Genomic DNA, 225,924 nt, shown 5'->3' on the forward strand with positions numbered 1-225,924 from the left:
AGCATCCGCCAGTTCCTGCTGCGTAACCCGGTTCCGAACGGCATCTTCAAATCGGGCTTCGGCATGCGCCGCCATCCGATCCTCGGTTTTGCCCGCATGCACACCGGCGTCGATTGGGCTGCACCGCGCGGCACGGCGATCATCGCCGCCGGCAACGGCACGGTCGAAAAAGCCGGCTGGGATTCCGGCGGTTACGGCAACCAGACGATCGTGCGCCATGCCAACGGCTATGAATCCTCCTACAATCACCAGAGCGCCATCGCCAAGGGCGTCGTCCCCGGTGCCAAGATCCGCCAGGGCCAGGTGATCGGCTGGGTCGGCACGACGGGCGAATCCACCGGCCCTCACCTGCATTACGAGCTGATCGTCAACGGCACCAAGGTTGATCCGCTGCGCATCCGCCTGCCGGGCGGCAAATCGCTGCAGGGCGAGGCGCTGGCGAAATTCGAAGACGAGCGCAAACGCATCGATACGCTGCTCAACAACCAGACGCCGGACCAGGTGGCGAGCAAGTAGCGTCCATCTACGCTGCTTCCCCTCCAACAAACGGCCCCGACCATCCAACGAAAAATGGCGGCCGAAGCCGCCATTTCTCATTCATCCGGCAAACTGGATTTACGCTGCTTCGCTCACCGTCTGCCTCGTCCTGAACTGCAGCCGGTCCGAACCGCTCGTCACCGTCACCGTCGATCCATCCGGCACCTGGCCGGACAGGATCTGCTCGGCCAGCGGATCCTGCACGAACTTCTGGATCACCCGCTTCAGCGGCCTTGCGCCGTAGACCGGATCGTAACCCTTGTTCGCCAGCCAGTGCCGGGCTTCCTCGTCGAGATCGATGATGATCTTGCGCTCGGACAGCAAAGCCACCAGCCGCTTCAGCTGGATATCGACGATCGCGCCCATCTCCTCGCGCTTCAAGCGATGGAACAGAATGATCTCGTCGATGCGATTCAGGAATTCCGGCCGGAAATGCCCGCGCACGACCTCCATCACCTGCTCGCGAACCGTGTCGCTGTCGTCGCCATCCCTCAGTTGCGTCAGATATTCGGCGCCGAGGTTCGAGGTCATGATGATCATCGTGTTGCGGAAATCGACCGTCCGGCCCTGACCGTCGGTCAGGCGTCCATCGTCCAGCACCTGCAGCAGGATGTTGAAGACGTCGGGATGCGCCTTTTCGATCTCGTCGAACAGCACGACCTGATAGGGTCTGCGACGCACGGCTTCCGTCAGCGCTCCGCCTTCGTCATAACCGACATAGCCGGGAGGTGCACCGATCAGCCGGGCAACGGAGTGCTTCTCCATATATTCCGACATGTCCATGCGCACCATCGCCGTTTCGTCGTCGAAGAGGAAGCGGGCGAGCGCCTTGGTGAGCTCCGTCTTGCCGACGCCGGTCGGGCCGAGGAAGATGAACGAGCCGATCGGCCGGTTCGGATCCTGCAGGCCGGCGCGCGCGCGGCGGACGGCGCGCGACACGGCCTGAACCGCATCGCCTTGGCCGATCACCGATTTCGCCAGTTCGTCTTCCATCCGAAGCAGCTTGTCACGTTCGCCCTCCAGCATCCTGTCGACCGGAATGCCGGTCCAGCGGGAAACGATATGGGCGATATTGTCGGGGGTGACCACCTCCTGCACCATCGCGCCGCGGTCGCCATCCTGCTTCTCGGCATCGACGAGCTGCTTTTCAAGATCGGGAATGACGCCGTAGGTCAGCTCGCCGGCACGCTGGAATTCGCCTTTGCGCTGGGCGATCGCCAGTTCGTTGCGGGCATCATCGAGCTGCTTCTTGAGATCGGCGGCAAGGCCGAGTTTCTGCTTTTCCGCCTGCCAGCGGGCCGTCAGCGCATCGGCCTGTTCCTCGAGATCGGTCACTTCGGTTTCAAGCCGCTTCAGGCGGTCGGCAGACGCGACGTCCGTTTCCTTTTTCAGCGCTTCGCGCTCGATCTTCAGCTGCATGATACGGCGGTCGAGTTCGTCGAGCTCTTCCGGCTTGGAATCCACCTGCATGCGCAACCGCGCTGCCGCCTCGTCCATCAGGTCGATCGCCTTGTCCGGCAGGAAACGATCGGTGATATAGCGGTTGGAAAGCGTCGCCGCAGCCACCAGCGCCGCATCGGCGATGCGCACCTTGTGATGCTGCTCGTATTTTTCCTTCAAGCCGCGCAGGATCGAGATCGTGTCTTCGACCGTCGGTTCATCGACGACGACGGGCTGGAAGCGGCGGGCAAGGGCCGGATCCTTCTCGACATGTTTGCGGTATTCGTCGAGCGTGGTCGCGCCGACGCAATGCAGCTCACCGCGGGCAAGAGCCGGCTTCAGGAGGTTGGAGGCATCCATCGCCCCATCCGCCTTGCCGGCGCCGACCAGCGTGTGCATCTCGTCGATGAACAGGATGATCTCGCCGTTTTCCGCCTGGACTTCATTGAGCACGGCCTTCAGCCGCTCCTCGAATTCGCCGCGGTATTTCGCACCGGCAATCAGCGCGCCCATGTCGAGCGCCATCAGCTTCTTGTCCTTGAGCGATTCCGGCACATCACCGTTGACGATGCGCAGCGCCAGGCCCTCGACGATCGCCGTCTTGCCGACGCCGGGTTCGCCGATCAGCACTGGATTGTTCTTGGTACGGCGCGAAAGCACCTGGATGGTGCGGCGGATTTCGTCGTCGCGGCCGATCACCGGGTCGAGCTTGCCCTCGCGGGCTTCGGCGGTGAGATCGCGTGCGAACTTCTTCAGCGAGTCAAAACCCTGCTCGGCATTGGAGGAATCCGCCGTCCGGCCCTTGCGGATGTCGTTGATGACCTGGTTGAGGCCCTGGGCCGTCACGCCTGCGTTCTTCAGCGTCGAAAAGGTCGAGGCCGAGGATTCGATCGCCAGCGCCTGCAGCAGGCGCTCGACGGTTACGAAGCTGTCGCCGGCCTTCTTCGCCGCTTCTTCGGCGGTCGAAAGGACCTTAGCGAGCGGTTGTGCCAGATAGATGTTGCCGTTGCCGCCGGAGATCTTCGGCAACTTGGCGAGAGCCGCGTCATTGGCCAGGCGGGCGGCCTTGGCATCGCCGCCGGCGCGCTCGATCAGCGACGCCGCCATGCCCTGATCGTCGTCGAGCAGGACTTTCAGCACATGTTCGGGCGTGAATTGCTGGTGACCCTGCGCCAGCGCATAGGTCTGGGCGGACTGGATGAAACCGCGCACCCGCTCCGAATATTTCTCGATATTCATATTCTGCCTCCATGGATCGCCCTGCCCTGACGAGGCGCAGACCGATGATTGAGATCGACCCCCTGAAAAGGCAGGTCGCGCTTTGCCCGGCTGGGATTCGGGCGAAGCAGTTCGAAGAGAATATGGTAGCCTGTTCAGCGAGTTTAAAGAGCCCATAAAATGAAAATCCCCGGCACAAGGCCGGGGATTTTCAAGCTAATTCGAGTAGATGGCATGAACGTCACGCTCTCCCTGAAGGGGAAGCGAAATCCTCATTCCGATGTGACGTCAGCCAGCACTGGCGCCTCGGCAGAGGCACCTTCGCCTTCAGCGGCTGCTTCTTCGCCCTCGGCACCCCGACGCGGGCGACGGGGGCGGCTGCCGGTGCTGCGGCGGCGGGGCTGGCGTTCGCGCGGCTGGCCGCCGGCACCTTCCTCGTCCATGGCGACTTCGGCCGGAATGCCTTCGATCTCCGGCTGCGGGCCGGTTCCATCGATGACCTCGGACTGGGGTGCCGGCGCAGGCGCCTGAGCGGCTACCGGCTTCGGCTGTGCCTGCGGCTGGTGCTGTCTGCTCTGCTGCGGCTGGTGCGGCCTGCTCTGCGGCGGCTGGACGATAACGACATCGTCGCCGTCATTGTCATTCTCATTGTCATTGTTGTCCATGTCGTCGCCGTCGCGGTCCGCACCGTCGCGATCATTGTACTCGCCGCGATCGTCGCGCTGGAAGCGTTCCTGCATCTGCGCCTGGGCGCTGGCGATGATACGATTATAATGTTCGGCGTGCTGGAGATAATTCTCGGCAATCACGCGGTCGCCGGAGCTTTGGGCGTCGCGGGCGAGCTGTGCGTATTTTTCGGCGATATGCTGCGCAGTACCGCGAATCTTCACATCGGGGCCGGAGCTGTCATAGGTCCGGGTCAGCGGATTGCCGCCCTTGCGGTTGAAATTGTTGTTATTGTTATTTCCACCGCCGCCGCCACCGCCGCCGTTGTTATTGTTGCCACGCCCTCGACCGCGCTTGTTCTGCTGTCCTGGCCTCATAGATCGTTCACCTGAATTCTCTGTTTGTGATGGATACATGGCACCAACCGCCATGACCGGAAAACCGGGTCAGGACCTTTGTGCCGCGAGCATACTGCGCCTTTGCGCCGACCTGCCGCTTGGTTCTCAAGTCAGTTTGACTGATTCACGCATTGGGTCGTGTTCAACCGTTGAAACTCTCGTTTAAAAGAGCGGACCCCCGAGGCAAACCAAGTACCGAACGAATCTCGTTCATTCCTATCTGCCCAACACGTGACCGCAACCTATATTGCTTCACCGGGAAATCCAAGCCTTTTCTTCGCAATAACAATAATGTCCTGTTCAATGCCGCATTATCGTCTCTCACGCGAGCGCGAACACGAGCACCCTGTCGTTCTGACCATAATCTTTTACGGATTTGAGGCACCTGAAGCCCTTCGCTTCAAAGATCGCCGTCACGTCGTTTCGCTGATCGTAGCCGATCTCCAGTCCGACGACCCCATCGGGCCTGATGAACCTTGCCGCATCCTTGGCTATGGCTTTGTAAGCGTCAAGCCCATCCGGCCCGCCATCCAGAGCCGCAGCCGGATCAAATTTGGTCACTTCGGGAGCGAGATCGTGAATGACATTGGAAACAATATAGGGCGGATTTGAGACAATCGCGTGAAAGGATCCCTGGATGTTCTCGAACCAACTCGACTGTACGACCTGAAAACGATCCTGCAATCCGTTTCTTTCTGCATTCGATCTTGCCGTCAGAAGTGCATCCGCCGATATGTCGCTGCCGACACCTGACGCATCAGGACAGTCGCTCAAAAGCGCAAGGCATATCGCCCCCGTCCCGGTTCCCATGTCAAGGATATGGAGACGGCTTTGCACCTTTGCAAGGTCCTTGAGATAGACCAGAACCGTATCGACCAGGATTTCCGTATCCGGCCGCGGTTCCAGCGTTTCCGCCGAGAGCCGAAGTGGCAGGCCATAGAATTCCCGCTCGCCGAGAATGCGATGCACCGGCTCATGACCGAGGCGCCGCTCCAGCGCCCTGAAAATCGCTTCGGCTTGCTCAGCAGAAAGCCTCTCGGCCGATCGCGTCAACAGCTCGGTCGGCGACAGTTTCAGAAGGCCCGCGACCAGCAGCCGCGCATCGGTCGCCGGGTCGACGATACCTGCTTCGGTGAAGCGGCGGCGCGCATCGGCAAGCATATCGGCGACCGTCGAGCTCATTGTTGCTCGCCGAGCTGCGCCAGCTGGCTGGCCTGGTAATCGGCCATCAGCGCGTCGACGACCTCCTCGATCTCGCCTTCCATCATCCGGTCGAGCTTATAGAGCGTCAGATTGATGCGATGGTCCGTTACCCGCCCCTGCGGGAAATTATAGGTGCGGATACGTTCCGAGCGATCGCCGGAGCCGACCTGGCTCTTGCGATCGGCAGAGCGCTCGCTATCGGCCCTCTGCCGCTCGGCATCGTAAAGCCTGGAGCGCAGCACCTGCATCGCCTTGGCGCGATTTTGGTGTTGCGATTTTTCCGAACTGGTGACGACGATGCCGCTCGGAAGATGGGTGATGCGCACTGCCGAGTCCGTCGTATTGACGTGCTGGCCGCCAGCACCCGAAGAGCGCATCGTGTCGATGCGGATGTCTTCGGCTCGGATCTCGATGTCGATCTCCTCGGCCTCCGGCAGCACCGCAACCGTTGCGGCCGACGTATGGATACGCCCACCCGCCTCGGTTTCCGGCACGCGTTGCACACGATGCACGCCGGATTCGAATTTCAGCTTGGCAAAGACACCCCTGCCGGTGATCGTCGCGATGATTTCCTTGTAGCCGCCGGCTTCGCCCTCGCTCGCCGAGAGCACCTCCACCTTCCAGCCCTTTTCCGCTGCAAAACGCTCGTACATGCGAAAGAGATCGCCGGCGAAAAGGGCCGCTTCCGAGCCGCCCGTGCCGGCGCGGATTTCGAGGATCGCGCTCTTTTCGTCGGCTGCGTCCTTCGGCAGAAGCAGGATCTGCATCTCCTGCTCAAGCACCTCGATCTGCTCTTTCACCTCGGGCAGCTCCAGCTCGGCGAGTTCGCGCATCTCGCGGTCGACCGACCTGTCCTCGAGCAGCGTTTCGAGATCGGCAAGCTCGGCGACCGCCTTCTCATAGACGCGGATCTTCGTCACGACAGGCTGCAGCTCGGAATATTCGGATGCGAGCTTCACATAGACATCGGCAGCCGGGCCAGCCGACATGCGCGCCTCGATCTCGCCGAAACGACGTTCCAGCTCGCGCATCTTTTCAACGGGAAGCTTCGCCACCCTTCACTCCGATTCTTCTTAATCTCTGTCTAAAGGGGAATATTGTGGCTCTCGGCGAAGCGGGCAAGCACCTCGCGCATCGGCATCAAGGCGTGGTGATCGTCCAGCACCTCGTCCATCGCCTTCGTCAGTGCCCCGACATCCAGCCCGAGCAGCATCGCCTTCACCGGCCCGATCGAGGCCGGCGACATCGAAATCGAGCGGAAGCCGATGCCGAGCAGCGCCATCGCCGAGATCGGTTTGCTGGCGAGTTCGCCGCAGAGCGTCACCGGTGTCTTGTTCCGGTCCGCCCCGCGTACGATATCGCGCAGGATGCGTAAGAACGGCTTGCCGAGCGGATCGAAGCGGTCCGAAACCCGCGCATTGCCGCGATCGACCGCCATCGAGAACTGGAAGAGGTCGTTCGAACCTACCGAGACGAAATCGACCGCCTCCATCAGTTCATCGAGCTGCCAGAGCAATGCAGGCACCTCCAGCATCGCGCCGAATTGCAGCTTGCGCGGCAGCCCGTGGCCGAAGCGCGACAGATGCTGCACTTCCTTCTGCAAGAGCTCGCGCACCATCTTCAGCTCGGAAACCTCGGTCACCATCGGCACCATCAGCTTCAGCTCGGTGTCGGCCGATGCCTTCAGCAGAGCACGCAACTGGGTGCGCAACAGACCCGGCCGGTCGAGCGACAACCGGATGGCGCGCCAGCCGAGGGCGGGATTTTCTTCCTCATGGCCACGGAAATAGGGCACGACCTTGTCGCCGCCGATATCGAGCGTACGGAAGGTGACAGTGCGGCCCGCCGCCTGCTTTATCACATTGCGGTAGAACTGCTCCTGCTCCTCCGCCTTCGGCATGGTGGAGGCGATCATGAACTGCAGCTCGGTGCGGAAAAGGCCGATGCCCTCGGCGCCCGATTCCGAAAGCTGCGGCAGGTCGACCAGCAGGCCGGCATTCATCATCAGCGCGATCCGCTGCCCATCCTTGGTCACCGGCTCGACGGCGCGCAGCGCCCGGAACTGCTCCTGCCGTCTGGCGCGGAAGCGAACCTTTTCCTCGTAGGAGCGCCGGTGATCGGCCATCGGCCGCAGATGCACATGTCCCTCGTCGGCATCGATGATCACAGCATCGCCGTTCTCGGCGAGCGCCACCACGCCCGCCGCCTGACCGATGACCGGAATGCCCATGGCCCGCGCAACGATCACCACGTGGCTCGTTACCGCCCCTTCTTCCAGCACCAGCCCGCGCACATTGGCACGTGGATAATCGAGCAGTTCGGCTGCTCCCATGGCGCGCGCCAGGACGATCGCATCGCTGGGGAAACCTTCGCCGGTCGTCCGACCGGTATAACCGGTCAACTGTCTGAGCAAACGGTTCGCCAGATCCTCGAAATCATGCATGCGTTCGCGCAGATAAGGGTCGGTCAACCGCATCATCCGCGCCTTGGTGTCGCTCTGCACCTTCTCGACTGCTGCTTCCGCCGTCAGGCCGTTGCGGATCGCCTCCTCGAGCTTGCGCACCCAGCCCTGGTCATGCGCAAACATGCGATAGGTTTCGAGCACCTCGCGGTGTTCGCCCTCCATCGACACGTCGCGACGCGACAGCATGTCGTCGATCGAGATCCGCAGCGAGCCCATGGCTTCGGCCAGCCGCCGGATTTCCTTCTCGGCATCCTCGTTCAGCAGATTGGTGACGACGATGCGCGGCTCGTGCAGCACGACGTAACCGAGGCCGATACCGTCATTATAAGTGTCGCCGTCGACGGTGACCGAACGCGTCAGGTCGAGTTCGAGGCCGGGCTTGGTGATCTTCTTGAGCTCGCCGGTGGCGATCATCTCTGCAAGCACCATCGCCGTCGTCTCGAGCGCTTCCAGCTCTTCCTCGCGATAATTGCGGCTCGCCTTGTTCTGCACAACGAGAACACCGAGCGAGCGCCCGGTCCTGAGGATCGGCACGCCGAGGAAGGAATGGTAGATCTCTTCGCCCGTTTCCGGCAGGTAGCGGAAGGCAGGGTGCGACTGCGCGTCGGAAAGGTTGAGCGGCTGGGCCGAGGCCGCGATCGTGCCGACCAGGCCCTGCCCCATCTTCAGTTGCGCCAGATGCACGGCCTCGCGGTTGAGGCCTTCGGTTGCATAGAGTTCGAGGACACCGTCGGCGCGCAGCACATAGACGGAGCAAACCTCCGCCACCATGTTGCCGGCGATCTGGCGGACGATCCGGTCAAGACGATCCTGCGGCTCCAGCGGCTCCGCCATCAACTCGCGCAGCCGCCTGAGCAGCACGCGCGGACCGCCGGAAAGGTCTCTCATGGCGTCTCAAGCTCCCGAAACAACGCACTCAGTCCCGGCGGGCCGGCCCTCGTCTCCTCAACCTGAAGGGGCAGGCCGCCCACTGGGAATCAATTCTTATCCAGACCGTAGCAGGAATGCAAAGTCCTGACAGCGAGTTCTGCATAGGGACCGTCGATCAGGATGGAAATCTTGATCTCGGAGGTGGTGATCGCCTTGATGTTGATGCCTTTTTCGGCAAGTGCACGAAATGCGGTAGCGGCAACGCCCGCATGGCTGCGCATGCCGATGCCGATGACCGATACTTTCACCAGCCCCGATTCGTTCTGCACGACATCGTAGCCGATCTTCTCCTTATGGTCGCCGAGCACCTTGATCGCCTTCTCGACGTCGCCTGATGGCACGGTGAAGGTCATGTCGGTCTTCGACCCGTCCTCGGAAATATTCTGGACGATCATGTCGACATTGATATGGGATTCGGCGAGCGGCCCGAAGATCGCCGCGGAAACGCCCGGCCGGTCGGCAAGACGGCGAAGCGAGATCTGAGCCTCATCCTTGGCATAGGCGATGCCGGTGACTACTTCCTGTTCCACGATTTCTTCCTCGTCACAAATCAGCGTTCCGGGCGGGTTCAACAGATCGCCCATGCCCGGAGCATCGGGATCTTCGAATGATGAGCGCACGAAGGTGCGCACCTTGTGTACCATGGCAAGCTCGACCGAGCGCACCTGCAGTACCTTGGCGCCGAGCGAGGCCATTTCCAGCATTTCCTCGAAGGCGATCTTCTTCAGCCTGCGCGCCTTTGGCACGATGCGCGGGTCGGTCGTGTAGACGCCGTCGACATCGGTATAGATATCGCAGCGATCCGCCTTGACAGCTGCCGCGATTGCGACGGCCGAAGTGTCCGACCCGCCGCGCCCGAGCGTCGCGATACGGTTGTCGGGTCCCAGCCCCTGGAAGCCGGAGATCACGGCGACCTGCCCCTCGCCCATCCGTTTGACGATGTCAGAACCGTCGATCTCCATGATCCGTGCCGCGCCGTGCGCGTTGTCGGTGCGGATCGGGATCTGCCATCCCTGCCAGGAACGCGCATTGATATCCATCGCCTGCAATGCGATCGCCAGCAGACCGGAGGTCACCTGCTCACCCGATGCGACCACCGCATCATATTCCCGCGCATCGTAGAACGGAGAATTGGCGCCGATCACCTTCGGCGTGCCCTGGACCCAGCCGACCAGTTCATTGGTCTTGCCGGACATAGCCGACACCACCACCGCCACCTCGTGCCCGGCATCGACTTCGCGTTTTACATGGCGGGCAACGTTCTTGATGCGGTCCAGGTCAGCGACGGACGTGCCGCCGAATTTCATTACAATGCGTGCCATATGCCTCTACCACGACTGGCGCCGGGAAGCGGAAAACCGGACCCGGCATCACGAAAGCTCTGGGGCAGACCGTTTGGGCCAGAGAGCCGGATTCCCAACTTCTGGAACCGCTCTAAAAGCCCAGGCCCCAAAGGCCCCAAGTTGCGGCGTCTCTTAGCGAGTTTGGCGGGGGGAGGCAAGCGCGCGCGACAAAAGCTATTGGCGAGCGGCTCCGTGCTTGTCAGTCCCCTAATCCGCGCCCCTTGACTTATGCCCCCGATCATCCGACTTCACATGTCACGAATGAAGGAGTGGACGATGACGGAAACCGCCAAAAGCACGATCGACCAGGGCGAAGTGGACCGCTTCTCGGCGATGGCGGCGGAATGGTGGAGCCCGACCGGCAAGTTCAAGCCGCTGCACAAATTCAATCCCGTCCGGCTCGCCTATATCCGCGACAAAGCCTGCGAGAATTTTAGCCGTGATCCGAAAAGCGCGCGCCCGCTCGAAGGCCTGCGCGTGCTCGATATCGGCTGCGGCGGCGGCCTGTTGTCCGAACCTGTCGCCCGCATGGGCGCCTCCGTCGTCGGCGCCGATCCGTCCGAGAAGAATATCGGCATCGCCTCCACCCATGCGAAGGCCTCCGGCGTTTCGGTCGACTATCGCGCCGTCACCGCCGAGGAACTCACTGAGGCTGGCGAGACCTTCGATATCGTCTTGAACATGGAGGTTGTCGAGCACGTCGCCGATGTAGAATTCTTCATGACCACCTGCGCGAAAATGGTCCGCCCCGGCGGCCTGATCTTCGTTGCCACCATCAACCGCACGATGAAGGCGGCAGCGCTTGCCATCTTCGCCGCCGAGAACATTCTGCGCTGGCTGCCGCGCGGCACGCATCAGTACGAAAAACTGGTACGTCCGGAAGAACTGGAAAAGCCGCTGGTGGCAAGCGGCCTTGAGATCAGCGACCGCACCGGCGTCTTCTTCAATCCGCTGTCGAACCAATGGAACCTGTCCAAGGATATGGACGTGAATTATATGCTGCTGGCGAAGCGGTCGGCATAGTTCGCGCCGTCAATAAGCCGGCTACACTTTCAGCAGCGCGAGATGCAGATAGGCGGCCAGACGCGCCGACTGCATGTCAGTTCACGTCCTCCGGCAAAACGGGAATGGCCGCGATCTCGATGCCTTCTTCCAAGAGCGCCTGCGCCTCGTCGACCGTCGCGTGGCCGATGATACCGCGGGCATCCGCCTCGCCGTAATGGATCTTGCGGGCTTCCTCGGGAAACTGCGTGCCGACGTCCTCGGAATTCGCCTTGACCGCCGCAACGGCCTCCTTGAGTTTTTGCAGGGCCTCGCGGCGCATGGCATCCATCGCCAGCGTCTGCCTCTCGTCCTTCCCGCGCGCGGTCGACACCGAAGGCGCCATCAACAGCTTGGAAATGGCGGCGGAATGACAGACCGGGCAGGTCAGGAAACCGGTTTCGACCTGACGATCGAAATCGGCGCTTTCCGAAAACCAGCCTTCGAATTCATGGGCATTGTCACAGGTGAGGGAATAGCGGATCAAGCGGCGACGCCTCCGGCGATTGCCCCCGCAATCTTCTCGACCGAGAATTCCCGACCATTCCTCAGGTTCGGGATCTTGTCATGTGCGGCCTTGACCGCGGCGGGATCAATCTCGGCGACCATAACCGCCTCGCCGGTGGCGCCGGCCGACGCCAAAACCGTGCCCCAGGGATCGATGATCATCGAATGGCCGAAGGTCTCGCGCCCGTCCTCATGCCGGCCGGCCTGCGCGGCGGCGATGACGAAGACCCCGTTCTCGATCGCGCGTGCCCTGAGCAGGATCTCCCAATGCGCCTCGCCGGTCTGCTTGGTGAAGGCGGCAGGAACTGTCATCACCTCGGCGCCGGCCACCGCCTGGGCGCGGAAGAGCGCGGGAAACCGCACGTCGTAACAGATCGCAAAGCCCATTTCGGCAAAAGGCAGCGACAGGACGCGGGCCTCCGAGCCGGCCGTATAGGCCGCACTTTCACGCCAGCTCTCGCCATTGTCGAGGTCGACGTCGAACATGTGGATCTTGTCGTAGCGATTGAGAACCCTGCCGTCGGGACCGAACAGGAAACCGCGATTGGCGATCTTGCCATCGGCAAGGGCAATCGCCGTCGAACCGACATGCATGTAGATGCCGAGTTCTATGGCGAGCTCTGAGCCGGTCTTGACGATGATATCATGCGCTTCGTCGGCAAGCACGGCGCGTGCCGCTGTACGGTCGCGCTGCAGCATGCCGGTCATCTCGGGAGTCTGCACATAGGTCGCGCCCTGGCCAGCGGCCTCGCGCACCAGCCGCGCCATCGCGGCGGCGTTCTTCACCGGATCGACCCCGGAGCACATCTGGACAGCGGCGGCCTTGAAGCTCATCGGTTCTTCCTCAAGCCGCCAGCAACGGGTCGAGCTTGCCGGCCCGATCGAGCGCAAAGAGATCGTCGCAACCGCCGACATGATCGGCGCCGATGAAGATCTGCGGAAAAGTGGTACGCCCGTTCGACTTGCCGATCATCTCCCGGCGAAGATCCGGCGAAAAGGTCGCGTCGTGCTCGACATATTCGACACCCTTTTCTTCGAGAAGGGACTTGGCGCGGGTGCAATAGCCGCAGAACTGCCGTGTATAGATGGTGACGGGTACCATAATCTCTCCAGACCGATGCCGGGTATTTCTGTCATATAGGCTCGGAGAGAGCCCTTGCAAAGGTCAAAACCGTTATCTCGGCCGCACCCGCCTTGCGCAGTGTCCGGCTTGCCGCGGCGACCGTCGCCCCCGTTGTATAGACGTCGTCGATAAGGACGATGCGCTTGCCGAAAATGTCGTTTTCGCAACCCTTGGCGATCGCAAAAGCGCCCCTGACATTGTCTTCGCGCGCCTTGGCGCCAAGGCCGACCTGCTGGCTGGTGCGCTTGACGCGCATAAGCGTGGCGGCAAGCAGCGGCTTGCCCGAGAGCCTTGCCATATGGCGGGCAAGCTCTGCTGCCTGGTTGAACTTGCGCGTCAGCATACGGCTACGGTGCAGCGGCACCGGGATCAGCGCATCGCAGCTCTCGACCGTCCCGTCGGAAGCGCGCAGCATCCAGGCGGCCATCATCGGCGCCAGATCGGTGCGATCGCGATATTTGAGCCCATGAACGAGATCGCGGACGGCACGGTCGTGGGTCGCCGCCGACCGCAGCCGGTCGAAGGGCGGCGGGTTGGCGATCGCCTCAGCACTGAGGATGCCGGCGCCGAGATCATGCGAGAAGGGAATGCCGAGCACCTCGCAATAGGGCCGTTCGATGAAGCGGATACCGGACCAGCATTTCGCGCAGAGCCCGCGATGGCCGCCGGTGGAAATGCCGCAGACCGAGCAGGCGGGCGGATAAAAGAAATCAGCAAGCGCCGAAAACGGCCGCAAGAGATGCGTCCGCAGGAACTCTGACGGTTTTTCGATGTTGATCAGGCCCATGCCGCAGAGACTAGCGTGTTCTTCGCGAAAGGAAAATCGTCTTGCCGCACAGGCGGCACGAGACTAAGGACATCGCCATGGAAACGATCTTCGACAGAGCCCTGATCGCCGCACATCGCCGCCGCGCGCTTGTAAACAACGACCCGAAAGCCGCCTTCCTGCTCGACATCGCCGCTGAGGAAATGGCCGAGAGGCTTACGGTCGTCGAGCGGACTTTCGAGACCGCCGTCGAACTGCATGGCGCGACCGGTGCTGCCGCCCGGGCCGCACTGGCGACGGGCAAGATCGGCACGATGATCCGCGTCGAAAGCGACAAGGCCTATGCCGGGCCAGGCGAAAACTTGATCGAGGCGCCGCTCGAGGACGTGCCGCTCGAACCGCAATCGGTCAATCTCATCCTTGCGCCGCTCAGCCTGCATCTGACCAACGATACGCCGGGCGTCTTCATCCAGATCCGCCGCGCCCTGAAGCCGGATGGCCTGTTTCTGGCGGCGATCCCCGGCGCCGGCACGTTGCAGGAACTGCGCGAGGTGCTGCTGGCCGCCGAGGTCGAGATGACGGGTGGCGCAAGCCCGCGTGTCATTCCCTTCGCCGATGTGCGCGATGTCGGCAATCTCATGCAACGCGCCGGCTTCACGCTGCCGGTGATCGACGCGGAGAACTACACGGTACGTTATGATTCGCTCTTTCCGCTGATGCGGGATCTGAGAGCGATGGGCATGAGCAATCCGCTTGCAGCCCGCGGCCGCATGCCGCTGACGCGCGCTTTCTTCCTGCGCGCAGCGGAGATCTACGCCGAACGCTATGCCGATCCCGACGGACGCATCCGCGCCACCTTCTCGATCATCTATGTCTCGGGATGGGCTGCGCACGAGAGCCAGCAAAAGCCGCTGAAGCCCGGTTCAGCCAAGGCGCGCCTCGCCGATGCGCTGAAGGTGGACGAGCACAAGCTCAGGCAATAGAGCATGATGCCGAAAAGTGTGAGCGGTTTTCGGACAACATCATGCTCCAACTCTTTAATTTAGCCGGCTGCGTCTTCAATTCGCAGGCAGATTGTTGCCGATCACGTTGAAAATCCCCTGCAGGCTGCCGCTGAAGATTCCAAGAGCGGAGACGAGAGCGCCGCCAATGAGGGCGGCGACCAGACCATACTCGATCGCCGTCGCACCTCTGGTATCTGCAATAAATGCTTTCAAAAGACGCATGACCCCACCCGCTGCGCGAAACCGACAATAAACGACCAATTCCACGACCATCGGGACGATGGCCGGCATTTTTCAGCAACCGGCGCCGACGCCGTAGCCCTGGACGACGCAGACCGAGCCGGGCGTATCCTGGAGGACGCTGCGGCGGATCGTATAACGCTTGCCGCTTTCGCTCTTCGGGATCGATCCTGTCGTGATCGTATCGAAATCCGCCGGAGCACTGGCAAAGACGCTTTTCTTCGAGGAATCCGCAAGCATTGGCGTCAGGATGAGCGTCAACGCGACCACTGCCGTGCCGAACAGAAGGGCGATATTCAGCGCACCCGTCCTGCGCGAGGCAGACGAGGCCCGTTCCTTTTCCCGGACAGCTTTCCAGAAATCATCGTCCATGACGTCAAGCCTTTTAATACACGCACGCCAGATGCTTGATTGAGGCCGATCTTTGGCAGAAGGTGTTAAACGATCCATTAATATCCACAGCCGAAAATGGCGTGGCACAATAATAATCAGACAATGCTAAAGTAAATCCTGCAACATCGGGATGAGCGGCTCGTCGGCCGGCGGCATCGGATAATCGCGCAGCGCCTGCGGGCGCACCCATTTCAGCGCCTGACCCTCGCGGCCCTGGGGAATGCCCTCATAGCGCCGGCAGATATAAAGCGGCATCAAAAGGTGGAAGGTCTCGTAGGAGTGGCTGGCGAAGGTCAGCGGCGCAAGGCAGGCGATCTTGGTATTGATGCCGAGTTCTTCCTCGAGCTCGCGCACCAGCGTTTCCTCCGGCGTCTCACCCGGCTCGACCTTGCCGCCGGGAAACTCCCAGAGCCCGGCGAGCGACTTTCCCTCGGGGCGCTGTGCCAACAGGATACGTCCATCGGCATCGATCAGCGCACAGGCGGCGACCAGCAATATCTTCCGGCCCGCCTCGCTCATCGCGGCTCCTTTTGCCAATAGCAATAATGATAGGCGTCGCGAAAACCGAGGCGCTCGTAGAGTGCGATGGCCGGGCGATTGGACAGCTTCACCTGCAGCCAGGCCGAACGGGCGCTGCGCATGCGCGCCCAGCGTAGCGCCGAGGTCAGGATTTCGGTGCCGAGCCCTTCGCGCCGCCGCGCCTCGGAGACTGAAAGCGACATGATGCCGGCGAGGTCGTTGTCCTGGACGCAGAGCACGGTCGCAAGCGGGCCGTCCGCCGCGTTCTCGATCATGAACAGGCCGGATGGCGGCTTGATCGCCGAAATGATCTCGGCAAGCGCCGGCTTCAGCCTCGGTGGCGCCTGGTCGACGGCGAGGTTGGCGTCGACGAAACGGCCGACATCATGGGTCGGCAGGTGATCGAGCGTATCCGGCAGCTCTGCCTCGGCAAGGTCGCAGGTCATCACCACCGTATCGTCGAAGCGCGTCCAGTTCTGCGCGCGCAGAAGTTCGATTAGCACCGGCGAGGCAAGCGGCGTCTGGCGGACCACGGCGGCGCGGCCATAGGCTTCAAACTTCCGGCTCGCCTTTTCCAGGCGGATTTCGACGTCGCGATGATCCGAAGGATCGAGCGGCACGATCGAGTTCAGCCGGTTGGACGGGTGACCGGCCGTCAGCCGTACCTGCCAGCTGCCATCATATTGCACGGATGCCGCCGGCCAGGCGCGGAAGCCGACGGCCTCCAGCCTGCGCACCAGCGGCAGATTGTGTGAGGAAATGGATGCCTGCGCCAATGAACGATCAGCTCCGATAGTCGCCATTGATGGCAACATATTCCTTGGTGAGGTCGCAGGTCCAGACCGTTGCCGTGCCGGCGCCGAGCCCGATATCGACTTTGACGGGGATATCCTGCGCCTTCATGACGTCCGAGGCGGCCGCCTCGGAATAATCGGGATCACGCTCGCCGTTGACGGCGACCCGGATATCGCCGAACCAGATGGCGAGCCGGTCGCGATCGGCCATCTCGCCGGATTTACCGACGGCCATGACGATACGGCCCCAATTGGCGTCTTCGCCGGCGGCCGCGGTCTTGACCAGTGGCGAATTGGCAATCGACAGCGCGATGCGCTTGGCGGCGGCATCGCTCTCGGCACCCGTCACGGTGATTTCGAGCATCTTGGTGGCGCCCTCGCCATCGCGCACCACCTGTAGCGACAGATCCTTCAGCACTTCGTTGAGTGCGGCCCGGAAGGCGGCAAGGCGCGGGTCGTCGGCGCGTTCGATGCGGGCCTGACCGTCCTCGGCCGCAGCACCCGTCGCAAACAGCATCAGTGTGTCCGAGGTGGAGGTGTCGCTATCGACGGTCATGGAATTGAACGTCGGGCCGACGCCGTCAGACAGAAGCGCCTGCAACGCGGCAGGCGCGATGTCGGCATCGGTGACGACGAAGGAGAGCATCGTCGCCATATCGGGCGCGATCATGCCGGCGCCCTTGGCGATACCGTTGATCGTCACGGCCACGCCGCCGATCTCGGCGCTGCGGGTCGAAACCTTCGGATAGGTGTCGGTCGTCATGATCGCCTTGGCGGCCTCGAACCAGAAATCGCCGGTCGCTTCGCCCTGCATCCCATCCAGAACGCCTGCGAATTTGGTGGCATCGAGCGGCTCGCCGATGACCCCGGTCGAGGCCAGATAGACCTCGTTTTCGGCGCAGCCGACGGCACCGGCAGCCGACTTCGCCGTCAGCGCGGTCGCCTGGCGGCCCTTCAGGCCGGTGAAGGCATTGGCATTGCCTGAGTTGACGACGACGGCGCGGGCGCTGCCATGGGAGAGATTGGCCCGGCAGAAATCCACCGGCGCCGACGGGCACTTCGAGCGGGTAAAAACGCCCGCAACAGCCGCCGGCCTGTCGAAGACCATCAGCAGCACGTCGGTCCGGTTCTTGTACTTGATGCCTGCGGAAGCCGTCGCCATGCGCACACCGCGCAACGGTGGCATCGAGACGAAGGATTTCGGAGCGAGCGGAGAGACGGAACCGGACATGATGAGACCTGCCAATGAGCATTTCCAGGCGAAATGGAAACCGGTTCGCCGTCCGGAAATGCGACAACAAACGATGCCAGAGCATGATGCCGAAAAGTGTCAGCGGTTTTCGAACGACATCATGCTCAAATTCTTTGATTTAGATCTGGATGTCAGACTTTAGACCGATCAGGCCCCAAGATCATCCGGGATCTAATGAAGGGCCCGGAAGAACCGGGCCCTGATGCGAATTTTACTGCTTCGGCGCCGGGGCGACGGGCTCGCTGCCCGGCTCCGGCTGCTTGTTGGCCTGGTCGTAACCCTTGCGTAGCGTCTCGTCCGTGATCTCGATCTTGGCGGAGGCCTTTGCCTTGTTCAGAAGCTCAAGATACTTGTCGCGCATGACGAGCTGACGAACCTGATCCTGCACCTGCTCGAAAGGCGGCGGCGGAGCGTCGCGCTTATCCTCGACCTTGATGACGTGGAAGCCGAAATCGGTCTTAACCGGTGTCTTGGAATAGGTGCCCTTCTCAAGCGCGAAGGCTGCGTCTTCGAATTCCTTGACCATGCGGCCGCGCGAGAAATAGCCGAGATCGCCGCCTTCCGACTTGTTCGGATCGGTGGACTTTTCCTTGGCGAGTTCGGCAAAATCCTTGCCGGCGTCGAGCTGCTTGATGATGTCCTTGGCTTCGTCCTCGGTCTTGACGAGGATATGACGGGCGTGGACTTCTTCCTGCTTCGGCAGGGCGGCGACTTCCTTGTCGTAACGGGCCTTGACTTCGTCAGGCGTCACGATGTCGACGACATGCTTTTTGAAGTAGGCATTGTGCAACTCGCGGTCGGTGAGGTATTGCATGCGCTTCTTGAATTCGTCGGTTTGATCGAGCTTCTCGGCCGCAGCGTCGGCGGCGAGCAGTTTCACGTCGATGGCGGCGGAAAGGGCTGCGACCTTCTTCTGGTCATCGGGAAGCTGCGCCAGCTGGGGGTCGAGATTGGCGACGGCGAGGTCGAGTTCCGACTGGTGGATTTCCAGGGTGCCGACCTTGGCGATGACGGCGTCATCGGCATAGGCCGGGGCCTGGAGCGCAACAAAAGTTGCAAACGCCAGAACGGCAAGTTTGTTGGTGCTCAACATGAAATACCCTTCACAGTTACATTGCCGGTTTCAGCATCCCCTGAATCCAGCCCAAAATAGCCATCAACACCGGATTGTGGCCTTTCTGTATCCGCCAAATCCGTTGACATCATTCGACCCCCCTCTTATCTGTCACGCAACCTCGCGTCCAGAACAGTTTCCGGGCGTTTTAAGGCGCGCGCCTGATTTTCGGCTGGGCCGCGGACAAGAAACGCCGGGGATGAATATTGAGAAAGGGCCAGTCATATGGTCAGCTTTGGCGGTATAGCCCGCAAGTTATTTGGGTCTTCCAACGACCGCCGCGTGCGGTCCTACCAGCCGAACGTCACTGCCATCAACTCTATCGAAGAGAAGACGAAGGCCCTGACGGACGAGCAGCTCGCGGCAAAGACCGTGGAGTTTCGCGCCCTGCTCGCCGAGGGCAAGACGCTCGACGACATTCTGATCCCGGCCTTTGCCGTCGTGCGCGAAGCCTCGCGCCGCGTTCTCGGCCTGCGACCTTTTGACGTACAGCTGGTCGGCGGCATGATCCTGCATTCAAATGCGATCGCAGAGATGAAGACCGGCGAAGGCAAGACCCTCGTCGCCACCCTGCCGGTCTATCTGAACGCGCTTTCCGGCAAGGGCGTGCACGTCGTCACCGTCAACGATTACCTCGCCCAGCGCGATGCCGCGACCATGGGCCGTGTCTACGGCTTCCTCGGCATGACTACCGGCGTCATCGTCCACGGCCTTTCCGACGAGGAACGCCACGCGGCCTATGCCTGCGACATCACTTACGCCACCAACAACGAACTCGGCTTCGATTATCTGCGCGATAACATGAAGTACGAGAAGAACCAGATGGTCCAGCGCGGCCACAACTTCGCAATCGTCGACGAAGTGGACTCGATCCTCGTCGACGAGGCGCGCACGCCGCTGATCATCTCCGGTCCGCTCGACGACCGCTCCGAACTCTATAATACGATCGACGCCTACATTCCGCTGCTGGTGCCGAGCGATTACGAGATCGACGAGAAGCAGCGCTCGGCCAACTTCTCCGAAGAGGGCACCGAAAAGCTGGAAAACCTGCTCCGCCAGGCCGGCCTCTTGAAAGGCAACGCGCTCTACGACATCGAGAACGTTGCGATCGTCCACCACGTCAACAACGCGCTGAAGGCCCACAAGCTGTTCCAGCGCGACAAGGACTATATCGTCCGCAACGACGAAGTCGTCATCATCGACGAGTTCACCGGCCGCATGATGCCGGGCCGCCGCTATTCGGAAGGCCAGCACCAGGCGCTCGAAGCCAAGGAAAAGGTGCAGATCCAGCCGGAAAACCAGACGCTGGCCTCGATCACCTTCCAGAACTACTTCCGCATGTACGACAAGCTCGCCGGCATGACCGGCACGGCGCAGACGGAAGCGGAAGAATTCGCCAATATCTACAATCTCGATGTCATCGAGGTCCCGACCAACCTGCCGATCAAGCGCCTCGACGAGGACGACGAGGTCTACCGGACCTTCGACGAGAAGTTCAAGGCGATCATCGAGGAGATCCTCGACGCCCACAAGCGCGGCCAGCCGGTGCTGGTCGGCACCACCTCGATCGAGAAATCGGAACTGCTCGCCGAGCGCCTGCGCAAGCAGGGCTTCGACGACTTCAAGGTGCTGAACGCCCGCTACCACGAGCAGGAAGCCTATATCGTCGCTCAGGCCGGCGTGCCCGGTGCCATCACCATCGCCACCAACATGGCCGGCCGCGGCACCGACATCCAGCTCGGCGGCAACCTCGACATGCGCATCGAGCGCGAGCTCGGCGAAGTCGAAGCCGGTCCGGAGCGTGACGCCCGGATCCAGGCGATCATCGAGGAGATCAAGGAACTCAAGCAGAAGGCGCTCGAAGCCGGCGGCCTCTACGTCATCGCGACCGAACGCCATGAAAGCCGCCGCATCGACAACCAGCTGCGCGGCCGCTCCGGCCGTCAGGGCGACCCTGGCCGCTCGAAGTTCTACCTGTCGCTTCAGGACGACCTGATGCGCATCTTCGGCTCCGATCGCATGGACAGCATGCTGACCAAGCTCGGCCTCAAGGAGGGCGAGGCGATCGTCCATCCCTGGATCAACAAGGCCCTGGAGCGCGCCCAGAAGAAGGTCGAAGCCCGCAACTTCGACATCCGCAAGAACCTCCTGAAGTATGACGACGTTCTCAACGATCAGCGCAAAGTGATCTTCGAGCAGCGCCTCGAACTGATGGAATCGACCAATATTTCCGAGACCGTTTCCGATATGCGCCGTGAGGTGATCGAGGACATGGTCGAAAAGCATATCCCCGAACGTGCCTATGCCGAACAATGGGATGCCGCCGGCCTGAAGACCGGCGCGTTGAACATTCTCAATCTCGACCTGCCGATCGAGGACTGGGTGAAGGAAGAAGGTATCGGCGAAGACGATATCCGCGAGCGCCTGACGGAAGCCACCAATGCCGCCTTCACGGAAAAGGCCGAGCGCTTCGGTGACGACATCATGCATTATGTCGAACGCTCGATCGTCATGCAGACGCTCGATCATCTCTGGCGCGAGCACATCGTCAACCTCGACCATCTGCGCTCCGTCATCGGCTTCCGTGGCTATGCTCAGCGCGATCCGCTGCAGGAATACAAGTCGGAGGCCTTCGAGCTCTTCACCGCGCTGCTCAACAACCTGCGCGAGGCCGTTACTGCCCAGCTGATGCGCGTCGAACTGGTGCAGCAGGCCCCTGCCGAACCAGAACCACCGCTGATGCAGGCCCATCACCTGGATCCGACGACCGGCGAGGATGATTTCGCCCCGGCGATCTACCAGGCGTCGGAAGTCATCGTTTCTCCTGAAAACCGCAACCCGGATGACCCGGCCACATGGGGCAAGGTCGGCCGCAACGAGACCTGCCCCTGCGGCTCCGGCAAGAAATACAAGCACTGCCACGGCGCCTTCGAGCAGGTCTGAGGCAAGCCCGCAAAGATCCGCGAAAATGCCGCCTCCGGGCGGCATTTTCTTTTCTGCGGCAACGCCGGAAATTCGGAATTCTAGCATCGGACTCAAGCTTGATCCGGAACCGTTTCTTAACCCTGTTCTGGCAAGACTTCAGGGGCGATTTGCCTGACCTCAGAGTTTTGCGTGTTCATCATGGCGGTCATAGAAACAGCGGAGAAGATGCTGCCCGCCGGCCTGCGCCCGATCGGCGGCCGGACGCTGCGTTTGCTTGCGGCCGTGCTCACCGAACGCGGCGAGAGGGCGGCCGCCCAGCGCATGGCGCTGACGGCCTTTTCGATCCGCATCCTCAGCGCCGCACTCGCCTTCGTCTCGCAGATCGTGCTCGCCCGGCTGATGGGTGAATATGAATATGGCATCTTCGTTTTCGTCTGGGTGCTGGTCGTCGTCTTCGGCGATCTCTCATGCCTCGGTTTCCACACCGCAATCGTCCGCTTCCTGCCGCAATACAGGGCAGCGGGCGCTTTCGAAGAAATCCGCGGCCTGACCGGCACGGCGCGCATCTTTGCGCTGCTATCAGGTACGGCGGTGCTCGCTGCCGGCATGCTCGGGCTGCATTTCTTCGGCGATATGATCCAGGTCTATTATCTCGTCCCGATCTTCATCGGTCTGCTCGCCATGCCGATGATCGCGCTCGGCGACATTCTGGAAGGGACGTCGCGGGCAAACCATTGGCCGGTGATGGCACTGAGCCCCGTCTATATCGTCCGCCCGATCCTCATCATCCTCTTCATGCTAATTGCGATTGCCATCGGCGCCGATCACACTGCCGTCACCGCGATGCAGGCAGCGCTCGTTGCGACCTACGTCACCGCCCTCGGCCAATATGCCGCAACGCTCTACCGCCTTCGCCGGCATTATGACGACGGCCCGCGCAAGGTCGATTTCCTCGCCTGGTTCAGCGTCGCCTTTCCGATTTTCCTGATCGAGGGCGTGAGCTTCCTGCTCACCAATTCCGATGTCGTCGTCGTCGGCATCTTCCTCGAGCCGCACGATGTCGCCATCTACTTCGCCGCTGCCAAAACGATGGCGCTGGTGCATTTCATCAATTTCTCGGTCAAGGCGGCCTCCGGCCCGCGCTTTTCCTCGATCATCGCCGAAGGCAACCACGGAGAGCTGGTAGCCGCTGCCATCGACGCCGCGCGCTGGACCTTCTGGCCAGCGCTCGGGGTCGGCCTTGTCGTGCTTGCGGCCGGCCATCTGCTGCTGTCGCTCTTCGGCGGCGCTTTTACATCAGGCTATCTGGTCATGGCGATCCTGCTCGCCGGCATCCTCGCCAAATCGCTGGTCGGCCCGGCCGAAACGCTGCTGATGATGGCAGGCAAACAGAACCTCTGCGTCGCGCTCTATGCCGGCGCACTGACGGCCAATGTCGGCCTCAACCTCGCTTTGATCCCGCATTACGGCATCGAAGGCACGGCGATCGCCACGGCCTCCGCCATGGCAGTCGAGGCGATCCTGTTGCATCTCGCCGTGCGCCGCACGCTTGGCATCGTCCTTTTCGCTTTCGCCAGCCCCTCCGCCGCAACGCCAGAAATGAGAGTTCGATAGATGGTGCGTATCCCCCCCGTTACCGAAAGCACCGACAGCGCTGCGAACCGCATGGTGCATGATCTCGCAGCACTGCATTTCGAAGCGCCGCAAGCCGAGGCTCGCGCCGAGATCGGCCGGCCGGGGCGCGAGCTCTGCCTCTATCCGGGTAAGCTCGGCTATGAGCTTCAGGATGAGCTCGATTTCCTTTCCAACCGGGCGATGGAACCGAACGTCTTTTTCTCCGGCCGCTTCCTCGCCCCCGCCATGCCGCGGCTCGAAGACCGGCAGGTGAACTTCGCCCTGATCCGCGACCACAGTGCCGGCCGCAGCCGCATGCGCTTCCTTTTGCCGTTTTCGGTCGACAAGCCGGGTTTTGCCGTCGGCCCGTCGATCATCCGCGGCTGGTCGAACAGTTTCGGTCCGCTCGGCACGCCGCTCGTCGATGGCGAGGATGCCGCCGAGACCCTCGACAATCTCTTCGAGGGACTGACCGCCCGTGATCTCAATCTGCCCGGCATACTGGTTCTGCCGGATCTCAGGCTGAACGGTATCTTCGTGCGCATGGTCAAGGCCGTGGCGCTCAGCCGCAATCTTCCCGTCACCGTCACCAATCCCTACCTGCGCCCGATGCTGCAGAGCGAGGAAGAGGCGCCGGCCTATCTCAGCAAAACCATCGCCTCCTCGCATATGCGCGAGATGCGCCGCCAGTGGCGGCTGCTGGAGGAACAGGGAACGACGGTCTATACCGTCGCCCGCCAACCGCGCGAAATCCATATCCGCTTCGAGGAATTCCTGGCGATGGAAGCCGGTGGCTGGAAGGGCAAGCGGCGAAGCGCTCTCGTCACCGATCGTTATCACACGGCCTTCGCCCGCGAGGCGGTATCGAACCTTGCCGCCGTCGATGCCGTGCGTATTCACACGATCGATCTCAACGGCAAGGCGATTGCCGCCATCGTCGTGCTGATGATGGGCGGCGAGGCCTATACCTGGAAGACTGCCTACGACGAAAACTATGCCCGCTATTCGCCTGGCAAGCTGTTGATGAGCGAACTCACCGAATGGCATCTCGACGACGCCAATATCGTCCGCTCCGATTCCTGCGCGGTCTCGGATCATCCGATCATGAGCCGCTTCTGGCAGGAGCGCGAGGAGATGGGAACGCTGGTAATCGGCTTGACGCAGAACAGCGACCGCGACATGCGCCAGGTCACCGCCCAGCTGCACATGTACCGCAGTACCCGCAATATGGCGAAGATGCTGCGCGAAAAGATCATGTCGCTTGCCGGCCGGGGCTAAGCATTCCAGCAAAATGCGTAGCAGTTCTATCCCTCGCCAGCGGCCCTTTCGCGTAGCAGCCGTCGGATGACCTTCCCGGTGGTGGTCAGCGGCAATGCATCGATGAATTCCACTTCGCGCGGATATTCGTGCATCGAAAGCCGCGTCTTCACCCATTCCCTGATGTCGGTGGCCAGCGTCTCGCTTGGCCGATGGCCTGGTGAAAGCACGATATAGGCCTTGACGATCTCGGTGCGCACGGCATCGGGTTTGCCGACGGCGGCGGCAAGCTGCACGGCGGGATGACCGATCAGGCAGTCCTCGATCTCGGCCGGGCCGATGCGATATCCCGACGAGGTGATGACGTCGTCGTCGCGGCCTTCGAAGGTCACATATCCCTCGGCGTCCTGCCGGCCGATATCGCCGGTGAGCAGCCAGCCTTTGACGAATTTTCGTTCCGTCGCTGCCGTATCGTCCCAGTAGCCGAGGAACATGACAGGATCGGGACTGGCGATGGCAATCTGGCCCGGTTCGCCGACGGGCAACTCGTCGCCCGTCTCGCTGACGATCGCGACGCGGTGCCCGGGCACTGCCCGTCCGATGGCGCCCGCTTTGGTGACGCCATAGGCAGCGCTCGACGCAAGCACGAAATTGCACTCCGTCTGGCCGTAGAATTCGTTGACGGTGATGCCGAGCACATGCCGCGCCCATTCATAGGTCTCGCGGCCGAGCGCCTCCCCGGCCGAGCCGATGGTGCGCAGCGCCAGATCATATTTCGAGCGCGGATCGGCAACGGATCTCATCAGCCTTAGCGCCGTCGGCGGAATGAAGGCATTGCGCACCTTCATCTCGGCCATGATGCGATAGGCCATGTCGGCATCGAATTTCTGCGCCGGCGAAGAGACGACAGGAATCCCGAGCAGAAGGCTCGGCAGCAGCGCGTTGAGCAGCCCGCCGGCCCAGGCCCAGTCGGACGGCGTCCAGACCTTATCACCCGGCCGCGGAAACCCCTCATGGGCGAACTGCATGCCCGGAATATGGCCGGGCAGGACGCGGTGGCCGTGCAACGCGCCCTTGGGCGGCCCCGTCGTTCCCGAAGTGAAGATCATCAGCGCCGGATCGTCCGGACCGGTTTTGGCGATGTCGAAGACAGGGGGATAGCCATCCACCAGTTCGGCGAAAGCAGTCGCATCGCCACTCGCCCCGTCGATGCTGACGATATGCTTCAGCGCCGGCAGGCGTCCGCGGATCTGCCGGATGCGTTCGAGACCGAAACCATTGGTGACGACGGCCACAGCACCTGCCGCCTTCAGCCGGTATTCCAGCGCCTCGACGCCGAAAAGCAGCGCCAGTGGCAGCGCGATCGCGCCGGTCTTGTAGATCGCCACATGCGCGATCACCGTTTCGAAGGATTGCGGCAAGAGCAGCGCGACGCGATCGCCGCGTTTGATATCAAGTGAAACGAGCGCATTTGCAAAGGCCGAGGAACGGTCGGCGAGCGCGCGATAGGTCATCGCGCGATGATTGCCGTCGGGGCTGAAATGCTCGAGGCAGACGCGCTCGGGTTCTCTCGCGGCCCAGTCGTCGCTGACGGCGCGGCCGATATTGAAATCCTCCGTGATCTGCCAGGAGAAATTGCAATAGAGATCGTCATAGCGATCGTGGGACGGCAGCTGCATGGTCGGATTCCGGTAAAAATGCTGCATCAGCTAACATCTTGCGGCGGGAATGTGCAAGCTGCAGCCGGAATCGATAGCGAAGAGAGCGGCTTCAGAGGTCTCGATCACGGATCATTGTGCGCATGCAGCATAATTTTTCATGTGCCACCCTGCGACTTTGGCCATCTCGCGCTAAATCATGGAAGGCCGTCTGGGGTTATTAAATTCATCACGGAGTCGTTTCATGGAATACACAAAATTTGGGAAGACCGGCCTCGAAGTGTCGAAGATCTGCTTGGGCTGCATGACCTTCGGCGATCCCGGCCGCGGCAATCATGCCTGGAGCCTGCGGGAAGAAGAAAGCCGGACGATGATCAAGCAGGCGATCGACCTCGGCATCAATTTCCTCGACACCGCCAACACCTATTCCAATGGTTCCTCAGAGGAGATCGTCGGCCGTGCCATAAAAGACTTCGCCAAACGCGAAGACATCGTGCTGGCGACCAAGGTGTTCAACCGCATGCGGCCGGGCCCGAACGGCGCCGGCCTGTCGCGCAAGGCGATCTTCGACGAGATCGACAATAGTCTGCGTCGCCTCGGCACCGACTACGTGGATCTCTACCAGATCCATCGCTTCGACTACACGACGCCGATCGAGGAAACGCTGGAAGCGCTGCACGACGTCGTCAAATCGGGCAAGGCGCGTTATATCGGCGCCTCCTCCATGTATGCCTGGCAATTCGCCAAGGCGCTTTACGTCTCCAGGCTGAACGGCTGGACCGAATTCGTCAGCATGCAGGACCACCTGAACCTGCTCTACCGTGAGGAAGAGCGCGAAATGCTGCCGCTTTGCGAGGATCAGAAAATCGCCGTCATCCCCTGGAGCCCGCTTGCCCGCGGCCGCCTGACCCGCGACTGGGAGGAGACGACGGCACGTAGCGAAACCGACGAATTCGGCAAGACGCTTTACACCCAGTCCATCGATGCCGACCGCAAGATCGTCGGGGCCGTGGCCGAAATCGCCAAGGCCCGCAACGTCTCCCGCGCCCAGGTCGCAACCGCCTGGATCCTGCAGAAGAGTGCGGTGACCGCCCCGATTATCGGCGCGTCCAAACCGAACCACCTCAGAGACGCCGTTGCGTCGCTCTCGGTCAAGCTCACCGCCGAGGAGATCGCGGCGCTGGAAGCACCCTACATCCCGCACGCCATCGCCGGCTTCAAGTAGCCGCTGGCTTTTCGGTCCTCAGGCACCTGCAAGGCAGATCCCTCTCCACTTGGAGAGGGAGATCGAAACCATGGCCATTCGCGACTGAGATTATTTCGGGCTTTCAGGATCGAGCTGCCGGCGCATCGTCACCAGAAACTGCTCGGCAAGCGCTTTGTCCTCGACAGCACGAGCAAGAATGACGGCACCCATCATCGATGAGAGTGTCGTCGTCGCATTGGCGCGGCGCTCCTCTTCCGTTTCGCCGGGAACGATATCGGCAAGCGTGTCGACCAGCACGGACAGCCCATCGCTGAAGACCGCACGGACCGCGCCGCGGCTGCGGCTGACTTCCTGGATCAGCGTTGCGAAGACGCAGCTGCCGCCCGGATCGTCAACTGTGCGCCAGTGGATATAATGGTCGAGAAGGGCTGCCAGCGGCCGGTCCGGCGATTCGGCGATATGCTCCTTCCAGCGCTCTTCCACCCTGTCGATCAGCTTGCGGCTGACCTCAAGCGCCAGGTCGTCCTTCGAACCGAAATGACCGTAAAAGCCGCCATGCGTCAGCCCCGCCGCCTTCATGATGTCGGCGACGCCGACCCCGTCGAAGCCGTTTTCGCGGAAAAGCACGCCGGCAACGCTCAGGATCCTTTCGCGGTTTTCAGCAAATTTCTCGCGGCTGACCCGCATTTGTCATCTCCAGAAATAGTCGCTTGACAAAATATATGACGTCCATCATCAATACGCAAGAAATATGATGGCCATCATGTAAATCGATCCACTATCGTCTCGGACCTGAATTCAAACGGAATCTTGCCCATGGTTTCCACAGCTCTCGCCTCCACCCTTGCCCGGCGCAACATCCATTACGGCTGGGTCGTCGTCGCCGCGACCTTCCTCACCATGCTGGTCACCGCCGGCGCCATGGGCGCACCCGGCGTGCTCATCAAGCCGCTGCAGGATGAATTCGGCTGGGAGACCTCGCAGATTTCCTCGGCCCTTGCGATCCGGCTGATCCTTTTCGGCTTCATGGGTCCGTTCGCCGCCGCCTTCATGAATTATTTCGGCGTGCGCAAGGTCATCGTCTTCGCCTTAGCGCTGATTGGCGCAGGCTTCGTCGGTTCGCTGTTCATGACGACGCTGTGGCAGCTGCTGTTGCTTTGGGGCATCGTCGTCGGCTTCGGCACGGGCCTGACGGCCATGGTGCTCGCCGCGACCGTCTCTTCCCGCTGGTTTACCAAGCACCGCGGCCTCGTAGTCGGCATGCTCTCGGCAAGCTCGGCCACCGGCCAGCTCGTCTTCCTGCCGCTGATGGCGGAGCTGACGGAACGTTACGGCTGGCGCTCGACGGTGTTTTTCGTCTGCGCCATGATCATGGTCGCAGCCCTTGCCGTACTTGCCTTCATGCGCGACCGCCCCGCCGACCTCAACCTGCCCTCCTTCGGCGAAACGCAGGTAACGCCGCCGCCGGCAAGCACTTCGCTTGGCGTCGCGCTGATGACGCCGATCACCGTCCTCAGGGAAATTTCGAAGACCTCGACCTTCTGGATCCTCTTTGCCACCTTTTTCATCTGCGGCCTCAGCACCAACGGCCTGATCCAGACCCATTTCGTCACCCTTTGCGGCGATTTCGGCATCGTGCCGGTGGCCGCCGCCAGCGTGCTGGCTGTCATGGGCATCTTCGATTTCTTCGGCACTATCGGTTCCGGCTGGCTGTCCGACCGCTTCGACAATCGCTGGCTGCTGTTCTGGTATTACGGCCTGCGCGGCCTGTCGCTGCTCTATCTGCCGTTCAGCGATTTCAGCTTTTACGGCCTCTCCATCTTTGCCGTCTTCTACGGCCTCGACTGGATTGCCACCGTGCCGCCGACCGTCAAGATCGCCGCCGACCGCTTCGGCCCTGAAAAGGTCGGCCTCGTCTTCGGCTGGGTCTTTGCCGGACATCAGCTGGGAGCCGCCACCGCCGCCTATGGCGCCGGCCTCTCGCGCACGGAGCTCTCGAGCTACCTGCCCGCCTTCTTCGTCGCCGGCGCCTTCTGCCTGCTGGCCTCGATCCTGGCGATCACGCTGAAGAAGTCCGGCCTGAGCAACCCGGCATCGGCCGCCGCCCATTGATATCAGACAAGATCCGGCCTCGAAGCGAGGCCGGATCTCTCTACCGGATCAATCCGATAACTTCGCTTGCCCGTCTTGCGCGCGCGGGCGCTCGCATGTTAGACAGCCGCCCGTTCGTATCCGTTGCCCCATTGGCGGAATTGGTAGACGCGCTCGACTCAAAATCGAGTTTCGAAAGAAGTGCTGGTTCGACTCCGGCATGGGGCACCACCTTTCAAATCAGACATTGATTTTTAAGTAAGATTCCCCTCTTTTTGCCTCACAGCCGGCGCCGCGACCCTTGGTGCCGGAGGTCGGGCCGGTCCAGATCCAGCAGCCGGTCACCGCGTCGATGCGGACGCGGGCCATCGATCGAACGTCCGCTGTGGTATGAGGATTTCTGCGCCATTGCGACGCGCCGATCGGCTTCGACCGGCTGAAGTTGACAAGAATCGATCTACCGCCCGTAGTGCGGCGATGAAGCCACGCCACCACGTTCTGACAGCACATCCAGGCACATATTCGAATCCAAGGTGCTATCTTGGCTTTCTCGGGGGATGTGACCGCAAAATTTCGGGTGAGCACCTAATGTCACGCCACATGACCGGCCGCGGACCAAGTCAGCTATTCAACCGCTGGGATCGCGAGATACCAAATCCGCGCCCGCTCGCTAAGACAGCGAACGTTCTTTGCAAAAAACACAACTCGGAACTGCATCATTTCGATACCGCAGGAACAAAGCTACTGAATGGCGTAGTCGCTGCAAGAGCCCTTCAGTATGGATCGTTCGACCTGAATGGCAACGACATCGAACGCTTCCTGATGCAGCGGCTTTGTGCTCACACCTTTTCGAATATGGCAACGGTGGACGGGGCTCGGATTGGAAGCGTAGTCGATCAATCAATGATAGAGGCCTGCTTTACAAGGCCAGAGCTTCCCGCGCCTTTTGGGTTGTACACGACGTTCCCGCCGCCGCAGCAGTACGACAACTACCGACTGAGGGTCGAGTTCGCCCCTATATGCAATCTCAATCCCCTAAAGGTCGTCGGCTGCAGGATTTCGTTTGGACCTCTCAGCATCGCACTGCTGACTGAGCTGGGATTCCCGTCGACGATGCCCTTGCATAGGTACCGCCCCGCCGGCTTCCGTTTCTGGAAAAACAAAGAGATTGTCCAAGAAATCAGAATGCATTGGGAGAGCGGTCCCGCCTTCGACTTTCAAGACTTTGAACCAGATGATTGAAAGCTTAAAGCGTCTGGTTGATCTCGTAGAGCCGCCGAACGTTCCAAAAGAGAGTGGACAACTCCCTGTCAAGGCGCTCCTTCATCGGCGTAGTACCTTCGTGCGCTCAGGGGGGGTCGCGCGGATAGGCCCATTGCCAATATTCGCGCGGTGCGTCCTGCCGGATTGCCTTCACCTCCCTGCAGGCGTTGACGGCCTTGATGAATGAGATCGTGTATATCGGGTAGGTTGCCGCAACCGCCGCCCACCAAAATCTTCAAGCTCTTTGTCAGATGGTTCAAGCAACGCAAGCGGACTGCGTCGTCTCGCGTGGACGATCGGGGAAACCCCCGCCCGCAATGTGAGAGAGCGGCGAGGACAATATCGTGGTCACAGAACTTCAAAGACTTCGTATTCGACACCGCCGGGACACCTGCCGCCCTTTGCGACCGCGACAATGCTGTTGAGCCACACATGCGCAGGCGCGGCGGTCTCGAAATACGGAGTCGTGCGCAGATAATATTCCGAAGCGTCAACCGTTTCGCCGCGCGCCAAACGCCCGTCGACGGCCTGTGACGCACGCCTGATGCCGCGATAGGTCATGAGGATGAGCCCCCCGTCTTCGGCGACGAGGAGAAGCCTGACATCTTGCTGAAATGTGCCGTCGGCACGAGCGAGCAGGAGATCCGAGCCGATCAGTGGCGATACTTTTCCTTTCAGGCGCTCCCCTTGGAAATGTCCGCCCGAGACAGGAAAAATCCGCCGGCCGCCGGCTGGCGTCTGCCCAAGCTCCAGGGTCGGATGAAGCGCGATAAAGAGTGTAAACAGGTGCTGAGATTGCAGGGACACAGTAGATCTCCTATCCTTGGCTGTCCCCCAAAACTGCACCAAGGCGTTCCGCCTTCAAAACGCGCTTTGCTTGTCGTCACCGCAAGATAAATTGATCGTAAAGGGAAGCTGATCATGCGGCCGTCATTGGAGTCTCTGCGCGTATTGGAAGCCTGTGTCTCGGCCGGCAGCTTCGCGCGCGCAGCCGAACGCTTGTTTCTGACACCGGCGGCGGTCAGCCTTCGTATTCGCACTCTGGAGGCTGAACTCGGTCAGCCGCTATTTATCCGCGCCGGTCGGCGAGTGGTCCCGACGGCCGCCGCCTCCGTTCTGGCAAGTCGGGTCCGGGAGGCATTAACCGGGATCGGTGAGGCGCTTGCAGAATTTCAGGCGGCAACGCCGCCACTCAGGCTCACGGCGCCGCCGACCTTTGCGTCACGCTGGCTTGCACCGCGTCTGGCGCGCTATCCTACGGCTGGAGCTTCCGTCATCGAGGTCGACGTCTCGGCGGAAATACGTGATCCGGGCGCATTCGACGTCGCCATAAGGACGGGTCGCGGTGGATGGGCCGGGCTGGAAGAATATCGGCTCGCTCCCGTAGAAGTGACGCCGATGCTGTCGCCCTCCCAGCTTGGAACGCGGACGCTTCCCGCGCCGGAGGCGCTGGCTGACTTCGAGCTTTTGCCGCACCCTGATTGGGAGCAATGGTTTAAGGAGGCTCAATGCGCGACCCCTCAGGGTTTGCGCTTTTTGGCGGTCGATTACCCCACGCACGAGTTGGATGCCAATGCGGCGCTGGCAGGCGTGGGTGTGGCGCTGTTGTCGCCATCGCTGTTTCGGCCGCTTTTGACCGAGGGCCGGCTGATCGCGCCGTTCCCCCACGTGCTGAGCGGGCCAGCCTGGCATTTCGCGCTCATCCGCGCCAATGACGCGCGCCAAGCGCCGCGGCAGCTCTGCGCATGGCTTCGCGCGCAGGCAGGTGAGGCCGCATAATTCCGAACTAAAGGCACTGTGAAGGCTTGCGCGTGATGGGGCGCCGGCGCTGGCGGCTGTGCGCCAGCGAAAGACGACGCTGCATGACCGCCTCGACCGCCGCCCGTACCCGACAGAATTCTTATTGGCCAAGGTCGCTTTGGCGGCGATCTCAAGTCCCTCCCGAAAGTCGGATATGAGGCCGTCATATCCCGTTCGGCTGGGAGGCTTGTGAAAATACTCAGCGCCTAAGCGAAGCTTACTTATTCTTCAGCAGCCACATCTTGCCGGCCATCGTGATGCCGTAGACGTCTTTTGTTGCGTCGTCATCCAGGTGCCGCCTCTCCAGAAAACCCGGCTCCTTCAACTCGCCCAGCGTCTTGGCAGTGACCGACTTTATTTTCTGAGGCCGCTCTTTCCACCGGTCAGTTTTTGCATAAGTCACCGTCGCGTTCTCGTGCGTCCATTTATTGGCTGGCTGAGGATAAAGGTCTCCATCCCTGGCGAGTTTAAGTGCGGCGATCTGGGACGGCGTAAGCTCAATCATACTAAAAGATCCTGTGCGGGCGGTGCTTGCGCTGGGAACGCGCTGTTACCAAAGGCGTGCTCATAACACCGACAGACGACTTTCACCACTGCATTGAGATATTCTTGCCACAAAAGGCGAAAACCCGGCTCGTCGGAACCGGGCTTCGTCCTTATCGCATACTTTTTCGTTAATTGCAGCGCCGGACCGTCTTGGTGACCTCGCCTTCGTCGGTCTGTCGGGTGACGCTCCTGGTTTCGCAGCCATTATCGCGATAGCGGCGATGCTCACGTTCGCGCACGGCGCCGAAAGTGACGCCACGCTCGCTGATGGTGATGCCGGGTCGTACCCGCTCGTGGCGATAGCCGTCATCATAAGAACGCTCCCTGACATAAACGCTGTCGGCAAGAACAGGCGCTGCATACGAGCAGGCGGCAAGGGCCGCCACAGTACAGTTCAAGATCATCTTCCGCATGTCGTTTCTCCTTTCTTGATGAAAGAGCAACGAGGCACGACGCAAGTGGTTCCAACATCGGCGACGGCCCGACCGTACCGCGGACGACGTCTGCGCCACTCCAGCCAAGACTGAGAACGAAGGCCTGAACAGCAGCCCATCCCCAAATCAACTGTTTAATTTTGCTTGCGCTTCGTCCAAAGTGGCCGCCGCTATCACAAGAGAGGGCGGACGTGCATCAGGAAGTAGGACTTATCGCGACGGTCGCCGTCAGTTTCGTTTTCGCAGCGATCCTGGGCTATGGCGCCGACCGGCTTCGGCTGCCGCCACTCGTCGGTTATTTGATGGCGGGCATCCTGATGGGGCCGTTCACGCCGGGCTTCGTCGCCGATACCGCCCTTGCCGGCCAGCTCGCCGAGATGGGCGTGATCCTTTTGATGTTCGGCGTCGGCCTGCATTTTTCCGCCTCCGACCTGCTCGCCGTGCGCGGCATCGCCGTGCCTGGCGCAATCGGGCGTATTATCCTCGCCACCCTCTTGGGCATTGGCCTTTGCAAACTCTGGGGCTGGAGCCTCGGCGCCGGCATCGTCCTCGGCCTCAGCCTGTCGGTGGCGAGCACCGTCGTGCTCTTGAAGGCGCTGGAGGAGCGCAATCTCGTCAACGCGGCCAGCGGACGCGTCGCGGTCGGCTGGCTGATCGTTGAGGACCTAGTGATGGTGCTGGCACTGGTGCTGCTGCCGGCACTCGCAGAGCTTCTGGGTGGCAACGCCAGCACTACGACCAACCACGGCCTCGGCGATCTGCCGCTGGTGCTGACGATCGGCCTGACGCTGCTGAAGGTTGTGGCCTTCGCCGCCATGGCGATCTTCCTCGGCCCTCGCATCGTGCCCTGGCTGCTGACGATGATCGCCCGCACCGGCTCACGCGAACTCTTTACGCTGACGGTGCTGGCGATCGCACTCGGCATCGCCTTCGGCTCGGCGGCGATCTTCGGCGTCTCTTTTGCACTCGGCGCATTTTTCGCCGGCGTCGTCATGAGCGAATCCCAGCTCAGCCACAGGGCGGCCGCCGACTCGCTGCCGCTGCAGAACGCTTTCTCCGTGCTGTTCTTCGTCTCCGTCGGCATGCTCTTCGATCCCTCGATCCTGGTGCGCCAGCCGCTGGCCGTGATCGGCGCGCTGGCTCTCGTCATCCTCGGCAAGGGCATCATCACCTTCCTCATCGTCATCCTGCTCAGATATCCGATCAGCATGGGACTGACATTGGCCGGCGGCCTCGCCCAGATCGGCGAGTTTTCCTTCATCCTCGCCGGCCTCGGCGTCTCACTCGGGCTTTTGCCGCATGAGGGCCAGGATCTGATCCTGGCTGCCGCGATCCTGTCGATCACGCTCAACCCGATCGTGATCTTCGCAACCGACGGCCTGAAGAAATATATCCATTCGAAATGGCCCTCCCTCTGGGAAAGCTACGGCAGGAGCAGGCAGAAGGCGCTCGGCAAAGAACTGGAAAAGATCAGGGCGCTCGGCGAAGAGCGCGAGCGCCAGCATCAACTGAAGATGCAACAGCTGATCGAGACTTTCCCGCTGTTCTCCGAAGTCGACGAGGACGCCCAGGAGGAACTGCTACTGCTCTTCAAGGCAAAATCCGCGCCGCCCGGCGAACGCGTCATCCGCCGCGGCGACCGCGGCGACAGCATGTATTTCATCTCCTCGGGCGCGGTGGAAGTGCGGCTCGCCAGTGGCGCGATCCGCCTGGAGCCGGGCGCCTTTTTCGGCGAAATGGCGCTGCTGACTGGCGCACGGCGCACGGCCGACGTCATCGCCGTCGATTTCTGCCAGTTCGAGGTGCTCGAACGGCGCGACTTCAACATGTTCATGTCTCACCATCCGCATCTGCGCGCCGCCGTTAGCGAAATGGCCCAGAAGCGGACGGAAATGAATGTCCTGCGTCAGCAATGGGAAAAGTCGATGGACCTGTCCTGACGCAAATACCTCCGCATTTTAGCGGCAATCACGCTAGCGTGATGGCTTCAGCCCGCCGGCCAATAGCCATCTGAGCGGAAATCCTCCGGGATCGGGTCGAGCCGCGACAACGTCTCGGCTGCGAAATCGATCTGCAGCGACAAGTATTTAAGAGGCGCCAGCATTGGCACGCCGGTCGCGAATTCCCGGATGCGAGACAGATGATAACCGCTCTCGCTGATCCGCCGCGCAGCCTCCCGGCGCACGTCCTCTTTGCTTGGCCCGCGCCCCTCTTCGGACCAGTCATCCATTTGCACGGCCCGCCCACGGCCGCCTTCGATCACTTTGAACATTCTCATGCCACCTTGCCCGTCGACCCTAAATCAGCTTGCCGCAGAATGGCCGATTCGCAATCTCCCGAAATCTTGGGAGAGGCGCTGACACCCGTCATCACGAAAATTTTTTGACGGCGGTGGCAGGAAGGACACGGGCGAGCATTTACAGCGCCGCGCACGGCCCCTAAAGCTCTTTTGCACTGCAACAGGAAGGAAACGGAATGCTCCGCAGACTTTACGACTGGACCATGTCTCTGGCCGCGCGCAAATCGGCCGAAATCTGGCTCGCCGTCATCGCCTTCGTCGAAAGCTCCATCTTTCTCGTCCCCGCCGATGTGCTGTTCCTGCCGATGGCGCTTGCCAGGCCGGAACGCTCCTATCGCTACGCGCTGGTCGCGACCGTCGCTTCCGTACTCGGCGGCATCGCCGGCTGGGCGCTCGGCTTTTACGCCTATGAGACGGTGGCGCGGCCGGTTCTCGAATTCTATGGCAAGCTCGATGCCTTTGAGCAGATGAAGGCCTATGTCACCTACGAGTGGATCCTGCTGCTGCTTGTCACATCAGGTCTTGCGCATCTGCCGCCGATCAAGATCGTGACGATTCTGTCTGGCGTCATTCACGTCAATCTGGGTCTTTTCATTGTTTCCGCGATTATTGCACGCGGCGCGCGTTTCCTCTTCCTCGCTTGGCTGCTGCGCCGCTACGGCGAGCCGATCCGTGACTTCATCGAGAAGCGCCTCGGCCAAATCGTTGGCATCGGTGCCGCTACCGTGATCGTGCTATATGTCGGCTACCGCTCTTTCGCTCACTAGGCGAGGATGGTTTTCGGCCGAACAGGCCTAAAATCTCAATCTGCATCTCATGCTCTACTAAACTCGCGGAGCTCCGCCATGACTATTTCCTCGCCGCTCGCCCGCCCCGGCTTTGTCTATTCCATTTTGCTCGCCATCGGCATGGCGGCGGCGGTCGGCACCGCGCTCGGCTTCCAGTATATCGGCGGTTATATTCCCTGTGCGCTCTGCCTGTTGCAACGGCAGCCCTATTATTACGCCATCCCGATCGCGATCCTGGCCGCGATCTCCGAGCTCGTCGGACTGCCGAATTGGATCACCCGGGCGCTCATTCTCGCGGCCGGCATCCTGATGCTGGTGACGGCAGGCATGGGTGTTTATCACGCCGGTGTGGAATGGCACTTCTGGCCCGGCCCGGCCACCTGCTCGACGACGGCAAGCAGCATGACGACCAATGCCGGCGATCTGCTCGGCGAGCTCAACACCATCAAGGGCCCGTCCTGCACCGACGCGGCACTGCGCGTGCTCGGCCTGTCTTTTGCGGGCTGGAACGTGATTGCCGGAATCCTGCTCGCAGCCTTCGCCTTTGTCGGCGTTCGCAAGGCCGCCTGATAAAATTATGCAGCATTCGAAGTGCCGCAGCGTCCTTGCCGCCTCTGAAAAAGATGCGCGGCGCTGCGGGCCGTTCGATCAGGGTTGCAGTTCGGTATCCCAATAGAGATAGTCGAGCCAGCTTTCATGCAGGTAGTTCGGCGGGAACAGCCGGCCGTTATTGTGCAGATCCTGCACCGTCGGCTGATAGGGCTTCTGCGCCGGGAACATGCTTGCCTGCTTCGGAAGCTTGCTGCCCTTGCGCAGATTGCAAGGCGAGCAGGCTGCCACGACATTCTCCCAGGTGGTCTCGCCGCCATGGGCGCGCGGGATGACGTGGTCGAAGGTCAGGTCGTCATGGGCGCCGCAATACTGGCATTCGAACCGGTCGCGCAGGAAGACGTTGAACCGGGTGAAAGCGGGATTGCGGGACGGCTGAACGTAAGTCTTCAGGCACACGACACTCGGAAGGCGCATCGAAAAGCTCGGCGAAGAAACCGAATGTTCATATTCTGCAATGATGTTCACACGGTCGAGAAATACCGCCTTGATCGCGTCCTGCCAGGACCACAACGACAAGGGGTAATAACTCAGCGGCCGGTAGTCAGCGTTCAGAACGAGCGCCGGCAGGGCCTGTGGGGAGACTGCAATCGTCAAGGGACTCTCCTGATCGATTCGGCATCTGCACCTGTATATTAGGCCGGTTGTTACAGGATTGTGAAGTCCAATAAATTCAGAGGATAAAGGCAATTTGAAGAGTGTTGCCGATCAGCCGATCGGCACCATGTCACGGCGCATCCTCGTGGCATAGTAGGCCCAGAAAAGCCGTGCCGCCACCGAGCGCCACGGCGACCAGACTTCCGAAAGCTCAGCAAGCGCCTTCGCCTGCGGCCGTGCGGCAAGACCGAATGCCGCTCCGACGGCATTCTGCAGCGCGACATCGCCGGCCGGGAAAACATCGGCGTGGCCGCCGCAAAACATCAGATAGACCTCTGCCGTCCACGGCCCGACGCCCTTCAACGCGGTCAGTTCGCCAAGCGCCTCGCCCGGCGGCTTCAGGCAGAGCCCGGAGAGATCGAGACGGCCGGAGGCGACCGCTTCGGCAATCCGCGACAGCGTCTCGGCCTTGGCGCGCGACAGACCGAATTCGCGCCACGCCTCGGCGTGAAGCAGTGCGTAACCTTCCGCCGTCAGCGAACCGACCGCCGGCAGCATGCGCCGCCAGATCGCCTCGGCGCTGGCGCGCGACACCATCTGCGAGACGATGATATGGGCAAGACCGGCAAAGCCGGGCTCGCGCAACCGCAGCGGAATAGGCCCGGCCTCAGTGACTACAGGCGCAAGGCGCGGATCGAGGCGAAGCAGCGCTTCGAGCCCCTGCCTGACGTCATCTTCGTTGCGGATGATCTGCACTTTGCCTCGCTGTGGTTCAAAAACCGAATCCATGGCAGAAGAAAGCATGACCACGAGTGAGCGTCAAAAACCTGTCTTTCGTTTTGCGCCGAGCCCCAACGGACCGTTGCATCTCGGACATGCCCTCTCGGCCCTCATGAACCGCGACATGGCGGAGGCCGAACAAGCGCGCCTGCTGCTGCGCATCGAGGATATCGACCAGGCGCGCTGCACGCCCGAGTTCGAGGCCGGCATCCTCAGGGATCTCGAATGGCTTGATATCGGCTGGGCAAGCCCGGTGCGGCGCCAGTCGGAACATATTCCCGAATATCAGGCGGCGTTGCATGCGCTGATCGAGCGCGGACTGGTCTATCCGGCCTTTCTGACGCGGGGCGAGGTGAAGGCGCGCATCGCTGCCTACGAGGCGGCGGGTGAACCCTGGCCGCACGATCCCGACGGCACCCCGCATTATCCCGCAAGTGATCGCGAGCGTCCGGCAGACGAACGGCGGGACATGCTGACCTCGGGGAAGAAACATGCCTGGCGGCTCGATATGCGCAAAGCGCTCGACCTGATCGGCGAACTGCTGTTCTGGACGGAAACCGGCGACGGCAGGACAGGCGAGATCGCCGCCGAGCCCGACGTCTGGGGCGACGTCATCCTGTCGCGCTCGGATGCGCCGTCGAGCTATCATCTTTCCGTGGTCGTCGACGATGCGCTGCAGGGCGTCACCCATGTCGTGCGTGGGCTCGACCTCTTCCACGCGACATCGGTGCACCGGCTGTTGCAGGTGCTGCTCGGCCTACCGCAGCCGGTCTATCACCATCATCGTCTCATTCTTGGCGCCGATGGCCGCAAGCTTTCGAAAAGCCAAGGCGACAGCGGGCTTGGCGAATTGCGCGCCCAGGGCATGTCAGGGGCGGATATTCGCCGCCTTGTCGGGCTCTGATTGCCTTTCGACACGCTCTCTGCCGACGATCGAAAGTGTGCGGGAGAACATCCGGAAGACGCGGAATTTGATCAGCGCCGCATTGATCTCCGCGCCGATGATGAAGATGACGCCGACCATATAGAGGAAGATCAGCACGATCATGACGGAGGCGAGACCGGCATAGGTTGCCGTATAGTTGGCGAAGGTCGCCAGATAATAGGCAAAGATCAGCGCGCCGGCGAGCCAGAGAAGCAGTGTCAGCAGCACCCCGGGAATGACGTCGAAGACCCGCCGCTTGCCGGCCGGCAGCCAGAGATGCATCACCAGCAGTCCGACGGTCAGAACCACCAGCGTGCCGTAGATGCGCCAGCTGAAGACGATGTCGAGCGTATCGGCAAACAGCGGAAACCATTTCCTCGAATAATCGAGCGCCAGCGGCAGGGCGACCAGCAGAATGCTGATCGCCGTGAAGATGATGACCGCGATCAGCACGTAGCCCAGGCTGGCGAGACGGGTGAAATACCAGGCCCGCGTCTCCTGCACCCGATAGGCGCGATTGAGCGAAATGCGCAGCGCCTCGACACCGTTCGAGGCGAAATATGCGGCCGCCAGCACCGAGATCGTCAGCAGCCCGCCGCGCGGAATGGTCAGCACCTGCAGCACCTGGTCGGCGAGCGGTTTGGCGATCGCCTCGGGCCAGGTGTCGAAGATCAGGTGGATGGCGGTCGAGGAAAATTGATCGGCGCCGAGGAAGCTTGCAAGCGCCGTGCCGAAGATCAGGAAGGGGAAAACCGCAAGCAGGCTCGACAGCGCCACATGGCTTGCCATGGCGAAGCCGTCGTCCTCGACCATGTGACAGATCGCGTCATAGACCACGTCGTAGATCGTGCGTAGCACCTTCGGCATTCCGTCTCCGGCTTTCCAGATTGTATCCTCTGGCCGAATATGGGAAACGAGTCCCATTTTGTACAGGAATCATTCCATGGCGGGAGAGCGCACCATCGTCGTGACCGGATGTTCGTCCGGTATCGGCGCTCATTGCGCACGGGCGCTGAAAGCCGATGGCTGGCGTGTCTTCGCAACGGTGCGCAAGCCGGACGATCTCAAGGGGTTGGAAGCGGAAGGCATCGAAGCCTTCCTGATGGACTATGCCAGGACCGAGACGATTTCCGAGCTGGTCGGCACGGTTCTGGAACGCAGCGGCGGTCGCATCGACGCGCTCTTCAATAACGGCGCCTACGGCCAGCCGGGCGCTGTCGAGGATCTGTCGACGGCAATGCTGCGCGCGCAGTTCGAGGCGAATTTCTTCGGCTGGCATGAACTGACGCGGCAGGTCCTTCCGCCGATGCGCAAACGTGGCCAAGGGCGGATCGTGCAATGTTCGTCGATCCTCGGCGTCGTCCCCTATCGCTTTCGCGGCGCCTACACCGCGTCCAAATTTGCACTCGAAGGCCTCAGCATCACCCTGCGCATGGAGCTGCAGGGCAGCGGCATCCATGTGAGCCTGATCGAGCCGGGACCGATCGCCTCGCGGTTCACCGCCAATGCGCTCGCAAAGATCAAGGAACATATCGACCTCGAGAATTCGCCTCACGCGGTCGATTACATCAGCCAATTGGCGAGACTCGACGGATCGGGGCCGGTCAACCGCCATAAACTCGGCCCGGAAGCGGTCTATTCCGTGTTGAAACACGCATTGAACTCGAAAAATCCGAGGCCACATTATCCCGTAACGACTCCGGCTAAACAGGGCATGTTCCTGAAGCGGCTGCTTCCGGCAGACCTCTTCTACCGCCTGATGCGCTGGACAGACTGACTGAGAAAGCTGAACGCCATGTCCACGGTCACCTATATCCTCGCGATCATCGTCATGGGCGTCGTCGCCCTCGTCCTGATCCGCGGCCTCTTCAACATGATGAAGGGCGGCGATCCCAACCGTTCCAACAAGCTGATGCAGCTTCGTGTGCTGTTGCAGGCGATCGCCGTCATCCTGATCATGGTGACGCTGTGGCTGACCGGCGGCGGCCGCCCGACCTGACCGGGATTCAAGGGGGAAACCATGGTCAAGCTCAACAAGATCTACACGAAAACAGGCGATGACGGTACGACCGGGCTGGTATCCGGTCCGCGCCGGCTCAAAGACGATCTGCGCGTCGAGGCCTACGGCACCATCGATGAGGCCAATTCCGCGATCGGCCTGGCGCGGCTGCACACGGCCGACTTGCCTGAACTCGACGCCATGCTGATGTCGATCCAGAACGATCTCTTCGATCTCGGCGCCGATCTCGCCACCCCCGACACCGGTGAGCCACCGGCCTACGAGCCGCTGCGGATCGCCGAGACGCAGGTCGACCGCGTCGAGCATGATATCGACCAGCTGAACGCCGGTTTGGAGTCGCTGAAATCCTTCATCCTGCCAGGTGGCAGTCCGGCCGCGGCACATCTGCATCTTGCCCGCACGATTGCGCGGCGCGCCGAACGTTTGATGGTGGCGCTTGCTCGCACCGACGGCGAAATCGTCGGCGAGCCGGCGATGAAATACGTCAACCGACTCTCCGATTTCCTCTTCGTCGCCGCGCGTCATGCAAATGACCAGGGCCATGCGGATGTACTTTGGGTTCCGGGAAAAAACAGATAGGCTTGCCGCGTTCACGATCGCCGGGGGGCCTTTATGTTCATACCACTTCACGATGCCAATACGCTGAAACATATCAAGGTTCAGTGGGTGACGCTCGCACTGATCGCGCTGAACATCGCGGTCTGGCTTTTGACCAGCCTGGAGAGCGAACAGGCAGCCCAGGCGACGACCGTCGGTCTCGGCTATATCCCGGCGATTGCCTTCGGCCATGCGATGCTGGCGCAGGGGCTCGAAATCGTGCCGGAACCGCTGACCTACCTTACATACGCCTTCGTCCATACCGGCTTCTGGCATTTGGCTGGCAACATGATCTTCCTCTGGGTCTTTGGCGACAATGTCGAGGATGCGATGGGACATCTGCGCTTCCTGATCTTCTATTTCGTTTGCGCGGCCGCCGGCGCGCTCTGCCACGGCCTGCTGACCATGACCTCGGAAGCGCCGCTGGTCGGCGCATCGGGGGCGGTCTCCGGCGTCGTTGCCGCCTATGTCTTGCTGCATCCGCGAGTCAGGGTCTGGGTGCTGGTGTTTTTCCGTGTGCCGTTGCCCCTGCCGGCCTTCGTGCCGCTACTTTTGTGGATCGGGCAGCAGTTCTTCATGCTGGCGATTGCACCCGATGGCGACGTTTCCTGGGGCGCGCATGTCGGCGGCATCCTTGCCGGGGCTTTCCTAATCCTGGTGTTGCGCCGGCCTGGTGTGCCGCTCTTCGACCGGCAGATCGTCACGCCCCGCGCCGTCAGAAACGACCCGGGCGCCGGCCCGGCCATCGCAGCCGGCACGGACGGACGGACGGCGCAGCGATTTCCCTGGGGCCGCCGCTAAACAGCTATATTGACGTGAACGTAAACGTCCATATATTGCCGAAGCAAATTGCCTGCCGGCGTCATGCAAGCGTTGAATTTGGAGGAAAAACGCGTATCCATGTCGCCATTCGACAATCGGAGCGGCGCCCAAGCGCGCATTTTCTAAAAAAGTCTCTGAAGCCAGTTTCTCCTGAAGGAAGGACTCCATGAAGATACTCGTCCCAGTCAAACGGGTTGTCGACTACAACGTGAAGATCCGGGTGAAGCCGGATGGCACGGGTGTCGAGCTAACCAATGTGAAGATGTCGATGAACCCGTTCGACGAGATCTCGGTGGAAGAAGCGCTGCGGCTGAAGGAAGCCGGCAAGTGCAAGGAAGTGGTGGTGGTGTCGATCGGTCCTGCCAAGGCCGAAGAGACGCTGCGCACCGCACTTGCCATGGGCGCCGACCGGGCGATCCTGGTCGAGACCGACGATCAGATCGAGCCGCTCACTGTCGCCAAGATCTTGAAGGCTGTCGCCGATGCCGAACAGCCGGGGCTGATCATCGTTGGCAAGCAGGCGATCGACGACGACAGCAACCAGACCGGCCAGATGCTGGCGGCACTGATGGGCATGCCCCAAGCGACCTTTGCCTCGAAGATCGAGATCGGGGACGGCAAGGCTCAGGTGACCCGTGAAGTCGATGGCGGCCTGCAGACGATCGAGATCAAGCTGCCGGCGGTGATCACATCAGATCTGCGCTTGAACGAACCGCGTTATGCCTCGTTGCCTAATATCATGAAGGCGAAGAAGAAGCCGCTCGACAAGAAGAGCCCTGATGATTTCGGCGTCGACACCACGCCACGTCTCAAGGTGTTGAAGACCGAGGAGCCGTCGGGCCGCAAGGCCGGCGTCAAGGTCAAGTCGGTCGCCGAGCTGATCGACAAGCTCAAAAACGAAGCCGGCGTGCTTTAAGCCAGAACTAAGGAGCCATCATCATGACCATTCTTCTTCTGGCTGACCACGACAATGCAAGCCTGTCCGACCAGACCGCCAAGACGCTGACGGCAGCCGCAAAGATTGGCGGCGACATCCATGTGCTCGTTGCCGGCAAGGGCGCCAAGCCTGCTGCCGAACAAGCGGCCAAGCTTGCCGGCGTCTCCAAGGTGCTGCTGGCCGAAAGCGACGAGCTCGCCAACAATCTGGCCGAACCGCTGGCCGACCTGATCGTCTCGCTGGCTGGCAGCTACGACACGATCCTGTCTGCCGCCACCTCGGTCGGCAAGAACGTGCTGCCGCGGGTCGCCGCTCTTCTCGATGTCGCCCAGGTCTCCGAGATCATCGAGGTGATCTCGTCAGATACCTTCAAGCGGCCGATCTATGCCGGCAATGCCATCCAGACGGTGCAGGCGAGCGATGCCAAGAAGGTCATCACCGTGCGCACCGCATCCTTCGCCTCTGCACCGGAAGGCGGCTCGGCAACGATCGAGGCGATCCCGGCGGTTTCCGATCCGGGACTGTCGACCTTCGTCAGGGACGCGCTGTCGGCCTCCGACCGTCCGGAACTGACCTCGGCGAAGATCATCATTTCCGGCGGCCGGGCGCTCGGCTCGGCGGAAAAGTTCAGGGAGGTCATCCTGCCGCTTGCCGACAAGCTCGGTGCTGCCGTCGGTGCAAGCCGTGCGGCCGTCGATGCCGGTTATGCGCCGAACGACTGGCAGGTCGGTCAGACCGGCAAGGTGGTGGCGCCGCAGCTCTATATCGCCTGCGGCATTTCAGGCGCCATCCAGCATCTGGCCGGCATGAAGGATTCGAAGGTCATCGTCGCCATCAACAAGGACGAGGAGGCGCCGATCTTCCAGGTCGCCGACTACGGATTGGTCGCCGATCTCTTCGATGTCTTGCCGGAATTGCAAAAGGCGCTCTGACCGCGTCAAATGCTTTTCTTTCGCACTTGCGAATGACTGGAAAATTATCTTTTATCGGGCTACTACTGCTGCCGGGCGATCCTTCGTCCGGCAGTATTGCTAGAAAAATACGGCGGCGCGGGGGCGAATGCCGTGCGGGGGTTTGGAGATGAATGCGGTGTTGAAGAATATTGGTATTATCGGTGCCGGTCAGATGGGCTGCGGCATCGCGCATGTTTCGGCCGCCGCAGGTTATAGGGTTCACATCTACGATCTTTCGCAGGACCGCATCGAATCCGGCCTTGCCACCATTAACGGCAACCTGGCCCGCCTGGTGACGAACGGCAAGATGACCGAAGAGGAGCGCAAGTCGACCTTGTCGCTCATCACAGGCTCGTCGGATGTCAATGATCTCGCTCCCTCCGATCTGGTCATCGAGGCCGCCACCGAGGATGAAACGGTCAAGCGCAAGATCTATACCCAGGTCTGTCCGGTCCTGAAGCCGGAAGCGCTGCTTGCCACCAACACCTCTTCCCTTTCCATCACCCGGCTTGCTGCCGCCACCGACCGCCCCGAGCGCTTCATGGGCATACATTTCATGAACCCGGTGCCTGTCATGAAGCTGGTTGAACTGGTGCGCGGCATCGCCACCGACGAGAAGACCTTTTCCGCCGCCAAGCAATTCGTCGGCACGCTGGAAAAGACCATCACTGTCGCCGAGGATTTCCCGGCCTTCATCGTCAACCGCATCCTGCTGCCGATGATCAACGAAGCGATCTACACGCTCTATGAGGGCGTCGGCACGGTCGACGCCATCGATACGGCGATGAAGCTCGGCGCCAATCATCCGATGGGACCACTGCAGCTTGCCGATTTCATCGGCCTCGACACCTGCCTTTCGATCATGCAGGTGCTGCATGACGGCCTGGCGGACTCGAAATATCGTCCCTGCCCGCTGCTGGTGAAATATGTCGAAGCCGGCTGGCTCGGACGCAAGTCCGGCCGCGGCTTCTATGACTATCGCGGTGAAGTGCCGGTCCCGACGCGGTAAACTTCTGCTGCGCCCCCTCTTCAGCGAAGGAGGGTGGCCAATCGTGGCTTCAGGACCCGATCGCGCCCTTGATCAGCGCCTTGGCATCCTCGCTGTCCCAGGCGGCCGGCCCGTTCATCGCTGAAATCAGGCATCCCTTGTCATCGATCAGCAGCGTCACCGGCAGCCCCATGGCGAGGCCCTCTTTCTTCAGATTGTTGAACACCGAAATCGTATTGTCGCGATAGAGCTGCAGCGCATCGACGCCGATCTCGGCGAGGAAGGTCTTCGGCTTCTCGTCGTCGCCGCTATCGATATTGACCGGCACCACCTGGAACCTGTCGCTGCCCATCTCCTTCTCGAGCGCGTTCAGCGCCGGCATCTCCTCGCGGCAGGGAACGCACCATGTCGCCCAGAGATTGAGAAGCACGGTCTTGCCGGCGAAATGATCGAGCGTCAGCGGCTTGCCGTCCGGCCCGTTGAAGGAGACTGCAGTCAGCTTGCGCGGCTCGTAGGCGGCGACCATGGCGGCCACCTGCCCTTTCATCAACAGTGTGACGCTGGCGACGCGATCCCTGGCAAGCTTGCATTCGGCTGACGCCGTTTCGCCGCCGCCATTGCCAATCCCCGTCTCCTTCACGTATACCGCTGCCGCACCGGCAACGACACCCGCAACGGCGGCCAGCGCGATCCATTTCAGGGATGGCAGCCCGAGGGGTTTTCTTGTCGTCATTTCATTCTCCTGGACATGCATCCTCAAGGCGGACACCTTCATGGCCGACGACACCACGGACACCAAATCCTCCAACCAGATGTGGGGCGGTCGCTTCGCCTCCGGCCCGGACGCGATCATGGAGGAGATAAATGCCTCGATCGGTTTCGACAAGAAGCTATTCGCGCAGGACATCCGCGGTTCGATTGCCCATGCGACGATGCTCGCCCATCAGGGGATCATTTCCACTGACGATAAGGACAAGATCGTTCACGGGCTAAACACGATCCTGTCAGAAATCGAAAGCGGCAATTTCGAATTTTCGCGTCAACTCGAAGACATCCATATGAATGTCGAAGCACGCCTGGCGACGCTGATCGGACCGGCGGCCGGCCGGTTGCACACCGCTCGCTCGCGCAATGATCAGGTGGCGCTCGACTTCCGCCTCTGGGTGAAGGAAGAGCTGCAGAAGACCGAGCAGATGCTGACCGGCCTGATCGCGGCCTTCCTCGACCGCGCCGAAGAACATGCCGAAAGCGTCATGCCGGGCTTCACCCATCTGCAGGCAGCCCAGCCCGTTACCTTCGGCCATCACTGCATGGCCTATGTCGAAATGTTCGGCCGCGACCGCTCGCGTGTGCGCCACGCCATCGAGCATCTGGATGAAAGCCCGATCGGTGCCGCCGCACTTGCCGGCACCGGCTATCCGATCGACCGCCACATGACGGCCAAGGCGCTCGGTTTCCGCGAGCCGACCCGCAACTCCATCGATACGGTCTCCGACCGCGATTTCGCCATCGAATTCCTGTCGATCGCGGCGATTGCGGGCATGCACCTGTCGCGTCTGGCAGAAGAGATCGTCATCTGGTCGACCCCGCAATTCGGTTTCGTGCGCCTGTCCGACGCTTTCTCGACCGGCTCGTCGATCATGCCGCAGAAGAAGAACCCGGATGCGGCCGAACTGGTGCGCGCCAAGACCGGCCGCATCAACGGCTCGCTGGTGGCGCTGCTGACGATCATGAAGGGCCTGCCGCTCGCCTATTCCAAGGACATGCAGGAAGACAAGGAACAGGTCTTCGACGCCGCCGAGAGCCTGGAACTGGCAATTGCCGCCATGACCGGCATGGTGCGCGACATGACCGTCAACACCGCGCGCATGAAGGCGGCGGCCGGCTCCGGCTATTCGACGGCGACCGATCTTGCCGACTGGCTGGTACGTGAAGCGGGCCTTCCCTTCCGCGACGCCCATCACGTCACTGGCCGCGCCGTCGCACTCGCCGAAAGCAAGGGCTGCGACCTTGCCGAGCTGCCGCTCTCCGATCTGCAGGCGATCCATGCCGACATCACCGACAAGGTCTACGACGTGCTGACCGTCGAGGCCTCGGTCGCCAGCCGCAAGAGCTTCGGCGGCACCGCGCCGTCCGAAGTGCGCAGGCAGATCGCCTTCTGGCGCGCCCGCAACTAAGAGATACCAGGCGTGGTGAAAAGCCGCCGCGCCCTTCCTGCGGGGCGCGCAAAGACCGCCAACAATCAGGGTGCACAAGGTGAATAAACTTCGCTATGAAGATGTCCATCATCCGATATGAATGATGTCCATCGTTCGGTACGAATGATGCCCGTCACATGCCGCAGAAGAGGATATCCATGAAGAGCTTGCCGCACCTCGTCCGCCTGACGGCGGTTCTCGCCGTCATCGGCCTTGCCGTTGCCGGATGCGGGCGCAAGGGCGACCTCGATCCGCCGAGCGCTGCGGCAACCAAGGAAGGCGACGTTTCCAAGCCGACGAAACGGCCGGGAACCGTCGACAAGCCCTTCCTTCTCGATCCCCTTCTTTAAGGCATAAACCCGTGAACCATTTCGAGTACCGTGACGGCGTCCTTCATGCGGAGAACGTCCCCGTTCCCGAGATCGCCAAGGCGGTCGGCACCCCTTTCTACGTCTACTCCACCGCGACGCTGGAGCGCCATTACCGCGTCTTTTCGGAAGCCTTCGCCGACATGGACTCCATGGTCTGTTATGCGATGAAGGCGAATTCGAACCAAGCGGTGCTGAAGACGCTGGGCCGCCTCGGTGCCGGCATCGATGTCGTCTCGGAAGGCGAACTGCGCCGCGCGCTTGCCGCCGACATTCCGGCGAGCCGCATCATGTTCTCAGGTGTCGGCAAGACCCCATCCGAGATGGATTTCGCCCTCGAAGCCGGCATTTACTGTTTCAACGTCGAATCCGAGCCTGAGCTCGAGATCCTCAATCAGCGCGCCGTCAGCGCGGGCAAGAAAGCGCCGGTCTCCTTCCGCATCAACCCTGATGTCGATGCAAAGACGCATTCCAAGATCTCGACCGGCAGGAAGGAAAACAAGTTCGGCATCTCCTGGGAGCGCGCCCGCGCCATCTATGCCCATGCCGCCAGGCTGCCGGGCATCGAGGTCACCGGCATCGACATGCATATCGGCAGCCAGATCACCGAATTGCAGCCCTTCGACGACGCCTTCAAGCTGCTGCACGACCTTGTCGCGACGCTGCGCGCCGACGGCCACACCATCCATCACGTCGATATCGGCGGCGGCCTCGGCATCCCCTACAAGGACGACAACAATCCGCCGCCGCTGCCGGACGCCTATGCGGCAATCGTCAAGAACCAGCTACGCGGTCTAAACTGCAAGATCATCACCGAACCCGGACGCCTGATCGTCGGCAATGCCGGCATCCTCGTGACCGAGGTCCTCTATGTAAAGGATGGCGGCGAAAAGACCTTCGTCATCGTCGACGGCGCGATGAACGATCTCATCCGCCCGACGCTCTACGAGGCCTATCACGAGATTCGGCCGGTAACGATTTCGGCGGCCAACGCGCCGCGCATCCGCGCCGATGTCGTCGGCCCCGTCTGCGAGACCGGCGACTATCTGGCGCTCGACCGCGAGATGGCGATGCCGAAGCCCGGCGACCTGATGGCCGTCAGCACCGCCGGCGCCTACGGCGCAGTCCAGGCCGGCACCTATAACAGCCGCCTGCTGGTGCCCGAAGTTCTGGTCAGGGGCAGCGATTTCCACACGATTCGACCGCGTAGAACCTATGCCGAACTGATCAGCCTCGACTCCGTTCCGGCTTGGCTCGACTGAACAAGCCATCACTTTTTGGCGAATAAACGTGAAAAGCCGGTATTGCCGGCCGCTCGCCCTCGCCTTCGCCACAAAGAGTGTTATCCTTTCGTTCATGAGCGTATTGCCCTGCAATCGCCGGAAGCGCCCTCTGTTCCAGAACGCCAGATCGCGGAGACCGGACCGATGACAAGCCCATCGAGGCAGAAGAAAGGCGCATTTGCCTACCGTCCCTCGCTTGCCCGGCTAGTGACGACGAAACGACTGCTGGCGCGAATCGTGCTCTTTTTCGAGCAACTGCTGCCGCCTTTGATGCCGGTACTGTCCGTCATCGCCTTTTATCTCTCTGCCTCCTGGTTCGGCCTCTTCCGCAGCGTGCCGGACTGGCTGCGCATTCTGCTGCTCATCGCCTTTGCCGCCGCTTTTCTCATTTCGCTCCTCCCCTTCCGCACCCTGCGCTGGCCGAGGATCGCAGAAGCCGACCGCATGCTGGAGGAGCGCAACGGTCTGCCGCACCAGCCGGTCACCGTCCAGGAAGACGAGCCGGCCTTCGATACGCCCTTCGGCCGGGCGCTCTGGCGCGAGCACCAGGCGCGCATGGCCGAAAAGATCGCAGCGCTTGATACCGGACTGCCGCGGCCTGATATCGCCGCGCATGACCGTTTCGCGCTGCGCGCCGTCCCGGCGCTGCTGCTGGTCACGGCCTTCGGTTATTCGCTGTCGATCAACGGCGGCTCGATCCGCGACGCGTTGCAGGCAGCACCCGAGCAGGTGGTCAGCGATCCGGCGGTGCGCATCGACGCTTGGGTGACGCCGCCTTCCTATACCGGCCGCGCCCCGATCTATCTGACGGCTGACGGCAGCGAGCAGGCGCCGATCGGCATTCCGCAGTTTTCAGGCCTCACCGTCCGCGTCAGCGGCGGAAAGACCGCCGAGAAGGTCCTGTTCCGCAAGGCGAACGGCGAGGTCCAGGATATTGCCGTGCAGGCGGATACCAAGCCGCAGCAGACGGCGGGATCAGCCAGCGAGCAGCCGACGGCGGCACCTGCCAGCCAGGCTCTCGTCGCGCAGACGCATATGATGAAGCTCCAGGAGAACGGTGCACTCGAGGTCAATGGCCGCCGCTGGAGCTTCGACGTGCTTCCCGACAAGGCGCCCGAGATTGCCTTTGACGGTTTGCCGAAGCCCAGCGTCAACGGGGCGCTCGAAATCGGTTTCACCGTTAAGGACGATTACGGGGTCCAGGAGGCGCATGCAGAGATCGTTCCCGTCGAAACCGATCCGACGGCAACGCCGCTCTATCCGTTGCCGGAATACCGGCTGGATATTCCCCGCCGCAACGCCCGCGACGCCAAGGGCGTGACCAGCCGGAACTTGACCGAACATCCGCTTGCCGGCAAGCGCGTGCGCATCACCCTCGTCGCCAAGGATGCCGCCGGCCAGACCGGCCGCAGCCCGCCGTATGAGATGGTGCTGCCGTCGCGGCCCTTCAACGAGCCGCTTGCCGCGGCCGTAGCTGAGGAGCGGCAGGTTTTCGCGCTCGATACGCGCAAGATGCCGCAGGCAATCGCCCTGAACGAGGCGCTGACTATCCGCCCCGAGGAGACGATCCCCAAGCTTACCAACTACTTGCTGCTCGAATCCGCCCTGACGCGCATGAAGCTCGCCAGGGGCGAGGATGCGCTGAAGGATACGGCCCAATATCTCTGGGAAATCGCCCTCGGCATGGAGGACGGCGATCTATCGCTCGCCGAGCGCAAGCTGCGCGAAGCCCAGCAGAAGCTTGCCGACGCGTTGGACCGCAACGCTCCCGACGCGGAGATCAAGGAGCTGATGGACGAGCTGCGCAAAGCGATGCAGGACTATATGACCGAGCTCGCCCAACGCATGCAGAACGCGCCGATGCAGCCGAACCAGAACGCGCAGAATATCCTGCGTCAGCAGGATCTGGAACGGATGATGGACCAGATCGAAAATCTCGCCCGCTCCGGCAATCGTGACGCCGCCCAGCAGATGCTGTCGGAATTGCAGCGGATGATGAACAACCTGCAGGCGGGCCGCCCGCAGCGAGGTCAGCAGGGCCAGGAAAACAGCGAGGCCCGCAAGCAGATCGACAAGCTCGGTGAGATCCTGCGCGACCAGCAGAAGCTGATGGAACAGACCTTCCGGCTCGACCAGCAGCTCAGGGACCGCATGCAGCGCGGCGAGCCTGACATGGGCGAGAACGATCCGCTGCTCGACGAGATGAACCCCGGAGAGAACGGCGAGCCGCGGGATCAGCAGCAGGGCCAGCAAGGCAAAGAAGGCCAGCAGCCCTCCGACCAGATGACGGCCGAGCAGCTGCGCGAGGCGTTGAAACAGCTGCGCGCCCAGCAGGATGCGCTCGGCAAGCAGCTCGGCGAATTGCAGAAGAGCCTCGGCGAGATGGGCATGAAGCCCGGCCCCGGCTTTGGCCAGGCGCAGCGCGAAATGGAAGGCGCCGGCCGAGAACTCGGCCAGGGACGTGGCCAACCGGCCGTCGAGGGCCAGGGCCGCGCCCTGGAAGCGCTTCGCCAGGGCGCCCGCGACATGATGAACCAGATGATGCAGGCGCAGCAGGGCCAGCAGGGTCAAGGTCCGAACGGCCAGGTGGGCCAGGGCGACCAGAACGGCCGCGACCCGCTCGGCCGGCCGCGCCGCCCCCAGGGGCCGGAGTTCGGCGACAACAGCGTGAAGGTGCCTGACGAAATCGACGTTCAGCGGGCGCGAGAAATCCTTGACGCGATCCGCGAAAAGCTCGGCAACAATCCGCCGCAGGAAATGGAACGGCGCTATCTCGAACGACTGCTGGACATCCAGTAGGCCACTCACCGCAACGCGATCAACAGCAGGCGCGTTAGAACAAATTCACTCCAGGCCGAACCGGCCTGGAATCTGAATCGTGATCTCAATCAAAGAAATGGAGCATGATTTCGCTCCAAATCACGCCTTTTGGTATCCTGGCTCTAAGCGACAAGCGCTCGGGCGACAGCCTTGCGGATCTCGGGAAGCGCGAATGGCTTGGCGACGACATCGATGATCTTTTCGGCAAGATCGTCGGCCCGTTCGCGCTGTTCGGCATAGCCGGTCATCAGCAGGATTTTCAAACTGGGAAAAGCGTCTTTTGCCTGATGGGCGAGTTCAATGCCGTCCATCACCGGCATGCGGATATCTGAAAGCAGCAGATCGTAGACCCCGTCCTTGAGCTTCTCCAGCCCCTCGGCCCCATCGGCCGCCTCATCGGTTTCGTGGCCATCAAGCCGCAGGGCCCGGGCCACGAAGGACCGCAGGGAGTCCTCGTCTTCCGTAATCAGAATTCTTGCCATATGTGCATCGCTCCGTATCAGCCCCGCGACGGAAATCACCAGACTTTCCTTTTCGATCGGTAAAGATGAGGAAGCGATGGACGAGATGGTTAACAACCCGTCTCGAACGGCAAAGTAGCGCAACGGGTCTTTCAGACGCGCAAAAGCGCTGCAACACTTTGCAGTCGCTCAGGCGTCCCCGGTCACCACGCCGACGAAGGGCAGTTCGCGAAAGGCATAGGCGACATCCATGCCATAGCCGACGACAAAATAGTCAGGGCATTCGAAGCCGACATAGTCGGCCTCCAGCTTTTCCTTGCGCTTGACGCGCTTGTCGAGCAGCACGGCGATCGTGACGTTGCGCGCACCACGCTCGAAAAGCAGTTCCTTGGCAAAGAGCAGCGTCCGGCCGGATTCAAGGATATCGTCGATCAGCAGGACGTCGCGGCCATGCACGTCGCTGTCGATATCCTTGACGATGCGCACGCCCTGCGAAACTGTGCCGATGCCGTAACTCGACAGCGTGATGAACTCGACCTCCGGGGCAAGCCCGCTGTCATGCAGGGCCCGGATCAGATCGGCGGCGAAAATGAATGAGCCCTTGAGCACGGCGATGACGAGCAGGTCCTTGGTCGGGCCGCTGGCGATCTCCCGCGCCATCGAATGATTGCGTTCGGCAATCTGCTCGGCGGTGAAGAGCGGCTCGATGTTTTTTCCGCGCACGACAGGCATAAGGGCTTGCTCCATGAAAAAGAAGGTAAGCCGTTAGCACATATGCGAGCTTGAAACAGCCTCGCCGGCTATGAAATTAGCGCGATTGGCACGACCTGTGGCGCGAAAGTCGGCCCATCCCGTGTCCTGTTACGTCTGTGGCAGGAAGGAAAGCCGGACCTCCGGCATCTTTCCGCCGGCATGCTGCACGCGAGCCGAGAAGCCCCGGCTTTGGCCGCCATAGATCACATCGGCCGGCGGGTTGATGACGATGCTTGCGGTCAGCCGCTCGTCGGTCACGAGATCGGCACGGATCGGATGCACCGTCTGCGTCGTGCCGCTGTCGTTTTCGATGATGCCGTTGATGACCAGCACGCGCATGCCGTTCGCATCACGCGGCGTCACCGTGACATGGGTGAAATGCAGCGACGCTCCGGACGTGGCTCGCTCGCCGGAAACGCCGGAAAAGCCACCCGTTAGCCCGAAGACAAGCACGACGAGCGCCAGCACCAGCGCTGCGAAGCTCCGCATCGACGCGCGCTGCAGCCAGGATTCCGCGGTCTGCAGAACGGAATTCGCGATTGCCAGCATGAACGGCGGCGGTGCAGCGTTTGCGGCAGCCATACGCTTGCGGTTGTCGTTATAGGTCCTTGCATTGAATTCCCTGGGCCGAACTTTGCCGAGGGTGACGAATTCGGCGTCGGAGATATCGGCAGGACGCGCAGAGCGGTACTGACGGTTGGCAGGTTCCGGCGGCAGGAAATCATAGGCCTGGCCCGGCGTCCGGCGACTGAAGGAGGATGCTTCCATGGTGGCTGCCTCGCAGATGTCCACATGGTTTCGCTGCCAGGGGAAATCTTGGCATTGAAACGAATCCTGCTCAGTCGTAAATTTTAATGGTTAATGCTTCGCAAAGATCGCCATCAAACGGGCGTCTTTCCAGCAAAATTTACCGGCTGTTAACGGTGTTGGTTAACAAGTCGTGCGGTGAAACCCACAACAGACTGAGTTGCCCGTTGATCCACTTCGAGAATGTCGGTTTGCGCTATGGCATGGGCCCGGAAATCCTCCGGGACCTGACCTTCGACATTCCGAAGAAATCCTTTCAGTTCCTGACAGGCCCATCGGGCGCCGGCAAGACGTCGCTGCTGCGGATGCTTTTCATGTCGCTGCAGCCGACGCGCGGCCTGATCCGCATGTTCGGGCGCGACATTTCCGAAATCCCCCGCCCTGAACTGCCGCTTCTGCGCCGCCGCGTCGGCATCGTCTTCCAGGATTTCCGCCTCCTCGACCATCTCACCACCTATGAGAATGTCGCTTTGCCCTTACGGGTGCGTGGCAAGGATGAGAGCTCCTACAAGACCGATGTCCTCGAACTTTTGAAATGGGTCGGCCTCGGCGAACGCATCAACGTGCTGCCGCCCGTGCTCTCCGGCGGCGAGAAACAGCGCGCCGCAATCGCCCGGGCGCTGATGGACCGGCCGGAAGTGCTGCTGGCCGACGAGCCGACTGGCAATGTCGATCCGCCGATGGCCAAGCGCCTGCTCAATCTTTTCCTCGAGCTGAACCGACTCGGCACGGCGGTGGTGATCGCCACCCATGACCTGGCGCTGATGGAACAGGTGGAAGCCCGCCGCATGATCCTCTCAGAGGGGCATCTCGATATCTATGACTGAGCCCCCGTCCAGAAACCCCGAGAAGGCGTCTGCCAAGACCCAGCAGAAGCGGCCGGAATTGCGCGTGCGTCCGACTGCGCCGATCCTGCCGCCTTCGAACATCCAGGGCAGCGCGTTGATGGTGGTGATCTCAATCATGGCCTTTCTTGCCTGCCTGACGCTCGGCGGCGTCAGCATGGTGCGCTCGACGGCGGCCAGCTGGGAGAGCCAGATCTCCCGCGAGATCACCATTCAGATCAAGCCGGACGACAATCTCGACATGGAGAAGGCGCTCACCCAGGCGCGCGACCTGGCGCTGACCTTCGTCGGCACCAAAAGCGGCCAGATCGTCGACGAAGCGGCGACCGCCCGCCTGCTCGAACCGTGGCTCGGCCCCGGTCTCGATCTCAAGGATCTGCCCGTTCCCCGTCTCGTCATCATCACCATCGATGAGAGCAATCCACCGGATTTCGATTCGATGCGGGCGCTGCTCAAGGACAGTATCCCGCAGGCGAGCCTCGACGATCACCGCACCTGGGTCGACCGGCTGGTGTCCATGGCGCACACGACTGTCATGATCGGCACCGGCATCCTGCTGCTGGTTTTCACGGCGATGGTGCTCACGGTCGTCTTCGCCACGCGCGGCGCGCTGTCGGGCAATCGTCACGTCGTCGAAGTGCTGCATTTCGTCGGCGCCGAAAGCTCCTTCGTCGCCACCGAATTTCAGAAGCATTTCCTGAAGATCAGCCTCAAGGGCTCGGCGATCGGCAGCGCGCTTGCCGCTCTCTTCTTCGCTAGCGCCGGTTTCTGGCAGAGCCGCACCCTCGCCACCCCGGAAACGGACCAGGCGACCGCGCTCTTCGGCACCTTCTCCGTCGGCGTGCTCGGTTATGCCGGCATCTTCGCGACGATGATCGTCATCGCACTCCTGACCACCTTCACCGCGCGGCTGACCGTCATGCGGACGATCTACGAAATCGATACACTACGCTCAGACCCGACACGCACCGACGGCATCGGAAGTTGATCGTGACCGTGCCGTTTTGCCATGAAAGCGTCTGTTCCGCGCCGCAATCAGCGTATAATCACGATTCATGACGATGGGACACACGACACCCAACCCGATTCATCAGGACCCGGAGCTTGATCGCCCGGCGGGTCTGCCGCCGCGACGCGGGCCAATCCGCCGCCTGCTGCGCTGGGGCGGCTTTGCCTGCTTGCTGGCAATCGCCCTGGTATTCGGCGGTTTTCTGCGTTTCGCCGATTCCGTGACGACGCTGAAGCCCCCGGCCGAGCCGAAGGCGGATGCCATCGTGGTCCTGACGGGTGGTTACCAGCGCATCGACCAGGCCGTGGAGCTGCTGCAGAAGGGGGCAGGCAAGCGCTTGCTCATTTCCGGCGTCCACCCGACGACGACGCCGGCACAGATCCGCAAGATGACGCAGGGTTCGGCCGATCTCTTCTCCTGCTGTGTCGATATCGGCTACGATGCGATCGACACGATCGGCAATGCCGAGGAAGCTTCGAACTGGATCCACACCAAGGGATACCGCAGCGTTCTGATCGTCACCAACAACTATCACATGCCCCGAAGCCTCGCCGAACTCTCCTATGTCGATCCCGACATCGAATTCATCGCTTATCCCGTGGTCAATTCGGATTTGAAGAGCCGCAACTGGTTCACCGATCCGAATGCGATGCGCGTGATGCTGGCCGAATATGTGAAAGTGTTGCTGACCGGGGCCCGCAACATCACCGGCTTCGGCCGCCACACCGGCTTGCGCTCGGCAAATGCGTCCGGCCAACAATAGAGCACCGCGCGTCTGATAGAACGCGCTACGGACGCTCCGTCTTCTTGTTTTGCGCAATCCGGACGCAAAACCACTATGCACTTTTGCCGGAATTTCTTCAGAGCATGATGCCGAAAAGTGTGAGCGGTTTTCGGACGACATCATGCTCTAACTTTATAATGTAGAACAGGATTCAGATTTTAGGCCGAACAGGCCTAAATCATCCTGTTCTAGGCTTTTACATCAGGGCGTCATCAAACGCTTTTTATGGCGGGCAATATCGTGTAGGCCGGTCGCGTGAGCATGCCTCGGGAAAGTTTCATGATCGCCCTGCGTTCCGTTCTCTTCAACACGATCTTCTACGCCAACCTCATCATCCGGATGATCGTGCTCTCGCCCTACTATTTCGTCGTGCCGCGCAAGATCGCCTATGCGATCCCGAAGAACTGGGCGCGCTCCAACCACTGGCTGATGCGGGTGATCGTCGGCACCACCTTCGAGATCGAGGGACTGGAGAACCTGCCTGATGGCAGCTACATCCTGGCGCCGAAACATCAGTCCTTCTGGGATACCTACGCGCTGCTGCCCTGGCTGAAGGATCCGGTCTACATCCTGAAGCGCGAGCTTATGTGGATTCCGCTCTTCGGCTGGTATGCGAAGAAACAGCGTATGATCCCGGTCGATCGCGGCGCCCGCGGCAAGGTGATGGTGGAAGTGCTGAAACGCACGAAGGAGGAACTGTCGACCGGCCGCCAGCTCATCATCTATCCCGAGGGCACCCGCCGCCCGCCAGGCGCAGAGCCGCTCTATAAATACGGCATCGCCCGCATGTACCGCGATCTTAACCTCCCTGTCGTGCCGGTTGCCATGCATCCCGGTCTGTTCTGGCCGCGGCGGAGCATTCGACGTTATCCCGGCCATTTCAAGGTGAAGATTCTGCCGCCGATCATGCCGGGAATGGATCCGGACGCCTTTTTCGCCCATCTGATCGAGGTATCGGAGCGGGCAAGCGACGAGCTTCTGCTCGAAACCGTCGCGCGAAATCCGCATCTGCCGCTCCCGCCGACGGCGGTCGAAAGGCTGGTCGAGCTGCGCAAGCTGAACGCGGCAACTGGCTGAGATCAGGCGGCGCGCAGCCGCTCCACTTCGTTGACGACCTGCTCCAGCCAATGGTCGCGAATGCCCATCTGCTTCAGATGCGTCAGCGTGTTGAAGACATAGGCATCATTCGGACCTGACTGGCCGTTTGCTTCGTTCACCACCCGTGCCGCCGCAAGCGCATCGAGCGCGCCGGCATATTGTTCATGCTCGCGGTCGATGATGTAGGCGACCGCTTCGACCCGACGCCGGCCGGCAAGCTGCAGCCGCACCCGGCGCTCCAGGTAGACATTGGTGACCAACTCGCGGGCGCGGAGATAATCGATCACCTCATCCCATTTTTCCGGCGAAATGCGGAAAGCCATGCCGCGGCAGGCGCCACCCCTGTCGAGGCCGAGAACCAGGCCCGGATTGTCGCGGGTACCACGATGGACAAAGGAGCGGACGCAGAGCGAACGCCTGTAGCCGTAGACTAGGGCCTCTGCCCGCTCCATGAACTCGAAGCCCGGATTCCACATCAGCGAACCGTAGCCAAATACCCAAAATTCGTCCATATCGCACGCCAGACCGGGAATCACATTTGCGATTCACCATTGGAGAACATCATGGCAGCGTCAAGCCAATCCGGCAGCGGTAAGAAATTCTGGTTGCTGGGTGGAGGCGTCCTCCTGGTGATTGCGCTTTATACCGGCGGCTGGTTCTATGCGGCCTCGGCGCTGAAGAACACAGTGCTGAAAGCGATCGCGCCGCGCGACCAGGCAGGCGTCAGCGGCGAATGCTCCGATATCGAATTTCGCGGCTATCCCTTCCGTATCGGCCTGTTCTGCTCCAAGATCGACGTCGACGACAATGTCAACGGCGTCTCCGCCACCTTCGGCGCGCTGCGCTCGGCAGCACAGGTCTACGCGCCCGGCAATATCGTCTGGGAACTCGATTCTCCGGCAGAGATCCGCACCAGCAACGGCCTTTCGATCTCGGCCCAATGGACGAACCTGCAGGCGAGCCTTACGACGAGGCTGCAGGGCATCGACCACAGCTCGACCGTCATCGAGGGTCTGAAGGCGATGGCCTTCTCCTCCTACACCGGCCAGACCATGAGCTTCGATGCCGCTCGCACCGAAATCCACCTGCGCCAGAATGGTGCTGATCTCGACGGTGCGATTTCCGTGCAGGACGCCAACGCGGCGATCAAGGACTGGCCGCAGATCTTCCCGAAATTCTCGGCGAGCATCGATCTGACCGTCGCCGGCAAGGCCGGCCTGATCGACGGCAGTGACCGGAACGGCCTCAATGGCGCCACCGGCGACCTGCGCCGCATCGTCGCCGACATCGGTGACGGCAAGGTGATGACGCTCACCGGCCCCTTCTCCTTCGACGAGCAGGGCTTGCTTTCGGGAAAATTCAAACTGGAGATCGAACAACTCGGCCCTTGGGGGGACAGCCTGAAACAGGCCTTTCCGGATATCGCCTCGACCGTCAACACGGCGACGAAGCTGCTGAAATCGCTTGCCGGCGGCGGCGACAAGGTCTCCGTCGATCTCGTCGTCAATCGCGGCAATGCCACCGTCAGCGGTTTCATCCCGCTCGGCCGCATTCCACCGATCTGATGCATCCCCCCAAAGTGTCCAGCGGTTTTGGGATAACGGGATGCATAGGAAAGGCCTGAAGCGCGTCGAATGAGTCCGGCTCGACGCGAGGCGCTTCAGGCAATTCGCTTGATGAAGAAGACTTCCGGCACCGATTGCAGGCCGGGCAACTCGATCGCGCCAGTTTCGGAAAATCCGTTGCGGCGGTGCCAGTCCTGAGGCCGGCTTTCGTCGCATTCGCTCGACGTCATCAGCAGGCGGGCGCCATCGCCGCGCATGGCTTCTTCCCAGGCGAGAAACAGCGCCGTCCCAACGCCCGACCGGCGATGGCCGGGCAGGACGCGGATCATTTCCATATAGGGAACCCTGCCCCAGAAGCGGGAGAAACGCAGGAAGCCGACGATCTCGTCGTCTTCCCTGGCAACCAGATATTCGCCGAGCGCGACGCAACGCGATACCCATGCTTCACCGGCGCTGGCATCCTCGCGAGCCAACCAGTCGATATCCGCCCGGCCGGCACGTGCCACCTCCACCATCGCGGCGGCTACTTCTTGTCCAGCGCGTGGCGGCCGAAATCCGGCGCGTCGACATCCTGGCCGGCCTGGACGATCGAACGGCGGATGGCGCGCGTGCGGGTGAAGAGTTCGAAAATCTTGTCGCCCTCGCCCCAGCGGATGGCGCGCTGCAGATAGGCGAGATCCTCCGAGAAGCGCGCCAGCATTTCGAGGATCGCATCGCGGTTATGCAGGCAGACGTCGCGCCACATCGTCGGGTCGGAGGCGGCGAGGCGAGTGAAATCACGAAAGCCAGAGGCGGAATATTTGATGACTTCCGACTCCGTCACCGTCTCCAGATCGTCGGCGGTGCCGACGATATTGTAGGCGATGATATGCGGCAGGTGCGAGACGATGGCGAGCACCTTGTCGTGATGTTCGGCATCCATTTCGTCGACCTTCGAGCCCAACGCTTCCCAGAAGCTGCGCAGCCGCTTCAAAGCGGTCTCATCGGTATCCGCGACCGGCGTGAAGATGCACCAACGGCCTTCGAAGAGGCCGGGGAAGCCGGCATCCGGGCCGGATTTCTCCGTACCGGCCAGCGGGTGGCCGGGGATGAAATGCACATTATCAGGCATATGCGGCAGCATCTGCGCAATGACAGAAGCCTTGGTGGAGCCGACATCGGTGACGATCGCCCCGGGCTTCAGGCTTGCCGAAATCTCCTTCGCCACACTTTCCGAAGCGCCGACCGGCACCGAGACGATCACCAGATCGGCATCCTTGACGGCATCCTGTGAAGACGTCGTGTAGCGGTCGCCGAGGCCGAGTTCCTCCGCACGCTTCAGCGTATCGGGGCTGCGCGTGGCGACGACGATCTCCCTTGCAAGACCAAGCCGCCTGATGTCATAGGCGAGCGAAGAGCCGATCAGGCCGATGCCGATCAGCGCGATCCGATCGAACTGCACACTCATGCCTGATGACCCATGAATTCGGTGAGCGCGGCAATCACGCCGCGGTTGGCCTCTTCGGGGCCGATGCTCATGCGCAGCGCATTGGCGAAACCATAGCCGCGCACGGCGCGCAGGATGTAGCCGCGGCTCGTCAACAAATCATCGGCATCCGCGGCGCGCTTGCCGTCGATCTCGGGGAAATGAATGAGGACGAAATTGGCGACGGACGGCGTCACCTTCAACCCGATCGCTTCGAGTGCCTGGGTGAGCGTCTCGACCCACATCTGATTGAAGGAGACGGCCTGCTGGATGAAGGCCTGGTCGCGGATGGCAGCGGCAGCGGCGGCGATTGCCGGCGCGTTCAAGTTGAACGGCGCGCGCACGCGATTCAGCGCATCGACGATCTCGGCGGGCGCATACATCCAGCCGACGCGCAGCGCCGCAAGGCCATAAGCCTTCGAGAAGGTGCGGGTCATCACCACGTTGGCATTGGAGGAGACGACCTCGATGCCGGCTTCATAATCGTTGCGGCGCACATATTCGGCATAGGCGGCATCGAGCACGAGGACGACATGTTTCGGCAGTCCGGCCTGAAGGCGGCGGATCTCGCTGACGGAAACATAGGTGCCGGTTGGATTGCCGGGATTGGCGATGAAGACGATCTTCGTCTTCTCGGTCACCGCGGCAAGGATCGCATCGACATCGACGGTATAGTCTTTCTCCTTGACGACAACAGGCGTGGCGCCGGCGCCCAGGATCTGGATCTTGTAGACGAGGAAGCCGTGCTCGGTGATGATGCCCTCGTCGCCGGCACCGAGATAGACATGGCAGAGCAAGCCGAGCAGTTCGTCGGAACCGTTGCCGCAGAGAATGTTTGCCGGATTGAGGCCGTGCACGGCGGCAATCGCCTCACGCAGTTCGATCGCCTGCCCGTCAGGATAACGCCCCAGATTGTCGGCAACCGTCTTGAAGGCTTCGATTGCCTTCGGGCTGGCGCCGAGCGGCGTTTCGTTGGACGAAAGCTTGTAGACGCGGGCAACACCCGGCGCATGTTCCTTGCCCGGCACATAGGCTGCGATATCGAGAATACCGGGACGCGGAACGGGCTTGCTCATCTCAACGCTCATGGGTTCGACCTTGGAATTGCCGGAAATCCGGGCTGAAAAACACCAAGTGGCATTAAAGCGGAATGAGATTGTTGTCGAGACCTATGGGCGTGACACAAGCAGTTGGAGACCGCCGAGAGCTACCTGCTGCGTGTGGTCGGCACGCCATGCGGTGCGAGAACCGGCACGAAGACGCGGCGGGAGGCCCGCGCCGCCACCGGCAGCCCCTGATAGAGCCGCTTCTGCGCTTCGACGATGATGACGCCCGAGAAGGCCGGCCACAGCGTTCGACCGATCCGCTCGAAGGCGCGGCGAAGCCGCAGGATGGTCCTCAACTTCGAGGGCGGGAAGAACAGCGCTTCAGCCGTCGCGCCCGGGGTGAAATTCGTCTCGCGCAGCAGATTGGTCAACTGACCGCGGGAATAGGGCCGGCCCGAACCGAAGGGTGTATGCTCCATGCGTGCCCAGACGCCGCGCCGGTTCGGCACGACGATGACCAGCCGTCCACCCGGCGCCAGCACCCGCCAGAGCTCCTTCAGCGTCTCGCGCGGGCTTTCGGCGAATTCCAGCGAATGCACCATCAGCACCCGGTCGATCGACGAATCCGGCAGCGGCAGTTCCTCGTCGAAGACAAGCGCCGTCGTCGAGAGCGAGCCCATCGGCCAATTCACCGCGCCCTGCCCGGCCGGCATGAAAGCGAAGGTACGCTCGGTATCGGCCTGGAAGCGATCGAGGAAGGGCACGGCATAACCGAGACCGACCAGACGCTCCTGCGGCAGCCGCACCCAGAGCGAGGACAGCGCCATGGCGATCGACTGCTCGGCAAGACGTCCGAGCTCGGAATGATAGAACTGGCGTAAGTCGACGATATCGGCGTGCATTGCGACAAATGTTATCAGCGGGCGGTTGGACTTCAAGGCCGGAACCTCTACATTTCCGCGAGACTCCTGGGATAAGGGATTATTGAACGATGAAACCTTTGGAATTAGACGTTTTTCTCTGCCGCACCGACAATTTCGGCGTTCTCGTGCACGATCCGGAGACAGGCTTTACCGCGGCGATCGATGCGCCGGAGGAGGCGCCGATCCTGGAAGCGGCGACACGTCGCGGCTGGAAAATCACCCATATCTTCACCACTCATCATCACACCGACCATGTCACTGCCAACCTGGCGCTGAAGGAACAATTCGGCTGCGAGATCATCGGCCCGATCAACGAGGCCGTCGCCATTCCCGGCCTCGATCGGACGATGGCCGATGGCGACAGCTTCCTTTTCGGCGATCACACCGTCAACGTCATCGAGACACCCGGCCACACCGCCGGCCACATCTGCTATCACTTCGTCGATGACAAGCTGCTGTTTGCAGCCGACACGCTGTTTGCGCTCGGCTGCGGCCGGCTGTTCGAACGCCCGGCCGCCGATATGTGGCATTCCCTGCAGAAACTCGCCGTGTTGCCCGATGAGACCGCCATCTACTTCGGCCATGAATACACATTGTCCAATGCCCGCTTCGCGCTGACCGTCGATCCCGACAATGAGCGACTGAAGAGCCGCGCCGCCGAGATCGAGGCCTTGCGCGCCGATGGCAAATTCACCATCCCGACGACATTGGGGCTGGAAAAGGAAACCAACCCGTTCCTGCGCGCCGCCGATCCGGCGATCCGCCGCAATCTGCTGATGGAAGGCAAGACCAACGAGGAAGTCTTTGCAGAGATCCGCAAGCGCAAGGACCATTTCTGATGTCGCCTGAGGACATCATCCGCGAACTCGGCATGCAGCCGCATCCCGAAGGTGGCTGGTACGTGCAGACATTCCGCGATACGGCGGGCGGGGAACGCGGCCACTCGACAGCGATCTATTACCTGCTGACCAGGGGACAGCGTTCGCACTGGCATCGCGTCCATGACGCGGCGGAGGCCTGGCATTATTACGCCGGCGCGCCGCTCTCGCTGCACCGCTCGGAAGACGGAACGGCAAGCCAAACCCTGACGCTCGGAACCAACCTGTCCGCCGGCGAGCGGCCGCAGGCGATCATTCCCGCCAATTGGTGGCAATCGGCCGAAACCCTCGGCGATTTCACCCTGGTCGGCTGCACCGTCTCGCCCGGCTTCGAGTTTTCGAGCTTCGAGATGGCGCCGCCCGGTTGGAAGCCCGGCGGCTAGAGCATGATGCCGAAAAGTGTGAGCGGTTTTCGGGCGACACCATGCTCCAACTATCTAAGGCCTATTCTGCTGCTGCGGGCTGCGCCTGGCTCTTGCGGCGGAACATGTCCTGGGCGGCGAGCACCGCCCCGCCGGTGACGAGCACGCAGGCGAGAGCAATGCGCCAGCTCGGCTCGGCAAATCCAAACAGCAGCAGAATAAGCGTCGAAAGCAGAGGTGCGGCGTAACTTGCCGCGCCGAGAATCTGGATATCGCCGTTCTTGACGCCGTAATCCCACGCGTAGAAGGCAGCCCCGACCGGAAAGAGCCCAAGCCCGGCGACGGCGACCCACTCGAAACTCGTTGCCGACCAGACGGTCGTCTCCAGGCCGAGATGGCAGAGCAACGACAGCATGGATGTCGCAAGGCAGAAGCCGGTGACGACATCCGTGGAGACGGCGTCGAAACGCCGCGTCAGCAGCGAATAGCCGGACCATGTGAAGGCGCAGAGAAAGGCGGCACCGTAACCGACGGCATAGGCGCCGTCGAAATCGATGCCGTTGCGACCGACGATCAGGAAGGTACCGCAAAGTCCGGCAAGCGCACCCGCCGCATGATACCAGTGCAACCGTTCGCCCGGCAGCAGCGCCGAACCGACGACGATCAACAGCGGCCAGAGATAGGCGACCAGCCCCGCCTCCACCGCCGGCGCGTTCCGGAGCGCGGTAAAATAGAGGAAGTGATAACCGAACAGCCCCGCAATGCCGGTTATCCAGACCTTGGCCGGCTGCTTCAGCAGCGCCAGCCGCGCGGGATTGAGGATAAGCACGACGAGGCCGGGAATGCTGCCGATCGCAAAGCAGACGGCCGAAAGCTGGAACGGTGGCATCTTGCCGGAGGCGGCCGTGAACAACGCCAGGAACGACCACATCAGAATGGCCGTAAAGCCGATCAACGTCGCGCGAAGCTTCACCTGTCCCCCTTCACGGAGGCAGAAGCCCCGTCAGCTGTTGCTGCCGTATTTGACGGCAGTGATCGTCACCATTCCATATTCGGTTGGAATGCGCACATAAACAGGAGCGTATACATTTGCCGCGTCCGACTTGGCAAACCAGATTTCCATGCGATCGCTCTTGCTCAGATAGTCGATATCCTTGCGGCCCTTCTTGTAGCCCGAGCGCGGCACGAAGCGGACGCTGCAGACGGTCGCCTTGCCCTTGAACCCATTGGTGGAAAAATCCTCGTCGCCCTTCGGCGACAGCACCAGATCCATGCGCGTCTCGCCGTCGAAGATCGGCAGCGTCTGCGAGCAGACCTTGGTATCGCCGGTGAAGACCAGGCCGGAGATCGGATCGAGCACCGAGCGCATGTCGCGCGGCGTGACGTCGATCCAGTTCTTCGGGCGCTTCGGCATCGGTGTCGTCGTCGCCGAGATGATGTTGCCGTTGCGGTAGCTGACCTCGTAGACGCGGGCCTTCCTCTTGCCGCTCTTGTAGTAGAGCGAGTATTTCTGCGCCTGCAATCTGTCATTGCGCACGACGCCGCTCACGCTGGTCTTGGCCGAAATCGTCGTGATGAGATCGGCAAGACCGGCGGAATTGATGCTCCCGGCGATCTTGTAGCTGTGATCGTCCTCGATCTGCGTCAGGAACGCGGCGCGCGCGATCGGCAGCCCGGCGAGCGCCACCCGGTATTCCGTCCGATGCTGGATTTCGGCCGCCGATGCGGGTATGGCAAGAAGTGCGGCGATGGCCGAAATGAAAATCCGTCTGCCCGAATGAGCCATGGAAAAAAGCCTTGTCTTGCTGCGCGCTGGCAACCTTTGCTGAGCGGTCTATACTCCTGCCGCGAAGGGAAGAAAACAGCAGCTTTTTGACAGAATTGCGGGAAAGGCCAAGGTTTGGCTTGACGCGAGCAGCCTGTCTGACTATAGAACCGCAACTTTCCAATCATGCCCGTTGGATTGCGCGCCTGGTTTTGCCGGGAATGGCAATTCGATGGCCCGAGAAAAACAAGAATAGGTGTTCCATGTCCCGCGTGTGCGAATTGACCGGCAAGGCCGTCCTGACTGGTAACAATGTCAGCCATGCCAACAACAAGACCAAGCGCCGGTTCCTGCCGAACCTGTGCCAGGTCACGCTGATTTCCGACGCTCTCAACCAGCGTTATCGTCTTCGCGTTTCGGCTGCCGCTCTTCGCACCGTCGAGCATCGTGGCGGCCTCGATGCCTTCCTGCTGAAGGCCAGCGAAAACGAATTGTCGATGCGCGCGCGCCTGTTGCGCCGTCAGATCGCCAAGAAGACCGCCGAAGCCGCTGCTGCGTAAGCTTCCTTCTGCCCTTCTTTCATACGGCTTCAAAAGGCTTGAACGGATAATACCGGACAAGCCTTTTGCTTTGCCGGTTTGCTCCTCCAACTGGTGGCATCACCCAGGATAAAAAAATGCTGAAGACCCGCTATACCATCGCCTATGTCGCGCTGATGACGCTCGTCGTCGTCGCCTCCAACTTCCTCGTCCAGTTTCCGCTGAACGCCGAGGTCGCCGGCATCAACCTTGCCGACATCCTGACCTGGGGCGCCTTCTCCTATCCGATCGCTTTCCTGATCACCGACCTGACCAACCGTCAGTTCGGCCCGCAGGCAGCCCGCAAGGTCGTCTTTGCCGGCTTCGTCGTCGGTGTGACGCTCTCCTTCTTCACCTCGGTGCCACGCATCGCCATCGCCTCCGGCTCGGCCTATCTCGCCGGCCAGTTGCTCGATATCGCCGTCTTCAACCGCCTTCGCCGCCAGGCCTGGTGGCGCGCGCCGCTGGTCGGTTCGCTGATCGGCTCGGCGCTCGATACGGTGATGTTCTTCTCGCTTTCCTTCGCCGCGTTCTTCGTCTTCCTCGGCCCGAACGACCCCTTTGCGCTGGAAGCAGCCCCCGTCCTCGGCGTTTTCGCCACGGAGGCTCCGCGATGGATTTCCTGGGCGATCGGCGATTTCGTCGTGAAGATGATCGTCGGCCTCGTCATGCTGCTGCCTTATGGCGCGCTGATGAACGTGCTGCGGCCGATGCAGGCCGCTCGCGCCAGCTAATCACGGACGCCGCCGGACCGCACCGGCGGTGATCGCGGGATGCAGCAGAGCCTCGGCAACCAGATCGTCGATATCTCTTGACGAATCGAGCCGCAACACCGGCGCCGTCTGCGTATCCAGCCATTGTTCATGCGCCGCAAGGCTGCGACCCTCGGGGCCGGCCGTCTCATAGCTGGCCGCCCATTCCTGGAATTCCCCGCTTTTAACTTCCATGTCGCCACCAGGCCCGATCCTGTTTCCATATCGGGCAATCTCCCGCACGCGGATGCGCGCCATTCGAAGCCCCGGCTCGATCCTGAGGAATAGGATCAGATCGTAAAGCGGCTCCAATGGCCCACCCCATTTCAGCGCGGATCCGGAGAGGACCCAGCCGTCATGCCGTGCCGCTTCCTCGAGGAGCAGCCGGATGCGCTCGTCGGCATTCCTCGGCGTCGTGAACGGCGGATCGGTCGGCATCCAGAAGAAATCATCAGTGTCGAGATGGGCGATATCGAGCCTTTCGGCAAGCGCATGGCCGAGCGATGTCGTACCGGAACCGGACGCGCCCATGACATGAATATGCACCATGAATCTCCCTGCGAAGACTGCTTCCCGATGCCGCGGGGGATAGCCGAGGCATATGACATCGGTCTGACGTCTTGGATTAATTCCGCTTCTGGGAACTCGGCGCTGCCCACGCGGCCTCTTCCGAAAGCCGGAATTCCAGCATCAGATTGCGCTGCAGGATCGAATGATTGTCGTCCGACACCAGAATGATATGGGTCGTGCCGTCGGCGGCCTGAAAAGCATCGAGCCCTTCCATATTGTCGATCTGCGAGTTGAAATTACCTTCCAGCAGCAATTCGCCGTCAACGACGGCGCCGGGCCTGATGTCGGCGCCCTTGATGCGCCGAAGGCGCATGCCGATGCCTTCGGCCATGTTGAAGCGGCGCTCCAGCAGCAACAGGTCGCCGTTCGGCAGGAAGGCGCCGTCGGTGATGTCGAAGCTGCCATCCCGCTCGACCGAGAAACGTCCTTTCAGCGGCCCGCTGAGAATGGCCGCCATCCGGTTGCCATCGCTGTCGAGACCGCGCTCGGAGATGATGACCACCCCGCCCTTGAGTGGGCTCGATGCCGGCGCCACGGTGATGGTTTCGATACCTCGATTGTCGCTCAGCATCTTCCGCGGGATGAGGATCGGCAGGGTGGCGATCGCTCCCGAGCCGGCAAAGCCGGGATCGGGATAGACATCGACGCGATGAGCCTGCTCGAAGGAGACCAGGATCCGGTCGCCGTCGAGCGCCAGGCCTTCGGCATCCATATGTCCCTTGCCCTCGAAGCTGCGCCCGGCGCTGTTCTTCATCGGCGTGATCTCGACATCCGAAAGGCCGGAAAGCCTGCCCTTGACGTCGCGCTCGATGCTGCCGGTCAGCCACTGGCCGGTATCGAGCACGACGACGAAATGTTTTTGGTCCGGCCGGAAACGGATGGAGGAGAGCGAGCCGAACAGCGCTCGGCTGGACACCATTTCCAGCCCGCCCAGAAATTCCAGCGATCCGAATTGCATCTCCGAAGAGCCGATCCTGAAATCGGAGATTTGCCGGCTAATGACCGGCACGTCGTCGCCGGCCCATGACGAGGAAGCGCCGGCTGCGATACCGAGAGCGATCGACGCCGCACGGCAGAGGCGCTTGACCGTCATTCTTCCAGCGGCGTCAGCCGGCACGGCGTATCCGGCCGCCGCGCGGCTGCACGGATTGGTCTTCGAAAAGCGAGGCAAGCTGCTCGGTCATCGCACCGGCAAGCTCGTCCGCATCGACGATCGTCACGGCGCGGCGATAGTAGCGCGTCACGTCATGGCCGATGCCGATCGCCAGCAACTCGACAGGCGAGCGTGTCTCGATCTGCTCGATGACGGCACGCAGGTGCCGCTCCAGATAATTGCCCGGATTGACCGACAGCGTCGAATCGTCCACTGGCGCTCCGTCCGAGATCATCATCAGGATGCGGCGCTGCTCGCGGCGCGCGAGCAGGCGATTATGCGCCCAGATCAGCGCCTCGCCGTCGATATTTTCCTTGAGCAGGCCCTCGCGCATCATCAGCCCGAGATTGGCGCGCGCGCGCCGCCACGGCGCGTCGGCCGACTTGTAGATGATATGACGCAGGTCGTTGAGGCGGCCAGGCGTCTGCGGCTTGCCGCCGGCAAGCCAGCTTTCACGCGCCTGCCCGCCCTTCCAGGCCTTGGTCGTAAAGCCCAGGATCTCGACCTTGACGCCGCAGCGCTCCAGCGTGCGGGCGAGAATATCAGCGCAAGTGGCGGCAACCGTGATCGGCCGGCCGCGCATCGAGCCGGAATTGTCGATGAGCAGGGTAACGACAGTATCGCGGAACTGGGTGTCGCGCTCCATCTTGAAGGAGAGCGCCTGCATCGGATCGATGATGATGCGCTGCAGCCGGGCCGGATCGAGATAACCCTCTTCCAGGTCGAAATCCCAGGAGCGGTTCTGCTGCGCCATCAGGCGGCGCTGCAGCCGGTTGGCGAGACGGCCGACCGCGCCCTGGAGATGCGCCAGCTGCTTGTCGAGGAAGGCGCGCAGGCGCTCCAGCTCGGCGGCGTCGCAAAGTTCCTCGGCGGTGATGATCTCGTCGAACTCTTCGGTAAAGACGTGATAATCGACCTTCTCGTTGAAATCGGCAAAAGGCGTATTCGGCCGGCGGGTCTCGCCCGGCGTTTCCGAATCGTCCTCGCCCTCTTCCATCATGTCGTCGTCGGAGATTTCGGCGCCTTCGGTCTCGCCGTCCTCCATCTGCTCGTCGGCGACCTCACTGTCCTCGACGGGGGCGGCATCGGTACCGGCATCCTCGTCGACCTCGTCCTGGTCCTGTTCGTCGCCGCTCGGCTGGTCTTCCTGCTCCGACTGGTCGTCATTGTCGGCGTCGCTGTCATCGTCGCCGTATTCCTCGGCCATTTCCATCGCCGACAGCATGTTGCGGATGACCTTGGCGAAGGCCTGCTGGTCGTTGATCGCGCTCGACAGATTGTCGAGTTCGGACCCTGCCTTGTCCTCGATAAAGTCGCGCCAGAGGTCCAGCACCTTGCCGGCGGAGGCTGGCGGGCGCTGGCCAGTCAGCTTCTCGCGCACCATCATCGCAACCGCTTCGCCGACCGGTGCGTCTTCCTGGCGCTCGATGCCGGTCAAATTCGCCTTGGAATATTTCTCTTCCGTCATGGAGCGCAGGTTCGATGCCATGCCCTCCATGCGCAGCGCGCCGATCGATTCGACGCGCGCCTGTTCGACTACATCGAAGATCGCCCGGGCGTCCGAGCCTTGCGGCGCCATCGTCGCATGCATCTTCTCGTCATGGCAGGCGAGCCGCAGCGCCATCGAATCGCCGAGACCACGGGTGACCGCCAGCTCATGCGCCGTCGGCCGTTTGGAAAGTTCCGGCAGCCGAATGCGCTCGCCGGTCATCCCCGGCCGCTCATTGGCGAAGGTCACCTCGACGTCGCCGTCACCGGCGATCGAGCGCACGCAGCCGGTTATCGCCCGGCGCAATGGCTCGACGTCGACAGGCGCGCCGGGCTTTGCTTTCGAATTGTCACCGCGAGCTGCCATGATCGGTCGGTCTCAAGCCCCGAGAACGATGTTGGCGGCACTTTCCTTCAGCTCGACGCCGAAGGCGCGCTGATAATGCTCGGCGACCAACGGACGCTCCAGCTCGTCGCACTTGTTGAGGAAGGTGACGCGGAAGGCGAAGGCGAGATCGCCGAAGATTTCGGCGTTTTCGGCCCAGGTGATAACCGTACGCGGGCTCATGACGGTCGAGAGATCGCCGTTCATGAAGGCGGCACGCGTCAGGTCGGCGACGCGCACCATCTTCGAAACCGTCTCACGGCCGTTCTTGTCCTTGCCGAAGCTCTTCACCTTGGCGGCGACGATATTCACTTCGTGATCATGCGGCAGGTAGTTCAGCGTGGTGACGATCGACCAGCGGTCCATCTGCGCCTGGTTGATCTGCTGCGTGCCGTGATAGAGGCCGGTCGTGTCGCCGAGGCCGATCGTGTTCGCAGTCGCAAACAGACGGAAGGCCGGGTGCGGCCGAATGACGCGGCTCTGATCGAGCAGCGTCAGGCGCCCGGAGGATTCGAGTACGCGCTGAATCACGAACATCACATCGGGGCGGCCGGCATCATATTCGTCGAAGACCAGCGCGACATTGTGCTGATAGGCCCAGGGCAGGATGCCGTCTTTGAATTCGGTGACCTGCAGCCCGTCCTTGACGACGATCGCATCCTTGCCGACGAGATCGATACGGCTGACATGGCTATCGAGGTTGATGCGCACGCAAGGCCAGTTGAGCCGCGCCGCCACCTGCTCGATATGCGAGGACTTGCCCGTGCCGTGATAGCCGGAAATCATCACGCGGCGGTTATGGGCGAAGCCTGCGAGAATGGCGAGCGTCGTGTCGCGGTCGAACAGGTAGTCGGTGTCGAGGTCCGGAACATAGGCGTCGCCCTTGCTGTAGGCGGGAACGCGAATGTCGGAATCGATGCCGAAGGCCTCGCGGACCGAAACGGTGGTATCGGGCAGTTCTGATATATCCAGGTCGATCTTGCTCATCGTGTCTCCAAGGCGGGTGATGCCACCCGGCCATACTGTCTCAGGCCATGTCGCAACCCAGACGCCGCGTTTTTTTATTCCGCGCCCGTTCAGGTCGGAACGTCGGCGATGCTTCTCCGGGACTGAAACGAAACCTCGGCGGGATAATGACCGCGTGCGAGCATTCTTGAAAGAGTCCCGGACAAGAAACGCCGCGTCCGGAAGGTCGGCGGAGGCGATGTCGGGAAAACGCACAAATATGAGCCGCGTTTGCCTGCGGCCTCAGCCGATTTGGACCATACCCGATTGAAGCCTAAGAGCAAGGACGGGAATTAACAAAAACCGTTCTGCTTCAACAATTGATAGGCCTGGATGACGGCGCGGAAACGCTCCTCCGAGCCGCGGTCGCCGCCATTGGCATCCGGATGGTGTTTCTTCACCAGTTCCTTGTAGCGGCTCTTGATCTCCGCCGATGTCGCATTGGCGTCGAGGCTCATCGTTTCGAAGGCCTTGGTCTCAAGCGATTTCAGCTTGCGCGCCTGGGGAAAACGCGGTCCGCTGCCCTTGCCGCCTTCCTTGACGAAGCCGAAGGGATCGCGAACGCGGGTATAGGCGCCGGAGCGGATCTCCGAATGCAGCGGACTGTCCTTCGCCGCCTTGTTGACGCCGACCGTCCATGTCGGCCGATGGCCGGTGATCGCCTCTTTCTGGTAACGCGCGATCTCGCCGTCCGAAAGACCGGAGAAATAATTGTAGCCCTTGTTGTATTCCTTGACGTGCTCGAAGCAGAACAAGAAGAACTGGCCTTCCGCATTGCGGCCGACCGGAGCGCGATGCGCGCCCTTCTTGTCACACCCGTCCCATTGACAGGTAGGCGGCGCCTGCTCTGTCTCCGGCTCGCGTTTGCGGCGTGTTCGGATGCGATCGAAATATTTGGAATCAAGTCTCATGACGGCGCTAATTATGGGGCTGTCGCGAAGCGACAACAAGAATTGACAAACGGGAATGTTGCAGGCTTGGTAGGAACCCTTTTCGCGAACAGCAAGACCGGATGATGACCCTGCGAACCCGCATCGAAGAAAAACTTGTCGAAGCCTTCGCGCCCGAACGCCTGAGCGTCATCGACGAAAGCCATCTGCATGCCGGCCACCAACCCGATATCACGGGCACCGGCGAAACCCATATGCGGGTGAGGATCGTTTCCGGAAAATTCGCCGGCCTGTCGCGGCTGGCGCGCCACCGGGCAATCACCGACCTGCTGAAACCGGAGCTCGATGCCGGCCTGCATGCGCTGGCCGTCGAACCGGCTGCACCTGGTGAACCGACCCGCTGGTAGCGGCACGCAACCCATATAGGCACTAGCCGTCTACGATCCAAGCAGAATCAGGCTGGCTTTGCGCCGTCTTCTCCGGCCGGGCGGATGCGCAGCTTGGTGATGCGGTTCTTCTCCCGCTTCATGACGACGAAACGCTTGCCGTAGAAGGTGAAGGCTTGGCGCTCTTCCGGGATGGTCATCGATTCGTGGATAACGAGGCCGGCGATCGTCGTCGCCTCCTCATCGGGCAGGTTCCAGTCGAGCGCGCGGTTCAGGTCGCGGATCGGAACGCCGCCGTCGACGACGACGGAGCCGTCAGCCTCCTGACGCACGCCCTGTATTTCGATATCGTGTTCGTCGGAAATGTCGCCGACGATTTCCTCGAGAATATCTTCCAGCGTGACGATGCCCTGCACCTCGCCATATTCGTCGACGACGACGGCGAAATGCTGCTTGCGCCGCAGGAAGGCGTTGAGCTGGTCCTCGAGGTTGGTGCTGTCGGGCACGAACCACGGCTTCTGCGCGATCTTCACGATATCGAGGTTCTGCGGCTCCATGTTCGGCTCGGCAAGCGCCCGCAGCAGATCCTTGGCATGGACGACGCCGATGATGTTGTCGATCGTGCCACGCCACAGCGGCATGCGCGTATAGGGGCTTTCGAGGATAACCCGCACCACCGCTTCCGGCGCATCGTCGGCGTTGATCGCCCGCATCGCGGTGCGGTGGACCATGATGTCGGACAGTTCGAGCTCGCTAAGATCGAGCACGCCGCCGAGGCGGTCGCGGTCGGCCTTCACCACCGATCCCTCGCGGTGCAGCAGATCGACGGCACCGCGCAGTTCCTCATGCGCCGTCAGCATCGATGTCTCTCGTGAGAGATTGATGCCGAACAGCGAAAGAATCTGCCGCACGATCGCATTGACGAAGGAGGAAACCGGGCCGACGACGGCAACGAACAGCCTGGCCGGCAGCGCGATGGCGAGTGCGAAGCGCTCAGGCGCCGAAATCGCCCAGCTCTTCGGAAGCACTTCCGCGAAGATCACCAGGATGACGGTCATCGCGAGCGTCGCCAGCGCCACGCCGGAACTGCCGAACAGCCCGAGGAAGAGGCTGGTGGCGATCGAGGAGGACAGGATATTGGCGAGATTGTTGCCGATGAGCAGCGCACCGATCAGCCGGTCGCGCCGTTCGATCAACTGCCGGACGAGGCCGGCGCGTTCGTCGCCGTTGACCTCGAGCGTATGGATACGGCTGCGCGAAACGGCGGTCAGCGCGGTCTCGGAGCCGGAAAAGAAGGCGGACATGAGCACGAGCGCCGTGATCGAAAGGATCTCCGGCCAATATGTCGAAAGAAATGCCAGAGCGCCTTCGACCGACATCAGGCGTGTTTTTCCCGAAGAAAGCTGATCACTTCGGACGCCGGCACGTCGTCGGCGACGAAGGACTGGCCGATCCCGCGCGTCAGGATGAAGGTGAGCTTGCCGCTCTTGACCTTCTTGTCCTGGGCGATCGCGTCCATCAACGTTTCGGCCGGCGGCAGTTCGCCCGGAATGTCGGACATGCGGGTTGGCAGGCCGACCTCCTTCAGATGCCGCTCGACGCGGCGCGCATCGTCGGGGCTTGCAAGGTTCATCCGTGCGGAGAATTCATGCGCCAGCACCATGCCGATCGAAACGCCCTCGCCATGCACAAGGCGGGAACTGTCATAGGCAGTCGCCGCTTCCAGCGCATGACCGAAGGTATGGCCGAGATTGAGCAGCGCCCGCTGACCGTTCTCACGCTCGTCGGCAACGACGACATCGGCCTTCGCCTGGCAGCTGGCGGCAATCGCCTCGATGCGTGCGGAGCCGCCGGTAAAAACTGCCTTCCAGTTCGCTTCCAGCCAGGCAAAGAAATCCGGCTTGTCGATCAGCCCGTATTTTGCGACCTCGGCGTAACCTGCGCGGAATTCGCGCGCGCTCAGCGAATTCAGCACATCCGTATCGGCCAGAACCAGGTCCGGCTGGTGGAAGACGCCGATCAGATTCTTGCCGTGGCGGGAATTGATCCCGGTCTTGCCGCCGACGGAAGAATCGACCTGCGACAGCAGCGAGGTCGGTACCTGCACGAAGCGCACGCCGCGGCGGACGATGCCGGCCGCAAATCCCGAAAGATCGCCGATGACGCCGCCGCCGAGCGCGATGACGTAATCGTTACGCTCGACGCGCGCCTCAAGCACCTTGTCGCAGGCCGTGATCAGATGTTCGAAGCTCTTGGTCTTCTCGCCGGCCGGCAGGACGACCTCAGCCGAGGCGATACCCGCTTCATCCAGACTTGCGACGAGAGCTTTGAGATAGAGCGGCGCGACATTTTCGTCGGTGATAACGGCCGCCTTGCGGCCCTTGAGGCGAGAGGCGATCTCGGCGCCGGCCCGCGCAATCAGCCCCGGCCCGATCAGGATGTCGTAGGCGCGCTCGCCGAGCGGCACATGCACCGTTCGGATGGCGGAGGCGGAGGTTATCGCATTCATGACGCTGCACTTTCCTTCTGAGCTTCGATCAAGGCCTTTAAGACTTCGTCGGCCATGATTTCCTTGCGGACGTCGCGCGAAAGCACGGTCAGGTCGGCCTGCGCATAGATCGGATAACGCGCATTCATCAGGCCCTCGAGCGTCTGCTTCGGATTTTCGGTCTTGAGCAGCGGCCGCGTGTCGCGCTTGGCGACCCGGTCCCAGAGCACGTCGAGATCGGCCTTCAGCCAGACGGAGAGGCCGCCCTTCTTGATATGTTTGCGCGTCCGGTCGTTGATGAAGGCGCCGCCGCCGGTAGAGACGACACGCGGCCCGCTCTTTAGCAGCCGCTTGATCACCCGCGCTTCCAACGCCCGAAACTCTTGCTCGCCATAGGCGGCGAAAAGCTCGGCGATCGTCATGCGCGAAACCCGCTCGATCTCGAGATCGCTGTCGATGAAGGGAATGGAGAGCTGGCTGGCGACGATGCGCCCGACGGAGGATTTGCCGGCGCCCATCAGGCCGACAAGGATCAGATTGCGTGAACCGAGCGCGGCGCGAGCTCTGTCTTTCAAGCTGTCAGCAACGGTCAGCAGTTGTTCACTCATCGGTCCATTCACACTTTGTTTGCAAACGGTATCGACAAATGCAGATGGAGCGTCAAGTCGCGGACAAGGGAATCATGGCTTGAATACCGCTTCTTGCACTTGCAGATAGGCTTCTTATAACAGAAGCAGAGCATGAAGGAGTTGCTGGATGCCGACCCTGTTCCGTTTCCTGTTCGTCTGCGCGATCCTCGCCGGGACGGTCTACGGAGCGATGCTGGCGCTTGTGACCTTCGTGGAGCCGCAGCAGCGCGACGTGACGATCCGCATTCCGTCCGAGCGGGTCAATCCGCCCGCCACGGGCGCGATCGACACGACCAGGAAGTGACCGGCATGGTGGATCTCGGCCGCGTCCATGTGGAATCCTTCCTGGAGATGATGAGCGCCGAGCGCGGCGCTGCCGCCAACACGCTGCAATCCTATGAGCGCGATCTCGACGACGTCCGCTCCTTCCTGACCGAGCGCAGCATACGGCTCACAGAAGCCGCCTCCGCCGATCTCGCCGCCTATCTCTCCTCGCTCGCCCGAGAGGGCTTCAAACCCTCGTCCCAGGCGCGCCGGCTTGCCGCCATGCGGCAGTTCTACAAGTTCCTCTATGCCGAGGGCCTGAGGACCGACGACCCCACAGGCATTCTCGACGCGCCGAAGAAGGGCCGTCCGCTGCCGAAGACGATGGGCGTCGAAGAGGTCGGCAGGCTGCTTTCGCAGGCCGAGGCCGAGGCGGAGGATACGGCTCCGGGCCAGCTGCAGCGCCTGCGCATGCTGGCGCTGCTGGAGCTGCTCTATGCCACCGGAATGCGGGTCAGCGAACTCGTCTCGCTTCCCGCCCGCGTGCTCGATCAGGAAGGCCGTTTCCTGATGATCCGTGGCAAGGGCAACAAGGAGCGGCTGGTGCCGCTGTCGCATTCGGCAATATCAGCCCTGAAATCCTACGGGCGCCTGCTGGCGGCCGAAAATGCAGCCGTGAAGGAACGGCAGGAAAGCCCGTGGCTGTTTCCCTCCGCCTCGAAGGAGGGATACCTGCCGCGCCAGGTTTTTGCCCGCGACCTCAAGAACCTGGCGATCCGCGCCGGCCTGACGCCGTCGCTGATCTCGCCGCATGTCATGCGCCACGCCTTTGCCAGCCACCTGCTGGCGAACGGCGCCGATCTGCGCGTCGTACAGGAACTCCTCGGCCATTCGGACATTTCGACCACGCAGATCTACACACATGTCCTCGAAGAGAGGCTGCAGCAGCTTGTCCAGACGCATCACCCCCTTGCCAAACAGGCGAAAAAGCACGAATAGGACCGGCGACATGGGGCGGAGCCAGGAAAACGCCCCGGGCACAAGGAACGGAAACGCACCTCATGCACAATTATCTCGACTTCGAAAAGCCGATCTCCGACCTCGAAGGCAAGATCATCGAGCTGAAGAAGCTCGCAACGGAAGACGAGAGCATCGACACCACCGATGAGATCGGCCGGCTGGAGGTTCGCGTCCGCGAGGCGATCGTCGAAATCTATTCCAAGCTCAATCCCTGGCAGAAGACTCAGGTCGCCCGCCATCCACAGCGACCGCATTTCATCGATTACGCCAAGACCCTGTTCCAGGAATTCACACCGCTCGCCGGCGACCGCAAATTTTCCGAGGATGCCGCGATCCAGGCGGGCCTTGCCCGCTTCCGCGGCCAACCCGTCGCCGTCATCGGCCAGGAAAAGGGCAACGACACCAAGAGCCGCATCAAGCACAATTTCGGCAGCCCCCGCCCGGAAGGCTACCGAAAGGCGATCCGCATCCTTGAAATGGCCGATCGTTTCGGCCTGCCGGTGATTTCGCTGGTGGATACGGCAGGCGCCTATCCCGGCGTCGGCGCCGAAGAGCGCGGCCAGGCCGAGGCGATCGCCCGCTCGACGGAAATGTGTCTCGGCGTCAAGGTTCCCCTCGTTTCCGTCGTCATCGGCGAAGGCGGCTCGGGCGGCGCGATCGCCATCGCCACCGGCAACAAGGTCTATATGCTCGAGCATTCGATCTACAGTGTCATCTCGCCCGAAGGGGCAGCTTCCATCCTCTGGCGCGATTCCACCCGCGCCCGGGAAGCGGCGACCAACATGAAGATCACCGCCGAGGACCTGAAATCGCTCGGTGTTATCGACGGCATCATTTCCGAGCCGCTCGGCGGCGCGCATCGCGATCCCGACAGCGTGATAGCCGCAACCGGCGACGTAATCGCCAGCGCGCTGGCTGAGATGGCACCCCGCTCCGGCGAACAGCTGCGCAACGACCGCCGCCAGAAATTTCTCGCCATAGGCCGCAATCTCTAGCAGACATTCGGCTCTTCGCCGATTGGGGCCAAATCTTGGCCACATTGATGTTATCTGTAGCATTCGCGCTTGCGGGGATGTTCCAGGCACAGTCATAGGCTGGTAAGGATTTATAAAGTATAAGCCGCCTATGATTCCTTCTGATGCCCGGACTCCATAGGCGGACCGGGTCGCACTATCTTTATGGGCTAGTTTGGATGCGCATACGTCATTTTGCCTATATTTCCCTCATGGCGCTGGCTCTGTCCGGCTGCAATGACGCGTTGGAAACCGCGCAGGTCGATCTTTCCAAGGTCAAGAACAAGGTCGAGCAGCCGCTTCCCAGCCATATCCTCGCTCAGATGTCCGCCAAGGGCATGGACCGTAATTCGCCGATCATGATCCGCATCTTCAAGGAAGAAGGTGCCATGGAGATCTGGAAGGCGAAAACCGACAACCGTTTCGACAAGATCGCCGATTACAAGATCTGCGCCTGGTCCGGCCGTCTCGGCCCGAAGGTAAAGACCGGCGACCGGCAGGCCCCGGAAGGTTTCTACGACCTGACGCGCGCCAACCTGAATCCTAATTCCAAATATTATCTGGCGATCAATACCGGCTTCCCGAACCGCTACGACGCGGCGAACGGCCGCAGCGGTTCCGATCTGATGATCCACGGCGCCTGCTCCTCCTCCGGCTGCTATTCGATGACCGACCAGCAGGTGCTGGAGATCTACGCTTTTGCCCGCGACGCCTTCAAGGGCGGCCAGGCGACCGTGCAGCTGCAGGCCTTCCCCTTCCGCATGACGGCGGAAAACATGGTCAAGCATCGTCTCGACGGCAATTACGACTTCTGGAAGATGCTGAAGGTCGGTTACGACAATTTCGAAGTGACGAAGCGCCCGCCTGAGGTGAACGTCTGCGAGAAGAAGTACGTCTTCAACCAGCAGGCAACCGACGGCAGCGCCTTCAATGCCGCCGGCAAGTGCCCGGCTATGTCGACGCCGCCGGCGCTGACGGCCGCCCTTGCCTCCTACGGCAAGACCTACGATGCCGATTATGCCAAGGCGATGAGCAAATTTGACGGCATGGCCTGGTACGATCCCACGGAAGCCGAGCGCAAGGCCGTGGTCGCCAAGACGCGCAAGGGCCGCGAACTTGCTTACGCTCCGACCGGCACCTCGCTGGAAGCCGGCCGCATGGTCAAGGTCGCCGAACTCGAAGACATGATGGCCAAGCGCACCGCGCAGGGCCTCGCTGCCAAGAGCGCGCCGGGCGCGACACCTCTAGCACCTGCCCAGCCGCAGGCAGTGGCCGTCGCTGCCGCGACCCCTGCGGTCGTGCCGGTGCCGATGCAGAACCCACTGGCCTTTGCGGCGCCCGAACCGCAGGAAACGGCGGAAGCCACGGCAAAGAAGCCGTTCTGGAAATTCTGGGCGAGGAACTGAACGGCTTGAACCCCGTTCTCTACGATCTTCGCGGCCTGAAATGCCCATTTCCCGTGATCAAGACACGCAAGAAGCTCGCCGCGATGGCGAGCGGCACGCTCATTCGCGTCGACACCACCGATCCGCTGGCCGTGATCGATATGCCGCATTTCTGCAATGAGGACGGTCACGAGCTGATCGAGACGGAAAAGACCGAAAACGGCCACCGCTTCCTGATTCGCAAGCGCTAAATTCTAAGGCCGGGGATAGCGAGCGGATTGTCCGACAGCGCTACACGATCGGGCATATCGATGCGCGGCTTGCCGAGGAAGGCGTCGAAGAGATCCTTCACGAAGGCTTCCGGCAGATCCCGGGTGATCAGCACCATGCGCGTGCGCCGGTCTTCCCCCGGCCAGGCGGGGAGCCGCACCGGCGGATGGAAGATGCTCTGCACCCCATGCAGCACCAGCGGCCGATCCGGACGGTCGGAAACGGACACGATCGCCTTCATCCGCAGCAGCTTCTCGCCATGAGCCGAACGCAGAAGATCGATAAACATCTCGAGCGCCATCGGATCGATCGGCTTCTCCTCGATGATCGAGAAAGAGCGGATCGAGGCATCGTGACGATTGACGTCGTGCGGGTCCTGATCCGCAGCATGATCATGATGGTGGGGACCATGGTGATCGCCATCATGATGATGATCGTGATGTCCATCACGATCATGGTCGTGATTGTGATGCGCCTCGTGTGCATCCTCGTCCTGCAGCCAGCGGCCGACATCGGCAATCTTCGTCGCCGGATCGTAGAGCCCGTTGACCAGCACTGCGGCACTGCCGGCCTCGGCGCTGTCGGCATCCATCATCACGGCACGCGGATTGAGCGCCCGCAGGCGCTTTTCCAGCCCACCCGTCACCTCGGCCATCGATTTTTTCGAAACGATCAGCCGGTCGGCGACCGCCGCCTGCTTGCGCGCTTCCTCATGATTGTCGAGCGTCTGCAGCCCATTCACTGCGTCGACGACAGTGACGACGCCATCCAGCTCGAAATTCGTGGCGATGACGGGGTTGCCCATGATCGCCTGCATGACCGGCGAAGGATCGGCAAGGCCCGTCGTCTCGATGACGACGCGCTTGACCGGCTTGACGCGGCCCGTCTGCACCGCGTCCATCAGGTTGGCCAGCGTATCGACAAGCTCGCCGCGCACGGTGCAGCAGAGGCATCCATCGGACAGTTCGATGATCGAATCGCCGGAACTTTCGACCAGAAGATGATCGATGCCGACATCGCCGAATTCGTTGATGATGACGGCCGCATCCTTCATGACAGGATCTTTGAGGATGCGGTTGAGGAGCGTCGATTTGCCGGCGCCGAGAAAGCCGGTCAGGATGGTGACCGGAATCCTGTCGTTGAGCGCGCTCATATCATCTTACCTTAAAGCTTAGAAGGATGTCGGGCGCGGCATCGGCACCGGCACGTTGGCGATCGCTCCTGCCGTATCACCGCGCGCCATTTTTTCCGGCTGCGCGGCCGGCTGCGGATCCTGGCCCGGAATGAGCCCGGCAAAGACGAATTGCGGATCGTGGTCCATCGGCTGGATATAGGGTGACTGCACCTTCATGCGGCCGACCTCGTCGCGCGTTTCGCTGCGCACCTTGGCGCCCTTGGCGCTGCAGATATCGGCGCTGATGTCGGTTACCTGGTCCTGTCCCACCCCGTAAGGTCTCAGCGAACCCAGCGTGTCGTTGCTGGCAGGCTGGGTGGTGAAGCCCTTCTGCAAAAGATTCGCCGTCGCATCGGCACGCGCCGCAAGGCTGTCGGTGCCGAGCACAACGGAGACCAGCGTGCGGCCGTTGCGCGTCGCCGAGCCGATCTGGTTGAAGCCCGAGGCGCAGATGAAACCGGTCTTCATGCCGTCGGCGCCCGCGAAACGGCCGATCAGCATATTGAGGCTCGGCACGTTCTGCTGGCCGTTGGTGAAACCTTCCAGCGAAAAATAGCCGGCATATTGCGGAAAATCGCGGCGCAGCGCCACCGTCAGCACCGCAAGGTCGCGCGCCGTCGTATACTGGCCCTTGCCGGGCAGGCCGTTCGGATTGACGAAATGCGAATCCGTCATGCCGAGCTTCAGCGCCTCGCCGTTCATCCGCGTCACGAAGCCCTCCTGCGTGCCGCCGATGGCTTCGGCAACCGCGACCGCGATGTCGTTGGCCGATTTCACCATCAGGATCTTCAGCGCGCTATCGAGCGTCAGCTTCTGGCCCGGCTTGAAATACATCTTGGCGGCAGGCTGCGCGGCGGCGCGCTTGCTCATGACGATGGGTGTATCGAGGCTGATCTGCCCGGCGCGGATCGCATCGAACACGGTATAGACGGTCATCAGCTTGGTCAGCGAGGCCGGATACCATTTGCGGAAGGCTTCTTCATGCTCGAGCACGCGGCCGGTCTGCACATCGACCAGAATATGCGGATTGGCCTGGGCAAGCGAAAAAGAGCCCAGAAAAACGGCAGTCGCCGCTGATACGAAAGAAAGCGGCCGCAAGGCAGCAAACAAACGGAAGTGGCGCGTCGACACGGTTCGTCCTTCAGATATCAGGAAAATCTCGAAATCCTCCCCTATTTAGCCTATATGGCTATGACATGGCAAAGGTCATTGACTAAGTAATTTCCACAGCCTCACACCCTCGTGAAGCGATGAAAGATTGTCGAGACTTCATAACAGGAACGCCGATATGCCGATTTTGAACAGAGCCGCGGAGTTGCAGGACGAGGTCGCCGAATGGCGCCGCCACATCCACGCCCGGCCCGAACTCCTCTTCGCGGTGGAAAACACGGCCGCCTTCGTCGCCGAAAAACTCAAGGAATTCGGCGTCGACGAGATCGTCACCGGCATCGGCCGCACCGGTGTCGTCGGCCTGATCAAGGGCAAGGGCGAAGGCTCCCGCACGGTCGGCCTGCGCGCCGACATGGACGCCCTGCCGCTGACTGAGATCACCGGCAAGCCCTGGGCCTCGAAGACGCCGGGCAAGATGCATGCCTGCGGCCATGACGGCCACACCGCCATGCTGCTCGGCGCCGCGAAATACCTGGCCGAGACCCGCAACTTCAACGGCAATGTTGCCGTTATCTTCCAACCCGCCGAAGAAGGCGGCGGCGGCGGCAATCTGATGGTCAAGGACGGCATGATGGAGCGCTTCGCTATCGAAGAGGTCTACGGCATGCACAATCTGCCGGGCCTGCCTGTCGGCCAGTTCGCCACCCGCAAGGGCGCGATCATGGCGGCGACCGACGAATTCACCGTCACCGTCAAGGGCCGCGGTGGCCACGCCGCCCAGCCGCATAAGACGATCGACCCGATCGCCATCGGCGCCCAGATCATCGCCAATTTGCAGATGATCGCCTCGCGCACCGCCGATCCGCTGCGCTCGGTCGTCGTCTCGGTGACCAAGTTCAATGCCGGCTTCGCCCATAACGTCATTCCGAACGATGCGACCTTCGCCGGTACGGTCCGCACCCTCGACCCGGAGGTGCGCACACTTGCCGAGACGCGGTTCCGGCAGATCATCGAGGGACTGGTCGCGGCCCACGGCGCCGAGGCCGACATCAGCTTCCACCGCAACTATCCCGTCACCGTCAACCATCCCGATGAGACCGAGCATGCGGTCGCCACCGCCAGCGCCATCGCCGGCGAAGGCAACGTCAACGCCGAGATCGATCCGATGATGGGCGGCGAGGATTTCTCCTATATGCTGAACGCCCGTCCCGGCGCCTTCATCTTCATCGGCAACGGCGACAGCGCCGGCCTCCACAACCCGGCCTACGACTTCAACGACGAAGCCATCGCCCACGGCATCTCCTATTGGGTCCGCCTCGCCGAACAACGCCTTGGCCTTTAGCAACAATTAAGGCTTGGCTTCGCGCCAAGCCTTTTGTATGCATGGCACTCAAGTGGTCCCGTAGCTCAGCAGGATAGAGCACCAGATTCCTAATCTGGGGGTCGCGCGTTCGAATCGCGCCGGGATCACCATTAATTTCAATAACTTACGACTAGATAATCCATTTCGCTTGTTGCATTCGTGTTGCAAGCGCTTCCCCTGATTTCCAAGCATTTCAACGAGGTCGCGGCGAATCCGTGCAACATGAGATGCAACATGTTGCCAGTCATCAGGAGCTGTATAGGTTATGCACACGGTGCCCGTCTTTGGCAGAGCCGTCGGCCACGACGAACGAATAGATATTGCGATGATTGCTGCATCATCTGCGCATCGTTGACCGTCGTCGATGGCGACACGGCCAAATGTGACGGGCAGAACCTTCTGATCAAGCGCGCCAGACTGCACTCGCTCGGGTGTGTGGGTCGAAGTCAGCTTAACGGACTGAAAGGCTGCCGCTGGAAGGATGAAATTCGCTTCAATCGCAGCGCACGCTTTTCCAGCAGATGCCATGAAAGCCAGCCGAGCAACAAGCTTGTCGGCAAAGAAAGGGCGAAGACCATCCACCACGTGCTGTACTGGCCGAGGGCATGGTTCATCACCTGCTCCACTGGCCAGCCATAGAGATAGGTCCCGTAGGAGACGTCGCCCAACCGATCGAGGGTCGGCAGGCGTATGGTCGGTGAAGTCGCGATGTAGGCAAGCGGATAGGCAAACAACATAGGTCCGTGGAGATAGGCGGGCCAGAAGACGAGGCAGAGCACGCCGAGCGCCACGAAGATCAACGCCAGGACAATATTTGGCTGCCGCCTGTCCATCACGAACCAGAGAAACGAACCGCAGAAGAAGTAGGGAGCGATGAAAGTGAAATCAGTCAGGAGCCGTCTGTCTGGCCACGGATGATCGAAGAAGAGCTCCCAGGTCACGCCCACGGCGAGCGCAAGTGCCATGAACGGCGCTCGCAGACACGCGATTGCCATTAATCCCGCGACGATCAGGTAGCACAAGATTTCCTGCCCGATCGTCCAGAGAGAGCCGTTGATGGAGATGGCAAGCGACGAGATTGCTGGATCATAAAACTGCACATGCGGCAGGGTCATGCCAAAGCTCGGATCGAGCAACGAATGCACTGTCGTCTTCACATGAAGCGACTTGAGCAAGTAACCGCTGATTCCCAACGGGCTGAAGAAGGGGCCTAAGACATAGACGCTGAGCAGCGTGCAGACGACGAGCGCCGGATATATCCTCAGCGCCCGCCGCCAGAGAAAACCACCCACGCTGCCGAACTGCGCGCTCTGCGTGACGAGGAACCCGCTCGTGATGAAAAACACATAGACGCCGAATATGCCGAGAAGCTTGCCCTCGCCGAGCAAACGCACAAAGGGCTCGTTCGCCTCGGTCTTTTCCGAGATGAGGAACGCATGCGAGAAGATGACCATCGAGGCTGCGACGAGCCTGATCATGTTGAAGTTTGGGTAAAACGGCTTCTCGACTCCGCCCCCGTCCATGCGAGCCTCCCGCGCTTTTATAGTTTAACAAATCCTTAAGATGAGTTTTGAATGTTGTCACGAGCCGTTGTGAAAACCGGTTAAGCCGAAATAATCTCCGATCCGGCCAAAAGCGCTTCTGTCAAAGCCTTGCACGCAAAGCGCTGGCGATCAGTTGATTTTCAGCCAATGCCTAAGGGTCGCCACAGCACCATCGTTCGCATAGGCGACCATCCCGCCGACTGTGAGACCGGCTAGCGCAATTAGTCATGATATACCGACCCCGAGTGTCTTCAGCCGCTTCCATTCTTCCAAGGCCGGGGTGACGGCCGCGTGGTTCTTGTCCACCGCCGCGCCCCCAATCCCAGTAACGCCGCCACGACCCAACCTCCGACAAAGCCAATCGCGCCCCAGACAAGACCCGCAAAGCTGACGGGGACGCCGGGCACGAAGTCGCGCCAGGTATTGGCGAAAACGACGTCATCGGCATTCCCCAGCAGAACGAAAGGTTTGGCGACTGGGGCGGCGGTGCCGAGGTGGAGCTGCTGCGAGAGCAGCGTTTCATAGCGCGAGATCGTGCTCTGCATCGAGACGCCGCGGTCGCGCAGGAAATCGTCGGACGATAACGCATAGGCGTTCAGCGCCTGCTGGCGATCGAGATGGTGCGCGGCCGCCTGGGCATTGAAATCCTCGACGATGACCCGCAATTCGTCGATCGCCCCGCCGATCCGCTGGCGGTATTGCTGGGCAAATTCCGGCGCCTGCGAAAACACCGTGCCGCCGGCAAGCCCGGCGACGACGGTGATGATCCTTGCAATCGGTCCCATGATTGATGCCTCCGGCTATCCCCTGCGCTAACGATCCGGCGCGTCAAAGGTTTCTGCCTCCGTCACAATCGGTAACTCTATGTGATTGAACCGACGGCACTTCCGGCGAGTTGATGCCGTGACCAACTCAGAAAGAGAGGCTTGTCATGAAACAGATTATCCTTGCCTGCACGCTTGCTGCTGCGTCCATTTTTTCCGCAATGCCGTCCCAGGCGGCAAGTGTGACCATCACCACGGATGATGCGCGTCCCACTTACCGTCACGCGGAACGGCCCTATTACCGCCATCACATGCGGCCGCGCCACGTCTCCCAGGACTGCTTCACCAAGACGGAAAAAATCCGCCGTCACGGCCATACGGTCGTCAAGGAAACCCGAATCTGCCGATAAGGCAATCCATGCAGGGAAGCCCGGCTGAGCCTATCGGCCGGGCTTTTCCTATCTGACCCCGCCAATGAGGAACTTCGCAATATCAGCCGCGTTTATTGTGAAACAGGAGTATTCATCATGCGTATCAAGATGATTCTTTTGGCTATCGCCTATGTCGCCGTCAGCGCCGTGCTGCTTGCCATCGCCTATCAGCCGCAAGGGTCGGTCGCCGCGCAGAAGACAGATCGTCTGGCCGGCTCGTCCTTCCTCGTCGAACGCTTCGCCGGTTGATCAGCTGAGCGCCAGCTTATAGGCGACGACGTGGAACTATTCCTCGTCCCGCAGGTCTGGCCCGGGGGTAACCCGTCATCCGGCTAATGCGTGCCGTCGAGCGAGGCTCCGCCAAGCAGGATCCGGTTCTGCACCACATGCACGCCCTCGACGGCTTGGGCAACCGCGGTTGCCCGTTCGATTTCGCCCACCGTGCCCACGGTGCCGCTCAATACGATCTGGTCGTACTCCATCGTCACCTCGACATCCGACGCATCGATGCCGCCGGCAATCGCCAGCGCATTGGCGACGGCCGCTTCGACCGCTGCACGATTGGCGATCTCTATTTCCATCTCGGGCTCGAGCCCGTGAAATGTCTGCTCCTTGAAAACCATGATCCGTTCCTCCGTGAAACCTCGTAGGAAACGCTGTCGGCAGAGTTTGGTTCAGCACCGGCTACCAGTTGACGCGATAGCGGAGATTGACGCTGCCCGCCTCACCCCCTGAAAATGGATTGCTCACCGAGGCATCGAGATTGAGATTCGGCAGAATGGCCTGGCTGACCCCCACCGTGCTCGAGAAGTCACCGCTGGCATTGCTGATGCCCGTCCCTGCTGAAAGCGAGGTTCCCGTCCAGGGATGGATCAGCTTCAGCGCCTGCGATGCCGTCACCGAAGCCTGCCGGGCCTCGACCGCGTCATATTGCACGCTGATGGACCGGCTCGATTGCATGTCGAGCGAATCGGAGAGGATCCAGCTGCGCGAGCGGCTGAGGGTCAGCGCGCCGCTGCCGCGCAGCGTGTCGACGCTGACGCTGGCACCCTGCTGTGACCGGCTTGCCGGGGTGACGCTCGCCCTGATGATCCTGCCCCAAAGCATTGCCTGTTCGGAATCGGGCAGCAGCGCCCCGCCCTTGGTCGAGGCAAGCGCGATGTCGGCGCCAGCGCTCGTCTCCCATTCCGCCGGCAGGCGAAACCCGATCGTTGCCTTGTAGGACTGTTCCGAAAGCTTGGCCGGCGACCAGATCACCAGGTCGTCCGCCTTCGCTGCGGCTGTGAGCGAGGGCAAGATGGCGAAAAGAATGCATGCTAATTTGAATGTCGTCATGAAGGTAAAACGTTTTGACCTGCCACAGGGCTGCTGCGCGGAGTCGATGCAGCAGCGCACATGAAAGCGCTCGAAGCGAACGCGATGAGGGATTACGGCCAAGCCGTCCATCCCGGTTTTCATCCTCGACTTAATGTTTGGCCGAAAGGCCGGCGGCACCGAGTGCCTGTTCTTCGATGGACGCCGCGCAGCGCCCCAACTTGCCATGCGACCGAAACCGGCCGCAACGGAACCGCGATTCCTCAGGCAATGTTAGAAGGATCACATCCAACCGCCGTTCTGTAAACCCCTTAAGGGTTGAAATCTGCTGCACCGCACACTTGCCGCCCCCTCCAAAGCCTAGTAGAGCCTGAGCCTCGAGAGAAATTTTCGCGAAATTCCACATGATGACCGGCAAAAGCGCGCCGCGGCGCCTCAGCATCTTCGGTTCGACGGGTTCGATCGGCCAAAATACACTCAATGTCGTCGATCATCTGGGCGGACGGGAGAACTTCGAAATCTCCGTGCTGACAGGCAACGGCAATGTCGAATTGCTGGCCCGGCAGGCGAAATCATCCGGCGCGCGGCTGGCGGTGACGGCAAGCGACCGCCATTACGAATCACTGAAGAGCGCACTTTCCGGCACCGGCATCGCCGTCGCTTCGGGAAAGTCCGGCCTGATGGACGCCGCTGACCGCGAAGCCGACTGGGTGATGGCGGCAATCGTCGGCACTGCGGGCCTGGCCCCGACGCTTGCCGCCGCACGCCGCGGCGCCGATATCGCCCTTGCCAACAAGGAATGCCTGGTATCGGCCGGCGATCTGTTCATCGCAGCGATCCGCGCGGGCGGCGGCAAGCTGCTTCCGGTCGACAGCGAGCACAACGCCATCTTCCAGGTTCTGGAAGAGAACCAGCGCCACGCCGTCGAGCGTGTCATCCTGACGGCGTCGGGCGGCCCCTTCCGCGCCGCCTCGCTGCGTGACATGGCTAATGTGACGGTGGAAACCGCACGCGCCCACCCGAACTGGTCGATGGGCTTGAAGATCTCGATCGACAGCGCCTCGATGTTCAACAAGGCGCTGGAGATGATCGAAGCCCGGCACCTTTTCGGCCTCAGACCCGAACAGATCGAGGTCATCTTCCATCCGCAGTCGATCATCCATTCAATGGTCGGCTATACGGATGGGTCGGTGCTGGCGCAGCTCGGCGCGCCCGATATGCGCACCGCCATCGGTTATGCCCTGTCCTTTCCGCGCCGGCCGAACCTGCCGGTGGAGCGGCTGGATTTCGCCAAGCTCGCCAGGCTGGATTTCGAGGCCCCGGATGACGTGCGGTTTCCGGCGCTGCGGCTCGCGCGCCTGGCGATGACCCGCGGCGGCGTTCAGGGCGCAGTGCTGAACGGCGCCAAGGAAGTGGCGCTCGAAGCCTTCATAGAAGGGCGGTTGTCTTTCCTTGCCATGGCCGAGATCACCGAAAGGGTCATGGACGACCTCGCCGGCCTGCCGCCGGCTTCCGGCATGGACGATGTCTTCGCCGCCGACAGGCAGGCCCGGCAAAGGGCGGCAGAGCTCATGACACTAGCGATCGCCGAGTGAAGTTCAGACCGCCCGATCGCGGAGTGGTCGCCCGCCTGTGATCCTGACGACCGCTGTTGGCTAGCGCAATCGGTTGCCACCCTCGTCGAACAACCGGCAATCCGACGGTTCAAACAGCAGGCTCACCTGCTCGCCCGCCGCGATACTGATCGGTGACCGATGTTCGACGGTCAGCGACTGGCCATCGGCAAGCTGGCAATAGAGATATTGCGTTCCCCCGAGATATTCCGAAAAATCGACCCTGGCCGTCAGGCTGCCCGATGGGTCGGAGGCGACCTTCAGATGCTCCGGCCGCAGACCGAGCGTCACCGCGCCACCGACCGGTCTGTTCGCCGGCGGCAGGCCGCTTTCGATCTGCCGGCCGGCGACTTCGACCAGGCCTCCCTCACCCCAGCGGGCATTCAGCAGGTTCATCCTCGGCGAGCCTATGAAGCCCGCCACGAAGGTATTGGAGGGATTCTCGTAGATTTCCCGCGGCGTTCCCGCCTGTTCGACGCGGCCGTCGCGCAGCACGACGATCTTGTCGGCGAGCGTCATCGCCTCCGTCTGGTCGTGCGTGACATAGATCATCGTATTGCCGAGTTCGCGGTGGAGGCGGGCGATCTCGATGCGCATCGAAACGCGCAGTTCCGCATCGAGATTGGACAGCGGCTCGTCGAACAGGAAGACGTCCGGCTTGCGCACGATCGCCCGGCCAATCGCCACACGCTGCCGCTGGCCGCCGGAAAGCTGTCCCGGCCGCCGATCGAGAAGATGGTCGATCTTCAGAATTGCGGAAGCGGCCTTGACGCGCGTCTCAATCTCGGCGGCACTGGTGCGCGCCATCTTCAAGCCGAAGGCCAGGTTGTCGCGCACGCTCATATGCGGATAGAGCGCGTAGGACTGGAAGACCATGGCAATGCCGCGCTCGGATGGATCGAGATCGGTGACGATGCGTCCCTTGATCTCGACCTCCCCGTCGGTCACGTCTTCCAGGCCGGCGATCATGCGAAGAAGCGTCGATTTTCCGCAGCCGGAAGGGCCGACGAAGACGACGAATTCGCCCTCCGCGATCGTCAGGTCGATCCCGTGGACCACCTGCAGATTGCCATAGCTTTTTCGCACGTCCTGGAGCACGACGCTCTTGTTACCCATACCGTTCGTCATCCCCAAAAGACCTATCTGTCCGACTGGACCCAGACGAGCATCTCTCCGGGCGCGCGGTTGTCCCAGAGATGATAGGGCACGAAACGCGCGGTGGCGACCTGCCTTTCGGCCGGCGCCTTGCGGTAGAGCGCTGTTCCCCAGTTCGATGTTTCCTCGCGCTCGACCTTGAGATCGAGGGCGACGGCATCATTGAGATCCTTCAGCACGACGGTTTCGGCTGTGGAGAGCTCACGGGGCAGGACGATGGCGTTGAGGTCTTCGCCGTTGTCTGTGGTTTCGACGCAATAGACCAGCGGGCCGCGCATCAATGCGACGCGCCCGGCATCCTGGCGCACCTTCGGGTTGGCATATTGCGGCCGAAGCGCCAGCGGCAGGTAGAGGGCGACACGATCGCCCGCGGCCCACTCACGATCGATCCTGGCATATCCGTCCCGCATATTGGCATTGAGATCGAGCATCTCTCCGTTGACGCTGAGGGTTGCGCCATCCGCCCAGTCCGGAACGCGCAGCGACAGTGCAAACTTCGCCGGCTTCTCCAGCCTGGTGGTAAAGGCGACCGCACCTTCCCACGGATAATTGGTGGTCTGCTCGAGTTCGACCTCGGCGCCATTGGCAAGCTTCAGCCGCGCGGTGCTCTCACCATAGAGGTGCACGGCGATCTCATTATCCGAAACGGCGTACATGTAGGAGCCGATCGAGGTCACCAGCCGGGCGATGTTGGGCGGGCAGCAGGGGCAATGGTGCCATTTCCACCGGTGGTGCTTGCCGGCACTTTCAAGCGGATTGTCATAGAAGAATGTCTTGCCGTCGGTCGAAAGCCCCGGCAGCGCGCCGTTGTAAAGCGCCTGCTCCATGATATCGGCATAACGCCGATCCGGACCTCGCCCGAGCATGCGGCTCGCCCAGAACACCAGCCCGACCGAGGCGCAGGTCTCCGCATAAGCGGTATCGTTCGGCAGATCGAAGTAATCGGTAAAGCCCTCGTTGGAGGCCGCCGGCCCGATGCCGCCGGTGATGTACATCTGCTTGGTCGTCAGATCGTCCCAGAGCGTTTCCAGCGCTGCCGTCAGGCTGTCGTCCTTGTATTCGGTGGCGATGTCGGCCATGCCCGAATAGAGGTACATGGCGCGCACGGCGTGGCCGACGACCTTTGTCTGCGCGCGCACCGGCTGGTGCGCCTGCGCATATTCATAGGTCTTCTGGTGGTACTCGGAGACATCGCGCCCGTCGCGGCTTGCCTCGGCGGTGAAGAAATGCGGTTCGGTGCCGCGTTCGTCGATGAAGTATTTCGACAGGTCGAGATACTTCTTCTCGCCGGTCACGCGAGCGAGCTTGACCAGCGCCAGCTCGACTTCCTCGTGGCCGCAATAGCCTGATATCTGGCCTTCGCGATGGCCGAAAATCTTGATCATGTAATCGGCATAACGGCACATGATGTCGAGCAGCTTGCGTTTGCCGGTCGCCTGATAATAGGCGACCGCGGCTTCCATCAGGTGGCCGGCGCAATAGAGTTCGTGATGGTCGCGCAGATTGGTCCAGCGGCGGCTCGGCTCCACACGCTGGAACCAGGCGTTCAGATAGCCGTCCTCATCCTGCAGCTTCTCATACATGTCGATGATCTCGTCGGCACGCGCTTCGAGCTTCGGGTTCGGCCGGCGATAGAGCGAATAGGCGATCGTTTCGATCGACTTGCCGAGGTCGGAATCCCAGAACATCTGCGTCGTCCCGCCCCATGGCTGAATGGGAATGACGACCCCCGGGCTCGGCTGGCTGACATCGATCGCCTTGAGCATGCCGGCCTCGACGCAGCGGTCGAGCAGGGTCTCGGCAGTGGAATTGCAGACGGCGTCCTGCCATTTGCCCCAGAAGCCGCCAAGCTCCACATCGGGAACGGCGACGGGACGAAACTGGCGGTCATTGCTTGGTTTGGTCATAGGCTCCACTTTCTCTAAGATCATTTCACCGCGCCGGCCATCAGCCCGCGCATGTAGTAGCGTTGCAGGAGCAGGAAGACGATCAGGCAAGGGATCGTCATGACGACGACACCGGCCTGGACCGCTCCCCAGTTGATGGCGCCGAGCCGTCCGGCGCGAACCGCCGTCATCAGCACCGGCAGGGTGTATTTCTCATTGCTGGAAAGCAGCACCAGCGCGGCGAGAAACTCGTTCCAGGCATTGAGGAAGGCAAAGATCGCGACCGTCGCGACACCGGGAAGCACCAGCGGCAGAAGAACCCGGACCAGAAGCCGGAGGTCGCGCGCGCCGTCGATGCGCGCAGCCTCTTCGATCTCCTTCGGCACGGCGTCGAAGGCGTTGCGCATCATGAACACCGAGAAGGGCAGTTGCAGCGTCACATAGACGAGCGTCAGCCCAAGCAGCGAATTGTTGAGGCCGAGCTTTGCAAGGATGATGAAGAGCGGTGTCAGGATCGACTGGAACGGGATCATCAGCGTCGCGATAATCAGCACGAAGAGTGCATTCTTCAGCGGGAACCGATAGCGCGAGAAGCCATAACCGGCGAGCAGGCTGACAGCGACGGTGAGCACCACGGTGGCGACCGAAACGAACAGCGAATTGATCATGTGCCGCCAGATACCGGCGCCGAACGTGTCGAGCAGCGCGTAGGAATCGATGCTGACGCCTGAGGTCGGCCATGGCGGCAAGGGCGGCAGGCTGGCCTCCGTGCCATGCCGGAAGGACGACAACAGCGTGATCACGAAGGGGGCGAGAAAGAAGATCGAGATAGCGATGCCGGTCAGATGATAGGCCGACTTCGTCCGAATGGCCTTGCGCGCGCGGCGTTCCCTTGACGTGGTCATGGACGCTCCTCCCCGACGCGAAGCAGCCAGAGCTGCACGATGCTGATCGCCACCAGGATGGCGAGAAGCACGATCGACAGCGCTGCGCCATAACCGAGATTGAACGACACGAAGGACTGATTGAAAATGTAGTAGACCACCGAGATCATCTTGTTCTGCGGACCGCCTGACGTCATGATGTAGAACTGGTCGAAGGCGAGGATCGAACCGGTGACGGAGACGATCAGCGCCAACGCGATCGTCTTGCGCATCAGCGGCAGCGTCAGATGCCGGAAACGCTGCCAGCGGCCGGCGCCGTCGATGCGGGCGGCCTCCGTCAGCTCGGACGGAATGGCCTGAAGCCCGGTCAAAAGAATGATCATGGTGAAGCCGGCGATTTTCCAGACGACCATCACCACGACCGTGAGAAAGGCGGTGTCGAAGGTCGCAAGCAGATTGGGGCTCTTTTCGACGAGGCCGAGTGCCTTCAAGGCCGGGCCGATGAAGCCGCTATCGACATTGGCGAGCCAGACCCAGAGCAGGGAGGCGGTGGCAAGGCCGACCACGACGGGCAGGAAGATGATCGTCCGGTAGGCGCCGACGAACTGCCGTTGCTTTTCGACGAAGATTGCCAGCGGAAAGGCGATGGCAAAGATCGCGATGGTGACGATCACGGTATAATAGGCCGTGAAATTCAGCGCCGTCATGAAACGGGTGTCGTTGGCCATGCGGACATAATTGTTGAAACCGATCCAGCGGGACGCCCCCATCAGCGGCCAGTTATGCAGGCTCATCCATCCGGTGAAGAGAACCGGCATGATGAAGAAGACGATGACCAGCGCCATGGCCGGCGCAATGTAGACGAGGCCGCGCCAGTTCGATCGGCGCCGTCGCTTGCGCCGTGGCAATAGAATCTCTGAACCGGAACCGGTCATCAAAACGCTCCGCATCTGTCGAGTGAAATTGGCCGGGAAGCTGCCACCGCTCCCCGGCCGCGGCCGGGAGAGAGTTATTGGCCGCTATCGATGATCGATTGCATCTCCGACTGGGCGCTCGAAAACGCCCCGTCGACATCGTCGCCGAAGATCGAGGCGTTGGTGAAGCTGGCCCAAGGCCCGTTGGCGCTGTTGATCAGGTCGTTGAACTGCAGCGTATAGGGGGTCTTGGCGACGCCGATCGCCTTCAGGCCAACCTGCATGCGCGGGTCGAGGCCCTCAAGCACCTTGTCGGCGATATCGCCGCGCGTCGGCAGGCTGCCATACTTCGCCATGATCTTCTGGCCGTCCATCGAATAGATATATTCGAGGAACTCCTTCACCGCGTCGATCTTCTTCGTGCCTTTGGTGATGACGAAGTTGTCGCCGCCGGCAAAGGACGAAGGCTTCCCGTCGACGCCAGGAATGAGGGTCACGCCGAAGTTGATATCGGGATGCTCGGTCACCAGCGTGCCGATGGCAAAGGCGCCGAGGCTTTGCTGGCCGATCTTGCCGTTGGTGAAGGTCAGGAAGTTGGCGCCGTTGTCGCTGGCGGCACCCGCCGGTACGAGGTCCTTCTTGACCATGTTGCGGTAGATATCGACGGCCTTGCGCATCTGCGGCGTATCGAGCGTCGCCGTCTTGCTGTCGGCCGACAGAATATCAGCGCCGGCACCCCAGACAAGCGGCGTGAATGTGAAGATCATGCAGCCGCCGCAGCCGCCACCGGAGAAATAGAAACCGTAGGTATCGTCACCCAGCGCCCGGATCTTCTCGGCATTGGCGGTAATTTCGTCCCAATTCGCCGGCGCTTTTTCCGGGTCGAGACCGGCCTTCTTGTAGAGATCCTTGTTCCAGGCGAAGACGGAGGTTTCGACCGAAAGCGGCAGGCCGTAAATCCGGTCCTGATAGGTGCCGAGGCGAACATGCGATGGCGAAAGCGAATTGAAATAGGGCAGGGATTTTGCCCAGTCCGTCAGGTCTTCCAGCTGGCCGGCCGCGGCAAAGGCGGGATTATAAATGAGATCCATCGACAGGGCATCCGGCGCCTGTCCGCCGGCGATTGCCGTCGCATATTTCTGTACCAGCTCGGAGAACGGCACCTCGGTCATCACGACCTTGTTCTCGTGACCGGAATTATAGGCTTCGACGACCCTCTTGAAGGCGTCGCCGATCCCCGAGCGAACCCACATTTCGACATTTTCGGCAGCCGACGCGGCCGACACCAGACATAAGGTAGCGATGCTGGTCGCAGCCAATAGACGCTTGATCATGACACTCCTCCCGATATGGCGCATCTCCTCGCGCCTTTGCTCATTCTCTTGTTCTCATTCCCTTGGGGGCTTTCCCCCGCATGACTGCCGGACGATCAGCCGGCACGGCAATTTCCTCACTCCCGGCTCGACAGGCCGGCCTTCCGCAAGTGCAAGCACGGTCAATCCGGCTTGCCGCCCGAGCTCCTTCAGTTCCATGTCCACCGTTGTCAGCGGCGGCCGCGTCTGGGCCGCGACAATCTCCCAATTGTCGAAGCCGATGACCGAGACGTCCTGCGGCACCTTGACGCCGCGCTCGCGCAACGCATCCACAGCGCCGCGGGCGATCTGGTCATTGCCGCAGAAGAGCGCATCCGGTTTTTCTCCCGGTCTCTTCCAAAGCTGTTCGACCGCATCATGCCCCCAGCTTTCCGACCAGACGCCGTAGAGCACCGGCTCGCGGTGACCGGCCACCTCGTGATAGGCGCCGGCACGTTCCCGCACCGAGAAGAAATCCTGCGGCCCGGTGATATGCGCAATCCGCCGCCGTCCGATCTTCATCAGCCATTCGACGGCCAGCTTCGCACCCTGCTCGTCGTCCGACCGGAAGGTGACGCTGTTTTGCGCCCCCTCGGTGAACGCATAGACCACAGGCACATGCAAATTCGACAGATCGACAGGCAGGCGCCGGTCCAGGCGTTTTCCCGTCGCGATGATGCCGTCGACCTGCTTGTCCAGCATCGCATCGACATGGATCTGGGCGAGCGCCGGATCGTCTTCGATGGCGCACAGGAAGACCGAAACGCCGTGATCGACGAGTGCGTCCGAGATACCCGCCATGACAGGCAGCGTGAAACGGCCGTAAGTGTCGTTCGTCAGCAGCCCGATGGTGAAGCTGCGCTTGCTGAGAAGACCTCTCGCCAGCGCATTCGGCCGATATCCGATTTCGGCGGCGATCCGTTTCACCCGTTCGCGCGTTTCCGACCCCATCCGGCCGGTATCATTGAGAGCTTTCGACGCCGTCGAGATGCTCACCGCGGCAGCCGCCGCCACCTCGTGGATGGTGATCCTGCCTCTTTTTCCTCCCGATATGTTCAGAACATCCTCCTTCTGAAGTGACCTGAGAAAAGCTTTTACCAATCTCCATGTCAAGTGAGAAAAGGTTTTCTCATGCGACTCTAAAGCTGGGATCGGCAACGCAGCTTGCGGGAGGACGCAAGCATAGGAAAAGATCCACGCACATCGGTCGGGCCGATTGCGATGTGTCATCGGTTTAAGACCAAGCGCAGAGCGGATGACCTTAAACGGGCAAGGGAGGTTTGTTGCAGCGTCTTGCGGGAGCAAGACCGATCGCTGTCAGAACCTCCAGTGGAGGCCCTGAACTACGGTTCGAACCGAGCGATCATCGAAAAATCAGGCGACGTGCCTTGCGAGCGCGCACCGCGACCAGAGCGAATGCAGCGCCTCGACCAGATGGGCAATATCGGCGTCGGAATGCAGCGGCGTCGGCGTGATGCGCAGGCGCTCGGTCTTCTTCGGCACTGTCGGATAGTTGATCGGCTGGACGTAGACGCCACAATTGTCGAGCAGCAGATCGGAGATCCACTTGCACTTGGCCGCATCGCCGACCAGCACCGGCACGATATGGCTCGGATTGGGCATATGCGGAATGCCACGCTGGTCGAGCAGTGCTCTCAGCTTGCGGACACGATCCTGATGGCGGGCGCGCTCGAACTGGCTGACCTTCAGGTGCTGGATCGAGGCGGCGGCGGCGGCGGCAAGTGCCGGCGGCAGCGCCGTGGTGAAGATGAAGCCGGAGGCAAACGAGCGGATGAAGTCGCAAAGTGCCGTCGAAGCGGCGATATAGCCGCCCATCACCCCGAATGCCTTGCCGAGCGTGCCTTCGATCACGGTCAACCGGTCCATCAGCCCTTCGCGCTCGGCGATGCCGCCGCCGCGCGGGCCGTACATGCCGACGCCATGCACTTCGTCGAGATAGGTCATCGCCCCATATTTGTCGGCGAGGTCGCAGATCTCCTTGATCGGGGCGATATCGCCGTCCATCGAATAGACGCTCTCGAAGGCGATCAGCTTCGGCGCCTTCGGATCGGCGGCCTTGAGCTTGGCTTCGAGATCGGCCACGTCATTGTGCTTCCAGATCACCTTTTCGCACTTTGCATAGCGGATGCCCTCGATCATCGAGGCATGGTTCATCGCATCGGAGAAGATGATGAGGCCGGGGATCTTGGCGCCGAGCGTGCCAAGCGCTGCCCAGTTGGAAACATAGCCAGACGTAAAGATCAGCGCTGCTTCCTTGCCGTGCAGGTCGGCAAGCTCACGCTCGAGCATGACATGATGGTGGTTGGTGCCAGAAATATTCCGGGTGCCTCCCGCACCCGCGCCACAGTGGTCGATGGCGTTCTTCATCGCCTCGATCACCTTCGGATGCTGGCCCATGCCGAGATAGTCGTTGGAGCACCAGACCGTGACTTCCTTCTCGCCATCCGCGGTGTAACGCGTCGCGCGGGGAAAATTGCCGCGGTGACGTTCGAGATCGGCAAAAACGCGGTAACGGCCCTCGGTATGAAGCCCGTCCAGCTCGTTTTTGAAAAACGCTTCGAAATCCATCATATGCTCCAGTATCGCGCGGATGTTCTTGATGACTGGACGTCCGCGCGTCAATCCTTACCCTTTGCTTTAACATCAACTGCGGCAAAAGGCCCAGATTTTTGAATGATTCCAGATAAAAAATATGCAAGCCGCGATCAACGAAATTGATGCCGCAGAAGGCAGCCGAGTTTGCGGACCGAGCAAAAGGCGACCCAGCCCGATCGCAAAAAAATCAGCACACCGGATGGACAACCCTTTCTTCCGACATAGTTTTCGGTCTAGCCTGACAAAAAATAAAAGGGACGGCCTTTGCCCACTGGGCAACAACCTCGGAGAAAAAAGATGAAGAAAGTTGTCATACTCGCATTGATCGGCCTGTCGATCGCAAGCTGCACGCCGACGCAGCAGGGCGCCGGCATCGGCGCTGCATCAGGTGCCGTCATCGGCGGCGTAGTCACCGGCAACGTCCGTGGCGCGGCAGTCGGCGCCGCTATCGGCGGCGTGTCCGGCGCCCTCATCGGCAGCGTCGCCGAACAACCCGGCCAGTGCTACTATCGCGACCGCTACGGCCGCCGCTACATCGATAGTTGCCCGCGCTGAGAGCACTTGGAAATCGGTAAATTCAGGAAATCCCGGACACAGGTCCGGGATTTTTTGTGCTAAATTAGCGCGTTGGCAATTTAAAATGGTACACCCCGCGCGATTTTGTCGCTAAGCTGTTCACGGCTGGGCAACGAAGCTTCAATGTAGACATAACCAAAAGCGGCGGATGCGGATCAGAGGGACAGGCCCGAAAACAAGTACTGCGTATCGGCGAACAGGCACCATGATGGTGGTCGCAGCGGCAGCTGCGTTCTCACCGGTCCTGATCGGCGACGCTTACGCCTTCAAGCTTTTCGGCATCACCATTTTCGGTAAGGAAGAAGACGAAGGCGAACAGGTGCCCGATCCGGTGCGCTACCAGGTCGACCTCAAAGCCGATACCGCCGATCCCGACCTGAAGGAAGCACTGGAAAACAGTTCCCGTCTCGTCAGCGACCAGAAGCAGCCGGTGTCCGGCGATCTCGGCGTGGTCGTCAAGGCGCGCGACGACCGTGAGCGGCTGATCGCCACTCTGTATGAAAAGGCCCGTTATGGCGGCTTGGTGACGATCACCATCGACGGCAAGAATATCGACGACCTGCCGCCCAATCCGACATTCGACCTGTCCGGGCCGATCCCCGTTACCGTCGACATTGCTCCCGGCCCCGTTTTCAAGGTCAGGGAGGTCCAGTTCGGCGGCGATGCCGCAAACCATAATCCCGCCGATTACGATCTCGCCCCCGGTGCGCAGGCCGGCTCGCTCGCCATCATCAGGGCCGGTGACAAGATCGTCCAACAATTGAAGAGCGAAGGCCGGCCGTTTGCCAAGTTGACCGAACGCAAGGTCGTCGCCGATCACAACAGCGATACCGTCGATATCGTCCTTGCTGCCGAAGGCGGTCCCATCGCCCCGATCGGCGATGTCGGAGTCACCGGCGAGAAGACCGTCAGGCCAGCTTTCATCCAGCGTTATTCCCGGCTGAACAAGGGCGAAGCCTATTCCCCGGAAGCGCTGAAAAAGGCTGGCGAACGCCTTCGCGCCCTCGGCGTCTTTTCGAGCGTCACCATCCACCAAGGGGATGCGCTGGCACCGGATGGCACCTTGCCGATGACGATCGAGGTTTCGGAAGGCAAGAGACGCTACTTCGGCGTCGGCGCGCAATATTCCACCACCGACGGCTTCGGCGTTCAGGGCTATTGGGGCCACCGCAACCTGTTCGGCGAAGCCGAAACGCTGAGGATCGAGGGAGCGGTCTCGCGGCTTGGCGAAACGACGGATGTCGGCAGCCTCGACTATTCCGCCGGCATCCTCTTCACCAAGCCCGGCGCCTTCTTCCCCGCCGCCACGCTGAAGGCCGGCATCATCGCCAAGACCGAAAATCCGGATGCCTATAACGCCACGCTCGTCACCGCCTCGCTCGGCCTTTCCTACGAGCTGACTGACCAGGACACGATCTCCGCGAGCGGCGAGGTCAGCTGGGAGCGCGACGACGACGCCTTCGGCACGAACGACTATCTGACCTTCACCTTGCCGATCCAATATGATCGCGACGCACGCGACGACAAGTTCAACCCGACAGAGGGTTATCGCGCGACGCTCTCGGCAAAGCCCGGCTACGAGATCTTCAACGCCACGCCCTATGCGGCATTCGAGGGCTCGATCTCCGGCTACTTGCCGTTCGGCCAGGAAGACGGCGTGGTGCTTGCCGGCAAGGTCGCCGCCGGCGTCCTGATCGGCGGCGATAGCATTGGGGACATTCCCGCCACGCAGCGCTTCTTTGCCGGCGGCGGCGGCTCGGTGCGCGGATACAGCTATCAGGAAATCTCGCCCTACAACGACAATGGCGATCCCACCGGCGGCCGCTCCTATGTGACTGGTTCGCTGGAAGCCCGCATCAAGATCACCGATACGATCGGCATCGTGCCCTTCATCGATGTCGGCACCGTATCGGACAGCACCTTTCCAGGTTTTTCCGATATTCGCGCCGGCGCCGGCGCCGGAATACGATATGCAACGCCTTTCGGCCCGCTGCGGCTTGATTTTGCCATGCCGCTGAACAAGTACGAAGATGGCACAGATTACGGAATCTACGCCGGCATCGGCCAATCCTTCTAGGGTTGCCGATTCCGCTCGTGTTTTCCGATCTGTGAGCCGTCATGAAAACGGGGTAGTGTTCGCGCCGATGCAAACGCTGACAAAAATCGTCAACTGGATCGTACGGCTCACCGGCTATGCCGTCGGCGCCACGTTGATTCTTGCCGTCGTCGCACTGGCGATCTTCGGCTTCACCAGTTTTGGCGCTCGCATCGTTACCGAAAAGATAGCCTCCACGCTTTCCAACCGCGACATGACGATCGAGGTTCGCGAACCGCAAGGCCTTTTGACCGGCGGGCTTCGCGCCGCCGAGATCTCCATCTCCGACACCAGGGGCGTCTTTGCGGAAATTCATGGCGTCGCGATCGACTGGAATCCGTTTGCGCTACTGACCGGAACCTTCCATGCCAAACGCTTCGAGATCGAAGCGATCAACGTGCTGCGCAAGCCGGTACGCACCCTGCCCTCGCGGCCCCAAGCTGAAAATTCCGGCGGATTCAGCCTTCCGATCAAAGTCGATGTCGACCGCATCGCGCTGCCCGATATCAAACTTGCCGCACCCGTTGCCGGCCGCGCCTTTGCGCTCGCTGCCGAAGGCAGCCTTTCGGCGAACGGCGATGGCGGCGAGGCCGTCGTCAATGTCAGCCGTCACGCGGTTCCGGATGCGCGGCTTGCCGCCGACATCGCTTTTGCGCCAGCCGAAAACCGGCTGCGGCTGAAGGCGCAGCTGTCCGAGCCGAAGGGCGGACTGCTGGCGGGCTTTCTCGGCCTGCCGGACAGCCCGGCCGTTAACATCGATCTCGATGGCCAGGGGCCGATATCCGATTGGAAAGGCAAATTGCAGGCTGCCCTCGACGGGCAGCAACGTGCCGCAATCGAAGCCCGGCACCAGATTACGGAAGACGGGCTGCACCACCTCGACCTCAAGGGCGGCGGTGACCTGAGCTCGCTGCTTCCATCGGCATTCCGGCCGCTTTTTGCCGGCCAGACCAATATCGATCTTGCCACCACCTTCGACAATCACGGCAAGATCGATATCCAGACCGGCAATATCGCCACCGGCAGCGTTGTGATCGCCGCATCGGGTACCCTCGATCCTGCCGGCAACAACAGCCTGAACGCCAATCTGCTCGGCACGTCGGGGCCTGTCGATTTCCGCTGGCCGCTCGCCGAAGGCGAAGCCCGCTTCCTGATATCAGGCCTCAACCTGGCGCTGACAGGCGATGCGCAGACCGCCCGACTGAACGTCAGCGGCTCGCTCGACACCGCAACCCTGCCGCAGGCCACTATCGGCAACATCAAGCTGACCGCAAAGAGCGACGCCTTCAATCTCGCCGCCCGTTCCGGCAGCGTCCAGCTGCGCCTCGTTGCTGGCGATACGACCTTTACCGAGCCGAACCTCAATCGCGCCGTCCAAGGCCCGGTCACGATCGCCTCGCCGCTGCAGATCTCGCCCTCCGGCATCGGATTCAACGGCACCACCGTCGAAAGCGCCAATATCAACGGCGGCCTCAATGGCTCCTACCGGCTGGCGGACAAAGCGCTGACCGGCAACCTCAAGCTCACCATCAACCCGGCAGCCCTGCCGGCTGCGGTGACAAGCAGGTTCGACGGACCGATCTCGCTCGAAAGCCAGGTGGTCGGCACCATCCCGTCAAAATTCGCGCTGTCCAATCTCGTCCTGAAGTCCGGTACGCTCGAAGCCGCCGGCAACGTCGCACTCGATGGCGGGATGTTGAATGCCGATCTCTCGGGCCGGCTGCCTGACATCGGCAAGCTCATCCCCGGCGCCAGCGGTGGGGCGGGTTATGCGTTGAGAGTGGGAGGTGAGCTCCCGGCAATTTCCGTGGCGGCCAATCTCAAGGCCGCCAGCCTTGAAATGGCAGACCGCACGCTCGGCAACCTCAATATCGACTTGTCGGGTCTTGCTGCTCCCAAAGCGCCGCAGGGCAGGATCGCCGCCACCGGCACGATCGACGGCCAGCCGATCGGCATCAACGGTGATATAAGTTCGCAGGACGGCAAGACGAGCATCCCGGCGCTGACCGCCGATATCGGCGGCAACCGGCTGACCGGCAATGTGGAATTCTCGCCTACCCTGGAGCCAACAGCCGCACTGACCTTCGATTTCCCCAATGTCGGCCTGCTCGCCGCACTCGGCGGGCAGAAGGCCGACGGCGATCTCAAAGGGTCGCTCGGCGTCAGCAGCGATGGCGGCAGGATTGCGCTCAAGCTGCTTGCGACCGGCGGCTCGATCCGCCGTGATACGCTTGCGATCGTCAAACCGGGTATCGATGTCACGGTCAGCGATCTCAAAGCCCTTGCGGCAAACGGCACGGTCAAGGCCGAGGAGGTAAGTGCCGGAACGAACAGGCTCGCCGGCCTTTCGCTTAGGTTTACCAAGCAGCAAGACCATACCGATTTCGATCTCAATGCTGCCTATGACGGCAATCCCGTGCTGGCCGCCGGCAATATCGAGGCAGCGGACGGCACGATGCACCTGAACCTTGACCGGTTCTCGGCAAGCCCCCGCAATATCCCGATCGAGCTTGCCGCCCCGACGCAGGTCGCCGTCGGCGGCGGTGCCGCCAGCCTGAACGAACTGACGCTGAAGACCGGCACCGGTTCGGTGACCGTCACAGGTTCCGCCGGCGAAACGCTGAAGCTCGATGCAGACATCCGCGAGCTGCCGGCAGCCCTCGCCAACGGTTTCGTGCCTAACCTTTCAGCCGGCGGCACGATCTCCGGAACGATTGCCGTGACCGGAACACCGGCGGCACCGGTCGCCGATTTCAAGCTCGACTGGAAGGATGCGACGACGGGCCAGACCAAAGGCGCCGGCCTGGCACCGCTCGGCATCACCGCCGGCGGCAAATTCGCCGACAACAAGCTCGATTTCAACACGACGGTCGGTAGCAATGACGGCCTTTCGCTCAAGGCTGCCGGCAATGTCGCGCTCGCCGACCCGAAGGCACCGGTGCTTGATGTCAACGCCGATATCCTCAACCTGCCTGCGCGCATCGCCAATGGTTTCGTTCCCGATCTCGCCGCCGAAGGCACGATTACAGGAAAAGTGGCGGCCTCCGGTTCCCTCGCTGCCCCCACCGCCAATTTCGATCTCGATTGGAAAGGTGCTGCGACGAGCCAGACGAAGCGCGTCGGCCTTGCCGATCTTGGCCTCAAGGCATCCGGTAAATTTGCAAACAGCAAGCTCGATTTCGATACAGTGATCGGCGGCGCCAACCGCCTCTCGCTGAAGGCAAACGGCAATGTCGCCATCACAGGCACGACGATCGGCAACGTCAAAGTCGATGCCGTGCTGGCGAATGTCCCGGCGAATATCGCAAACAGCTTCGTCGCCGATCTCGCCGCCGAAGGCACGATCTCTGGAAAGATCTCGGCCACCGGGTCACTTTCCGCCCCGAGTGCCGATTTCGATTTCAATTGGAAAGACGCTGCGACGAGCCACACGAAACGTGCTGGCCTTGCAGCGCTCGGCTTGACCGCATCGGGAAAATTTGCCGAAAACAAGCTTGATTTCAATGCGGCGGTCAGCGGCGATAAAGACCTCTCCCTGAAGGCCATGGGCAATGTCGCATTGGCCGGTACGGCGATCGACAGCATCAAGGTCGATGCCGAGATCGCCAAGCTTCCGGCCAGCCTCGCAAACGCCTTCGTTCCCGATCTGGCGGCCGGCGGCACGATATCCGGCACTATGTCCGCCGCCGGGACACCTGCCGCACCGAAGGCCGACTTCAAGCTCGACTGGGCGGATGCTGCGACCAGCCAGACCAGAAGCGCTCATCTCTCGGGCCTCGCACTTGCCGCATCCGGACGCTTCGCCGACGACCGGCTCGATTTCGATGCCAATCTCGGCGGCCGGGACGGCCTCTCGCTGAGGGCCGCCGGCAACATCGCGATATCAGGTACGTCAGTCCGCAACCTCGACGTCAAGGCCGATCTCGCCAACCTTCCTGCAGGCCTCGCCAACGGCTTCGTCCCCGGTCTTGCCGCTGAAGGCACCGTGTCGGGCACGGCATCCGCCTCCGGCGCGCTGCCAAAGCCAGCGGTCGATTTCAAGCTCGACTGGAAGAACGCCGCGACCGCCCAGACCAAAAGCAGCGGCCTTTCGGGCCTGAGTGCCGCGGCATCCGGCAAGTTCGCCAACGATCGGGTCGACTTCGATGCCAACCTTACCGGCAAGGACGGCGTGTGGGCCAAGGCGACGGGCGGCGTCACGATCGCGGGAACGGCCATCCGGGACCTTTCGATCAATGCCGATATCCCGGCGCTGCCGGCAAATATCGCAAACGCCTTCGTTCCAGGACTCGGTGCCGAAGGCACGCTTTCGGCAAACGCCGTAACGTCGGGAACCCCGGCAAATCCGGTCGTCGATTTCAAGCTCGACTGGAAGGATGCCGCGACCAGCCATACCAAGGCTGCCGGCCTGTCCCGCCTTGCGTTGGCGGCGACCGGGAAATACGCCGGTGACAGGCTGGATTTCGATGCCGCCCTCAACGGCGGCGGCGGCATTGCGCTGAAAGCTGCCGGCAATCTTGCCATCGCAGGCACGTCGATCCGGTCGCTCGATGTCACGGCAAATACCACCAATCTTCCGGCCGGCATTGCCAACGGCTTCGTTCCCGGCCTTGCAGCCGAGGGCGCGGTCTCGGCGACCGTAAAGGCCACCGGCGCGCTGTCGGCGCCCTCCGTCGACTTCAAGGTTGATTGGAAGAACGCAGCGACGAGCCAGACAAAAGGTGCCGGCCTTTCGCCGTTCAGCATCGACGCATCAGGCAAACTTGCCGGAAACAGGCTGACGGTCGATACCAGTCTTGCCGGTGATGCCGGCATGTCGCTGAAGGGCGGCGGCAGCGTCGTCATCACAGGCAATCGCGCCATGGACATGCGCTTCACAGGCAATCTTCCTTTCGCCGTGCTCGGCGCCCCGCTTGCGCAACAGGGCCTCGTCGCCGACGGCGTCGCCACCGTCAATCTCCAGATCGGCGGAACGGCCGCAGCACCCGTCATCAACGGTACTGTTTCGACCAATGGCGCAAAGCTCGTCGACGTCCGGCGCAATATGGCCGTCAACAATCTGACGGCGACAGTGATCTTCAATGGCAGCCAGGCGGTGATATCCCGCCTCACCGGCAGCCTTGGCGGCGGCGGCACGATTTCGGCCAGCGGCACCATCGGCATCCAGCCGGCCGGAGGCTTTCCCGCCGACATTTCGATCAAGCTCGACAAGGCGGTCTATGTCGATGGAACCCTTGTCGTCTCGACAGTCAATGGCACGGTCGGCCTGCGCGGGCCGATCACCAATGCAACGCTGAGCGGCAAGCTTCGGCTGGACAAGACCTCGATCACGGTTCCGGAAAAATTGCCGACCTCGCTGAGAGAAATCGACATCCGCCACAAGAATGCACCGCGCGCGGTACTTGCGCAGCTGCGCGATGACGGCGAGCGCAAACCCGGCGAGAAATCCTCCGTGATCATCCTGGATCTCGAAATCGATGCGCCCTCGCATATCTTCGTGCGCGGCCGCGGCATCGACGCCGAGCTTGGCGGCCTGGTGACGATCCGCGGAACGGCGGCTGCACCCATCGTGACCGGCGGTTTCACCATGCGCCGCGGCCGCATGACCATTCTCAACCGCCGCCTGGATTTCTCCGACAAGAGCCGGATCACCTTTGCCGGCGACATGACGCCGGCGCTCGATATGGAAGCGACCTCGGCCTCCGGCACGACGACGCTGACCGTCGACGTCGCAGGTCTCGCCACCGACCCCGCCATCACCTTTTCCTCCTCGCCCCAGCTGCCGCAGGACGAAGTGCTGGCGCAGCTGATTTTCGGCCAGTCGATGTCGAAGCTCTCGCCGGTGCAGATCGCCCAGCTCGCCGACGCCGTCAGTCAGCTGGCCGGCAACCGCTCCACCTCGCTTTTCGAAGGTCTGCGCAACCAGCTCGGCGTCGACGATTTCGACGTCAGCACCGATTCCAAGGGCCAGACGAGCGTCAGCGTCGGCCGCTATCTCAACGACCGCACCTATTTCGAATTGCAGCAGGGCGGTTCGGCCGGCGCCAAGGCGGTGATCAACCTCGATGTCGGCCGCGGCGTCAAGCTGCGCGGAGGGGCCGGCGGCAATGGCGAGGGCGAAGCCGGGATTGTCTACGAACGGGAATACTGATCCATCCCGCCCGAAGCTGGGCAGCGGTTTTGGACCGACGGCATGCAAAAGCTCTAACCCGGCTTAGAAACCCGTTTTGCTGGTCTTGAGAAGGATATTGGTCTCGGTCGAATTGATGCCGTTGACCAGCCGGATGCGGCGCAGCGTCTCGTCGAAGGAGGCGAGGTCGCGATCCTCGAGTTCGGCGATGAAATCCCATTTGCCGTTGGTGCTGTGCAGCGCGCGCACCTGCGGCAGGCCCCGCAACTGATCGGCCACCCTGTCGGCGAGCTTGCCGAGCACCTCGATCATGACGATGGCGCGAACGCCGGCGGAGCGCGTCTCATGGCCGGTGCGGATGGTGAAGCCGACGATGATGCCGCCGGCCACCAGCCGGTCGATACGGGCGGCAACCGTTGCCCGCGATGCGCCGGTCATCGCCGCAAGCGAGGAGACGGAAATCCGGGCGTTATGGCGAAGTGCACTCAGAAGTTCGGTGTCGAGATCGTCCACGCTGATCACTTTGTCAAAAATGGTTTATCAATTTGCGCAATCATAGTCCATTTCTGACACTTTTCCATCTTTTTGCCGCCAGCCCTTTATCCCACTATCGGTCGAAACAGGCCTCAACACGGAGCCCTCCAAAATGAATGCCCAATCGCGATCTGTCACCCTCATCGGCGCGCCGCTGGAAGAAGGCTCCGGCCGCAGAGGTGCTGCCATGGGCCCTGCGGCCCTGCGCATTGCCGGCGTCGACCAGACGCTGATCGAGCTTGGCCATGACGTTGCCGATCTTGGCGATCTCAGGATCGTACCGGCGATGGACCTGCCGAACCACCCGAAGGCCCACAATCTGAGGATCGTCGGTGCCTTCACCCGCGCGCTCGAAAGCAGCGTCCACGACGTCGCGGCCTCCGGCCGTTTCCCGCTGATTCTCGGCGGCGACCACAGCCTTTCCATGGGCAGCGTCTCCGGCATGGCCCGTTATGCCGCCGGCAAAGATCGCCCGCTCTTCGTGCTCTGGCTCGATGCCCATGCCGATTTCAACTCTCCGGCCACATCGCCTTCCGGCAATATTCATGGCATGCCCGTCGCCTTCTTTTGTGGCCAAGCGGAGTTCGCCGAGATCCTGCCGAAGGGCCGTCCGCTCGTCGACCCGAAGAATGTCTTCCAGGTCGGCATCCGTTCGGTCGATGCGCGCGAGCGCGAGGAAATCCACGAACACGGCGTCAACGTCTTCGACATGCGCGCGATCGACGAGCAGGGTATCGGCGCCACCATGCGTGAGATCCTCGATGTCGTCACCAAAGCGAACGGCCTGCTGCATGTCAGCCTCGATCTCGATTTCCTCGATCCCGAGATTGCGCCGGGCGTCGGCACGACGGTTCCGGGCGGCGCGACTTTTCGCGAGGCGCATCTGGTGATGGAAATGCTTTCGGACAGCGGCCTCGTCTCGTCGCTCGATCTCGTCGAGCTCAATCCGTTTCTCGACGATCGCGGCAAGAGCGCCCGCATCCTGGTGGAACTGACGGCAAGCCTCTTCGGCCGCCGCATCTTCGATCGTCCGACACGCGCCGCGTAAGAGCATGTCGAGCAAAAGTGTGCAGCGGTTTTGCGATAACGACATGCGTTGAAATAAGATTAGAGGGAGAACGACCATGAACACTTCGGAAAAACTGATCGCCACTGAACAACGGCTCGGCGCCCATAACTACAAGCCGCTCGACGTGGTGCTGACGCGTGGCGAAGGTGTTTATGTCTGGGATACCGACGGCAACCGTTATCTCGATTGCCTCTCGGCCTATTCCGCCGTCAACCAGGGCCACTGCCATCCGAAAATCCTCGCCGCCATGGTCGAACAGGCAGGCAGGCTGACGCTCACCTCCCGCGCCTTCCGCAACGATCAGCTTGCCTATCTCTACGAAGAACTCGCGGCTCTCACCGGCTCGCATAAGATCCTGCCGATGAATTCCGGCGCCGAAGCGGTGGAGACCGCCATCAAGGCGGTGCGCAAATGGGGTTACGAGGTCAAGGGTGTGCCGGAGGGCAAGGCGGAGATCATCGTTTGCGCCGATAATTTTCATGGCCGGACGCTGAGCATCATCAGCTTCTCGACGGATCCCGAGGCCCGCAGCGGTTTCGGCCCCTACACGTCAGGTTTCCGCATCATTCCGTTCGGCGATGCCGAGGCTTTCGCCGCGGTAATCAACAGAAATACCGTGGCCGCCTTGATCGAACCGATCCAGGGGGAAGCCGGCGTCATCATTCCGCCGGCGGGTTATTTCACCCGCATCCGCGAGCTTTGCACGGCAAACAACGTCACTCTTATCCTCGATGAGATCCAGACCGGCCTCGGCCGCACCGGCAAGCTGCTGGCCGAGGAGCACGAAGGCATCGAGGCAGACGTGACGCTGATCGGCAAGGCGCTATCCGGCGGCTTCTATCCGGTGTCGGCCGTGCTTTCGAATTCCGAAGTTCTGGGCGTGCTGAAGCCCGGCCAGCACGGCTCGACCTTCGGCGGCAATCCGCTCGCCTGCGCGGTGGCCCGCGCAGCACTCAAGGTGCTGACGGAAGAGGGCATGATCGAGAACGCCGCCGTTATGGGCGACTATTTCCTCGAAGGCTTGAGGTCGATCCGCTCGAACATCGTCAGGGACGTCCGCGGCCGCGGCCTGATGATGGCCATCGAGCTGGAACCCGAAGCCGGCGGCGCGCGGCAATATTGCCATGCGCTGAAGGAGCGCGGCCTTCTCGCCAAGGACACCCACGACCACACGATTCGCCTCGCTCCGCCACTGGTCATATCTAGAGAGCAGGTCGATTGGGCGGTCTCGCAGATTGAAAAGACGATAAGCTGAGTAGATCGGCAGCAAAACTGCCTCGCCTTCACCCGAGCTTAAAAACCTTCTCAATCTCGTCTTTCAATTTAGATTTGGGCAACACTCTTTCGCTAAAGTCATCGATAACCGTAACGATGCTTCGCCGAGCGCAAAGCCATCGCGTGGTACGAAGGCAAAGCTTGTCCGCGCCAATGGTGGCGCATCCGCTTCTGCCCTGGCTTACGATAGTTGGGAAGAATTCTAATGGCCACGATCAATTCGACTAACTTCAGCGGCGATACGCTCGAAATTATTGCCTTCCGCCTGCATGACCAGGAATTCTGCGTCAAGACCACGACCATCCGCGAAATCCGCGGCTGGGCGCCGTCGACGCCGATCCCGCATGCACCGGCCGATGTCATCGGTGTCATGAATCTGCGCGGCTCGGTGATCCCGATTATCGATCTTGCTTTCAAGCTCGGCATGAAGAGCACGGTCGCCAACGAGCGCAGCGCCATCGTCGTCGCCGAAGTTCACAGCATGGTCATCGGCATGCTGGTCGACCGCGTCTCGGATATCCTCACCATCTCCTCCAGCCAGGTCCAGCCGGTGCCGGAAGTGACCGCCTCCTTCGACCGGGCCTATTGCGAAGGCATCATCGCCTCGGAAAATGGCATGATCTGCTTCCTGAACCTCGCCAAGATGTTCAAGGAAAACGAGACGGATGAACTGGCCGCCTGATTTTGAAGAATCACCGATTTATTGAAAAACCGCCCTCCGGGGCGGTTTTTTATTATGTGAGATACACGGCTAAGCTGCGACTTTCATCCTGGCACCACAAGATTAGCAACAGCTTTTATACGCAATATTAACCACGTCCCGTCAGCATGGTTGTGAAGCGTTCGGATGACACGTTTGCGGCACATTGGGATTGCGAACCGGTCAACGGTGCGTCCCGGAACCGGCACTCCTCGTCGACCCTTGCGTCTACCAGCCTAAGCAGCAAAAGCTGCGCATCTCAAAGGGACAGGAATGTTTGGTCTAAGCTCCGATTCGAAATACATTCTTGATGCCATCTCCAAATCGCAGGCGATCATAGAATTCGATCTCAAAGGAAATATCCTCAAGGCGAACGAAAATTTCTGCAACGCGCTTGGATACAGCCTGAGCGAGATCGTTGGTAAGCATCACGGCATGTTCTGCGAGCGGGCCTATACGGCAACCGCGGAGTATCGCGAATTCTGGGCGCGGCTCGGAGGCGGCGAATATGACGCCGGCGCCTACAAGCGCTTTGCCAAGGGCAATCGGGAAATATGGATCCAGGCGTCCTACAATCCGGTTTTCAAAGGGGGCAAACCATACAAGGTGGTGAAATTCGCGGCCGACATCACCGCAGCCAAAAAGAAGGCGGTGGAGGATTCCGGCAAGCTCGCGGCGATCTCGCGCTCGCAGGCGGTGATCGAATTTACCCCGGCGGGTGAAATCTTGACCGCCAACGAGAATTTCTGCAACGCCATGGGATATTCGCTCGCCGAGATCACCGGCAAGCACCACAGCATGTTCTGCGATCGTGCCTATACGGATACGGCCGACTATACCAATTTCTGGAAGCGGTTGGCGCAGGGCGAGTTCATCGCCAATGAATTTGTCAGGTTCGGCAAGGGTGGCCGGCAAATCTGGATACAGGCAGCCTACAACCCGATCCTCGATGCCGACGGCAAGGTCTACAAGGTGGTGAAGTTCGCGACCGACGTTACCCAGCGCATGAGCGCCATTTCCCTTCTCGGCACCGCGCTGCGCAATCTTTCCGAAGGCGATCTGACAAGAACGGTGGACGCGCCTTTCGTTCCATCGATGGAGCAGCTGCGGCACGATTTCAACACCGCTGTCAAAGGCCTTTCCGAGACCATGAAGACGATCGGTCAGAATGCCAGTGCGATCGCCGCAGGGTCGAGCGAGATCGGCGCATCGGCCGACTCCTTCTCCAAGCGGACGGAACAGCAGGCAGCATCGATCGAAGAGACGGCCGCCGCGCTGGAGGAGATCACCACGACCGTCAACGATTCCAGCCGTCGTGCCGATGAGGCGGGGCGTCTCGTCGCCGTGACCAAGCAGGGCGCCGAACATTCCGGCGTCGTGGTTCGCAATGCCGTCGCGGCCATGGGCCAGATCGAACAATCCTCGCGCGAGATCACCAACATCATCGGCGTGATCGACGACATCGCCTTCCAGACCAACTTGCTTGCGCTGAATGCCGGCGTCGAGGCGGCTCGCGCCGGTGAAGCCGGCAAGGGCTTTGCGGTCGTGGCTCAGGAGGTGCGGGAACTCGCCCAACGCTCCGCCAATGCTGCCAAGGAGATCAAGGCGCTGATCAACACGTCGGGCGAGCATGTCAAGAACGGCGTCGGGCTCGTCGGCGAGACCGGCAAGGCGCTCGAGGCGATCGTCGCACAGGTCGGCGATATCAATGGCAATGTCGCCGCCATCGTCGAAGCCTCCAGGGAACAGGCAACCGGCCTCAAGGAAATCAACCAGGCGGTCAATACGCTGGATCAGGCAACCCAGCAGAATGCCGCGATGGTCGAGGAAAGTACCGCCGCCAGCCTCAGCCTTGCGAGAGAAGCCGAAACGCTGCGTGTCCTGCTGGCTAGGTTCCGCCTACCCGGGCAGACGCAGTCGACCAGCGGAGCGGGGCCAAGACAAACGGGCTCGCCGGCGCTGCATCTCGTTTCACGTGTCGCAAAGGCGCACGGCGCTGCCGCGGCGACCGCCCAGAGCTGGGAAGAGTTCTGAACCATACCGGTGCAAGGCGGCACCTTGACCGGATTGCGCCGTATACGACGATAAAGCGCCGCCGCATGAAGCCCATGCGACGCGCTTTGATGGCTTAGCCGAACAGCGCGAAGGTTGCCCTCAGCGTCACCCAGACACCCCACAGCAGCGGAATGCCGACGACGGCCCAGGCAAGCATCGCCTTGGCGTCCAGCCCGCCTGTGCCGATGCCGAAGGAACCCGTCGGCCCGGCATTGACGGCGGCCGACTTCGCCTGCAACGCGGCGACCTCGTCATCGGACATGAACCATTTGTCCGAAAGCGGCCTGATCAGCGCATTGGCGATGAGCCCGAGCGCCAGCATGCCGGCGAGGATATACATGGTGCCGGTATAGAGGGTTGGCCCGGGCGCAACGCCGGCGGCGATCTGCGCTTCGCGGATATAGTTGACGACAACGGGCCCGACGATGCCGGCCGTTGCCCAGGCCGTCAGCAGCCGGCCGTGGATGGCGCCGACGAACTGCGTACCGAAAATATCGGCAAGATAGGCCGGGATCGTCGCAAAGCCGCCGCCGTACATCGACAGGATGATGCCGAAGGAGAGAACGAACAGCGCCTTGTTGCCCATGCCTGCGAAAGTGGGCGCCAGTGCATAGAGCACGATGCCGAGGACGAAGAAGCAATAATAGGTATTCTTGCGGCCGATCTTGTCGGACAGCGACGCCCAGAAGAACCGTCCGCCGATGTTGAAGAGCGACAGCAAGCCGGCGAAACCGGCGGCGATCGTGGCGATCGATGCCTTCTGCCCGGCGTCGAGCTGGGCGAAGCCGACATCCGGCAGGCCGATCAGCGAACCGGCGAAGATTTCCTGCAGCATCGGCGAGGCCATGCCGATAACGCCGATACCGGCCGAAACGTTGAGGCAAAGCACCGCCCAGATCAGCCAGAACTGTTTTGTCCTGTGGGCATTGCTGAGGTGCACATGTTTGGTGGTGATCATCGTGCTCTTGGCTGCAGGCGGCGTCCAACCCTCGGGACGCCAGCCGGCCGGCGGAATGCGATAGCCGAAGGCGCCGCCCATCATGAAGACGAAATAGATCACCGCCATGACGATGAAGGTCTGCCAGACGCCGACCGAACTGTCGGTCTTGAAGGCATTCATCAGCAGGTTGGCCAATGGGGCGCCGATCATCGCACCGCCGCCGAAGCCCATGATCGCCATACCGGTCGCCATGCCGCGCCGGTCGGGAAACCATTTGATCAGTGTCGAGACCGGTGAGATGTAACCGAGGCCGAGACCGATGCCGCCGATGACGCCGGCACCGAGCCACATCATCCAGAGCTGATGAGTAATGACGCCGATCGCCGCAAGAATGATGCCGCCGCACCAGCAGCAAGCGGAAACGACGCCCGCCTTGCGCGGACCGGCGCGCTCAAGCCAGCCGCCCCAGATGGCGGCCGATGAGCCAAGTAGAACGAAGAACAACGTATAGATCCAGCCGAGGTCGGCAACGCGCCAGTCGCAGGTCGTGGTGAACAGCGCCGAGGCGAGTGTCAGATCAGGGCAGGCCGTCGAGGCCGTGATCCCGAGCGACTTGGAAAGCGGCAGCCAGAACACGCTGAAACCATAGGCCATGCCGATGCAGAGATGGATGGCGAGCGCTGCCGGCGGCACCAGCCACCGATTGAACCCGGGCCTTGCGACGATCCTTTCACGATCGAGCAGGCCTACCCCCGCCAACGCCCCGTCTGTACGTGTTTCCGCTGCAGTCATGAACAACTCCTCCTGGCTCAGACTTGGTTTTTCTCAGATTTTACTGTCACCGACATATGCGCAGGCAGGTTGCTCCCGCCTCCCCTTCGCGTATGGGCCGATCCAGACTATGGGACCTGGTGTGTCACCGGCTCTGGCTTTCTAATCAGAGGAACGGCCTGAAGCACGAGCGCGTCCAGGCCGTTCTCCTCATTCTCCAGAATTTCGAACAATTGCCGCCGCATGCGCGGGTCCCAGAATTTATTGATATGGGTGGCGACCCCCTGCGCGGCCTCGCTTTGCGGCTGGCTCTTGAAGAAGGTGGCGATCTGGTTTGCCATATAGACGAGCTTGGTCTTGGTATCATGCGACATCGGCAATGCTTCCGGGCGAGATGCGGTGCGGGTGGGTGAAAATCTCGAAATCCTCGCCGCGCACCAGCGCGACGAGCGTCATGCCGGCTTCTTCGGCCGTGCGGATGGCGAGAGCCGTCGGCGCCGATATGGCGATGAGCACCGGGCTGCCGAGGATCGCCGCCTTCTGCACCATCTCGACGGAAAGCCTGCTGGTGACGACGACGGCGCCGTCCCCGCCTCTTTCACTGGCGCCGATGACGGCGCCGCAGAGCTTGTCCAGCGCATTGTGCCGACCGACATCTTCGCGCACGGCAATCAGCCCCCTGCCGGGAAGATAGAACCCGGCGCCATGCACCGCCCGCGTCTCACGATGCAGCGGCTGCGCCTCGTTCAGAAGCGAAACGGCGCGGACGATATCCGCATGCGACAGCGCCAGCGGCGATGTCGAAACGTCAGGCACCGGCCGTACCGCCTGTTCGATCGATTCGATGCCGCAGAGCCCGCAGCCGACCGGTCCCGCCATGCTGCGGCGTCGTGCCCGCAACCGATCGGCGACATCATCGACCAGGCTCACCTGCACATCGATCCCCTGCTCACCCTCGACGACCTCGATGCCCGATATCTCCGCCGGCCCGGCAATGATCCCTTCGGTCAGGCTGAAACCGACGGCAAAATCCTCGATATCCGCAGGTGTTGCCATCATCACCGCATGCGAACTGCCGCCGTAGGAAAAGGCGATCGGCACCTCTTCCGGCACGATGCGCGAACCGGTCTGGAGGATGCCGTTGCGGCGGGCGGTTTCGGGGGCATGGGCAGTGACGGTGAAGGTCATGATCCACGTTCCTGCTTACAGAGCCGCCCCCGCATCGTCACTCCGCTGCCTCGAGCTTGCCGGCGATGCGGCGCGATTGACGCGCCTGCTCGTCATATTCGAGTTGCCATTCGCTCGGCCCGTTGGAGGGCGAGACCTGCACCGCCGTCACCTTGTATTCCGGGCAGTTCGTCGCCCAGTCGGAGAAATCGGTGGTGATGACGTTCGCCTGCGTCGTGGGATGATGGAAGGTCGTGTAGACGACACCCGGCGCGACGCGATCGGTGATCAGCGCCCTGAGCGTCGTGTCGCCGGAGCGGCTGCCGAGCTTCACCCAGTCGCCGTCGCGAACGCCGCGCTGCTCGGCATCGTGCGAATGGATTTCCAGCCGGTCTTCCGCATGCCATACGACATTCTCGGTTCGCCGTGTCTGCGCCCCGACATTGTACTGGCTGAGGGTGCGGCCGGTTGTCAGCAGCAGCGGGAAGCGCGGACCGGTGCGCTCGTCGGTCGCCACATATTCGGTGCGGATGAACTTGCCCTTGCCGCGCACGAAGCCATTGACATGCATGATCGGCGAGCCGAGCGGGGTCTTCTCGTTGCAGGGCCACTGCACCGAGCCCATTTTGTCGAGATAGTCGTAGGAGACCATCGCGAAACTCGGCGTCGTCGCGGCGATCTCGTCCATGATCTCCGACGGATGGGTGTAATTCCAGTCGAGCCCCATCGCCTGGGCAAGCTTCTGCGTCACTTCCCAGTCGCCATAGCCGTTGCGCGGCGACATCACCTTGCGCACACGATTGATGCGGCGCTCGGCATTGGTGAAGGTGCCGTCCTTCTCGAGGAAGGTCGAGCCCGGTAGAAAGACATGGGCGTAATTGGCGGTCTCGTTGAGGAACAGATCCTGCACGACGACGCATTCCATCGCCGCAAGCCCGGCCGCGACATGTTTGGTATCGGGATCGGACTGGAGGATGTCTTCGCCCTGGATGTAGATGCCCTTGAACGAGCCGTCGACTGCTGCATCCAGCATGTTCGGAATACGCAGGCCCGGCTCGTTGTTGAGCTTCACGCCCCAGAGCTTTTCGAAGATATCGCGCGTCGCATCGTCGGAAATGTGCCGGTAGCCCGGCAATTCGTGCGGGAACGAGCCCATGTCGCAGGAGCCCTGCACATTGTTCTGGCCGCGCAGCGGGTTCACGCCGACGCCGGGACGGCCGATATTGCCGGTCGCCATCGCCAGGTTGGCGATCGCGATGACCGTGGTCGAGCCCTGGCTGTGTTCGGTGACGCCGAGGCCATAATAGATTGCGCCATTGCCGCCCTTGGCATAGAGCCTTGCCGCGCCGCGCAGATCCGCCGCCGTCACGCCGGTGAAGATCTCGGTCTCTTCGGGACTGTGCTGCGGTTCGGCGACGAAGGCGGCCCAGTCCTCGAACTCCGACCAGTCGCAGCGCTCGCGGATGAACGCCTCGTCAAAGAGCCCTTCGGTGACGATCACATGCGCCAGCGCCGTCATGACCGCGACATTGGTGCCGGGCTTCAGCGGCAGGTGATAGGAGGCCTCGATATGCGGCGAGCGGACGATATCGGTGCGGCGCGGATCGATGACGATGAGCTTGGCGCCCTGGCGCAGCCGCTTCTTCAGCCGCGAGCCGAACACCGGATGCCCATCGGTTGGATTGGCGCCGATGACGATGACGACGTCGGAATGCTCGACGCTGTCGAAATCCTGTGTGCCCGCCGACGTGCCGAAGGTCTGGCCGAGGCCGTAACCGGTCGGCGAATGGCAGACGCGGGCGCAGGTGTCGACATTGTTGTTGCCGAAGCCGGCGCGGATCAGCTTCTGCACCAGATACGTTTCCTCATTGGTGCAGCGCGACGAGGTGATGCCGCCAATTGCCTCGCGGCCGTATTGATACTGGATGCGGCGGAACTCCAGCGCCACATGCGCGAAGGCCTCGTCCCAGCTCACTTCCCGCCAGGGATCGCTGACCTTTTCGCGGATCATCGGATTGAGGATGCGGTCCTTGTGGGTGGAATAGCCGTAGGCGAAGCGTCCCTTGACGCAGGAATGGCCGCGATTGGCTTGGCCGTCCTTCCACGGCACCATGCGCACCAGTTCCTCGCCGCGCATCTCCGCCTTGAAGGAACAGCCGACGCCGCAGTAGGCGCAGGTCGTCACAGCCGAATGCTCCGGCTGGCCGATCTGGATCACCGATTTCTCCGTCAGCGTTGCCGTCGGGCAGGCCTGGACGCAGGCACCGCAGGAGACGCATTCGGAATCGATGAAATGCTCGTGCATGCCGGGCGAAACGCGCGAGCCGAAGCCGCGGCCCTCGATCGTCAGCGCGAAGGTGCCCTGCACTTCCTCGCAGGCGCGCACGCAGCGCGAACAGACGATGCATTTCGAGGGATCATAGGTGAAATAGGGATTGGACTCGTCCTTCGGCATCCATTTCAGATTGATGTCGCCATTGCTGCGCGCCTTGACGTGGTTGTCGCCCTCATAGCCGTAACGTACGTCGCGCAGGCCGACGGCGCCCGCCATGTCCTGCAATTCGCAATCGCCGTTAGCCGCGCAGGTGAGACAGTCGAGCGGATGGTCGGAAATATAGAGTTCCATCACGCCGCGGCGGATATCCTTCAACCGCCCCGTCTGCGTGTGCACCACCATGTTTGCCGCCACCGGCGTCGTGCAGGAGGAGGGTGTTCCGTTGCGGCCCTCGATCTCGACGAGGCAGAGCCGGCAGGAGCCGAAAGCGTCGACCATATCGGTGGCGCAGAGCTTCGGCACCTTGATGCCGGCCTCCATCGAGGCGCGCATGATCGAGGTGCCCTCCGGCACGCTGATCTGCTGTCCGTCGATGGTGAGCTTCACCATGACCTCGGATTTCGAAGCAGGAGTGCCGTAGTCGATTTCATGGATGAGAGACATGGTTTGCTCCTCCGATAGATTTCCTTGTCGGCCGCCTCGGGGCAAGCCCCTCATCCGCCTGCCGGCACCTTCTCCCCGCTCGCGGGGAGAAGGGGATACGCCGCGACCTCTCCGTTCCCCGCCACGTCTCGCATGGCACGTCCCCTCTCCCCGCAAGCGGGGAGAGGGTTAGGGTGAGGGGCAAAGTTGAAGAAAAACGCGTCATTCCGCCGCCTCCACCAGAGGTGCCGGCGAAAAATCCTCCGGGAAATGCGTCATGGCGCTCATCACAGGATAAGGCGTGAACCCACCCAGCGCACAGAGCGAGCCGAACTTCATTGTGTTGCAGAGATCGGCAAGCAGCGCCCGGTTCTTCTCCGGCTCGATACCGTGAGCGATCTTGTCGGCCGTCTCCACGCCGCGCGTCGAGCCGATGCGGCAGGGCGTGCACTTGCCGCAGCTTTCGACGGCGCAGAATTCCATCGCGAAACGCGCCTGCTTCAGCATATCGGCCGTGTCGTCGAAGACGACGATGCCGGCATGGCCGATCAGGCCGTCCTTGGCGGCGAAGGATTCGTAATCGAATGGCGTGTCGAACAGCGCCCGCGGGAAATAGGCGCCGAGCGGTCCGCCGACCTGCACGGCCTTGACCGGCCGTCCCGTCACTGTACCGCCACCAATCCTGTCGACGATATCTCCGAGCGAAAGACCGAAGGCCGTCTCAAAGAGGCCGCCATATCTGACATTGCCGGCAATCTGCAGTGGGATGGTGCCGCGTGAGCGGCCCATGCCGAAATCGCGATAAAAGGCCGCACCCTTTTCCATGATAATGGGCACCGAAGCCAGCGAGATCACATTGTTGATGACGGTCGGACAGTTAAACAACCCCTTATGTGCCGGCAGCGGCGGCTTGGCACGCACGACGCCGCGCTTGCCTTCGAGACTGTTGAGCAGCGCCGTCTCCTCGCCGCAGACATAGGCGCCGGCGCCGGTGCGCACCTCGATATCGAAGGCGCGGCCGGATCCGAGCACCGATGGTCCGAGAATGCCGGCCTCGCGCGCGATGCCGACGGCCTCGGTCATGACAGCGATCGCATGCGGATATTCTGAACGCGTATAGACGAAGCCTTTAGTCGCCCCGGTCGCCAGCCCTGATATCGCCATGCCCTCGATCAACACGAAGGGATCGCCCTCCATGATCATCCGGTCGGCAAAGGTGCCGCTGTCGCCCTCATCGGCATTGCAGACGATATATTTGCGTTCGCCGGCGGCATCGAGAACGGTCTTCCACTTGATGCCTGTGGGAAAGCCGGCGCCGCCGCGTCCGCGCAGGCCGGAATCGGTGACTTCCTTGACGACTTCAACGGGTGTCATCGAAACGGCGCGGCGAAGGCCGGCAAGACCGCCATGCGCCTCGTAATCGCCAAGCGAAAGCGGATCGGTGACGCCGCAGCGGGCGAAGGTCAGGCGGGTCTGTTCCTTGAGGAACGGGAGGTCTTCAACCTCCCCGAGACAGAGCCGATGCTCGCCTCCATCAATCATCCCGGCATCGAACAGATCAGGCACATCCTTCGCCTTCACCGACCCGTAGCCGATGCGCTTGCCGGCAACCTCGACCTCGACCAACGGCTCCAGCCAGAACATTCCGCGCGAGCCGTTGCGCACGATCTCGGCATCGAAGCCGCGGGCGGCGATCTCCTGGGCAATCGCCTTTGCCACCTTTTCGGCCCCGAGCGCCAGCGCTGCGGCATCGCGCGGAACATATATCCTGACCGTCATCGGCGTGCCTCCGCGACGAGTTCCGCCGCCGTCTGATCGTCGACCCGGCCATAAACCTCGCCGTCGAGCATCGCCGCCGGCGCACAGGCGCAGAGCCCGAGACAGTAGACCGGCTCCAGCGTCACGCCGCCATCGAGCGTCGTCTGATGAAAATCGATGCCGAGCAGCGCCTTGACACGTTCGGCCAGCGCATCGCCGCCCATCGACTGACAGGCTTCAGCGCGACAGAGCTTCAGCACATGCCGGCCGGCGGGATGGTCGCGATAATCGTGATAGAAGGTCACCACGCCATGCACCTCGGCGCGGGAGAGGTTCAATTCCTCCGCAATAACAGGCATGGCCTCCTGCGGCACATAGCCGAATTCTTGCTGAACCTCGTGCAGAATGGGAAGCAGCGGCCCTTCGAGAAAGCGAAGATCGGCGATGATGGCTCGGGTGCGTGCTGCAATATCGCCTTCGGCGATATGAATGGTCATAATGCAGCCCTCCCGGCGGCTTGCTCGTTGCGAAATAGCGGGCCTCCCCCAGCCGAGTGCTATTCCGTAACCACCATCTCAGGGAAGCAGCCGGCGATCAATAAAGCTATCTCGTTGCTTGATAGGTTTTTTCTATCAAAGTTCTTCATCTTGCACGAGCACTCTCGCTTCATGCAGCAAAGCCGAGACAAGCGGCGTGAAGGGCTCGCGATAAGGCGCAACAAGGCCGACCAGATGATGCGCCTCCGGCTCGACGATCGGGATCATGCGGATTTCCACTGGAAACCCGAAGGATTTGGCGACGTTGCGCGGCATGATGCTCGCCCAGCGTCCGGTCCTGACATGCGAGAACAGCACGATCATCGAGTTGGATTCGAGCGTCGGATGCGCTGTAGCACCTGCTTCCGTCAAGTGGCGGTTGATGATCCGGCGGTTCTGCATGTCGGCAGTCAATAGACAAAGCCGAAGATCGCCGATCTCCCGCCAGGTCACCTTGTCGCGATCAGATAGCGGGCTGCCGGCAGCCGTGATCAGATTATAGCGCTCGGCATAGAGGGGAACGGTCGTGACGCGGCCGAGCGGCTCGTTTTCGAGGTAGGTGATGCCGGCATCGATTTCGAGGTTTTCGAGCATGCTCAGCACCTGCAGCGAATTCCGCGAGACGATCGAGAAGGTCACGCCGGGATGCCGCTCCTGAAATGGCGTGGTGATGCGCGACAGCATGGCGAGCGCGGTCGGAATGGCGGCGAGGCGAATGTGGCCGGAAAGGCCGCGGCGCGCGGCGCGCATCTCCTCGCGCATGGTGCGGGCATCGCCGACGATGCGCCGGGCCCATTCGAGCACACGCTGCCCCTCCGGCGTCAGCCCCTGGAACCGCGAACCGCGCTGCACCAGCATGACGCCGAGCTGATCCTCGAGTTGCCGGATGGCGGCCGAAAGCGTCGGCTGCGAGATCCCGCACTCCTCCGCGGCGCGGCCAAAATGCTTTTCATTGGCAAGGGCGATGAAGAATTCCAGCTTGTCGATCATCCGGTCTCCCGATCCGGCATGACATTGTCCGGGTCAGTTCATCTTTGACGCAGCAGCCGTGCTCCGCAAGGGCGATCTCTAGATCAGGATGATTTTAGGCCCGATCGGCCTAAAATCTGAATCCTGATCTAAATCAAAGAAATAGAGCATGATGTCGTCCGAAAACCGCGCACACTTTTCGGCATCATGCTCTAACTGTTTTCTGCAGCCGGAAAAAGATCGAACAGCGATTCGAGGAAGGCAAGCACGCTGACATTGCCGATGCTGTAATAGACCAGCCTGCCCTGACGGCGCGTATGAACCAGGCCTTCGAGCCTTAACCGCGCCAGCTGCTGCGAGACCATTGCCTGCTGTATGCCGAGGATATTTTCGATTTCACCCACCGTCCGCTCCTCGTTCGCCAGTATGCAGAGGATCAGAAGTCGGGTCGGGTGCGCTAGCGCTTTCAGCATATCGCTCGCTTCATGGGCTTTTCCAGCGAGCTTGTGCAATTCCTGGCCGGACATCCCCGGCTCGGGTTTGGGCAACGGCATTCGATATCTCGGAAGGGAAGGCAATGTGCTAGATCAGCACAATAGCATATTCGCACAAGCGAATTGGTCAAAAGTGATAAAATGCCAAAAAAAGTCCAAACAAATCAGCAGATAAGCTGACCGCCATTGATCTCGATCACCTGTCCGGTGATGTAGCCCGAGAGGGCGGAAGCGGCCAGGAACAGGTAGGCGGGCGCACAATCCTCCGCCGTGCCGAGCCGCTGCAGGGGGATGGATTTTCTCGTCTGCTCCAGCTTTTCGCGGGAGGAATAGCGCTCATGGAAATCCGTCTCGATCGTTCCTGGCGACACACAATTGACGCGGATTCCGTCCGGTGCAAGCTCACGTGCAAGCGCCTTGGAATAGGTCGCAACGAAGGCTTTCGAGGCCGAATAGATCGAGGAGCCGGGGCTGCCGCCGGTCAGCGCCGAAATCGAAACCGTGTTGACGATGGCAGCGCCACCAGCCGCCTTCAATGCCGGCAGCAGCGCCCGCGTCAGCGCCACCACCGACGTCTGATTGAGCCGCACGACCGCCTCATATTCTGCGTCGGTGAGCGTGGCAGCGGGAAAACGGCCAAGCATGGTACCGGCATTGTTGACGAGCACGTCGACCTTGTCGAAGAAGGCGAGAGCATCTTCAGCAAATTGCGCTGCCCCACCGACTGCAGAGAAATCAGCATGCAGCAGCAGCGCCCGTCTTTCGGATTCGGCCGTCAGCAGGAAATCCGGCAGATCGCGTCCCGGCTTGCGCCCGGTATGGACGATCACTTTCGCGCCGCAGTCCAGGAACTGCCGGGCCACTTCGAGGCCGATGCCACGACCGGCGCCGGTTACGACGACATTGCGATTTTCGAACAGTCTGGGGTGGAACACGAAGCCGTCCTCCTCGCGGACAGTGCCGCCGGTTGCGTCACTCGCCCTTAACATATGAGCGCGCCGACCGAAAGAAAGGCAGGCGTCAATCTTTCCGGGAGAGACTTGGTCTCGCCCCGGAGAGACTGGTCTCCCCGAGAAGGTCCAGCCTTTTAGTTTTCGGTCTCCAGAAGCCGCGCGCCTGGCCCCTCCTTGCCGAGCCGGTCGCAGGGATTGCGCAACGGACAGCTTTCGATCGACAGGCAGCCGCAGCCGATGCATCCGGTCAGACGGTCGCGCAGCAGGCTAAGCCGCCTGATTCGCGCGTCGAGATCATCCTTCCAGCGCGCCGACAGCGTCTGCCAGTCGGCGACGGTCGGCGTGCGCCCCTGCGGCAGGGACTCGAACGCCGCCTGGATTTCCGAAAGCGGAATGCCGACACGCTGCGCCACCTTGATGATGCCGAGCCGGCGAAGCACATCGCGCCCATAGCGCCGCTGATTGCCGCGGGAGCGAATGCTCGAGATCAGCCCCTTGGTCTCGTAAAAATGCAGCGCCGAGACGGCCAGGCCGCTGCGCTCCGCCACTTCACCGACCGTCAGGAGCTTGCCGAGCGGCGCTGCAGGAATTGTATCCATCACCTCTTGACCTCAATATTAGTTGAGGTTTTATAACCTTGGCTCCTGCAATCGTAAAGTCCAATCGCAACAAGGAGCGACGCATGAAAACATCCACCAGGCTGGCTGTCATCTATGGGAGCACGAGAGAGGGCCGCATCTGCGACCGGGTGGTCAAATGGCTGACGCAGGAGCTCGTCCGCTTCCCGCAATTTGATATCGACATCATCGACCCGCTCGATTTCGCGCTGCCGGCCAACCGCGACATGACGCACCCCGAAATCGACAGGCTCGCCGGACGGCTTGGCATGGCCGACGCCTTCATCATCGTCACGCCGGAATACAATCACAGCTTCACCGCCCCGTTGAAGTCGATCATCGATCTCTTCTTCGAGCCCTGGCAGGGCAAGCCGGTCGCCTTCGTTTCCTATGGCGGCATCTCTGGCGGCCTGCGCGCCGTCGAACAGCTGCGGCTCGTCTTTGCCGAACTGCACGCCGTGACGATCCGCGATTCGGTGAGCTTTGCCGCACCTTGGAACCGCTTCGACACGGACGGGCGGCTCGACAATCCCGCCGACGCAATGCGTTCGCTGGATCGGATGATGACGAGGCTGGAATGGTGGACGCAGGCGCTCGTCGCTGCCCGCAGCGATCGTCCCTATACGGACATCGCCGCCTGAGGCAGCAAGCTGCGGTTCCATTCCCGGCAGGTACGGAACCATTGGGAACACCCGGACAGGACCTCCGTCCGGGTGTTTCCCGTCACATCAGGCTCATCCCGACCGCGCGGACGGGTTCGCAATTTTGCTGTTGCGGGGAGAAAACCCCGGTGATAGTTTCCGCGCAAATAACAGGGGAGCTCCGTATCGCCGGGGCTGAGATGTGAGGTGCAAGCCTCTGGACCCTTCAAAGCTGATCTGGGTAATGCCAGCGGAGCGAGGTTCAGATGTTCTCAGGCGCACAAGTGTCACTCTATCCGATGTCCGACAATTTCGTCGGCATCATTCTCGATGCCGTCACGGCGCTCGATCCCTATCGCGACCGGCTGCGCATCGAGACCGATGACATTTCCACACTGCTGGTCGGCCCGCCTGACATTCTCTTCGCCGCCATGCACGACCTTTTCGTCGCTGCCGCAAAGACCGGCGAGCATTGCGTGCTGTCCGCTGCGATTTCACGCGGCTGCCCCGGCGAGCCCGACGACGCCATCTGCGGCGTCAACCCCTCCCTCGGCCAGGCGGAGCCGCTTGCCGAGCGTATAACAGCCGCACTTGCCGCGGTTGAAACCACCGCCGAGACCGGACAGCCGACCGCTGCGCAATTCTCGCTCTACGTCATGGGAACCGGTACCCATATGGACGAGATCTACGGCTGCATCGACTTCCTGAAGCGCTCCGGCACCTTCGACCGTGCCAAGAATTTCTGCACCAGGCTCTCTGGCGACGCCGGCGCGGTCTTCTCCACCATTCGTGAGGCCTTCCTTCGCTTCGGCGACCCCGAGGGACATGTGACGCTCGACATCACAGTGTCCGCCAATACAGCGCCGCGCGTCTTTTCAGACGCGCCAAGGACGCTGTAACACTTTAAATTGCTGCATATTTTATCCTTAAATCGATTCCGAATTCAGGAATTATGCAGTGCCCGACGAAAGCCTGAAACGAACGCTGATGACACTGCCACAACCATCGGATTCGCGCCTTGCCGCGCTCCGCGCCGCTCTCTACCGGGGCATACCCGCCTTGCTCGCCGGCTGCGTTTTTTTGGCGGCATGGGAACTCTATGTCGATCTCTCCGGCATCAAACCGTCCATCCTGCCGGCGCCTTCGCGCATCGTCATGCAGGGCTGGCTGAACCGCGAGGGACTGATTGCCAATACCTGGCCGACGCTCGGCGCGACACTCGGTGGTTTCGCCCTGTCGCTGGCCTTCGCCTTCGCCGCCTCGATCCTCATGGATTTCGTGCCCTTCATGCGCCGGGCATTGCTGCCGGTCTTCATCGCCAGCCAGACCCTGCCGCTGGTGGCGATCGCCCCCCTCGTCGTCCTTTGGTTCGGCTTCGGCCTGTTGCCGAAGATCCTGCTGGTGGCGCTCGTCACCTTCTTCCCGCTGCTCGTCGCCTTGCTGCAGGGCTATGAATCGACTGACCGCGACATCGCCGAATTGCTGTATTCGATGAAGGCGAGCCGCTGGCGCATTTTCCGTCTGGCACGGCTTCCCTCCTCGCTGCCCTATTTCTTCGCCGGCCTGCGGATCTCGATCACCTATGCCGTCGTCGGCGCGATCTTTGCCGAATATGCCGGTGCCGCCCGCGGCCTCGGCATCTATATCCTCAACGCCAAGAACAACTTCCGTCCCGATCTCGTGCTCGCCGCCGTCATCGTCAGCGCCGTGCTGACACTCTGCCTCTTCGGGTTGACGCTGATGATCCAGCGCCTCGTTATGCCCTGGCAGCCATCCGGGGAGCAGCGCCGATGAGCGATGCAATGGTTGAACTCAGCAACATCTCGAAGTCCTTCGATGGCATGAAGGTGCTGGACGACATTTCACTCGCTGTCGCAAGCGGCGAGTTCGTTTCGATCGTTGGCCCATCCGGCTCCGGAAAATCGACGGTGCTGCGACTGCTGACCCAGGCGCTTCGGCCCGATTCCGGCACCATGCTTTTCAAAGGCGCGCCGCTGGAACAGGCGCCGCATTCCTTCGCCTTCATGCCGCAACGCGATGCGCTGATGCCCTGGCGCCGGATCATCGACAATGCAGCACTCGGTCTCGAAGTGAAAGGCATGAGCCGTCGCGCGGCCCGCGCCGCTGTCGCGCCGCTGTTCGAGCGCTTCGGCCTTGCAGGCTTCGAGCAACACTATCCCTCCGCGCTGTCAGGCGGCATGCGCCAGCGCGCCGCGCTGCTGCGCACCGTCGTCCAGACCCAGGACATGCTGCTGCTCGACGAGCCTTTCGGCGCCCTCGACGCGCTGACGCGTACGCAGATCCAGGAATGGCTGCAGGGCATGTGGACCGAGCACCGCTGGACGGCGCTGCTGATCACCCATGATGTTCGCGAGGCCGTGTTCCTCTCCGACCGGATCTACGTGCTTTCGGCCCGTCCAGCGCGTATCATCCGTGAATTCCGCGTTCCCCTGCCCCGTCCGAGAAGCATCGCCGATCTCGGCTCGCCGGCGGCCCAGGCGATCGAAACCGAAATCCTGCAAACCCTGCTTCATCCGCTAGAACAGGATGATTTTAGGTCGGTCGGCCTAAAATCTGAATCCTGTTCTAATTTAAAGAGTTAGAGCATGATGTCGTCCGAAAACGCTCACACTTTTCGGCATCATGCTCTAGAGACCTGAGGAGGTCACCATGCTGCTTCTCACCCGTCGCCAGACGATCTTCGCCGCCATCGCGGCAAGCGTCGCCGGCCGCACTGCCTTTGCCCAATCGGCGCCCGCAAAGGTTCGCATCGCGCTCGACTGGACGCCCAACACCAACCATATCGGCATCTATGTCGCCAAGGCGAAGGGCTTCTATGCCGATGCCGGGCTCGATGTCGAGATTCTTCCCTTCACCGATACCAGCGCCGGAACGCTGGTGTCGAACGGCGTTGCCGATTTCGGCATCAGCAGCGAGATCGAGACGCTGACGCAGCGCGCTGGCGGCGGTGACGTGAAGATGGTCTACGGCGTCGTCCAGACGGAAACCGCACGCCTGATCTTCAAGGGCGGACGCGACGACATCAAGAGCCCGAAAGACCTCGACGGCAAGACCTATGGCGGCTTTGGTGGCACCTGGGAGAGCGCGCTGATCTCCGCGATGATCCGCAATGACGGCGGCAAAGGCGACGTCAAGACCGTCACCCTCGGCACCTCCGCTTACGAGGCGCTGGACAATGGCTCGATCGATTTCACGCTGGAGATCTACACCTGGGAAGGCATCGCTGCCGAACTGGAAAACCGGAAGATCGGCCGCTTCCACTATTCCGATTATGGCATTCCCGACGAGCAGACGACGGTCATCGTCTCCAGCGACGCCTATCTCTCCGCAAGTCGGGACCACGCCCGCGCCTTCATCCAGGCGACACGAAAGGGTTATGCCTACTCCGTCGACCATCCCGACGAAGCCTGCGACCTGTTGATCTCTGGAAGCAACGGCGCACTGATGAATACGGAACTGGTAAAGGCTTCTCAGAAGGCATTGATCGAGGGCCACTTCCTGAAATCCGAGGCCGGTGTGATCGGTAAGCTCGACCCGGCAAAGGCCGAGGCCCTGGGTGGCTTCCTGATCGAGAATGATATTCTGGTCGATGCGAATGGCGCCGCACTCAAGGAGAAGCCGGACTTTTCCACCTATTATACCAACGAACTTCTCGACTGAGCCCAACGCCTGCCTTGCCCGTCGTGACTTTCCGCTGCAAAGTCCGAGACCCCGGAGCATGATGTCGTCCGAAAACCGCTCACACTTTTCGGCATCATGCTCTGGGCAGGGCGGGGGATAAGATGCGACAACAGGAGAGACTGGCCGGAGCGGACTTTCTGCGCGCGACGGCCTGTCTGCTGGTGCTCGCCCACCACTTCGCGCTGCGGCTGGATATGCGCAGAATCCCCGAGGAACTCGGACCGGCCGCAAATATCCTCCGCTTCGGCAATTTCGGCGTCGCCATCTTCTTCGTGCTCAGCGGCTTTCTTCTTGCCCATCCCTTCTGGCGCGCGCTCGACGCGGCCAGCGACATGCCGAGCCTGCGGCATTACACGATACGCAGGATGGCGCGCATCACTCCGGGCTTCTGGTTCGCCGCCACCGTCGGCTTCGCCCTCAGCCTGACGCTGCTGGCTCTGCCGCTGACGCCTGAGCTTGTGCTCCGCTACGTCTCCGGGCTGCTGTTCATGAGCCAATGGCATTGGCGCACCTTGTTTCCTGTCGAAGCCGACGGGCCGCTCTGGTCCATTCCCTTCGAGGTCACCAGCTATGTGCTCCTGCCGGTCTGCTTTCTCGTGCTGTTTCGTTTGCCTTTCCTGAGGCAGCGCCCGTTGCTTGCCCGCTTCGCCTGGCTTTGCGTCATCACCGGCGTACTCCTCGCCCATGTGCTGATCCTGACCTTCCTTCCGCTCGACGACATCGGACGCGGCTGGCAGTATGGCCTGCAGGGCGGGGCGAAGGAGTGGATGCCGAGATATAACCCGATCGGCTTCTTCGCCGTCTTCGCGCTCGGCGCGCTTGCCGCCGGCGTCGAGGTCATGCTGCCAAGAAGGCGCTCCTCCTGGTTCGATGCCGCAGCGCTCCTCGCCCTCGCCATTGCCGCCTACCGCCTCGTCATATCGCCCGGCGGCTCCGCCGAAGCCTACGGCTGGCTCGAAATCCCCTACGGTTTTCCGGTCTTTCCACTGGCAGTCGCAACGGCGCTCGTCTCGCTCAGCCATTCACAACGCCTAGGCGTGCTGCTTGACAACGCTCCTGTCCGCTACATCGCAAGGATCTCCTTCGGCATCTATATCTGGCAGGAGATCATCCTGATATTGATCCAGAGGCTCGACCCGGGTTCGTTCGGCGTTTCCTCGGAAAATGTCGTCACTGGCTGGCTGCAGTCTTGCGGATTGGCGGCAGGCGATCCATTTCGGAAGCCGGCTGACATCTCGTCAACCCAATCGGGCTACTCCTTTCAAAGTATAAATTTGCCGTAAACGCAACTACAGGCGTTAAGGTTAACGCGGAATACTCCCATTTTTGGCGTCTTTAGGGTTATCAAATTCTTATTTATCCCGATGACAAACGATACGTGACCATGTATTTGTCTCCCTGCTGTTCAGTATCGCATCTAAACTTGTGGACCTTGCGTAATGAATGCTTTTACTTCGAAGACGAATCCACGCTTCGATCCGTCTCAGCGTCAGGACAAAACCAAGACCCTGGTTATAGCGAACTCCAACATTCGCCAGCCGGATAGCTTTTCCCTTATCGAAAGAAAGATGGCTGTGCGGCTGGGCGTGAAGCGGTTGATCGACATCGTCGCCTCAGTCAGCGCCCTCATCGTGCTGGCGCCGCTTTTTCTGGTAATCGCTCTTTTCATCAAACTCGACGATGGCGGTCCGGTGTTTTTCCGCCAGATCCGCTGGGGGCTGAACGGCCGGAAGATCATGGTCTTCAAGTTCCGGTCGATGCGTGCGGAAGCTTGCGATCCGAGCGGCATTCAACAGACCGTCAAGGGCGACAGCCGGGTGACAGGCATCGGCTCGGTGCTCCGCAAGACCAATATCGACGAGCTGCCGCAGCTTTTCAACGTTCTCAGGGGTGAGATGTCGTTGGTCGGCCCGCGCTGCCACGCCATCAATATGCGGGCAGCCGGTCGGCTCTACGAGGAACTGGTGCCGGACTACCACCACCGCCACATCATGCGCCCCGGCATCACCGGCCTTGCGCAGACACGCGGCTGGCGCGGCCCGACGGCGCGGCCGCTGGCAGCCCGCGCTCGCATCGCCTGCGATATCTATTATGTCAGGAATTTCAGCCTGCTGCTCGACCTGAAGATCCTGTTCAAGACGGTCGTCATCGAGCTGCGCGGTGGAACCGGCTTCTGAGACGAAGCCGGCATCACTACCAGAGGTAGGCCGCCCTGCAGCGTCACGCGTCTTATCAGACGCGCAAAGGTCGCATTAGCCCTTTGAATTGTTGCGGCCGCCGCTTAATTTCAACTCGGCCGATAGTGCTGTTTTCCATACATCGACAGATAAAGGCAGAAACAAAAAAGCGGCCATCGCGGCCGCGTTTCATGGATCTTACCGATTGTAATCAATCCTGTTGAACGACGCCGCGCAGGTGCGTCAGTTCCATGATGAAGTGCTCGAGCTTCGACTTGTGCTCGTGCAACTCGGCATGTTCGAGTTCCTTGCGGGCGGCCTCGATGCGGCGCGTCAGTTCGTCCTTGTGGAGTTCCTCGACCGGAACCGCGGATTCGGCCAGCAATGTGCAGCCGGTCGGCAGGATATCGGCAAAACCGCCGAACACGACGTAGTCCTGCTTCTTGCCGGAGGCCGAACGCACGCTCACGACACCCGGTTTGATCGTCGTCATCGTCGGCGCATGGTTTGCCATGACCGTCATCTCGCCTTCAGTCGCGGGGATGACGACCTCGGTCACCATCTCCGACAGCAGCAGACGCTCCGGCGAAACGAGCTCAAAGTTGAAATTGTCAGCCATCAGTGACTTACCTTCTCGGCTATGGCGTTCGCATCTTGCAATTTAGTCCCGCAGAACGGGCAGTGCATTATCGCTTGGTCGAGATAACCGAGGCCTTCCTCGCTCTGGACCAGCCCCACCACCATCATCAGCACGCCATTATCGGCGCGATAGACGGTCGGCGCTGCCGGTTCCGGAAGATCCGCCACGACCCCTTTCAGGGAGTCGCAGCAGAATATCTCGTCTAGCGCATCGCTCATTAAGCAGCTGCGAGCTTCTTGGCCTTTTCGACCGCTTCTTCCATCGAGCCGACCATGTAGAAGGCAGCTTCCGGCAGGTGATCATATTCGCCGTTGACGAGGCCCTTGAAGCCCTTGATCGTGTCTTCGAGAGCAACCAGCTTGCCCGGCGAACCGGTGAAGACTTCGGCGACGAAGAACGGCTGCGACAGGAAACGCTCGATCTTGCGGGCGCGGGCGACAGCAATCTTGTCCTCTTCGGACAATTCGTCCATGCCAAGGATCGCGATGATGTCCTGCAGGGCCTTGTAACGCTGCAGCGTCGACTGGACCTTACGGGCGACGTCGTAATGTTCTTCGCCGACGACCAGCGGGTCGAGCATGCGCGACGTGGAGTCGAGCGGATCGACCGCCGGGTAGATGCCCTTTTCAGCGATCGAGCGCGACAGAACCGTCGTTGCGTCAAGGTGAGCAAACGAGGTTGCCGGCGCCGGGTCGGTCAAGTCGTCGGCCGGAACGTAAATGGCCTGAACCGAGGTGATCGAGCCGGTCGTCGTCGTGGTGATGCGCTCCTGCATCTGGCCCATGTCGGTTGCCAGCGTCGGCTGATAACCGACGGCCGACGGGATACGGCCGAGCAGAGCCGACACTTCGGAACCTGCCTGCGTGAAGCGGAAGATGTTGTCGACGAAGAACAGAACGTCCTGGCCCTGGTCGCGGAAGTGTTCGGCAACCGTCAGGCCGGTCAGGGCGACGCGGGCGCGGGCGCCTGGCGGCTCGTTCATCTGACCGTAAACCAGCGCGGCCTTCGAGCCTTCGCCGCCGCCATGCTTGTTGACGTTCGATTCGATCATTTCGTGGTAGAGGTCGTTGCCTTCGCGGGTGCGTTCACCGACGCCTGCGAAAACCGAATAACCACCATGCGCCTTGGCGACGTTGTTGATCAATTCCATGATCAGAACGGTCTTGCCGACGCCGGCGCCGCCGAAGAGGCCGATCTTGCCGCCGCGTGCATAGGGAGCCAGAAGATCGACGACCTTGATGCCGGTCACCAGAATCTGCGATTCCGTCGACTGTTCGACATAGGACGGCGCCTCCTGGTGGATGGAGCGCTTGTGAGCGGTAACCAGCGGACCGGCTTCGTCGACCGGCTCACCGATGACGTTCATGATGCGGCCGAGCGTCTCGTTGCCGACCGGGACCATGATCGGAGCGCCGGTATCGGCGACTTCCTGACCGCGGACGAGACCTTCGCTCGAGTCCATCGCGATGGTACGGACGACGTTTTCGCCAAGGTGCTGCGCAACTTCGAGAACCAGGCGGTTGCCGTTGTTGCTGGTTTCCAGCGCGTTCAGGATCTTCGGCAGTTCGCCTTCGAAAGCAACGTCGACGACGGCGCCGATAACCTGGGTGACTCTGCCGACAGAGCCGATCTTGGGGGTAGCTGCCTCAGCCATTTTCTGACCCTCTTTTCCTAGCCTCAGAGCGCTTCCGCGCCCGAAATGATTTCAATGAGTTCCTTGGTGATCTGCGCCTGACGCTGGCGGTTGTAGCTCAGCGTCAGCTTGTTGATCATCTCACCGGCATTACGCGTCGCATTGTCCATAGCGCTCATCTTGGCGCCCATCTCGCCTGCGACGTTCTCAAGGAGCGCGCGGAAGATCTGGACCGAGATGTTGCGCGGGATCAGATCTTCGAGGATCGATGCCGGATCCGGCTCGTATTCGTAGACGGCGCCTGCATGTGCGGCATCTTCGGCCTGCACAGCTCCCGTTGAAGCCGGGATGAGCTGCTGCGCCGTCGGAATCTGACTGATCACCGACTTGAATTCGGAATAGAACAGCGTGCAGACGTCGAACTCGCCGGCAGCATACATCTCGATGATACGCTTGCCGATCTGATCCGCATTCTCGAAGCCGACCCGCTTGACGTCGCGCAATTCCTTGCGCTCGATGATCAGAGAGGCGAATTCGCGGCGAAGGATATCGTGACCCTTCTTGCCGACGGTGAAGATCTTCACCGTCTTGCCTTCGGCAAGCAGCTTGCGGACCTGTTCGCGTGCAAAGCGTGCGATCTGCGAGTTGAAACCGCCGCAAAGACCGCGTTCGGCCGTGCAGACCACCAGCAGATGGACCTTGTCCTGGCCAGTGCCGGTCATCAGCGTCGGTGCGCCGTCGGCATCGGTGACGGCCTTGGCGATGTTCGCCAAAACCACACCCATGCGCTGCGAATAAGGCCGGGCGGCCTCGGCCGCCTCCTGCGCACGCCGAAGCTTCGCCGCGGCGACCATTTTCATCGCCTTGGTGATCTTCTGCGTCGCCTTGACGGAGGCGATCCGGTTTTTCAGATCCTTAAGTGAAGGCATCCGTGATCCGTCCTAACTTAGGGCCTGATTACGAGAAAGACTTTGCGAAGCTATCCAGAGCAGCATTGAGCTTGCCCTTGGTATCGTCGCTGATTGCCTTTTCCGTGCGGATCGCGTCGAGGATGGCGGAGCCTTCCGAACGCAGATATGAGAGGAAGCCCTGCTCGAACTTGCCGACCGAAGCGACCGGCAGCTTATCGAGATAGCCGTTGACGCCAGCAAAGATCACGGCGACCTGCTCTTCCGTCTTCAGCGGCGAGAACTGCGGCTGCTTCAGGAGTTCGGTCAGGCGTGCACCGCGGTTCAGCAGGCGCTGCGTCGCAGCGTCGAGGTCCGAACCGAACTGGGCGAAGGCGGCCATTTCGCGATACTGGGCGAGTTCGCCCTTGATCGAGCCGGCAACCTGCTTCATCGCCTTGATCTGCGCCGACGAACCGACGCGGGAAACCGACAGACCGACGTTCACAGCCGGGCGGATACCCTGGTAGAACAGGTCGGTTTCAAGGAAGATCTGGCCGTCGGTGATCGAGATCACGTTGGTCGGAATGAAGGCCGACACGTCGTTGCCCTGCGTTTCGATGACCGGCAGAGCGGTGAGCGAACCGGCGCCCTTGTCGTCGTTCATCTTCGCAGCGCGCTCGAGCAGGCGCGAGTGCAGATAGAAAACGTCGCCCGGATAGGCTTCGCGGCCCGGCGGGCGGCGCAGCAGCAGCGACATCTGGCGGTAGGACACGGCCTGCTTGGACAGGTCGTCGTAGCCGATCAGCGCATGCATGCCGTTGTCACGGAAATATTCGCCCATGGCGCAGCCGGCAAACGGCGCCAGAAACTGCATCGGCGCCGGATCGGAAGCGGTGGCGGCAACGATGATCGAATACTTCAGTGCGCCGCGCTCTTCGAGCACCTTGACGAACTGGGCGACGGTCGAACGCTTCTGGCCGACGGCGACGTAGACGCAGTAAAGCTTTTCGCCTTCCGGACCGTTGTCGTGAATGGCCTTCTGGTTGAGGAAGGCATCGAGAAGGATCGCAGTCTTGCCGGTCTGGCGGTCGCCGATGACCAGCTCGCGCTGGCCGCGGCCGACCGGGATCAGCGCGTCGATGGCCTTGAGGCCGGTCGACATCGGCTCATGAACCGACTTGCGCGGAATGATGCCGGGAGCCTTGACGTCGACGCGCGAACGGCGCGTCGCGTTGATCGGGCCCTTGCCGTCGATCGGATTGCCGAGCGCGTCGACGACGCGGCCGAGCAGTTCCGGACCAACTGGAACGTCAACGATGGCGCCGGTCCGCTTGACGGTGTCGCCTTCCTTGATGTCACGGTCGGAGCCGAAGATGACGACGCCGACATTGTCGGATTCGAGGTTCAGGGCCATGCCGCGGATGCCGCCCGGGAACTCGACCATTTCACCGGCCTGGACATTGTCCAGACCGTAGACACGAGCGATACCGTCACCGACGGAGAGAACCTGGCCGACTTCCGAGACTTCTGCCTCTTTGCCGAAATTTTTAATCTGGTCTTTGAGAATTGCGGAAATTTCCGCGGCGCGGATATCCATCAGCCAACCTCTTTCAATGCGAGCTTAAGGGTAGAGAGTTTGGTACGAAGAGACGTATCAATCTGACGGGACCCGACCTTCACGATCAGACCACCAAGAATTGACGGATCAACCGTGACGGCAATCGTCACGTCTTTGCCGGTAACGCTCTTGAGTGCCACCTTCAATTCGGTTTCCTGCGCTTGCGAAAGCGCATGCGCCGAGGTGACCTCGGCGGAGATTTCACCGCGATGGTTCGCGGCGATGATGCGGAAGGCCTTGATCATGCCCGGCAGGGCGAACAGGCGGCGGTTGCGCGCCACGACCTTCAGAAAATTGGCGAAGAAACCGCTGATACCGGCCTTCTCGCTGATGGCGACGATCGCCTTCAGCTGGTCTTCAGCGGAAAAAACCGGGCTTGCGACGAAGCGCTTCAGATCGGCGCTCTCATCCAGCATAGCCTGGAAATGATCAAGATCGGCGGTGACGCTGTCGACGGCGCCCTGCTCGAGCGCCAGTTCGAAAAGCGACGAGGCATAGCGTTCGGCAACACCAGAAGTAAGCTGGGACGTGTCTGCCACTGGCACAAATTTCCCTGATTTCAACCCAAAATCCGGCTCTCGGCGGGCGCCGAACCTATGATCTTGAATTCGTTTTGATTTCCCCCAGAAATCACAAGAGAAGCCTCTTGCTTCTTCCGAAATTCGGGGTCCGTCTAACATAGGATGTTCGGACTCGCAACACGCGTAATGCCCGAATACGCCTTTCGCATGAATTTCTGTCTGCAAAATCGCGCAATGGCCTGAAAGCAGGCCGAAGAAGCCGTCTGCCGGCAGTAAGAGTCACGTCTGGGTGAAGCCGAAAACGTAGAGCAGCGGTAGCGCGGCCAAAGCGATCTGCACAACCAGGAGTAAATAGTTGACGAGATTACTCCCCTTATCGGACAGAATCGAGATGACACGGGCAAAGGCCGCCATCGCGAAGGAGGCGCCGAGCGCCATGTAGATCCAGTCCTGGGCGAGCATGATCGCCGACAGCCCGAAACCGAGATAGAAACCGCCCATCGAGCGTCCCTCGCCGAAGCCTTCCGGCCGCCCCTCCTGCGCCTGCAGACCGAGAAGACGGAAAGCATGGCCCGGCGCGAACATCATGATGAAGCCGGCAAGCGCCGTGAAAGCCGCGGAGCAAAAGGCAAGCTGCTCACCAAGCTCGGTCGGAAAGTAAAACTCCATGCATCAGCCCCAAATCACCCGGATGAATCAGTGTTTTATGGCATGGGCCGAAAAAGGAGGAAATGGCGACTTCATTTGATTTAGAGAAAACTCTGCGGATCGATATCCAGCTGCACCTGCACCGATCCACGCTCTTTGGGCGATTGTGAGAGCATCGCCCGCAGAAAGCCCTGCATGTCCGAGTTCCGCCGGCCGTGGACCAAAAGACGGAAGCGGTGGCGGCCGCGCACCAGCGCGAGCGGCGCTTCGGCCGGACCGAGCACCGAGATGCCTGACACCTGCGGTGCGGAGTTGCGCATGCCGCGCGCATGGTTTTCGGCGTCGTGGCGGGTTTCGGCCGAAACGATGATCGACGCCAGCCTGCCGAAGGGCGGCAATATGGCGCGTTCGCGTTCGGTGATCTCGCGCTCGTAGAAGGCGTCGGAATCGCCGGAGACAATTGCCTGCATGACAGGATGCTGCGGCTGATAGGTCTGCAGCAACCCATGGCTCTTGAGGCCGGTGCGCCCGGCCCGGCCCGTCACCTGCGACAAGAGCTGGAAGGTGCGTTCGGCCGCGCGCGGGTCGCCATTGGCAAGGCCGAGATCGGCATCGACGATGCCGACCAGCGTCATCAGCGGAAAATTGTGCCCCTTTGCCACAAGCTGGGTGCCGATAACGATATCGGCCTCGCCCTTGGCGATCGCTTCCAGCTCCAGCCGCAGCCGCTTCACCCCACCCATGATATCCGAGGAGAGAACGATCGTCCGCGCCTCCGGAAAATGCCGTTCCACCTCCTCGGCGATGCGCTCGACGCCTGGCCCGCAGGCGACGAGATGGTCGAGCGTGCCGCATTCCGGGCAGGCCTCGGGCGTGCGCTCGGCATGGCCGCATTGATGGCATTGCAGCTGCTTGCGGAAACGATGCTCCACCAGCCAGCTCGAACATTGCGGGCATTGGAACCGATGGCCGCAGACCCGGCAGAGCGTCAGCGGCGCATAACCGCGCCGGTTAAGAAACAGCAGCGCCTGTTCGCGCTTGTCCACCGTCTTGCCGATCGCCCGGATCAGCACAGGCGACAGGAAGCCGCCCCGCTCCGGCGCGTGCCTGCGCATATCGACCAGATGCAGGTCCGGCATCGCCGCATCGCCGAAACGCGTCGGCAGGTGGACGGTGCTGTAGCGTCCGCTCTGCCCGTTGACCTGGCTTTCGACCGACGGCGTCGCCGACACCAGAATGACGGGAAAATCACCGATGCGGCCGCGCACGACGGCCATGTCGCGAGCATTGTAGAAGACGCGATCCTCCTGCTTGTAAGCGGGATCGTGTTCCTCGTCGACGATGATCAGGCCGAGATCCTCGAAGGGCAGGAAGAGCGCCGAGCGAGCGCCGGCCACCACCCGCACTTCGCCGGTCACCGCCTGGCGCCAGACCTTTTCACGCATGCGCGGCGCAAGATCGGAATGCCATTCGGCAGGCTTTGCCCCGAAGCGGTCCTGGAAGCGCTCCATGAAACTGGCCGTCAACGCGATCTCCGGCAGCAGGATCAGCACCTGCTTACCGCGTTTCAGCGTCTCGGCAATCGCCTCGAAATAGACCTCGGTCTTGCCGGAGCCGGTTACCCCGTCGATCAGCGACACCGAAAATTCGCCCTTGCGGACATCGGCAACGATCTCTTCTGCCGCCTGCTTCTGCGGCCCTTCGAGACGTGCGGCGGCGAAATCCGGATCCGGCATCGCAACGACCGGCGGCGGCGGCAGGAATATCGCCTCAAAAATGCCGAGCGTGATTAGCCCGTCGACGACACTCGTCGAGACACCCGCCGCATGCGCAAGGCCGCTGCGTGTCCAGGAAGAGCCGTCGGAGGCGGTATCGAGCACCCGGGCGCGCGCCGGCGTCATCCGCTCCGGTTCGCCGCCGACGAGCTTCAGCCCCTCCACCATCGGTTCCGGCTCGAAGGCGTTCGGCGCCCGCAGCGCCATACGGGCGACGAGGCCGGGCGGCGAGAGCGTATAGGTCGCCACCCAATCGATGAAATCCCGCATCTCCCTGGCAAGCGGCGGGCAATCGAAGACATGGCTGATCGGCCGAAGCTTCTTCGGATCGACGCCGTCCTCGCCGCCGTCCCAGACGACGCCGATCACCTGCCGCGGCCCGAGCGGCACCTGCACGACCGAGCCGGGCTCGACCGCCATGCCATCCGGCACCGAATAGGAATAGGGTTTCGGCGCCGGCATCGGCACCAGCACGGGAACCGTTCGGTTCGCGGGCGGTGCCTCGAAAAGCGCGCCAAAGAGATCGGACGAATCTGTGCTCATCGCGGGAGACCATGCCCGCAAATCGATGGAATTGGAACCGCAAAGACGGAGCGACGCGTTCCGGGTCGTCGCGACGATTTAAACAGTGAAGCTCAGAAGTTGCGCTTCACCTGGCAAGGCGGTCGCCACTGCCGGAAGTGGCTTCATTTGTCTCGGCATTGCGCTGCCGCAGGCGCAGGATCGCCGACGCCTCGCGAGGATTGGGCGGCAGGACAGCGTTCTTCAACGCGATCGAATAGACGTGTTTCGGATGTTCGAGCACGTCCCTGGCATCGCCGCTCTCCACCACCACACCCTTGCGCATGATCACCACGCGGTCGGAAATATAATAGGCGGTCGCAAGATCATGGGTGATGTAGACGATCGAGACGTTGAGCGCATCACGCAGATCGCGGAAGAGATTGACGATCGACATACGAAGCGATGCGTCGACCATCGAGACCGGCTCGTCCGCCACGATCAGCTTCGGCTCGGGTATCAGCGCACGGGCGACGGCGATGCGCTGCAATTGGCCGCCTGAAAGCTCATGCGAGAAGCGGCCTTTTATCTCCGCCATCGACAGGCCGACGCGTTGGAGGGCAACGTCGGCAATCGCCTCTTTGTCGGCGCGGCTCTTTGCTCCCTTGAAGCGATGGGCGGTGGCCAGCAGATACTCGTCGATCCGCGTCAGCGGATTGAAAGCTTCGAACGGATTTTGAAAGACCGGCTGGACCTTGGCCATGAAAGCCTCGCGATCCCTGCGGGACCGCACCGCCTTCACATCCGTACCGTCGAAATGAATACTGCCCCGATCGGCCTTTTCGCTGCCGAGGATCATTTTCGCCAGCGTCGATTTTCCGGAGCCGGATTCGCCGACGATCGTGAATATCTCGGGCTTGTCGGCGGCAAGTGCAAAGCTGACATCGTCGACCGCCTTCATCTTTTCGCGCGAAAAGAACCCGCCGATCGGAAAGAGCTTGGTCACATGGTCGAGTTCGAGAAGGAAATTGCCGCTCATTGGATCTGGTACTCCCCGGCACGGAAGCATGCGACCCGCCCTCCCGTCGCGCTCGGCAGCATGGCCGGCACTTCACGTGCGCATTTGTCGATCGCGATCGGACAGCGCGGATGGAAACGGCATCCTGAAGGCGGATCCGAAAGTGCCGGCGGCTTGCCCCTGAGGCTCTTTCGCGTCGAGACGTCGCCAATGCGCGGCAGGCTGCCGATCAGGTGGACGGTGTAGGGATGCTGGGGATTGTCGAAGATCGCCTGCGTCGGCCCCTCCTCCGCCAGCCGTCCCGCATACATGATGGCCAGCCGATCGGTGATGGCGGCATGCACCGACATGTCGTGGGTCACGAAGATGACCGAGGACTGCATGCGGGCCTGCACTTCCTTGATCAGCGCCAGGACGTCCTGCTGCACGAGCACGTCGAGCGCCGTCGTCGGCTCGTCGGCGATGATGAATTCCGGCTCGCAGACAGTGGCGAGAGCAATCGTCAGACGCTGGCGCATGCCGCCCGAAAGCTGATGCGGAAAGGCCTCGAGCACATGCGGATCGAGATGCAGCCTGGCAAGATGCGCCTCGACGCGCGCCCGGAAGGCGGCGGGATCGAGGTTCATATGGCGGGAGGCGAAATCGGTGAAGGCGTGTTTGACCCTTCTGACCGGGTTCAGCACGTTCATCGAACCCTGCATGATGTAGGAGAGGTGACGCCAGCGTGCCGCCTTCATCTTCGCCGGTTCGCCGTAGACATCGATCGGCCCGTCGGCAAAATTGAATTTCACCGTTCCGCCGACGACGCGCATCGGCGGGCGGATGGCGCCGGCAAGCGTCTTGATCAGCGATGTCTTGCCGCTCGAGGATTCGCCGGCAATGCCGTAGATCTCGTTCTTGCGGATGGTCAGGCTGATATCGTCGACTGCGCGGATTTCCCGCCGCACACCGAAATAGTCGTTGACGTAGTAGCATTTCAGCCCGTCGATCGTCAGTGCGTCCATGGTGTTTTCGGCAAGGGTCAAAGGCTGCGTCCTCATCAGGTTCTGCATCTCCTCAAGCTCCCATGCGGGCGAGCCGCGAGCGCGGGTCGATATATTCGTTCACCGACATGGCGAGCATGAACAGACCAAGGAACAGGATGACGACGAAGAGCATCGGAAAGGCGACCCACCACCATATGCCCGATACCATCGCGGAATGCGCATTGGCCCAGTAGATCATGCCGCCGATCGTCGGCCGGTTGATGTCGGAAAATCCGAGCACCGAGAGCGTCACTTCGAGACCGATCGCCCAGATCATGTTGTTCATCGTCGTGAAGAAGACGATCGGCATGACATAGGGCAGGTGTTCGCGGATGAGGATCTGCGGTGTGCGCATGCCCGAGAAGACCGCGTGCCGGGTGAATTCCCGCTGACGGAGAGACAGGGCGACGGACCGGATCAGCCGGCTGTCATGTGTCCATCCGAGCAGCGCTGCGGTGATCGCCAGCATGAACCACGTCATCTGGTCGCGGAGCACGAAGACCAGAAGCAGCAGGATCGGAATGTTCGGCAGTGCGCCGAGCGTATCGTTGACCGCCATGATGATCTGGTCGGTTCGGCCGCCGATATAGCCGGAGATCAGCCCGACGGCGATGGCGATGATGCGGCTGACGAAGGCGACGATGATACCGAAGAACAGCGTATTTCGCATCGAGGCGGCGATCTGCCAGAAAACCTCCTGGCCGCGCGAGGTGGTGCCGAGCCAGAATTCGGCCGAAGGCGGCATGTCGGGCGCAACGACATAGATGGCATTCTCGTCATAGGGCGAGAAGAACGACGCCACGATCAGCGCCAGGATGATAGAAATCAGGATGGTTCCGAGCAGGAACTCCTTGTTGTAGCGCAGCAGGTCTCTGAGGACTTTGAACATCGCGGATTACCCCAGTTTCACGCGTGGATCGATCAGCGGATAGATGATGTCGATCACGAAGACCGCGGCGGCAACCGCGATGATGGCGATGGTGGTGACACCGAGCACGAGGCTGTAATCGCCGGAATAGATGCCGGAGATCAGAAGCTTGCCGATCCCGGGATAATTGAAGACGAACTCGACGATGACGGCGCCGCCGAAGACATTGCCGAGACTGAGCGCCAGGCCGGTGACCTGCGGCAGCATGGCGTTGCGCGCCACATATTGCGAAAAGATGCTGCGCGAGCGCACGCCGCCAAGTTCGGCATAGACGACGTGGTCGTCGGTGACGATGTTGGAAACCAGCGAGCGCATCGAGATGAACCAGCCGCCGATGCCGACGAGCACGAGGGTCAGGGCCGGCAGGATGCCGTGTTCGATCACCGAGCTGATGAAGGCCCAGTTGAAGGCCGGCGCGAGATTGACCTGCGCGCCGTCGCTGATCGGCAGGATCGGCCAGATGAAACCGAAGAGGATCACCAGGCTGAGACCGATGATGTAGGTCGGGATCGGCTGCAGCGCCATGATGACGATGCCGGCGACCTTCAGCAGCTTGCTGCTGCGGAAATAGCCGGCAAGCGCGCCGAGAAAATTGCCGATGATCCAGGAAATGATCGTTGCGAGCGTCAGAAGCCCGACGGTCCAGGGCAGTGCCCGGCCGATAACGGTCATGACAGGGGTCGGGAAAGACGAAAGCGACGGGCCGAAATCGCCGGTCAGGACACGGCCCCAGAAGGTGAAATACTGCTCCAGCAGCGGGCCGCCGGTGCCGTAGAGCTCGCGCAGCGATTCGCGGAGGATTTCGACGGCCTGCGGATCGGTGGAACCGAAGCTCGTCAACAGCGATACGGTCTGCTCGATCGGATCGACCGGCGAAAAATGCGCGATCAGGAAGGCCAGCGTGATGCCGGTGAAGACCACGAAGAGAAATTGCAGAAAGCGTTTTGCCGCATAGATCAGAAAGCCGTTCATGACATCGACCCTTCAATAGCAGAACGGAAACAGCCGGCGGCCGGCTGTTTCCTTTGTTGTGCCTCGATCAAGGCTTCGGCGCATCCGGATTGGCCTTCAGCCCGACCACCATGTAGCGAATGTTCGACCAGTTCGGACCCGAGGCCGAATAGGGATTGTCAGCGCTCGGATAGTTGGTCCAATAGGTCGTATCGAGCGGTGCGAACTTGTTGTAGGCCATCAGCGGGATCATCGGCATTTCCTCGACGGCAAGCTTCAGGAAGTCCTGGCCGAGCTTGGCGACATCGGGCGAATCGAAGGCGATCGACCGATTGCGCTCGATCAGCTGGTCGAGACGCGGATCCTGCCAGCGCTGCAGATTGCGCGGCGGCTGGATCTGCCCGACCGGCTTGATGAACTCCGAATGATAGCTGTCGAGGAAGAAGGAGAGGTCGGGATGACCGCCCCAGGTCTCGATGCTCCAGTAGATCGCCGTCTCGAAATCGCCGGTGCTGAGGCGCTGGCCATTGGTCGGGCCGGCGACATCGACCTTGGTCGCGATGCCGGCCTGCGACCATTGCTGGGCGATCACCGTGCCGGCGCGGGCAAGCGTCGGGATGGCATCGCCTTCCACCTGCAGGCGGATCGTAAAGGGCGTGCCGTCAGGCTTCACCCACTGGCGGCCGCTTTTCTTGAAACCAGCCTTCTGCAGCAGCTCGGTTGCAGCCTGAACGTCCTTCTTCCACCAGCCGAAGCCGAATGTACGCTGCAGCTTGGCCGGATCGGTCGGGATCTGATCGGCCCATTGGCTGCGCACCATATTGGCGATCTGCGCCGAGATGTTGGGATCGTAGGGCTTGATCTTGCGGGATCCGGTGTCGAGCTCGAAATTCGTCAGCCAGTCCTGCATCGGTGCGTAATAGTCGTCCGGGGCAGAACCCGTCGGCGGCGTGGCAAGGGCGGCGATATTGGCCGCGCCGCGGTAGGAGCCGAGCGCCACTTCGCGGATATCGATCAGTAGAGCGAGAGCCCAGCGCACGTCTTTATTGTCGAAGGGCGCCTTCTTCGTATTGAAGAGAACGGAAGGCAGCGTCGGGTCCGGATGTGCGAAAGGAAAGCCCTTCAGCCAGGAGGCCGTGCTCTTGCTGTCGCGCATGATCGAGAACATGCCCTCGGGCGCCATGTCGTTGATGACGTCGAGATTGTGGTTGCGCTGTTCGATGACGCGCGCTTCCGGATTGCCGGCGGCCCGATAGACGACGTATTTGACCTCAGGCGGTTGTGCCGCAGCCAGGCCGATCGACGTGCGCTGCCAGTCATCACGCAGCTTCCAGATCGTCCAGTTGCCGCCCTTGTCATAGCTCTGCAGCTGGTAGGGCCCGAGCGAAACCGGCGGATTATTATTGAAGGACAGCGGATCGGCGGCCTTCTCGAAGACGTGCTTCGGCATGATCCAGGCGGCATTCCAACGCACCGTGAACAGCGTGTGGAAGCGCGAGTTCGGCTTCTTCAGATGAAAGACGACGGTCTGCGGATCAGGATTTTCGATACTCGCGACATTGACGGTGAAGGGCGCGCTCCAGGCCATGCCGGGATGGTCGATCTGCGTCTGCACGGTATAGACCACGTCGTCGCTGGTAAATTCGACACCGTCGCTCCAGAAGATCCCCTTGCGCAGCTTTACCGTCATCTCGGTGAAATCGGCGTTGTAGCTCGGCGGTTCGCTGGCAAGCGCATTCTGCCAGGCATCCTTGCCGCCCTCGGGATTGATGAACCACAGCGTATCGGTGGTCAGCTGCTGCAGGCCGTTGAGGTTTGCCGCCGCCCCGCCGCCCGGAGCCCAGACGTTGAACCAGTCGGCATTCTGCTGCGGCGTGCCCTGGATGATCAGCGTTTCGTTGCGCGGTATGCCGGCAATGAAATCCTGCGCAAATGCCGGAAGGGCCATGAGCGACAATAAGGCAAAGGCTGCATATTTACGGAACTTCATCGGATGTTCCTCCTCCTCAACTCGCCGCGGCGAGCGCTTCCCGTAATCAATTGACGATGGCGTCCAGCAAACCCCTGCCTGCGCGTGCCGTAGGGCACATGCACTCCTCGGCGGCGGGTGAACTCACGCCGTAGTTATCGACAATTTTTTGAGAAACGGCAACTAATAATTTTGCTGGTCATAAAAAATAGCGCATTTTCAGGCATTTTTGGCGCAGGGCAGCGATGTGCTTTTTTATATTATTGACAAAGTTAGCGTTTGGCTTAGCTTTTGCGGCGAGCGCGGCGCCCTCCCAAGAGGCCGCACTTCATCACCAGACAGGTCGGCTGCTTTCGGGAGGAGGCTTTGGCATGACCGTTCAAGAGGACACCAGAATGAGCAGCCCCTATGACGTGACAATCTCCGTTCACGCCAACCGGCCAACCGGCAAATACCAACCTTTGTGGAACTGGTTCGGCTACGACGAGCCGAACTACACCTACTCCCCGCACGGCAGGAAGCTGCTGAAGGAACTCACCGAGCTGAGCCCGGAGCCGCCCCGCATCCGTGCGCACAATCTTCTGACCAGCGGCGACGGCCTGCCTGCCCTCAAATGGGGTTCGACCAATGCCTATACCGAGGATGCGAACGGCAATCCGGTCTATGATTGGACGATCATCGACAAGATCTTCGACACCTATGTCGAAGCCGGCAACATTCCGCTCATCCAGATCGGCTTCACGCCGGAGACGCTCTCCGATTTCGACGGCCCTTATCGCCACCAATGGGAGCCGGCCGACAAATACGCGACGATCACCACCGGCTGGACGGCCCCGCCGACGGACCTGAAGAAATGGGGCGACCTGATCGAAGCATGGGCACGGCATCTTGCCGAGAGATATGGCGAGGACGTCGTTTCAAGCTGGCCGTGGGAAGTGTGGAACGAGCCGGACGGCCACTACTGGACCGGCACCATCCCGCAATTCTGCGAAATGTATGATGTCAGCGCCAAGGCCCTGAAGCGTGCCTTGCCCAATGCCCGCGTCGGCGGCCCGCACACCTGCGGCGCCTTTGCCAATGAAAAGGCCCAGACCTTCCTGCGCGCCTTCCTCAGGCACGTGGTCGAGAACAAGTCGCCGATCGATTTCCTCGCCTTCCACGCCAAGGGCAATCCTGTGATCTACGAGGGTCACGTGCGGATGGGCCTGCACAAGCAGCTCCGCGACATCGAGACGAACCTTGCCATCATCAATGAGTTTCCGGAACTCCGGCACCTGCCTGTGGTGATCGGCGAATCCGATCCGGAAGGCTGTGCGGCCTGCTCCGCACGCGTCCATCCCCAGAACGGCTATCGCAACGGTCCGCTTTACGGCGTCTATGTGGTCGAGAGTATGATCCGCACTTACGAGCTTGCAAGACGCGCCAACATCCACATCGAAGGCGCGGTGACCTGGGCCTTCCTCTTCGACGACCAGCCCTATTTCGACGGTTTCCGCGATCTTGCCACCAACGGCGTCGATAAGGCTGTTCTCAACGGCTTCCGCATGCTCGGCAAACTCGGCGGCGAATGGCTGGAATCGGAAAGCGATTATCGCCGCGACATCGAAGATGTCATGAGCCATGGCGTTCGCGGCAAGCCCGATGTCAACGTCGTGGCAACCCGCGACGACAAGGGCGTTTCCATTCTCGTCTGGCACTACCACGACGATGATGAAGCCGGGCCGTCCGCCAATATCACGGTCAATCTCGACGGCTGGGACGGCAAGTTCGCCTCGCTCAAGCATTTCAGGATGGACGAGGAGCATTCCAACGCTTTCGGGGTCTGGAAGGCGATGGGCAAGCCGCAGAATCCGGCCGGCGAAGACTATGCCAGGCTGGAAGCCTCGGGAAAACTCGCCGAGATCGATGGTCAGGCGTCGGTCAAGGTCGACGACGGCAAGATCGGGCTCAAGGTCTCCCTACCGCGTCAAGGCGTGTCTCTCCTGCGTCTCGATTGGTGAGCCGGAAGGCGAAGGGAGCGTAATCGAAAGATTGCGCTCCCTTTAAACGGCCCGGTCAATTCTCGCTGACATAGGCAAGATAACGTTTCTTGCTCGGCTGTAGATGGTCGACGCAGAGCTGGGCGAGAACCCAGTTATCCCCGCCACGCAGCATCTCGATCATCAGCCGGTGATGCTCATGCGAGATGCGTAGCGATTCCTTGCTCGACATTGAATTGGCACGCACCGGCAGGCTGAGCCGCATATAGAGCTCGATCGATTGCACGAGATGCGCATTGCCGCAGGCGCCGAAGAGCGTCAGGTGGAACTTGTCATTGGCCTCGTGCACACCCCTGAGATAGCCGGATTCGATGTGGCGGCCATGCTCCTCATGCAGCGCCAGCAGTTCCTCAATCAATGCCTCGGGCGCCGGCAGCTTTATCCACAGCGCCGCCTGCCGTTGCAGCAATTCCCGCACGTCGTAGATTTCCTGGACCTGGCGAGCCGTCAACGAACGCACCGTTGCCCCCTTGTTGCGCTCCCGAACCACGATGCCCATCGTCTCGAGCTGCACGATCGCCTGCCGGGCGAAATGGCGCGTGACGTGAAAGCGGGCAAGAAGCGTGTCTTCGGTCAGGCGGGTTCCGGGCGCAAGCCGCCCGAAAATGATGTCTTCCTCCAGCGCGCGGGCAATACTTAAATCATCATGCTCGATGCCGTCTTCGCGGCTTTCGTTGAGCGTCTGCAAATGTCATCTCCTCTGAAGCATAACCCCGAAAATCGAAGTCGATTTTCGGAAAAGGATTATGCGCCAATTTAATGTGATAGAGCGTCCTTAGCGCGTCCTGTCCGACGCGCGGCGCTCTAACGGCGAGCCATGTTACAGTGGATTGCGTTCTGGGTCGAACCGGCTCAGGCGATAGATATCCTCGACAAGAGCAAGCGTCTTGATGTTATCGTCCGGCGATGTCTCCATCGCCACCTTTCCATCGAGGCTGTCGAGGAAATGCGCAATGGTCGCGTCATAGGCGCCCTGGTAGGTCTCGTCAGGATCGAAGCTCTCCCGGCGCTGCTTCGCACCCTCGGCCGAGAGCAGATTGCCGTTCAGTTCGAGCGTGCCGAGCGCCCCGAAGATGCGTAGGTGATCACGCGGCGCTGGCGCCGCGCCATGCACGGCGAGATTGGCGTTGATGGTGACGAGAACGCCGTCGCTCGTCCGGCGCAGGACGACGCTTGCGACATCCTCCGCGACGATATCGCGATTGCTCCTCTCAAGCCGTGCACTGACCACCTCCAACTCGCCCAGAAGATATCTCAGCGCATCGAGATGATGGATCATGACCTCCATGACCAGCAATCGCTGCTGGGTCCGGAAGAACGGCTGGCGCACCAGCGCCGGCCTCTTTCCCTCCGCATCCGCGATCATGCCGCTGGACAGGAATTCGAACTGCACCTGCCGGATCTCGCCGGCAAGCTCCTCGTCAATCCACGCCTTCAGCCGCCGATAATAGGCGCGGAACCGCCAGTTCTCGTGGATCATCAGCCTGCCCCTGCCGGAAAGGCCTTCCAGCAGGTCGACCGCCTCGCCGTAAGAGGGCGCGAGCGGCTTCTGGCAGATGATGTCGAGGCCCTTTGCTGCCGCCAGCCGAACCAGTTCGACATGGAACTCCCGCGGCGCGCAGATATCAACGGCATCGAGCTGCTCGGCATCCAGCATCGCCTGCGCGCTCGCATAGCTGCGCGCGATATCGAAGGCGGCAAGCCGGGCTTCGACGGCGCTCAGCGACGGGTCGGCGATCGCCACGACCTCGGCTCTTTTCGACTGCCGCATCCATGCAGGCAGATGGTAGGCACTGACCCAGCCGGCACCGATAATACCGATACGCCGTCGTTCCGTTCCCATCATCGCGCTTCCTCTGCATTCAATCTTATTTTATCAATAATCTATCCTGCTTCCTCACAAAAGCCAATCATCTGATTGCTGAACGAAAGCGGGAATTGCGGAGATTCCTATTGTATTTTATGGTGATCGCCGAAGAAATCCAAAAATACGATACAGTGACACCATCTTATTTATTGACAATCTTCCGTATCCCTTTACCCTGACGCCACGGCCATGGATCAATTTGGCGAGGGAGGAACAGCTTTGTCGAACGGTCTTCGCCGCAAGCTGACGAGTTATGGCGATCAGGGATTCTCCCTTTTCCTGCGCAAAGCATTCATCAAGGCCATGGGTTATTCGGATGATGCGCTCGACCGTCCGATCGTCGGCATCGCCAACACCTACAGTGATTTCAACCCCTGTCACGGCAATGTGCCGCAACTCATCGAGGCAACCAAGCGCGGCGTAATGCTGACGGGTGCGATGCCCATGGTGTTTCCGACGATCTCGATCCATGAGAGCTTTGCCTCGCCGACCTCGATGTATCTGCGCAATCTGATGGCGATGGAAACGGAAGAGATGATCCGCGCCCAGCCGATGGATGCCGTCGTCCTGATCGGCGGCTGCGACAAGACCCTGCCGGCCCAGATCATGGCCGCCGCAAGCAGCGAGATACCGGCGATCTTCCTGCCGACCGGCCCGATGGCCGTCGGCCACCACAAGGGCGAACGGCTTGGCGCCTGTACGGATTGTCGCCGTTTCTGGGGGCGCTTCCGCGCCGGAGAGATCGACGAGGCCGAGATCGCCGAGGTCAACAACAAGCTGGCCAGCTCGATCGGCACCTGCACGGTGATGGGCACGGCGAGCACCATGGCGAACCTGACCGAAGTCATGGGTCTCTGCCTTCCCCGCGCCGGTTCGGCGCCCGCCGTCGAATCCGAACGGGTTCGCCTTGCCGAGGAGACGGGCCGTGTCGCTGCGCGTCTCGCCATGGATGAGGCCGCGCCGATGGTGCGCGATATCCTGACGCCGCAGGCAGTCCGCAACGGCCTCGTCGCGCTTCAGGCGATGGGCGGCTCGACCAATGCCGTCGTCCACCTTGCCGCAATCACCGGCCGCCTCGGCCTGCGCCTCGACATGGCCGAGCTCGACCGGCTGGGCCGGAGCATTCCCCTGCTCGTCGACCTGCAGCCCTCCGGCCAGCATTATATGGAGCAGTTCCACGAGGCTGGCGGCGTCCCGGCTCTGTTGAAGGCGGTGCGCCATGAAATCGACGGCAGCGCCCCGACGGTCTACGGCAAAACGATCGGCGAAATCATCGACGCTGTCGTCGACGAGCCGGGCCAGACCATCATCCGCACCGTCGAGAAACCGTTGAAGCCGATCGGAACGATCGCCGTCCTGCACGGCAATCTTGCGCCGCGTGGCGCCGTCATCAAACAATCCGCAGCCTCCAAGGATCTGCTCCAGCATATCGGCCGCGCCGTGGTCTTCGATTCCGTCGAGGATATGACGCTGCGCATCGACAGCGACGATCTCGACGTCCATGCCGATGACATCCTGGTTTTGCGCAATGCCGGGCCAAAAGGTGCGCCCGGCATGCCGGAAGCCGGCTATCTACCCATCCCGCGCAAGCTCGCGCGGCAGGGCGTGAAGGACATGGTGCGGATTTCCGATGCCCGCATGAGCGGCACGGCCTTCGGCACGATCATCCTCCATATCGCGCCTGAAGCCGCCGATGGCGGCCCTCTGGCGATCGTCCGCACCGGCGATCGCATTCGCCTCGACGTCGAGGGCAGGCGCATCGACCTTGACATCGACCAGGCGGAATTCGATCGCCGCATGCTTGATGTCGTCAACCGGCCCTCCCCGGCCCCGGCGCGCGGCTATGCCAGGCTCTATCAGGAGCGCGTGCTCCAGGCTGACGAAGGCGCCGACTTCGACTTCCTGCAAAGCGAGGAGTTCGACGCGCGATGAGCGCCGCTGATATCGAGGCACCGCTTTGCCTGCCCCACCGGCCGCTGACGCGGCTGCCTCGGGCGGCACTGCCGCAAGGCACGGTCGACACGCATTTCCACGTCTTTCGCACCGGCGCTCCGCTCAACACCCCACGCAGCTACACGCCTGACATCGCGACGATTTCCGACTGGATCGAATTCTCCGGCAGCCTTGGCATTGTCAGAGGCATATTGGTGCAGCCAAGCGTCTATGGCCGCGACAACAGGGTGTTGCTGGAGGCGCTTGCCGCCTATCCAGATCGTCTGCGCGGCGTCGTCGTCATCGATCCCGAAACTACAGAAACCGAGATAGAGCGGCTCGACCGGCTCGGCGTGCGCGGCGTGCGGATCAATACGCGCAACAAGGGCGGCCTCCCGCTCGCCGCCGCCAGGACACTGGCGGAGAGTATTGCCCCTCTCGGCTGGTCGCTGCAATTGCAGATCAATCCCGAACAACTTTCCGATATTGCAGCAACGCTGTCCGGCATCCGCCTGCCCATCGTCATCGATCATCTCGGCTTCATTCCGCTTGCCAGAGAGACGAGATCATTGCATGTCGACGCGCTGAAAAGACTGATGGACAGAGCCGAGGCCTACGTCAAAGTAACCGCGCCCTATCGTCTGACGAAGGACGTGAATTACGACGGTTTTGCCGAGGTCGGCCGCGCCCTTGCCACCAGCCATGCGGAAAGGCTGCTCTGGGGCAGCGATTGGCCGCACACCGAATTGTGGGACGGCATGCCCGATGACACTGAGCTAGTAGAGACCATGCAGGCCACCATCGACGACCCCGCGGTTGCTGAAAAGATTTTTGTTCGAAATGCCGAAGCGCTGTTCTTCGGCCGCTGAATTGGAGAGCACCAATGGCCAGACTGACTGAAGATGCCAAGGGCGTCTATGTGATCGCCGTAACCCCCTTCACCGATGACGGCGCGCTCGATCTCGCCAGCATCGACAGCATGGTCGATTTCTACGAAGGTGCCGGTGTCACCGGCCTGACGGTGCTTGGTCAGCTCGGCGAGGCCCCGAAGCTGACTGCCGAGGAATCGCGGATAGTCGTCGAAAGGGTGCTGAAGCGACTCGATGGCCGCCTCCCCGTCGTCGTCGGCGTTTCGGCGCCAGGGCTTGCGCCGATGAGCGAGCTCGCCGAAGCCGTCATGGGTGAGGGTGCCGCCGGTGTCATGGTCGCGCCACCCTGGACCGTCAAGACCGACGATCAGGCTTTCGCCTTCTACCAGTCGGTCGGCGAGGCCCTGGGCGATACGCCCTTCGTGCTGCAGGATTATCCGCTCACCACCAATGTGACGATTGCGCCCAAGGTCATCGAGCGCATCGTCAACGAGGTGCCAAACTGCGTCATGCTCAAGCATGAGGATTGGCCGGGTCTTTCGAAAATCTCGGCACTTCGCGCCGCCAGCGACAAGGGCGCCATGCGGCGTATCTCCATCCTGTGCGGCAATGGCGGGCTTTTCCTGCCCGAAGAAATGGGCCGCGGCGCCGATGGCGCCATGACCGGCTTTTGTTATCCCGAGATGATGGTTGGTGTCGTCGAGGCCTATGCCGCCGGAAATCCCGATCGCGCCCATGCGATCTTCGATGCCTATCTCCCGCTCGCCCGCTACGAACAGCAGCAGGGCATCGGTCTTGCCTCGCGCAAATATGTGCTTGCCAAGCGCGGTGTGATCAAGTCCGCCACCCTGCGCAAGCCGGGCGCCAAGCTCTCGGCGCTTGATATTGCCGATGTCGAGCGGCTGCTGGCGCGCCAGGCCATCCGCCTCAAGGAGATCGGGGCGTAGCACACCGGCGCAAATGCAAAGCCGCTGGATCATCGCTATGGCGCTGCAGCGCGAGCAGATGCGTATATCCATCTCGTCCGTGGGGTTGAAACCCGAGCGACTCCCAGAACTTCGCTGCACCATCGTTTCCCGCATGAACGGTGACGACAGTGCAGAAGGAACGCGCATGATCGACCAGAGCCAGGGCAAGCATCCGGCCGATGCCGCGCCCGCGCATTGCCGGACGAATGTAGAAACGCCGCATCCGCAACGCTCCTGACATGGCGGTGTCGACAGTCATGCCGCCGATGCCGACGAGCGCGTCGTCGACATAGGCGCCAAGCAACCTTTCGCCGTCACGTTCGAACCTGACGGCGCCGGCCGACCATTCGTCGATAAGGCGGGCGACATGGCGATGGCCCTCCCACCGGGCCTCGCTTTCAAGATCTGCGATCTCCTGCGGCAATCGATCGCGGAGCCTCAGGATATCAATTGTCATGGCAATGCCGGTGGTTAGATTGCAGGAACCGGAATCTCGCGGCGCATCGCCGCAACCGGCAGACCGACCGGCGCGAAACTCGCGTCACCATCTCTAGCCATGTCCTGCACCGTATGTTTCTCCAGCGCCTTGGTCACTTCATTGAGGTCGCCGTCCAGCTGTTCGGCCGGAATGAGATTGCCGATGACGAAATCGAAGCGGTCGCCGCGTTTGTTCAACAATTCGTGGAACACGGTCATGTCGCGAAGCTCGGTAGACCATTTCGCCAGCCAGTAGAACAGGCCGGAATTGCGTGCCGTCATATGAACGGGAAGGATCGGCAGATTGTATTTGCGCGCCAACCCGACGGCCGAGGTCTTCCACGGACGTTCATTCAGCCGGCCGTTCGCCCAATAGGCGATACGGCCTGAGGGAAAGAGCACTGTCGCCTTGCCTTCCTTCACCGCATGGTTGGTCAGCTGCAGCGTTTCGCGCGCTTTCAGCTTGCTCTTATGCTCCTCCCGCCATTCGACGGGAATGATCATCTCGGCAAAGCGCGGATTGACGCGGATGGCATCGCGATTGGCAAAGAACATCATGTCCGGCCGGCGCGTTTTCAAGAGATCGAACACGGCAACGCCGTCGGCAATTCCGGTCGGATGGTTGCTGACGAGGATGAAGCCGCCGGTATCGGGAATGCGTTCACCATTGGTGATGCCGATGTCGAGCCTCAGCACATCGCTCAGATATTCGAACGACTGGAAGCCCGGCATTTTGGCGACCGCATTGGCGAATTCGAGCGCCTTGTTATAGCGCAGCAGTGTGTAGAGGAACGGCCGCATAACCGGCCAGAGCGGATTTTTCACGATCCTCTGGCCGCGTTCGGCAATCAGCGTATCGACGATATGACCGGGCTTTCCCTGTGAAACGAGAGCGATCGCTTCCGCGAGCTGTCCGAAAGCCGTCATGGAATCGCGCCGTGCCATGAAAGATCCTGTCTATGGGGTATAAGCTATCGCAATAGAATATGATCGAAGGATGACAAAGGCTTGGCCGGCATTAGCAATTCCATAACTGTTCCTGCTCCAAATTGGCGGACTTGAAGGCAAAATCAAGGCCCGCAACGTGAACGAACTGCTTGTTATCGCCGATCCGCGCCTGATGACGGAACGGGCCGCCTGGCTCGAAAACCTCGCCAGTGAGCGCCGTCTTTCCGAGCACACGCTCGACGCTTACGAGCGCGATACCCGCCAGTTTCTGACCTTTCTGACCGGCCATCTCGCCGGCCCGGTGACGCTTGGCGATATCAGGGAGTTGCGCTCCGCCGATTTCCGCGCCTTCCTGGCGGCCCGGCGAAAGCAGGGCTCCGGCGCCCGATCGCTCGGTCGCAATCTCGCCGGTCTTCGCTCGCTGCTGCGCCATCTCGAAAAGAAGGGCTTGGTCAACGCCGCCGGTGCTGCCGCGGTGCGCTCGCCGAAACAGCCGAAATCGCTGCCCAAGCCGCTGTCGGACACCCAGGCGATCACCGTCGTCAGCGACGACGCCCAGCTCCATGACGAACCCTGGATTGCGGCGCGCGATGCGGCGGTTATGACGCTGCTCTACGGCTGCGGCCTGCGCATCTCCGAAGCGCTGGATCTTACTCCCGCCGACCTGCAGAAGGGCGCGACGGTACTCCGCATCACCGGCAAGGGCAACAAGACGCGGCTGGTGCCGCTGCTCTCCGTGGTCTTCGACGCGGTCGAGAAATACCGCACGCTCTGCCCATACCATCTCGAGGCTGGCGAGCCGCTGTTTCGCGGCGCCCGCGGCGGCAAGCTGCAAGCGGCGATCATCCAGCGCACCATGCAGAAGATGCGCAGCGCCTTCGGCCTGCCGGAGACGGCGACACCGCATGCACTGCGCCACTCCTTCGCCACCCATCTGCTTGCCGGCGGCGGCGATCTGCGCACCATCCAGGAATTGCTCGGCCATGCCAGCCTTTCCACAACGCAGGTCTATACCGGCGTCGATGCATCGCGGCTGCTCGAGGTGTATGATCGGGCGCATCCGCGAGCGTAATGGATGTCGCCCAAAAGTGCGCAGCGGTTTTGGGGCAACGACATGCATAAACGATAGGCTTAAAGCGCATCGCATGGATGCGATTGAATGTGAGGCGCTTTAAGCTCTCGTTAAGGCATTCTCTTAAAGGAATATGCGCAAGCCGGGCGTAGAGCATGAAGCCTATAGCATGTGATCGGAACACCCATCATGACGACATCAATCGGCCGCCGGACGTCTTACCTCGCAGTGCCGGCCAATCTGTTGCTCTGGCTGATCGCAGCCTTTCACATGCTGCTTCTTGCCGCCCTGTTTGCCGCCTTCCTGACGGCAAGGCCGGCAGCGGCCGAAGACGTCGCCTGCACCGGCCGCAATCTGATGGTCGAGCTGCAGCAGAACGACCCTGCCCGCTACGCAGAGGCGCTGAAGGAAGCCGACGCCACGCCGAACGGCAAGGGTATCTTCTGGAAGATCGAGAAGCCGGGATTGGCACCCTCGTGGCTGCTCGGCAGCATGCATGTCACCGATCCGCGCGTGCTGGCCCTGCCGCCGCGCGCCCAGGCAGCCCACGATGCCGCCGACACGATCATCATCGAATCCGACGAGATCCTCGATGAGCGGAAGGCGACCGCCGCCCTGCTTGCAAAGCCGGAACTGACGATGTTCACCGACGGCACGACGATCGACAAGCTGCTTTCTCCCGAGGACTACAAGCGTCTCGAAACCGGCCTCAAGCAGCGCGGTATCCCGATCAGCGCCGTTTCCCGGATGCGGCCCTGGATGATTTCCAGCGCCGTCGCCCTGCCGGCCTGCGAAATCGCCCGCAAGGCAAAAGGCGCGCAGTTCCTCGACCAGAAGATCGCCACCGATGCCATTGCTCAGGGCAAACAGGTCAAGGGGCTGGAAACCCTTGCCGAGCAGATCCAGGCCATGGCCGATCTGCCGGTCGAATTCCATCTGAAATCGCTGATCGAGACGCTGGAACTCGGCGACAAGATGAGCGATGTCGTCGAGACGATGACCGACCTCTACCTCTCGGGTGATATCGGCATGACCATGCCGATGCTGAAAACCGTGACACCGGAGGAGGAAGGTGAAAACAGCGATTATGCCGCCTTCGAGCAGCGCGTCATCCTTGACCGCAACAAGGTGATGGCCGAGCGCGCAGCGCCCATCCTCGACAGCGGCAACGTCTTCATGGCCGTCGGTGCCCTGCATCTGCCCGGCAAGGACGGCGTCATCGAACTGCTGCGCCAGCAGGGCTTCACCGTAACAGCTGTAAATTAAGCCTTCAGTGCCAAGATTGACGGAGCGGACATGCTTGGCAAAGTCGGCCTTGTGCACCGGATGGGCGGCGTGAAAACAAGCTCTGGTTCGGGAAGCGAATTAATTTCGCCGGAGATGGAAACTATAAATCGGCCCAACTTTTTGCCGCCACCGCGGAAGCACAATTTGAAAGCTATTCGCAGTTTACGAATGGTCGCGATTCTTGCCGCTTCCAGTATCCCATGCATCGCCACCGCCACCCAGAGTAATCGATTTCCGCTGGGAAAATATTGCGGGGAACTCCTGTCGAACGGCATCATAGCAGAGGCGCAGACAACGTTCGGTCCGAGTGTCACAGACGGCAAGATAAGGGGAAGCTACGTATTCTTCGAGGAGGGGCAGACTGTCACGGGCCTGCTGGCTGAGCCGAGCGACGACGGTGATGGAAATGATTTAACGCGCAATCTCGTTTGGCAAGACAAGTATGGCCACGGGAATCTGGTTATAACCTTCACATCGGATTTCTCCGAATTCCAAGGAAACTGGAGTGACGGAGGGAAGGCGTCTTTTCCATGGAACGGGATGCGTTGCGAACCAACTATAAGCTAAATCAAACTCCCATTTGTGCCACCTCTTCGATTAACGGGCCAAGGCGCATGTGATCGCTTATGCCGCCGGTCAGCCGAACGTCATGCGGCGCAGAACATTGCTTTTCCAATAGAACTGATGGACGAGGGCGCCGGCGACATGCGCCGCGATCAGCGCCCAGAGAATGATCTTCAGGACATCCGCGTGGAACGAACCGGCGGGATTGATACCGAAATAGTAGGCGGCGATGCCCGAAAGCGGCATCGCGAAGATCAGGATGTAGAGGCCGGCATGGGCAAGCCTCGCTGCAAGACGGAAGATCGCCGGCTCCTGCGCGATCTCATCCGGAACGCCCTTGGTAAAACGCAGCCCGAGCCTGAGGACGGCAAGCAGCAGGATGGCGATGCCGACATAGGCATGGATATTCGCCGACGAAATCTGCTCCGGCGTCGGTACCTGGCCTCTGCGCATCAGCCGATGCCAGATATTCATGCCGTCGGGAAACAGCAGGTTGAAGAAGATCAGCAGCGCCACAGCCCAGTGAAGAAAACGCTGGCTCAGGCTGTAACTCACGATGGACGGCTGTTGCATTTCTGGACCTTTACGAATGCAGAACCCAACGATACGCAAAAACTAAAACAGCCGCCTACCTTCCGGCAAGCGGCTGTATGCTTTGTTACGAATATGTAAGATTACATATGGATCGGCTTGAAGAAGGTTGCGAGCGCAGCCTCTTTCACCGCTTCCGACATTGTGGGATGCGCGTGGCAGGTACGGCCGAGATCTTCCGACGAACCGCCGAACTCTATCAACACGGTGATCTCGTGGATCATCTCGCCGGCGCCGAAGCCGACGATATGGCCGCCGAGCACCCGGTCGGTTTCCTTGTCGGCAAGGATCTTGACGAAGCCGTCGGTCGCCAGCATCGCACGCGCCCGGCCGTTCGCCGTGAACGGGAACTTGCCGACCTTGTAGGCGACGCCTGCCGCCTTCAGCTCTTCCTCGGTCTTGCCGACGGAAGCGATTTCCGGCTGGGTGTAGACGACGCTCGGAATGACCTCGTAGTTCACATGGCCATGCTGTCCGGCGAGGATTTCGGCAAGCGCCACGCCCTCGTCTTCCGCCTTGTGCGCCAGCATCGGCCCCTTGACCACATCGCCGATCGCATAGATTCCGTCGACATTGGTCTTGTAGTGACCGTCGATTTCGACACGGCCGCGATTGTCGAGCGTAACACCGGCTTCTTCGAGGCCGAGGCCTGCCGTATAGGGCTTGCGGCCGGTGGCGATCAGCACGACTTCGGCGTCGAGCGTCACCTTGTCGCCGCCCTTGACGGGCTCGAAAGTGACCTTGGCGCCCTTGTCGCCCTTTTCGACGCCGGTGACCTTGGCGCTGAGATTGAAATCGATACCCTGCTTGGCCAGCATGCGCTGGAATTGCTTGGAGACTTCGCCGTCCATGCCGCCAAGGATGGTGTCGAGATATTCGACGACGGTGACTTTGGCGCCGAGGCGCGACCAGACGGAACCGAGCTCGAGCCCGATGACGCCGCCGCCGACGACGATCAGCGTTTCCGGCACCTTCTCCAGCGCGATGCCGCCGGTGGACGAGATGATGGTCTTTTCATCGATTTCGACCTGGACGCCGGGAATGCCGGCGACATCGGAGCCGGTGGCGATGACGATGTTCTTGCCTTCGATCTCCTGCACCTTGCCATCTTCGGCGGTGACGGAGACCTTGCCGGCCGAGACGATCTTGCCGGTGCCCTGGAAGGTATCGATCTTGTTCCTCTTGAAGAGGAAGGCGACGCCGTCGACATTCGACTTCACCGTCGCATCCTTGTGGGCCATCATATTGCCGAGATTGAGCGTCGGCGCCGGGACATCGATACCGAGCGCGCTCATCCCGTGGCCGGCCTGATGGAACATTTCGGAGGCATGCAGCAGCGCCTTCGACGGAATGCAGCCGACGTTCAGGCAGGTGCCGCCATAGGTCGCCCGCTTTTCAATGACGGCGACCTTGAGGCCAAGCTGGGCCGCCTTGACGGCGCAGACATAGCCGCCCGGGCCGGTTCCGATAATGATCACATCGTAGGACATTGCTTCTTTCCCTTTGGATTTTTCGTTTAATCGGCCGCGCGCGATATCTGGCCGTAGAATTCGAGAATATATTGCAGGCTGTTTTTCGCCCTGTCGTTCTAGCGGCCGCCGCTCACATTGAGGATCGCGCCGGTGATATAGGAAGCCGAAGGTGACAGAAGATAGAGGATCGCATCCGCCACCTCCGCGGGCGTGCCCGCGCGCTGCATCGGGATCGACGGCGCCAGTTCCCGCGGCCGATCCGGCAGGCCGCCGGAGGCATGAAGGTCGGTTTCGATGACGCCGGGCCTTATCGCATTCACACGGATACCCTCGGCTGCGACCTCGCGCGCCAGCCCGACGGTGAACGTGTCGATCGCCGCCTTCGAGGCGGCATAATCGACATACTGCGTCGCCGAACCGAGGATCGCCGCCATCGACGAGATGTTGACGATCGCCCCGCCCTGCCCGCCATGCCGGCTCGACATGCGACGTATGGCCTCTGCGGCGCAGAGTATCGAGCCTGTCACATTGACGCGCAGCATGCGCTCGATCCGCTCCGCCGACATCTCGTCGACGCGCTGGGGATAATCGACGATGCCGGCATTGTTGACGAGCCCGTCGAGCCGGCCGAAATGCCGGTCGACCGTCGTAAACATCGAGACGATATCCGCAGCCTTGCCGACATCCCCCTGGATCGCCACGGCCTCGCCGCCATCCTCGACAATCGCAGCCACGACGGCATCCGCGGCTTGACGGTTGGCGGCGTAGTTCACCGCGACACGCCAGCCCTGGCGTGCCGCGAGCCGTGCAGCCGCGGCGCCGATACCCCGGCTTCCGCCGGTAATGAGAACAACAGGTGTATCGCTCATGTCGCACACTCCTTGAATGTCAGCACGTCCCACGGTGCCACCACGGCCTTGCCCTCGCCCCAGGCGCTGGATTCGCGGATGGCGGGACCAAGGCCGGGAAGCACGAGCTTTTCAGCCGCTTCAGCGCCTTCGGGTTGCAGATTGTCCATCTCGCCCTCGGCATCCATGCCATAGACGGCGCCCTGCCAGACCGTGCAGGCATTGAGATCGGCGCCGGTCGCATCACCCTCGGGGCAGTTGAACATCAGGATGCCGATGGCGCGCACCGGATCTTCCGACGGCATGACATAACCTTCCATCACGACAGGTGTCTTCAGCGCGCTGACCTTGAACTGGTTGCTGGCGGCCGCCGATGGAGAATTCAGCGGTGCAAAGCGCAATTCATAGGCACCATCGCGATCGACATAGACAGCCTGCTCCTGCTTGCATGCGGCACCGAAGGTGGAGGCCGGAACGACGAAAAACGCGGCGGCTGCGATTGCAGCCACGCCTTTCCGTCTCGCCGTGATCCTGATCCTTCCGCTCATTGCAGCTTCGGCTCCCTCCGCCCGTCGGCGTTCTCGACAACGCTGAAATCCGTCAACAGCACCAGCGCACGGCCATCCCTGTCGAGCCCCCAGAAGGCTGGATAGAAACCGTCGCCCCAGCCGCTCCAGAACACCGCGACATTGCCCTTCTTACCGGCGACCGGCCGGTGCAGCGCATAGATGTCCTTGTTGGCTTCCAGGTCCGACGCCAGCACGTCGTCGTAATAGTTGACGTCGGAATCCGGTTTCTGCGCCTGCACCTGCTTTTCGCGCTCTCCGATCAGATCAAGCGTATCGGCGTCCATGTAACAGCCGAGGCCGGCATCGACAGGATAACCGAAGATCTCGCCGTCCTTCAGCGTCGCCGGGTCCTGCCCGGGCAGGACCGCAAGCTCCCAACGATCCGGCTTGCCCTCGGCAAACCGCATGCTGGCGGCCGCGACGCGCCCGAAGGCCTGGTAGAGCGTTACCGGATACTCGCCAGGCGCAACCGTTCTTGCGAGTGCCGGACGGTCGGGCTGGGCGAGCGGATCGGCCGCAACGATGCGCCCCGATGTCAGCTCGACATTGCCCATATGGATGACGCCGATCGACCGGTCGGAAAGCTCGGCATCGCTGAGCGCCACCAGGTCGAAATTGCTGCTTGCCTTGCCGATATCCCAGCCGGCAGCCGATGCGGCGACCGGAATATGCGCGGCGGCAGCGCAAAGAAGAAGGCGCGCCGCTCGCATGATCCGGTTCCGCATCGAAAGCGCTCCCTTAGAGATCGAGAACCAGACGTTCCGGATCTTCCAGGCTTTCCTTGACGCGCACGAGGAAGGTGACCGCTTCCTTGCCGTCGACGATGCGGTGATCGTAGGACAGCGCCAGATACATCATCGGACGGATGACCACCTGGCCGCCGATCGCAACCGGCCGCTCCTGGATCTTGTGCATGCCGAGAATGCCGGACTGCGGCGCGTTGAGGATCGGCGAAGACATCAGCGAACCGTAGACGCCGCCATTGGTGATGGTGAACGTGCCGCCCTGCATGTCGGCCATGGAGAGCGAGCCATCACGGGCTGCCTTGGCAAGACGGCCGAGCTCCTTCTCGATTTCGGCGATCGACATCTGGTCGGCGTCGCGGATGACAGGAACGACGAGGCCTTTGTCCGTACCGACGGCCATGCCGACATGGCAGTAGTTCTTGTAGATGACGTCGGTGCCGTCGATTTCGGCGTTGACGGCCGGCAATTCCTTCAGCGCATGCGTCACCGCCTTGGTGAAGAAGCCCATGAAGCCGAGCTTGACGCCGTGCTTCTTCTCGAAAATGTCCTTGTACTTGTTGCGCAGATCCATGACCGCCTTCATGTCCACCTCGTTGTAGGTGGTCAGCATGGCGGCGGTGTTCTGCGCATCCTTGAGGCGCTTGGCGATCGTCTGACGCAGGCGCGTCATCTTCACGCGCTCTTCGCGCGAGGCATCCTCGACCGTCGACGGGCCGCGTGCGGCGGCAGGCGTTGCCGCGGGTGCGGCGGCCGGAGCAGAAATGCCCTTGGCGACGGCGGCGATGACGTCGCCCTTCAGTACCTGGCCACGCTTGCCGCTACCGTCGACCTGATCGGCGGAAAGGTTGTTTTCGGCAAGCATCTTCGAAGCTGCCGGTGCAGGCGGCATGGTGGAGACGGAGGCGCTCGATGACGACGCAGCAGCGGCAACCGGGGCTGGCTGGGCAGCCGCCGCCGGGGCTGGCTGGGCAGGCGCGGCAGCCGGTGCAGCGGCAGCCGGCACGGCAGCAGCGGCAGCACCTTCAGCGATCTGGCCGAGCAGCGCGCCGAGGCCGACGGTCTCGCCGGCGGCAACGACGATTTCCGAAAGCGTGCCGGAGGCGGGTGCTGGAACTTCGATGGTCACCTTGTCGGTTTCAAGCTCGAGAATCGGCTCGTCGGCCTTGATGGCGTCGCCGACCTTCTTGAACCAGGTGCCGACGGTTGCCTCGCTGACGGATTCACCGAGAGTTGGAACGCGGATTTCTGTGGCCATTGTTCAGATCCTGATTTCGTGTGTTTTCGTTTATGCGTTTCAGATGGCGGGCGGCCGCGAGATGATCGAGGGCATCGGCAGGATATCGAAGCGGAAACCGAAACCGGAAGCGATGATCGGATCGCCGTCGGCAAGAAGCTGCGCCGCCGCCTGATCCTCGACCTCGACGATCGCCATGCCCCAGGCGCCTTCACCCTCGAAGACGGGTCCGACGACGATAGCCGATCCCGCAAGGGCGATCCGATGCCAGTATTCAGCATGGCGTTTCATCGCCGCCATTTCCTCCCCGGTCCCGTCATGCGGGAAAGTGGGGCGCGGCGGCTGCAGTCTCAGAAAGAACTAAGCCATTGCGCCCCCCTTGTTTTAACCGCCCAATGCATCCTCGAGGAATGCGGCGAGCTGCGACAGATGCTTGGACATCAGGCCCGTCGCCGGCGAGGCGGCGGCCGGACGGCCGGTATAGCGGACGCGCTGGTACTTCGCATCGATATGGGCGAGCACCCATTCGAGGAAGGGGTCGATGAACGACCATGCGCCCATGTTCTTCGGCTCTTCCTGGCACCAGACCATCTCGGCATTGCGGAAGCGCGACAGCTCGTTGATCAGCGCCTTCGCCGGGAACGGATAGAGCTGCTCGACGCGCAAGAGATAGATGTCGTCGATGCCGCGCTTTTCACGCTCTTCGAGAAGATCGTAATAGACCTTGCCGGAGCACATGACGACGCGGCGGATCTTGTTGTCCTTCTGCAGCTTGATCGGGCCGTCCTTGATCACCTCGGCATCATCCCAGAGCAGGCGATGGAAGGCGGATTCGCCGGCCATTTCGGCAAGCGTCGAGACCGCCCGCTTGTGGCGCAGCAGCGACTTCGGCGTCATCAGGACAAGTGGCTTGCGGAAGTCGCGCTTCAGCTGCCGGCGCAGGATGTGGAAATAGTTTGCCGGCGTGGTGACGTTGGCGACCTGCATGTTGTCTTCGGCGCAAAGCTGCAGGAAACGCTCGAGGCGGGCCGAGGAGTGTTCGGGACCCTGACCTTCATAACCGTGCGGCAGCAAGCAGACGAGGCCCGACATGCGCAGCCACTTGCGTTCGCCCGACGAGATGAACTGGTCGAAGACCACCTGCGCGCCGTTGGCGAAATCGCCGAACTGCGCTTCCCAGAGCGTCAGCGCATTCGGGCGGGCGAGCGAATAGCCATATTCGAAACCGAGCACGGCCTCTTCCGAAAGCATCGAATTGATGACTTCGTAGCGGCCCTGCGTCGGCGAAAGATTGGCGAGCGGGATGTAGCGCTCTTCGGTTTCCTGATCGTAGAGAACCGAGTGGCGCTGCGAGAAGGTGCCGCGTTCGCAATCCTGGCCGGAGAGGCGGATCTTGCTGCCTTCGACGCAGAGCGCGCCGAAGGAGAGTGCTTCGGCCATCGCCCAGTCGATACCCTCGCCGGTGGCGATCATGTTGGCGCGGTTTTCCATGAAGCGCTGGATCGTCCGATGCGCATTGAAGCCTGCCGGGATCTCAGACAGCTTGCGGCCGATCTCCTTCAGCGTCTTCATCGGCACGGCGGTCTTGCCGCGGCGCTGCTCGTCGGCATTGTCGGCCGTGCGCAGTCCCGACCACTCACCATCAAGCCAGTCGGCCTTGTTCGGCTTGTAGTGCTGGCCGGCCTCGAACTCCTGTTCGAGATGGGCGCGCCAGTCGGCCTTCATCTTCTCGACTTCACCGTCGGTGAGCAGGCCCTCGGCGACGAGACGGGCCGCATAGAGCTGCAGCACGGTCTTGTGGGCGCGGATCACCTTGTACATCTTCGGCTGGGTGAAGGACGGTTCGTCGCCTTCATTGTGGCCGTAGCGGCGGTAGCAGAACAGGTCGAGCACAACAGGCTTGTGGAACTTCATGCGGAATTCGGTGGCGATCTTCGCCCCATAAACCACGGCTTCCGGATCGTCGCCGTTGACGTGCAGGATCGGCGCCTCGATCATCTTGGCGACATCGGACGGATAGGGCGACGAGCGCGAGAAGGCCGGGTTTGTGGTGAAGCCGATCTGGTTGTTGATGATCACATGCATGGTGCCGGCGACGCGGTGGCCGCGCAGACCGGACAGGCCGAGGATTTCGGCAATGACACCCTGGCCGGCAAAGGCCGCGTCGCCGTGGATCAGCAGCGGCAGCACCTTGGCGCGTTCGGAAAGCGGGATGATATCACCGTCCCAGACGGTGGCGTTCATATCCTGCTTGGCGCGGGCCTTGCCCATGACGACGGGATCGACGATTTCGAGATGCGACGGGTTCGCCGTCAGCGAAACGTGGATCTTGTTGCCGTCGAATTCGCGGTCGGAGGAGGCGCCGAGATGGTACTTGACGTCACCCGAGCCCTCGACCTCATCGGGAGCGGCCGAGCCGCCCTTGAACTCATGGAAGATCGCCCGGTGCGGCTTGCCCATGACCTGGGAGAGCACGTTCAGGCGGCCGCGATGGGCCATGCCGAACACGGCTTCCTTGAGGCCGAGATGGCCGCCACGCTTGAGGATCTGTTCCAGCGCCGGGATCAGCGATTCGCCGCCGTCGAGACCGAAACGCTTCGTGCCCTTGAACTTGACATCGAGGAACTGTTCGTAGCCTTCGGCTTCGACGAGCTTGGCAAGGATCGCCTTCTTGCCTTCCGGCGTGAAGGCCACACCCTTGTCCGGTCCTTCGATACGCTCCTGGATCCAGGCCTTCTCTTCAGGATTGGAGATATGCATGAATTCGACGCCGAGCGTCGAGCAATAGGTGCGCTCGAGGATTTCGATCATCTCGCGGATGGTCGCGTATTCGAGGCCGAGCACGTTGTCGATGAAGATCTTGCGATCGTAATCGGCGGCCGTGAAACCGTAATTCTCCGCCGACAGCTCGTGGTAGTCGTCGACGGGAGCGGCGATGCCGAGCGGGTCGAGCTTGGCATGCAGGTGGCCGCGCATGCGGTAGGCACGGATCATCATGATGGCGCGCACGGAATCGCGCGTCGCCTGCAGCACCTCGGTGCTGTCGGCAGGCTTGCCCTGAGCTTCGGCCTTGGCCTTGACCTTGGTCTCGATCACCTTCTCGACGATGCCCCAGTCGCCATCCAGAGCCGATACCAGATCGCCGCTTGCCTGAAGCGGCCAGTTCTTCTTGCGCCAGGAAGCCCCTTTGGCCGCCCTCTTTACATCGCTGGGATCCTCCTCCAGCGCCTTGAAGAAAGACCGCCACTGATCGTCGACCGATGCCGGGTCCTCTTCATACCGCGCGTAGAGCTGCTCGATATAGGCAGCGTTGGCGCCATCCAGAAACGAGGTGATCTGAAACTGCTCGTTGGCTTCTTGCCGTGCCATGGTGATATGCGGACGCTTCCGTCCGCCTCCTGACTTTGATGAATTTGCCGGCTTGATGGCCGGCTGCCGCATTCGATTGCCGCCTGTCCGCGGCGCATCTGCTGTCTCGTCTTGTCGAGGCCGGGCGGAGGGCGCAGATGCCGTTCTTCCGCCCGGTCTATATAGGTGGCTTAGCCCTTGAGGACTTCAACCAGCGTCTTGCCGAGGCGGGCCGGAGAGGGCGATACCTTGATGCCTGCCGATTCCATGGCCGCGATCTTCGATTCCGCATCGCCCTTGCCGCCGGAAACCACAGCGCCGGCATGGCCCATGGTGCGGCCCTTCGGCGCCGTACGGCCGGCAATGAAGCCAGCCATCGGCTTCTTGCGGCCCTTCTTGGCTTCGTCCTTGAGGAACTGGGCTGCGTCTTCTTCAGCCGCACCACCGATTTCGCCGATCATGATGATCGACTGGGTGGCTTCATCGGCCAGGAACATTTCCAGGACGTCGATGAACTCGGTGCCCTTGACCGGGTCGCCGCCGATGCCGACGGCCGTCGTCTGGCCGAGACCTTCATTGGAGGTCTGGAACACGGCTTCATAGGTCAGCGTACCCGAGCGGGAAACGATACCGACCGAACCCTTGCGGAAGATCGAGCCCGGCATGATGCCGATCTTGCATTCTTCCGGTGTCAGGATACCCGGGCAGTTCGGGCCGAGCAGGCGCGACTTGGAGCAGTCGAGGCGAGCCTTGACGCGGACCATGTCCATGACCGGAATGCCTTCGGTGATGCAGGTGATGAACGGGATCTCGGCGTCGATCGCCTCGATGATCGCGTCGGCGGCTCCGGCCGGCGGAACATAGATGACAGACGCGTTGGCGCCGGTCTTTTCCTTGCCTTCGGCAACGGTTGCAAAGATCGGCAGGCTTCCGCCCTTCGCGCCGGTCCAGGTTTCGCCACCCTTCTTTGGATGGATACCGCCGACCATCTGGGTGCCGTAGTAAGCAAGCGCCTGTTCGGTGTGGAAGGTTCCGGTCTTGCCGGTTAGGCCCTGAACGAGAACCTTGGTGTCTTTGTTGACGAGAATGGACATGCGAGGCCTTTGTTTAGGAGAGGTTGGAAGAGGTGGGGGACGCACGACGATAGACGCCGCTGACGACCTCCTGCCAAGTATCGCTGCCTGCAGGCGAAAAGCTGACGCCCATCCGGTAGCAGTCTTCATTTTCAAATGTGAATACGGTGCGCTGGCTGCCGCGCGGCGAAGTCTTCATCAGCACAAGCTCATTGCCGTTCCACTCGCCGGACGCCGGCACGGGCGGCACAAAACCTGCAGTATCGAACTGGTAGAGTTTGTAGGTCTGGTCCGAAGCATCGAAGCCGAAAATATTTCGCGCCTCGAACGAAACAGCACCATCGCGCGTCTGGCGATAGCGCTGCTCGAGGAAGAACCCGCCGAACAACGCCTCGCCGGAAAACTCAACACTGGCCTTGCCTTCACTCGTCCACGCCGACGCCGCGACACGCTCGTCCCCTTCCCACACGCCGGCGAAGGCGTTGAGGCGGAAATGAGCATTGGAGGGCGTGGACGGGAAGGCCATGATCGTTCTCAGCCGTTGATCGCCGCGACGATCTTCTTGGCCGCATCGTCCAAGTCGTCGGCCGCCGTGATCGCCAGACCCGACTCGTTCAGGATCTTCTTGCCGAGCTCGACATTGGTGCCTTCAAGGCGCACGACGAGCGGAACCTTGAGGCCGACTTCCTTGACCGCAGCAATGACGCCCTCGGCAATGACATCGCACTTCATGATACCGCCGAAGATGTTGACGAGAATGCCTTCGACCTTAGGATCTGCGGTAATGATCTTGAAAGCCGCAGCAACCTTCTCCTTGCCGGCGCCGCCGCCGACGTCGCAGAAATTGGCCGGCTCCTTGCCGTAGAGCTTGATGATGTCCATCGTCGCCATGGCAAGGCCTGCGCCGTTGACCATGCAGCCGATATTGCCGTCGAGCGCGACATAGGCGAGGTCCCACTTCGAAGCCTCGATTTCCTTGGCGTCTTCTTCGGTCTCGTCGCGCAACGTCTTGACGTCGTCGTGACGGAAAAGCGCGTTGCCATCGAAAGACATCTTGGCATCGAGGACGCGCAGATGGCCATCCTTCATGACGATCAGCGGATTGACCTCCAGCAGAGCCATGTCCTTTTCGCCGAAGGCCTTGTAGAGCGTCGGGAAAAGCGTCTTGGCGTCTTCGGCGGCAGCACCATCGAGCTGAAGTGCCTTAGAGATCGCAACAACGTCGGCAGCCGTCACGCCGGCTTCCGGATCGATGGCGATCGTGTGGATCTTCTCGGGCGTGTCGTGGGCGACGGCCTCGATGTCCATGCCGCCCTCGGTCGAGACCACGAAAGCAACGCGACCGACCGAGCGATCGACAAGGATCGAGCAATAGAGTTCGCGAGCAATGTCGGCGCCGTCTTCGATGTAAAGGCGGTTGACCTGCTTGCCGGCTTCGCCCGTCTGGGCGGTCACCAGCGTGTTGCCGAGCATTTCCTTGGCGTGGGAAACGACTTCCTCGATCGACTTGGCGAGGCGAACGCCACCCTTGGCATCAGGGCCGAGTTCCTTGAACTTGCCCTTGCCGCGGCCGCCGGCATGGATCTGGCTCTTGACCACATAAAGCGGACCGGGAAGCGACTTGGCGGCAGCTTCGGCTTCTTCAACCTTGAGAATAGCCACACCCTCGGCAACCGGGGCGCCATAGCCCTTCAGCAGAGCTTTGGCCTGATATTCATGAATGTTCATGGGTCTATCCCTATTTCGATTACTTCAGCGCCAATCACTTCAGGGCAGGCGCGATGTTGATGCAGGCTTCGCAGAGACCGGCGACTGCGCCGACGGACTTATCGAAGGCTTCCTTCTCGGTCTTGTTGAGATCGATCTCGATGATACGCTCGACGCCGCCAGCGCCGATGACGGTGGGAACGCCGACATACATGTCCTTGACGCCGTACTGGCCGGAGAGGTGGGCAGCACAAGGCAGAACGCGCTTCTTGTCCTTGAGGTAGGATTCGGCCATCTCGATCGCCGAGGCGGCCGGCGCGTAATAGGCCGAGCCGGTCTTCAGCAGGCCGACGATTTCGGCGCCGCCGTCACGGGTGCGCTGGATGATCTCTTCGAGGCGCTCCTTGGTGACCCAGCCCATGGTGACGAGATCGGTGAGCGGAATGCCGCCGACCGTCGAGTAGCGGGCGAGCGGCACCATCGTGTCGCCGTGGCCGCCGAGAACGAAGGCCGTGACGTCCTGGACGGACACGTTGAATTCCTTGGCGAGGAAAAGACGGAAGCGCGAGGAGTCGAGAACGCCAGCCATGCCGACGACCTTGTTGGCCGGAAGACCGGAAAACTTCTGCAGCGCCCAGACCATGGCGTCGAGCGGGTTGGTGATGCAGATCACGAAGGCGTTCGGGGCATATTTCTTGATGCCGGCGCCGACCTGCTCCATGACCTTGAGGTTGATGCCGAGAAGGTCATCGCGGCTCATGCCGGGCTTGCGGGCGACGCCTGCCGTGACGATGCAGACGTCAGCGCCTTCGATCGCGGAATAGTCGCTGGCACCCGTCAGATTGACGTCGAAGCCTTCGACCGGCGACGACTGGGAGATATCGAGACCTTTGCCCTGGGGAATGCCGTCCGCGATGTCGAAGAGAACGATGTCGCCCAGTTCCTTCAGGCCGGCGAGGTGAGCCAGCGTGCCACCAATCATGCCAGAACCAATGAGTGCGATCTTGTTACGCGCCATTTCGCTGTTTCCTTTGCGATCAAATTCGTCGAACGGACGCGCAAGGCACCGCCCAATGACGCAATCGCATAGACCCAAAGCCTAAAAATGGCAATGCATTATTTTTGATGCAGCGTTTTCAATCGTTTAGATCCAAAAATTCTTACGTAAACGTAATACATTCTGTCACCAGATTGTTACTCTGCGGCGCGTTTCTGATGGTGCAGCGCAAGATATTCCGCACTGCGCATCTCGAACAGGCGCGAAGCCGTGCGGTCAAATTCGAAGCCCTCGGTGCCCCGACGTTGTAGCAGCAGTTCCTCCGGCATCGCCGCCGCGGAAATGTAAAGCCGCACGGCATGATCGTAAAACGTATCGACCATAATGATGAACCGCTTGATCTGGTTCCGCTTTTCCGGCCCGAGCAAGGGAATGTGATCGACGAAGACCGTATCGTAGCGCTCGGCGATGGCCAGGAAGTCGACCGCCCCGAGCGGTTTGTCGCAAAGATCGGCGAAAGAGAAACGCGCCATGCGGTCGACGGCGAGCGGCACATGGATGTGGCGCCCCTTCATCGGAATATCCAGCGGCTGCGCCTTGCGCCCATGCAGCGCCTGGGTCCAGGACGCATCCATCGCCATGTCGTTATGCTCGTTGATCGGCACCAGGTAGACCGGCTGGCTGCTCAGCTTCTCCATCCGGTAGTCGGTCGACGAATCCAGGGTAACGACATCGACATACTGCTTGAGCAAGGCAACGAAGGGCAGGAAGAGGCCGCGATTGAGACCATCCGCGTAGAGATTGTCGGGCTCGACGTTCGAGGTCGCGACCAGCACGCATCCGCGCGCGAAAAGCTCGGAGAACAGCCGCGACAAGATCATCGCATCGGCGATGTCGGTGACCGTGAACTCGTCGAAGCAAAGCAGTTCTGCCTCGTCGTAAAGCGCTGCGGCGACCGGCGGCATCGGATCGGCCTGCCTCGTCTCACCGTTCTTGAGCTTCAGCCGGTGCGCGGCGATGCGGTTGTGCACATCCGCCATGAATTCGTGGAAATGCGCCCGCCGTTTCTTCCTGCACGGCGCCATCGCGAAGAACATGTCCATCAGCATGGTCTTGCCGCGCCCGACGCTGCCGTGGATATAAAGCCCCTTGATGCCGTCGGCCGATTTCTTCTTGGCGGCAAACAGCCAGCCGAGCGCGCTCGACTTTGCCGCCGGCCGCCGCTGCTTCAGACCGGCGAGCACCCGGTCGAGGCTCTTTGCCACGTCCAATTGGGCAGAATCGGCCTGAAGGGCGCCCGATGCGGTCAGCGCTTTAAGCTGTTCGCAGACGCTGAGCGCATAATCCGGCATTGGTTGCATGAGGGCATATCCGCCTGTCAGTCAACGGCGGAGAACCCGCCGGAACATTTACCGGCTGAGACTGATCGACTGGCCTGTGCTCGTCTGTCCCTGGAAGCGGTTGTCGGCCGTCTTGTAGACGCTGCCGAGCTGGTTGCCCGAGCGGTCCTTGAGCAGCACCTGCTTGCCGGCGACCTCCCAGGAGCCCATCGCCGTCAGCTCGCCGACACAGCCACGCGTTCCGCCGCGCGAACCGCTGCCGAGATTGGTGAGCGTTAGGAACATGTCGCAGCTACCGTTGACGCGCCAGCTCCCGACCATCGATTCCTTGGTGATATCGAGCGCATTCGCGGCCATTGCACCAGGCTCAGCGCCCGGCATCGGCGCCGTCGTCGTCGGCGCGGCCGGAAACTGTGAGCCGCCGGTCGGCGGCGGAAGCTGCCCGCCCTGCACCGAGGGCACCGGCTGCGCCGTCAACGGCGCCGGGCCGGCACTGGCGTTGGAGCTGTAATCATATGCCGTACGCTGACAACCGGCTAGCGACAGAACCACCACCAGACCTGTCATCGCATATCGCAACTGCATCATCATACTCCTGAATTCGGCTGTCGCCGTAGAGAAACGGGCGTGAGACAAGTCCGATTATCGTAATTCGATTTGGTTAATCAAGTCGTGCTGCATAAATTGCCCGTGACAACAACTAACCGAAAAACGATACAGTTCAACTGTCCTGCTGCAAAACTTCCTGCACATAGAATTTGTCAGCAAGGTGTTGAGCGCGTTCATCTCAGTCAGGATCCCTGTCGAACTCGCGCAATGTCCTGGAATAGTGTCTCACCGCATCTTGCAGAAGGATTGCACCGGGATCGATGCGGATGCCCTGTTCGTGCACCGCGACCGAATCTCGGTGACGGCTTCGGAATCGAAGCCGTCTATTCCGCCATCGGTACCGAGGTTGATCAAACCCGGCGCTCGACCATCATCTTCTTGATTTCGGCGATCGCCTTGGCCGGGTTGAGGCCCTTGGGGCAGGTTTGCGCACAGTTCATGATCGTGTGGCAGCGATAGAGGCGGAACGGATCCTCGAGATTGTCGAGACGCTCGCCGGTCGCCTCATCTCTGGAATCGATCAGCCAGCGATAGGCCTGCAGCAGAACGGCCGGACCGAGATAGCGGTCGCCATTCCACCAATAGCTCGGACAGGAGGTCGAGCAGCAGGCGCAGAGGATGCATTCATAGAGGCCGTCGAGCTTCTGCCGGTCCTCATGGCTCTGCTTCCACTCCTTGGCCGGCGCCGGCGACACCGTCTTCAGCCATGGCTCGATCGAACGATGCTGGGCATAGAAGTTGGTGAGGTCGGGTACCAAATCCTTGACGACGGGCAGATGCGGCAGCGGATAGATCTTCACCGCGCCCTTGATATCGTCGAGGCCCTTGGTGCAGGCAAGCGTGTTCGTGCCGTCGATATTCATCGCGCAGGAGCCGCAGATGCCCTCGCGACAGGAACGGCGCAGCGTCAGCGTCGGGTCGATCTTGTTCTTGATGTAGAGCAGACCGTCGAGCACCATCGGCCCGCAATCGTCGACATCGATATAGAAGGTGTCGATAGACGGGTTCTGACCGTCGTCCGGGCTCCAGCGGTAGACGCGGAACTCGCGGGTGTTTTTGGCACCCGCCGGCTTCGGCCAGACCTTGCCTTCGCGCATCTGAGAATTCTTGGGGAGAGCGAGTTCAACCATGTCCGGTTCCTCTTGAGATCAGTACACGCGAGCCTTCGGCTCGATCTTGTGCGGATCGATGCCTTCGGCAATGAGCTCGGTGTGAACAGGACGATAGTCGAGTTTCACATCGCCTGCCTCGTTCACCCAGGCGAGCGTGTGTTTTCGCCAGTTGACGTCGTCGCGGCCGGCGAATGCACCCTCGGTATAATCTTCGCGGGCATGCGAACCGCGGCTCTCCTTGCGGGCCTCGGCTCCGTAGATCGTCGTGATGGCGTTGGCCATCAGGTTCTGCAGCTCCAGCGTCTCGACCAGATCCGAGTTCCAGATCATCGAGCGGTCGGTGACCTTGATGTCCTTCATCTCGCCCCAGATTGCCGAGATGCGCTGGCAGCCCGACTCCAGCGATTCCTGCGTGCGGAACACCGCGGCGTCTTCCTGCATGGCGCGCTGCATCTTCTCGCGCAGTTCCGCCGTCGGTGTGCCGCCGCTGGCGTGACGCAGACCGTCGAAGCGGTCCATGATCTTGTCGCAGGCGGCGACGTTGAGATGCGGGATCGGCGCTGCGCGGTCGATCACCTCGCCGGCGCGGATCGCAGCGGCGCGGCCGAAGACCACGAGGTCGATCAGCGAGTTGGAGCCGAGACGGTTGGCGCCGTGCACCGAGGCACAGCCGGCCTCGCCCACAGCCATCAGGCCGGGGATGATCCGTTCCGGATTGGCACCGTCGGCGTTCAGCACTTCGCCCCAATAATTCGTGGGAATGCCGCCCATATTGTAGTGAACGGTCGGCAGAACCGGGATCGGTTCGCGTGTAACGTCGACACCGGCGAAGATTTTGGCGCTCTCGGAAATCCCCGGCAGGCGTTCATGAAGAACGGCTGGATCGAGATGATCGAGATGCAGGAAGATGTGGTCCTTCGCCTTGCCGACACCGCGGCCTTCGCGGATTTCCAGTGTCATGCAGCGCGAAACGACGTCGCGCGAGGCAAGGTCCTTGGCCGAAGGCGCGTAACGCTCCATGAAGCGCTCGCCCTCGGAGTTGACGAGATAACCGCCTTCGCCGCGCGCGCCTTCGGTGATCAGACAGCCCGAACCATAGATGCCGGTCGGGTGGAACTGAACGAATTCCATGTCCTGCAGCGGCAGGCCGGCACGCGCCACCATGCCGCCGCCGTCGCCGGTGCAGGTATGGGCCGACGTTGCCGAGAAATAGGCGCGGCCGTAGCCGCCGGTCGCCAGCACCACCATCTTGGCGGCGAAGCGATGGATCGTACCGTCATCGAGGCACCAGGCGATGACGCCGGTGCAGCGGCTGCCGTCTTCCGACATGATCAGGTCGAGCGCGAAATACTCGATGAAGAACTCGGCATTGTTGCGCAGCGACTGGCCGTAGAGCGTATGCAGGATGGCGTGGCCGGTACGGTCGGCAACGGCGCAGGTGCGTTGTACCGGCGGGCCTTCGCCGTAATTCTGCATGTGGCCGCCGAACGGGCGCTGATAGATCTTGCCTTCCTCGTTGCGCGAGAACGGCACGCCGTAGTGCTCGAGCTCATAGACCGCCTTCGGCGCTTCCATGGTGAGATACTGCATGGCGTCGACGTCGCCGAGCCAGTCGGAGCCCTTGACGGTGTCGTAGAGGTGCCACTGCCAGCTATCCGGCGTCATGTTGCGCAGCGAAGCGGCGATACCGCCCTGGGCCGCGACCGTGTGGGAGCGGGTCGGGAATACCTTGGTGATGCAGGCCGTGCGGAAACCCTGCTCGGCCATGCCGAGCGTGGCGCGCAGCCCGGCGCCGCCGGCGCCGACGACGATCACGTCGTAGGAGTGATCGACATACTTGTAGGCTTTGCCGTTCTGGGCGGGTGAAGTCGGTGCCATATCAGCTTATCCTACGAATGCGATTTTCAGAATGGCGAAGAGACAGAGGCCGGCGATCAGGATCGCAAAGAACGTGTTCAGCATCAGGAGAACGATCTTGCCGAATTCGCCGTGCACGTAATCCTCGATGATGACCTGCATGCCGAGCTTCATGTGGATGACACCGGAGATTACCATCAGCCCCATGACCACGGCGACGAAGGGGTTCGATAGGGCGCGAACCACATCCGCATAGGGCGCGCCGGCATAGGCGAGCATGAAGAAGACGAAGAAGAGGATCAGCGGAACATTGGCGACGGCCGTCAGCCGCTGGCGCCAGAAATGATCCGTTCCGTCCTTGGCGGAGCCGAGCCCGCGAACCTTGCCGAGGGGGGTGCGCATATCCATGAGAGGACCTTCAGAAGCGAATGAGGAAGCCGATCACCCAGACCAGCACGGTCAGACAGAGCGACCCGATGATGTTGGCGATGGCGAGCTTGGTCGAGAACTCTTTCCCGAAGCCATAACCGAGATCCCACATGAAGTGGCGGAAGCCGCCGAGCATGTGGTGCAGCAGCGCCCAAGTATAGCCGAGAAGCACGAGCTTGCCGAGAAGGCTGCCGAGCACCCAGTTGGCCCAGTCATAGGAGCCCTGGCCGCTTGCCGCCGCGATCAGCCACCAGGCGACGAGCAGCGTGCCGACGTAGAGCGCGCCACCGGTAATGCGGTGGACGATGGACATGACCATAGTGGGAATAGGCTTGTAGATTTGCAGATGCGGCGATAGGGGCCGGTTATTTGTCACGTTCGCCATCAGAACCTCGCGGCGGCTTCTCTGCGCTCCCGGATTTCGGAGCATGCTCAGTCAACCACACGAATGACAAAATTCTCTGTGTGCGTTGCATCAATTGCGACGTTTAATCACCGGGAACGCCGACGACAAGCACAATCGCTGTCTGCTTTTAATTTAATCGATTCGCGTTACCGGGAAGTTTGCAGGCTAACAAAACTGGTCTCTTCCGCTCAAATTTTGTGCCGGTTGTCCGACCTGAATGGACAAGCTCCGGCTTTTGGCGCAATCTGGCGTTAACGATTTGTTAGGGATCGGAATTCCGGAGGCCGGCCACCCATGTTTCGCAGTCTGTCCGCAGTCGCCCTGCTTGCCCTGTCCGTGCTTGCTGCACTTCCCGCCGAAGCCGGCGACCGCCGCAACGATCATCGCTTTCCCGGCCATCGTCACGCTTTCCACGGCGGATTACTCCTCGGCGAACGTGCCATCTGGCGTGATCGCGGCATCCGTTTCGACAATGCCTATCGATATCGGAACCGCAAAGAACGGATGCCGTTCCTGAAACAGTTTTCATCGCCGGCGACAAATCGCATAGCCCGCAACAATCTCATCGTCGTCCTGCCCCAAACGCAGGGTGGTGACGGCGGCGGCACTTATGCCGGCTCTTCCTATGTCTATCAGGTCGATGGCGGGACCTATGTCGGCGGCAACGGCTATGGCTATCCTACAGCACGGCCGGAGCTGCTGGCCCCGAAAGCAAAGGTCATCGATATCGCAGTGCGGGACGATCCCTGCTCCTATGAGGCCAATGTCTGCGTCATCCGGCCTTAGAGCCTGTCGCGCAAGAGTATGCCGCGGTTTTGCGACAACGACACGCCTAAAACAAAGACCTAAAGCGCGAGGAGCGAATCTGAAAGGTCGGGACGCGCTTTAGAGCAGGATGACGAATGCAGGCGGCTCAAATTTGCCCGTCCCCACTCTTTCGCGACGCGGCTACGTCGATACGGATGGCGCACATCGGCGGGAGATTCTTGTCCTCAAACGTCGCCCGCCGTGGCGTTCCGCTATCCGGCATCCAAGCATCCCAGGCTCTGTTCATTTCCTCGAATGAGGCAAGGTCCCTGAGCCAGATGTTGGCGAGAATGATCTCTGACTTGTCGGTACCTTCGCGCAGCAGCATGTCATTGATGCGTTCCAGTATTTCGTTGGTCTGCGCCGTCACGCTCGCTCCCCTCGTCAGGTTTGCGACCTGGCCGGGCAGATAGGCGGCATCTGCGAGGAGAGTTTCGTCAACTTTGGCTTGCCCCATCATCGTATTCGCAGACTTCCAATGCTTGATATTGGGTCGTCGACCCTTCATCCGATCACTGTGGGGCTTCGCCCGCCACTTCGGTAGAGGGAATTAATTTGAGCCGATATAATGGAAGCTGAACGCTCCTAGAGCCTTTCCTGGTCAGCTTGAAGCATTCTGTTGGCTCAAACGGAGTCGGATGGTCGACCGGCCGGCGCGCGTCGTAGCCCGGCTCTACGGCCAAGCCGGCCGGTCGATCAGCCGGCCCGTTTCAGCCAACCCGAAGGGCCGGGCATCTTTCCGCCAGGACAAAGGCGATCGGCTCGGACGTACCCTGGGGTATGCCCGTCGCCAATCGCCTCTGCCCTGACGAAAACCTGCTCCGGCAGAATGCTGCAATCTGACCAGGAAAGGCTCTAGCTGGACAATATGGCGGTATGCCGCGAAATGAAGTCCACAAGATAGCGCGCGCCTTCGGCCGACTCGGATTGAGCATACAGACCGATCTCGATGCGCACCGGACCGGGCAGATCCGCCGATCGGTCAAGCGTCCGGCAGCCCTCCGGTTTCGTCGTGAGCATCATTGGCGCGATACCGATACCGACGCGAACCGCGGTCGCCATGGCCACCAGCGTCGATGCGACGCACGCCGTCTTCCACTTGATGTTTCGCTGGGACAGAGCCGCAATCGTCGGAAGCGTCCAGGGACACTCCTCCTCGAACATGATGATCGGAAGCGGTTTTTCCGTATCCGCCACAAAGTCGGATCTCACCGTCCACATCAAATATTCGGTCCAGATCAGGGTCGGTTTTCGCGAGAGGCAGGTGATGTCGCAAACCACGAGATCCAGCTTCCTGTCTTCAAACAGGCTGGCGAGGCGGCGATTCGGCTCGACAATGATGTCGATCTCGACCTTCGGGTTCTGGGCTCTGAAGGCACTAAGAATGTCGATCAGGTGGCCAGCTGCGAAGTCCTCGACGACGCCGAGGCGAATGCGGTCCTCGATCATCTTGCCTGTCAGCCTTTTCCCGACCTCGTCGCTGAGGGCGACCATTTCGCGGGCATAAGCCAGCATGATCTGCCCATGGCTCGTCAGCTCGAGGCCCTTTGACGAACGCGAAAACAGCGTAACGCCGACAAGCTCCTCCAGCTTGCGGATCTGCATGCTCACGGCGGCCTGCGTTCTGTTCAGCTTGACGGCTGCTCCATTGACGGTGCCGATCTCCGCGACGGTCAGAAATGCACGAAGCAGATAGGAATCAAGATCAAGCATCAGAAGCCGCATTCCATACTTTGTGGCGCTCGATAGCCGAGGGCCCCTCCGCCTATAAGCGGATATTGGACGAACCATGTTCTTCCGGCAACTGGTGACCCTTAGCCCCCGGGCGCAGCACAAGCTGCGCCCCATCAATGCCAGCTTATCGCGCGAAGAGGACGCATGCCTCGGGCGGAATGGAAACGCTGATCTCCTGCCCCCGAGCGAAGGCTATGTCTGGACGGTTCGGGCAAGCCGAGATTATCCGGTCGCCACTGACGAGGTCCAGAACGACATGCCTGAAGGCACCGAGTGTCACGACGTCGGCAACGCGTCCGGTCATGGCTCCGGCAGCCGGAGCGCCGGACGATATCTCGACGCTTTCCGGCCTCACGCAAATCTCGGCGGCACCTGAAAGATTTGCCGTGGACGCGACCGGAAACTCCCAGCCGGATTCGGAGCGAAATTTGCGGGCCGTTCCGCCCGCGGCCGAAATCGAGCCATGAATCCAATTCGTCCGACCCATGAAATCCGCGACGAAACGTGAGTCTGGACGCCAATACACATCATCCGGCTTGCCGGATTGCATGATTGCCCCGCGGTTCATCACGAAGATACGCTCTCCCAGGCTCATCGCCTCCTCCTGGTCGTGGGTTACCACGATTGCGGTCGAGCCGACCGCGGCGAGCACATCCTCCAATTCGGTGCGCAGCTCATGCCGAAGCTTGGCGTCGAGGGCCGACAGAGGTTCATCCAGAAGAACGAGGCTCGGATGGGTGGCGAGCGCCCGCGCAAGCGCAACACGCTGCTGCTGTCCGCCGCTCAACTGGTGCGGCCGCCGCTGTCCGAAACCGACGAGCCGGACGAGCTCAAGCATCTCGGCAATGCGGCGCGGTATTTGCCCCGGCGGATGGTTGCGATGGCGAAGTCCGTAACCGATGTTCTGTTCGACTGTCATATGCGGGAAAAGAGCGTAGTGCTGGAACAGCAGCCCGACATTGCGCTCATAGGGTTTCAATCCGGCCATCGGCTCGCCGTCGATCAGGATCGAGCCTTTGTCGGGCCGCTCGAATCCGGCAATGAGCCGAAGAATGGTGGTCTTGCCGCAGCCGCTCGGTCCAAGCAGTGCGATTGTTTCACCTGGGTTCACAGAGAAGGAGATATCACCGAGGGCGACAGTTTCGCCGAAGCGCTTGCTGACCCCTTGAAATTCCACGGCAGAAATCATCGTATTGTCCTCATGAACGAAACAAACCTTGGCCCACGACAGTGTCAAAGCCGACGACACGGTCCAGCACGACGATCAGCAACGCAGTGACGGCAATCAGGACCACGGCCGCCGCAGCGATCGTCAGATCGAAAGCCGCGCGCATGTTGCTGACCAGCGTAACAGGCAAGGTCGTTGCGGACGGATCGCTCAGAAACAGACTGATCGATACGTCATCCATCGAAATTGCGAAGGCGAAGATCGCGCCGGTGACGACGCCCGTCCGCATGAGCGGCAGGGTTATGGTCCAGAAGGCCTGGCGCTCGGTGGCGCCGAGAACCATTGCGGCTTCCGTCAATCGTTGGTCGCTGCCGAGAAGGCTGGCGAGACTGGTCCTTATGCAATAGGGCAACGTCACGATCACGTGGCCGAGGAGCAGGCGCGCCATACCATTTGTGATGCCGGCCTTGGAAAGGAAAAGCAGCAGGCCGAATCCAATGACAACCGGCGGGACGATGAGCGGCGAGAGAAAGGCCGAAGTCAGCGCTGCCTTTCCTGGAAAATTGCCCCGGGCAAGACCGACAGCCGCCGCAGTTCCAATCGTGACGGACAGAACCGTCGTGAGTACCGCCAAGATGAGGCTGGTGCGCAGGCTGGCAAGGATATCCGCCTGGGAGACGAGCCGTTCGAACCAGTGAAGCGACAAGGCAGGTGGCGGCATCGGGCCGAGGTAGGTCCTGGCGTCGAAAGCCATGACGCATGTTATCACCAGCGGGATGGCGAGGAACGCCAATCCAAGGCCGATGACACCGTAGGCAAGGGAACCGGCGATCCGGTCTCCGGTTCTCGCGGCAAGAGACTGCATGCTCATCGGGAAACCCTCCGCGCCTGCGCAAACGTTATGGCAGCGACGACCGCCAAGGCCGCGGCAAGCATGACGAGCGAGATCGCCGCACCGCTCGGGTAGTTGGCGATATCGCTGAACCGGGTGTAGATGACATTCGACATGAAAAGCACCCGGCCCCTCCCGAGCACCATGGGAATGACGAAGGCGCTGATCGCGAAAGTCAGCGATACGAGCGTGCTTGAGATCAGAGCCGGGAAGCTCAGGGGAAGCGTGATCGACAGATGGGCTTTCCATCCCGGCGCGCCGAGCGACTGGGCCGCATCAAGCAGACGCGGATCGATCGATTGCATCGCGCCAATCAGCGTTAGCGTTGCGACCGGTATGATCGAGTGAACCAGACCCGCAATAACGACGATATTAATATATTCGCGGCTGTTGGGCGAAAGGCCCAGTGTCAAGAGGAAGGGTCGGAAGATGCCGACCGACCCAAAGGTCAGTTCGATCGCATACGTCTTGATCAGGACGCTGGAAAGAACAAGCGTAATCAAGAAGCCGAGGGTGAGCGTGCGCATCCGCGGCGAAATGCGCCGCACGATGAAATAGGCCAGCGGGAATGCCACAAGCTGGCCGATGATCGCGGCAACTCCGCCAATCCAGAAGGTCGTCAGCAGGACGCTTGCAAACGCCTGGTTTGCAAGCTCGTAGTAGTTTTGAACCGTTGCCGCGGCATTTTCCACGGAGCCGACGCGCCCCGGCGTAAACTCCTTCAAGCTTTCGATTGCCAGGTTGATGAGCGGTGACACAAACCCGAATGCGAACACCAGCAGGGCTGGCCCGAGCGTCAGGGCAGCATCTCGGCGATCCGGAATTGAAATGGCAACGGGTTGCCGCCTTACCTTGGTCATGATGGAACAGCCTTTTCCTCGCCCTTGCGGGCCATGAGAAAGGGAGGTTGTCGAAGTCCGCGCCTACGACAACCTTCCGCGAGGTGTCTTAGAGCAACGGGGCGATATCCTGCTCCCAGCGCTTGGACCAGGCATCCTGCTGTTCGAGAACGACATTGTAGTCGGGCACATAGACGAAGCTCGAAAACTCGTCCGACGTGAAGGACAGATGCTTGAGATTGTCGGGTGTGACCGCCTTGCTGTTCAACGGCGCTTCGCCAGCCACCTTGGCGTAGAGCGAGTTCATGTCCGGGGTGATCGCGAAGTTGACGAAATCGAGCGTTGCCTTGGTGTTTGGTCTATTCTTGAGGACGCCGAAACCGCTCTGGTAGAGGAAGGCCTTGAAGTTGCTGTCCTTGGTGAAACGCGTAACCGGGAAGTTTTTGGCCACCGCCGCCCAGCCGGGCTCAGCGAAGAAGCCGACGGAGGTCTCGCCCGACGTCAGCGAATTGGTGAAATCGATATCGGTGACGGCAACGCGGCCGATATTGCCGGATTTCGCCAATTCCGTCATGAGCTTCCACCCGGGCTCCATATTCGTTTCACTGCCGCCGGCGTGAAGGGCGAGCGCGACGATCTGGAGCATCATGCTCTGTGTCGGGCCTGGCCAGCAGATCGCACCCTTAAGATCGGGGCTCAGCAGATCATCGATGGTCTTCACGGCGATCGGAGCCGTGTCGGTTCGGGCGCCGAAATACATGCCGCCAACTGCGCGCGGGACCGCTTTGATGTTGCCCTTGCCGTCACGAATGATGATTTTCTCGGGAATATTCGCGAGGTTGGGAATATCGGCAGGATTGATGGTTTCGAGCCAATCCTCCTTCACCATGCTGTTGAACGAGCCTTCCCAGCCGGCGACATAGTCGTAGTCGACATTCGGCCAGACGGCCTTGATCTTCGGCAGGATGGCGCCCGCGCCGCCCTGGTGAAGAACCCAGTTGAATGTCGCCGCATTCTGGTCGGCGGCAATCTGCTTCATCGCTTCGACGACATCGCCGCCCCATTCGACGGCGGTGAGATTGCCGCTGCCGGCTGCGGCGGATCTTGCAAACCCGGTCATCGTGCTGGCAATCCCCGCGGCGGCGGCGGATCCGAGGAAGCGGCGGCGTGTCATATCGTGCAACATGGTAGGTTCCCTTTGCTGTCGGCCCTCTGCCGGGCCGTTCGCATCGGAGACTGCTTGGAGGTTGCCAGCCGCGGTAGTGGGAAAATTCTCGCCGGGTTATAAAGTTTTCTGAACACCCCGATGAACGCGCGACCCGCATCGCTAAGCCTCGGCGGATCCGAGCTATCAAGAATCGTTATATCCCCTCTCGAATTTTCGCGGTTCCAAGAGAAGTGGGCGGCGCCGATGATGATGGCAGCATCAATACGGTGGGAGCCTGCCTTGACCATTGACCGGGATTTTCTGGAAGACTTGAGAAAGCGCTTCGGCAGCGCTGCAGGCGGAGAGATGGAAGATCCGCACTTCCGCGCCGTGGCGGCGAGCGTATTCAAGGACGGCGACAGCCGCAAATGGCCCTTCGCCGATCCTGCGACCTTTCTGGATGCCCGTTTCATCGAGAACGGCTTGCGGCCCGAGGTGCTTGAGGCGCTTGACGTGGCTCTGATCGGCGTGCCGATGGACCTCGGCGTCACCAATCGCGCCGGCGCGCGGCTGGGGCCGCGGGCCGTCCGGGCGATCGAGCGTATCGGTCCCTACGAGCATGTTCTGCGTGTCGCGCCGATGGGAGGGCTAAAGGTCGCCGATGTCGGCGACGTGCCGATGCGCAGCCGGTTCGGCCTCGCCGAATGCCATGCCGACATCGAGGCCTGCTACCGGATGATCGCGGCAACCGGGGTTATCCCGCTGTCGGTCGGCGGCGACCATTCGATCTCCGGCGCCATCCTCAAAGGCCTGGCGGCCGGCCAGCCGGTCGGCATGATCCACATCGACGCTCATTGCGACACCGCCGGTCCCTATGAGGGCTCCAAGTTCCACCACGGCGCGCCTTTCCGCGAGGCGGTTCTGGCGGGTGTGCTCGATCCGAAGCGTACGATCCAGATCGGCATCCGCGGCGGCGGCGAATATCTCTGGGAGTTCTCCTTTGCCTCCGGCATGACCGTCATCCACGCCGAAGAGGTGGCGGAGATGGGGCTCAAGGCTGTGATCGCAAAGGCTCTAGAGGTTGTCGGCGCGGGTCCGACCTATCTCAGTTTCGACGTCGACAGCCTCGATCCGGCCTTCGCTCCGGGAACCGGCACGCCAGAAGTCGGCGGGCTTCAGCCGAGGGAGGCCCTGACCCTGCTGCGCGGCTTCAAAGGCATCAACCTCATCGGCGGCGACGTCGTGGAAATCGCGCCGCAATACGACAACACCACCAACACCGCGCAGATCGCCGCGCAGGTCCTGTTCGAATTCCTGTGCCTCGCGATGTTCAGTCCCGCGGTCAGGACAAAGCTGACCTGAGAACCAGCTCCACAACGGCAGCGTGCCTCGTGCCCGCTGCCATCCATCACCTGTCGCACAACACGTCTCAAAAAGGGGAACGACATGACTGCTCTTATGAAGTTGCATTACACCGCCACCGCGGCAATTGCCGTTTTCGGCATCCTGGCAGGGGCCGCGCAGGCCGACGAACTTGCCGATATCAAGGCCGCAGGCGAAATCAACATCGGCATCTTCTCCGATTTCCCGCCCTTCTCTTCGGCAAGCGCCGATATGAGCATCAAGGGCTATGACGTCGACGTCGCCCAGAAGATCGCCGACGGGCTCGGCGTGAAACTCAATCTCGTCAGCGTTACCGGCCAGAACAGGATCGCCTACCTGAACGACGACCGCGTCGACCTGCTGATGAGCGTCGGCTATTCGAAGGAGCGTGCCGAGGTTATCGATTTTGCCGCCCCGTACGCCCCCTACTATATCGCCGTCATCGGTCCGGCTGCGCTGAAGGTGAGCGGCAAGGAAGACCTCGCCGACAAGACCGTTGCCGTCAATCGTGGGACGCTCGAAGACACGTCGCTGACGGCCGTCGCCCCCGGCTCGGCTGCGATCCAGCGTTTCGAGAACTATAATTCGGTCATCCAGGCCTTCATATCCGGCCAGACCCAGCTGATGGTCGTCGGCAACGATGTCGGTGCGCAGGTTCTGGCACGACAGGACGAACTGAAGCCGGAGCAGAAATTCCAGCTCCTCAGCTCCCCCTCACACATCGCGCTCCGCAAGGGCGAGGAAGGCCTGAAGAAAGTCGTCAATGACAGCGTCGCCGCAATGATCTCCGATGGTTCGCTCGACGCAAGCTCGAAGAGCTGGCTGAAAGCGCCGCTCAACCCTGAAAACCTGAAGGACTGACGAGGGCGGCCTCCCACTCACCAGAGTATGATGCCGAAAACTGCAAGCGATTGCGGTGGCATCATGCTCCAATTCTTTGGTTGAGAGGCGGATCGGGATTTCGGGCCGACCCGGCCCGGATCATCCGGCTCCAAAGGACAAGCGATGAGATACAGCCTCGATTTCAATTGGCTTTGGGACGGAATGGGAGCTCTGGCTTATGGCGCATGCACGACGCTTGCACTGACGGTCTCCACATCGGTCCTCGGGATCGTTCTCAGCATTCTCGGCGCGGCTGCGCGCCGGGGACCTTATCCATGGTTGCGCAAGGTCGTCGGCCTGTATGTGGAAATCATGCGCAACACGCCATTTCTGGTGCAGCTGTTCTTCATCTTCTTTGGCTTGCCTAGCCTCGGCATTCGCCTCGATCCGATCACTGCCGCCGTCCTTGCCATGACCCTCAACATGGCCGCCTACACGATCGAGGTGGTCGGGGCCGGGCTCGATGCCATACCGAGAGGCCAGAAAGAGGCGGCGCAGGCACTCGGCCTCAGGCCTCGGCTGGTGTTCTTCAAGATCATCCTGCCGCAGGCGATCGCCATCATTTTTCCGGCGCTGACGAGCCAGATCATCATCATGATGCTGGAATCGGCGGTGGTTTCGCAAATATCCGTCCGCGAGCTGGCGCAGGAGGCCGATCTGCTTCAATCGCGCACCTTCCGCTCCTTCGAGACCTATCTGGTGGCGACATTGATCTACCTTTCAATGTCCGCCGCACTTCGCCGGCTCCTTTTCGCCGGGAAACGCCGTTTTCTGGGAGCCGGTCTGGCATGATTGAGTTCACCTTCTGGGACATTCTGCGCAATCTTGTCTTCGCGACACGCTGGACCCTGCTGCTTTCGCTCGCAGCCTTTGCCGGCGGCGCCATCGTTGGCCTGGCGATCCTGTCTGCACGGATATCGAAAACACGCTGGCCGCGCAGCTTCGCGTCCGGCTACATTGCCCTGTTTCAGGGAACGCCGCTCCTGATGCAGCTGTTTTTGATGTTCTTCGGCCTGCCGATGCTCGGCTTCCGGATCGAGTCATGGACCGCCGCCGTCTGCGGCCTGACGTTCTACGCCAGCGCTTATCTTGCCGAAATCTGGCGGAGCGGCGTCGAGGCGGTGCCGCGCGGGCAATGGGACGCCGCAGCCAGCCTGGGCTTGCATCGTCTCCTCGAACTTCGCCTTGTCATCCTGCCGCAGGCTTTCCGGATCACGCGCGCGCCGACCGTCGGGTTCTTGGTCCAGTTGATCAAGAGCACCGCACTGGCCTCGATCCTCGGCTTCGACGAACTGCTGAAAACCGCAAACGCCATCAACAACGCGACCTTCGAACCTTTCAAAGTCTACGGTCTCGTCGCGCTGATCTTCTTCGCCCTGTGCTATCCGCTGACGCAATACGCCAGAATGCTGGAGAAGAAAGCGGCGTTTGGCTGAGCGGTGCCGAGTTGCTCCGCATTCCGATCGCAACAAAGTGTCCAAAGGGCCGATGGCGGTTGAATGCTGGTACGCCGCGCAGCGGCGACGCGGCTCTCGTTCAATCACACAGAATTCGCTTTATCCAGCAGTCAGAATTTACCGGGAGATCGCTTCAATGACCGACACACAAATCCGTATTCTCGATGCCCGGACAACGGGCGAACTCCTCCCTTTCGGCCCGCTGGTTGCGACCCTGCGGCAAGCATTCGCCGAAGGCTGTGTCGTGCCGGTGCGGCATCACCACACGATAGCCAATAGCGGCGAGCCGGATGCGACGCTGCTTCTGATGCCTGCCTGGCATGAAACGCACCGGTCGGAGCGCTACCTTGGCATCAAGATCGTCACCGTCTTTCCCGGCAACACGCTGCGCGGCATTCCCGGTTTGACCTCGACTTACATGCTCTACGATGGTCGGACCGGGATGCAGCTTGCGCTCCTTGACGGAAACACGATCACCACGCGCCGCACGGTAGCGGCATCGGCCGTTGCCGCGGATTATCTTGCCCGAAAGGACGCCCACCGTCTGCTGGTGATCGGCGCAGGCCGCGTCGCGAGCCTCACACCCGATGCCTACCGCGCCGTCCGGCCGATCGCAGATGTCGATATCTGGGATATCGATCCCGCCAGCGCCGAACGACTGGCGCAGAGCCTCCGGCAACGTGGGCTCCAGGCCACTGCCGTCACGGATCTGGAAGCAGCAGTGCGGCAGGCCGATATCGTCAGTGCGGCGACGCTGGCGACAGCACCGCTTATCCGCGGCGCATGGCTGCGGCCGGGCACCCACGTCGATCTGATCGGCGGCTTCACCCCGGCGATGCGCGAGGCCGATGACGAGGCGCTCCGGCGCTCGTCTGTCTATATCGACACGCACGAAGCCCTTCACGAAGCGGGCGATCTGGTTCAGCCGATCAGGGCCGGCGTCATTTCCGCTGACGCGGTGCGTGCGACACTTGACGAGCTGTGTCGCCGGGATGTTCCAGCGCGGACGTCCAACGATGAGATCACTCTCTACAAGGCCGTCGGAACGGCGTTGGCCGATCTTGCCGCCGCGACAATGGTGTATGAAGCCGCTTTGATCGCCGGCTGACGTCTTTTTGGGTCCGGGCGATCGCGAATGATCTGAACTCCCGGTTTCGACGCTCTCGGCCTGTCCAGGCATTCGATCGCCAGTGCTGCGAGCGACCAAAGTCCGACACCGACCATGTCGGTTTGGTGGGCGAAGGGGAAGCAATGGGCCGGCGCTGATATTCGTGCGGTATAACGCTTTGTATGCCATAGTCGGGGAAGCCCCTTGTGCAATCCGATATAGACCCGCAGTGATTACAAATCCGCCGCGCATCGAAATCCAGCAACTGGCCCATTTCGTGCTGGCCTGTCAGAGCCCGACGCTGGCAGAGACCGCGCGCGAGCTTGGAATTGCTCCTTCGGCGCTGACATCAAGTCTGCGTACTTTGGAAAATGAACTTCAACTCAAGCTCTTCATTCGGAAAAGCGGTCACCTCAGCCCTTTACCGGCAGCCTTCTGGCTGTTTCAGCAGGCAACGGCCATCCTTCATCGCGAAAGGTTCGTGCGTCGGATGCGGAACGGGGGCACGGCGCCCCTTCGCATCGATATTCGTCTCGATCTCAGTTTCTCCATCGGCCGGTTTTCGAAGGCGATCGGACGTACCGTCGAAGATATGGAACGCGAGCGGCCCGACCTGCTGATCGACGTGATGTTTGCAGACATGCGAGAAAAATCCCTTGTTGATGACGGGGCCGCGGAAATCCCGGGCAACGCGGGTTCGATGGAGATCGAAGTCGGCTATATGACCGGCGTGCCATCTGCGAAGCTGCCTGCGATGACGCCCTTTTACGATGAGGTCTGGTTTTCCGTCGGAACGGCGGAGGCCGCGGTTGATCTTCGCTCCCCCAATCAGAAATTTGTCGTTTTGAAAATGCGTCAGGCACTTCGCGATGCCGTTACCCGATATGCGGACGAGCATGGCATCCGCGACCGCATGATCCTGATGGATGAGGAGCCGGCAGACCTTCATCGACTGCTCAACGAGTTTCCGCAAATGCGTTTCCTGATGCCCCGCAGTATGGTCGCCGACCGGCTCGGACTTGCGCGCCTGCATCTGGAGCCCCTCGATCCGCCATTGTCGAGCACCCTGGGCGTGCGCGCAAACGGGCCGGACCAGGAGGTCGTGTCCGCCCTGCTTTGCAACCTCAAGAAAAATCTGCAGGCAACGGAGGCCAATATCGTCTTCCGGCCGCAGTTGACGGCACGTCAATTGCACTACTTCAACCTTGCGCATCTCAGCGGAGGCATTTCGGCGGCGGCGCGCGCGGCGCATATCACGCAACCTTCCGTTTCGACCCAGATTCAGAAGATCGAGGCAGTCGTCGGGCAACCCCTGTTCGAACGGCGACGCAACGGTGCCGAGAGCACGAAGGCCGGCAAGGCATTGCTTCCCTTCACCCTGGAGATCGAGGAGCGCATCGATAACCTTCTTCGGGCCAGTCTGGATATTGCCGCCCACACACAGGCGACCATCTCGATCGGCATGCTGCCGAGTTCGGGGCATGACAGCGTCATGACGGACAAGGTGGCGCAGGCACTGACGGCAACCCGCCTTGGCCATCCCGAATACCGGCTGAGAATCATCGAAGGTTCCAACGCTGCGCTTCACGACCAGGTACGTGCGGGAGAGCTCAATCTGGCCATTGTCGGTGCCGTCCAGACGCAGATGACCCGGATCCATCTCGGGCCGAGCGAGCGCCTGTCGGTCGTTGCCAATCCGGCCTTGGACCTTGCCGGTCGAACGGAGATTCCACTGGCCGAAGTTTGTGGATTTCCGCTGGTTCTCGGAATCAAGCATCTCAGTATCCATCAGGCGTTCATGGCAGCCGCCAGCGCGCGGCATCTGCGTGTCGAGCCGGTCATGGACGTCGGTTCTCTGCCATTGGCCATCGCCATGGTCCGCCGCTTGCCGGTCTGTACGGTCCTGCCGGTGTCCTCGGTCCAGCAGGATATCGACAGCGGGCGCCTCACCGCGGCGCCGATTACGGAAGACGTCATCGCCGGAAACCTCTCGGTGATTTTCTCCGGCGAAAGGACGCTGTCCGAGGCCGAACGGACGATGATCCAGTCGCTCGTTGCCGTCTTCGGCCGACAGGCGTGATCTAAAAAACATATCGTGTCGAATCGCGCTCATGCACCGAGCATTCTGATTTTCCTATCCTCCAATTCATGATTTTCGAGCTACCCAGCCTCCGGCCTGCGGCTGATACTTGCCGCATCAAAACAGCCCTCGGAAATGACTTTCACAGGATTGCCGGATGAATGATCACCCTGATCCGCTTGAAAACCCGGCCATGACATCCGGGACGGCCGGCGCTGCAATGCCACGCAGCGAAAGCGATCAGTCGTGTCGGGGCATTCTTCAGGAGCTCGACCGTCGCGGTCAGCTGCTGGTGATTTCGGAGGAGGTCGACCCGATCCACGACGTATCGGCCATTCTTTCCATCGTCGATGAAAAGGCGGCGGTGCGGCTCGACTGCATCAAAGGTCACGACATGCCGATCTTCGGCAACATCCTGTCGGATCTCGATCGTGTCGCCCTGGCGCTTGACGTCGCGAAAAGCGATATCCAGGAAAAGCTGCTGTCCTCGATCGCCTCTCCGGTGCCGCCAGTCTTCGTGGACGATGCGCCGGTACAGCAACAGCTCTTCCAGGACGACATCCTGACCCGGCTTCCAGTCCCGACCTTCTTTTCCAAGGAGACCGGTCCTTACATTACCGCGGGTCTGATCGTGGCGCGCGACCCTGAAACGGGCTTGGGCAACGCGTCCTATGCCCGCATCAAGGTGCTTGGTCCGAACGAGGCGATGATCGGAATTGCACCGAACCATCATCTCGCCATCATGGCCCGCAAGGCGGGCGCCAAAGGCGAGCCGCTCCCCTTCGCCGTCGTCCTCGGCGCGCATCCAGCCATTCAGCTTGCCGCCTGCTTCTATCTGGGGCTTGGTGACGATGAAATGCACTGCGCCGGATCGCTGCTCGGCGAGCCGGTGCGGCTTGTCCGCTGCAAGTCGATCGATCTTGCCGTGCCTGCAGAGGCGGAGATCGTGCTCGAAGGTCATATTCATATCGACGAGCCGATCCTCGAAGGGTTGGTCTCAGAATATCACGGCATGTACGAGGATTACGGTTCCGGGGTGCGCGTCAGATTTGAATGCATGACTTGCCGCTCCGACGCGATGTTGCAGGTGATCGAGCCCGGTTACCACATGGAGCACCTCTATCTCGGCGCGGTGCCGATCGCTGCCAGCCTCAAGGCCGTCATCCGGCGGTCCGTTCTCAATGTCGGCGAGGTTGCCGTCACCGCATCAGGCAGCGGACGGAACAACGTGGTCGTGCAGATCGATGCGCCCCGCCCGGGACAGGCACGCCGCATCATGTCGATCTGCTGGGGTGCGGTCAGCATCGTCAAGAACATCACGATCGTCGACAGCGATGTCGACCCTTGGGATCTCGATGCCGTCGAATTGGCAAAGATGACGCGCATGCGCGCGGAGCGCGACATTCTCATCGTCACGGACCTTCCGGCAGACCGGTCCGAGCCTCAGGAAGACGGCGGCGTGATCACCAAGGTCGGTTACGACGCCACGATGAAGGCGGGTGACCGAAGGGAAGGGTTCGACAAGGCGCTTCCGCCGCCGGATTCCTACGAACGGATGCGCCAGCTGCTGTTGCGCGTCAAGCCGGAGATGCTGATTTGAGGCGATTGATCATCGGCATATCAGGGGCTTCCGGCGCAATCTACGGACTGCGTGCGCTGGAGATGCTGCGGGACTTCGACGATGTCGAGACGCATCTCGTCATATCGCCCTCGGCGATCCGCACGGCACTGGCCGAAGGGACGGGAAAGACCGCGGACGAAATCCGTGGCCTCGCCGACCGGGTCTACAGCCACGGGGATATCGGCGCCTCGATCGCCTCCGGCTCCTTCCGGTGCGACGGCATGCTGGTTGCGCCATGCTCGATCAAGACGCTGAGCGGGATCGCACATTGTTATGCGGACGATCTGATCGTGCGCGCCGCCGATGTCTGCCTGAAGGAACGCCGTCGGCTGGTGCTGATGGTGCGGGAAACGCCGTTGCATGCGGGCCATATCGCGCTGATGGACCAGGCAACACGCAACGGCGCCGTCATCATGCCGCCGGTGCCGAGCTTTTACACGCTGCCGAAATCAATCGCCGAAATGGTCGACCAGACTGTGGGGCGTGCGCTGGATCAATTCGGGCTTCATCATCCGACGGTCAGGCGCTGGACGGAGGATCATAACGACTGAGCCATGAAGAGCAGCGCTGAAAGCTGCCGGGCCATCATGTCAACCGCATGCAAAACAACGACGCACAATCACTCCCCCAGGGGAACTCAAAAAAAGGAGATAGAGTGATGTTGTCAGACAATCGTTCCAGAAGGTTGCAGAGCCTGTTCATGCGCGGCGGCGCCGCGTTGCTGTTGTCGCTGATGGCGGCCGCACCCGTGATGCTCGCCGCGTCTCACGCGGGTGCGCAGACGGAAAAACCGGTCAGCGGCGGCACGATGACCATCATCAACGGTTCGGACATCAAGAGCTGGGATCCGGCGATCACCGCCGGCACCTATCCCGGCGGCCCGATGGATGTGCTCGACGCCGTCTACGGCTTCATCGTCTACGTCAACGACAAGGGCGTCGTGACCGGCGGCATGGCCGAAAGCCTGACCAGCACAGACGCCGTGACCTGGACCTTGAAGCTTCGCAAGGACATGAAGTTCACGGACGATACGCCCTATGATGCGGAAGCCGTCAAATACAACTGGGACCGCGCCGCCGATCCGGCCACGCTTTCACCGGCACAGCCGTTCATATCCTCATGGAACAAGGCGATCAGCGTCGTCGATCCGCAGACGCTGACGATCAAGCTGACCTCCCCGAACGCCAATTTCGCAGCCCAGATCGCCGAGCTGTGCCCCTTCATCGCCTCGCCGGCAGCATTGAAGGCCGCCAAGGAAAAGACCGACATCAAGCCGGTGGGCGCCGGTGCCTTTACGCTGACCGAATGGAACCAGGGCATATCGATGACCATGGCCCGCAATCCCGGTTATTGGGATCAGCCGCGCCCCTATCTGGAGACGATCAAGTTCGCGATCATTCCCGAAACCAACAGCCGCATCGCCACCGTCGTGCAGGGTGGTGCAACGATGATGGCCGGTTATCCCTATCAGTTCGGCTCGAACGCAACGGCGCCGGGGGTTGCGACCCGCGAGATCCCGATCCGCGGCATCAACCGCGCCTATCTCAACCAGGCCAAGGGTGTCTTCACGGATGTTCGCGCCCGCGAGGCCTTCTATTCCGCCATCGACCGCGCGCGGCTGATGCAGGCCTTCACGCAGATGCCCGGATACAAGGCACCCAGCAATTACTTTGGAGAGAATTCGCCCTATTTCGACAGCGCTTCATCGCTTCCAGCCTATGATCCGAAGAAGGCGCAGGAACTGTTCGACGCTCTGAAGGCGGACGGCAAGCCGTTCTCGATCAAGATCGTCACCTATACCAACTCGGACCTGAAGCGTCTTGCCGCCTACATCCAGCAGGTGCTGACCGGCTATGAAGGCGCCTCGGCTGAGATCGTCGAGGTCGACCAGGCCTCGCTGATCCAGCGGTGCAAGACGCAGCTCGACTTCGACATCTGCGTCGAAGGCGGGGTGCTGGTGTCGAACGGTGCCGAGCCGAACATTTCCAACCTGCTGAGTTCCGGCGGTGCTTTCAACTGGGGACAGTACAAGAGCGCCGAGATGGACGCTGCATTGAAGGAGGCCAGCTCCACCCTCGACCCTGCCGCTGTCAAAGCCGCCTATGTCAAGGTTCAGAAGCTCGTCGCAACCGAAATGCCGCTTTACATCTTCGGTGAACAGACGCGCTCGCTGCTGCTGCGCGACAATACCGGCGGCGTCGTTCCTTCGAACGGCGGCATCCTGCAAAAGCAGTTCCTCTACGTCTGCACGGATGTCTGCCAGAAATAGCGGGTTCCAGATCACGACGTGCAGGCTCGCCCGGAAGATCCGGGCGGGCAGCGAAGGGCCGGTCGATGGGCTGGACGACCGTACAAGCCAAAGACGTTAAGACGACAGAATGAGCCCTGCGATGCGGGGCGATCGGAAAAGGTGGATGACGATGATCGGCAATCGCGAGAAGGTGAAGTTTCGGGACCTGGTTTCCCGCAAGCAGGTGTTCACGCCCTGCGTCTGGGATTGCTACTCCGCCAAGGCGGCGGAAATGGCCGGCTTCGAGGCGATCCTGCTCAGCGGCGCATCACTGGGATTCAGCATGTCCGGCGTGCCGGATCTTGGCCTGCACAATCAGGAGGAATTGGTCTACGCGACCGACCGCATCGCCGACTACTCGCCTCTGCCGCTGGTCATCGATGCCGATGACGGCTTCGGCGATGTCGTCCAGACCTTCCGCACCTGTTATCGTCTCGCCAAAGCCGGCGCCGGAGCCATCCTGATCGAGGATACGCCCAACGAACGCGGCTATGCGCGGTTCGGCCGCGCCATGGAGGCAGCGACCCTTGCCGGCAAGGTCGATGGCAACGTGCCGCATGAGGTCGTCTCGCAGGAGCTGTGGCTCGCCAAGATCAAGGCCTCGATCGAAGCTTGCGAAGGCAGCGATTGCGTGGTGATAGCGCGCACCGAATCCAAGCTCGAAAAGGGGTTGGACGACGCTATCGAACGCTGCGTGCGCGCCGCAGCACTCGGCGCTGAAATGACCTATGTGCACGGCCTGCGCACGTTGGAGGAATGCCGGAAGGTGGCCAAGGAATTGCCCGGCTGGAAAATGTTCGGCGATGTCGCGACCGTCAACGGCGTGCCCTTCGTGCGGCTCGAGGAAATCGAGGCGCTCGGCTTCAACCTGGTGACCATGCACTATCTCGAGAAGGGATCGATGTATGGCATGATGGATTACGGTCGGCATGTCTTCAAGGACCGCAGCACGCGTTATGCGGACGAGCATAGCATGGGCGGCATGACGCCTGCCGAGCAGAAAGCCTCGCTGGAGCGGGACAGCGGCTGGCTCGATGCCGAGGACAGATGGAAGGCGCTCTGATCCCGGAGACCGGCCGCTCTGCCGTCTCGTTTTGCGAAATCCGGATGCCGGTCCAGTCCGGCATTGGATGTTCCACCTAACAATCGGAGTCCGATCGTTGCGAATTGCCAAGCTCTCCTATCTGAAAGCGGTTGGCGTCCGGCTTCTGGCCGGCATTCCCGTCTTCCTGCTGGTGACGTTCTCGGCGACGGCGCTGTCGAGCCTGATGCCGGGGTCGGCGGCGCAACTGATCCTTGGAGAGAATGCGACGCAGGCGCAGATCGATGCGCTGAACAGCCGCTATGGTTACGATCTCCCGGTCTGGGAACGTTACCTCGGCTGGCTCGGACGGCTTCTGCAGGGAGATCTCGGGCAGACCATGTTCAGCCAGCAGTCGGTGGCAAAACTCCTGGTCGACCGGGCGGCGGTGACGTTCGAGATCGCGTTGCTTGCCATGTTCGTCTCGCTCCTGATCGGCGTGCCGCTGGCCATGTATACGGCCAGCCGTCCGGGCGGCATCGTCGATACGGTGCTGCGGGCGGTCTCCTCGGTCATGCTGTCGATCCCGACCTTCGTCATCGTGGTTCTGCTCGGTTTCGTCTTCGCAATCGTGCTGCGCTGGCTGCCGGCGACCGGCTGGGTTACCTTCAGCGACAATCCGGTGGGCAATCTCTACTACGTCGCCTTGCCGGTGATGTGCCTCAGCGTGCACCAGGCAGCCTATTTCTACAGGGTGAGCCGCAGCGAATTCGTCGCGATCCTCCAGGAGGACTATGTCCTCGTTGCCAGGGCCAAGGGCCTGCCGACGCGTTATATCCTGATGCGCCACGTGCTGCGCCCGGCCTCTCCCCAGGTGCTGACGGTGATGGGCCTGTCGATGACCTATCTGCTCGGCGGTTCCTTCATCGTCGAGAGCTATTTCGCGGTGCCCGGCATCGGCTGGACCGTTCTCAATGCGGTCAGCAGCCACGACCTGCCCGTCATGCAGGCCATCCTGTCGCTGACGGTGGTGATCTTCGTCGTGATCTTCATCCTGGTCGATCTCGGTTACGCGCTTATCGATCCGCGGGTGGACGTGTCATGAGCCGCCTCCAGCCAACACAAACGGACCTCGTGCCCGGCGAAGCGGTCGCATTGGCGGAGACGTTGAATGCCGCGATGCCGAAGACCGCGCGGTTCCGCATGCCGAGCGGCCATCCGATGGAATGGTTCGCCTTCGTGTTCCTTGCGGTCCTGATCATCTCCTCGGGTTTCGTGGAGTTCATTCCGGGTCTCGTTCGGGCAAGCTTTCCTTACGGCGATTTCTCGCAAGGTCCGGAATGGAGCCTGAACGGCCTGTTCGGAACCGATGCGCTCGGGCGCAGCATCCTGTCCCGGGTGCTCTACGGTGCGCGAACGACGCTCGCCATCGTCTCGGTCGCGACGCTGATCTCGCTGGTGATCGGCATGATCCTCGGAATGCTCGCCGGCTTCTATCGCGGCCCGGTCGAGCGGATCGTCGATCTCTATGCCAATTCCATGGCGTCGCTTCCGCCGATCCTCGTCATCCTGGCGCTGATATCGGTGACCGGAAATTCGGTTTTCACGATGATGCTGGCGCTTGGCTTGCTCGACATCGGAACCTATGCACGCATCGCCAAAGGCGGCGTGATTGCACAGAACGACCGTGATTACGTGCTGGCGGCACGCGCCATGGGCGCGTCGGACATGCGGCTTCTGCTGCGCGAGATCCTGCCCAATCTCGTTCCGGCGCTGACGGCCATCGTTCCGCCGCTGATGGCGGGGCTGATCATCACGGAGGGATCGCTGAGCTTTCTCGGTTACGGCATTCCAGCGCCGGCGCCAAGCTGGGGCGGGATGATCGCCAGCTCGACCGACCTGCTCAGCCGCTTTCCACTGCTGATCTTCGGACCGATCGTGGCCATCGTGCTGACGGTCTACTCGCTCAACACGGTCGGGGATTGTCTGGCCCGTCGCATGAACCATCGCGGCAGGGAACTCTGACATGAATGAGGCTGCGAACACCACCCCGGTCCTCGATTGTCACGATCTCTCCTGTCATTTCAGGTCTCCGCTCGGGCCGATCCGCGTGCTGCATGACGTCAGCTTCAGCATCCCGCCGCGCACGACGCTCGGCATTGTCGGGGAATCCGGCGCGGGCAAATCCATGCTGGTCAAGACGATCATGGGGATTGCGCCGGAGGGCATGAAAACCAGCGGCCGCATCCTTGCCGACGGGACCGATCTTTCGACGCTCAACGAGGCGAAACGCCGCGCTTTTCTCGGCCGCAAATTCGGGATGGTTTTCCAGAACCCGATGACATCCCTCAATCCGTTCGTGCGGGTGGGGCGGCAGATCGAAGAGGCGAGCCGCTTCCATCTGCGGCTCGGAAAGGCGCAGGCGATGGCGCTCGCGATCGAACTGCTGGCAAGCGTCGGCATTGCCGATGCCGCGGAATGTTACGGGCATTATCCGCATCAGTTCTCGGGCGGCATGAAGCAGAGGATCATGATCGCCACGGCACTTGCCTGCCAGCCGGATCTCTTGATCGCCGACGAGGCGACGACCGCGCTCGACGTGACGGTTCAGAAGGAAATTCTCGATCTGCTGCAGGTTATCCAGCAGCAGCGGCAGATGTCGATGATCCTGGTGACGCACAATCTGGGCGTCGTCGCGGGACGCACCGACGACATCCTCGTGCTCTATGGCGGGCATGTCGTGGAATACGGTCCGACGGAGACCGTCTTTTCCCACCCGCGCCATCGCTATACCGAGGCTCTGCTTTCGGCGATGCCGCGCATGGACCAGCCGGCTCATACGAAACTGCGCACGATCCCGGGCCGTCCGCCCGATCTCGCCGACCCCGCGCCCGGATGCCCGTTCGCGCCGCGCTGTCCCGCCGCCGAGGCCCGCTGCCATGCCTCGATGCCGCCGATGACGACCAGTGCAGACGGCAAGCATCGCTTCGCCTGCTATGTGCCTGTTCAAACCGGTGACGCAACCGACGCCGCGGTCGAAAGGAGGGCATAGTCATGAATGACGAGGCTTCCGGCCAGGCCGTCGATACAGGTGCTGCAATGCATACCTTCGATGCTTCCTTACGCGACGACGCGCTTTTGAAGGTACGCGATCTCTCGGTCAGATACCGCCGCGGCGGCAAGACCTTTGTTGCGGTCGACGGCGTCTCCTTCGACGTGGCTCCTGGAGAAACGCTCGGCCTCGTCGGAGAGTCGGGCAGCGGCAAGACGACCATCGGCCGTGCCCTTCTGAAGCTTCTGCCGAAGGCGGATACGAGCGTCGCCGGCGACGTCGAATATGACGGTCTGAATGTTGCCGATCTGTCTGCTTCCGATCTTCGCGCCATCCGCAGCAAGATGCAGATGATCTTCCAGGACCCGATTTCTTCCTTCAATCCGCGCCGCAAGGTGCAGGATATCGTCGGAGAAGGCCTTGAGATCCAGGGCATCCGCAAAGCGGAAAGACTGGAAAGGGTCGATCGTGCGCTCAACGATGTCGGCATGAGCAGGACGATGGTGGAGGGCCGCAGGCCGCATCAGTTTTCCGGTGGCCAGTGCCAGCGCATTGCGATCGCGCGGGCGCTTGCCGTTGGGCCGGAGCTGATCGTCTGCGACGAGCCGGTTGCATCTCTCGACGTGTCGGTGCAGGCGCATGTGATCAATCTTCTGCAGGATATCCGCCAGAATCGAAATCTGGCGCTGATCTTCATTTCCCACGATCTTGCCGTCGTGCGCAATGTCAGCGACAGGGTCGCCGTCCTCTACATGGGCAAGATCGTCGAGATCGGAACCGGCGACGCCATCTATCAGCGTCCGGCGCATCCTTATACCCGCATGCTGCTGGAAGCCGTCCCGGTTCCCGATGCCAGCCGGAAGATCGTGCCGAGCGCAACGCCGACGCAGGCCTCGTCGCGGAGCGCGCCGCCGTCCGGATGTCGGTTCCGCCTGCGTTGCCCACGCGCTCAGGCGGTCTGTGCGGGAGAGGAACCGAAGCTTGCGTCGATGCCCCACGGCCAATTCGCGGCCTGCCATTTTCCTCACGACGAACCGGCGCCCGGAATGAAGACGGCGGAACAAGCGTGATGGAAAAAGCCCCTGATGCATTCGCAGAAAAAACGGTGGCAAGCGGCAACGCGCGCTCAGAACGGGATACCGGACCCGCGAGGCGTGCTGCTTTCTGTGCCAATGTGTTCGATGTCATGGTCCGGCTCTATGATGAACCCGGCATCGCGTCCTGGTGCCTCGAAGCCCAGAACAGTCATGCGGTGGACGTGCCGTCTCTGCTGTTCTTCGCTCTTGCGGATAGTGACGGACACGGCGCGGATGACGGCGACATGCAGCGGCTTCTGGAACGTGCCGGCGAATGGCGCGCGGTTTTCGTCCTGCCGTTGCGACATCTTCGGCTAACCCTGCGTCAAGGCCGCAGGAACACGGCAGAGATTGAATTTTACGAGAAGATCAAGGCAGCGGAGTTGGAGGCGGAACGGTTGCAGGTCCGGCGTCTGGCCGACGACTTTCTCCCGCTCGAAGGGCCGGGCGGGCTGGCAGCCCGTTATCTCGAAACGATTTCCATGCCGGAACCCGAAGCAGGGACGTTGGTCGGACGGCTTCGAGCCGCCGCCAAAGCCATCTGCCGCGGCTTTCCCCATCATGCGCACTGAGGATCTGAAGACATCATGAGCGATTTCGACGCCGTCATGACAGGAACCATCGTCACCGAAGAAGGTGTCACGGAAAACTCCGTCGCCGTCACCGGCGGCATTACCGCTGCGATCGAGACAGGCTGCGCTCCCGGCGCGCGTGTTCGATTTCGGCACTTACCTTCTCACACTTATCGAGCTTCAAGGACATCGAGATGAACGCCATAATTTTAGACGGTGACAGCCTGACGATCAAAGATACCGTTCGCATCGCGCGCCAGGGCGCCAAGGTAGCGCTCGCCGATGCAGCGCGCGCCGAAATCATCAAGGTGAGAAACTATATCGAGGAAAACTGGCTGACCGAAAACGCGCCGCCGACCTACGGTTTCAACACCGGCGTCGGTAAGCTCAAGGATTATGCCATCAACCAGGCCGACAACGACCGCTTCCAGCTCAATATCGTGCTCTCGCATTGCTCCGGCATCGGAGAACCGGCATCGGAAGAAATCGTCCGCGCCATGATGGCCGTCCGCATCAACGCCTTCTGCCTCGGAGTTTCCGGCCTGCGGATCGAGGTGGTCGATCGTCTCGTTGAGATGCTGAACCGCGGCATTCATCCAGTCGTGCCGATCCAGGGATCGGTCGGCGCGTCTGGCGATCTGGCGCCGCTCGCCCACATGGTTTCGGTGCTGATCGGATATGAGGAGGCGGAAGCCTATTACCAGGGCGAACGCATGCCGGCGCCGCAGGCGCTGGAAAAGGCCGGCATTTTCCCCCTTGTTTTCGATCTCAAGGCGAAAGACTGCCTTGCCCTCATCAATGGCAACAGCCTCTGCGCGGCCATGGCGGTTCTCAACCTCCACGACGCCGAGATGCTGATGAAGACGGCCGATGCGGCCGGTGCGCTCAGTCTGGAGGCGATCCGCGGCGAGCAGGCGGCGTTCGATCCCCGCATTCATCTCGTGCGCAAGCAGCCCGGGCAGATCGCGACTGCGGAAAATATTCGTCGCATTATCGAGGGCAGCCGTCGCACGACCGAGGCAGCACGTGCGGTACGCCTCGAGGACGATATTCTGCATCCGAAACACACCGCCCGGATCCAGGATCAGTATTCCTTCCGCTGCCTGCCGCAGGTGCATGGAAGCTGCCGCGACCAGCTGGAGCACGCCAAGGAGCTGGTCACGCGCGATCTCAACGCCGCGACCGATAATCCGCTCGTCTTCTGGAACGAACTCGGCGCGCTGGAATTCCTGTCCGGCGGCAACTTTCATTGCGAACCCATCGCTTTTGCCATGGACTTGCTGACGATCGCTTTGGTGGAAATCGGCAATATTTCAGAGCGCCGCCTGTTCTCGCTCTGCGATACGACATTGAACTACGGCCTGCCGCCGAATCTTGCCGGCAAGCCGATCGGCCTGAATTACGGCTATGGCATCATCTCGACGGCTGCGGCGTCCGTCGCATCTGAAAACAAGACGCTGGCTTTCCCCGCCGTTGCCGATACCATCCCGACCAAGAGCAGCCAGGAAGACCATGTTTCGATGGCGACATGGGCATGCCGCAAGACGCGTCAGGTGGTCGACAACATGCCGAAGATCCTTGGTGTTGAATGCCTGCTTGCGGCCCGCGCCATCTTCCTGACCGAAGAGGCACTCGGCGGCTACAAGCTCGGAGCCGGCAGCCAGGCGCTCTATGACGCGCTTCGCGACGCGATCCCGTTCCAGCAGGAGGACAGCTACATGCCCAAGCAGACCACACCGGCTCTCGAGATCGTGCGGTCCGGCGCATTTCTCGAGGCCATCGAGAACAAGATCGGCGCGCTGAAATAGGCGGGCCGGCTGATTTGCGCCGCCGCCGCATCATGAAGCGCCGGCATTTCATCGCCGCCTGCAATTCCCCTGACCGGAGAGAACCATGTTCGATGATCTGATAATGCCGCCAGCCGACAAGATCCTGTCGTTAATGCCGATTTTCCGGCAGGACAGTCGTTCGAACAAGATCGATCTCGGCGTCGGAGTCTACCGGGACGCCTCCGGTACGACGCCGATCCCGCGGGCGGTGAGAGAGGCAGAAAAACGAATCCATGCCGCGCAGGCGACCAAAGCCTATGTCGGCCCGGCCGGAGACCCTGTTTTCTGCGATCTCGTCGGCAGGCTTGTCTTCGGCGAAGCCGCACCGTGGGAGCGAATTCGCGGCATCCAGACGCCGGGCGGGGCGGGCGCCCTGACGGTGCTCGCCGGCCTGATCTCCCTGGCGCGCCCGGGTGCTGCGGTCCATGTGCCCGATCCGAGCTGGGTGAACCATGTGTCGATCCTTGAAGACAACCGGCTTCGGGTCGTCACTTACCCGTACCTCGATCGCCGAACAGGCGAGGTGGATTTCGACGCCCTGCTCGATCATTTCTCACGATCGGAGCGGGGCGACATCGTGTTGCTGCACGGCTGCTGCCACAACCCGACCGGCGCCGACCCGAGCCGTTCGCAATGGCAGGCACTGGCAGAGATCATCGCCGAGCGCGGGCTCGTTCCGCTGGTCGATATCGCTTATCAGGGGTTTGGCGAGGGTCTCGAGGACGATGCCTTCGTGGTACGGCTGCTCGCCGGCATGGTTCCGGAAATGCTCGTCTCCTCGTCATGCTCGAAGAATTTCGGAATCTATCGCGAGCGCACAGGTGCCGCATTCATTCTCGCCGCCAACGCGGATCGAGCGGATGCAACCAAGGCGCAACTCACGGTGCAAGCCCGTGTCGTCTATTCGATGCCGCCGGATCATGGCGCGGCTATCGTTCGCACCGTCCTGGAAGACCCCGCACTCGCGGCCGACTGGCGCGCCGAACTGGACGGAATGCGCTCCAACATTCTGTCGCTGCGCCAGGGGTTGGCTGCCTCGTTCCGGCGTTTCACCAATGGCAGCGATTACGATTTCCTCGCCAGGAACAAAGGCATGTTTTCGCTGATCGGCCTGACACCCGGAGAAGCCGTGATGCTGCGCGAGCGCCACGCCATCTACATCGTTGAAGACGGACGCATCAATATCGCCGGGTTGCAGGCCAGCCAGATCGACACCTTTGCGGAAGCGGTTCTGGCAGTTCGCGGGAAACTTTGATCGGCATCCGTTTGAGGCCAGAGACAAGAACTATTCGTACTTCCCTCCCCTGACGGCGTTCCTTACAATCTCGCCAGTCCTCCCCCGAGCCCTGGAAATGAGGTTTACATGAGCACGCTTACCCGCTTCTCCGTTCAGCCGCTCTCGACCATGACCCGCCGCCTTGCCGATGTCGCCTCCGCTCGTCGCGAACCCGACCTGGTCATCCAGGGCGCGCGCGTCTTGTCCACCTATTCGGAGCGCTTTCTCGACGGACGCGAAGTCTGGATTTCGGGGGGCCGCATTGCGGCCGTGAAGCCGGTCGGCAGCTACAGAGGCGGGAGCGCCAAGCTCTACGACGCCAGGGGCGGCATCATCGCGCCCGGTCTGGTCGATCCGCATATCCATATCGAATCCTCGATGGTGACGGCCTGCGCCTATGCCGAAGCGGCGCTCCTCAACGGCACGACGACGATCTTCTGCGACAGCCACGAGATCGGCAATGTCATGGACGTCGCCGGCGTCGAGGCCATGCTCGAGGATGCACGGCAGGCGCCGCTGTCGATCTTCCTGACCGTGCCGAGCACCGTGCCGGCGACGACGCCGGATCTGGAAACAGCCGGTGGCGACCTGACACCGGACAAGATCGCCGCCCTGTTCGACAAGTGGCCGGAAGCCGTGGCTCTCGGTGAGAAGATGGATTTTGTCCCCGTTGCAATGGGCGACGAGCGCAGCCATGCGATCCTGGCTGCAGCACTCGAGCGCGGCAGGCCGGTGTCGGGCCATGTCTACGGACGGGAGTTCGTTGCCGCCTATGCCGCATCCGGCGTCACCGACACGCATGAAGCTATCGACCGCGACATTGCCGACGACCTGCTGGAAGCCGGCGTGTGGATCTTCCTGCGCGGCGGCCCGCCGACGACCCCCTGGCATTCGCTGCCGCAGGCGATCAAGACGATCACCGAGCTCGGCGCCTCCCACAAGCGCGTTGCCGTCTGCACCGACGACCGTGATGCGGAAGATCTGCTCGCCTTCGGCCTGGACTGGGTAACGCGCGAAGCCGTGAAATACGGCATGAGGCCGGAACAGGCCTGGGCGATGGGTTCGCTGCACGGCGCGACGCGGTTCGGCATGGAAGGCGAAATCGGCGGTCTGGGCGGCGGACGCCGCGCCGACCTGGTGCTTCTCAGCGACGACCTTACGCCTGTTAGCACCTGGTATGGCGGCGAGCTCGTCGTCGACGGCAAGAAGATCACGCCGATCCTCGACGAAGCCCTGTCGAAACCGTATCGCTATCCGGACGCCGCCTACCACACGGTCAAGCTGCCAAAAAATCTCAAGCTGACACCGGACCTACCGATAGAGACGGTCGTCGCTCATACGATCAAGACGGAGCTGCCTGGCATCACCCTCGGCCATGTCACCGTCACGCTGGAACCGGCCAATGACTGGCAAGCCCATTTCGACAAGCACGACCTCTGCTTCGTGACGGTGGTAGAACGTCACGGCAAGTCTGCCGGCAATGTCGCCCACGGACTGCTCAATGGCTTCGGGCTCAAACAAGGCGCTGTCGCATCCTCGGTCGGCCACGACAGCCACAACATCATCGTCGCCGGCACCAATGCCGCGGACATGCAGGTGGCGCTCGACGCGATCGAAGAAAAGCAGGGTGGCGTCTGTGTCGTGATGGACGGCAAGGTGACGGCCATGGTGCCGCTGCCGATCGCCGGGCTTTTGTCCGACAAGCGCGTGCACCAGGTCGCCGACGAGGTAAAGGCCTTGAAGCTCGAATGGGAAAAGGCAGGCTGCACCATCGCCTATATGGGCTTCAACCTTATCCCGCTGTCGGTCATCCCGGAAATCCGGATAACCGACAAGGGCCTGGTGCTGGTGCCGGAAATGGTGATCTCGCCGCTCTTCGAATAGACCTGAACGCTGGTAATCCGATGGTGAAAGAGGTGCCGATCCTTCGCCGTGACGAGGCAGGAAAACCTAACGTTACGCATCGAGCGCACCTCGTTTGGCAATCGAGATCAGCTCCTTGAAGTGCGCAGCAATCCTACCTTCGCGGCTAGCGTCCTCCGCTTCCCAACCGAACTTCCACGCGTCGTGACGCGCAAGCCAATCCCCGAGGGCGCTGGTATCACCAGTCGGCATCCTATGGGCGGCGAGGTATGGGTTTTCGTGAGCCTTCAGGCCGAGCACCCGCGCCCTTGAGCCTGCTTCCTGTAAATCGATCAGCTCTTCAATCGTCATGCGCGATCCCCCACGATGCCGGCGACGGTAGCATCGCAGTCCGCGCATGCAAGTGAATGCTAATTAATGGGTTAATTTGGGACAGTTGCGTGACAAGCGGCGCAGCATAACGATCTGATATAGCAACATAACGTTTCCTGATCGAAGACGTTGCTTTACCGATTGTACCCCTGAGAAAGGCCGCACATACTCTTGGTCATAACAATGACAAAGAGGGTAACATGTTAGAATTCAATATCATGCGGGCTCACGCCGGTCGCCTTTCCATGTCCACCATCGCCGGCATCATGTTGCTTTGCACCGGCCAAGCGAATGCCGAAACTCTTCGGCTCGCCCACGCATCGAGCTCGAAGAGCCTCATTCAGGAGGCTGTCGTCATGTTCGCCGACAAGCTCGCCGGCGAAACCAAGGGCGGCCTTACCGTCCAGATTTTTCCAGATGGTCAGTTGGGCGATGAGGGACCGATCGCCGATGGTGTCGGCTCCGGCTCCATCGATATCGGGTTAGGCGGCGTTGCCGATGCGATCGATCCGAAGCTCAACGTCGTCACCTTGCCGTTCTTGTTTTCCGATGCAAACGCAGCGCACACCTTTCTCGACGGACCAGTCGGGAAGAAGGTCTTCGACACGGGTGCCGACAACGGCTTCAAGATGCTCGGCGCGCTTGATTCCGGTTTCCGCCAATTTGCAACTGTCAGCAAATCAATCGCGACGCCGGAGGATATCAAGGGTCTGAAGCTGCGCACGCCGCCGAACCCCGTCATTCTCGCAACCATCGAACAGCTGGGTGCCCTGCCGCAATCGATTCCATTCGGGGAGGTCTATACCTCGCTGCAATCGCATGTGGTCGACGGCGTGGAGCCGGAAATACGCGATTTCGCGGATCAGAAATGGTACGAAAGCGCGAAGTTCCTATCGGTCTCGAACTATATCTGGACGCCGAATTACTGGTTCATGAACAAGGAGCGCTTCGACGCTCTGAGCCCGGAAAACCAGGCTGCGGTGACCAAGGCAGTCGAAGAGACGACGATCTGGTACCGCGGAAAACTCGACGAAGTCTATGCCCAGGTCATTGAGGACCTCAAGTCGAAGGGCGTCACCGTAACGACGGTGGACACGACACCCTTCCGTGCGATGGTTGATCCTGTCTATGTGAAATTCGGGGCGGAATGGGGCGACGATCTGGTGTCGTCCGTGCGCTCGGCAGCAGCCGGAAAATAGGCAATGCCTGCGGCGAGGATTCGATCGGTCCCCCGACGTGTCCTTGCCGTATTCGTTGCCTGTGCAGCCACGTCCTCCTTTGATGGAAAGCCCCATGAAACGCCTCGCTTCTTCAGCGGTCTTCGTGATGACGATCGTTGGTGTCCTCGTTGTCGTCGCCCTAATCCTTTCTACCGGGCTTGGTGCCGTAGGCCGGTATCTCGGTCTTTCCGGAATCACTTGGTCATTTGAAATGGTCGGCATCCTGTTCTTGTGGACGACCGCGATTGGTGCTGTTCTGTCGGAGGTCGCCGGCGAAAACGTTTCCATCGACGGCAACACGTCCACCAGTGGCCGGAACCGCTGGTTTCGCATCTATCACAATCTCATCCTGCTCACCGTTGCCGCCGCCTTTCTGTGGAGCGGCAAGGCCATGCTTGCGCGCACGGGATTTGTTCCGACCCCCGTTATGCGCGCGCCGAGTTGGACCGTTCAGAGCATCATCGTCTTCATGGGCGCCACTCTCGCCATCATCGCCATTGCGCGCATCGTTTCGGCATTCCGGGAGCGTGTCCGATGACGCTTCTGGTTCTCTTCGGCGTCTTCGCCATTACGCTTTACACTGGTGTGCCGGTCGCATGGTCGATCGCGTTTTCCACCCTTGTCGTCATTTATTTCGGTCTGGTTCCGCTCCCACCCTCCTGGTTTGCGCAACAGGTCTATATGGGAGCCGATTCCATTTCATTGGCGTCCATCCCGCTGTTTCTCGTCGCCGGCGGCATCATGAATGAGGGTGGCCTGACACGCCGGATCATCGACCTTGCCAATGACATGGTCGGATGGGTGCGAGGAGGATTGGGTGTCGTCAATGTCGCGACCTGCATGATTTATGGAGGAATTACCGGATCGGCCACGGCCGACACGGGTGCTGTCGGCGCCATCATGATCCCGGCGATGGCCGAACGGGGCTATCCAAGAGACTTCGCTGCAGCAGTTACGGCCGCAGCCGGCACGCTCGGCATCATCCTGCCGCCAAGCGTTGTGATGATCATGTACGGGGTCATAACGGATACGTCGATTGGTGGACTATTTGCAGCAGGCATCATTCCGGGTCTTATGTTGGCGGTCACATTCATGCTCACGGCCTGGTGGGTTGGGGTGAAGGAGAACTTTCCAAAGTCGGAGACCCGTCCGACCGTAACAAGCTTCAGCAAGCACCTTTTGCGGGCACTTCCTGCGTTAATGATGCCTATTGCGGTTCTCAGTTCCATGCTGAGTGGGCTTGCTACAACGACGGAGGCTGCCTTCGTGGCAGTGGTCTGGGCTCTTCTGGTCGGAGGTGTCCTCTATCGCGAAATTACCTTAGCCGGCCTTTGGAAGATCGGGGCGGAGACGGTACGCATGACCGGCGCGATCATGATCATCATGGCTGTTTCCGTTCCGTTTTCCTGGATACTGACCGTCGAGCAGATTCCGCAATGGACCGCCGGGCTCCTTCATGCTTGGGGAGCCGGTCCGACCATCACGATCCTGCTCATCCTGGCGCTTTTGACCTTCGTCGGCACCTGGGCGGACCTTGGGCCTTCGCTGATCATCCTTGCACCGATCGTTCATCCGATCGGCGTCGAAGCAGGGCTTCAGCCATATCAACTTGGTCTGATCTTCACAATGGCGCTGGGTATTGGATTGTTCACGCCACCGGTGGGCACCAACATCTTCGTCGTCTGCAACGTCGCCAAGGTTGGAGTGAACGCTGTCACTCGCCGACTCATTCCGTTCTTCATCACCAGCAACATCTGCCTTTTGCTCGTCGCCTTCATTCCAGAGACGACGGAATGGCTTCCGCGTTACTTCGGGTTCTAGCAACCGTCCGTGGCCGCAACGAATGGACAAATACGATGACGAAACATCTGGTTGGGGGAATCTCCAGCGCCGGGCGGGCCTTGCCACCCATGGACGGCAAACCCTTTGTCGCCCGACGGTCCCAAGGCGCCTATATCTGGGACGACAGACAGCGCCAGTATATCGATACGGCGCTCGGATTTGGGGCCACGGTGATCGGCCATGCGAATCCGCTGGTTGTCGAGGCAGTCACTGCCGCCCTGCGCAATGGGCCGATGCCGGCCTTTGCCCATGATGGAGAGGAGGAAGCTGCCGGCGTGCTGACCGCTGCGACGCAGCATTTGTCGCGGGCGATCTTTACCAATACCGGTAGCGAGGCCGTTCATCTCGCCTGCCGGCTCGCTCGCGCTGCCACGGGCCGCTCCTATATCGCAAAAATGGCTGCCGGCTATGACGGCTGGTATGACGACGTTACGCTAGGCCAGGCGGGATCCGCCGATGCGGCAATGCTCACAAACGCACGGCCGGTGCACGAGCGAACCACGCTGCTGCGCTTCAACGACTTCGATGATGTCGATCAACTGTTCGCAGAAAACAGTGACATCGCTGCCGTTATCCTGGAACCGATGCTGGCCAATGCGGGATGCATCCCGGCAGCGCCCGGATATCTTGCTCATGTGGAAGCGACGGCGCGGCGCCATGGCGCGCTTGTCATTCTCGATGAGGTGCTGATGGGATTTCGCACGCGTTTCGGGCTGACGGGGCATAGCATGGAGGTGGAAGCAGATCTGGCCACCGTCGGCAAAGCCATCGGCAGTGGCGTCGCAGTGGCCGCTGTCGTCGGTCGACCCGACCTCATGGCGCTTGCAGAAGAGGGTACAGTCAACCGCGCCGGGACTTACAGCGGCAATCCTGTGGCCACAGCCGCCGTCACCGCAACGTTTCAGCTTCTGAGAGACCTCGATTACGCTGCCTTGCTGGCGCGCGGCGAGCGGTTAAGGCATGGCATAAATTCAGCTTTCGCCGGTTATGGCAGGGCGGTTACAACCTCTGGGGAGGGGTCTGTGTTCACAATCTGGTTTGCCGATAGCCCGCCCTCGAACTACGCAGAGACGCTGGACAGGGCAAATGCCGTCATGACCCTCAAACTTCATGAGGCGCTGCGCCGCCGCGGGCTGTTGATCATGCCGTTTGCCTTCGGTCGTCTCTATCTTTCCGATGCCCACACCGATGGCGTTATCGACGACATGATCGCTATTTTTGAAGACGCCGCAAGAGACATGGCGGCTTAGCCAATTTGCTGTTTTGGGATCCTGAAAACCATATGCCTTGCAACTGGCCGTTTACCGGATCGCGACCCTGATCACGGCGACAGTAGATAGTGTCAAAGCTGCTGAAAATGCGAGCGGACGAAGCTGGCGACCGTGCGAACAGCGGCGCGCGCGCCATGTGGAACGAGAAGGGCGATCTCAAGCGGTTTCAGCAACGGCAGGCCGTCGTCTTCCGCGGTCAGACGGCGGTGTCGCGACGCCACAACCGAGGCCGGCAAAGCTGTAACCGCGGCACCCGCATCCAGCGCCGCCTGAATCGACGGCAGATGTGAGGATGTCCATGCTGCTCGCCATCCGATGCCGGCCTGGGTGAGAGCGTGGACGATATGGGGCCGTGCCCGACAATCTTTCTCTGGAAACAAGGCAAGAGGGAGAGGCCGCTGCCGCTCAATCTGCCCATCTGGAGGTCCGCACCAGACCAGCGGCTCGCGACGCAGCAACTCGCCGACGATCGAATCCGGTGCACGAGTGATGATAGCGAGATTGATAGTGCCGTGTTCGACCATCGCCTCGAGGGAGCGGGAGAAGTCGCACTGGATCTCGACTTGGATACGGGGATTGGCGCGCGAAAACTCTTCGATCAAAGGCTTGCCAAACAGCTCGATGTAGTCGTCCGGCATTCCAAGACGGACATAGCCGCGCATGGCACCTGGATCGAGCGCTGCCAGCGCCTCGTCCTCGATCGCAATGATACGGCGGGCATAGCCAATCAGGATCTCGCCTGTTTCAGTCAGGTGCACGCCGCGTCTTGTCCGGTCAAACAGCTTCCGCCCGATCTGTTCTTCAAAACGGGCGATGATGAGACTGACGGCCGCTTGCGACCTGCCGATCCTCGTCCCTGCTGCAGTAAAGCCACCGGCGTCGGCCACTGCCACGAAGGTCGCCAGCGCATCTGTGTCGAAGTGCTGCATTTTGAACCTTGGAACTCGCTATGGGACGTGCGGCAAGCTGATCGTTCCGACTAAGCGGTCTTCACCAAAAGACCGCCGGACTGCAGATATCATTCTCCCTTTCCTCAGGTGAGTAAAGCGCTGGCCATGATGCGAACACGCCGACGCGCGCGAACGTCCAACGACGAGATCACTCTCTACAAGGCAGTCGGAACGGCGTTGGCTGATCTTGCCGCCACGATGGTGTATGAAGCCGCCTTTGATCGCCGGCTGACATCTTCTGGTCGGGGCGATCGCGAATGATCGGAACGCGCCTGTTGCCCCGTTCCAATAGGTCGGCAGCCTCTGCTCCCCACGACTTCAATAGCGCGCATCTTCAAGGCCACAGAAAGGGTCTACCGGGTTGATGCCGAGGAAGGGCTTGCGACCGAGCATACAATCAACGACGGCTTCCTGGACGCTGTCCATGGTGGAGTACGCATTGATATAGGCCGGTACGCGCGGCGCATCATAAAGGTGATAGGGATGCCCAAAGGAGATCATTACGGAGGGAATATTCGTCCAGGGTCGGTACATGGCCTTGAAAAGGCCTCCACCACCCATCCTATGCCAGTCGACGAATATCCGACCTCGCACGAGTAGCGACTCGTCGCCTAGCGCGTAGAGGACGAGGTCGAAGTCGTCGGGGGTCGGCACGATGTCCGGTCGGTCGATCGTGACTTCGAAACCTTCCTTCCGCAACAGCGCGGGTAGCAAGAATTCCAGTGGCTGCGGCATGAGCGGATGAATGATGCCGCCGTCGACCAGCAGCACGCGCTTTGTTTTCGCCGGATCGAGCGGAAAGATACCATTGACGTCCTTCACAAGCGTAGGCGAGCGGCCGATGTATTCCCTTGATGCTGCGACATTGTCTGGATGCGCAAGCAGGTGGCGCGCTTCCGCCGCATCGGGGAGGACGTCTGACGGTTGAAAAAGTTTGAGATGGGCCTTGAGCGCCAGCACGCGAAGAACCGCTTCCTCAAGTCGTTCCGGAGTAATTCGCCCATCTTCGATGGCACCCTTGACCGCCGCCATATCCTGCTCAGGTTCATCGCTGAAGAGGATCATGTCGCAGCCATTCGCGATGATATCAGGCAGCGTATCGAGGTGGTGGCCCCAGGCGGACAACCCTCCCATGGGTGTCGCGTCAGAGACGATGATGCCATTGAAGCCGAGTTCATTTCGGAGAAGATCAACGTTCAGCAACCGGGAAACCGAGGCCGGTCGGAAAGCCTCAAGCCCGGCATCTGGCATCTTCGACCGAATATAGGCCGGAAGCGAAATGTGCCCACTCATGATTGCCAACACGCCTTCGGTGATCAGCGTTCTATAGAGCCGACCGAAGGTTTCCTTCCACTCGTCCATGGAAAGCGGATTGGTCGTCGTAACGAGGTGCTGATCGCGGTCGTCATATCCCTCGCCCGGCCAGTGCTTTGCGGTCGCCGCAACGCCATTTCGTTGGAGACCGTGAACATGGGCAACCGCGTGCCGCTCGATCTTGTTGACATCGGAGCCGTATGATCGTGTACCGACGATCGGTGATCGGAACGCGGTATTTATGTCGATGACTGGCGTGAAGGACCAGCGCACCCCCATCGCGCGGCCCTCGCGTGCCAAGATTTCTGAACTTTTCTCGGTCGCCTGGACGTCATCGACGGCGGCAAGGCCAAGTTGGCCCAGCACCGGAGTGCCGAAAGCGAAGGAATGACGGCTGCCTTCAAGGTCTGCGCTGATGATGGGCGGGACTTTGCTCTTGGCCACGAGGTCAGAGATGACCCGCCGCTCGAGCTCGAGGTCAGCCGTGAAGAAGCGGGTTACGCCGCCCGGCCTTAGTGAAGCAATGCGTTTGAAATCCTCCTCATCCGTCCCGATCATGATCAAGGTGAAGAGTTGGCCGATCTTGTCATCGAGATCGAGCGAGGCATAGACATCGCGGATCCAGGATATCGCAGCGTCGTCGAGGTTGAACGGCGCTTTGCGAAGCTCGTCGTAGATCGTCATAAGTTCCCCCGTTGATCAACGCTCTGCGGATAGCCCGTGTGAATATGCACGCTATCCCGTCATAAGCCAGCGCGGTGATGTCAGGTTAAGTTCGTCGGGAACATTTTGGATATCGAGGGTCGGCTTGAGCAGTCGCTTGAGCAGCGGGCGGCGAAGCGACGGCCGCTTTAGTTCCCCCTGAATGGCCTGGGACATCAGGCTCTCATTTTTGATCTAGGAAGCGAAGCGCCACACCGTCGTCTTTTTGATTTCGCTGTCCTCCAGCGCCCGCGTTACCGGCACCTCATAAACCGCGCAGAATTCCAGCTGATCCCGCGGCAGATAGCTACGTCCGGGATCGCCGACCAGCACCCGCTTCCCGTCGGCTGCCAGCTTGGCGAACCAGGGAACGAGCGCATCGGCGAAAGCGCGGTCGTAGAAGACGTCGCCGGCAAGCACGATATCCGTATCGACGGCCTGCCCGATCAGATCGGCGCCGGTAAATCCGAGTGAAACGTGATTGGCCTCGGCATTCAGCCGGACTGCCGTCTCCGCCCAGGGATCGATATCGCTAGCCATGACCTCCCGGGCACCGGCCATCACAGCCGCAATGCCGACAAGGCCGGAACCGCTGGCGAAATCAAGCACGCGCTTGCCGCGCACCGCTTCCGGATGATCGAGAACGTAGCGCGCCAGTCCCTGGCCGCCCGCCCAGGCAAAAGCCCAGAAGGGCGGCGGCAGGCCGATCGCCTCCAGCTCCTCCTCCGTCTTCAGCCAGAGTTCATGCGCCTCACTCGCCAGATAGAGCGAAATCTCCGGCACATGCGGTGGCGGCATCAGGCTGGTGTTGGCGCGGATAAAAGCTTGCGGATCAGTCTTCAACGCGGCGGGTTGTCCAGTCCGCCCATGCGGCAGACTTCGAGATATTCTTCCTCGGTGACCGGCTGTACCGAAAGCCGCATCGAGGTGACGAGCGCCATCTTGGCGAGCTTCTCGCTCGCCTTGACATCCTTCAGCGTCACCGGCTTCGGCACGTCCATGACGGCGCGGATGTCGACGCAATCCCACTTCGGATCGCCCTTGGCGGAAGAATCGGGATGCGACAGGGCGCAGACTTCGACGATGCCGACGATCTCCAGTCCATCATTGGAATGATAAAAGAACCCTTTGTCGCCGATCTGCATCGCCCGCATGTTGTTGCGCGCCAGATAGTTGCGGACGCCGGTCCATTCCGTGCCCTTTTCGCCGGCAGCCTTCTGCTGCTCCCAGGACCAGGAGGCGGGTTCGGATTTATAGAGCCAGTGCGCCATGCTCACGCCTCCGGTTTGTTGAAGACCCAGTTATAGGCCTTGACGTCGACGCTTTCGAATAGTCCGGCCTTGGCATAGGGATCGGCATCGGCAAGCGCACGCGCCGCCTCTTTCGATTCCGCTTCGACGATGATCAGGCTGCCGCAGGGCTTGCCGTCGTCATCGAGAAACGGGCCGGCGATCTTCAGCGTACCCTCGGCATTCAGCTTGTTCAGATGCTCGATATGCGTCGGACGCGTATCCATGCGCACGTTCAGGTGTCCCGGTTTGTCCTTGCAGAGAAGGGCGAAAAGCATGTCTGTCTCCTATTCGGTGGTGATCGGACGCGTCATCAGCTGCTCTATCGCCTCTGATATATCGAGCTTGCCGTCAATGATGGCGGAAATGGCATCGGTGATCGGCATGCTGACCTTCAATTCCGCCGCAAGCCGCGAGGCGACGGAGGCGGCAAACGCGCCTTCCACCAGCGCACCCTGCAGGGGATCGGTCTTTTCGCCGCGCCCGAGCGCGATGCCGAAGCGCAAGTTTCGCGATTGATGGCTTGTTGCCGTCAGCACCAGATCGCCGAGGCCGGAAAGCCCGCGCACCGTATCCGCCTGGCCACCCTTGGCGACGACGAAACGCGACATCTCGGCAAGCCCGCGCGCAATCAGCGCCGCACGCGCGGAATCACCGATGCCACGGCCTTCAACGATGCCGCAGGCGATCGCCAGCACATTCTTCAGCGCGCCGCCAAGCTGCACGCCGATCCGGTCGTTGGAGGCATAGAGCCGGAAGGTCCGGCCTGATATGGCCTGAGCCAGCCGCTCCGCGATCTCCATGTCGGCTGCCGCAATCGCCATCGCCGTCGGCAAGCCCTTGGCGATATCGGCGGCAAAACCCGGGCCGGAGAGCACGGCGACCGAATGGTCCGGCAGTTCCCGTTGCAGCATGTCGGTCAAAAGATTGCCGGTCGCCCGTTCAATACCCTTGGCACAGGTAACGACGACAGCATCCTTGGTTAGATAAGGGCCGTATTGCCGTGCCGCATCGGCCTGCGCCTGCGACGGCATCGCAAAAAGCACGATGGAGGCACCAGCGATCGCATCCGCCTCGGCGGAAAATTCCAGCGTATCGGGCAGGAGAATGCCGGGCAGCACCGCATCATGCAGCCGTTCGCTCTTCAGATCGGCAATCAGCGCCGGATTACGCCCGACGAGTGTCACGGCGCTGCGGCCGGCAAGCGCGATGACGGCGGCAAGCGCCGTGCCGAAAGCCCCCGATCCGACGACGGCGATGTTTTCACTCATGCCTTGGCCCCTCGTTTTCCAAAGCCGATCAGCGTTTCCGCATTGGAATCGAGCGGCCATCGCGAACGCGGCTGCACGTCGAGCGTATCCGGTGCGGCACCGGTCGCCATCCGTTCCAGTCCTGCCCAGGCGATCATCACGGCGTTGTCGGTGCAGAGGTGCAGCGGTGGCGCGACGAAGCGGAAGCCGTTCTTGTCGCACAGTGCCTGCAGTGTGCCGCGCAGTTCGAGATTGGCGGCGACGCCGCCGGCAACGACGAGCGCCGGCTTTTCGCCAGTCGCTGGGCCAGTAGCAGGGAATGTCGCGGGAAATTCCGTCTTGAACCGCTGCAGGCCACGGCCGATACGGTCCTTCAGCGTCCGCGAAACCGCCTTCTGGAACGAGGCGCAGATATCCGCCACGTCCTGATTGCTGAGCGGCGCGATATCCTGCGCCGCCTGCCGCACTGCCGTCTTCAGGCCGGAGAAGGAGAAGTCGAGCCTTGCCTCGCCGACCAGCGGCCGCGGAAAATCGAAGCGATCGGGATTGCCGTCCCGCGCCATCCGCTCCACTGCCGGTCCGCCGGGATAGGGCAGGCCGAGCAGTTTTGCCGTCTTGTCGAAGGCTTCGCCGAGCGCATCGTCGATCGTCGTGCCCCAGCGCTCGTATTGCCCGACGCCGCGCACCAGGATGAGTTGGGTATGGCCGCCGGAAACCAGCAGCATCAGATAGGGAAAGGAAAGCCCGTCCGTCAGCCGCGCCGTCAGCGCATGACCTTCGAGATGGTTGATCGCATAGAGCGGCTTGCCGGCAGCTCTGGCGATCGCCTTGCCGGTCATCAACCCCACCAGCAGCCCGCCGATCAGCCCCGGCCCCGAGGTGGCGGCGATGGCGTCGACATCGTTGAGCGACACATTGGCGCGCTTCAGCGCCTCCTCGATCAGCTCGTCCAGTGCCTCGACATGGGCGCGTGCGGCGATCTCGGGCACCACGCCGCCATAGGCGCTATGCTCGTCGAGTTGGGAAAGCACGACGTCCGACAGCACGTTGGAATGCCCCTCAGCATCGCGCTCGACGACCGCCGCGGCGGTCTCGTCGCAGCTCGTTTCGATGCCAAGGATGCGCAGAAAGGGAACCATGAAGCCTGTTCGTTGATTGCGATGGGATGGAAACCCGTTTACGAGAACTCCGGTAACAACGGAATAGAACGGATGCAAACAAAACCTTTCCGGATCGGCACGCGGGGCAGCCCGCTGGCGCTTGCCCAGGCGCATGAGGCCCGCGACAGGCTGATGGCGGCGCATCATCTGCCCGAGGACATGTTCGAGATCGTCGTGCTGACGACCAAGGGCGACCGCATCACCGACCGGTCGCTGGCCGAGATCGGCGGCAAGGGGCTGTTCACCGAAGAGCTCGAACAGAAGCTTGCCGCCGGCGAGCTCGATTTCGCCGTGCATTCCGCCAAGGATATGGCGACGAAGTTGCCTGAGGGGCTTTATCTGTCCGCCTATCTGCCGCGCGAGGATATCCGCGACGCCGTCATCGGCCGCACCGCGCGCAAACTGATCGACCTGCCGCATGGCGCCACCGTCGGTTCATCCTCGCTCCGCCGCCAGGCGCTGATCCGCCGCATGCGGCCTGACATCAACGTCATCACCTTCCGCGGCCTGGTCGAAACCCGCCTGCGCAAGCTCGAAGAGGGCGAGGTTGATGCCACCCTGCTGGCGCTTGCCGGCCTGAAGCGTCTCGGCAAGGTCGACGTGCTGACCGATATCCTCGATCCCGATACCTTCCCGCCGGCGCCGGCGCAGGGAGCGATCTGCATCGAAAGCCGCATCGGCGATACGAGGGTCGACGATCTGCTGGCGCCAGTTAACGATGGCCCGACTTTCGACACCGTCTCCTGCGAACGTGCCTTCCTCGCCGCGCTCGACGGCTCCTGCCGCACGCCGATCGGCGGTTATGCCGTCTGCGAAGGCGACCTGATCCGGTTCTCCGGCCTCATCATCACCCCCGACGGCCGTGACCAGCATGCGGTGACGACTGACGGCCACCGCCGCGATGCGGCGGCACTCGGCACCCGCGCCGGCCAGGACGTGCGCGCCAGGGCCGGCAGCGCCTTTTTCGACGACTGGCACTGAAGCGGCCATGCGTGTGCTCGTCACCCGCCCCGCGCATTCGGCCGAGCGAACAGCACAACGTTTGCGCGATTTGGGCCATGAGCCCTTGCTGCTGCCGCTGCGTCAGCCGCTGCACGACAGCGCCGCAGCCGCAGGCGCGCTTGCAGCCACCGGCAGCGCAATCGCGGTGACCAGTGCCGAAGCCATCAGGGTCCTCTCCGCGCTCGGCGAGCAACTTCACCCGCATCTCGCCCGTCCGCTTTTTGCGGTCGGCGAAACGACGGCGGAAGAAGCGCGCAGCCTCGGCTTCCGATCGGTCGCCTCATCCCAAGGCAATGGCCGCGATCTCGCCGATCTCGTCGCGACGCAGGGAGCGGACGGGTTGCTTTATCTTGCCGGCATGCCGCGCGCCGAAACTTTCGAAGCAGGATTGCGCGAACTCGGCATCCGCTTTTCTATCGCCGAATGCTATCGCATGCAGCCGATCGTTCCCGGCCAGCCCGAGATCGAAGCGATTTTCTCAAGGTCTCGTCCTGAGGCCATTCTCTTCTATTCCCGGCAGACGGCCGAGGATTTCTTTCGCGTGCCGGAACTGCGATCAGCCGTGCCGGAACACAGCGGAATCCGCATTCTCTGCCTTAGCGAGGCCGTTGCGGAGGCCATTCCGGCGGCTTTGAAAAAAAGCGTCGAGATTTCACCGATGGCGGATGAGAAAAGTCTTCTGTCGCTGCTTTGAATGCTCTAACCGCCCAAATTTGATCTAACCTCTTCCCTTAACTGGCATCACTGTCTAGTTTCGTTGCAATGCAGGATAAAGAGGACCTCATGGTATCGGGAAACCCGCCACGCCATTCGAAGAGCGCCGACGAACCGGTCACGATCGACCTCGATGCACAGGAATTCGCCGCTGCGGCCGATACCGAAAAACCGGTGAACAATGAAACTGCCGACGCCGACAGCACCGCTGCCGCCGATGTCGGCCTGCCGCCCGAAACCGAGACTGCGTCGCATGCCGAAGATGAAGAGAAGCCTGTGATGGAGGCCCCGGAGGAGGAACCGGCAGCCCCAGAACCGTCCTTTACCCCTCCTCCCGAACAGCCTGAGCCAAAGAGCGCCGGCACCTCCGGTCTCATTGCCGCGGGCATCTTCGGCGGCCTCGTGGCGCTGCTTGGCGCCGGCGCCATCCAGTATGCCGGTTACCTCCCAGGCTCCTCCGCACCGCAGACGACCTCGCCGGAGACGGCCAATCTTGCCGGTGAGATCGACGGCCTGAAGCAGTCCGTCGCCAACCTTGCCGCCAATCCGGCGAGCACAGATGACGGCGAGCTTGCGAAACGCGTCGCTGCGCTGGAAACGGCTGCAAAAGCTCCCGCAGCCGGCGCACCGGCCGATTCCGCAAATGTCGAGGCACTCAACCAGAAGATTGCGGAGCTGACCGGTCAGGTCGACCAGCTGCGCTCTACGCTTACCCAGTCATCCGAGCAGCAGACGACGAACGGCGCCGATATCGCCAAGCGCCTCGAAGAGGCCGAAAAGAAGCTGAACGAGCCGCGCGAGGACGTCGCCGTTGCCCGGGCGATCGCGGCTGCCGCCCTGAAGGCGGCGATCGATCGCGGTGGCCCGTTCCTGGCCGAACTCGACACTTTCGCCGGTGTCGCACCCGACGATCCAGCCGTCGCCGACCTTAGAGCCTTTGCCGAAACCGGCATTCCCTCACGCACCGAGCTGGTGGGCGAGGTTCCCGATGTCGCCACCGCGATCGTCGAAGCCGTCAACCAGCCGGACCCCAATCAAAGCTGGTCGGACCGGCTGATGTCGAGTGCCAAGTCGCTGGTGAGCGTCCGTCCCGTCGGCAATATCGAGGGCGAAAGCGTCGAAGCCATTGCCGCCCGCATGGAGGAGAAGGTGAAGAACGGCGACCTGCCCGGTGCTTCCGCCGAATGGAACAACCTGCCGGCTCTCGGCAAGCAGGCCTCCGCCGCCTTCAAGCAATCGCTCGAAGCGCGCATCCGCGTCGAGGAACTGGTCGGCGGGGCGCTGTCGAAAGCGGTCTCCGGCACCGGCAAGGAGGGATGAGGCCATGCTGATCCGCCTTGTCGTCTTCGCCCTCTTCGTGCTGCTTCTTGCCTATGGCTTCTCCTGGCTCGCCGATCGTCCCGGCGACCTCTCGCTGATCTGGGAAGGCCAGATCTACCAGACGAAGCTGATCGTCGCCGCCAGCGCGATCATCGCCCTCGTCGCCGCCGTCATGATCGCCTGGTGGTTCGTCCGTCTCGTCTGGACCTCGCCGCATTCGGTGACGCGTTATTTCCGCGCCCGCAAGCGGGACCGCGGTTATCAGGCGCTGTCGACCGGCCTGATCGCTGCCGGCGCCGGCAATGCGCTGCTCGCCCGCAAGATGGCTGCCCGCTCGCGCGGCCTGATCCGCGCCGATCAGGAACCGCTGATCAACCTGCTCGAGGCTCAGGCCGCCTTGATCGAAGGCCGCCATGATGAGGCACGCGCCAAGTTCGAGGCCATGGCCAACGATCCCGAGACACGCGAACTCGGTCTGCGCGGCCTCTATCTGGAAGCCCGCCGTCTCGGGGCCAACGAGGCCGCCCGCCAATATGCCGAAAAGGCTGCCGACAACGCGCCATATCTTCCCTGGGCCGCACAGGCGACGCTCGAATATCGCAGCCAAGCCGGCCGCTGGGACGATGCGATCCGCCTGCTCGAACAGCAAAAGGCTGCCCGCGTCGTTGAAAAGGCCGAAGCCAACCGTCTGCACGCCGTCCTCCTAACGGCGCGCGCCGGCGAGAAGCTGGAAAGCAATCCGACGGGTGCCCGCGACGACGCCCTGCAGGCGTTGAAGCTTGCCGCCGATTTCATTCCGGCAGCCCTCATTGCCGCAAAGGCGCTGTTCCGCGAAGGCGGCGTGCGCAAGGCCGCCTCGATCCTCGAACAGGCATGGAAATCCGCACCTCATCCTGAGATCGGCCAAGCCTATGTCAGGGCCCGCAGCGGCGATTCCACGCTCGACCGGCTGAAGCGCGCCGAGCGGCTGGAAGGGCAGCGCCCGAACAACGTCGAATCCCTTCTCGTCGTCGCCCAGGCAGCACTCGACGCGCAGGAATTCGCCAAGGCGCGCGCCAAGGCGGAAGCGGCAGCCCGCATGCAGCCGCGTGAAGCCGCCTACCTGCTGCTGGCCGACATCGAAGAAGCCGAAACCGGAGACCAGGGTCGCGTGCGCCATTGGCTGGCCCAGGCGCTCAAGGCGCCGCGCGATCCGGCCTGGGTTGCAGACGGCTTCGTGTCCGACAAGTGGCTGCCGGTATCGCCGGTGACTGGTCGTCTCGATGCCTTCGAGTGGAAGGCGCCCTTCGGCCAGATCGAGGGTGCGCTCGAAGACCGTTCGGCGCCGGCCTCGATCGAAACGGCTTTGAAGACGTTGCCGCCGCTGCGTGACGTCAGGCCGGAAAGCCCGGTTAACGACCATCGCATCATTGAGCTGGAACGCGCCGCGACGATTGCCGAGGCTGTGCGCCCCACACCAGCACCGGCACCAGCACCAGCACCAGCACCGACATCGGCAAAACCGAAACCCGTCGAACCGGCCGTAAGCGATAAGGCGCCCGCACCGAGCGAGGCAAAACCTTTCTTTGGCGGACTGCCGGATGATCCCGGCGTTCGCGATCCCAGGGTGGAACCGGAACCCAAGACACGGCTCCGCCTTTTTTGAAATGGAACGAAAACCGCATGTTCGAACGCTTTCAGGCATTCTTCCAGAATCTCACCGCCGACCACCCGAAGAAAGGTTTTGCCCCTGATGATCCCCGCATCGCAGTGGCAGCGCTCTGCATGCAGGTCATGGAGGCCGACGGTCAGATCAAAGCCAGCGAAAAGAAGCGGCTGCGCAAGCTTCTGAAGGAGCAGTATGCACTCGACGGCAAGCAGCTCGATGCTCTGATAGCCGCCGGCCTTGAGGCCGAAAGCTCCGCCGTCGACTATTATCGCTTCACCGCCGACCTGAAACGCCATCTCAATACCGAGCAACGCCTCGAGCTGATCGGCGTCCTCTGGGACATCGTCTATGCCGATGGCGAGCGCAGCGAGATGGAAGACCATGTGATCTGGCGTATCGCCGATCTGCTCGGCGTCTCCTCGCGCGAGCGCATCCAGAAGCGGCAGGAGGCCGCCGCCAGGGTGACAGATGTCCAGGTTGCGCAAGATGATACCGACTGAGCAAAACCTGAACCGCGACGGGCGCCCGATCCTCATCGTCCTGCATCAGGAGCGGTCGAGCCCTGGCCGTGTCGGCCAATTGCTCGTCGAAAAGGGCTACCGCCTCGATATCCGTCGCCCGGTTCTCGGCCAGCCGCTTCCGACAACACTTGAAGACCATGCCGGCGCCGTCGTCTTCGGCGGGCCGATGAGCGCCAATGATCCCGATGACTTCGTCAAGAAGGAGATCGACTGGATCGATGTTCCGCTGCGGGAAAAGCGCCCCTATCTCGGTATCTGCCTCGGCGCGCAGATGCTGGTGCATCATCTCGGCGGCAAGGTGCAGTCGAATGCCGACGGCTCGACGGAAATCGGCTGGTATCCGCTGCACCCGACCGAGAAGGGTCGCCTGCTGATGCACTGGCCGAAGATGGTCTATCATTTCCACCGCGAGGGCTTCGAGCTGCCACGTGGCGCCGACCTCTTGGCCGAAGGCGATGCCTATCCGAACCAGGCCTTCCGCTACGACGGCAACGCCTGGGGCCTGCAGTTCCATGCCGAACTGACTCGGGTGATGATGCATCGCTGGGTCGTGCATGGCGCCCATCGCTTCATCCTGCCGAACGCCCAGCAAGGCCGCGAACATCTCGAAGGCCGCATGCTGTTCGACGCACCGCTAAAAGCCTGGCTGACCGAATTCCTCGACATCGTTTTCGAGGGAAAGGCGGCGAAGGCGACGTCTTCTATCGCTCTTCGCGCGTAACCTTCCTCAAATCGATTCCGACGATGCGCTGGGCGCGTCGAGCGTATCGATCCCACGCAGTTTGGGGAAACTCGACGCCCAGATCGCCGCCACGACAAGCGTTCCGATCCCGCCGATGACGACCGCCGGCACCGCACCGAAGAGCGCCGCCATCGTGCCCGCCCTGAATTCCCCAAGCTCGTTCGAAGCGCCGACGAAGACCATGTTGACCGCATTGACGCGGCCGCGCAGCTGATCCGGCGTCCAGAGCGCAATCAGGCTCTCGCGCACATAGACCGACACCATGTCGGCCGCCCCCATCAGCGCCAGCGCCGCGATCGAGACCTCGGTATTGGTCGATATGCCGAAGATGATCGTTCCGACGCCGAACAGGGCGACACCGATGAACATGTAGATGCCGGCGCGATGTCTGAGCGGATAGGCGGCCAGGAAGATCGCCATGACGATGGCGCCAAGTCCGGGTGCGGCGCGTAGCAGTCCGAGCCCCCAGGGCCCGAGGGTGAGGATATCACGTGCAAAAATCGGCATCAGCGCCGTGGCCCCGCCGAGCAGCACGGCAAAGAGATCGAGCGAGATCGCCCCGAGCACCACCTTTTCGGCGCGGATGAAACTGAAGCCGCCGAGGATCATCGCCCAGCTCTTGGTCTCGCCCGTCGTCTTCTGCACCGGCTTCGGGATCATGTAGAGAAGGGCCGCACCGAGCACGGAAAAGATCACCGCCACCGTATAGGCGGTCGGCGCGCTGACACCGTAAAGCAGACCGCCGAGCACCGGCCCGGTGATTGCCGCGAGCTGCCAGGACGACGAATTCCAGGCGATCGCATTGGAGAGCGCCTCCTCCGGCACGAGATTGGGGGCCAGCGACTGCACTGCCGGCGACATGAAGGCGCGCTCGATGCCGAAGATCAAAAGCACCGCGAAGACAGGCAGCGGCGTAAAGCTTCCCATCAAAGTCATGACCAGCAGTGCCAGCGTGCAGAGCGCGCTCACAAGCGAGCAGAGTGCGGCGATCGCCCGGCGATTGTACCGGTCGGCCACCGAACCGGTGACGAGGATGAGCAGCAGCGACGGCAGGAACTGCACGAGACCGATCAAACCGAGATAGATCGCGCTGCCCGTCTGGTCGTACATCTGCCAGCCGACGGCGACGCTGACGATCTGCTGCGAGAAGGAAAGCAGGAAGCGCGCGAAGAAGAACCGCGTATAGGACGAGTGCCGGAACGCGGCAAAACGGTCTCCGGTGGGCGAAAACGACATGGAGGTTTTCCGAGGAGACGGGCGCCGGAATAGCGGCAAAGCCGCCCGTTAAACATGATTCACCGTGCGTTTCCACACGGCACTTGCTCGTTTAGTCGCCAATGTCTACATGTCTGTCAACAACGAATTGGAGACGATGATGTTTGCGCTGTTTCAAACCATTGATTTGGCTTTGAATATTTACACCTGGATCCTGATTGGCAGTGCCATTTTTTCCTGGCTCTATGCCTTCAATGTTATCAATTCCAGCAATCAGTTCGTCAATTCGGTCGGCACATTCCTCTATAATGTCACCGAACCGGTGCTGAAGCCGATCCGCCGCCTGCTGCCGAACCTTGGCGGCATCGACATTTCGCCGATCATCCTGCTGCTGATCATCTTCTTCCTGCGCACCCTGCTTTGGACCACGCTGTACCCGCTGGTCGCTTGAGCCGTCCCTGGAGCCTTTTCGATGACCATCTTCGCCTCGCCGTCCGGCTGACACCGAATGGCGGGCGTGACGCTCTCGACGGCATTGAGGCCGACGGCGAGGGTGAAGCTTTCCTGAAGGCACGCGTCACTGCCGTGCCCGAGAAAGGCAAGGCCAACAAGGCCCTCATCCTGCTGATCGCCCAGTCGCTCCGCATCCCCAAATCCAGCGTCAGCCTTATCTCCGGCGACACGGCCCGCAAAAAAATCCTCCGGATCGACGGCGATCCGGAGGATTTGGTAAAAAAGCTTGAGATATTTTTAGGCTGAACGATCAGCCTTTCTTCTTGGCGCGCTCGACGGCTTCGAGGATGAGTTCGCCTGCTTCCTTGGAGTCGCCCCAGCCGAAGATCTTCACCCACTTGCCGGGTTCCAGATCCTTGTAGTGCTCGAAGAAGTGCTCGATCTGCTTCAGCGTGATCTCGGGAAGATCGGTGTAGTCCTTCACCTTCTCATAGCGCAGCGTCAGCTTCGGCGACGGCACGGCGATGATCTTCTCGTCCTTGCCGGAATTGTCTTCCATCTTCAGGACGCCGATCGGGCGCACATTGATGACGCAGCCGGGAACCAGCGGGCGAGTGCTGGCGATCAGGACGTCGATCGGGTCGCCGTCTTCCGACAGCGTGTGCGGCACGAAACCATAATTGCCCGGATAGGTCATCGGCGTATAGAGGAAACGATCGACCACCAGCGTGCCGGCTTCCTTGTCCATCTCATACTTGATGGGATGACCGCCGACCGGAACCTCGACGATAACGTTGACGTCCTCAGGTGGATTATTACCGATTGCAATGGCGTCGATGCGCATAAGAAGCTCCCGCGAGGTTGAATGTGCTGGCAGCCAGATAATCAGTTTCATGTGGCAACGCAACATCGCACAGCACCAATGCTTGACTGCACCGGGCCACATTCACATCAAAAGTTTCTAATAGGAGATAGGCGACCGCCGACTCCGGCGCCGCGCGTCTTTTCAGACGCCGAAGGGCACTGTGGCACTTTGAATCGCCGTTCAGCTCCAGATGAAGCCGATCTTCTTCAATTGCCTGTGGTCGAAACTTTCCATGCCTTCGCAGAAATCGACGCCGCCGTGATTGCGGTAGAAGTGGCTGGCGGTTTCGTTATCCTCGAGGCACCAGACGACCAGCCCGTTGCAGCCGAGCGACTTCAAGAGACGGCGCGCCTCGCCGAACAGCATCCTGCCAAGACCGATGCCCTGATACTCTGGCCGAAGATAGAGCTCGTAAATCTCGCCTTCCTGCGGCAGAGCGCGGGCCCGGTTGAGGCCGAGCGTCGCGTAGCCCGCGACTGTCCCGGCAACATCGAGAACCAGCAGCGTCGCCGGTCCGCGCGTTGCCTTGCGCCACCAGCTTTCGCCGCGCCGCTCGATCATCTGCGTCAGTGCGCGATGGGGAATGATGCCTGCATAGGTGTGTTGCCAGGCAAGCCTATGTGTTTCCGATATGGCTCGGGCATCTTGCGGCTCGGCCCGCCGGACATCGATCGACAACGTCTTCATAACGTTTACTCTGGTCCCGCCGAAGGCAACTAACCATATGCACAGAGGCATTGTGATCGATTGCCCACAGACTTGATATGTGGACGACGATCAAAAGTTAACGCTTTTTTAACGATTGTCACAAGACGGAATCGACGCGGCGCACAATAAAAAACCCCGGCGTGACGGCCGGGGTTTTGAAGGATTTCTCTCCAGCGCCGCGCCTCTTTTCGAGAGACCCAAGACGCTGCAGCACTTTGAATGGCGCTCAGAGCGCCGCCTTCGTCTTTTCGAAACGCTTGCGATCGTTTGCGTCGAGATACATCTTGCGCAGACGAATATTCTTCGGTGTCACTTCCATCAGCTCGTCATCCTGGATCCAGGAGAGCGCGCGATCAAGCGTCATGCGGATCGGCGGCGTCAGCTTCACCGCTTCGTCCTTGCCGGCGGCGCGGATGTTGGTGAGCTGCTTGCCCTTCAGGACGTTGACTTCAAGGTCGTTGTCGCGCGAATGGATGCCGATGATCATGCCGGCATAGACCTTTTCGCCCGGCTCGATGATCATCGGGCCGCGATCCTCCAAGTTGAACATCGCATAGGCGACGGCTTCGCCGGGAGCGTTTGCGAGCAGCACGCCGTTGACGCGGCCACCGATCACACCCTTGTAGGGCTGATAGTCGTGGAACAGGCGGTTCATGATCGCCGTGCCGCGCGTATCCGTCAGCAGCTCCGACTGGTAGCCGATCAGGCCACGGGTCGGTGCGTAGAAACGCAGGCGAAGGCGGTTGCCGCCCGACGGACGCAGCTCGACCATTTCAGCCTTGCGCTCGGACATCTTCTGCACGACGACACCGGAATGTTCTTCGTCGACGTCGACGACGACTTCTTCAACCGGCTCAAGAAGCTGGCCGTTTTCATCCTTGTGCATCACGACGCGCGGACGCGACACGGCAAGCTCGAAGCCTTCGCGACGCATGGTTTCGATGAGAACAGCGAGCTGAAGTTCGCCGCGGCCGGACACGTAGAACGAATCCTTGCCTTCGGCTTCTTCGATCTTCAGGGCGACGTTGCCTTCCGCTTCCTTGAAGAGACGGTCGCGGATGACGCGGCTCGTCACCTTATCGCCTTCGGTGCCCGCCAGCGGGCTATCGTTGACGATGAAGGACATGGTGACGGTCGGCGGATCGATCGGCTGCGCCGGCAACGGTATTGTGATCGAAGGATCGCAGAAGGTGTCGGCGACCGTGCCCTTGGAAAGGCCGGCGATCGCGATAATGTCGCCCTGATGCGCTTCGTCGATTGCCGTGCGCTCGATGCCGCGGAAAGCGAGGATCTTGGAAATACGGCCGGTTTCGATCGTCTTGCCGTCGGCGTGGAGAACCTTCACGGCCTGGTTCGGCTTGATGGAACCGGAATTGATACGACCGGTGATGATGCGGCCGAGGAAGGGGTTGGCTTCGAGGATCGTGCCGATCATCGTGAACGGACCTTCGTGGACGGTCGGCTCCGGAACATGCTTGAGCACCAGGTCGAGAAGCGGCGTAAGCCCCTGATCCTTCGGACCTTCCGGATTGACGTTCATCCAGCCGTCGCGGCCGGAACCGTAGAGAATCGGGAAGTCGAGCTGCTCGTCGGTCGCATCGAGGTTCGCAAAGAGGTCGAAGACTTCGTTGATGACTTCTTCGTGGCGGCCATCTGGACGGTCGATCTTGTTGATCGCGACAATCGGACGAAGACCGACCTTCAACGCCTTGGAGACAACGAACTTCGTCTGCGGCATCGGGCCTTCAGAGGAGTCGACGAGAACGATCGCGCCATCCACCATCGAGAGAATGCGCTCGACTTCACCGCCAAAGTCGGCGTGGCCGG

The 225,924-nt window shown here is 61.5% G+C and carries 218 protein-coding genes, 2 tRNA genes, 3 pseudogenes and 1 riboswitch (2 of these 224 cut by a window edge); of the genes and pseudogenes, 100 read left to right on the plus strand and 123 right to left on the minus strand.

Going from position 1 to position 225,924, the window contains the following annotated elements:
* A protein-coding gene (locus tag AC245Y_RS19730; protein WP_017995288.1) for a M23 family metallopeptidase crosses the window boundary here: on the plus strand, positions 1 to 516 show its final stretch. Its footprint begins 1,425 nt before the window's first position; 516 of the gene's 1,941 nt are visible here — the last part of the coding sequence; the start codon falls outside the window, past its left edge; it ends in the stop codon at positions 514 to 516.
* 99 nt (positions 517 to 615) lie between these two features.
* On the opposite strand, the gene clpB is transcribed toward AC245Y_RS19730, so the two are convergent.
* From clpB to AC245Y_RS19760, 6 genes are all read right to left on the minus strand, one after another.
* Entirely contained in the window at positions 616 to 3,216 is a 2,601-nt protein-coding gene (clpB, locus tag AC245Y_RS19735; protein ID WP_012759128.1) for an ATP-dependent chaperone ClpB, read from the minus strand.
* Positions 3,217 to 3,467: 251 nt separating this feature from the next.
* Positions 3,468 to 4,238: a DUF4167 domain-containing protein gene (locus AC245Y_RS19740; protein ID WP_017995289.1), complete on the minus strand. Its 771-nt coding sequence runs from the start codon at positions 4,236 to 4,238 to the stop codon at positions 3,468 to 3,470.
* Positions 4,239 to 4,580: 342 nt separating this feature from the next.
* A complete protein-coding gene (prmC, locus tag AC245Y_RS19745; protein WP_017995290.1) occupies positions 4,581 to 5,441 on the minus strand; it encodes a peptide chain release factor N(5)-glutamine methyltransferase in 861 nt (286 codons plus the stop codon).
* On the minus strand, positions 5,438 to 6,517 hold the full coding sequence (gene prfA / locus AC245Y_RS19750) for a peptide chain release factor 1 (RefSeq protein WP_012759131.1): 1,080 nt from the start codon (positions 6,515 to 6,517) through the stop codon (positions 5,438 to 5,440). Before prfA ends, prmC begins: the two co-directional genes overlap by 4 nt.
* Before the next feature lie 29 nt (positions 6,518 to 6,546).
* Positions 6,547 to 8,814, minus strand: coding sequence for a phosphoenolpyruvate--protein phosphotransferase (ptsP, locus tag AC245Y_RS19755; RefSeq protein WP_017995291.1), 2,268 nt, complete (start codon positions 8,812 to 8,814; stop codon positions 6,547 to 6,549).
* Positions 8,815 to 8,903: 89 nt separating this feature from the next.
* Complete coding sequence (locus AC245Y_RS19760) at positions 8,904 to 10,178, minus strand: aspartate kinase (protein ID WP_017995292.1); 1,275 nt, start codon at positions 10,176 to 10,178, stop codon at positions 8,904 to 8,906.
* A 297-nt stretch (positions 10,179 to 10,475) separates the two neighbouring features.
* Here AC245Y_RS19760 and ubiG point away from each other — a divergent pair, with 297 nt between their 5' ends.
* A complete protein-coding gene (ubiG, locus tag AC245Y_RS19765) occupies positions 10,476 to 11,222 on the plus strand; it encodes a bifunctional 2-polyprenyl-6-hydroxyphenol methylase/3-demethylubiquinol 3-O-methyltransferase UbiG (RefSeq protein WP_017995293.1) in 747 nt (248 codons plus the stop codon).
* 76 nt (positions 11,223 to 11,298) lie between these two features.
* On the opposite strand, the gene AC245Y_RS19770 is transcribed toward ubiG, so the two are convergent.
* From AC245Y_RS19770 to AC245Y_RS19785, 4 genes are read right to left on the minus strand one after another with little or no spacing between them, the layout of a single operon-like run.
* A complete protein-coding gene (locus AC245Y_RS19770; RefSeq protein WP_012759135.1) occupies positions 11,299 to 11,727 on the minus strand; it encodes a DUF1178 family protein in 429 nt (142 codons plus the stop codon).
* Complete coding sequence (locus AC245Y_RS19775) at positions 11,724 to 12,581, minus strand: carbon-nitrogen hydrolase family protein (protein ID WP_017995294.1); 858 nt, start codon at positions 12,579 to 12,581, stop codon at positions 11,724 to 11,726. Before AC245Y_RS19775 ends, AC245Y_RS19770 begins: the two co-directional genes overlap by 4 nt.
* Positions 12,582 to 12,591: 10 nt before the next feature.
* Positions 12,592 to 12,849, minus strand: a complete 258-nt coding sequence (gene grxC / locus AC245Y_RS19780; RefSeq protein WP_017995295.1) for a glutaredoxin 3 — start codon at positions 12,847 to 12,849, stop codon at positions 12,592 to 12,594.
* Positions 12,850 to 12,880: 31 nt separating this feature from the next.
* A complete protein-coding gene (locus AC245Y_RS19785; protein ID WP_017995296.1) occupies positions 12,881 to 13,657 on the minus strand; it encodes a ComF family protein in 777 nt (258 codons plus the stop codon).
* Positions 13,658 to 13,734: 77 nt separating this feature from the next.
* Here AC245Y_RS19785 and AC245Y_RS19790 point away from each other — a divergent pair, with 77 nt between their 5' ends.
* Positions 13,735 to 14,619, plus strand: coding sequence for a methyltransferase domain-containing protein (locus AC245Y_RS19790; protein ID WP_026157486.1), 885 nt, complete (start codon positions 13,735 to 13,737; stop codon positions 14,617 to 14,619).
* Between the two features lie 75 nt (positions 14,620 to 14,694).
* Here AC245Y_RS19790 and AC245Y_RS19795 read toward each other — a convergent pair whose 3' ends face one another.
* The 5 genes from AC245Y_RS19795 to argJ form a co-directional block, all read right to left on the minus strand.
* Positions 14,695 to 14,862 (minus strand): Flp family type IVb pilin, encoded by a 168-nt coding sequence (locus tag AC245Y_RS19795; protein ID WP_026157487.1) that lies wholly within the window; start codon positions 14,860 to 14,862, stop codon positions 14,695 to 14,697.
* 72 nt (positions 14,863 to 14,934) lie between these two features.
* Positions 14,935 to 15,252: a hypothetical protein gene (locus AC245Y_RS19800; RefSeq protein WP_003543245.1), complete on the minus strand. Its 318-nt coding sequence runs from the start codon at positions 15,250 to 15,252 to the stop codon at positions 14,935 to 14,937.
* 126 nt (positions 15,253 to 15,378) lie between these two features.
* Entirely contained in the window at positions 15,379 to 15,792 is a 414-nt protein-coding gene (gene mutT / locus AC245Y_RS19805) for an 8-oxo-dGTP diphosphatase MutT (RefSeq protein ID WP_012759141.1), read from the minus strand.
* Complete coding sequence (locus AC245Y_RS19810) at positions 15,789 to 16,595, minus strand: GNAT family N-acetyltransferase (protein ID WP_017995299.1); 807 nt, start codon at positions 16,593 to 16,595, stop codon at positions 15,789 to 15,791. Before AC245Y_RS19810 ends, mutT begins: the two co-directional genes overlap by 4 nt.
* Complete coding sequence (argJ, locus tag AC245Y_RS19815; RefSeq protein ID WP_012759143.1) at positions 16,576 to 17,817, minus strand: bifunctional glutamate N-acetyltransferase/amino-acid acetyltransferase ArgJ; 1,242 nt, start codon at positions 17,815 to 17,817, stop codon at positions 16,576 to 16,578. The genes AC245Y_RS19810 and argJ overlap by 20 nt, the downstream gene beginning before the upstream one ends.
* Here argJ and AC245Y_RS19820 point away from each other — a divergent pair.
* Complete coding sequence (locus AC245Y_RS19820) at positions 17,747 to 17,980, plus strand: hypothetical protein (RefSeq protein WP_171815669.1); 234 nt, start codon at positions 17,747 to 17,749, stop codon at positions 17,978 to 17,980. The genes argJ and AC245Y_RS19820 overlap by 71 nt on opposite strands.
* Positions 17,981 to 18,049: 69 nt before the next feature.
* On the opposite strand, the gene AC245Y_RS19825 is transcribed toward AC245Y_RS19820, so the two are convergent.
* Entirely contained in the window at positions 18,050 to 18,931 is an 882-nt protein-coding gene (locus AC245Y_RS19825; RefSeq protein WP_012759144.1) for a peptidylprolyl isomerase, read from the minus strand.
* Between the two features lie 246 nt (positions 18,932 to 19,177).
* Between AC245Y_RS19825 and secA the strand changes: the two genes are divergently transcribed.
* The 3 genes from secA to AC245Y_RS19840 all read left to right on the plus strand — a co-directional run bounded on the left by secA (position 19,178) and on the right by AC245Y_RS19840 (position 24,769).
* A complete protein-coding gene (gene secA / locus AC245Y_RS19830) occupies positions 19,178 to 21,895 on the plus strand; it encodes a preprotein translocase subunit SecA (RefSeq protein ID WP_012759145.1) in 2,718 nt (905 codons plus the stop codon).
* Between the two features lie 180 nt (positions 21,896 to 22,075).
* Positions 22,076 to 23,491 carry a lipopolysaccharide biosynthesis protein gene (locus AC245Y_RS19835; RefSeq protein WP_032996727.1) on the plus strand — a complete coding sequence of 472 codons (1,416 nt, stop codon included), beginning with the start codon at positions 22,076 to 22,078 and terminating at the stop codon, positions 23,489 to 23,491.
* Positions 23,492 to 24,769, plus strand: a complete 1,278-nt coding sequence (locus tag AC245Y_RS19840) for a GNAT family N-acetyltransferase (protein ID WP_017995302.1) — start codon at positions 23,492 to 23,494, stop codon at positions 24,767 to 24,769.
* 26 nt (positions 24,770 to 24,795) lie between these two features.
* On the opposite strand, the gene AC245Y_RS19845 is transcribed toward AC245Y_RS19840, so the two are convergent.
* The gene (locus AC245Y_RS19845) at positions 24,796 to 26,427 is read right to left on the minus strand and encodes an AMP-binding protein (RefSeq protein ID WP_012759148.1); all 1,632 of its coding nucleotides are present in this window, start codon (positions 26,425 to 26,427) and stop codon (positions 24,796 to 24,798) included.
* 223 nt (positions 26,428 to 26,650) lie between these two features.
* Here AC245Y_RS19845 and AC245Y_RS19850 point away from each other — a divergent pair, with 223 nt between their 5' ends.
* Positions 26,651 to 27,631 (plus strand): aldo/keto reductase, encoded by a 981-nt coding sequence (locus tag AC245Y_RS19850; protein WP_017995304.1) that lies wholly within the window; start codon positions 26,651 to 26,653, stop codon positions 27,629 to 27,631.
* Between the two features lie 90 nt (positions 27,632 to 27,721).
* On the opposite strand, the gene AC245Y_RS19855 is transcribed toward AC245Y_RS19850, so the two are convergent.
* The gene (locus AC245Y_RS19855) at positions 27,722 to 28,300 is read right to left on the minus strand and encodes a TetR/AcrR family transcriptional regulator (RefSeq protein WP_012759150.1); all 579 of its coding nucleotides are present in this window, start codon (positions 28,298 to 28,300) and stop codon (positions 27,722 to 27,724) included.
* Positions 28,301 to 28,429: 129 nt separating this feature from the next.
* Between AC245Y_RS19855 and AC245Y_RS19860 the strand changes: the two genes are divergently transcribed.
* Both AC245Y_RS19860 and AC245Y_RS19865 read left to right on the plus strand, forming a co-directional pair.
* A complete protein-coding gene (locus tag AC245Y_RS19860) occupies positions 28,430 to 29,725 on the plus strand; it encodes an MFS transporter (protein WP_017995305.1) in 1,296 nt (431 codons plus the stop codon).
* Positions 29,726 to 29,850: 125 nt separating this feature from the next.
* Positions 29,851 to 29,935, plus strand: a tRNA-Leu gene (locus AC245Y_RS19865).
* A gap of 54 nt (positions 29,936 to 29,989) precedes the next feature.
* On the opposite strand, the pseudogene AC245Y_RS19870 reads toward AC245Y_RS19865, so the two are convergent.
* Positions 29,990 to 30,073 (minus strand): annotated as a pseudogene (locus AC245Y_RS19870) (HNH endonuclease); the annotation flags it as partial.
* Between the two features lie 219 nt (positions 30,074 to 30,292).
* Here AC245Y_RS19870 and AC245Y_RS19875 point away from each other — a divergent pair.
* On the plus strand, positions 30,293 to 30,946 hold the full coding sequence (locus tag AC245Y_RS19875; RefSeq protein ID WP_017995307.1) for a hypothetical protein: 654 nt from the start codon (positions 30,293 to 30,295) through the stop codon (positions 30,944 to 30,946).
* Positions 30,947 to 31,315: 369 nt separating this feature from the next.
* On the opposite strand, the gene AC245Y_RS19880 is transcribed toward AC245Y_RS19875, so the two are convergent.
* The gene (locus tag AC245Y_RS19880; protein WP_017995308.1) at positions 31,316 to 31,774 is read right to left on the minus strand and encodes a DUF3237 domain-containing protein; all 459 of its coding nucleotides are present in this window, start codon (positions 31,772 to 31,774) and stop codon (positions 31,316 to 31,318) included.
* A 114-nt stretch (positions 31,775 to 31,888) separates the two neighbouring features.
* On the opposite strand from AC245Y_RS19880, the gene AC245Y_RS19885 reads away from it, so the two are divergent.
* Positions 31,889 to 32,746: a LysR family transcriptional regulator gene (locus AC245Y_RS19885; RefSeq protein ID WP_017995309.1), complete on the plus strand. Its 858-nt coding sequence runs from the start codon at positions 31,889 to 31,891 to the stop codon at positions 32,744 to 32,746.
* A gap of 238 nt (positions 32,747 to 32,984) precedes the next feature.
* Here the strand turns inward: AC245Y_RS19885 and AC245Y_RS19890 are convergent, their stop codons facing one another.
* The gene (locus tag AC245Y_RS19890; RefSeq protein WP_012759154.1) at positions 32,985 to 33,272 is read right to left on the minus strand and encodes a hypothetical protein; all 288 of its coding nucleotides are present in this window, start codon (positions 33,270 to 33,272) and stop codon (positions 32,985 to 32,987) included.
* Between the two features lie 169 nt (positions 33,273 to 33,441).
* Entirely contained in the window at positions 33,442 to 33,726 is a 285-nt protein-coding gene (locus AC245Y_RS19895; protein ID WP_017995310.1) for a hypothetical protein, read from the minus strand.
* Positions 33,727 to 33,938: 212 nt separating this feature from the next.
* On the opposite strand from AC245Y_RS19895, the gene AC245Y_RS19900 reads away from it, so the two are divergent.
* Positions 33,939 to 35,687, plus strand: coding sequence for a cation:proton antiporter domain-containing protein (locus AC245Y_RS19900; RefSeq protein WP_017995311.1), 1,749 nt, complete (start codon positions 33,939 to 33,941; stop codon positions 35,685 to 35,687).
* A 47-nt stretch (positions 35,688 to 35,734) separates the two neighbouring features.
* Here the strand turns inward: AC245Y_RS19900 and AC245Y_RS19905 are convergent, their stop codons facing one another.
* The gene (locus tag AC245Y_RS19905) at positions 35,735 to 36,025 is read right to left on the minus strand and encodes a hypothetical protein (protein ID WP_017995312.1); all 291 of its coding nucleotides are present in this window, start codon (positions 36,023 to 36,025) and stop codon (positions 35,735 to 35,737) included.
* Positions 36,026 to 36,222: 197 nt separating this feature from the next.
* Between AC245Y_RS19905 and AC245Y_RS19910 the strand changes: the two genes are divergently transcribed.
* The gene (locus AC245Y_RS19910; protein WP_017995313.1) at positions 36,223 to 36,813 is read left to right on the plus strand and encodes a YqaA family protein; all 591 of its coding nucleotides are present in this window, start codon (positions 36,223 to 36,225) and stop codon (positions 36,811 to 36,813) included.
* Positions 36,814 to 36,891: 78 nt separating this feature from the next.
* Positions 36,892 to 37,404 carry a disulfide bond formation protein B gene (locus tag AC245Y_RS19915; RefSeq protein ID WP_017995314.1) on the plus strand — a complete coding sequence of 171 codons (513 nt, stop codon included), beginning with the start codon at positions 36,892 to 36,894 and terminating at the stop codon, positions 37,402 to 37,404.
* Between the two features lie 78 nt (positions 37,405 to 37,482).
* On the opposite strand, the gene AC245Y_RS19920 is transcribed toward AC245Y_RS19915, so the two are convergent.
* On the minus strand, positions 37,483 to 38,040 hold the full coding sequence (locus AC245Y_RS19920) for an HNH endonuclease (RefSeq protein WP_012759160.1): 558 nt from the start codon (positions 38,038 to 38,040) through the stop codon (positions 37,483 to 37,485).
* Positions 38,041 to 38,151: 111 nt separating this feature from the next.
* Positions 38,152 to 38,844, minus strand: a complete 693-nt coding sequence (locus AC245Y_RS19925; protein WP_017995315.1) for a DNA-3-methyladenine glycosylase family protein — start codon at positions 38,842 to 38,844, stop codon at positions 38,152 to 38,154.
* Between AC245Y_RS19925 and gluQRS the strand changes: the two genes are divergently transcribed.
* Positions 38,843 to 39,724 carry a tRNA glutamyl-Q(34) synthetase GluQRS gene (gene gluQRS, locus AC245Y_RS19930; RefSeq protein WP_017995316.1) on the plus strand — a complete coding sequence of 294 codons (882 nt, stop codon included), beginning with the start codon at positions 38,843 to 38,845 and terminating at the stop codon, positions 39,722 to 39,724. The two genes, AC245Y_RS19925 and gluQRS, sit on opposite strands and share 2 nt — an antisense overlap.
* Here gluQRS and AC245Y_RS19935 read toward each other — a convergent pair.
* The gene (locus AC245Y_RS19935; RefSeq protein WP_012759163.1) at positions 39,689 to 40,612 is read right to left on the minus strand and encodes a YihY/virulence factor BrkB family protein; all 924 of its coding nucleotides are present in this window, start codon (positions 40,610 to 40,612) and stop codon (positions 39,689 to 39,691) included. The two genes, gluQRS and AC245Y_RS19935, sit on opposite strands and share 36 nt — an antisense overlap.
* A gap of 76 nt (positions 40,613 to 40,688) precedes the next feature.
* Here AC245Y_RS19935 and AC245Y_RS19940 point away from each other — a divergent pair, with 76 nt between their 5' ends.
* The 7 genes from AC245Y_RS19940 (at position 40,689) to AC245Y_RS19970 (ending at position 46,083) form a co-directional block, all read left to right on the plus strand.
* The gene (locus AC245Y_RS19940; protein ID WP_017995317.1) at positions 40,689 to 41,522 is read left to right on the plus strand and encodes an SDR family oxidoreductase; all 834 of its coding nucleotides are present in this window, start codon (positions 40,689 to 40,691) and stop codon (positions 41,520 to 41,522) included.
* An 18-nt stretch (positions 41,523 to 41,540) separates the two neighbouring features.
* Positions 41,541 to 41,744 carry a twin transmembrane helix small protein gene (locus AC245Y_RS19945; protein WP_012759165.1) on the plus strand — a complete coding sequence of 68 codons (204 nt, stop codon included), beginning with the start codon at positions 41,541 to 41,543 and terminating at the stop codon, positions 41,742 to 41,744.
* Between the two features lie 21 nt (positions 41,745 to 41,765).
* Positions 41,766 to 42,344: a cob(I)yrinic acid a,c-diamide adenosyltransferase gene (locus tag AC245Y_RS19950; protein ID WP_012759166.1), complete on the plus strand. Its 579-nt coding sequence runs from the start codon at positions 41,766 to 41,768 to the stop codon at positions 42,342 to 42,344.
* A 33-nt stretch (positions 42,345 to 42,377) separates the two neighbouring features.
* Positions 42,378 to 43,163 carry a rhomboid family intramembrane serine protease gene (locus AC245Y_RS19955; RefSeq protein ID WP_012759167.1) on the plus strand — a complete coding sequence of 262 codons (786 nt, stop codon included), beginning with the start codon at positions 42,378 to 42,380 and terminating at the stop codon, positions 43,161 to 43,163.
* A 187-nt stretch (positions 43,164 to 43,350) separates the two neighbouring features.
* Entirely contained in the window at positions 43,351 to 44,100 is a 750-nt protein-coding gene (locus AC245Y_RS19960) for an electron transfer flavoprotein subunit beta/FixA family protein (protein WP_017995319.1), read from the plus strand.
* Positions 44,101 to 44,123: 23 nt separating this feature from the next.
* A complete protein-coding gene (locus AC245Y_RS19965; RefSeq protein ID WP_017995320.1) occupies positions 44,124 to 45,053 on the plus strand; it encodes an electron transfer flavoprotein subunit alpha/FixB family protein in 930 nt (309 codons plus the stop codon).
* A 148-nt stretch (positions 45,054 to 45,201) separates the two neighbouring features.
* Positions 45,202 to 46,083 (plus strand): 3-hydroxybutyryl-CoA dehydrogenase, encoded by an 882-nt coding sequence (locus tag AC245Y_RS19970; protein ID WP_012759170.1) that lies wholly within the window; start codon positions 45,202 to 45,204, stop codon positions 46,081 to 46,083.
* A gap of 49 nt (positions 46,084 to 46,132) precedes the next feature.
* Here AC245Y_RS19970 and tlpA read toward each other — a convergent pair whose 3' ends face one another.
* Positions 46,133 to 46,795, minus strand: coding sequence for a thiol:disulfide interchange protein TlpA (gene tlpA, locus AC245Y_RS19975; protein ID WP_026157489.1), 663 nt, complete (start codon positions 46,793 to 46,795; stop codon positions 46,133 to 46,135).
* Positions 46,796 to 46,835: 40 nt separating this feature from the next.
* Between tlpA and argH the strand changes: the two genes are divergently transcribed.
* The 4 genes from argH (at position 46,836) to AC245Y_RS19995 (ending at position 52,710) form a co-directional block, all read left to right on the plus strand.
* A complete protein-coding gene (gene argH / locus AC245Y_RS19980) occupies positions 46,836 to 48,239 on the plus strand; it encodes an argininosuccinate lyase (protein WP_017995322.1) in 1,404 nt (467 codons plus the stop codon).
* A 158-nt stretch (positions 48,240 to 48,397) separates the two neighbouring features.
* Positions 48,398 to 48,610 (plus strand): LPS translocon maturation chaperone LptM, encoded by a 213-nt coding sequence (lptM, locus tag AC245Y_RS19985; protein WP_017995323.1) that lies wholly within the window; start codon positions 48,398 to 48,400, stop codon positions 48,608 to 48,610.
* 11 nt (positions 48,611 to 48,621) lie between these two features.
* Entirely contained in the window at positions 48,622 to 49,890 is a 1,269-nt protein-coding gene (gene lysA, locus AC245Y_RS19990) for a diaminopimelate decarboxylase (protein ID WP_017995324.1), read from the plus strand.
* 165 nt (positions 49,891 to 50,055) lie between these two features.
* Complete coding sequence (locus AC245Y_RS19995; RefSeq protein WP_017995325.1) at positions 50,056 to 52,710, plus strand: TIGR02302 family protein; 2,655 nt, start codon at positions 50,056 to 50,058, stop codon at positions 52,708 to 52,710.
* A gap of 143 nt (positions 52,711 to 52,853) precedes the next feature.
* On the opposite strand, the gene AC245Y_RS20000 is transcribed toward AC245Y_RS19995, so the two are convergent.
* The 3 genes from AC245Y_RS20000 to AC245Y_RS20010 all read right to left on the minus strand — a co-directional run bounded on the left by AC245Y_RS20000 (position 52,854) and on the right by AC245Y_RS20010 (position 54,713).
* On the minus strand, positions 52,854 to 53,213 hold the full coding sequence (locus AC245Y_RS20000) for a response regulator (protein WP_012759176.1): 360 nt from the start codon (positions 53,211 to 53,213) through the stop codon (positions 52,854 to 52,856).
* 168 nt (positions 53,214 to 53,381) lie between these two features.
* Positions 53,382 to 53,924 (minus strand): hypoxanthine phosphoribosyltransferase, encoded by a 543-nt coding sequence (gene hpt, locus AC245Y_RS20005; protein WP_003543314.1) that lies wholly within the window; start codon positions 53,922 to 53,924, stop codon positions 53,382 to 53,384.
* 129 nt (positions 53,925 to 54,053) lie between these two features.
* Positions 54,054 to 54,713, minus strand: a complete 660-nt coding sequence (locus tag AC245Y_RS20010) for a membrane protein (RefSeq protein WP_012759177.1) — start codon at positions 54,711 to 54,713, stop codon at positions 54,054 to 54,056.
* A gap of 206 nt (positions 54,714 to 54,919) precedes the next feature.
* Between AC245Y_RS20010 and ftsE the strand changes: the two genes are divergently transcribed.
* The 4 genes from ftsE (at position 54,920) to AC245Y_RS20030 (ending at position 58,467) form a co-directional block, all read left to right on the plus strand.
* Positions 54,920 to 55,579 carry a cell division ATP-binding protein FtsE gene (gene ftsE, locus AC245Y_RS20015; RefSeq protein ID WP_003543317.1) on the plus strand — a complete coding sequence of 220 codons (660 nt, stop codon included), beginning with the start codon at positions 54,920 to 54,922 and terminating at the stop codon, positions 55,577 to 55,579.
* The gene (locus AC245Y_RS20020; RefSeq protein WP_012759178.1) at positions 55,572 to 56,585 is read left to right on the plus strand and encodes a cell division protein FtsX; all 1,014 of its coding nucleotides are present in this window, start codon (positions 55,572 to 55,574) and stop codon (positions 56,583 to 56,585) included. Before ftsE ends, AC245Y_RS20020 begins: the two co-directional genes overlap by 8 nt.
* A 73-nt stretch (positions 56,586 to 56,658) precedes the next feature.
* Positions 56,659 to 57,369 carry a YdcF family protein gene (locus tag AC245Y_RS20025; RefSeq protein WP_020487038.1) on the plus strand — a complete coding sequence of 237 codons (711 nt, stop codon included), beginning with the start codon at positions 56,659 to 56,661 and terminating at the stop codon, positions 57,367 to 57,369.
* Positions 57,370 to 57,669: 300 nt separating this feature from the next.
* Positions 57,670 to 58,467 (plus strand): lysophospholipid acyltransferase family protein, encoded by a 798-nt coding sequence (locus AC245Y_RS20030; RefSeq protein ID WP_012759180.1) that lies wholly within the window; start codon positions 57,670 to 57,672, stop codon positions 58,465 to 58,467.
* Positions 58,468 to 58,469: 2 nt separating this feature from the next.
* Here the strand turns inward: AC245Y_RS20030 and AC245Y_RS20035 are convergent, their stop codons facing one another.
* The gene (locus AC245Y_RS20035) at positions 58,470 to 59,000 is read right to left on the minus strand and encodes a gamma-glutamylcyclotransferase (RefSeq protein ID WP_012759181.1); all 531 of its coding nucleotides are present in this window, start codon (positions 58,998 to 59,000) and stop codon (positions 58,470 to 58,472) included.
* 51 nt (positions 59,001 to 59,051) lie between these two features.
* On the opposite strand from AC245Y_RS20035, the gene AC245Y_RS20040 reads away from it, so the two are divergent.
* Positions 59,052 to 60,053, plus strand: a complete 1,002-nt coding sequence (locus AC245Y_RS20040; protein ID WP_017995329.1) for a DUF2125 domain-containing protein — start codon at positions 59,052 to 59,054, stop codon at positions 60,051 to 60,053.
* A 95-nt stretch (positions 60,054 to 60,148) separates the two neighbouring features.
* Here the strand turns inward: AC245Y_RS20040 and AC245Y_RS20045 are convergent, their stop codons facing one another.
* The 4 genes from AC245Y_RS20045 to AC245Y_RS20060 all read right to left on the minus strand — a co-directional run bounded on the left by AC245Y_RS20045 (position 60,149) and on the right by AC245Y_RS20060 (position 63,502).
* The gene (locus tag AC245Y_RS20045; protein WP_012759183.1) at positions 60,149 to 60,568 is read right to left on the minus strand and encodes a GNAT family N-acetyltransferase; all 420 of its coding nucleotides are present in this window, start codon (positions 60,566 to 60,568) and stop codon (positions 60,149 to 60,151) included.
* 8 nt (positions 60,569 to 60,576) lie between these two features.
* Entirely contained in the window at positions 60,577 to 61,500 is a 924-nt protein-coding gene (locus tag AC245Y_RS20050) for a prephenate/arogenate dehydrogenase family protein (RefSeq protein WP_012759184.1), read from the minus strand.
* Positions 61,497 to 62,594, minus strand: coding sequence for a histidinol-phosphate transaminase (gene hisC, locus AC245Y_RS20055; protein WP_020487039.1), 1,098 nt, complete (start codon positions 62,592 to 62,594; stop codon positions 61,497 to 61,499). The genes AC245Y_RS20050 and hisC overlap by 4 nt, the downstream gene beginning before the upstream one ends.
* A gap of 131 nt (positions 62,595 to 62,725) precedes the next feature.
* A complete protein-coding gene (locus AC245Y_RS20060) occupies positions 62,726 to 63,502 on the minus strand; it encodes a class I SAM-dependent methyltransferase (protein ID WP_017995330.1) in 777 nt (258 codons plus the stop codon).
* A gap of 53 nt (positions 63,503 to 63,555) precedes the next feature.
* Here AC245Y_RS20060 and gloB point away from each other — a divergent pair, with 53 nt between their 5' ends.
* Positions 63,556 to 64,326 carry a hydroxyacylglutathione hydrolase gene (gene gloB, locus AC245Y_RS20065; RefSeq protein WP_017995331.1) on the plus strand — a complete coding sequence of 257 codons (771 nt, stop codon included), beginning with the start codon at positions 63,556 to 63,558 and terminating at the stop codon, positions 64,324 to 64,326.
* The gene (locus AC245Y_RS20070; RefSeq protein WP_012759188.1) at positions 64,326 to 64,748 is read left to right on the plus strand and encodes a cupin domain-containing protein; all 423 of its coding nucleotides are present in this window, start codon (positions 64,326 to 64,328) and stop codon (positions 64,746 to 64,748) included. The genes gloB and AC245Y_RS20070 overlap by 1 nt, the downstream gene beginning before the upstream one ends.
* 61 nt (positions 64,749 to 64,809) lie before the next feature.
* Here the strand turns inward: AC245Y_RS20070 and yddG are convergent, their stop codons facing one another.
* Together yddG and AC245Y_RS20080 are read right to left on the minus strand one after the other, a co-directional pair.
* On the minus strand, positions 64,810 to 65,700 hold the full coding sequence (yddG, locus tag AC245Y_RS20075; protein ID WP_012759189.1) for an aromatic amino acid exporter YddG: 891 nt from the start codon (positions 65,698 to 65,700) through the stop codon (positions 64,810 to 64,812).
* Positions 65,701 to 65,730: 30 nt separating this feature from the next.
* On the minus strand, positions 65,731 to 66,513 hold the full coding sequence (locus AC245Y_RS20080) for a DUF3108 domain-containing protein (RefSeq protein WP_012759190.1): 783 nt from the start codon (positions 66,511 to 66,513) through the stop codon (positions 65,731 to 65,733).
* Positions 66,514 to 66,755: 242 nt separating this feature from the next.
* Between AC245Y_RS20080 and rpmB the strand changes: the two genes are divergently transcribed.
* Both rpmB and AC245Y_RS20090 read left to right on the plus strand, forming a co-directional pair.
* A complete protein-coding gene (rpmB, locus tag AC245Y_RS20085; RefSeq protein WP_003543341.1) occupies positions 66,756 to 67,052 on the plus strand; it encodes a 50S ribosomal protein L28 in 297 nt (98 codons plus the stop codon).
* A 116-nt stretch (positions 67,053 to 67,168) separates the two neighbouring features.
* Complete coding sequence (locus AC245Y_RS20090) at positions 67,169 to 67,804, plus strand: queuosine precursor transporter (protein ID WP_012759191.1); 636 nt, start codon at positions 67,169 to 67,171, stop codon at positions 67,802 to 67,804.
* Here the strand turns inward: AC245Y_RS20090 and AC245Y_RS20095 are convergent, their stop codons facing one another.
* The 5 genes from AC245Y_RS20095 to AC245Y_RS20115 form a co-directional block, all read right to left on the minus strand.
* Complete coding sequence (locus AC245Y_RS20095) at positions 67,805 to 68,371, minus strand: ATP-binding protein (RefSeq protein WP_012759192.1); 567 nt, start codon at positions 68,369 to 68,371, stop codon at positions 67,805 to 67,807. It lies immediately after the preceding gene.
* A gap of 76 nt (positions 68,372 to 68,447) precedes the next feature.
* Complete coding sequence (locus AC245Y_RS20100; protein WP_012759193.1) at positions 68,448 to 69,485, minus strand: esterase-like activity of phytase family protein; 1,038 nt, start codon at positions 69,483 to 69,485, stop codon at positions 68,448 to 68,450.
* Positions 69,486 to 69,498: 13 nt separating this feature from the next.
* A complete protein-coding gene (gene cobT / locus AC245Y_RS20105; protein WP_012759194.1) occupies positions 69,499 to 71,400 on the minus strand; it encodes a cobaltochelatase subunit CobT in 1,902 nt (633 codons plus the stop codon).
* 12 nt (positions 71,401 to 71,412) lie between these two features.
* A complete protein-coding gene (gene cobS, locus AC245Y_RS20110; protein WP_012759195.1) occupies positions 71,413 to 72,405 on the minus strand; it encodes a cobaltochelatase subunit CobS in 993 nt (330 codons plus the stop codon).
* Positions 72,406 to 72,716: 311 nt separating this feature from the next.
* Positions 72,717 to 73,334 (minus strand): J domain-containing protein, encoded by a 618-nt coding sequence (locus tag AC245Y_RS20115; protein WP_012759196.1) that lies wholly within the window; start codon positions 73,332 to 73,334, stop codon positions 72,717 to 72,719.
* A gap of 101 nt (positions 73,335 to 73,435) precedes the next feature.
* Between AC245Y_RS20115 and AC245Y_RS20120 the strand changes: the two genes are divergently transcribed.
* Complete coding sequence (locus tag AC245Y_RS20120) at positions 73,436 to 73,720, plus strand: BolA family protein (RefSeq protein WP_012759197.1); 285 nt, start codon at positions 73,436 to 73,438, stop codon at positions 73,718 to 73,720.
* Between the two features lie 47 nt (positions 73,721 to 73,767).
* Here the strand turns inward: AC245Y_RS20120 and AC245Y_RS20125 are convergent, their stop codons facing one another.
* The 3 genes from AC245Y_RS20125 to AC245Y_RS20135 are packed head-to-tail and all read right to left on the minus strand — an operon-like array spanning position 73,768 to position 76,795.
* Positions 73,768 to 75,078, minus strand: coding sequence for an HlyC/CorC family transporter (locus AC245Y_RS20125; RefSeq protein ID WP_012759198.1), 1,311 nt, complete (start codon positions 75,076 to 75,078; stop codon positions 73,768 to 73,770).
* Positions 75,078 to 76,208 carry a 3-dehydroquinate synthase gene (gene aroB, locus AC245Y_RS20130; protein WP_012759199.1) on the minus strand — a complete coding sequence of 377 codons (1,131 nt, stop codon included), beginning with the start codon at positions 76,206 to 76,208 and terminating at the stop codon, positions 75,078 to 75,080. The genes AC245Y_RS20125 and aroB overlap by 1 nt, the downstream gene beginning before the upstream one ends.
* Complete coding sequence (locus AC245Y_RS20135; RefSeq protein WP_012759200.1) at positions 76,205 to 76,795, minus strand: shikimate kinase; 591 nt, start codon at positions 76,793 to 76,795, stop codon at positions 76,205 to 76,207. The genes aroB and AC245Y_RS20135 overlap by 4 nt, the downstream gene beginning before the upstream one ends.
* 148 nt (positions 76,796 to 76,943) lie before the next feature.
* On the opposite strand from AC245Y_RS20135, the gene AC245Y_RS20140 reads away from it, so the two are divergent.
* The 5 genes from AC245Y_RS20140 to AC245Y_RS20160 all read left to right on the plus strand — a co-directional run bounded on the left by AC245Y_RS20140 (position 76,944) and on the right by AC245Y_RS20160 (position 80,749).
* Positions 76,944 to 77,120 (plus strand): hypothetical protein, encoded by a 177-nt coding sequence (locus AC245Y_RS20140; protein ID WP_012759201.1) that lies wholly within the window; start codon positions 76,944 to 76,946, stop codon positions 77,118 to 77,120.
* Between the two features lie 5 nt (positions 77,121 to 77,125).
* Complete coding sequence (gene xerD / locus AC245Y_RS20145; protein WP_017995332.1) at positions 77,126 to 78,079, plus strand: site-specific tyrosine recombinase XerD; 954 nt, start codon at positions 77,126 to 77,128, stop codon at positions 78,077 to 78,079.
* Between the two features lie 62 nt (positions 78,080 to 78,141).
* Positions 78,142 to 79,095: an acetyl-CoA carboxylase carboxyltransferase subunit alpha gene (locus tag AC245Y_RS20150; protein ID WP_012759203.1), complete on the plus strand. Its 954-nt coding sequence runs from the start codon at positions 78,142 to 78,144 to the stop codon at positions 79,093 to 79,095.
* A 197-nt stretch (positions 79,096 to 79,292) separates the two neighbouring features.
* Complete coding sequence (locus tag AC245Y_RS20155; protein ID WP_012759204.1) at positions 79,293 to 80,519, plus strand: L,D-transpeptidase family protein; 1,227 nt, start codon at positions 79,293 to 79,295, stop codon at positions 80,517 to 80,519.
* A gap of 5 nt (positions 80,520 to 80,524) precedes the next feature.
* Positions 80,525 to 80,749, plus strand: coding sequence for a sulfurtransferase TusA family protein (locus tag AC245Y_RS20160; protein WP_012759205.1), 225 nt, complete (start codon positions 80,525 to 80,527; stop codon positions 80,747 to 80,749).
* Here the strand turns inward: AC245Y_RS20160 and AC245Y_RS20165 are convergent.
* Positions 80,746 to 81,921, minus strand: coding sequence for a CobW family GTP-binding protein (locus tag AC245Y_RS20165; RefSeq protein ID WP_012759206.1), 1,176 nt, complete (start codon positions 81,919 to 81,921; stop codon positions 80,746 to 80,748). The two genes, AC245Y_RS20160 and AC245Y_RS20165, sit on opposite strands and share 4 nt — an antisense overlap.
* 18 nt (positions 81,922 to 81,939) lie before the next feature.
* Positions 81,940 to 83,073 carry a D-alanyl-D-alanine carboxypeptidase family protein gene (locus AC245Y_RS20170; protein ID WP_012759207.1) on the minus strand — a complete coding sequence of 378 codons (1,134 nt, stop codon included), beginning with the start codon at positions 83,071 to 83,073 and terminating at the stop codon, positions 81,940 to 81,942.
* A gap of 157 nt (positions 83,074 to 83,230) precedes the next feature.
* On the opposite strand from AC245Y_RS20170, the gene AC245Y_RS20175 reads away from it, so the two are divergent.
* Together AC245Y_RS20175 and AC245Y_RS20180 are read left to right on the plus strand one after the other, a co-directional pair.
* Positions 83,231 to 84,394 carry a M20 aminoacylase family protein gene (locus AC245Y_RS20175; protein WP_012759208.1) on the plus strand — a complete coding sequence of 388 codons (1,164 nt, stop codon included), beginning with the start codon at positions 83,231 to 83,233 and terminating at the stop codon, positions 84,392 to 84,394.
* Positions 84,395 to 84,448: 54 nt separating this feature from the next.
* Positions 84,449 to 84,525, plus strand: a tRNA-Arg gene (locus AC245Y_RS20180).
* 336 nt (positions 84,526 to 84,861) lie between these two features.
* Here the strand turns inward: AC245Y_RS20180 and AC245Y_RS20185 are convergent.
* The 3 genes and pseudogenes from AC245Y_RS20185 to AC245Y_RS20195 form a co-directional block, all read right to left on the minus strand.
* Positions 84,862 to 85,938, minus strand: coding sequence for an acyltransferase family protein (locus tag AC245Y_RS20185; RefSeq protein WP_012759209.1), 1,077 nt, complete (start codon positions 85,936 to 85,938; stop codon positions 84,862 to 84,864).
* A 150-nt stretch (positions 85,939 to 86,088) separates the two neighbouring features.
* Positions 86,089 to 86,265, minus strand: a pseudogene (locus AC245Y_RS20190) (DUF1515 domain-containing protein); the annotation flags it as partial.
* Positions 86,211 to 86,744, minus strand: coding sequence for a DUF2937 family protein (locus tag AC245Y_RS20195; RefSeq protein ID WP_017995333.1), 534 nt, complete (start codon positions 86,742 to 86,744; stop codon positions 86,211 to 86,213). The gene AC245Y_RS20195 and the pseudogene AC245Y_RS20190, both read right to left, overlap by 55 nt.
* 146 nt (positions 86,745 to 86,890) lie before the next feature.
* On the opposite strand from AC245Y_RS20195, the gene AC245Y_RS20200 reads away from it, so the two are divergent.
* Together AC245Y_RS20200 and AC245Y_RS20205 are read left to right on the plus strand one after the other, a co-directional pair.
* On the plus strand, positions 86,891 to 87,133 hold the full coding sequence (locus tag AC245Y_RS20200; protein WP_012759211.1) for a hypothetical protein: 243 nt from the start codon (positions 86,891 to 86,893) through the stop codon (positions 87,131 to 87,133).
* 117 nt (positions 87,134 to 87,250) lie between these two features.
* A complete protein-coding gene (locus AC245Y_RS20205; protein ID WP_012759212.1) occupies positions 87,251 to 87,403 on the plus strand; it encodes a hypothetical protein in 153 nt (50 codons plus the stop codon).
* An 83-nt stretch (positions 87,404 to 87,486) separates the two neighbouring features.
* Here AC245Y_RS20205 and AC245Y_RS20210 read toward each other — a convergent pair whose 3' ends face one another.
* Together AC245Y_RS20210 and AC245Y_RS20215 are read right to left on the minus strand one after the other, a co-directional pair.
* Positions 87,487 to 87,777 (minus strand): BON domain-containing protein, encoded by a 291-nt coding sequence (locus AC245Y_RS20210; protein WP_012759213.1) that lies wholly within the window; start codon positions 87,775 to 87,777, stop codon positions 87,487 to 87,489.
* A 61-nt stretch (positions 87,778 to 87,838) separates the two neighbouring features.
* Positions 87,839 to 88,489 (minus strand): hypothetical protein, encoded by a 651-nt coding sequence (locus tag AC245Y_RS20215; protein ID WP_080518578.1) that lies wholly within the window; start codon positions 88,487 to 88,489, stop codon positions 87,839 to 87,841.
* Between the two features lie 383 nt (positions 88,490 to 88,872).
* Between AC245Y_RS20215 and dxr the strand changes: the two genes are divergently transcribed.
* Positions 88,873 to 90,063: a 1-deoxy-D-xylulose-5-phosphate reductoisomerase gene (dxr, locus tag AC245Y_RS20220; protein WP_012759215.1), complete on the plus strand. Its 1,191-nt coding sequence runs from the start codon at positions 88,873 to 88,875 to the stop codon at positions 90,061 to 90,063.
* 60 nt (positions 90,064 to 90,123) lie between these two features.
* On the opposite strand, the gene AC245Y_RS20225 is transcribed toward dxr, so the two are convergent.
* The 7 genes from AC245Y_RS20225 to hemA form a co-directional block, all read right to left on the minus strand.
* Positions 90,124 to 91,197, minus strand: coding sequence for an ABC transporter ATP-binding protein (locus AC245Y_RS20225; protein ID WP_020487041.1), 1,074 nt, complete (start codon positions 91,195 to 91,197; stop codon positions 90,124 to 90,126).
* Positions 91,198 to 91,220: 23 nt separating this feature from the next.
* Entirely contained in the window at positions 91,221 to 93,143 is a 1,923-nt protein-coding gene (locus tag AC245Y_RS20230; RefSeq protein WP_017995336.1) for a glycoside hydrolase family 127 protein, read from the minus strand.
* Between the two features lie 20 nt (positions 93,144 to 93,163).
* Entirely contained in the window at positions 93,164 to 94,027 is an 864-nt protein-coding gene (locus tag AC245Y_RS20235) for a carbohydrate ABC transporter permease (RefSeq protein ID WP_012759218.1), read from the minus strand.
* Positions 94,024 to 94,941: a carbohydrate ABC transporter permease gene (locus AC245Y_RS20240; protein ID WP_020487042.1), complete on the minus strand. Its 918-nt coding sequence runs from the start codon at positions 94,939 to 94,941 to the stop codon at positions 94,024 to 94,026. The genes AC245Y_RS20235 and AC245Y_RS20240 overlap by 4 nt, the downstream gene beginning before the upstream one ends.
* Positions 94,942 to 95,015: 74 nt before the next feature.
* Positions 95,016 to 96,254, minus strand: coding sequence for an ABC transporter substrate-binding protein (locus AC245Y_RS20245; RefSeq protein ID WP_017995338.1), 1,239 nt, complete (start codon positions 96,252 to 96,254; stop codon positions 95,016 to 95,018).
* 54 nt (positions 96,255 to 96,308) lie between these two features.
* The gene (locus tag AC245Y_RS20250) at positions 96,309 to 97,286 is read right to left on the minus strand and encodes a LacI family DNA-binding transcriptional regulator (RefSeq protein WP_012759221.1); all 978 of its coding nucleotides are present in this window, start codon (positions 97,284 to 97,286) and stop codon (positions 96,309 to 96,311) included.
* A 360-nt stretch (positions 97,287 to 97,646) separates the two neighbouring features.
* Entirely contained in the window at positions 97,647 to 98,861 is a 1,215-nt protein-coding gene (gene hemA / locus AC245Y_RS20255; RefSeq protein ID WP_017995340.1) for a 5-aminolevulinate synthase, read from the minus strand.
* A gap of 324 nt (positions 98,862 to 99,185) precedes the next feature.
* On the opposite strand from hemA, the gene AC245Y_RS20260 reads away from it, so the two are divergent.
* The 3 genes from AC245Y_RS20260 to AC245Y_RS20270 all read left to right on the plus strand — a co-directional run bounded on the left by AC245Y_RS20260 (position 99,186) and on the right by AC245Y_RS20270 (position 107,710).
* A complete protein-coding gene (locus AC245Y_RS20260) occupies positions 99,186 to 99,443 on the plus strand; it encodes a YMGG-like glycine zipper-containing protein (protein WP_012759223.1) in 258 nt (85 codons plus the stop codon).
* A 169-nt stretch (positions 99,444 to 99,612) separates the two neighbouring features.
* Positions 99,613 to 101,541, plus strand: a complete 1,929-nt coding sequence (locus AC245Y_RS20265; RefSeq protein ID WP_017995341.1) for an autotransporter assembly complex protein TamA — start codon at positions 99,613 to 99,615, stop codon at positions 101,539 to 101,541.
* A 67-nt stretch (positions 101,542 to 101,608) separates the two neighbouring features.
* Complete coding sequence (locus tag AC245Y_RS20270; protein ID WP_026157491.1) at positions 101,609 to 107,710, plus strand: translocation/assembly module TamB domain-containing protein; 6,102 nt, start codon at positions 101,609 to 101,611, stop codon at positions 107,708 to 107,710.
* Positions 107,711 to 107,773: 63 nt separating this feature from the next.
* Here the strand turns inward: AC245Y_RS20270 and AC245Y_RS20275 are convergent, their stop codons facing one another.
* Positions 107,774 to 108,211 carry an Lrp/AsnC family transcriptional regulator gene (locus AC245Y_RS20275; RefSeq protein WP_012759226.1) on the minus strand — a complete coding sequence of 146 codons (438 nt, stop codon included), beginning with the start codon at positions 108,209 to 108,211 and terminating at the stop codon, positions 107,774 to 107,776.
* Between the two features lie 124 nt (positions 108,212 to 108,335).
* Between AC245Y_RS20275 and rocF the strand changes: the two genes are divergently transcribed.
* The 4 genes from rocF to AC245Y_RS20295 all read left to right on the plus strand — a co-directional run bounded on the left by rocF (position 108,336) and on the right by AC245Y_RS20295 (position 113,301).
* A complete protein-coding gene (gene rocF / locus AC245Y_RS20280) occupies positions 108,336 to 109,271 on the plus strand; it encodes an arginase (protein WP_012759227.1) in 936 nt (311 codons plus the stop codon).
* Positions 109,272 to 109,347: 76 nt separating this feature from the next.
* Positions 109,348 to 110,547: an ornithine--oxo-acid transaminase gene (gene rocD / locus AC245Y_RS20285; RefSeq protein ID WP_017995343.1), complete on the plus strand. Its 1,200-nt coding sequence runs from the start codon at positions 109,348 to 109,350 to the stop codon at positions 110,545 to 110,547.
* Between the two features lie 225 nt (positions 110,548 to 110,772).
* Positions 110,773 to 111,249: a chemotaxis protein CheW gene (locus tag AC245Y_RS20290; protein ID WP_003543427.1), complete on the plus strand. Its 477-nt coding sequence runs from the start codon at positions 110,773 to 110,775 to the stop codon at positions 111,247 to 111,249.
* Positions 111,250 to 111,540: 291 nt separating this feature from the next.
* On the plus strand, positions 111,541 to 113,301 hold the full coding sequence (locus AC245Y_RS20295) for a methyl-accepting chemotaxis protein (RefSeq protein ID WP_017995344.1): 1,761 nt from the start codon (positions 111,541 to 111,543) through the stop codon (positions 113,299 to 113,301).
* A 94-nt stretch (positions 113,302 to 113,395) separates the two neighbouring features.
* On the opposite strand, the gene AC245Y_RS20300 is transcribed toward AC245Y_RS20295, so the two are convergent.
* From AC245Y_RS20300 to soxR, 10 genes are all read right to left on the minus strand, one after another.
* Positions 113,396 to 115,054: an OFA family MFS transporter gene (locus tag AC245Y_RS20300; RefSeq protein ID WP_012759230.1), complete on the minus strand. Its 1,659-nt coding sequence runs from the start codon at positions 115,052 to 115,054 to the stop codon at positions 113,396 to 113,398.
* Between the two features lie 107 nt (positions 115,055 to 115,161).
* Positions 115,162 to 115,407, minus strand: a complete 246-nt coding sequence (locus AC245Y_RS20305; protein WP_012759231.1) for a formate dehydrogenase subunit delta — start codon at positions 115,405 to 115,407, stop codon at positions 115,162 to 115,164.
* A complete protein-coding gene (gene fdhD, locus AC245Y_RS20310; RefSeq protein ID WP_017995345.1) occupies positions 115,397 to 116,221 on the minus strand; it encodes a formate dehydrogenase accessory sulfurtransferase FdhD in 825 nt (274 codons plus the stop codon). The genes AC245Y_RS20305 and fdhD overlap by 11 nt, the downstream gene beginning before the upstream one ends.
* A gap of 37 nt (positions 116,222 to 116,258) precedes the next feature.
* On the minus strand, positions 116,259 to 119,138 hold the full coding sequence (gene fdhF, locus AC245Y_RS20315) for a formate dehydrogenase subunit alpha (RefSeq protein WP_017995346.1): 2,880 nt from the start codon (positions 119,136 to 119,138) through the stop codon (positions 116,259 to 116,261).
* A 201-nt stretch (positions 119,139 to 119,339) separates the two neighbouring features.
* On the minus strand, positions 119,340 to 120,896 hold the full coding sequence (locus AC245Y_RS20320; RefSeq protein ID WP_017995347.1) for a formate dehydrogenase beta subunit: 1,557 nt from the start codon (positions 120,894 to 120,896) through the stop codon (positions 119,340 to 119,342).
* Complete coding sequence (locus tag AC245Y_RS20325) at positions 120,893 to 121,372, minus strand: formate dehydrogenase subunit gamma (protein WP_017995348.1); 480 nt, start codon at positions 121,370 to 121,372, stop codon at positions 120,893 to 120,895. Before AC245Y_RS20325 ends, AC245Y_RS20320 begins: the two co-directional genes overlap by 4 nt.
* A 135-nt stretch (positions 121,373 to 121,507) precedes the next feature.
* A complete protein-coding gene (locus AC245Y_RS20330) occupies positions 121,508 to 122,401 on the minus strand; it encodes a LysR family transcriptional regulator (protein ID WP_017995349.1) in 894 nt (297 codons plus the stop codon).
* A gap of 191 nt (positions 122,402 to 122,592) precedes the next feature.
* Positions 122,593 to 122,934 carry an ArsR/SmtB family transcription factor gene (locus AC245Y_RS20335; protein ID WP_017995350.1) on the minus strand — a complete coding sequence of 114 codons (342 nt, stop codon included), beginning with the start codon at positions 122,932 to 122,934 and terminating at the stop codon, positions 122,593 to 122,595.
* A 104-nt stretch (positions 122,935 to 123,038) separates the two neighbouring features.
* The gene (locus tag AC245Y_RS20340; RefSeq protein WP_017995351.1) at positions 123,039 to 123,809 is read right to left on the minus strand and encodes an SDR family NAD(P)-dependent oxidoreductase; all 771 of its coding nucleotides are present in this window, start codon (positions 123,807 to 123,809) and stop codon (positions 123,039 to 123,041) included.
* Between the two features lie 152 nt (positions 123,810 to 123,961).
* Positions 123,962 to 124,426, minus strand: a complete 465-nt coding sequence (soxR, locus tag AC245Y_RS20345) for a redox-sensitive transcriptional activator SoxR (protein ID WP_017995352.1) — start codon at positions 124,424 to 124,426, stop codon at positions 123,962 to 123,964.
* An 83-nt stretch (positions 124,427 to 124,509) separates the two neighbouring features.
* On the opposite strand from soxR, the gene AC245Y_RS20350 reads away from it, so the two are divergent.
* The 7 genes and pseudogenes from AC245Y_RS20350 (at position 124,510) to AC245Y_RS20380 (ending at position 130,964) form a co-directional block, all read left to right on the plus strand.
* Entirely contained in the window at positions 124,510 to 125,085 is a 576-nt protein-coding gene (locus AC245Y_RS20350; RefSeq protein ID WP_017995353.1) for an NADPH-dependent FMN reductase, read from the plus strand.
* 162 nt (positions 125,086 to 125,247) lie between these two features.
* A riboswitch (TPP riboswitch) is annotated at positions 125,248 to 125,361 on the plus strand.
* A complete protein-coding gene (locus AC245Y_RS20355; RefSeq protein WP_012759240.1) occupies positions 125,352 to 125,984 on the plus strand; it encodes a YkoF family thiamine/hydroxymethylpyrimidine-binding protein in 633 nt (210 codons plus the stop codon). Its footprint overlaps the riboswitch before it by 10 nt.
* A gap of 88 nt (positions 125,985 to 126,072) precedes the next feature.
* A complete protein-coding gene (locus AC245Y_RS20360) occupies positions 126,073 to 126,879 on the plus strand; it encodes an ABC transporter permease (RefSeq protein ID WP_026157492.1) in 807 nt (268 codons plus the stop codon).
* Entirely contained in the window at positions 126,876 to 127,688 is an 813-nt protein-coding gene (locus AC245Y_RS20365; RefSeq protein WP_012759242.1) for an ABC transporter ATP-binding protein, read from the plus strand. Before AC245Y_RS20360 ends, AC245Y_RS20365 begins: the two co-directional genes overlap by 4 nt.
* A 67-nt stretch (positions 127,689 to 127,755) precedes the next feature.
* Positions 127,756 to 128,766: an ABC transporter substrate-binding protein gene (locus tag AC245Y_RS20370; protein WP_017995354.1), complete on the plus strand. Its 1,011-nt coding sequence runs from the start codon at positions 127,756 to 127,758 to the stop codon at positions 128,764 to 128,766.
* A gap of 122 nt (positions 128,767 to 128,888) precedes the next feature.
* A pseudogene (locus tag AC245Y_RS20375) lies at positions 128,889 to 130,059 on the plus strand (acyltransferase family protein).
* A gap of 167 nt (positions 130,060 to 130,226) precedes the next feature.
* Positions 130,227 to 130,964 (plus strand): sugar transferase, encoded by a 738-nt coding sequence (locus tag AC245Y_RS20380; RefSeq protein ID WP_012759245.1) that lies wholly within the window; start codon positions 130,227 to 130,229, stop codon positions 130,962 to 130,964.
* A gap of 211 nt (positions 130,965 to 131,175) precedes the next feature.
* Here the strand turns inward: AC245Y_RS20380 and AC245Y_RS20385 are convergent, their stop codons facing one another.
* The 13 genes from AC245Y_RS20385 to AC245Y_RS20445 form a co-directional block, all read right to left on the minus strand.
* Positions 131,176 to 131,583 carry a F0F1 ATP synthase subunit epsilon gene (locus AC245Y_RS20385; protein WP_012759246.1) on the minus strand — a complete coding sequence of 136 codons (408 nt, stop codon included), beginning with the start codon at positions 131,581 to 131,583 and terminating at the stop codon, positions 131,176 to 131,178.
* Entirely contained in the window at positions 131,583 to 131,822 is a 240-nt protein-coding gene (locus AC245Y_RS20390; protein WP_012759247.1) for a hypothetical protein, read from the minus strand. The genes AC245Y_RS20385 and AC245Y_RS20390 overlap by 1 nt, the downstream gene beginning before the upstream one ends.
* A complete protein-coding gene (gene atpD / locus AC245Y_RS20395) occupies positions 131,822 to 133,258 on the minus strand; it encodes a F0F1 ATP synthase subunit beta (protein WP_017995355.1) in 1,437 nt (478 codons plus the stop codon). The genes AC245Y_RS20390 and atpD overlap by 1 nt, the downstream gene beginning before the upstream one ends.
* Positions 133,259 to 133,281: 23 nt before the next feature.
* Positions 133,282 to 134,166, minus strand: a complete 885-nt coding sequence (locus AC245Y_RS20400) for a F0F1 ATP synthase subunit gamma (RefSeq protein ID WP_017995356.1) — start codon at positions 134,164 to 134,166, stop codon at positions 133,282 to 133,284.
* A 28-nt stretch (positions 134,167 to 134,194) separates the two neighbouring features.
* A complete protein-coding gene (atpA, locus tag AC245Y_RS20405; RefSeq protein ID WP_012759250.1) occupies positions 134,195 to 135,724 on the minus strand; it encodes a F0F1 ATP synthase subunit alpha in 1,530 nt (509 codons plus the stop codon).
* Positions 135,724 to 136,290, minus strand: a complete 567-nt coding sequence (locus AC245Y_RS20410) for a F0F1 ATP synthase subunit delta (protein WP_012759251.1) — start codon at positions 136,288 to 136,290, stop codon at positions 135,724 to 135,726. Before AC245Y_RS20410 ends, atpA begins: the two co-directional genes overlap by 1 nt.
* 255 nt (positions 136,291 to 136,545) lie before the next feature.
* Positions 136,546 to 136,935 carry an AGROH133_08824 family phage infection protein gene (locus tag AC245Y_RS20415; protein WP_017995357.1) on the minus strand — a complete coding sequence of 130 codons (390 nt, stop codon included), beginning with the start codon at positions 136,933 to 136,935 and terminating at the stop codon, positions 136,546 to 136,548.
* A gap of 80 nt (positions 136,936 to 137,015) precedes the next feature.
* Entirely contained in the window at positions 137,016 to 139,232 is a 2,217-nt protein-coding gene (locus AC245Y_RS20420) for a primosomal protein N' (protein WP_017995358.1), read from the minus strand.
* A gap of 106 nt (positions 139,233 to 139,338) precedes the next feature.
* The gene (locus AC245Y_RS20425) at positions 139,339 to 140,229 is read right to left on the minus strand and encodes an ABC transporter ATP-binding protein (RefSeq protein ID WP_017995359.1); all 891 of its coding nucleotides are present in this window, start codon (positions 140,227 to 140,229) and stop codon (positions 139,339 to 139,341) included.
* Positions 140,226 to 141,260: an ABC transporter ATP-binding protein gene (locus AC245Y_RS20430; RefSeq protein ID WP_017995360.1), complete on the minus strand. Its 1,035-nt coding sequence runs from the start codon at positions 141,258 to 141,260 to the stop codon at positions 140,226 to 140,228. The genes AC245Y_RS20425 and AC245Y_RS20430 overlap by 4 nt, the downstream gene beginning before the upstream one ends.
* Positions 141,261 to 141,264: 4 nt before the next feature.
* A complete protein-coding gene (locus AC245Y_RS20435) occupies positions 141,265 to 142,122 on the minus strand; it encodes an ABC transporter permease (RefSeq protein ID WP_017995361.1) in 858 nt (285 codons plus the stop codon).
* A gap of 6 nt (positions 142,123 to 142,128) precedes the next feature.
* Positions 142,129 to 143,133, minus strand: coding sequence for an ABC transporter permease (locus tag AC245Y_RS20440; RefSeq protein ID WP_003543481.1), 1,005 nt, complete (start codon positions 143,131 to 143,133; stop codon positions 142,129 to 142,131).
* Positions 143,134 to 143,200: 67 nt separating this feature from the next.
* Positions 143,201 to 145,102, minus strand: coding sequence for an ABC transporter substrate-binding protein (locus tag AC245Y_RS20445; protein WP_017995362.1), 1,902 nt, complete (start codon positions 145,100 to 145,102; stop codon positions 143,201 to 143,203).
* Between the two features lie 350 nt (positions 145,103 to 145,452).
* On the opposite strand from AC245Y_RS20445, the gene AC245Y_RS20450 reads away from it, so the two are divergent.
* The gene (locus AC245Y_RS20450) at positions 145,453 to 147,081 is read left to right on the plus strand and encodes a GH39 family glycosyl hydrolase (protein WP_017995363.1); all 1,629 of its coding nucleotides are present in this window, start codon (positions 145,453 to 145,455) and stop codon (positions 147,079 to 147,081) included.
* Positions 147,082 to 147,136: 55 nt separating this feature from the next.
* Here the strand turns inward: AC245Y_RS20450 and AC245Y_RS20455 are convergent, their stop codons facing one another.
* Positions 147,137 to 147,808 (minus strand): GntR family transcriptional regulator, encoded by a 672-nt coding sequence (locus AC245Y_RS20455; RefSeq protein WP_017962371.1) that lies wholly within the window; start codon positions 147,806 to 147,808, stop codon positions 147,137 to 147,139.
* A gap of 132 nt (positions 147,809 to 147,940) precedes the next feature.
* Complete coding sequence (locus AC245Y_RS20460; protein WP_012759260.1) at positions 147,941 to 148,966, minus strand: Gfo/Idh/MocA family protein; 1,026 nt, start codon at positions 148,964 to 148,966, stop codon at positions 147,941 to 147,943.
* 240 nt (positions 148,967 to 149,206) lie between these two features.
* On the opposite strand from AC245Y_RS20460, the gene AC245Y_RS20465 reads away from it, so the two are divergent.
* From AC245Y_RS20465 to AC245Y_RS20475, 3 genes are read left to right on the plus strand one after another with little or no spacing between them, the layout of a single operon-like run.
* Positions 149,207 to 150,919: an IlvD/Edd family dehydratase gene (locus AC245Y_RS20465; RefSeq protein ID WP_017995364.1), complete on the plus strand. Its 1,713-nt coding sequence runs from the start codon at positions 149,207 to 149,209 to the stop codon at positions 150,917 to 150,919.
* Positions 150,916 to 151,788 (plus strand): amidohydrolase family protein, encoded by an 873-nt coding sequence (locus AC245Y_RS20470; RefSeq protein ID WP_012759262.1) that lies wholly within the window; start codon positions 150,916 to 150,918, stop codon positions 151,786 to 151,788. The genes AC245Y_RS20465 and AC245Y_RS20470 overlap by 4 nt, the downstream gene beginning before the upstream one ends.
* 14 nt (positions 151,789 to 151,802) lie before the next feature.
* Positions 151,803 to 152,735, plus strand: a complete 933-nt coding sequence (locus AC245Y_RS20475) for a dihydrodipicolinate synthase family protein (RefSeq protein ID WP_017995365.1) — start codon at positions 151,803 to 151,805, stop codon at positions 152,733 to 152,735.
* Here AC245Y_RS20475 and AC245Y_RS20480 read toward each other — a convergent pair.
* Positions 152,716 to 153,213 carry a GNAT family N-acetyltransferase gene (locus AC245Y_RS20480; protein ID WP_017995366.1) on the minus strand — a complete coding sequence of 166 codons (498 nt, stop codon included), beginning with the start codon at positions 153,211 to 153,213 and terminating at the stop codon, positions 152,716 to 152,718. The genes AC245Y_RS20475 and AC245Y_RS20480 overlap by 20 nt on opposite strands.
* 14 nt (positions 153,214 to 153,227) lie before the next feature.
* Entirely contained in the window at positions 153,228 to 154,178 is a 951-nt protein-coding gene (locus AC245Y_RS20485) for a GNAT family N-acetyltransferase (protein WP_017995367.1), read from the minus strand.
* A gap of 139 nt (positions 154,179 to 154,317) precedes the next feature.
* Between AC245Y_RS20485 and AC245Y_RS20490 the strand changes: the two genes are divergently transcribed.
* The 3 genes from AC245Y_RS20490 to AC245Y_RS20500 all read left to right on the plus strand — a co-directional run bounded on the left by AC245Y_RS20490 (position 154,318) and on the right by AC245Y_RS20500 (position 157,107).
* Complete coding sequence (locus AC245Y_RS20490) at positions 154,318 to 155,253, plus strand: tyrosine recombinase XerC (protein WP_017995368.1); 936 nt, start codon at positions 154,318 to 154,320, stop codon at positions 155,251 to 155,253.
* 189 nt (positions 155,254 to 155,442) lie between these two features.
* Positions 155,443 to 156,519 (plus strand): TraB/GumN family protein, encoded by a 1,077-nt coding sequence (locus AC245Y_RS20495; RefSeq protein ID WP_017995369.1) that lies wholly within the window; start codon positions 155,443 to 155,445, stop codon positions 156,517 to 156,519.
* Between the two features lie 30 nt (positions 156,520 to 156,549).
* On the plus strand, positions 156,550 to 157,107 hold the full coding sequence (locus tag AC245Y_RS20500; RefSeq protein ID WP_245274033.1) for a hypothetical protein: 558 nt from the start codon (positions 156,550 to 156,552) through the stop codon (positions 157,105 to 157,107).
* 69 nt (positions 157,108 to 157,176) lie between these two features.
* On the opposite strand, the gene AC245Y_RS20505 is transcribed toward AC245Y_RS20500, so the two are convergent.
* The 18 genes from AC245Y_RS20505 to sdhC all read right to left on the minus strand — a co-directional run bounded on the left by AC245Y_RS20505 (position 157,177) and on the right by sdhC (position 175,421).
* Complete coding sequence (locus AC245Y_RS20505; RefSeq protein WP_017995371.1) at positions 157,177 to 157,677, minus strand: cytochrome b; 501 nt, start codon at positions 157,675 to 157,677, stop codon at positions 157,177 to 157,179.
* A gap of 101 nt (positions 157,678 to 157,778) precedes the next feature.
* On the minus strand, positions 157,779 to 159,185 hold the full coding sequence (gene lpdA, locus AC245Y_RS20510) for a dihydrolipoyl dehydrogenase (RefSeq protein WP_017995372.1): 1,407 nt from the start codon (positions 159,183 to 159,185) through the stop codon (positions 157,779 to 157,781).
* Between the two features lie 98 nt (positions 159,186 to 159,283).
* Positions 159,284 to 160,036: an SDR family oxidoreductase gene (locus AC245Y_RS20515; protein WP_012759271.1), complete on the minus strand. Its 753-nt coding sequence runs from the start codon at positions 160,034 to 160,036 to the stop codon at positions 159,284 to 159,286.
* Entirely contained in the window at positions 160,033 to 160,563 is a 531-nt protein-coding gene (locus AC245Y_RS20520) for a hypothetical protein (protein ID WP_012759272.1), read from the minus strand. Before AC245Y_RS20520 ends, AC245Y_RS20515 begins: the two co-directional genes overlap by 4 nt.
* Positions 160,560 to 161,309: a DUF4241 domain-containing protein gene (locus AC245Y_RS20525; RefSeq protein ID WP_017995373.1), complete on the minus strand. Its 750-nt coding sequence runs from the start codon at positions 161,307 to 161,309 to the stop codon at positions 160,560 to 160,562. Before AC245Y_RS20525 ends, AC245Y_RS20520 begins: the two co-directional genes overlap by 4 nt.
* Before the next feature lie 13 nt (positions 161,310 to 161,322).
* Complete coding sequence (gene odhB, locus AC245Y_RS20530; RefSeq protein WP_017995374.1) at positions 161,323 to 162,585, minus strand: 2-oxoglutarate dehydrogenase complex dihydrolipoyllysine-residue succinyltransferase; 1,263 nt, start codon at positions 162,583 to 162,585, stop codon at positions 161,323 to 161,325.
* Between the two features lie 39 nt (positions 162,586 to 162,624).
* On the minus strand, positions 162,625 to 162,918 hold the full coding sequence (locus AC245Y_RS20535) for a YciI family protein (protein WP_245274046.1): 294 nt from the start codon (positions 162,916 to 162,918) through the stop codon (positions 162,625 to 162,627).
* Positions 162,919 to 162,948: 30 nt separating this feature from the next.
* Positions 162,949 to 165,933 carry a 2-oxoglutarate dehydrogenase E1 component gene (locus AC245Y_RS20540; protein WP_026157494.1) on the minus strand — a complete coding sequence of 995 codons (2,985 nt, stop codon included), beginning with the start codon at positions 165,931 to 165,933 and terminating at the stop codon, positions 162,949 to 162,951.
* A gap of 170 nt (positions 165,934 to 166,103) precedes the next feature.
* The gene (gene sucD / locus AC245Y_RS20545; RefSeq protein WP_017995376.1) at positions 166,104 to 167,006 is read right to left on the minus strand and encodes a succinate--CoA ligase subunit alpha; all 903 of its coding nucleotides are present in this window, start codon (positions 167,004 to 167,006) and stop codon (positions 166,104 to 166,106) included.
* 13 nt (positions 167,007 to 167,019) lie between these two features.
* Positions 167,020 to 167,511, minus strand: a complete 492-nt coding sequence (locus AC245Y_RS20550; protein WP_017995377.1) for a DUF1579 family protein — start codon at positions 167,509 to 167,511, stop codon at positions 167,020 to 167,022.
* 8 nt (positions 167,512 to 167,519) lie between these two features.
* The gene (sucC, locus tag AC245Y_RS20555; RefSeq protein WP_017995378.1) at positions 167,520 to 168,713 is read right to left on the minus strand and encodes an ADP-forming succinate--CoA ligase subunit beta; all 1,194 of its coding nucleotides are present in this window, start codon (positions 168,711 to 168,713) and stop codon (positions 167,520 to 167,522) included.
* A gap of 34 nt (positions 168,714 to 168,747) precedes the next feature.
* On the minus strand, positions 168,748 to 169,710 hold the full coding sequence (gene mdh, locus AC245Y_RS20560) for a malate dehydrogenase (RefSeq protein ID WP_003543522.1): 963 nt from the start codon (positions 169,708 to 169,710) through the stop codon (positions 168,748 to 168,750).
* Positions 169,711 to 169,886: 176 nt separating this feature from the next.
* Positions 169,887 to 171,050, minus strand: a complete 1,164-nt coding sequence (gene zapE, locus AC245Y_RS20565; RefSeq protein WP_017995379.1) for a cell division protein ZapE — start codon at positions 171,048 to 171,050, stop codon at positions 169,887 to 169,889.
* A 48-nt stretch (positions 171,051 to 171,098) separates the two neighbouring features.
* The gene (locus AC245Y_RS20570; RefSeq protein ID WP_011653815.1) at positions 171,099 to 171,614 is read right to left on the minus strand and encodes a protease inhibitor Inh/omp19 family protein; all 516 of its coding nucleotides are present in this window, start codon (positions 171,612 to 171,614) and stop codon (positions 171,099 to 171,101) included.
* Between the two features lie 374 nt (positions 171,615 to 171,988).
* Complete coding sequence (locus AC245Y_RS20575; RefSeq protein ID WP_003567268.1) at positions 171,989 to 172,768, minus strand: succinate dehydrogenase iron-sulfur subunit; 780 nt, start codon at positions 172,766 to 172,768, stop codon at positions 171,989 to 171,991.
* Positions 172,769 to 172,786: 18 nt separating this feature from the next.
* Entirely contained in the window at positions 172,787 to 174,628 is a 1,842-nt protein-coding gene (gene sdhA, locus AC245Y_RS20580) for a succinate dehydrogenase flavoprotein subunit (protein ID WP_012759281.1), read from the minus strand.
* A 6-nt stretch (positions 174,629 to 174,634) separates the two neighbouring features.
* The gene (gene sdhD / locus AC245Y_RS20585; RefSeq protein ID WP_012759282.1) at positions 174,635 to 175,015 is read right to left on the minus strand and encodes a succinate dehydrogenase, hydrophobic membrane anchor protein; all 381 of its coding nucleotides are present in this window, start codon (positions 175,013 to 175,015) and stop codon (positions 174,635 to 174,637) included.
* A gap of 10 nt (positions 175,016 to 175,025) precedes the next feature.
* A complete protein-coding gene (gene sdhC, locus AC245Y_RS20590; RefSeq protein WP_012559217.1) occupies positions 175,026 to 175,421 on the minus strand; it encodes a succinate dehydrogenase, cytochrome b556 subunit in 396 nt (131 codons plus the stop codon).
* Positions 175,422 to 175,736: 315 nt separating this feature from the next.
* Here sdhC and AC245Y_RS20595 point away from each other — a divergent pair, with 315 nt between their 5' ends.
* Complete coding sequence (locus AC245Y_RS20595) at positions 175,737 to 176,228, plus strand: hypothetical protein (RefSeq protein WP_012759283.1); 492 nt, start codon at positions 175,737 to 175,739, stop codon at positions 176,226 to 176,228.
* A 127-nt stretch (positions 176,229 to 176,355) separates the two neighbouring features.
* On the opposite strand, the gene AC245Y_RS20600 is transcribed toward AC245Y_RS20595, so the two are convergent.
* The 6 genes from AC245Y_RS20600 to AC245Y_RS20625 all read right to left on the minus strand — a co-directional run bounded on the left by AC245Y_RS20600 (position 176,356) and on the right by AC245Y_RS20625 (position 182,068).
* Positions 176,356 to 176,709, minus strand: coding sequence for a RidA family protein (locus AC245Y_RS20600; protein ID WP_017995382.1), 354 nt, complete (start codon positions 176,707 to 176,709; stop codon positions 176,356 to 176,358).
* Positions 176,710 to 177,104: 395 nt separating this feature from the next.
* A complete protein-coding gene (locus AC245Y_RS20605) occupies positions 177,105 to 177,974 on the minus strand; it encodes a LysR substrate-binding domain-containing protein (RefSeq protein WP_017995383.1) in 870 nt (289 codons plus the stop codon).
* A 133-nt stretch (positions 177,975 to 178,107) separates the two neighbouring features.
* Positions 178,108 to 179,172 (minus strand): ABC transporter ATP-binding protein, encoded by a 1,065-nt coding sequence (locus AC245Y_RS20610; RefSeq protein ID WP_020487045.1) that lies wholly within the window; start codon positions 179,170 to 179,172, stop codon positions 178,108 to 178,110.
* 10 nt (positions 179,173 to 179,182) lie between these two features.
* Positions 179,183 to 180,022, minus strand: a complete 840-nt coding sequence (locus AC245Y_RS20615; protein ID WP_017995385.1) for an ABC transporter permease — start codon at positions 180,020 to 180,022, stop codon at positions 179,183 to 179,185.
* Positions 180,019 to 180,903: an ABC transporter permease gene (locus AC245Y_RS20620; RefSeq protein WP_017995386.1), complete on the minus strand. Its 885-nt coding sequence runs from the start codon at positions 180,901 to 180,903 to the stop codon at positions 180,019 to 180,021. Before AC245Y_RS20620 ends, AC245Y_RS20615 begins: the two co-directional genes overlap by 4 nt.
* An 88-nt stretch (positions 180,904 to 180,991) precedes the next feature.
* On the minus strand, positions 180,992 to 182,068 hold the full coding sequence (locus AC245Y_RS20625; protein ID WP_017995387.1) for an extracellular solute-binding protein: 1,077 nt from the start codon (positions 182,066 to 182,068) through the stop codon (positions 180,992 to 180,994).
* A gap of 261 nt (positions 182,069 to 182,329) precedes the next feature.
* Between AC245Y_RS20625 and speB the strand changes: the two genes are divergently transcribed.
* The 19 genes from speB to AC245Y_RS20720 all read left to right on the plus strand — a co-directional run bounded on the left by speB (position 182,330) and on the right by AC245Y_RS20720 (position 203,560).
* A complete protein-coding gene (speB, locus tag AC245Y_RS20630) occupies positions 182,330 to 183,391 on the plus strand; it encodes an agmatinase (protein WP_026157495.1) in 1,062 nt (353 codons plus the stop codon).
* A gap of 84 nt (positions 183,392 to 183,475) precedes the next feature.
* Positions 183,476 to 184,273, plus strand: a complete 798-nt coding sequence (locus tag AC245Y_RS20635) for a transporter substrate-binding domain-containing protein (RefSeq protein WP_017995389.1) — start codon at positions 183,476 to 183,478, stop codon at positions 184,271 to 184,273.
* A gap of 144 nt (positions 184,274 to 184,417) precedes the next feature.
* On the plus strand, positions 184,418 to 185,086 hold the full coding sequence (locus AC245Y_RS20640; protein WP_017995390.1) for an amino acid ABC transporter permease: 669 nt from the start codon (positions 184,418 to 184,420) through the stop codon (positions 185,084 to 185,086).
* Positions 185,083 to 185,730, plus strand: coding sequence for an amino acid ABC transporter permease (locus AC245Y_RS20645; protein ID WP_017995391.1), 648 nt, complete (start codon positions 185,083 to 185,085; stop codon positions 185,728 to 185,730). Before AC245Y_RS20640 ends, AC245Y_RS20645 begins: the two co-directional genes overlap by 4 nt.
* A 157-nt stretch (positions 185,731 to 185,887) precedes the next feature.
* A complete protein-coding gene (lhpI, locus tag AC245Y_RS20650; protein WP_017995392.1) occupies positions 185,888 to 186,859 on the plus strand; it encodes a bifunctional Delta(1)-pyrroline-2-carboxylate/Delta(1)-piperideine-2-carboxylate reductase in 972 nt (323 codons plus the stop codon).
* A gap of 229 nt (positions 186,860 to 187,088) precedes the next feature.
* The gene (locus AC245Y_RS20655) at positions 187,089 to 188,939 is read left to right on the plus strand and encodes a LysR family transcriptional regulator (RefSeq protein ID WP_017995393.1); all 1,851 of its coding nucleotides are present in this window, start codon (positions 187,089 to 187,091) and stop codon (positions 188,937 to 188,939) included.
* Between the two features lie 157 nt (positions 188,940 to 189,096).
* Positions 189,097 to 190,539, plus strand: coding sequence for a UbiD family decarboxylase (locus AC245Y_RS20660; protein ID WP_017995394.1), 1,443 nt, complete (start codon positions 189,097 to 189,099; stop codon positions 190,537 to 190,539).
* A complete protein-coding gene (locus AC245Y_RS20665) occupies positions 190,536 to 191,111 on the plus strand; it encodes a UbiX family flavin prenyltransferase (RefSeq protein ID WP_003543560.1) in 576 nt (191 codons plus the stop codon). The genes AC245Y_RS20660 and AC245Y_RS20665 overlap by 4 nt, the downstream gene beginning before the upstream one ends.
* Before the next feature lie 107 nt (positions 191,112 to 191,218).
* Positions 191,219 to 192,829, plus strand: a complete 1,611-nt coding sequence (locus AC245Y_RS20670) for an ABC transporter substrate-binding protein (RefSeq protein ID WP_017995395.1) — start codon at positions 191,219 to 191,221, stop codon at positions 192,827 to 192,829.
* Between the two features lie 145 nt (positions 192,830 to 192,974).
* Positions 192,975 to 193,913, plus strand: a complete 939-nt coding sequence (locus tag AC245Y_RS20675; RefSeq protein WP_017995396.1) for an isocitrate lyase/PEP mutase family protein — start codon at positions 192,975 to 192,977, stop codon at positions 193,911 to 193,913.
* Between the two features lie 67 nt (positions 193,914 to 193,980).
* Positions 193,981 to 194,976, plus strand: coding sequence for an ABC transporter permease (locus AC245Y_RS20680; RefSeq protein ID WP_017995397.1), 996 nt, complete (start codon positions 193,981 to 193,983; stop codon positions 194,974 to 194,976).
* Positions 194,973 to 195,896: an ABC transporter permease gene (locus AC245Y_RS20685; protein WP_017995398.1), complete on the plus strand. Its 924-nt coding sequence runs from the start codon at positions 194,973 to 194,975 to the stop codon at positions 195,894 to 195,896. Before AC245Y_RS20680 ends, AC245Y_RS20685 begins: the two co-directional genes overlap by 4 nt.
* 1 nt (position 195,897) lies before the next feature.
* The gene (locus tag AC245Y_RS20690) at positions 195,898 to 196,923 is read left to right on the plus strand and encodes an ABC transporter ATP-binding protein (protein ID WP_017995399.1); all 1,026 of its coding nucleotides are present in this window, start codon (positions 195,898 to 195,900) and stop codon (positions 196,921 to 196,923) included.
* A gap of 2 nt (positions 196,924 to 196,925) precedes the next feature.
* Positions 196,926 to 197,993: an ABC transporter ATP-binding protein gene (locus AC245Y_RS20695; RefSeq protein WP_017995400.1), complete on the plus strand. Its 1,068-nt coding sequence runs from the start codon at positions 196,926 to 196,928 to the stop codon at positions 197,991 to 197,993.
* Positions 197,993 to 198,571 carry a TIGR02444 family protein gene (locus tag AC245Y_RS20700; RefSeq protein WP_017995401.1) on the plus strand — a complete coding sequence of 193 codons (579 nt, stop codon included), beginning with the start codon at positions 197,993 to 197,995 and terminating at the stop codon, positions 198,569 to 198,571. The genes AC245Y_RS20695 and AC245Y_RS20700 overlap by 1 nt, the downstream gene beginning before the upstream one ends.
* Before the next feature lie 15 nt (positions 198,572 to 198,586).
* A complete protein-coding gene (locus AC245Y_RS20705) occupies positions 198,587 to 198,769 on the plus strand; it encodes a hypothetical protein (RefSeq protein WP_157223165.1) in 183 nt (60 codons plus the stop codon).
* Entirely contained in the window at positions 198,766 to 200,379 is a 1,614-nt protein-coding gene (locus tag AC245Y_RS20710; protein WP_017995402.1) for an HAL/PAL/TAL family ammonia-lyase, read from the plus strand. Before AC245Y_RS20705 ends, AC245Y_RS20710 begins: the two co-directional genes overlap by 4 nt.
* An 85-nt stretch (positions 200,380 to 200,464) precedes the next feature.
* Positions 200,465 to 201,655: an amino acid aminotransferase gene (locus tag AC245Y_RS20715; protein ID WP_017995403.1), complete on the plus strand. Its 1,191-nt coding sequence runs from the start codon at positions 200,465 to 200,467 to the stop codon at positions 201,653 to 201,655.
* 108 nt (positions 201,656 to 201,763) lie between these two features.
* Positions 201,764 to 203,560 carry an adenine deaminase gene (locus AC245Y_RS20720; protein ID WP_017995404.1) on the plus strand — a complete coding sequence of 599 codons (1,797 nt, stop codon included), beginning with the start codon at positions 201,764 to 201,766 and terminating at the stop codon, positions 203,558 to 203,560.
* A 72-nt stretch (positions 203,561 to 203,632) separates the two neighbouring features.
* Here AC245Y_RS20720 and AC245Y_RS20725 read toward each other — a convergent pair whose 3' ends face one another.
* Complete coding sequence (locus AC245Y_RS20725) at positions 203,633 to 203,890, minus strand: CrpP-related protein (protein WP_012759309.1); 258 nt, start codon at positions 203,888 to 203,890, stop codon at positions 203,633 to 203,635.
* A gap of 221 nt (positions 203,891 to 204,111) precedes the next feature.
* Between AC245Y_RS20725 and AC245Y_RS20730 the strand changes: the two genes are divergently transcribed.
* From AC245Y_RS20730 to AC245Y_RS20745, 4 genes are all read left to right on the plus strand, one after another.
* Positions 204,112 to 205,110 carry a TRAP transporter substrate-binding protein gene (locus AC245Y_RS20730; protein WP_012759310.1) on the plus strand — a complete coding sequence of 333 codons (999 nt, stop codon included), beginning with the start codon at positions 204,112 to 204,114 and terminating at the stop codon, positions 205,108 to 205,110.
* A gap of 94 nt (positions 205,111 to 205,204) precedes the next feature.
* Positions 205,205 to 205,669, plus strand: a complete 465-nt coding sequence (locus tag AC245Y_RS20735) for a TRAP transporter small permease (RefSeq protein ID WP_017995405.1) — start codon at positions 205,205 to 205,207, stop codon at positions 205,667 to 205,669.
* The gene (locus tag AC245Y_RS20740; protein WP_012759312.1) at positions 205,666 to 206,952 is read left to right on the plus strand and encodes a TRAP transporter large permease; all 1,287 of its coding nucleotides are present in this window, start codon (positions 205,666 to 205,668) and stop codon (positions 206,950 to 206,952) included. The genes AC245Y_RS20735 and AC245Y_RS20740 overlap by 4 nt, the downstream gene beginning before the upstream one ends.
* Complete coding sequence (locus AC245Y_RS20745; RefSeq protein WP_017995406.1) at positions 206,925 to 208,223, plus strand: aspartate aminotransferase family protein; 1,299 nt, start codon at positions 206,925 to 206,927, stop codon at positions 208,221 to 208,223. Before AC245Y_RS20740 ends, AC245Y_RS20745 begins: the two co-directional genes overlap by 28 nt.
* Before the next feature lie 92 nt (positions 208,224 to 208,315).
* Here the strand turns inward: AC245Y_RS20745 and AC245Y_RS20750 are convergent, their stop codons facing one another.
* The 7 genes from AC245Y_RS20750 to tsaD all read right to left on the minus strand — a co-directional run bounded on the left by AC245Y_RS20750 (position 208,316) and on the right by tsaD (position 214,888).
* Positions 208,316 to 209,173 carry a LysR substrate-binding domain-containing protein gene (locus tag AC245Y_RS20750; RefSeq protein WP_017995407.1) on the minus strand — a complete coding sequence of 286 codons (858 nt, stop codon included), beginning with the start codon at positions 209,171 to 209,173 and terminating at the stop codon, positions 208,316 to 208,318.
* Positions 209,174 to 209,512: 339 nt separating this feature from the next.
* On the minus strand, positions 209,513 to 211,192 hold the full coding sequence (locus AC245Y_RS20755; RefSeq protein ID WP_017995408.1) for a glycoside hydrolase family 3 protein: 1,680 nt from the start codon (positions 211,190 to 211,192) through the stop codon (positions 209,513 to 209,515).
* Between the two features lie 213 nt (positions 211,193 to 211,405).
* Positions 211,406 to 212,053 carry a class I SAM-dependent methyltransferase gene (locus AC245Y_RS20760; RefSeq protein WP_017995410.1) on the minus strand — a complete coding sequence of 216 codons (648 nt, stop codon included), beginning with the start codon at positions 212,051 to 212,053 and terminating at the stop codon, positions 211,406 to 211,408.
* Positions 212,050 to 212,481: an EVE domain-containing protein gene (locus tag AC245Y_RS20765; RefSeq protein WP_003543603.1), complete on the minus strand. Its 432-nt coding sequence runs from the start codon at positions 212,479 to 212,481 to the stop codon at positions 212,050 to 212,052. The genes AC245Y_RS20760 and AC245Y_RS20765 overlap by 4 nt, the downstream gene beginning before the upstream one ends.
* Before the next feature lie 2 nt (positions 212,482 to 212,483).
* The gene (locus AC245Y_RS20770; RefSeq protein WP_003543605.1) at positions 212,484 to 212,777 is read right to left on the minus strand and encodes a YciI-like protein; all 294 of its coding nucleotides are present in this window, start codon (positions 212,775 to 212,777) and stop codon (positions 212,484 to 212,486) included.
* A gap of 9 nt (positions 212,778 to 212,786) precedes the next feature.
* Positions 212,787 to 213,770 (minus strand): NAD(P)H-dependent glycerol-3-phosphate dehydrogenase, encoded by a 984-nt coding sequence (locus tag AC245Y_RS20775; RefSeq protein WP_017995411.1) that lies wholly within the window; start codon positions 213,768 to 213,770, stop codon positions 212,787 to 212,789.
* Positions 213,767 to 214,888: a tRNA (adenosine(37)-N6)-threonylcarbamoyltransferase complex transferase subunit TsaD gene (tsaD, locus tag AC245Y_RS20780; protein ID WP_017995412.1), complete on the minus strand. Its 1,122-nt coding sequence runs from the start codon at positions 214,886 to 214,888 to the stop codon at positions 213,767 to 213,769. The genes AC245Y_RS20775 and tsaD overlap by 4 nt, the downstream gene beginning before the upstream one ends.
* Before the next feature lie 72 nt (positions 214,889 to 214,960).
* Here tsaD and hemC point away from each other — a divergent pair, with 72 nt between their 5' ends.
* The 6 genes from hemC (at position 214,961) to AC245Y_RS20810 (ending at position 220,835) form a co-directional block, all read left to right on the plus strand.
* A complete protein-coding gene (gene hemC / locus AC245Y_RS20785; RefSeq protein ID WP_017995413.1) occupies positions 214,961 to 215,890 on the plus strand; it encodes a hydroxymethylbilane synthase in 930 nt (309 codons plus the stop codon).
* A 7-nt stretch (positions 215,891 to 215,897) separates the two neighbouring features.
* A complete protein-coding gene (locus AC245Y_RS20790; RefSeq protein WP_017995414.1) occupies positions 215,898 to 216,605 on the plus strand; it encodes a uroporphyrinogen-III synthase in 708 nt (235 codons plus the stop codon).
* A gap of 68 nt (positions 216,606 to 216,673) precedes the next feature.
* On the plus strand, positions 216,674 to 217,945 hold the full coding sequence (locus AC245Y_RS20795; protein WP_017995415.1) for a COG4223 family protein: 1,272 nt from the start codon (positions 216,674 to 216,676) through the stop codon (positions 217,943 to 217,945).
* Between the two features lie 4 nt (positions 217,946 to 217,949).
* Positions 217,950 to 219,590 carry a heme biosynthesis protein HemY gene (locus tag AC245Y_RS20800; protein WP_017995416.1) on the plus strand — a complete coding sequence of 547 codons (1,641 nt, stop codon included), beginning with the start codon at positions 217,950 to 217,952 and terminating at the stop codon, positions 219,588 to 219,590.
* A gap of 17 nt (positions 219,591 to 219,607) precedes the next feature.
* Entirely contained in the window at positions 219,608 to 220,093 is a 486-nt protein-coding gene (locus AC245Y_RS20805) for a tellurite resistance TerB family protein (protein ID WP_012759325.1), read from the plus strand.
* Complete coding sequence (locus tag AC245Y_RS20810) at positions 220,062 to 220,835, plus strand: glutamine amidotransferase (RefSeq protein WP_032996475.1); 774 nt, start codon at positions 220,062 to 220,064, stop codon at positions 220,833 to 220,835. Before AC245Y_RS20805 ends, AC245Y_RS20810 begins: the two co-directional genes overlap by 32 nt.
* A gap of 6 nt (positions 220,836 to 220,841) precedes the next feature.
* Here the strand turns inward: AC245Y_RS20810 and AC245Y_RS20815 are convergent, their stop codons facing one another.
* Positions 220,842 to 222,092 carry an MFS transporter gene (locus tag AC245Y_RS20815; RefSeq protein WP_017995418.1) on the minus strand — a complete coding sequence of 417 codons (1,251 nt, stop codon included), beginning with the start codon at positions 222,090 to 222,092 and terminating at the stop codon, positions 220,842 to 220,844.
* Positions 222,093 to 222,231: 139 nt separating this feature from the next.
* Here AC245Y_RS20815 and AC245Y_RS20820 point away from each other — a divergent pair, with 139 nt between their 5' ends.
* Together AC245Y_RS20820 and AC245Y_RS20825 are read left to right on the plus strand one after the other, a co-directional pair.
* The gene (locus AC245Y_RS20820; RefSeq protein WP_012759328.1) at positions 222,232 to 222,522 is read left to right on the plus strand and encodes a YggT family protein; all 291 of its coding nucleotides are present in this window, start codon (positions 222,232 to 222,234) and stop codon (positions 222,520 to 222,522) included.
* Positions 222,519 to 222,830: a DUF167 domain-containing protein gene (locus tag AC245Y_RS20825; protein WP_012759329.1), complete on the plus strand. Its 312-nt coding sequence runs from the start codon at positions 222,519 to 222,521 to the stop codon at positions 222,828 to 222,830. Before AC245Y_RS20820 ends, AC245Y_RS20825 begins: the two co-directional genes overlap by 4 nt.
* Before the next feature lie 4 nt (positions 222,831 to 222,834).
* Here AC245Y_RS20825 and ppa read toward each other — a convergent pair whose 3' ends face one another.
* The 3 genes from ppa to typA all read right to left on the minus strand — a co-directional run.
* Positions 222,835 to 223,368, minus strand: coding sequence for an inorganic diphosphatase (gene ppa, locus AC245Y_RS20830; protein WP_012759330.1), 534 nt, complete (start codon positions 223,366 to 223,368; stop codon positions 222,835 to 222,837).
* A gap of 201 nt (positions 223,369 to 223,569) precedes the next feature.
* A complete protein-coding gene (locus tag AC245Y_RS20835; protein ID WP_003543622.1) occupies positions 223,570 to 224,076 on the minus strand; it encodes a GNAT family N-acetyltransferase in 507 nt (168 codons plus the stop codon).
* A gap of 247 nt (positions 224,077 to 224,323) precedes the next feature.
* Positions 224,324 to 225,924, minus strand: partial view of a translational GTPase TypA gene (gene typA, locus AC245Y_RS20840; protein ID WP_012759331.1) — the 3' portion only. The gene runs 220 nt beyond the window's last position; only the last 1,601 of its 1,821 coding nucleotides appear in the window; its start codon lies off the right edge, out of view — the gene reads right to left on this strand; its stop codon occupies positions 224,324 to 224,326.

Source organism: Rhizobium sp. SRDI943 (assembly GCF_057653695.1).

Bases quoted from the DNA above. Each gene is read 5' to 3' on its own strand.
- clpB (WP_012759128.1), bottom strand. From the start codon at position 3,216: ATGAATATCGAGAAATATTCGGAGCGGGTGCGCGGTTTCATCCAGTCC.
- AC245Y_RS19740 (WP_017995289.1), bottom strand. From the start codon at position 4,238: ATGAGGCCAGGACAGCAGAACAAGCGCGGTCGAGGGCGTGGCAACAAT.
- prmC (WP_017995290.1), bottom strand. From the start codon at position 5,441: ATGAGCTCGACGGTCGCCGATATGCTTGCCGATGCGCGCCGCCGCTTC.
- ptsP (WP_017995291.1), bottom strand. From the start codon at position 8,814: ATGAGAGACCTTTCCGGCGGTCCGCGCGTGCTGCTCAGGCGGCTGCGC.
- AC245Y_RS19760 (WP_017995292.1), bottom strand. From the start codon at position 10,178: ATGGCACGCATTGTAATGAAATTCGGCGGCACGTCCGTCGCTGACCTG.
- ubiG (WP_017995293.1), top strand. From the start codon at position 10,476: ATGACGGAAACCGCCAAAAGCACGATCGACCAGGGCGAAGTGGACCGC.
- AC245Y_RS19775 (WP_017995294.1), bottom strand. From the start codon at position 12,581: ATGAGCTTCAAGGCCGCCGCTGTCCAGATGTGCTCCGGGGTCGATCCG.
- grxC (WP_017995295.1), bottom strand. From the start codon at position 12,849: ATGGTACCCGTCACCATCTATACACGGCAGTTCTGCGGCTATTGCACC.
- AC245Y_RS19785 (WP_017995296.1), bottom strand. From the start codon at position 13,657: ATGGGCCTGATCAACATCGAAAAACCGTCAGAGTTCCTGCGGACGCAT.
- AC245Y_RS19790 (WP_026157486.1), top strand. From the start codon at position 13,735: ATGGAAACGATCTTCGACAGAGCCCTGATCGCCGCACATCGCCGCCGC.
- AC245Y_RS19795 (WP_026157487.1), bottom strand. From the start codon at position 14,862: ATGCGTCTTTTGAAAGCATTTATTGCAGATACCAGAGGTGCGACGGCG.
- AC245Y_RS19800 (WP_003543245.1), bottom strand. From the start codon at position 15,252: ATGGACGATGATTTCTGGAAAGCTGTCCGGGAAAAGGAACGGGCCTCG.
- mutT (WP_012759141.1), bottom strand. From the start codon at position 15,792: ATGAGCGAGGCGGGCCGGAAGATATTGCTGGTCGCCGCCTGTGCGCTG.
- AC245Y_RS19810 (WP_017995299.1), bottom strand. From the start codon at position 16,595: ATGGCGACTATCGGAGCTGATCGTTCATTGGCGCAGGCATCCATTTCC.
- AC245Y_RS19820 (WP_171815669.1), top strand. From the start codon at position 17,747: ATGCGCACACCGCGCAACGGTGGCATCGAGACGAAGGATTTCGGAGCG.
- argJ (WP_012759143.1), bottom strand. From the start codon at position 17,817: ATGTCCGGTTCCGTCTCTCCGCTCGCTCCGAAATCCTTCGTCTCGATG.
- AC245Y_RS19825 (WP_012759144.1), bottom strand. From the start codon at position 18,931: ATGTTGAGCACCAACAAACTTGCCGTTCTGGCGTTTGCAACTTTTGTT.
- secA (WP_012759145.1), top strand. From the start codon at position 19,178: ATGGTCAGCTTTGGCGGTATAGCCCGCAAGTTATTTGGGTCTTCCAAC.
- AC245Y_RS19835 (WP_032996727.1), top strand. From the start codon at position 22,076: ATGGCGGTCATAGAAACAGCGGAGAAGATGCTGCCCGCCGGCCTGCGC.
- AC245Y_RS19840 (WP_017995302.1), top strand. From the start codon at position 23,492: ATGGTGCGTATCCCCCCCGTTACCGAAAGCACCGACAGCGCTGCGAAC.
- AC245Y_RS19845 (WP_012759148.1), bottom strand. From the start codon at position 26,427: ATGCAGCTGCCGTCCCACGATCGCTATGACGATCTCTATTGCAATTTC.
- AC245Y_RS19850 (WP_017995304.1), top strand. From the start codon at position 26,651: ATGGAATACACAAAATTTGGGAAGACCGGCCTCGAAGTGTCGAAGATC.
- AC245Y_RS19855 (WP_012759150.1), bottom strand. From the start codon at position 28,300: ATGCGGGTCAGCCGCGAGAAATTTGCTGAAAACCGCGAAAGGATCCTG.
- AC245Y_RS19860 (WP_017995305.1), top strand. From the start codon at position 28,430: ATGGTTTCCACAGCTCTCGCCTCCACCCTTGCCCGGCGCAACATCCAT.
- AC245Y_RS19875 (WP_017995307.1), top strand. From the start codon at position 30,293: ATGTCACGCCACATGACCGGCCGCGGACCAAGTCAGCTATTCAACCGC.
- AC245Y_RS19885 (WP_017995309.1), top strand. From the start codon at position 31,889: ATGCGGCCGTCATTGGAGTCTCTGCGCGTATTGGAAGCCTGTGTCTCG.
- AC245Y_RS19890 (WP_012759154.1), bottom strand. From the start codon at position 33,272: ATGATTGAGCTTACGCCGTCCCAGATCGCCGCACTTAAACTCGCCAGG.
- AC245Y_RS19895 (WP_017995310.1), bottom strand. From the start codon at position 33,726: ATGCGGAAGATGATCTTGAACTGTACTGTGGCGGCCCTTGCCGCCTGC.
- AC245Y_RS19905 (WP_017995312.1), bottom strand. From the start codon at position 36,025: ATGAGAATGTTCAAAGTGATCGAAGGCGGCCGTGGGCGGGCCGTGCAA.
- AC245Y_RS19910 (WP_017995313.1), top strand. From the start codon at position 36,223: ATGCTCCGCAGACTTTACGACTGGACCATGTCTCTGGCCGCGCGCAAA.
- AC245Y_RS19915 (WP_017995314.1), top strand. From the start codon at position 36,892: ATGACTATTTCCTCGCCGCTCGCCCGCCCCGGCTTTGTCTATTCCATT.
- gluQRS (WP_017995316.1), top strand. From the start codon at position 38,843: ATGACCACGAGTGAGCGTCAAAAACCTGTCTTTCGTTTTGCGCCGAGC.
- AC245Y_RS19925 (WP_017995315.1), bottom strand. From the start codon at position 38,844: ATGCTTTCTTCTGCCATGGATTCGGTTTTTGAACCACAGCGAGGCAAA.
- AC245Y_RS19935 (WP_012759163.1), bottom strand. From the start codon at position 40,612: ATGCCGAAGGTGCTACGCACGATCTACGACGTGGTCTATGACGCGATC.
- AC245Y_RS19940 (WP_017995317.1), top strand. From the start codon at position 40,689: ATGGCGGGAGAGCGCACCATCGTCGTGACCGGATGTTCGTCCGGTATC.
- AC245Y_RS19945 (WP_012759165.1), top strand. From the start codon at position 41,541: ATGTCCACGGTCACCTATATCCTCGCGATCATCGTCATGGGCGTCGTC.
- AC245Y_RS19950 (WP_012759166.1), top strand. From the start codon at position 41,766: ATGGTCAAGCTCAACAAGATCTACACGAAAACAGGCGATGACGGTACG.
- AC245Y_RS19955 (WP_012759167.1), top strand. From the start codon at position 42,378: ATGTTCATACCACTTCACGATGCCAATACGCTGAAACATATCAAGGTT.
- AC245Y_RS19960 (WP_017995319.1), top strand. From the start codon at position 43,351: ATGAAGATACTCGTCCCAGTCAAACGGGTTGTCGACTACAACGTGAAG.
- AC245Y_RS19965 (WP_017995320.1), top strand. From the start codon at position 44,124: ATGACCATTCTTCTTCTGGCTGACCACGACAATGCAAGCCTGTCCGAC.
- AC245Y_RS19970 (WP_012759170.1), top strand. From the start codon at position 45,202: ATGAATGCGGTGTTGAAGAATATTGGTATTATCGGTGCCGGTCAGATG.
- tlpA (WP_026157489.1), bottom strand. From the start codon at position 46,795: ATGACGACAAGAAAACCCCTCGGGCTGCCATCCCTGAAATGGATCGCG.
- argH (WP_017995322.1), top strand. From the start codon at position 46,836: ATGGCCGACGACACCACGGACACCAAATCCTCCAACCAGATGTGGGGC.
- lptM (WP_017995323.1), top strand. From the start codon at position 48,398: ATGCCGCAGAAGAGGATATCCATGAAGAGCTTGCCGCACCTCGTCCGC.
- AC245Y_RS19995 (WP_017995325.1), top strand. From the start codon at position 50,056: ATGACAAGCCCATCGAGGCAGAAGAAAGGCGCATTTGCCTACCGTCCC.
- AC245Y_RS20000 (WP_012759176.1), bottom strand. From the start codon at position 53,213: ATGGCAAGAATTCTGATTACGGAAGACGAGGACTCCCTGCGGTCCTTC.
- hpt (WP_003543314.1), bottom strand. From the start codon at position 53,924: ATGCCTGTCGTGCGCGGAAAAAACATCGAGCCGCTCTTCACCGCCGAG.
- AC245Y_RS20010 (WP_012759177.1), bottom strand. From the start codon at position 54,713: ATGGAAGCATCCTCCTTCAGTCGCCGGACGCCGGGCCAGGCCTATGAT.
- AC245Y_RS20020 (WP_012759178.1), top strand. From the start codon at position 55,572: ATGACTGAGCCCCCGTCCAGAAACCCCGAGAAGGCGTCTGCCAAGACC.
- AC245Y_RS20025 (WP_020487038.1), top strand. From the start codon at position 56,659: ATGGGACACACGACACCCAACCCGATTCATCAGGACCCGGAGCTTGAT.
- AC245Y_RS20030 (WP_012759180.1), top strand. From the start codon at position 57,670: ATGATCGCCCTGCGTTCCGTTCTCTTCAACACGATCTTCTACGCCAAC.
- AC245Y_RS20035 (WP_012759181.1), bottom strand. From the start codon at position 59,000: ATGGACGAATTTTGGGTATTTGGCTACGGTTCGCTGATGTGGAATCCG.
- AC245Y_RS20040 (WP_017995329.1), top strand. From the start codon at position 59,052: ATGGCAGCGTCAAGCCAATCCGGCAGCGGTAAGAAATTCTGGTTGCTG.
- AC245Y_RS20045 (WP_012759183.1), bottom strand. From the start codon at position 60,568: ATGGTGGAGGTGGCACGTGCCGGCCGGGCGGATATCGACTGGTTGGCT.
- AC245Y_RS20050 (WP_012759184.1), bottom strand. From the start codon at position 61,500: ATGAGTGTGCAGTTCGATCGGATCGCGCTGATCGGCATCGGCCTGATC.
- hisC (WP_020487039.1), bottom strand. From the start codon at position 62,594: ATGAGCAAGCCCGTTCCGCGTCCCGGTATTCTCGATATCGCAGCCTAT.
- gloB (WP_017995331.1), top strand. From the start codon at position 63,556: ATGAAACCTTTGGAATTAGACGTTTTTCTCTGCCGCACCGACAATTTC.
- AC245Y_RS20070 (WP_012759188.1), top strand. From the start codon at position 64,326: ATGTCGCCTGAGGACATCATCCGCGAACTCGGCATGCAGCCGCATCCC.
- AC245Y_RS20080 (WP_012759190.1), bottom strand. From the start codon at position 66,513: ATGGCTCATTCGGGCAGACGGATTTTCATTTCGGCCATCGCCGCACTT.
- rpmB (WP_003543341.1), top strand. From the start codon at position 66,756: ATGTCCCGCGTGTGCGAATTGACCGGCAAGGCCGTCCTGACTGGTAAC.
- AC245Y_RS20090 (WP_012759191.1), top strand. From the start codon at position 67,169: ATGCTGAAGACCCGCTATACCATCGCCTATGTCGCGCTGATGACGCTC.
- AC245Y_RS20095 (WP_012759192.1), bottom strand. From the start codon at position 68,371: ATGGTGCATATTCATGTCATGGGCGCGTCCGGTTCCGGTACGACATCG.
- AC245Y_RS20100 (WP_012759193.1), bottom strand. From the start codon at position 69,485: ATGACGGTCAAGCGCCTCTGCCGTGCGGCGTCGATCGCTCTCGGTATC.
- cobT (WP_012759194.1), bottom strand. From the start codon at position 71,400: ATGGCAGCTCGCGGTGACAATTCGAAAGCAAAGCCCGGCGCGCCTGTC.
- cobS (WP_012759195.1), bottom strand. From the start codon at position 72,405: ATGAGCAAGATCGACCTGGATATATCAGAACTGCCCGATACCACCGTT.
- AC245Y_RS20115 (WP_012759196.1), bottom strand. From the start codon at position 73,334: ATGAGACTTGATTCCAAATATTTCGATCGCATCCGAACACGCCGCAAA.
- AC245Y_RS20120 (WP_012759197.1), top strand. From the start codon at position 73,436: ATGATGACCCTGCGAACCCGCATCGAAGAAAAACTTGTCGAAGCCTTC.
- AC245Y_RS20125 (WP_012759198.1), bottom strand. From the start codon at position 75,078: ATGTCGGTCGAAGGCGCTCTGGCATTTCTTTCGACATATTGGCCGGAG.
- aroB (WP_012759199.1), bottom strand. From the start codon at position 76,208: ATGAATGCGATAACCTCCGCCTCCGCCATCCGAACGGTGCATGTGCCG.
- AC245Y_RS20135 (WP_012759200.1), bottom strand. From the start codon at position 76,795: ATGAGTGAACAACTGCTGACCGTTGCTGACAGCTTGAAAGACAGAGCT.
- AC245Y_RS20140 (WP_012759201.1), top strand. From the start codon at position 76,944: ATGCCGACCCTGTTCCGTTTCCTGTTCGTCTGCGCGATCCTCGCCGGG.
- xerD (WP_017995332.1), top strand. From the start codon at position 77,126: ATGGTGGATCTCGGCCGCGTCCATGTGGAATCCTTCCTGGAGATGATG.
- AC245Y_RS20150 (WP_012759203.1), top strand. From the start codon at position 78,142: ATGCACAATTATCTCGACTTCGAAAAGCCGATCTCCGACCTCGAAGGC.
- AC245Y_RS20155 (WP_012759204.1), top strand. From the start codon at position 79,293: ATGCGCATACGTCATTTTGCCTATATTTCCCTCATGGCGCTGGCTCTG.
- AC245Y_RS20165 (WP_012759206.1), bottom strand. From the start codon at position 81,921: ATGAGCGCGCTCAACGACAGGATTCCGGTCACCATCCTGACCGGCTTT.
- AC245Y_RS20175 (WP_012759208.1), top strand. From the start codon at position 83,231: ATGCCGATTTTGAACAGAGCCGCGGAGTTGCAGGACGAGGTCGCCGAA.
- AC245Y_RS20185 (WP_012759209.1), bottom strand. From the start codon at position 85,938: ATGGACGGGGGCGGAGTCGAGAAGCCGTTTTACCCAAACTTCAACATG.
- AC245Y_RS20195 (WP_017995333.1), bottom strand. From the start codon at position 86,744: ATGGGACCGATTGCAAGGATCATCACCGTCGTCGCCGGGCTTGCCGGC.
- AC245Y_RS20200 (WP_012759211.1), top strand. From the start codon at position 86,891: ATGAAACAGATTATCCTTGCCTGCACGCTTGCTGCTGCGTCCATTTTT.
- AC245Y_RS20205 (WP_012759212.1), top strand. From the start codon at position 87,251: ATGCGTATCAAGATGATTCTTTTGGCTATCGCCTATGTCGCCGTCAGC.
- AC245Y_RS20210 (WP_012759213.1), bottom strand. From the start codon at position 87,777: ATGGTTTTCAAGGAGCAGACATTTCACGGGCTCGAGCCCGAGATGGAA.
- AC245Y_RS20215 (WP_080518578.1), bottom strand. From the start codon at position 88,489: ATGACGACATTCAAATTAGCATGCATTCTTTTCGCCATCTTGCCCTCG.
- dxr (WP_012759215.1), top strand. From the start codon at position 88,873: ATGATGACCGGCAAAAGCGCGCCGCGGCGCCTCAGCATCTTCGGTTCG.
- AC245Y_RS20225 (WP_020487041.1), bottom strand. From the start codon at position 91,197: ATGGGTAACAAGAGCGTCGTGCTCCAGGACGTGCGAAAAAGCTATGGC.
- AC245Y_RS20230 (WP_017995336.1), bottom strand. From the start codon at position 93,143: ATGACCAAACCAAGCAATGACCGCCAGTTTCGTCCCGTCGCCGTTCCC.
- AC245Y_RS20235 (WP_012759218.1), bottom strand. From the start codon at position 94,027: ATGACCACGTCAAGGGAACGCCGCGCGCGCAAGGCCATTCGGACGAAG.
- AC245Y_RS20240 (WP_020487042.1), bottom strand. From the start codon at position 94,941: ATGACCGGTTCCGGTTCAGAGATTCTATTGCCACGGCGCAAGCGACGG.
- AC245Y_RS20245 (WP_017995338.1), bottom strand. From the start codon at position 96,254: ATGATCAAGCGTCTATTGGCTGCGACCAGCATCGCTACCTTATGTCTG.
- hemA (WP_017995340.1), bottom strand. From the start codon at position 98,861: ATGGATTTCGAAGCGTTTTTCAAAAACGAGCTGGACGGGCTTCATACC.
- AC245Y_RS20260 (WP_012759223.1), top strand. From the start codon at position 99,186: ATGAAGAAAGTTGTCATACTCGCATTGATCGGCCTGTCGATCGCAAGC.
- AC245Y_RS20265 (WP_017995341.1), top strand. From the start codon at position 99,613: ATGCGGATCAGAGGGACAGGCCCGAAAACAAGTACTGCGTATCGGCGA.
- AC245Y_RS20270 (WP_026157491.1), top strand. From the start codon at position 101,609: ATGCAAACGCTGACAAAAATCGTCAACTGGATCGTACGGCTCACCGGC.
- rocF (WP_012759227.1), top strand. From the start codon at position 108,336: ATGAATGCCCAATCGCGATCTGTCACCCTCATCGGCGCGCCGCTGGAA.
- rocD (WP_017995343.1), top strand. From the start codon at position 109,348: ATGAACACTTCGGAAAAACTGATCGCCACTGAACAACGGCTCGGCGCC.
- AC245Y_RS20290 (WP_003543427.1), top strand. From the start codon at position 110,773: ATGGCCACGATCAATTCGACTAACTTCAGCGGCGATACGCTCGAAATT.
- AC245Y_RS20295 (WP_017995344.1), top strand. From the start codon at position 111,541: ATGTTTGGTCTAAGCTCCGATTCGAAATACATTCTTGATGCCATCTCC.
- AC245Y_RS20300 (WP_012759230.1), bottom strand. From the start codon at position 115,054: ATGACTGCAGCGGAAACACGTACAGACGGGGCGTTGGCGGGGGTAGGC.
- AC245Y_RS20305 (WP_012759231.1), bottom strand. From the start codon at position 115,407: ATGTCGCATGATACCAAGACCAAGCTCGTCTATATGGCAAACCAGATC.
- fdhD (WP_017995345.1), bottom strand. From the start codon at position 116,221: ATGACCTTCACCGTCACTGCCCATGCCCCCGAAACCGCCCGCCGCAAC.
- fdhF (WP_017995346.1), bottom strand. From the start codon at position 119,138: ATGTCTCTCATCCATGAAATCGACTACGGCACTCCTGCTTCGAAATCC.
- AC245Y_RS20320 (WP_017995347.1), bottom strand. From the start codon at position 120,896: ATGACGGTCAGGATATATGTTCCGCGCGATGCCGCAGCGCTGGCGCTC.
- AC245Y_RS20325 (WP_017995348.1), bottom strand. From the start codon at position 121,372: ATGACCATTCATATCGCCGAAGGCGATATTGCAGCACGCACCCGAGCC.
- AC245Y_RS20330 (WP_017995349.1), bottom strand. From the start codon at position 122,401: ATGATCGACAAGCTGGAATTCTTCATCGCCCTTGCCAATGAAAAGCAT.
- AC245Y_RS20335 (WP_017995350.1), bottom strand. From the start codon at position 122,934: ATGCCGTTGCCCAAACCCGAGCCGGGGATGTCCGGCCAGGAATTGCAC.
- soxR (WP_017995352.1), bottom strand. From the start codon at position 124,426: ATGGATACAATTCCTGCAGCGCCGCTCGGCAAGCTCCTGACGGTCGGT.
- AC245Y_RS20350 (WP_017995353.1), top strand. From the start codon at position 124,510: ATGAAAACATCCACCAGGCTGGCTGTCATCTATGGGAGCACGAGAGAG.
- AC245Y_RS20355 (WP_012759240.1), top strand. From the start codon at position 125,352: ATGTTCTCAGGCGCACAAGTGTCACTCTATCCGATGTCCGACAATTTC.
- AC245Y_RS20360 (WP_026157492.1), top strand. From the start codon at position 126,073: ATGACACTGCCACAACCATCGGATTCGCGCCTTGCCGCGCTCCGCGCC.
- AC245Y_RS20365 (WP_012759242.1), top strand. From the start codon at position 126,876: ATGAGCGATGCAATGGTTGAACTCAGCAACATCTCGAAGTCCTTCGAT.
- AC245Y_RS20370 (WP_017995354.1), top strand. From the start codon at position 127,756: ATGCTGCTTCTCACCCGTCGCCAGACGATCTTCGCCGCCATCGCGGCA.
- AC245Y_RS20380 (WP_012759245.1), top strand. From the start codon at position 130,227: ATGAATGCTTTTACTTCGAAGACGAATCCACGCTTCGATCCGTCTCAG.
- AC245Y_RS20385 (WP_012759246.1), bottom strand. From the start codon at position 131,583: ATGGCTGACAATTTCAACTTTGAGCTCGTTTCGCCGGAGCGTCTGCTG.
- AC245Y_RS20390 (WP_012759247.1), bottom strand. From the start codon at position 131,822: ATGAGCGATGCGCTAGACGAGATATTCTGCTGCGACTCCCTGAAAGGG.
- atpD (WP_017995355.1), bottom strand. From the start codon at position 133,258: ATGGCTGAGGCAGCTACCCCCAAGATCGGCTCTGTCGGCAGAGTCACC.
- AC245Y_RS20400 (WP_017995356.1), bottom strand. From the start codon at position 134,166: ATGCCTTCACTTAAGGATCTGAAAAACCGGATCGCCTCCGTCAAGGCG.
- atpA (WP_012759250.1), bottom strand. From the start codon at position 135,724: ATGGATATCCGCGCCGCGGAAATTTCCGCAATTCTCAAAGACCAGATT.
- AC245Y_RS20415 (WP_017995357.1), bottom strand. From the start codon at position 136,935: ATGGAGTTTTACTTTCCGACCGAGCTTGGTGAGCAGCTTGCCTTTTGC.
- AC245Y_RS20420 (WP_017995358.1), bottom strand. From the start codon at position 139,232: ATGAGCACAGATTCGTCCGATCTCTTTGGCGCGCTTTTCGAGGCACCG.
- AC245Y_RS20425 (WP_017995359.1), bottom strand. From the start codon at position 140,229: ATGAGCGGCAATTTCCTTCTCGAACTCGACCATGTGACCAAGCTCTTT.
- AC245Y_RS20430 (WP_017995360.1), bottom strand. From the start codon at position 141,260: ATGCAGAACCTGATGAGGACGCAGCCTTTGACCCTTGCCGAAAACACC.
- AC245Y_RS20435 (WP_017995361.1), bottom strand. From the start codon at position 142,122: ATGTTCAAAGTCCTCAGAGACCTGCTGCGCTACAACAAGGAGTTCCTG.
- AC245Y_RS20440 (WP_003543481.1), bottom strand. From the start codon at position 143,133: ATGAACGGCTTTCTGATCTATGCGGCAAAACGCTTTCTGCAATTTCTC.
- AC245Y_RS20445 (WP_017995362.1), bottom strand. From the start codon at position 145,102: ATGAAGTTCCGTAAATATGCAGCCTTTGCCTTATTGTCGCTCATGGCC.
- AC245Y_RS20450 (WP_017995363.1), top strand. From the start codon at position 145,453: ATGACCGTTCAAGAGGACACCAGAATGAGCAGCCCCTATGACGTGACA.
- AC245Y_RS20460 (WP_012759260.1), bottom strand. From the start codon at position 148,966: ATGATGGGAACGGAACGACGGCGTATCGGTATTATCGGTGCCGGCTGG.
- AC245Y_RS20470 (WP_012759262.1), top strand. From the start codon at position 150,916: ATGAGCGCCGCTGATATCGAGGCACCGCTTTGCCTGCCCCACCGGCCG.
- AC245Y_RS20475 (WP_017995365.1), top strand. From the start codon at position 151,803: ATGGCCAGACTGACTGAAGATGCCAAGGGCGTCTATGTGATCGCCGTA.
- AC245Y_RS20480 (WP_017995366.1), bottom strand. From the start codon at position 153,213: ATGACAATTGATATCCTGAGGCTCCGCGATCGATTGCCGCAGGAGATC.
- AC245Y_RS20485 (WP_017995367.1), bottom strand. From the start codon at position 154,178: ATGGCACGGCGCGATTCCATGACGGCTTTCGGACAGCTCGCGGAAGCG.
- AC245Y_RS20495 (WP_017995369.1), top strand. From the start codon at position 155,443: ATGACGACATCAATCGGCCGCCGGACGTCTTACCTCGCAGTGCCGGCC.
- AC245Y_RS20500 (WP_245274033.1), top strand. From the start codon at position 156,550: ATGCTTGGCAAAGTCGGCCTTGTGCACCGGATGGGCGGCGTGAAAACA.
- AC245Y_RS20505 (WP_017995371.1), bottom strand. From the start codon at position 157,677: ATGCAACAGCCGTCCATCGTGAGTTACAGCCTGAGCCAGCGTTTTCTT.
- lpdA (WP_017995372.1), bottom strand. From the start codon at position 159,185: ATGTCCTACGATGTGATCATTATCGGAACCGGCCCGGGCGGCTATGTC.
- AC245Y_RS20515 (WP_012759271.1), bottom strand. From the start codon at position 160,036: ATGAGCGATACACCTGTTGTTCTCATTACCGGCGGAAGCCGGGGTATC.
- AC245Y_RS20520 (WP_012759272.1), bottom strand. From the start codon at position 160,563: ATGAGCGGAAGGATCAGGATCACGGCGAGACGGAAAGGCGTGGCTGCA.
- AC245Y_RS20525 (WP_017995373.1), bottom strand. From the start codon at position 161,309: ATGCGGAACCGGATCATGCGAGCGGCGCGCCTTCTTCTTTGCGCTGCC.
- odhB (WP_017995374.1), bottom strand. From the start codon at position 162,585: ATGGCCACAGAAATCCGCGTTCCAACTCTCGGTGAATCCGTCAGCGAG.
- AC245Y_RS20540 (WP_026157494.1), bottom strand. From the start codon at position 165,933: ATGGCACGGCAAGAAGCCAACGAGCAGTTTCAGATCACCTCGTTTCTG.
- sucD (WP_017995376.1), bottom strand. From the start codon at position 167,006: ATGTCCATTCTCGTCAACAAAGACACCAAGGTTCTCGTTCAGGGCCTA.
- AC245Y_RS20550 (WP_017995377.1), bottom strand. From the start codon at position 167,511: ATGGCCTTCCCGTCCACGCCCTCCAATGCTCATTTCCGCCTCAACGCC.
- sucC (WP_017995378.1), bottom strand. From the start codon at position 168,713: ATGAACATTCATGAATATCAGGCCAAAGCTCTGCTGAAGGGCTATGGC.
- mdh (WP_003543522.1), bottom strand. From the start codon at position 169,710: ATGGCGCGTAACAAGATCGCACTCATTGGTTCTGGCATGATTGGTGGC.
- zapE (WP_017995379.1), bottom strand. From the start codon at position 171,050: ATGCAACCAATGCCGGATTATGCGCTCAGCGTCTGCGAACAGCTTAAA.
- AC245Y_RS20570 (WP_011653815.1), bottom strand. From the start codon at position 171,614: ATGCAGTTGCGATATGCGATGACAGGTCTGGTGGTGGTTCTGTCGCTA.
- AC245Y_RS20575 (WP_003567268.1), bottom strand. From the start codon at position 172,768: ATGGTTGAACTCGCTCTCCCCAAGAATTCTCAGATGCGCGAAGGCAAG.
- sdhA (WP_012759281.1), bottom strand. From the start codon at position 174,628: ATGGCACCGACTTCACCCGCCCAGAACGGCAAAGCCTACAAGTATGTC.
- sdhD (WP_012759282.1), bottom strand. From the start codon at position 175,015: ATGGATATGCGCACCCCCCTCGGCAAGGTTCGCGGGCTCGGCTCCGCC.
- sdhC (WP_012559217.1), bottom strand. From the start codon at position 175,421: ATGGCGAACGTGACAAATAACCGGCCCCTATCGCCGCATCTGCAAATC.
- AC245Y_RS20595 (WP_012759283.1), top strand. From the start codon at position 175,737: ATGTTTCGCAGTCTGTCCGCAGTCGCCCTGCTTGCCCTGTCCGTGCTT.
- AC245Y_RS20600 (WP_017995382.1), bottom strand. From the start codon at position 176,709: ATGATGGGGCAAGCCAAAGTTGACGAAACTCTCCTCGCAGATGCCGCC.
- AC245Y_RS20605 (WP_017995383.1), bottom strand. From the start codon at position 177,974: ATGCGGCTTCTGATGCTTGATCTTGATTCCTATCTGCTTCGTGCATTT.
- AC245Y_RS20610 (WP_020487045.1), bottom strand. From the start codon at position 179,172: ATGATTTCTGCCGTGGAATTTCAAGGGGTCAGCAAGCGCTTCGGCGAA.
- AC245Y_RS20615 (WP_017995385.1), bottom strand. From the start codon at position 180,022: ATGAGCATGCAGTCTCTTGCCGCGAGAACCGGAGACCGGATCGCCGGT.
- AC245Y_RS20620 (WP_017995386.1), bottom strand. From the start codon at position 180,903: ATGACCAAGGTAAGGCGGCAACCCGTTGCCATTTCAATTCCGGATCGC.
- AC245Y_RS20625 (WP_017995387.1), bottom strand. From the start codon at position 182,068: ATGTTGCACGATATGACACGCCGCCGCTTCCTCGGATCCGCCGCCGCC.
- AC245Y_RS20635 (WP_017995389.1), top strand. From the start codon at position 183,476: ATGACTGCTCTTATGAAGTTGCATTACACCGCCACCGCGGCAATTGCC.
- AC245Y_RS20640 (WP_017995390.1), top strand. From the start codon at position 184,418: ATGAGATACAGCCTCGATTTCAATTGGCTTTGGGACGGAATGGGAGCT.
- AC245Y_RS20645 (WP_017995391.1), top strand. From the start codon at position 185,083: ATGATTGAGTTCACCTTCTGGGACATTCTGCGCAATCTTGTCTTCGCG.
- lhpI (WP_017995392.1), top strand. From the start codon at position 185,888: ATGACCGACACACAAATCCGTATTCTCGATGCCCGGACAACGGGCGAA.
- AC245Y_RS20660 (WP_017995394.1), top strand. From the start codon at position 189,097: ATGAATGATCACCCTGATCCGCTTGAAAACCCGGCCATGACATCCGGG.
- AC245Y_RS20670 (WP_017995395.1), top strand. From the start codon at position 191,219: ATGTTGTCAGACAATCGTTCCAGAAGGTTGCAGAGCCTGTTCATGCGC.
- AC245Y_RS20675 (WP_017995396.1), top strand. From the start codon at position 192,975: ATGACGATGATCGGCAATCGCGAGAAGGTGAAGTTTCGGGACCTGGTT.
- AC245Y_RS20680 (WP_017995397.1), top strand. From the start codon at position 193,981: ATGTTCCACCTAACAATCGGAGTCCGATCGTTGCGAATTGCCAAGCTC.
- AC245Y_RS20685 (WP_017995398.1), top strand. From the start codon at position 194,973: ATGAGCCGCCTCCAGCCAACACAAACGGACCTCGTGCCCGGCGAAGCG.
- AC245Y_RS20690 (WP_017995399.1), top strand. From the start codon at position 195,898: ATGAATGAGGCTGCGAACACCACCCCGGTCCTCGATTGTCACGATCTC.
- AC245Y_RS20695 (WP_017995400.1), top strand. From the start codon at position 196,926: ATGAATGACGAGGCTTCCGGCCAGGCCGTCGATACAGGTGCTGCAATG.
- AC245Y_RS20700 (WP_017995401.1), top strand. From the start codon at position 197,993: ATGGAAAAAGCCCCTGATGCATTCGCAGAAAAAACGGTGGCAAGCGGC.
- AC245Y_RS20705 (WP_157223165.1), top strand. From the start codon at position 198,587: ATGAGCGATTTCGACGCCGTCATGACAGGAACCATCGTCACCGAAGAA.
- AC245Y_RS20710 (WP_017995402.1), top strand. From the start codon at position 198,766: ATGAACGCCATAATTTTAGACGGTGACAGCCTGACGATCAAAGATACC.
- AC245Y_RS20715 (WP_017995403.1), top strand. From the start codon at position 200,465: ATGTTCGATGATCTGATAATGCCGCCAGCCGACAAGATCCTGTCGTTA.
- AC245Y_RS20720 (WP_017995404.1), top strand. From the start codon at position 201,764: ATGAGCACGCTTACCCGCTTCTCCGTTCAGCCGCTCTCGACCATGACC.
- AC245Y_RS20725 (WP_012759309.1), bottom strand. From the start codon at position 203,890: ATGACGATTGAAGAGCTGATCGATTTACAGGAAGCAGGCTCAAGGGCG.
- AC245Y_RS20730 (WP_012759310.1), top strand. From the start codon at position 204,112: ATGTTAGAATTCAATATCATGCGGGCTCACGCCGGTCGCCTTTCCATG.
- AC245Y_RS20735 (WP_017995405.1), top strand. From the start codon at position 205,205: ATGAAACGCCTCGCTTCTTCAGCGGTCTTCGTGATGACGATCGTTGGT.
- AC245Y_RS20740 (WP_012759312.1), top strand. From the start codon at position 205,666: ATGACGCTTCTGGTTCTCTTCGGCGTCTTCGCCATTACGCTTTACACT.
- AC245Y_RS20745 (WP_017995406.1), top strand. From the start codon at position 206,925: ATGGCTTCCGCGTTACTTCGGGTTCTAGCAACCGTCCGTGGCCGCAAC.
- AC245Y_RS20750 (WP_017995407.1), bottom strand. From the start codon at position 209,173: ATGCAGCACTTCGACACAGATGCGCTGGCGACCTTCGTGGCAGTGGCC.
- AC245Y_RS20755 (WP_017995408.1), bottom strand. From the start codon at position 211,192: ATGACGATCTACGACGAGCTTCGCAAAGCGCCGTTCAACCTCGACGAC.
- AC245Y_RS20765 (WP_003543603.1), bottom strand. From the start codon at position 212,481: ATGGCGCACTGGCTCTATAAATCCGAACCCGCCTCCTGGTCCTGGGAG.
- AC245Y_RS20770 (WP_003543605.1), bottom strand. From the start codon at position 212,777: ATGCTTTTCGCCCTTCTCTGCAAGGACAAACCGGGACACCTGAACGTG.
- AC245Y_RS20775 (WP_017995411.1), bottom strand. From the start codon at position 213,770: ATGAGTGAAAACATCGCCGTCGTCGGATCGGGGGCTTTCGGCACGGCG.
- tsaD (WP_017995412.1), bottom strand. From the start codon at position 214,888: ATGGTTCCCTTTCTGCGCATCCTTGGCATCGAAACGAGCTGCGACGAG.
- hemC (WP_017995413.1), top strand. From the start codon at position 214,961: ATGCAAACAAAACCTTTCCGGATCGGCACGCGGGGCAGCCCGCTGGCG.
- AC245Y_RS20790 (WP_017995414.1), top strand. From the start codon at position 215,898: ATGCGTGTGCTCGTCACCCGCCCCGCGCATTCGGCCGAGCGAACAGCA.
- AC245Y_RS20795 (WP_017995415.1), top strand. From the start codon at position 216,674: ATGCAGGATAAAGAGGACCTCATGGTATCGGGAAACCCGCCACGCCAT.
- AC245Y_RS20800 (WP_017995416.1), top strand. From the start codon at position 217,950: ATGCTGATCCGCCTTGTCGTCTTCGCCCTCTTCGTGCTGCTTCTTGCC.
- AC245Y_RS20805 (WP_012759325.1), top strand. From the start codon at position 219,608: ATGTTCGAACGCTTTCAGGCATTCTTCCAGAATCTCACCGCCGACCAC.
- AC245Y_RS20810 (WP_032996475.1), top strand. From the start codon at position 220,062: ATGTCCAGGTTGCGCAAGATGATACCGACTGAGCAAAACCTGAACCGC.
- AC245Y_RS20815 (WP_017995418.1), bottom strand. From the start codon at position 222,092: ATGTCGTTTTCGCCCACCGGAGACCGTTTTGCCGCGTTCCGGCACTCG.
- AC245Y_RS20820 (WP_012759328.1), top strand. From the start codon at position 222,232: ATGTTTGCGCTGTTTCAAACCATTGATTTGGCTTTGAATATTTACACC.
- ppa (WP_012759330.1), bottom strand. From the start codon at position 223,368: ATGCGCATCGACGCCATTGCAATCGGTAATAATCCACCTGAGGACGTC.
- AC245Y_RS20835 (WP_003543622.1), bottom strand. From the start codon at position 224,076: ATGAAGACGTTGTCGATCGATGTCCGGCGGGCCGAGCCGCAAGATGCC.